The following is a 223074-nucleotide window of genomic DNA, read 5'->3' as shown; positions in this document are numbered from 1 at the left end:
TCTGCCCGTTGGTGAGGGGGCGATCAAGCCGGTACTGGTCCAGGGCGCACCGTTTGCACTCAAGCGGGCGTTGCGCAATCTGGTGGTGAATGCCGCGACCCACGGTCTCGGTGCTCGCGTTTCGCTCTCCAGCTATGGCGAGGAGGCCGTCCTGACGGTTATGGACAGCGGCCCCGGTATTCCGCAAGAGTTGCTCGGTCGCGTGTTCGAGCCGTTCTTCCGCGTCGATCAGGCCCGGCGGCAGATTGTGCCCGGCGCCGGCCTCGGCCTCGCCATTTCGCAGGAAATCATCGAAAACCTTGGCGGCACGATCACCATCGTCAACCGCCGGGAGGGCGGCCTGCTGCAGACCGTGCGTCTGCCGCTGTGCAAGGCGGAGCAGGATTGATCCCGCCGGGTGCTTCCCCGGTCGATGCGGAAAGCTAATCGAGTCTGATGGACTGCTGGCATCTCGGGTTTCGGCATTGAGGCAGCCGACATAGCAATCGATCAATGGGTGCAAGGTATGTGCGCTTTTACCCGTTGGCCGCCTCAGCGAGTTCCGCGACTATGCTGACCACCAGCTGACATCTTCACCGCGCACGACCCGTCGCGGAAATGAAAAAGCGCGACCGATGGAACCGGCCGCGCTTGATTGGTCTCGACGTCTTGCCCGCCTGGTAGCGGCGGGCTGATCGCTTTGTCTTATTGTCCGATAGCCTGGATGCCTGCACCGCCGCCGATGGCGATGTTGAGAGAAACGTAGTTGTTGGCCAGGTTGCGGATGCCGGAGGCAAGCGCGATGCGCGATGTTGCCAGCGAGCGTTCAGCGTCCAGCACGTCGAGCAGCGATGTTGCGCCGCCCTTATAGCTTTCGCGTGCCAAGCCCAAGGCCTGCTCGTAGGAATTCACGACCTTACGAAGGGCAGCCACGGTCTGGTAGTTGTTGCGCAATGCAACGAGCGCGTTTTCAACTTCCTCGATGCCGTTCAGGACAGTCTGCTTCCAGGCAAGATACTGCTGCTGCGCACCAGACTTGGCGATATCAACATTTGCCTTCAAACGCCCGCCATTGAAGATCGGGATATTCAGGCTTGGGCCGAAGGACCACGTGCTAAGGCCACCGGCGACCGAAGAGACGATCCGCGAGCCGTCGATCGAACCACTCAGGCTGAGGCTCGGATAAAGCTGGGCTTCGGCAACGCCGATCTGGGCGGTGGCCGCAGCCAGCAGACGCTCCGCCTTGCGGATGTCTGGACGATTGCGCACGAGGTCAGCCGGGATGCCGATCTTGGTGTTGTAGCGCGGCGAGGGCTGTGACGCGCCGTTTCTCAGGCCAGCTGTGACAGTGGTTGCGGGCAACCCAAGCAGCGTGGCGATGTGGTTTGCCGACTGGTTGAAGCCAGTCTGATAACCGGGTAATTCGGCAAGCGTGCTGTTGACCAGGCCTTCGGCCTGAACGACGTCGAGACTGGAGGCTGCGCCCGCTGCCTTGATGTCATTGGTCAGCTTCAGCGTTTCGCGCCGCGAAGCCAGGCTCTTCTGCTGCAGAGCATAGGCTTCCTGATTGTAACGCGCTTCGATGTAGGACGTGGTCAGGTCGGACAGGTAGGCAAGGCGGGCAACGTTGACGTCGGCATAGGCGGCATCAAGCGAAGCGTTGGCCGATTCCTTGGCGCGGGCATACTGGCCGAACAGATCGATCAGCCAGGAAGCATCGCCACCGCCGCCGATTGTCTTGGTTTGGCTATGGTCGCTTTGACCACTCTTGACCCGGGAGGAGCCATCCTGGCCAGCGGCACTTGCGGAGCCGCTTGCATTTATCTGCGGCAAGCCGCCGGATGCGGCAACGATGACATTGGCGCGCGCTTCGATAATACGTTCGATCGATTGCTGGACGTCAAGGTTTTCGCCGAGGCCCTGGGCAACGAGGCCATTCAGCTTCTTGTCGCGGAAAGCTTCCCACCATGGCTTCAGCGTTACATCCGCTGCTTCTGCCTGGCCCCCTTCCGAGAATTTCGCCGGCACTGCCGCACTCGGAGATTGATAGTTAGGACCGACAACGCAGCCCGAAAGAAGAACGAGGCTCAAGGGAAAGAGCACTTTAGCAATTTTCATCTGGGTCCCCATCCGGCCCGCATGGGTCGGTAACAAACGATTCACTTTTTTCGTCTTTAACATTTTCCGCGCCGCTTGCGAGGGAACAATCGCAAAGTTGTGTCCGAAATGGACTATCCCCAGCTTTGGTGTTTCCCAAGTGCCACGGCTTGGATGTTTTTAGGCCGATTTCAAGGGTGAGTTGGAAAATATCTGCACAGCGTTCTTTTCGTTCACCCGCTGCGCTAGCCCGAGATTAGCAGCCATCTCAATCCATTAACGACTGCACATGTCCGGCGTTTGTCGGCGAGATGTCGAATTGTTTCCGGAGTGCCGAAAAATCGCAGCGCCGAGGCAACGATTGCGCTTGAGGCGTTGATGCGGAGTAGCCCGCACTAAAAACCCCCGAATCAGGGGTCAGGCAGCGAGCCACCGGCGTTCGCGGGCGAAGTTTGCCAGGTCGTTGGCGCTCATTGGTCTGGCGAGAGCATAGCCCTGCAGCCCGTGACACCCCAGATCCTTCAGAATTCGGGCATGCTCCATGGTTTCGACGCCCTCGGCAATGACTTCGATGCCGAGTGATATGCCGATGTCGATGATCGAGGCGACCAATTGGCGCTGTTTGCTGGAGGTCAGGATCGGGATCACCAGCTGCCTGTCGATCTTGAGGCGGCGCGGGGTGAGCTTCAGCAGGCTGGTAATGGAGGCATAACCGGTGCCGAAGTCGTCGATTTCGATGTCGATGCCGAGGCTTTTGATCTGCTCGATATTGGAAAGCACGGTCATGTCGCTTTCGTCGAACGAGATCGACTCCAAGAGCTCGAACGAGATTTTGCCGCGCGGAATGGCCATCTGGTTGAGACGATCGATCAGTTTTTCATCGTGCAGGCGGTGATAGGAGAGATTAACCGATACTTTCGGAATATCGATGCCGCTTGCTTCCCATCGCATCGACTGGAACAGCGCCTGTTCCAGAATCCGCTGGTCGATTTCCGAAAGCACGTTGATGTCTTCGGCCGTCTTCAGAAATGCGTAGGGCGCCAACAGCCCCTTGGTCGGGTGGTCCCAGCGTGCCAAAGCTTCGACGCCGATGATATCGAGGGTGTTGGGACAGAACTGCGGCTGGAAATGGGCGATGAACTCGTTCTGCTCGAGCCCGCGCAGGATTTCGTCTGCAGTCTGTTTCGTCTTGAAAACAGCAGTTTTCAGGGAGTGCGTGAAGAATTCGTAGCGGTTGCGGCCGCGGCGCTTGGCCTCATAAAGCGCAATATCGGAATTAACCAGAACCTGGCTGAGCTCTTCCTCGTGCCGTAACTGATGGGCAATGCCGATGCTGACACCGATACGGCATTCCTGCTCCTTGTAGCGGACCGGTATGCTCATGGCGTCGATGATACGCTGAGCGAGTTCCGTTTCTTGGTCCTCGCCCTCACCCTTGCGCGAAATGATGACGAACTCATCGCCGCCAATGCGGCCAACGAAATCGTCGTCGCTGGTATTGGCGCGCAGAATCTGGGCGGCATGCTTGAGGATTTCGTCGCCTGCTGCATGGCCGAGCGTATCGTTGATTTCCTTGAACCGGTCGAGATCGATGTGGAAAATGCTGGCAAGGCCCGGTTTAGTGCCGGCCGGGTGTTTTTTCGCAAGAATTTCGTCGAGGTACCGGCGGTTCGGCAGCGCGGTTAGGGGATCATGCAGGGCATTGAATTCCATCCGGTGCCGGGCCGCTTCCAGTTCGGCACTGTGGGCTTCTGCCTGCCCTTTGGCGGCTTCAAGCCGCTCGTTCTTTTCAACGTCGGTGGTCACATCCCAGTTGACGCCGACGATCTTCTCAGTGCCGCCCGCACCGGTATAGGTCGAGCCGACCGTGCGAATGTGCCGGATGCGGCTGCCCGGAAGGCGGATGCGAAACTGCGAGACGTAGCTCGCGCCGTGCCGCAGCGCATTGCTGAATTCCAGTTCGGCTTGCTGCAGGTCGTCCGGGTGCAGTGCGTCGCGCCAATCCTCGTAGACTTCGCGGGCGTCCCGCCGCAAGCCGTACAATTCCTTCATGCGCTCGTCCCACAGGAGTTTGCCGGAGGCGATGTCGAGCTCCCAGATGCCGATCTGTGAAGCATCGAGCGCGATCTTCAGCCGGTGGGACAGCTCCTGAAGCTGGTCCTTGTTGCTTTCGAGGACCTGGATATTGCGTTTGCGTTCCCCGATCAGGCGCCCGCTGATGAACATCGGCACGACGATGAAAAGACCGCCGATGAGGATGAGGGTGCGGATCAGGCCGGCGTTTGGCGGGGTGGCGACCCAGCCACCCTTCGGCACCGCGCTGATCACCCAGGACCCACCCGGCAGAAACAAGCTCACCGCGACAGGATCGGCTGCCTTGACGCCACTATCCCCATAAAACAAAGCGCCCTCTTCGCCCAAACCGTCGCGGCCGGAAATCGCCACGTCGATAGCAAGCGCGGGCGAGAGAAGTCCGCTATCCTGATACAGCCGGTCGACATCAATGACTGCGGAGACGAGACCCCAGTACCGGTTTGATTCACCGCCGTCGGGAAGCGATACGGGAAAGCGGCCGACAAGGCCCTGACCACCCTGAATAAGGTCCAGGGGGCCTGCGAGGACCATCTTGCCGAGTTCGCGCACCTTGAGTGCTGCGGCGCGCTGGTTGCTGTTCTTGCGGTAGTCGAGGCCAAGAACCTTCTCGTTGCCTTCCAGGGGGTAGACGAGGGAGACGATGAGGTTGGGGGCTGCAGCGATATTGCGCAGCCTTGAGCGCTCATTGAAAATGTTGCGCGCGAGATCGGAAAACCGTTTCTGGTTCATGCCCGGTTCCGTGGAGATTGTGGCGATCAATCCGCGTACAAGTTGGATGTCGCCATTGATGTTGGCCTCAAGTTTCGAGCGGATTGGATTAAGTTCGGCGATAACCGCCGCGCGCATCCTTGCCGCATGAACCGCGCGGTTCTGCTGCTCGGCAAATAAGCCGGCGGCGATCACCACCATCAATGCAACATAGGTCGGCAGGTAGTTCGGCTTGAGAAACCGAACTATTGTTGATTTTCTGAGCGCATTCGACAGTCCGGAAAACACGTGATCTCCAAAGCTGTTCCCTATTCGACAGCTATTGGACCGGATTGTCGCAAGGGCGTCTTAACAAGATGTGCCTGAGAGCCCCGTCAATTCTAGCGCTTTATTCGGCTTTCTTCTTTTCCGGCAGCGTCTTGCGGTCTGTTTCAGCAAGCTCCTTCAGCTCTTTCTCCGTCATGGATTTTTCCATGCTCTTCGAGGCGCCCTTGAGTTCGGACTTTTTCGTCTCGCCGCGTTTGGCAGATAGTGCCGCACCGGCGGCTTTTTGCTGGGCTTGGGATTTTGCAGGCATCGACGTTCTCCTTCGGTCGGATGCCTCTTTAACAACCGTTTCCTAGATTGGTTCCGCAGGCTCCGGTAAATTGCTTTCGGGCGTACCGATCATCGCCAGCAACGTCTCCAGCCGGTCGGCATCGCGCGGCAGTTTGTCGGTTCGCAGCCGTGATATCCGCGGAAAGCGCATGGCAACGCCGGATTTATGCCGGCTGGAAAAGTTGATACCCTCAAACGCGACCTCGACGACGAAGCCGTGATCGGCTTCCGCCCGGATCGAGCGCACCGGCCCGAAACGCTCGACGGTGTTGTTGCGCACGTAGCGATCCAGAACCTCAAGCTCCGCGTCGGTAAAGCCGAAATAGGCCTTGCCGACAGGCACGAGAACATCCTTGCCATCGCTCTGCGTCCAGACACCGAACGTGAAGTCGGAATAGTAGCTTGATCGTTTGCCGTGGCCGCGCTGGGCATACATCAGCACTGCATCGACATTATAGGGCTCGCGCTTCCACTTGAACCACGGTCCCTTCGAGCGGCCGGATGTATAAGCCGAATCCAGGCGTTTCAGCATGATCCCTTCGATCACCGAATCCGGTGGGTCTTTGCGCAGGCGGTCGAGTTCTTCCCAAGTTGAAAAGGGGACGAGCGGCGAGAGATCGAAATGCGAGGGGGCGGCCTGTTCGATCAGGGCGGACAGTGCAGCGCGCCGGGTGAGGAAGTTTTCCGGGCGCATATCGCGGTCACCGGAAAACAACAGGTCGTAGCCGCGGATGAAGGCTGGATAGTCGTCCAGCATCTTTCGCGTCACCGTCTTGCGGTTCAGCCGCTGCTGCAGATCGGAAAATGTCCGTGTCGCGCGATTGGTGCGCATGGTGCCGCCGACGAGAAGCTCGCCGTCGATGATGCCTTCGAAATCCGCCGCTTCGAGGACGTCCGGAAAGGCACCGGAAATATCGTCGCCGCTGCGTGAATAAAGCCGCCGCGTGCCGGCCAGATTGGCCAGCTGGACGCGAATGCCGTCCCATTTCCATTCGGCGGCAAAGTCTTTTGGGTCAAGCGAGGTAAGATCATTGTCGCCCACCGGCGTTGCCAGCATCACCGCATGAAAAACCGCCGGCATGTCCAGTTCCGGCTTGGGGGACTTTCCATCGAGCCACTCGAACAGAGACAAGTAAGGGGGTGTCAGGCCATGCCAGAGCGTTTCGATCTCGGTGACGTCGACAGTGCCCATATCGGCAAGGGCCTGTTTTACCAGCCGGGCCGAGACGCCGATACGCAGGCCGCCGGTAATGAGCTTCAGGAATGCAAACCGGCTTGATCCTTCCAGCTGATCGAGCAGATCACGCACCAGGCCATGGACATTGGCCCGCCCCGCCGTTTCCAGCTGGTGCATGACGGCACCGATCGACAGGTCTCTAGCTATTGTCTCGCTGTCTGCCGGTGGTTCCCAGACAAGCGAGATGGTTTCGGCGAGATCGCCGACATAGTCGTAGGAATAGCGGAACAGCACCTCATCCATGCGCTCCAGCACCAGTTGCCGCAGCACATTCGGCTTCACGGTCTTGAGCGTCAGCGTGCCGGCGATGGCGGCCAGCGCATAGCCACGGTCCGGATCGGGCGCGCCGCGAAAATAATCCGCCATCAGCTTGATCTTGGCGTTGCGCTGCGGCGTGAGGACCAGACGGTCGAGGAGTTCGGCGAAGGCGCGCATTTGCTATTCTCCCTCGTCGTCGTAGCCGACCAGATGCAACGGCCGGGCAGCGATCCCCTGCAGCTCGCACCAGCGCACCAAAGCTTCTTCACGACCGTGCGTAACCCAGACCTCGCCCGGCTTGATCTCGTTGATCGTGGCGATCAGTTCCGGCCAGTCGCAGTGATCCGAAATGATGATCGGCAATTCGACGCCGCGTTGCTTGGCGCGTTGGCGCACCATCATCCAGCCGGAGGCGAAGATCGGAATGGGATCGGGAAAACGTCTCGCCCATTTGTCGGCAAAGGCTGAAGGTGGACCGACGACCACGGCACCGGCGAAGGACTGTTTGTCTTTGGTATCAACCGTGGCGGGCCGGAGATCGCCCAGCGCGATACCTTCGCTTTCATAATAGTCGCAGAGCCTTGCGAGAGCTCCGTGGATGAAAATCGGCGCGTCGTAACCCGCTTCCCGCATCAGCGCGATGATGCGCTGGGCTTTGCCAAGTGCGTAGGCGCCGACCAGATGCGCGCGCTCGGGAAACTGGTTGAGCGATGTTAACAGCTTGGCAATCTCACCCCGGTCGTCCGGATGGTGAAACACCGGCAAGCCGAAGGTTGCCTCGGTGATGAAGACATCGCAGGGCACAGGCTCGAAGGCGAGGCAGGTTGGATCGCGGCGGCGTTTGTAGTCGCCAGAGACGACGATGCGGATGCTACCCGCTTCAACGGCGATCTGCGCGGAGCCGAGCACATGGCCGGCGGGATGAAAGCTGACGGTGACGTCGCCGATCGTTGTACGGGTGCCGAGTACGGCCTCCTGCGTGCTGACGCAAAAGGCGTCGCCATAGCGGATACGCATGATGTCGAGCGTCTCCCGCGTCGCCATCACATAGTGATGGCCCGAGCGTGCATGATCGGCATGACCATGGGTGATCAAGGCGCGTTCGACGGGCTGGACGGGATCGATATAGAAGCCGCCCTTCTCGCAAAAGAGACCCTTGGGCGTCGGGTAAAGCAGCGTTTCCGGTTTCATGGAAACAAAGATAGCTGGCAATCGCATAACTGCCAGCTATCACGGTGAATTTTTAACGGCTCAGGCTGCCGGGCTCTGTCCCAGTGTCTTCGAGATCAGCTCAAGCACACCCTTAGCATCGACGTCGATGCAGATGTTCTGGCTCGGCAGGTTGTCCCAGTCGCTCGGCGGGAAGATGTGATCGTCGGCCTTCTGGATGGTCTGGCCATCGGCAATGCCGCCGCAGACAACGCGGATCGCACCGCTGCGCAACGTGAAGAGTTCGGGAGCTACGACATAGACGCAGGCGCAGCTGTCATGCACGACCATGCCGTCATCGACATGCTGCTCGTAAAAGTCGATATAGAACTGCGAAATGTCCGACAAAAGCTTTGCCGGCTTGCCGCCGGTGGCGACGATCGCTTCCAGCCTGCTGCGTGTCATAACTGTCTTCTCGGTGACGTCGAGACCGACGACGACGACGGGCCAAGGGGCCGTCATCACAGCATCGGCAGCTTCCGGATCGCCATGGATATTGGCTTCGGCTGCCGGTGTAATGTTGCCGCGCATATCGAACGCGCCGCCCATGATGACGACGTCCTTGACCAGCACCGCGATGTCCGGATCGTCCCGAAGCGCAAGCGCTAAATTGGTCATGCGGCCAACGGCGACAATGGTCACTTCGCCGGGATTTTCTCGGACAGTGTCGATGATGAAACGATGGGCCGGACGCGGATCGCAGGCGAGATCGACCGTTTCGGGAACGCCGATATTGCCGAGACCATCATCGCCATGGATGAAGGTCGGCCAGCCGACATGGGCGCGCGACGGGTCGAGCGTCTCGCCAAGTCCCTTGGCAACCGGGGCCGCGATATCCCATTGCTGCTTCAAATAGAGCGCGTTGCGTGTCGTCGTCTCGATCGAGGCATTGCCGAAAACGGAGGTGATGCCGATCAGGTCGATATCGGGGTGATTGTGCAGAAACAACAGGGCCATTGCGTCATCGACGCCGGGGTCCGTATCGAAAATTACCTTATGCATGATGTGTTCTTTTCGTTGATTGGAAGGCTGTCGCGGTTTCCCGAGTTGACATCGGCCCGGTTGTGAAAGTCAACCGCGCCGATGTCGCTTGCGCTTATTGAAACCGCTGAATGCTGAAGGGTTGGAGATCCGGCTGGCCGCCATTCTCCAGAAGTGCTGCGATCTTTTTGCCGGTGATTGCCGACAGCGTCAGGCCGAGATGGCCGTGGCCAAAGGCGAGCGCAATGCGCGGATCGTGCGGGCAGAGGCCGATGACCGGTACGGAATCCGGCGTGGACGGCCGCCGCCCCATCCATTCGCTGCCGCCGGTCTCCGGCAAGCTGGGTACATACCGGCGCATCTTCTGGCGCATTGCGGCGGACCGGGCGAAGTTCGCCGGTGCGTCCGGCTTGGCAAGCTCCACCGCGCCGCCGACCCGAAGGGCGTTTTTCAGCGGGGTGGCAACAAAGCCGTGTTCGGCGAAGAAGACCGGCAGTTCCAGCGTTACCTGCGGGTCGGTAAAAGTGGTGTTGTAGCCGCGTTCGTTTTCCAGAAGGACCTTGAGGCCGAGGCCACGCACCAGCGTCCGTGACCAGACGCCAGCCGATATCACCGCCTTGTCGAAGGTCTGGGGGGGGTGCCCACGGCTGAGGAGCGTGATGCCGTTGGTCTCCTGGCGAATGCTCTCTACCTGTGCATCGACCACCGTGCCACGTTCGCGAATATAGGCCTGCAGATGCCGCAGCAGGGCGAGTGGATCGAGAAAGGTCTGGTAACCGGCGGAAAAGACCCCACCGGCAAAATTTCCCTCAAGAGCCGGTACTCGCGACCGTGCTTGCGCAGCATCGAGCTTCTCGACCGCATAGCCAAGCAGAGCTGCATTGCCGCTGTCATGACGGAACGCGGCGTCGACCGCCTTTTCGGTATCGAAGATGGTCAGCGCGCCGCTGGGTTTCATGTGTCCGGATAGTCCGGCCATGCGGGCAAGGTCTTCGTGGGCGCCAAGAGCCTGGCGCATGAGACCGAGCAGGGCTGTCCGCGAACGCTCCACCCGCGCCGGCGTGGCGGCCATCAGCAGGTTGATGAGCCAAGGTGTGAGAGCCGGTAGGTCCTGCCATCGCAGGGTCAAGGGTCCAAGTGGATCGAGCAGCCATTTCGGCGCGGACAGAAGCATGTCGGGCCGTGCCAGCGGATCGATCTCGGGGACGGCGAGGATGCCGGCATTGCCGACGGATGCGGGCAGTCCGCCGATGTCCTTTTCGAATATCGTGACGTCATGCCCCCGTTCGATCAGGTGAACGGCGGTGGCGCATCCGATGATGCCTGCCCCTGCGATACCAATGCGCGCCATGATGTCGGATATGTCCCTGTTTCGAACCGGAAGATGTGAGCACCGGTTTTAGCGGTGCGCGAGCCAAGAGCAACTGATTTGCGGGCTGAAATCGAGCAAAGTTTCAAATCGGGGCAAATCGGCCGTTTGGCGGCAACAAACCGCCCGGACGCTTAAACTTTCCGAAACGTCGCCGCGATAGGATGAAGGCTCAATCAAAAGGCGGGGCCATTCCTGCATCCGTGCATGGCGCGGCGGGGGCCAGGAGTTGAAGTTGATGACGGAACAGCGCACGTGAAGTCGATCTTTAAAAAGATACGTCTCCCCCGCAAGGTGATGTTCCTCATTACCGGCATTCTTGTGCTGTCCGGCGCGTCCGGCGCCTTTGCCGTCTATTCCGGCAAGGAAACCTTTCTGGGCATGGCCGGGCCGCAAAAACCATCGCTCTCCGGTCTTGCCTGCACCACGCTCGAGACGCTGAAGATGCGCCGTAACGGCCAGCGCTGGATCCGCAAATATGTGAGCACGGAAGCTGCTAGTGGCGTCGACCGTGTTCGCACTGCTTTGCGCATTACCGGCCTGCTTGCCAAGCAAGAACAAGCCGATCTCTATCAGGTCGTCGTGCTCGATGCCGCCGGACCGTCGGATCGTGCCGATCGTCGCGGCGCTGCCATCGGTGCCCAGGTCCTGTTTGCGCCCGATCCGTCCAAGCTGCCGGGAATGAGTACGCCCTTCGTCGCCCGCTACACGGACGCCAAGGCAAATACCGTCGGTCTCTTCTATGGCTCCGAAGTGGCTCTCTCGACCGATGACGTCAAGACCACGCTGACGGCGATGGACGACAAATCGGATTGTTTCGATCCGGTTGCCGCCGCTGCAGCGGCAGAACCAGGCGCTGCCGGATCAAAGAGCAGCGCGCATGGCGAAGCAGCAACTGCGCCCGCGCATGGAGAAGAAGCGGAAAGTGGCGAGGCGCCTGCCGAACACGCCGACGACGCTGCAGCGCCGGATCATGGTACTGAGGCTGCGGCAGAGCAGAGCGCGCCAAGAGCGGAAGAAAAGGGTTTCTTCGGCTCCATGCTGGCCATGGTTATGGGCGGTGGTAGCGAAAAGCCGTCAAGCCCATCTAGTGAGCCAGCAACGGAAAATGCCGCCGAGAGCCCGCTGGAAAAACCAGCGGGACACTGACGGGACTGGGATACTATCGTTCGTCCCCGATCAGACGATGGCGTTGCCGGCGATGACGGCGAGAACCACGAAAATCAGGAAAATAACAACAGCGATAGCGAACAGCACGCGCGCAATCGTCGCGGATGCGGCTGAAACGCCGGAAAAACCGAGAAAACCGGTAATCAGCGAGATAACCAGGAAAATAAGCGCCCATTTCAGCATGGAGGGGGTCCTTTCAAATTCTGCTCACATAGACGCGCAGAATAGGGAAAAGTTCCACAGGCTGATGGGAACGCGCTCTCCGTTGGCCGGAGTAGCGCGTTCGTCGTGGGATGCCCCTTAGTCGGCCTTGTTGCGTCGGGCCGGGAAGAGAATGATGTCGCGGATCGACGGCGCGTTGGTGAGCAGCATGATCAGGCGGTCGACGCCGATGCCGAGACCACCGGCGGGCGGCATGCCCTGGTCGATCGCATCGAGGAATTCGTCGTCCAGCTGCTTGTCCTTTTCGCCGCGGGCGTGGGCCTGTTCCAGCTGCTCGACCATGCGCCTGCGCTGCTCTTCCGGATCGTTGAGCTCCGAAAACGCGTTACCCAGTTCCCAGGCGTTGCAATAGGTCTCGAAACGCTCGACCAGGCGCGGTTCGCCCGGCACTTCCTTGGCAAACGGCGAGATGTCCTTCGGGAAATGCGTGACGTGCGAAGGCTGGATCAGCGTGCCCTCGACCTTTTCTTCAAAGATGAAAGCCAGGCATTCGCCCCAGGTCCAGTCTTTTTCGATTGCAAAGCCGGCAGCCTTGGCTGCGGTGCGGGCTTCTTCGTCGGTCTTCATGGCGATGAAGTCGAGGCCGGTCGCCTCCTTGACGGCGTCCGGCATCGGCACGCGCTTGAACGGGCCCTTGAAGGAGATTTCCTTGTCGCCGAAGATGAATTCGGTGGTGCCGTGGATCGACAGCGCAAGCTTCTCGAAAAGCCGCTCGACGAGGTCCATGATGTCCTCGTAGTCGGCATAGGCCCAGTAGCACTCCATCATAGTGAATTCAGGATTGTGCCGGGTGGAGACGCCTTCATTGCGGAAGTTGCGGTTGATCTCGAACACCTTGTCGGTGAGGCCCGAAACCAGCGTGCGCTTCAAGAACAGTTCCGGCGCAATACGCAGGTACATGTCGAGCTTCAGCGTGTTGTGATGCGTCTTGAACGGCTCGGCTGTTGCGCCGCCATAGACCGAGTGCAGCATCGGCGTTTCGACTTCCATGAAGCCGTCGTCTTCCATGAAGCGGCGGATGCCGGAAACGATCTTCGAGCGCTGCTGGAAGCGCAGTTTGGATTCCTCGTTGGTCATGATGTCGAGATGGCGCTTGCGGTAGCGCTGCTCGATGTCGGACAGCCCGTGCCACTTCTCCGGCATCGGCAGCAGCGACTTGGTCAGCATGATGATCTCTTGCGCGTTGATCGACAGCTCGCCGCGCTTGGTGCGGCGGACAACACCGGTGACGCCAATGATGTCGCCGATATCGATCAGCGGCAGCAGCGCGCGGGCGTCTTCCGGCGTCGTATCCTTGTGGGAAAAGATCTGGATCTTGCCGCCGGCATCGTGGATGTCCATGAACATGCCGGAATTGCGCGAGGAGTAGACCCGGCCCGCCACCGTGACGACATCGTCCGTCACCACATCCGCTTCCAGGTTTTCGTATTTGCTGGCCAGTTCGGCATTGGTGATGGTGCGGTGGAAATGCGCCGGATAGACGTCGCCGATCTTTTCGCGCAGCAACGCCAGCTTCTGGGCGCGCACTTCGGTGACGTCGGAGGAGAGGGCGGTTTCGGTCTTTTCGGTCATGGGGCTCGCCTTATCAATGCGGCATATCTTGAAATTGTGTCATTCGCAGCCGGTGCGGCTTGCTGGGTCTAACCCTCCCCCTTGTGGGGAGGGGCGGAGCGTAGCGGAGGGGAGGGGTTCTTTCTTTTTTGAAAGGAAAATCCTCTCCCCAACCCTCCCCACAAGCGGGAGGGAGTTTACCGCGCAAGCGTTACTTCCCGCTGCCAGCCATCGACGCAGCGACCTGGCCGGCAACCTTCAGGCGCTGGCGTACGACCGAGCGGCCGAGGATGGCCATCGAGTCAAACAGCGGCAGCGAGCGGGTCGAGCCGGAAACGGCCACGAACAGCGGTGCGACGATGACCTTCAGCTTCTTGCCCATGCGGTCGGCAATGGCACGCAGTTCGGCTTCGATCGATTCAACGTTCCATTCGAGGATCTTTTCCAGGTCCGGCTGGACCGTGTTGAAGATTTCGACCAGTTCTTCCGGTGTCGATTTGACCTTGGCGAAGGATGCAGCGTCGAGGGCAAGATCGGACTTGAACAGGAAGCCTGCCAGATCCGGCAGTTCGCCGAGCTTGGAAATGCGCGACTGCGAGAGCTTGAGACCCTGCTTGATACGGTCGTTTTCCATTGCCCAGGACAGAACGCGGGCGGCGAATTCGTCTTCGCTCAAGCCTTCGCGCAGCCAGCGGCCATTCAGCCAGTCAAGCTTCTGCACATCGAAGATCGCACCGGCCTTGGACAGATTGCCCGGATCGAACTTTTCGGCCAGTTGCTCCATGGTCAGCAATTCCTCGCCTTCGGCAATCTGCACGAAGAATAGGCCGAGGAAGTTCATCAGCGCTTCCGGCAGATAGCCGAGGGCCGAGTAATAGGAGATCGAGGTCGGGTTTTTGCGCTTTGACAGCTTCGACTTGTCGTGATTGCGCATCAGCGACAGGTGCATGAATACCGGCGGCTCGAGGCCGAGATATTGGTAGATCAGGATATGCTTCGGTACCGAGGACAGCCATTCTTCGCCACGGGCCACATGGGTGATCTTCATCAAATGGTCGTCGACGACATTGGCCATATGATAGGTCGGCATGCCGTCAGCCTTGAGCAGGACCTGCATATCGACCGCATCCCACGGGATATCGACTTCGCCATAGACGCCATCGACGAACTTGCAGGAGCCTTCGGTCGGGATCTTCATGCGCACGACGGTTGGTTCGCCGGCGGCCACGCGTGTCGTGACTTCCTCTGCCGACAGCGTCAGGCAGCGGCCGTCATATTTCGGCGGCTTGCCGGCGGCACGCTGCGCTTCGCGCATTTCGGCCAGCCGTTCTGGCGTACAGAAGCAGCGGAAGCCGTGACCGTTGGAAACGATCTTTTCGACGAAGGGGAGGTAGGTGTCCTTGCGGTCGCTCTGGCGGTAAGGGCCGTAGGGGCCGCCGATATCCGGGCCTTCCGACCATTTCAACCCGCACCATTTCAGCGCGTCCAGAACCTTGGTCTCGAACTCGGGGGTCGAACGGGTCGCGTCGGTGTCTTCTATACGCAGGATGAACTCGCCACCCATCTTCTGCGCGAAGAGATAGTTGAACAACGCGATATAGGCGGTGCCGACATGGGGTTCGCCGGTAGGGGAAGGTGCAATGCGCACCCGGACTGGTCTGTCTGTCATGATCCTGGCCCGTGCTTTACGTGCTTTCGGCCTTCCGCCGGAAAGGAGACGTCCGGATGTGAAGGCGCATGCTTTTAAGGGAAGGAAATGCCCGATCGATGCCTGAAACGGCGGAAAATATCGGAAATTCCGTATGGCTGGCGTGAGACCATATTCAAAAGGGCGCGTCAAGGAAAACTGCGTTTGCGGCGGCAGCGATGGTCTTCAAAAGGGCCGTTGACAAATGATCCGGTTCGATTTATTTAACCTTAAAGTTAATTAACTTTATGGTTTAATACGAATGACCCAGGATCAACTCAGCACAACTCTTTCGGCGCTCGCCGATCCGACACGGCGGGCGATCCTGGCGCGGCTGGCCTTGGGGGAGGCATCGGTCAATGAACTGGCAGAACCTTTCGACATGAGCCTGCCTGCCGTTTCCAAGCATCTGAAAGTTCTGGAAAAGGCTGGCCTGATCAGCCGCGGGCGGGAGGCGCAGTGGCGTCCCTGCAAACTGGAAGCGGGGCCGTTGAAGGATCTTAACGCCTGGCTCGATAACTACCGGCAATTTTGGGAGGAGAGTTTCGACAAGCTCGATCTCTACCTGCAAAGACTTCAAGAGGGAGATGGAAATGAACGCAAGAGCTGACGTTGTCCCGGCCGACAAGGCCAATCTTGTCCTGACCCGGACATTCAATGCGCCGGCAGCACTGGTCTACAAGGTCTGGACCGACCCGTATCATCTGGCTCAATGGTGGGGGCCGCATCATTTTACCAATCCGGTCTGCGAGGTAGATCTCAGGCCCGGCGGCGTTATCCGCATCCATATGAAGGGGCCGGATGGCCAGATGTACCCGTCGAACGGTACCTTCAAGGAAATCGTCGAGAACGAGCGTCTGGTCTTCACCAGCACCTATGACAGCGAAGACGGCGTCACGATGCTCGAAGCGTTGAACACCGTGACCTTCACCGAGACGGACGGCAAGACCGTTCTGACCCTCCATGCACAGGTGTTGAGAGCAACCGAAGCCGTACTGCCCGCGCTCGATGGCATGGAAGAAGGCTGGAGCCAGAGCCTCGAAAAGCTTGCAGACCTCATCGCCAGCGCCTCGGCCGACTGAACCTTATCAATCCGGCATTCCCCTGAAGTGCGCATCAGCCTCTTCAGGGGCCTTATTCCCATACTCAATAGGAACCCGACTATGCTGAAAATACTGCTGATTATCCTTGCCGTCATCGTCGTGCTTTTGCTCGGCGCCGTCGTGTTTGCGTCAACCAAGCCCGATACGTTCCACGTCGAGCGCAGTGCGATCATCAATGCACCGCCGGAAAAAATCTTCCCGCTGATCAACGATTTCAACCAGTGGCAGGCCTGGTCGCCCTACGAAAAGAAGGACCCGGCGATGAAGCGCACGTTCGATGGTGCGACCAGCGGCCAGGGCGCCGTCTACAATTGGAACGGCAACAAGGATGTCGGCGCTGGCCGGATGGAAATCACTGAAGCGACGCCATCCTCCAAGGTTGAGATCAAGCTCGATTTCGTCCGTCCGTTCGAGGGACACAACGTCGCCACGTTCACGCTCTCGCCTGCGGCACAAGGCACGACGGTGACCTGGGCGATGGATGGGCCGAGTCCGCTGATCGCCAAGGTGATGGGTCTGTTCTTCAACATGGACACGATGATCGGCGGCGATTTTGCCCAAGGGCTCGAAAACCTGAAGGTTCTTGCGGAAAAGTAGGGGCGGGAAAAACTGGAACCAAACTTGGCTTGATCTGTTTTCCTCATGAGGAGTGCGGGGCTGTGTCAACCGGACCCGAGGGAGATGGAGAACGCAGAGATTTTTCTGGTTTCTCTTTGCGGCCAACGAAGCGGCAGTCGAGCTTCTTACCCCTTCGGCCTCGTATCCTCATTATTATATGTGCTTTAGATTGCCCCGGGACATCAGTTCCGGGGTCTTTTTTGTGTTGTTCAGCCCCAAACAAGAAGGGAGCGCATCCGGCTGGATGCGCTCCCTTTTCAATCCATGACAGGTCGAGAGCCCGACTAGAGCTTCGCGGCCTTGTCTTTCTGCCGCTTGCGGCGCGACAGCATGTTGAGTACCTCGACCAGCGCCGAGAAGGCCATTGCCGCGTAGACGTAGCCCTTTGGAACATGGAAGCCCATGCCTTCGGCGATCAGCGTCGTGCCGATCATCAAAAGGAAGCCAAGCGCCAGCATGACGATGGTCGGGTTCTTTTCGATGAAGCGGGCAAGCGGCCCGGCTGCCACCAGCATGACGGTCACTGCGAAGACGACCGAAATGATCATGATCGGAAGGTGCGGGGTCATGCCGACGGCCGTGATGATGCTGTCGATTGAGAAGACGAGGTCGAGGACCAGGATCTGGCCGATCGCAGCAGCAAAGGTGGTCGTGCCGGCCTTGGCAAGCGCATCCTCTTCGTGGTCGATGGGATCGACGGTGTGATGGATTTCCTTGGTTGCCTTCCAGACGAGGAACAGGCCGCCGGCGATCAGGATCATGTCCTTCCAGGAATAGCCGTGTCCAAAGAGGTCAAATACCGGTTCGGTCAGCTGGACAATCCAGGCGACGGTGCCGAGCAGCGCAAGACGCATGACCAATGCCAGGCCGATACCGATGCGGCGCGCCCTTTCGCGGTGTTCCGGCGGCAATTTGTTGGTCAGGATCGAAATGAAGATGAGGTTGTCGATGCCGAGCACGACTTCCATCACGATCAGGGTAATCAGGGCAATCCAGGCAGTCGGATCTTGCATCAGGAGCAAAATATCCTGCATCGGCGGTGGTTCCTTCCTCGATGGGTCAAGGTACATATACGGGAACCCGCGCAGCCGGTCGGCAGCGCGGGTGTAATTGATAATCCTTATGTATGTGGAAAACGCGACAAGGCAAGCGCTAGTGGGCGCTCAAATGGGCCGCGATACCGTTAACTCTTCACCGGAAGCCAGATTTCTGTCAGCCCCATGCCGGTTCTCGGGTCGAACCGCTCGTCGTAACGCTCCATCAGGTCCGGGAGCCCGGCATGGCTATAGCCGGACGAGGGCAGCCATTCGGTAAAGATCGCAGCGCAGGTTGCCTGGATGCCGGAAATATGGCCGCGATGGGCAAAGATCGCATAGCTCTGGGCGGGAAGCTTCAAGCTGACAAAGCCCTTGGGAAGGTTATCGGTGTCGCGAACCTCTACGGCGGTCATATATTGAAAGCTGCGGTCCTGTCCGTCTTCCTGCGTGCAGATGCCATAGGCAGCATATCCGATCTGGCCAGAAATACTGCCGTCATGCGCGTTGAACTGCTGCCATTGTGAGGGAATGCCGGCATTGGCGCCATAATTGTAGGTCTGCTGCAGGCCCGCCATCAGCATGGCGGGAGTGCTTTCAAATCGCGGTTCGTCCAGTCGTGGGAGGGGTGCGGTGTTCATGCGGATCGGCTCCATAAGATCGAGATCGCCAATATGCCCTCTGTTGCGAACCTCCTCCGGCGTCACGCCGAAATGATCGCGAAAGGCACGGGTGAAGGCTTCATGCGAGCTGTAGCCCGCATCAAGGGCGACTGCGAGAATGCTGGATGCGCCACCGGCGAGGGAAAGTGCGGCGGTGCTTAGGCGCCGTGCCCTGATATAACCACTGATCGAAAAGCCCGTCGTCAGGCCAAAGACACGCGACAGGTGATAGCGGGAAAGCCCCGCTGTCTCCGCAATATCCTCCAATGAAATATCCCGGGCGTAATGGCTTTCGATAAACCAGAGCGCCTTGCCAATTGCATTCATCCAACCTCCCGCAGCAAGCCGAATATGATCTTAGTGCCGATCCGGCCGCTTCACTTGATCGTGGTTGCGCGCTTGCCTGTCGCCGGGCCAACAGCCGTCAGGCCGCTGTGGTCTGCCGTGCTCCGTAGGCGGCCATGAAGACGCGAACGGCGCCGCTGATGACCCGGTCGATTTCCTCCGGCGGCGGCGCGGCTTCCATAGTCCCGAAAAGGCGATACTTGAAGAATCCGCCGCTTGACAGATCGAGAAACTGGCCTGCTGCCAGATCGAGATCGTCGATCTTCAGGCTGCCAATATCGACCTGGTGCTCCAGGAATTCCTGGAGCAGCGTGCGCAGGTTCTCCGGTCCCTTGAAGAAGCGCTGACACAGGTGGGGCATGCGATCGCGCACGCCGAGAACGGTGCGCATCGCGTTGATCACCTTTTCATCGGTCATATGCGTGACGAAGCTGACGCCGAATTTATAAAGGCCGGTTTTGACATCCTCGTGGGTGGCCAGCACTGTGCGAATTGTCGCCAGGAAAAGTGCCCGCTCCCTTTCGATCATCGCCGAAAACAGGTCATCCTTGTTCTGGAAGTAGACGTAGATCGTGCCCTTGGAAACGCCCGCTTCACGGGTGATGTCGTTCATACTGGCGGCGTCGAAACCGACACTCATGAAAACGCGCTTTGCGCCCTCGATAATCTGTTCACGCTTCGCCGGATCCTCACCGGCAGCACGGCGGCCGGAAAGGGCTTCGTTGGGACAATCTAAGGCCCCCGTTGTTTCTGCCAATTTTTCGTTACCTTCGGACATTTTTGTCTCATTGTTAACTTTTCGAACCGAACGGTTCGATTCCACTTGATATGTGAGTGATTTCGCATTAAGTCAATCGAACTGAACGGTTCGGTTCGAATTTCTCACATCACGGCTGGTAGTGCAATATGTCAGTTTCAAACAAGTCCGGTGCTGCCCATGTCCGCCCCGTTGGCGATGATTTCAAGGCGCCCGATGAACAGATCGAGGCTCCCGAAGCCAGGAACGTGACGGAGCCGGCCGCCGAAGAGCAGGTAGCGCCGCAGGTTGCTGCCGTCGCTGAAACGCCCGCCCCGAAGCGTCGCAAGCTCGTGTTTCCAATCATCGTGATCGCCGCGTTGGCAGCCGGTTGCTGGTACGGTTACGAGTGGTGGACCAATGGCCGCTTCATGATCTCGACCGATGACGCCTATATCGAAGGTGATATCGCATCGATCTCGCCAAAAGTTTCCGGCTATATCGAGAAGGTCAATGTCATCGCCAACCAGCACGTCAAGGCTGGCGATCCGCTGATCACGCTCGACAAGGAAGATTACCGCATTGCTGCCGATCAGGCGCAGGCGCAGATCGATACGGAAAAACTGTCGCTGCAGCGTTTCGATGCGCAGATCGCTGGCGCCAAGGCCAGCGTGCAGCAGGCAGAAGCGCAGAAAACCGCCCTTGAGGCGACCGTCCGGGGTGCCGAAACCACGTTCAAGCGTGCAAGCGACCTCCAGTCAAAGGCAGTCGGTACGGTCGCCTCGCTCGATGATGCCACCGTGGCACTCGATCAGGCCAAGGCAAACCTCATTGGCGGTGATGCACAGATCGCCACTGCAAACGCCAACATCGCCGTGCTGGTTGCCCAGCGCGCCGAGGCCGAAAGCACGATCCGGTCGCTGGAACTCGCCCGTGACAAGGCGCAGCGCGACCTGGGCTTCACCGTCCTGAAGGCGCCTTATGATGGTGTGATCGGCAATCTGGCCGTTCAGGATGGCGACCTCGTGTCCGCTGGCCAGCGTCTGGCTGCTCTGGTGCCGACCGATCAGCTTTATATCGACGCCAATTTCAAGGAAACGCAGATCGCCCACATGGTTCCGGGTTCGAAGGTCAACATCCACGTGGATGCTTTCGACGAGGCGCCGATCGTCGGTACCGTGCAGTCGATTTCGCCAGCCTCCGGTTCGGTGTTCTCGCTGCTGCCGGCCGAAAACGCCACGGGCAACTTCACCAAGGTGATCCAGCGCGTTCCGGTCCGCATCGTTTTCCCGAAAGAGGTTCTGGACAGTGGCCGCCTTCGCGCCGGCTTGAGCGTGGTTGTCGATGTCGATACCCGCACCGCGCCGAAGCAGGATACCGCTGCGGCCAAGTGATCCGTATGCCGCGCCAATCGGCGCGGCTTTAACGGTTGAGAAGATGTCCCGGGCCGAGGCGCCGGGACCCTGTGATGCACCAGTTTTCATGACCATGATGGCTCCCGCGTTCGTCTGAACGCGGTCACGCCAGGAGCAATGCCGATGGCTGCCACTGCAACAGCGGGTACGATGCCGCTTCCCGCCCAAGCGGAAGAGAAGATGGATCCGAAACGGCTGATCGCGTTTTTCGCGATGGTCTTCGGCATGTTCATGTCGATCCTCGATATTCAGATCGTCTCGGCCTCGCTGGCCGAAATCCAGGCCGGCCTGTCGGCCGGTTCCGATGAAGTTGCCTGGGTGCAGACCGCTTATCTGATTGCCGAAGTCATCATGATCCCGCTGTCCGGCACTTTGGCCCGCATTGTCTCGACACGTGTGCTGTTTTCAGTGTCGGCTGCAGGCTTCACGATCGCCAGCGCCCTTGCGGCGACAGCCACCAATATTGACCAGATGATCGTCTACCGCGTGCTGCAGGGTTTTATCGGCGGCGGCATGATCCCGTCGGTGTTTGCAGCCGCCTTCACGATCTTTCCGCCGTCCAAGCGTAGCATCGTCTCGCCGATCATCGGCCTTGTTGCGACGCTGGCGCCAACCATCGGCCCGACCGTTGGCGGCTATCTCAGCCACGCCTTTTCCTGGCACTGGCTGTTCCTCGTCAACATCATTCCGGGCATCATCGTCACCATCGTGACCTGGAATTTCATCGATTTCGACAAGCCCGAATGGGGTCTTTTCAAGAAGTTTGACTGGTGGGGCCTGTTGTCGATGGCGGTCTTCCTCGGCGCGCTGGAATATGTGCTGGAAGAAGGCAACAAGAATGACTGGTTCAGCGACGAATACATCTTCATCGGTGCGGTCGCGTCGGCGATCGGTGCTGCAGTCTTCTTTTACCGGGCGTTCAAGGTCGAATTTCCGATCGTGGATTTAAGGGCCTTCTCCAATAGAAACTTTGCCTTCGGCTCGCTGTTCTCCTTCGTCATGGGTATCGGGCTCTACGGTCTCACCTATATCTATCCGCTCTATCTTGGACGGATTCGCGGCTACGATTCGCTGATGATCGGCGAGACGATGTTCGTCTCGGGTCTGGCGATGTTCTGTACCGCGCCGATTGCGGGCAGGCTTTCCACCAAGGTCGATCCACGCGTGATGATGGCGATCGGCTTTGGCAGCTTTGCGGCCGGTACCTGGCTGATGAGTTCGCTCACGGCCGACTGGGATTTCTATGAGCTTCTGCTGCCGCAGATTCTGCGCGGCTTCGGATTGATGATGTGTATGGTGCCGATCAACAATGTCGCGCTCGGGACGTTGTCCCCCGCCCGTATTCGTGGCGCGTCCGGCCTGTTCAACCTGACGCGTAACCTTGGTGGTGCCGTTGGTCTGGCCGCGATCAACACCATTCTGACGCAGCGCCAGGAAGAGCACTACGCCCGCCTGCAGGAACATGTGCAATGGGGTAACCCTGAAGCCATGGACCAGCTGAACAACATGATCGCCAAGTACAATTCACACGGTCTCGACGGCGCAACCATTGCCATTCAGAAGCTGTCGGGGATGGTGACCCAGCAGGCGATGGTCATGTCGTTCATCGATGTGTTCCTGATCCTCACCGGGCTGTTTGGCGCCCTGGTCTTCTGCGCGTTCCTGATCCAGAAACCGCAACCTGTGCCAACGGGCGCCGGCGGTGGTGGACACTAGCCGTTAAGGCCGCTGCATATCCGATCTGTACGCCGCGGCTTTCATCCGCCACAATGCCCTGAAGGCAAACTTCAGGGCATTGTGCATGACTGGTCATCCGTTTCCTCTGCTTCCCCGGCGGTCTTTCCTCGCCAATCTTCTCAGTCTCGGCGTCGTCTCATCGGTTGGTCCGGCGCTTGCCGCGACGGCCACAAAGGCGGCGTGGCCTCCGATCGACGCGACATTTCTGTTCACGGCGGATGTTCACACCTGCCTCATTTCCGGCGGCGTGCTCAGCCCCAATTGCGCCCAGGAGGGCAAGACCGATGCCAATCTTCTGCGGCATGTGGCGGCTCTGAACCGCATCGCGGAGTTTGACTGGCCAACGCAGATCGGCGGTGTAGCGACTGGGCTTGCTGGAGCCGGTCAGAAAATTGCCAAGCCGCTCGGCCTCGTTATCGGTGGAGACATGACCGATGATGGCGGCGGGCAGGTGAAGGTTCCGGGCGAGGGCCACCAGTTGCTGCAATTCTCCAGCCGCTATCAGGAAGGTACCGGTCCGGACCGGGTGCATTTCCCGGTCTATAACGGGCTTGGCAATCACGATCTCGATCAGGACGGAGTGCTGCCGCATATCGACTGGTACCGCCGCGAACTGCGGGATTATGTCGAGCTCAATCATCGCCCGACGGTGTTCTACAAGCCGCCGGTGGCGGTCGCCAATTACGATATCGATTCCGACAATTATTCCTGGGACTGGGGCGGGCTGCACCTGGTGCAGTTGCAGCGCTTTGGCGGCGATACCAACAAGGGTGCGATCAGCGGTCTGGACTGGCTGAAGCAGGATCTTGCCAATTCGGCAGCCGACGGCCGGCCGGTCATCCTGTTCCAGCACTATGGCTGGGATCCTTTCTCGCTGGAAAAATGGGATCCGGCCAAGATGACCTTCGATGACGAGGGCTCCGGCCACGCCCACTGGTGGGGCGACGACGAGCGCGCTGCCTTGCTGGCAGCCTTGAAAGGTTACAACGTCGTGGGCCTGTTCCACGGCCACGAACACGATACGCCGATGATCTACAACCAGGATGGCCTCGATCTGTTCAAGCCAATCGCCACCTTCAAGGGTGGTTTTGCCGTCGTCCATATCACCAATCACTATATGGACGTGGTCCTTGCGCAGGCGCAGGGAACAGATGGCAATGTGAATTTTCTCAAGGCTTTCACCAAGCGATTTTCCTGATTCCTAACGGTGGCGAGCGCACGAAAACCCGCTCCATTGAACTCGGTGCCAATTTTCTGATTTACGTACATCAAATTTTCCTCTAAGTCTTTTTTCCGGAGGAAACATGCGCCCGACAGTTCACGATATTGCCGCTGCGGCAGAGGTCAGCCTTGCGACCGTCGACCGCGTTTTGAACCAGCGCGCCGGGGTCCGCACCGTCACGCGTGAAAAGGTCGAGCAGGCGATCGAGCGTATCGGTTATGTCCGCGACGTCGCGGCCGCCAACCTTGCCAAGAGCCGCGTCTATCCCTTCGTTTTCATTTTGCCCTCCGGCGATAACTCCTTCATGCGCGGTCTTGAGGCTCAGGTACGTGCCGCGATTGGCCGTTCCGCTGTCGAGCGTACCGACATTGCCATCGTCACTGTCCCTGCGTTCAACGCCGAAGCCTTGGTTGCGGCGCTGGATGCGGCGCGTGCTGCATCTCCGGCCGGTGTCGCGGTCGTTGCAATCGATTCCCCCGATGTCGTGGCCGCCGTCGATCGCCTTGCGGTCGAGCGTATCCCTGTCGTGACGCTGGTTTCAGATCTCACCGGTTCCGCCCGCGATCATTTCGCCGGCGTCGACAACATTGCTGCGGGCCGCACGGCAGCGAGCCTGATGGGGCGTTTTCTCGGCGGACGTTCCGGGCCGGTGGCGGTACTGGCCGGTTCGATGCTGGTGCGCGACCATCGCGAACGTCTCGACGGCTTTCGCGCCGTGATGACGGAGAATTTCGGCGCGCATGTTCTGTTGCCTGTCATCGAAGGACAGGACGATCCTGCCTTGGTTGAGACGCTTGTCGGTCAAGCGCTTGCGGCATCGCCGGAAATCGCCGGTATCTACAGTTTGGGGGCTGGTAATCGCGGCCTGATCGCTGCCTTGAAGCGGCGAAAGAATACAGTCCCGGTCTGTGTCATTGCGCATGAGTTGACGCAGCACACGCGGGCAGCATTGAACGGCGGATTGATCGATGTGGTTCTTAATCAGGACGCCGGGCATGAGGTGCGCAGTGCCATTCGCGTGCTGAAAGCCAAGGCCGATGGCGTTGCCGTCATCGGCGCGCAGGAGCGTATCCGCCTCGACATTTTCCTCAAGGATAACCTGCCCTTCGAGCAGGACAGCAACCAACTGCCCGAACAGGGCAGGCAAGACTAGGGAGATCATCATGTATCTTGGTATCGACCTCGGCACGTCCGGGGTGAAGGCATTGCTGATCGACGGCGGCCAGCGGGTCATCGGCTCCGCATCCGGTGCCATGGATGTGTCGCGGCCGCATCCGGGCTGGTCGGAACAGGACCCGGCCCACTGGATCCGCGCGACGGAAGAAGCAATTGCCGGACTGAAAGCGGCCCATCCCAAGGAGTTGGCGGCCGTCAAGGGCATCGGGCTCTCCGGTCATATGCACGGCGCGACGCTTCTGGATGACAATGACAAGGTGCTGCGTCCCTGCATTCTCTGGAACGATACGCGCAGCCACAAACAGGCCTTGGCGCTCGACGCCGATCCGCAGTTCCGGGCGCTGACCGGCAATATCGTCTTTCCGGGGTTCACCGCGCCGAAACTTGCCTGGGTGGCGGAAAACGAACCCGATATTTTCGAGAAGGTCGATTGGGTCCTGCTACCCAAGGATTATCTGCGCCTGTGGCTGACCGGCGAGCATATTTCCGAAATGTCGGATTCGGCTGGCACGTCCTGGCTCGATACCGGCAAGCGCGCCTGGTCGGAAAGCCTGCTCGATGCGACGGGGCTGACAGAAAGCCATATGCCGTCGTTGATCGAAGGTACGGAGCAAGGCGGCACGCTGAAAGCCGATCTCGCCGCCAAGTGGGGCATGGGCACGGGCGTCATCGTTGCCGGTGGGGCAGGGGACAATGCGGCATCGGCCTGCGGCATGGGTACCGTCGGCGAAGGTCATGCCTTCGTCTCGCTCGGAACGTCCGGCGTACTGTTTGCCGCCAATGCCAGCTACCTGCCCAATCCGGCCAGTGCCGTGCATGCGTTCTGCCACGCGCTGCCCAACACCTGGCACCAGATGGGCGTCATCCTGTCAGCCACCGATGCGCTCAACTGGCATTCGGAGATCACCGGCAAAAGCGCTGCAGACCTCACCGCTGAGCTTGGCGACAGCCTCAACGCACCGTCCGGCGTCACTTTCCTGCCGTATCTCTCGGGCGAACGCACGCCCTATAATGACGCTGCCATCCGCGGTGTCTTTGCCGGGCTTGCCCATGAAAGCAGCCGCGTGGTTCTGACTCAAGCCGTGCTTGAAGGCGTGTCCTTCGCGCTTCGTGATAGCCTTGAGGCCCTGCGCGTTGCCGGCACCACGCTTTCCCGCGTGACGGCCATCGGCGGCGGCTCACGCTCGCGCTACTGGCTGAAGTCGATCGCGACGGCGCTCAACCTGCCGGTTGATGTGCCTGCCGATGGCGACTTTGGCGCTGCATTCGGCGCCGCCCGCCTGGGTCTCGTTGCCGCAACAAAGGCCGATCCGCTCACCGTCTTCACCGCCCCGGCAACAGCTGAAACCATCGAGCCTGATGCAGCTTTGCACGGCGCTTATGCCGATGCCTATCAACGGTATCGCCGCCTCTATCCGGCGATCCGGGCCGCCTACTGATTTCAATCAGCATTTCGAACACCAAGAGGAAACACCCATGAGCACAGGTTTTTTCGGCGATATCGCCAAGATCAAATATGAAGGCCCCGACAGCACCAATCCGCTGGCCTTCCGTCATTACAACCCCGATGAAATCGTCATGGGCAAGCGGATGGAAGATCACCTGCGTTTTGCGGTTGCCTATTGGCACACCTTCGTCTGGCCGGGCGGCGACCCCTTCGGTGGTCAGACGTTCGAGCGCCCGTGGTTCGAAGACAGCATGCAGGCTGCCAAGTTGAAGGCCGATGTCGCCTTCGAGTTCTTCACGCTGCTCGGCACACCCTTCTATTGCTTCCACGACGCGGACGTGCGCCCGGAAGGCAAGAATTTTGCCGAGAACACCAGGAACCTCAACGAAATCGTCGATTACTTTGCCAAAAAGCAGTCCGATACCGGCGTCAAGCTGCTCTGGGGTACGGCCAACCTGTTTTCCCACCGTCGCTACATGTCGGGTGCCGCGACTAATCCGGACCCGGACGTCTTTGCCTTTGCTGCGGCAACCGTAAAGACTTGCCTCGATGCGACGCTGAAGCTCGGCGGCGAGAACTACGTCCTGTGGGGCGGCCGCGAGGGCTATGAGACCTTGCTCAATACCAATGTGAAGCAGGAACTCGACCAGCTCGGCCGGTTCGTCAACATGGTCGTCGAGTACAAGCACAAGATTGGCTTCAAGGGCGCCATCCTGATCGAGCCGAAGCCACAGGAGCCGACCAAGCATCAGTACGATTACGACGTCGCGACGGTCTACGGCTTCCTCAAGACCTATGGCCTTGAAAACGAGGTCAAGGTCAACATCGAGCAGGGCCATGCTATCTTGGCCGGCCATTCGTTCGAGCACGAACTGGCGCTGGCCAATGCGTTCGGTATCTTCGGCTCGATCGACATGAACCGCAACGATTACCAGTCCGGCTGGGATACCGACCAGTTCCCCAACAACGTTCCGGAAATGGCGCTGGCCTATTATCAGGTTCTGTCGGGCGGCGGTTTCAAGACCGGCGGCACCAACTTCGATTCGAAGCTGCGCCGCCAGTCGATCGATCCGGCAGACCTCTTGATCGGCCATATCGGCGGCATGGATTGCTGCGCCCGGGGCCTGCGCGCCGCGGCCAAGATGGTCGAGGACAAGGCACTGTCCGGCCCGCTCGACGCGCGCTACGCCGGTTGGCAGTCGGCCGAGGGCCAGAAGCGCTTGACCAGCATGTCGCTGGAAGAGATCGCAGCCTTTGTCGAAAAGACCGACCTCAACCCGCAGCCGAGATCGGGTAAGCAGGAACTGCTGGAAAACGTCGTCAACCGCTACGTCTAAGCGGCTTTGCTCAGCAGGGCGATTGTCAATCAAGGGGCACCGGTGGTGCCCCTTTTTGTGAAATATGGCGACGTTGAAGCTTCAGGAAAGTTCGGTCAGTTTGTCGCAAGTTTGAGAAAAGCGACGGAAAAACAGTATTTTATCGATAGATTTCGCTACGCCATCTGCCTTATCCGCAAGACATTCTTAACTATGCGGACCTAGTTCTGAACGCACGCTTTGAACCATCTGCCGGCATGATGCCGATCGCGCAGCGCGCATGCCTTTCCCCGTTTCGATTTAGGATGCCTCAGCATGTCTGCGCCCATTTCCACGACCAAACACTTGAATGAACGCCTCGATTTCGTCGGGCTTGTTGGCGAAGAGCGTGCTGCCCTCGTGCGGGCAAGGCCGACCATTTCAGCTTCTCTTGATGGCGCGCTCGACAAGTTCTACGCCAAGGCGACGGCGGTTCCGGAAACAGCAAAATTCTTTGCCAGCGATGCGCATGTCAAAAGCGCCAAGACACGGCAGGTTCGGCATTGGGACCAGATCGCCTCCGGCGAGTTCGATGATAAATATGTCGAGGCGGTAACGGCGATCGGCAAGACGCATGCACGCCTTGGGCTGGAGCCGCGCTGGTATATCGGCGGCTACGCGCTGATCATGGAATCGATCATCAAGGCAGTTGTCGAAAAGCACCTTGAAGGCTTCCTCTACAAGAAGAAGGCCAAGGATATCACCCTCGAGGTGACCGCCATCATGAAGGCGGCGTTCGTCGATATGGACTATGCCATCTCGGTCTATCTGGATGCGCTGCAGGAACAGCGGGCCATCGGGGATGCCGAGCGGAAAACACTCTCGGTACAGCAGGACGAAGCCCTGTCGGCGCTCGACCGTTCGCTGACCGGGCTTGCCAATGGCGACCTGACCGCCAAGCTTGGCGCAGCCTTGGCGCCGCAGTTCGATGGCCTGAAAACAAACTTCAACTCGGCTCTCGGCACGCTCGACACCGCGTTGAGCTCCATCGTTCTGGCTGCCGACGAAACGTCCGGCAATGCCGGTGAACTTGTGACGGCGGTCGATGACATGGCTCGCCGTACCGAACAGCAGGCCGCCTCGCTTGAACAGACTGCAGCAGCACTCGAGGAAATCACCACAATTTCCAAGGAAGCGGCCCTGCGAACCGAGGAAGCCCGCCGCGTTGTCGGGCATGCCACCGAGGAAGCGCATAAATCCGGCGAAGTGGTCGAGCAGGCCGTCAGTGCCATGAGCGCGATCGAGGAATCCTCCCGCCGTATCACCCAGATTATCAGCGTCATCGATCAGATTTCGTTCCAGACCAATCTTCTTGCCCTGAATGCCGGGGTGGAAGCCGCGCGTGCCGGTGATGCCGGCAAGGGCTTTGCCGTGGTCGCCCAGGAAGTGCGTGAACTGGCGCAGAAATCCGCCGATGCCGCCAAGGAAATCAAGGGGTTGATCGACAAATCGTTCGAGGACGTGCTGAGGGGCGTTTCGCTGGTCAATCAGACTGGCGATGCGCTGCGGACCATCGGTGAGCAGGTCACCCATATCAACGGCCATATCGATGCCATTGCCGGCTCGGCGCGTGAACAGGCAATCGGCATTACCGAGATCAATACAGCCGTCACCGGCATGGATCACATGACCCAGCAGAATGCCGCGATGGTCGAACAGACCCACGCTGCGACCCATAATCTGATGCGTGTCAGCACGACTTTGAAGGCTCTTGCCGATCAGTTCACAGTGTCAGGTGGACGGCGTGCGCCAGCGCTTGTTCGTCAGCGCAACGAACGCCGCTACGCCTAAGCGGAAACAGATAGCGAAGCGTCAGGCCGAAAGGCTCAGCGCTTCGTCCATTTGAGCGATGGGGCCGCGACAGAGTTGCGGACCACCAGATCGGGGCGGAGCAGGATTTCCGTTTCCGGCGGCTGGCCGTCGGACAAAAGATCCAGTAGCAGCGCCATCGCATGTTTGCCGATCGCGGTTCGTGGCTGGCGGATGGTGGTCAGCGCCGGCGACATGAAGCTTGCCTGCGGCACATCGTCGAAACCCGTCACGGAAAAATCACGCGGAATATCGTAGCCGCGCGCACCAAGGCCGATCATCACGCCAATTGCCGTCTGGTCGTTGACGCACATGAAGGCCGTCGGCAGCGTATCGCGCATGAACAGCTGCTCGACCGCCAGCCGTCCGCTTTCGATTGTGCCATCACCTTCAAAGACAATACGCTGATCGGCGCCGACATGGGCCGCGTCCAGCCCGGCCTCATAGCCCATCCGGCGCCGGCTATAGGCAAGCCGGGTGCGGGAATCGCCGATGAAGGCGATCTTGCGATGGCCCTCGGCGATCAGCAGGTCGATCACCTTGCGGGCGCCTTCGGTATCGTCGACGCCGACATAGGGAATGCCGCCATTGAAGACCGGTTCGAAGACGCCGACGCAGGGGGGCAGTCTTGCGGTCATCGATTGATGGCCGAACGGCAGGATGCCGGTGAACAGGATCAATCCGGCGGCTTGATTGGAATTGAGGAATTTCAGATATTCCAGCCCGCGCTGGGCATCGTTCTGCGTATGGCCGATCAGCACGCCGTAGCCATGCGAGCGCGCCTCGTTCTCCAGGCCGACGAGAATGTTGGAAAAATTCGGGTCGCCAATATCGGGTGCGACCACCAGAATCATGTTGGAGCGGCCGAGCCTGAGGCTGCGCGCCATGGCATTGGTGGTGTAGCCGGTGATGGCAATCGCCTGGCTGACCTTGAGCCGCGTCGAATTGGCGACTTTCTCTGGCATATGGATGGCGCGCGACACGGTCGCGATCGACACTTCCGCGATCCGGGCGACGTCTTCAATGGTTGCCGGCGTGGAATTCGACACTGCGCTCTGCCTTGGTTTTAGTCTCGGCGGGACACTACACAGACTTACCCGGAGGTCAAAGCCTGCGCGAAGAATTTCTCAGTTATGCCCTGATGTAAACCTTTACATAGCCTATGTAAAGGTTTACATAGCTTGAAAGCGGATGGGAGCCGCAGGGAGGATTACATGAGTTCGCAGACCAGCGGCGCCGATGACGGCGCGGTCGTGCTGTCCGCACGGCGCATCAGCAAGTCGTTCAACGGCGTGCAGGTCCTGTTCGGCGTCGACTTCGATCTCCGTGCTGGCGAAATCCATGCTCTGATGGGTGAAAACGGCGCGGGAAAATCCACACTCGTCAAGATCCTGTCCGGTTTTGAGCAGCCGACATCCGGCGAAATCATCCTCGATGGGCACGCAGTCAAGCTGCCGCCGAACGGTGCTGCCGAAGCGCTCGGCATTGTCATCATTCACCAGGAATTCAATCTCGCCGAACATCTGACCGTCACCGAGAGTCTGTTTCTCGGTCGCGAAATAACCCGCTTCGGTGTGCTTGATCGCAAGTTCATGCGGGGTGAAACGCGGCGTGTTCTCGACCTGCTCGGTTCGCATGTCGATGAAAATGCAATGATCAGTTCGCTGTCGATTGCCGACAAGCAGATGGTCGAGATCGCCAAGGCGATCAGCCGCGATGCCCGCGTCGTCTTCATGGATGAGCCAACCGCTGTTCTCTCCCGTGAAGAAACCAACTTTCTGTTCAAGCAGGTGCGCAAGCTGCGCGACCAGGGCACAAGCTTTGTCTTCGTCTCGCACAAACTCGATGAAGTCATGGAGCTGACCGACCGGGTAACGGTGCTTCGCGACGGCCAGTGGATCAAGACTTCGCCGACATCGATCCTCGACGGGGAATCGATTGCCCAGCTGATGGTCGGTCGCGAGCTGTCGAAGCTCTATCCGGCTAAGCGCGAACCGAATGTCGATGAAGAGATCGTGCTCAGCGTCGATGCGCTGTCGACCGGCTACGTCAAGGACGCGACTTTCGAAGTGCGCAAGGGCGAAATCCTCGGGTTTTCCGGGATGATCGGGTCGGGGCGCACTGAGTTGATGGAGGCGATTGCGGGCTTGAGGTCGCGCGCTTCTGGCGAAGTGATCATTCGTGGCGAGACGGTTCCGTCAGGCGATGTGCATGCCGCCAATCGGCAGGGCCTTGCCTATATGACCAAGGATCGCAAGTCGAAGGGGCTTCTGCTCAATTCACGCATGACCGCCAACCTGACGCTGCAGTCCCTCGAAAATCATGGCAAGCTCGGTTATCTCAGCCCCGCCAGCGAGGCACAGGCGCTGGAGCGCGCCCGCCGCCGCTTCGATATCCGGGTACGCGATGGCAATGTCGTGGCCGGCCGCATGTCGGGCGGCAACCAGCAGAAGCTGTTGCTTGCCAAGGTGATGGAAACCGAGCCGGAGATCATCATCATCGACGAGCCCACCCGCGGCATCGATGTCGGCACCAAGCAGCAAATCTATCATTTCATCTCGGCACTGGCGCGTGACGGACGCTCCATCATCGTCGTCTCCTCCGAAATGCCGGAGGTGATCGGCCTTTGCACCCGCGTCGCGGTGATGCGGGAAGGGCGGATTGTCGGCATGCTGGAGGGCGATGAAATCTCCGAACAGGAGATCATGCGCTATGCGGCCGGATTGAAGAAAAAGGCCGCAGCCTGAACTATGCAGGCACAAGCGGCGCACTGAAAAACAAACCCCAGGGATAATGGGACGGGAGGTTGGAGTGGACACGAGCGTGAATGAGGAAACCCGGGACGTGCGGCGCCGGAACTGGCGGGATATCGACCTTCGGGCCGTCGCACCGTTTGCGGCTTTGATACTGCTTCTCATCCTCGGGGCACTCGTCAATCCGAATTTCATCGGATTGAACAACCTCGCCAATGTCGCAACCCGCAGCGCTTTCATCGCCATCATTGCGATTGGCGCGACCTTCGTTATTTCCTCCGGCGATCTTGATCTGTCCGTCGGCGCCATGGTCGCTTTCGTCGCCAGCCTGATGATCCTGTTCATGAACTCCGGCGTCATTGCCGATCCGGCCCTGATGCTGACAGCCGCCGTACTGTTTGCCGTCGTCGCGGGCTCGCTGTGCGGCCTGGCAAACGGCCTGATCACGACGGTTGGCCGGATCGAGCCGTTCATTGCAACGCTCGGCACCATGGGCATCTACCGTGGCCTGACGACATGGCTGTCGCAGGGCGGGGCGATCACGTTGAAGGACCCGGCGTTGCAGGAAATCTACCGCCCTGCCTATTTCGGCTCGATCCTTGGCGTTCCGGTACCGATTGCGGTGATCCTGGCGGTGACCTGCGTGGCGGCCTTCATTCTCTATCGTACTCGGTACGGAAGGCACGTTGTTGCCGTTGGCTCGAACGCCGATGTTGCCCGCTATTCCGGCATTCCGGTCAACCGGGTTCGCACGATCGCCTTCGTCATCCAGGGCCTGTGCGTGGCGATCGCGGTTCTGCTTTATGTGCCGCGCCTTGGCTCAACCTCGGCAACCACCGGCATCCTGTGGGAACTCCAGGCGATCACTGCCGTCGTTGTCGGCGGAACGGCGCTCAAAGGTGGCGCCGGCCGCGTCTGGGGCACGATCTGCGGCGCCTTCATCCTGGAACTTGTCGGCAATATCATGCTGCTTTCCAATTTCATCAGCGAATATCTGATCGGCGCCATCCAGGGCACGATCATCATTGTTGCGATGCTCGTCCAGCGCTCGCTGGTACGGAAATCGTGAAGTACCGGGTTCAGGGGGTCGCCCGGTCTCAAAGACTGCAAGACCCGCATCACTAGGGAGAGAGAAACATGCGTAAAGGATTATTGGGCGCTGCAGCCGTCGCCATGATGGCGCTGACCGGTGTGGCCCACGCGGAAGAAAAGAAGGTTACGATCGGCGTTTCGATCCCGGCCGCCGACCATGGCTGGACCTCGGGCGTGGTGTTCCATGCCGAGCGTGTCGCCAAGCTCTTGATGGCACGGCATCCGGGCCTCAACGTCATCGTTAAGACGTCGCCGGATCCGGCAAGCCAGGCCAATGCCGTGCAGGACCTTGAGACCCAGGGCATCGACGCACTGGTCATCCTGCCGTCCGACCCGGATCCACTGGTCAACGCCATCAAGGAAGTCAAGAGCAAGGGCACGTTCGTTGCCATCGTCGACCGCGCACCGTCGGTTAACGACAACACCGTTCGCGACCTCTACGTTGCCGGCAACAACCCGGCGCTTGGCCAGACCGCCGGTGAATACATCAAGGCAACCACGCCGGACGCTGAAGTCGTCATCATCCGCGGCCTGCCGATCCCGATCGACCAGCAGCGCCAGGACGGCTTCGACAAGGGTATCGAAGGTTCCAACGTCAAAATTCTCGACCGCCAGTTCGGCAACTGGAACCGCGACGACGCCTTCAAGGTCATGCAGGACTACCTGACCAAGTACCCGAAGATCGACGTCGTATGGTGCCAGGACGACGACATGGCTGTTGGCGTACTGCAGGCCATCGAACAGGCCAAGCGCACCGACATCCAGTATGTCGTAGCCGGTGCCGGTTCGAAGGACATGATCAAGAAGGTCATGGACGGCGACAAGATGATCCCGGTCGACGTGCTCTATCCGCCGGCAATGGTGGGTACCGCGCTCGAAATGACCGTTGCCAACTTCTACGGGCAGGTTCCGGTTCGCGGCGTCTACACGATCGACGCAACGCTCGTCACCAAGGACAATGCCAAGGACTTCTACTTCCCCGATTCACCGTTCTGATCGGTTCCACTCGCTACCGGGCGCCTGCGAAAACGGGCGCCCATTTTTATGGCCTGAAATCATCCCTGTCTTCGTTTTCGGTTTTTGCGGCACGTACCTCTTGCCGCCGTGCGAAGTCCGTGATTAGGTTCCGGCGCACTGGAATTCTGGCTGTCTCCACCAGCTGGCCGTTGTCGGTAAGAGGCGCCTTGCCCGCGACGAACGGCGTGTTAAAACACTTCGGAAACGTTTACGGTCGATAATCAGGGAGGAATCTGACATGAAGACCATCAAGGGCCCCGCGCTCTTCCTCGGACAATTTGCGGGTGATGCCGCCCCCTTCAATTCATGGGATTCGATCACCAAATGGGCCGCCGATTGCGGCTATATCGGCGTTCAGGTTCCAACCTGGGCCAGCCAGCTGATCGACCTGAAAAAGGCAGCCTCGTCGAAGGATTATTGCGACGAGTTTGCCGGCAAGGCGCGTGAAAACGGCATCGAGGTGACTGAGCTTTCGACCCATCTTCAGGGTCAGCTGGTCGCGGTCAATCCGGTCTATGATGAAGCCTTTGATGGTTTTGCAGCGCCGGAAGTGCGCGGCAATCCGAAGGCTCGCCAGGAATGGGCCGTCGAACAGGTCAAGATGGCGCTGACGGCGTCGAAGCATCTCGGCATCAAGGCGCATGCGACCTTCTCCGGCGCGCTGGCCTGGCCGTTCATGTATCCGTGGCCGCAGCGTCCGGCCGGTCTGGTGGAAACCGCTTTTGACGAACTGGCCCGCCGCTGGACGCCGATCCTCAACCACGCCGAAGACTGCGGCGTCGATATCGCCTATGAAATCCATCCGGGCGAGGATCTGCATGACGGGATCACCTTCGAGATGTTCCTCGAGCGTGTCGGCAACCATCCCCGCGCCAACATGCTCTACGATCCCTCGCACTATATTCTTCAGTGCCTGGATTATCTCGACAATATCGATATCTACCACGAGCGCATCAAGATGTTCCACGTCAAGGATGCCGAGTTCAATCCGACCGGTCGTCAGGGCGTCTATGGCGGCTATCAGGGCTGGGTAAACCGGGCCGGGCGCTTCCGCTCGCCGGGTGACGGCCAGGTCGATTTCGGTGCGGTGTTCTCGAAGCTGACAGCCCATGATTTCGACGGCTGGGCCGTGGTCGAATGGGAATGCGCGCTGAAGCATCCGGAAGACGGTGCCCGCGAAGGCGCTGAATTCGTCAAGCACCACATCATCCGCGTCACCGAAAAAGCTTTCGACGACTTCGCCGGCGGTGGAACGGACGACGCGGCCAACCGTCGCATGCTAGGGCTTTGAATTTATACCCTCCCCTTGAGGGGGAGGGTCGGCGCATAGCGCCGGGGTGGGGTGATTTCCGCGACCTACAAGCGTCACCCCCACCCGCAGCTTCGCTGCGACCTCCCCCCTCGAGGGGGAGGTGGAACTCTCCGCACACTCAAAATCCAAGGGAGAACACAATGGCAATCGAAGGAACCACAGAGGTTCGCGAAAAACGCATCCGTCTCGGTATGGTCGGCGGCGGTTCGGGGGCTTTTATTGGCGCGGTCCACCGCATGGCCGCGCGGCTTGACGATCATTTCGAACTGGTCGCCGGCGCGCTGTCATCGACCCCGGAAAAGGCGAAAGCCTCTGGCGCAGAATTGGGTCTTGATCCCTTGCGCAGCTATTCCGATTTCAAGGAAATGGCGATCCGCGAGGCCAAGCTGAAGAACGGTATCGAGGCCGTTGCCATCGTCACGCCGAACCATGTGCATTACGAGGCGGCCCGCGAATTCCTCAAGCGTGGCATCCATGTGATCTGCGACAAGCCGCTGACGTCGACACTGGCGGATGCAAGAAAACTGAAGAAGCTGGCCGACGAAAGCGATGCGCTGTTCGTGCTGACGCACAATTACACCGGTTATCCGATGGTCCGTCAGGCCCGCGAGATGATTGAGAATGGCGATATCGGCGCCGTCCGTCTGGTGCAGATGGAATATCCCCAGGATTGGCTGACCGAGAATATCGAACAATCCGGCCAGAAGCAGGCCGCATGGCGCACTGATCCGTCGAAGTCGGGTGCCGGCGGCTCCACCGGCGATATCGGCACCCATGCCTATAATCTCGGTGCCTTCGTTTCCAGTCTCGAACTGGAAGAGCTTGCCGCCGATCTCGATAGCTTCGTCGAAGGCCGGGCGCTGGATGACAATGCCCATGTGATGATGCGCTTCAAGGAAAAGAACGGCCAGCGCGCCAAGGGGATGCTCTGGTGCAGCCAGGTTGCCCCTGGCCACGAGAACGGCCTGATGGTCCGCGTCTATGGCACCAAGGGCGGCCTCGAATGGACCCAGAAGGACCCGAACTATCTCTGGTACACGCCATTTGGCGAACCGAAACGCCTGATCACCCGCAACGGTGCTGGCTCCGGCCCGGCCGCCGCCCGTGTTTCCCGCATCCCGTCGGGGCATCCGGAAGGCTACCTCGAGGGCTTTGCCAATATCTACACCGAAGCCGCCCGTGCCATCTTTGCCAAGCGCAAGGGCGTGGCGGTCGATCCGGCCGTCATCTATCCGACAATCGACGATGGCATGAAGGGCATGGTGTTCGTCGATGCCTGCGTGCAGTCGTCGAAGCGCAACGGGGCTTGGATCAAGGTCTAAGCTTTCGCGATCTTTATCCGGTTTGCGCATGCTGTTATGCTAACTGTTATTGTCTCCTGTCAGTGGACACAAAGGAAGCAGCATGGCGAGCAGCGCGAACCTCGGGCAACATCTAGAAGACTATGTGACCGATCTGGTGAAAAACGGGCGCTATAATTCTCGCAGCGAGGTGCTGCGAGAAGGTGTCCGTATGATCGAGGATCGCGAGAAAAGGCTGGCTGCCCTCGACCAGTCGATCGCCCAAGGACTGGACGATGTGAAGGCAGGCCGTGTGAAACCTGCAAAAGATGTGCTTGCTCGCCTGGTTGCCAAATATGAGGGCGAGGCGAAAGACGGCAACTCGTGATCGTCGTTTTCACCGAAGCGGCCGAGGCGGATATCGAGCATATCGCCGATTACATCTCTCGCGATAATCCCGGTCGTGCCGTGACCTTTGTTCGTGAACTGATCGATCGCTGCGAACAGCTGCCTCAAGCGCCCCATGCGTTTCCGATCGTGCCGCGTTATGCGCAGGCTGGTGTTCGAAGACGTCCCTATCGAGGCTACCTGATCTTTTACACCGTCAATGAAGACAGGGTGGAAATGCTGCATGTTCTGAATGGTGTTCAGGACTATGAAGCCATTCTTTTCCCTGAAACATAAATATCTCATCTTCTCTGCGACCGTGAACTTAGCAACTCTTGCCAGCGCGAGGTTGACTTTTTTGCAAACCGTTTTACTGCAACGTTGCAGTAAATGCCGCTTATCCGGAGTGTTTCATGATCGATCCCAAAACCCTTGCCCAGCGCTTCCCCGGCGACTTCGTATTCGGCGTTGCCACCGCCTCGTTCCAGATCGAGGGCGCGACGAAGGCGGATGGCCGCAAGCCGTCGATCTGGGATGCGTTTTCCAACGTGCCGGGCCGGGTCTATCAGGGCCACAATGGCGATATCGCCTGCGATCACTACAACCGATTGGATGAAGACCTCGACTTGATCCAGAGCCTCGGCGTCGAGGCCTATCGTTTCTCGATCGCCTGGCCGCGCATCATCCCGGAAGGCACCGGGCCGATCAATGAGAAGGGGCTGGATTTCTACGACCGCCTCGTCGACGGACTGAAGCAGCGCAATATCAAGGCCTTCGCGACGCTTTACCATTGGGACTTGCCGCTGGCACTGATGGGCGATGGCGGCTGGACGGCGCGGACGACCGCCTATGCCTACCAGCGTTATGCCAAGACGGTGATTGCCCGCCTCGGCGACCGGCTGGATGCGGTGGCGACCTTCAACGAGCCCTGGTGCTCGGTCTGGCTCAGCCATCTCTACGGCATCCATGCGCCGGGCGAGCGCAACATGGATGCGGCGTTGCATGCGCTGCATTTCACCAATCTCGCTCATGGCCTTGGCGTTGCCACCGTTCTCGAGCTGCAGCCGAACCTGCCGGTCGGCATCGTCATCAACCCGATGCATGTCTATGCCGGCAGCGATAGCGCCGAGGACAAGGCTGCGGCTGAGCGGGCCTTCGATTTCCACAATGGCGTCTTCTTCGGCCCGATCTTCAAGGGCGAATATCCTGAGAGCTTCCTCTCGGCCCTTGGCCACCGCATGCCGGCCATTGAGGACGGCGATATGGCGACGATCAACCAGAAGACCGACTGGTGGGGCGTCAACTATTACACGCCGATGCGCGTTTCACATGATCCGGCGGAAGGCGCCGAGTTCCCGGCGACGGTCAATGCCAAGGCGGTCAGCGACGTCAAGACCGATATCGGCTGGGAAGTTTTTCCGCAGGCGCTGGGCGATCTCATCCGCACGGTCAACGACCGTTACGCACTGCCGGATTGCTACATCACCGAGAACGGGGCCGCCTACAATATGGGCCTCGAAAACGGCGTGGTCGATGACCAGCCGCGTCTCGATTACATCGCCGATCATCTGGCTGTAACGGCTGACCTGATCAGGGAAGGCTATCCGATGAAGGGCTATTTCGCCTGGAGCCTGATGGACAATTTCGAATGGGCGGAAGGCTACAAGATGCGCTTCGGCATCGTCCATGTCGATTACGAAACCCAGGTCCGCACCATCAAGAAGAGCGGTCACTGGTACAAGGAACTGGCCGAACAGTTTCCGAAGGGCAATCACAAGGCCGGTTGACGGTCCTGTTCGGCGGAGAACAAAAGCCCCGATTGACAGCAAATGATCCGGCATTCTAAGCCGGATCATGGCTCTTCACCTTTCCGCCTTTGACTATGAATTGCTGGATGGCGCCCATGGCGAGGCGGCTGCTTTCTGCATGCGGCTTTTGACGCGCTTTGCCGAGGCGGTCGATGCTGGCCGTTTCATCGATATCGAAGCAGCCCATATCGATGGTTGTCTGTATCTCGGCGAGGTCAGCCTTGATTTCGTCGAGCATCTCGTTCGCCTGAAAGGTTGCGTTCGCGTGCCGACAACGTTGAATGTCGGCTCGGTTGATCTGATCCACCCTGAGCTGTTCCATGGCGACGACAAGATCGGAAGCAACGGTGCGCGGTTGATGCAGGCACATGAGGCGCTGGGCTGCTTTCCGACTTTCACCTGCGCGCCCTATCAGACGATCTTCCGGCCGCGTTTCGGCGCGCAGATCGCCTGGGCGGAATCCAACGCCATCGTGTTTGCCAACTCGGTGATCGGCGCCCGCACCAATCGCTACGGCGACTTCATCGATCTCTGTTGCGCGCTGACGGGCAGGGCGCCCTATTACGGGCTGCATATGCCGGAAAACCGGCGCGCCCAGGTTTTGGTAGAGATTGAAAGCCTGCCGCAGGAGTGGCCGGACGCCGGTCCAACTTGCGTTGCAGTTGGCCACACCATCGGCAAACGTTGCGGCAGCCTTATCCCGGCGATCACAGGTCTGCCTGCCCATACGCAGGAGGATGACCTGAAGGCGCTCGGCGCTGTCGCTGCGTCGTCCGGCGCCGTCGCGCTATTCCATGCCATCGGCTTGACGCCGGAAGCGCCGACGGTCGAAGCGGCGTTTCAAGGCCGCCAGCCGATCGAGACGATCCGGCTGATAGCCGATGATCTGCGCCACACAGTGCGCAATCTCTCGACCGTACCGGATGGCACGCCACTGGTCGGTGTTAGCCTTGGTACGCCGCATTTTTCGCTGGAGGAATTTGCCCGGCTGATGCCGCTGATGGATGGCCCGCGCCCGATCATCGATATCTACATCAACACCAGTCGCAGCGTGCTGAGCGAACTCACGGATAGAGGTTGGGACACGGTGCTGAAGGCGCAAGGCGTCACGCTGGTGATCGATACCTGCACCTATGTCACGGCGATCATACGCGACATGTCCGGTGCGATCATGACCAATTCCGGCAAGATGGCCTATTACGCTCCAAGCAATATCGGCGTCGATATTGCGTTTGGATCGCTTGCCGAATGCATGGCTTCGGCCCGGGCCGGAAAGGTGGTGCGGCTGTGACCATCCATGCGATTACGCTGGTGCCGGGACAGGCGGAAGGGCAGACCTTCGTGCTGAGCGAGCCCTTGAGCTTCTGGGGCGGCCTCGATTCTACCACCGGCCGGATTATCGATCAGTGGCATCCGCAGAAGGATGAGGTGATGACGGGCCGCATTCTTGTCATGAAGGCGGGGCGCGGTTCCAGTTCCGGCAGTTCGGTGCTGGCCGAGGCGATCCGCCGGAAAACGGGACCGGCCGGTATCGTCCTCATGACGCGCGATGCCATCATCACCGTCGGTGCCATGGTTGCAGCGGAACTATATGGGGTTCATTGTCCCGTCGTTCTGGTGGAGGAGACGGATTGGGATAAGATTGTCTCGGCCGGAATTGTTGGCATCAGCGCAGCCGGTACCGAGCCGGCCATTCTGACACTCCCGATCTGAGATCTGTCTGAGCGCTTCAGCTTCCCAGATGCCGTTCGCCACGCTTCTTTGCCAGGTCCATCTGCTGCTGCCGCTGGCGGTAGCGTTGGCGGTCTTCGTCGGTGCGACTGTCGTGACAGTGGATGCACGTGACACCATGTTCGTGATGGGGTGACAGAAGGTCCTGCGGCGTCAGCGGCTGGCGGCAGGCGTGGCAGAGCGTGTGCTCGCCTTCCTTCAGGCCATGCGTTACCGAAACGCGGTCGTCGAAGACGAAACAGGCGCCGTCCCAGAGGCTTTGCTCTTCCGGCATGTCTTCCAGATATTTCAGGATGCCACCCTTGAGGTGGTAGACCTCGTCAAAGCCCTGCTCCTTCATGAAGGCTGTCGCCTTCTCGCAACGGATGCCGCCGGTGCAATACATGGCGATCTTCGGCTTGGCGGCGAGGTCCGGGTTGTTCTTCACCCAGTCGGGGAATTCGCGAAAACTCTTGGTGTTCGGATCAACCGCGCCACGGAACATGCCGATCGCTGTCTCGTAATCGTTGCGGGTATCGATCACCAGCGTATCGGGATCGGAAATCAGCGCGTTCCAGTCCTTTGGCGCCACATAGGTGCCAACAGTTTTATTGGGGTCGATGTCCTCGACGCCCATGGTGACGATTTCTTTCTTCAGCCGTGCCTTCATGCGCAGGAACGGCATCGACGATGCCCAGCTTTCCTTATGCTCGAGATTGGCGAACTCGGGTTGGGCACGTAGGAAGGCGAGCACGGTGCGGATACCATCTTCCGGCCCGGCAATCGTGCCGTTGATGCCCTCATGCGCCAGCAGCAGCGTACCCTTGACGCCATTGTCGTCGCACGTCGACTGCAGCGGATCGCGAAAATCGGCGAAACGCTCGAACGCGGCGAAATGATAAAGCGCTGCCACCAGAAACTGGCCACTGGCTTCCGGGCGAGGAGTATGGATCGTGTCTGTCATGCGGCGTGAAATACAGCTTTCCGGCCGTGCACGCAATCGGGGTGTGCGGCCGGAAAGTATTGGTCAGGCGGCCTGCGGTGTAAAGACCCGCAAGCGATGGCCGTCCGGATCGGTGCAGGTGAAGGTATAATCGGATGCTGACGAGATGGGCTCCTGCAGGATCGTTACGCCTTTTCTGCGCCATTCATCGTGCAGCGCATCGACACCCTCCCGGCCGGCGACGAAGATCGGAAGCTCGGCATCGTTGGTGTTCACGGCTGCCGGCAGTTTCTTCCTCTTCGCCAGGCCAAGTTTCAAGGCGTCGTTCATCAGGACGACTGCATAGGTCGGCGACAGTTCCAGCGGCAGTGCACCGAACATCGCCATGTAGAAAACGGCGCTCTCGGCCGGGCTTTCGACAGGCAGAACAAAATCGGTTTTCATGGCAGTCTCCTCTCGGTGGGTTCGGAGACTTTTTTATACCGCCCTACTGTCAATTTCTGGCAGTAGGGTCACATGTCCTGCGTGACATTGTGAGCACGCCGCCATTCCGCCAGAAGCAGGTCGCGGCGGCGTGGAATTCGGATGCCAGTGACCGTCATCGTGGTGAACCGGTCGGTGCGAAAGTGGCGAAAGTCACCGCGCAATTCACACCAGGCCGCCAGCACGCGGGTTTCTTCGAAATAGGCCAGCGCAAAAGGCCAGATGCGCCGCGTCGTCGGCTGCCCGCTGACGTCGGCATAGTCGATGTCGATCTTCATGCCTTGGCGGATTGCCTCGCGAATGGCAGGAAAGTTGACGGTGCCGAGACGCAAATCGCGCGTGTTGTAGACGAGTAGAGAATTCGTCTCCATTTCGTGCCGCAGGTCGGCGGGCAGCACGGCGGCAATTTTTGCCAGAGCGTTGCGGGCCGCATCTTTCAATTCATCGTCCGCCCGTGCCGACACCCAGCGTGCGCCGAGCACTAAGGCCTCGATCTCCTCTTCGCTCAGCATCATCGGCGGCATCAGGAAGCCGGGCTTGAGCACGTAGCCGAAGCCGGGCGCGCCCTGGATGTCGGCCCCTTGCGCCTGCAGGGTGGCGATGTCGCGGTAAAGCGTGCGGATGCTGATGCCCATGCGTTGGGCAAGCGCGCTGCCGCTCACCGGCCGACGGTAAGTGCGCAGAAGCTGGATCAGATCGAGAAGCCGGGTGGAGCGGGACATGGCCGATCATACTGACAGGGATTGGCAGTATCAATGCCGGGAGCAGGGCCGCGTCAGACTGCGTCCTGCCATAGGAGCTTGATCTTGCGGCTTTCCGCCTTTGGATCATCGCGGAAAACTGAAGCAGCAACGGTCAGGGCCTGTTCCCGCAGTGCTTTCTGCCGGGTGATGACGGCCGAGAGCAGATAGGCGACGTCCTCGCTCTTGCCGAAAATCTGCGGCTGTTCGTCGACAAGGGAGGCAAGCAGCGCCAGATCGTTGTGATGACCCAATAGATCGACAACCTTTGTCACCTCGATCCGCTTTGCATGCAGCGCGGAGGGCCAGAGGCGTTGCAAGATATCCAGATAGAAACGGTAGTCCTGGCTGCGTTTGCGCAGTTCGTGAAACAGATGTGCATCAGTGGTGTCCGTGCAGGCCTGCCGCGCCGCCGCTGCTCTCTCCAGCGCCTTGCGCCAGCCCTTGGCGATGCGTTTGGCGCCCTTTTTGCCGCCATCCTGAAAGGTGATGCGGGAGAGCGAATCCAGCGCCCAGCCGCAGGTTGAGAGCGCCGCCGCCACGCTTTCTTCGAGTAGGTTTCCCTCAGTTACCTGTTCGTCGCGCCGGGCGGTCAGGACCTTGCCGATCCGTTTCAGCGCGGCGCGTTCGTCGGCGTTTTCAGCGTGATCAAGCAGATACCGGCTGACTTCGACAAGGGCGGTTTCGTCACGTGCTGTCGAAAGCGTCCGTGCCATGTTGCGGATGCGCGCATTTTCCGAGCGCCGGAAGGCCGGGATGTCGGCGGCGGCGAGGCGGTAGAGGGAGCGCAGTCTCTTGAAGTTCTTGCGGGCGTTGTGGATCGCTTCCGGCAGCCCTTGCGGACGGTCGGTCAGCGCCGACACCGCAAGTGTTAGCTGCTCGGTTCCAACTGCCTTGAATTCTTCAGTAAAATGTTCAGAAGGGCGAATATGATAGCTCATGATCTGCCTTGGATATGATCGGGCTGGTTGAGAGATACTGGTTCGAGTAGTGCGGATCCCCGGTCACCTCGGTGCCCAGCCAGTCCGGCAAAACCGGTTTGTCGTCTTCGGTGCCGAGTTCCACTTCTGCAACGACAAGGCCGTCATGCGCGCCGCCATAGACATCGACTTCCCAAAGGAAGCCGCGATGCTTGACCTCGTAGCGGGTCTTTTCAATGATGAGGCCGATGGCCTTCGTCATCATGTCCCTGGCGTCCTCCACCGGGATCTCATATTCGAATTCATCACGGGTCATCGATCCCGTGCCGATCTTGATCGTCAACTTTGCCCGCTTGTCGTCCATCAGCCGCACCCGTGCGGAACGGTCGTCCATGGTGACGATATAGGCCTGCAGAAAGCGCGTGCCGCCGTCTGCTGTATTGCGCCAGCCATCGGCCGCCACCAGAAACTTGCGTTCAATTTCCTTGGCCATTGATAAGCCTGCCATTTTTGCTTTCAATTAAACCCAGACTACAGGATTGTGGCGTCGGGACAAGCAAGCAGTTCGGGCTGCCGCAGCCTTTGCGGCACGTGCGCTGGTCGCGTCGTCAACCATGCGTCACCATGTCCGAATAGGCTCGGCCGGTCCCGTTTGGTATCGACAAAAGCGGATGGGAAGAGTATTCGAACCTTCACTTCAATCGTTTTAAAAGGGCTGTCCGGCATGAGCGAGAAAACCGATAGACTTCTTTCCGTCCTGAAATTGCAGCCGGTCGTTCCGGTGCTGATCATCGATGACCTTGCGACCGCCGTGCCTTTGGCGCGTGCGCTTGTTGCCGGTGGATTGAAGGCGATCGAGATCACCCTGCGCACCACCGCCGCTCTTGAAGCGATCCGGGCTGTTGCCAACGAAGTCGAAGGTGCCGTCGCCGGTGCCGGAACCATCCTCAATGCTGCGCAATATGAGGCAGCTGTCGAGGCGGGCTCGAAGTTCATCGTCAGCCCCGGCACGACGCAGGAGCTGATCGACGCTGCCAACGATTCCGAAATTCCGCTTCTGCCAGGTGCTGCCACGGCCAGCGAAGTCATGGGCCTGCGCGAAGAAGGCTACAAGGTGATGAAGTTCTTCCCGGCCGAACAGGCGGGCGGCGCGGCCTACCTGAAATCGCTGTCTTCGCCGCTTGCCGGCACGCTGTTTTGCCCGACCGGCGGCATTTCGCTGTCGAACGCCAGGGATTACCTGTCGCTGCCCAACGTCGTCTGCGTCGGCGGCTCCTGGGTTGCGCCGAAGGAACTGGTTGCCAAGTGCGACTGGGCCGGCATCACCAAGCTCGCTGCCGAAGCATTCGCGCTGCGCGGCTGATTGCCTTTTTCGCATCCGGGCCGGGCGGCGTTGTTCTCCATGCACGGTCCTGAAACGGTACGCGACTTTCTTTCCACCCTGCGTCAAGGCGGGGTGGAATACCACCTTTTGGCTGGATGAACTGGAGCAGGTACTCGGCCTCCGCTAATCCGGCCGATGTTTTCCCACATCAAGAGCCCATGAGCTTGATCAGGCGACCGGAAAACGGTTTGTCCCGAGGGGGCAATCGAGTTTTTCTCGACCATGAAGACAATCTTCGAAAATATTGCGCTGCGTTCAAATCTATAGAAAGCCATCGCCAGCGCGATCTAGCGTCCTGCATTCGCTGATTGCGGCATATTGGCGTGGCTCTATCATTTGTATTCCTCTCGTTGCATTCCTATGTTTCTTTCCGACTGAAACCGGCCTCAAGGGAGTGGACCGAATGTTTGATGCGAAGAAATTACTGGATCAGTTGTTGGGTTCGCAGATCCCCGGTGCCGGTGGCACGGTGCGCGATCGTGCCGGACAGGCGACGCAGATGGCCAAGGACAACCCGCTTGCTGCAGGCGCTATCGCTGCCGTCCTGCTTGGCACTGGTACTGGCCGTCAGGTGGCGGGTTCAGCCCTGAAGCTCGGCGGTCTCGCCGCCATCGCCGGTCTTGGTTACCAGGCCTACAAGAATTACCAGGCTGGCAAGGAGCCGGTTGCCCAGCCGGACGCACAGGCGCAGCCTGAACTATTGCCGCCGCCGGCCAATTCCGGTTTCAGCACCGAGCCTGCCGTTATCCGCAATGACTTCGTGCTGGTGCTGGTCCGCGCCATGATCGCTGCTGCCCGTGCGGATGGTCATATCGACGATGTCGAGCGCGCCCGCATCATGGACAAGGTCAAGGTCTCCGGCCTTGATTCGGAAGCCGAACAGTTCCTGCACGAGGAACTGAGCAAGCCTGTCGATCTCGATGCCATGGTCGCTGCAGCCGTGACCGAGGAAGAACGCGTCGAGCTCTATACCGCCTCGCGTCTCGCCATCGATGCCGATAGCCGCGCAGAGCGCGGTTACCTCGATCAGCTTGCCGGACGCCTTGGCCTTGCCGACGCGCTGATCGATCACATCGAGGCGACGGTCTCTTCGGCCAAGACCCCGGTGATCGAGGCGCAGGCAAACCCGGTGCAGACCTCGGTGCCGCAGACCGGCCAGCCGCCGATCAAGTCGCCGTGGTGATCAATCCATCATCACTTTGCATTTGTGCGGATGCCTGAGCTGTCCTATGCCAGCGTCAAGGCCTTTGTCATGACCGGCGCGGTTCCCGTGCCGGTCTCAAGGCTGATGGTATGGTCCCTGCTGGAGAGTGCAGATGCGTGATTTGACCAATTGGACTGGCCGCCCGGCCCCGAAACCGGTGACTTTGGAAGGCCGCTATGTCCGGATCGTGCCCTATGATCGCGCCATGCATCTGGAAGCGCTTTGGCAGGCTTTTGGCGGGTTGGAGATCAATGCCCGCCTGCAATATTTCGCACAGGATAATTTTCGGGGCATCGAGGATTTCGATGCCTGGCTGACGGCTGTCCAGAAGGGCGGTTGGGTCACGGAAGTGTTCTACGACAAGGCCAGCGGCGATGTCGTCGGTATGGCCAATTACATGCGGCCCGATCCCGCAAATGGCGTGGTCGAGGTTGGTGGTGTCGCACATTCCTTCTCGATGGCCCGCTCGCCTTTGTCCACCGAAGTGCATTACCTGATGGCCAAGCACGCTTTCGAGGATCTAGGCTACCGGCGCTACGAGTGGAAATGCGACAATCGCAACGAAGCCAGCAAGAAGACGGCCAATCGCCTCGGCTTCGGCTTCGAAGGCGTCTTCCGCCAGCACATGCTGTCGAAGCGTGCCAATCGTGATACGGCTTGGTTCTCGATCATCGACGGCGAATGGCCGTTGCTCAATGCCGCTTTCGAAGCCTGGCTGTCGCCGGAGAATTTTGCCGGTGACGGCACACAGAAGCGCAAGCTTGAAGATATTCGCGCCGCGCTGGCGCAAAAGGAGACCGCATGAACACCCCGGAAAAGAAGGAACGCTCGCCGGCGATTGCCGCAGCAGTCATTCTGGTTGTCGTCGGGCTGGGGTTCTTCGTCCTGCCGAAAATCATGCTCTGGCTCGGCACCTATTCGCCTTGGCTGGCCGCCGCCTTTGGCGCGGTTTTCGTGCTCGGCTTCTTCCTGATCTTCTGGCTTCGGGCCCGCTACCAGCGTGGTCGCGGGCTCTGAAGCCTTAGCCTTGAAGCGACGCTGCAAGCAGCACGACGCCCAGTACCAGCACCAGCAATGCGCCGGATATTTCGATACCATTGCTGATGCGCATGGCCGATGATCCGCTGGATGCGTAGCGCACCGCCAGGTCCTTGGCGGTGACGGCCAGTGTCGCCAGTACCGAGACCGTGATTGCCGTGCCGACTGACATCGCAAAAACCGAGAGCACGCCGCCGAGGTAAAGCCCGTTCAAAAGCGCAAAACTCAGCACGATCAGTGCGCCGGAGCAGGGGCGCAGGCCCACAGCAATGATTGCCGACCAGGCTTCCCGCAGCGCGAAGCGGTCGCCTTTCAGCATCGAGGGATCAGGTACATGCGCATGGCCGCAGGTGTCGCAGACCTCGCCCGGCCCATGGCTATGGCCATGGTCGTGAGAATGGTCGTGATGTGCGTGGCTATGGTCGTGTCCGTGATCCTGCATCACCGCCGGAGCCTGCCACCGCGCCCGCATGCCCCGCAGCTTGCGAAACAATAGCCAGCCGCCAAAGGCGGCAATTAAGGCGTAGCTCACAACTTCCAGAAAATGCGTTGCCTGCGTCATCGAGATCGACGATCCGCGCAGCACGAGATAGGCGGCGCCGACGAGAAGAATGGCAACGCCGCCCTGCATCATCGCTGACAGGAAAGACAGGAGCACACCGCGCTTCAGTTCGGTCTCGTTGGCAATCATGTAGGAGGAGATGACCGCCTTGCCATGGCCCGGGCCTGCGGCGTGGAAGACGCCATAAGCGAACGACAGCCCGATCAGCGACCAGAGATGCCATGGGTCATCCCGCATGGCTTTGATGGCTTCGGTCAGCGTATGGTAAAAGCGCTGCTGCTCCATGTTGATCCAGGCGAAAAAGCCGCCGAAGATGCCGGTCGTATTGAAGGAGGGCTCGGCGGTGCCGATGCCAAGCGGCGATTGCGCGTGGGCAAGGCTGATACCGGTGACCGTCAGGATCAGCGCCAGGCCGATCAATCGGGCAGGACGGTCCACCCTCAGCATTTGAACTCGATTCGTGTGGCAAACATCTTCGACATGTCGGTTCCCGTCGGGTCGTTGAAGAAGGCATCGGTAAGGCTCGCCTGGTTCTGGGCAAGCACTTCATCCGGATCCGGGCGAACCACCTTGTGCTCGCAGGCATTCAGCTGGTCGCCAACCGCGACGAGATCGCCGTCCGTCGGAAAATCCATCGCCGTGTACATTGTCGGGTCATAGACGCCGAACGACATATTGCCCTTGAGCGGGATCGCCTCTGCCGGCTTGACGGCGAACATCAAAAGCAGCTGGCCGTCCTTGTAGTCGGCTGTGATCTCGTTCGGCTTGTTGACCTTGATGGTTTTGCCGTTGTCGGTGATCGTCGTGTAATAATTGTACTCAGCGAGCGAATCGAGAACTGTCTGGCCGACCTCCTGCAATTCGTCGGGATCGAGCTGCGCATTGGAATTCTTGTCGAAATCCATCACCACGCTGGCGGAAAACAGCTCGTCGAAGCGCCAGACATTGCGCAATTCGGTGATCTGGTTGGTGCTGTCGGCGACGATCTCAAGCCGCGCCTCGGCGAAGATATGCGGATGGGCAAGCGCTGCGCCGGGCGCAAGCACGGCCACTGCCGTCAGGAACAGGGGCGATCGTTTCATGCTGTCAGGATTCCTTTGGCTGTTTCGGGCGCAACGCCAACACGCTTGCAATGGATCTCAAATGGGACGGAATTGGGACTTGCCGCCGATTGTGGTCGCGTCAATTTTCGGCATTCTTGCGAAACCACTGATGCAGGAAGTCGACGAACGTGCGCACTTTGGTCGGTAGATAGCGCCGGTGCGGATAGATCGCGTAGATGCCGCGATCCTTCGGGATGTAATCTTCGAAAATGGAAACCAGCGTACCGGCGGTGACCTTGGGCCGGGCGATGAAATCGGGAACGCCGGCGATGCCCATGCCGGATTCCGCCGCGCGCACGGCCGCAAGCGGGCTGTTGACCTCGATCGGGCCGCCGACAGGAACGCTGAAGCCTGTGCCGTCCGCCTCGACGAAGCGCCAGTTGCTGTAGGACCGGCCGTTGGTGTCGATGATGCAGGGGTGGCGCGACAGTTCGGATGGATGATTAATCGGTCCGAACTCTTCAAGAAACGCGGGTGTCGCGCAGTACAGAACCTGGAAATCATCGAGCTTGCGGGCGATCAGCGTCGAATCCTCCAGCTTGGTGATGCGGATCGCCACGTCAAAACCTTCCTCGACCAGATCGACGAAACGGTCGTCGGAGATGATCTCCAGCGACAGTTCCGGATGCGCCTTGCCGAAATCGATCAGCGACTGGCCGATTTCCGCATCGACGAAGGTGCGCGGCGCGGAAATCCGAAGGCGGCCCTTGAGATCGGAATTGCTGGCGCGAACCAGATCGGCGAGGTTGTCGATCTCTTTGAGGATTTCCGAAGCTGTCCGGTAATAGGTGTGGCCGGCTTCGGTGAGCGAGAACTGCCGGGTCGTGCGGTTGAGCAGAAGCGCTCCGAGCTCGTCCTCCAGTTCCCGCACATATTTCGACAGCAGCGCCTTGGAGCGTCCGACGCGCCGTGCGGCTGCCGAAAATCCCTCGGCATCGACGACATCGATGAAGGCGCGAATGCGGGTCAGTGTATCCATCCGGCTGCTGTTCCTGCCTGCTTGGGCTGCCGCCCTGTTCGTGATTCGCTGTTTTAGGTTGTTGCAACGATAGACCGGCCTTGCTCAAAGGCGAAGAACTGTTGCTGCCGTTAACGTTTGGCAATTTGCCGGGCGCCGGCGCTGCGTTCCAAAAATGACCTTAAAACAAGACGTTGGTTTCTGCGAGGAGGCCGCTGAGATCGTTCGGAAAATCTGATCAAATTAACGGGTTCTGTTCCCCGTAAAAAATCAACAGCCATTTTGAAAAAAGTCTTGATTACGACAAGGTTTTTTCTTATCTCCGCTTCAGCCCAAAGTCGCACGTGCCCATGGCTGTCCGCCGACCCTCGAATTGGTGAGGAAATCGGTAAGGTACCTGGATTTAACCCCTCCAGTCGCTATTCCGGCCAACCGGAAAATGCGAGGACATCCGAAGCAACGACGGTGCGGGCCTTTTTGTTCTCTCCCTGCTTTCCATCAGCGGGGGTTACTGAAGAGGCACACCTTCATTGCCGGAAGTGCGGTAGGGTCATCCTTCCAATCAATGGCAGACAAAGCGGATCAAAGCTCTTGGCAGGGCGTTGTTCCATCATTCGCGCATCGTGCGCATGTCTGGATCCGGGGTCTCCACCGGCTGGTTCCGGGGCGTGTTCACGTATGTCCTTTGTCCTCCACGTTTTCGTGGAGCGTATCTGATTGAGGATAAAACCATGACGACTGCACGTATCATCGACTTCCTGAACACCCGACGTCCCGAAGGTCCTTGCCTTGTGGTTGACCTCGATGTCGTGCGCGACAATTTCAAGGCTTTCCGCCACGCGCTGCCGGATAGCTCGATCTATTATGCCGTCAAGGCAAACCCGTCGCCGGAAATCCTGCGCCTGCTCGCCTCCATGGGCTCCAACTTCGATTGCGCGTCTGTCGCCGAAATCGAAATGGCGCTTGATGCCGGTGCGACCGCTTCGCGCGTTTCGTTCGGCAACACTATCAAGAAGGAACGCGATGTCGCCAAGGCGTATGCGCTGGGCGTTTCGCTGTTTGCCGTCGATAGCCATGAGGAAGTCGAAAAGATCTCCCGTGCCGCTCCTGGCGCCCGCGTATTCTGCCGCGTCCTGACCGACGGCGAAGGTGCCGAATGGCCGCTGTCGCGCAAGTTCGGCTGCGTCCCGCAGATGGCTGTTGACGTTCTCGTCTACGCGCATCAGCTGGGCCTCGTCTCGCACGGCGTCTCGTTCCATGTCGGTTCGCAGATGACCAAGGTCGATGCCTGGGATTCGGCTCTTGCCGATGCCAAGCGCGTCTTTGTGCAGCTGGCAAAGCAGGGCATCGAGCTGAAGATGGTCAACATGGGTGGTGGTTTCCCGACCAAGTACCTGCGCGATGTGCCGTCGGCCGAAGCCTACGGCCAGGCGATCTTTTCGTCGCTGCGCAAGCACTTCGGCAATAACCTGCCGGAAACCATCATCGAGCCGGGCCGCGGCATGGTTGGCAATGCCGGCGTGATCAAGGCGGAAGTCGTGCTGATCTCGAAGAAGTCGGACAATGACAACCACCGCTGGGTGTTCCTCGACATCGGCAAGTTCGGCGGTCTCGCCGAAACCATGGACGAAGCGATCCGTTACCCGATCCGCACCATCCATGATGCCGACGAAATGGAACCTTGCGTGCTGGCCGGCCCGACCTGCGATTCGGCTGACGTGATGTACGAGAAGAACATGTATCCGCTGCCGATCACGCTTTCGATTGGTGACGAAGTTCTGATCGAGGGCACGGGTGCCTATACGACGACCTACTCGGCCGTGGCCTTCAACGGTTTCGATCCGCTGAAGTCCTACGTCATCTGATTGGCGTTATCCAAAAAGTCTGCTCCGAGTCAAGCCGGAGCAGCACCTTCACAATTTGTCGTCGATACCGTTTGAATCGGTTTTGAGTACGGGAGGCCAGGATGGCCGCTGTTCTTAATTCTGTCCGCGCTTTCTTTGCGCAGAATGCCTTCACCATCGATACTGAAAATCCGGGCGACGTCGTCGCACGCGAAAATCTGCTCGATCAGGTCATGGGCCCGAACCGCCGCCGCAAGTCGTCCGAGACGCTGCGCCGTGGCCGCATCCCGGCTGAAGGCCTGGCGCTGGTTGCCCGCGATCCGGATGGCCATGTCATCGGCACCGTGCGCCTGTGGAACGTTGAAGCCGGCGTTAGCCGCGAAGGCGTGCCCGTCGATGCGCTGATGCTCGGCCCGCTGGCGGTCGATGCCGCCTGCGAGGGTAGGGGCATCGGCGGTGCCTTGATGCGTGCGGCTATCGGCGAAGCAAAGACCCGTGGTCACGGTGCCATCCTGCTGGTCGGCGACGCGCCATATTACGAGCGCTTCGGCTTCTTTGCTGCCAAGGCGCAGCATCTCGTCATGCCCGGTCCGTTCGAGCGCAACCGTTTTCTGGCGCTGGAACTGAAGGACGGCTGGCTTGAGGGCGCTGCCGGCATCATGGTCGCAAGCGGCTGCGCCTTCGCCCGGACGGCACGGTAAAATCGGCTACATTTGAAAAGCCCTGTCTCAAGAAGGCAGGGCTTTTTCTGTGACATGGGTGCAACGGTCTTGGCCGGTTGTTTCCAGTTTGAGAAATTGCGCCGTCGCGTTTCTCGTACTTTGATTTGAATCAAAGCACCGGCGCCCGGTGGGCGTAGTCCTCCCTTGTCAAAGTCATTCGACATTTCAAGGAGAGGCAATATGAGATACGGGCGCGCAGTAATCGCTCCGCTGGCGGCGGGATGTGCAGTGTTTCTGGCGGGACAAGCCGTGGCGGCGGATTTGGCGCAGGTTCCGCTGGAGCCGGCCTCCATAGAGACCCTGACGGCCCGCAATCCCTGGCAGATACGCGTGCGCGCACTGGGCGTGGTCACGCGGGACAACGGCTCCATCGACGGTGTGGCCGGCTCCGATCTCCGTTATTCCGATACGCTGATCCCGGAACTCGATATCAGCTATTTTTTCACCGACAATATCGCGGCCGAACTGATCCTCGGTACCACCTATGCCAATATCAATGAGGATGGCGCGGTCGGTGTGCCGGTCGGCAAGGCTTGGCTGCTGCCGCCTACTCTCACGCTACAATACCATTTCACGGATTTCGGCGCGTTCAAACCCTATGTCGGGGCGGGCATCAACTATTCACTGTTCTACAATCAGAGTGAAAAGGCCGGTTTCAGCAATCTCGACGTCAATAGCCATTTGGGTGCGGCTCTGCAGGTTGGTTTCGACTACATGCTGGACGACAATTGGGGCGTCAACTTCGACGTCAAAAAGATCTTTCTCAAAACCGACTGGTCGGCCGATCACGATACGCTCGGTCCCTTGCGCGGCAGGGCCAAGATCGATCCCTGGCTGATCGGCACCGGCATTACCTATCGTTTCTAACCGGATCGCCTCGCGGCTCGGCTTCGCTATAGGGGTGCCCCGTTACTCGACGTGGCATCCCAAGCGTATCTTAGAATGAGCCGCTGACGCGGGCTGTGACCTCGCTGCCCTTGTAATTGTTGGCCGGGTCCGCCTCCGTCTGTTTGACATGGGCATAGCCGAATTCGAATTTCGGCTTCTTTTCCTCGCCAAGCGTTAGCTTGACCGAGATGTTCCGCGTCGTCCGGTCATAGACATAATAGACATATTCGCTTTCGCTGCGATCGTAGGCCAGCGTCACCTTTGCCCATGGGTTGAGCTGGCGGGATACCGAAATCTTGTAGCCATCGACGACCTCCGCCAGTGCATCGTCGATATCGCCGACGGTGATGTCATGTTTGTAGGCGGCGGCGAACTCCAGTTCGGCCGGAGCTTTCCATTTGGCTTCACCGCGCAGATAGGGGCGGCTCTGCCGCCCGCCGTGGCTGAGGTTGTCGCTGGACAGTACGATGATGCCCGCTTCGGCGATCAGCGACAGGCTGCCCGCGAATTCCTTGCCGTAGGCGAGGGAGCCGCGCAAGGTCGAGGCCGGAAAGCGGGCGTAGACGGCCTGCTCATCCTTATCGACCATCGATTGATTATACTCGAGACAGAGGCAGAGTTCGCCGCCCTTGGCTGCGATGAAACGGCTGGCACCGAGTGTCAGAAGTCCGACATCGGGATCCAGCTTGGCAGGCCGCAGCAGCTCGGTCGTGAAGTGCGCATCGCCTTTGAGCAATTGGCTTATCTTTGTCGTGAAGACGGTTTTGTCTCTAAACTCAGAGGTTGTAATTTTCCCGCCAACCTGAACGGCGCGGTCCACCGCCCGGTATCCAATGATGTTTCCCGGAAGTTGCAGGAGGACATCTCCGGAACTGTTGCGGATGTAGGAGCCCTCAAGCTCGACAATCGTGTCCTTCCCCAGTTTCTGAGCGTATCCAAGGTTGAATCCTGTTTCATGTGTGTCACCAAACCGGTAGGCGCCTGTCCGCAGCTCTTCCTGATAGATTGCATAGCTGAGTTTCGCGTCGCCCTCGCCGACCGTTCCCCGCAACTTGAGGGAACCTTGCCAGAATGGGCCAGAAAGTGGATCCGGACTTTCCAAAAGATTGCTCGAATAGCCCTGTCTGGTCCAATATTCGACAGTTGTCTCACTCTGCGCCACCGTTGCCAACGGCAGAAATGCCATGGTCAGAACGGTGATCAGTAAGGCGCGCATTCATGATTTCCTCAACGCAAGGTTTCTTAAGCACACTCTGGAGTTAGATGGTTAAATAACTCCTATGGTTGCCCGCAGGTATGAGGTTGAGCATCATTTCCAGCAAGTAGATCCATGAAATTTACCGATTGATAATAAATGTTAAAGTTGTATTTATTATGGTTAACAATTTATTATGAATTCTATATCCGCTTGAGTGTTTGGATTTACGGCATATCCTCTGGGTTGTGCATAAGGGATGTACGAACAACGGAGGTAAGATCATGAACTTCAAATCCGCATTCATCGCATTCGCTTCTCTCGCAGCTGTCGCAACAACGGTTTCCCCAGCTTCTGCCGGCGGCCTCTCGCTCAATCTGTTCAATGGCAAGGGCAACGGCATCGCCAATGGCGGCATCGTCATCGCACCGGCTGTGGGCGTTGGTGATGTCCTTTCCGGCAACAACGTTCTGAACGGCGTCTTGAACGGCAGCGGAAACGGCATTCTCAACGGCATCCTGTCCGGCAACAACACCGGTATTCTTGGTCTTGGCATCCTCTCTGGTGATGGTGGCAAAAAGCGCCGCTAAACACTTGAGACGCAGGGAGAGGATTCAGCCCCAACCTCTCCCTGCGGCCAATCGGGGCTGAATGACAACGGTGGGCGATACCTGATGGTACCGCCGGCCGTTTTGCGTTGGGCCGATATTTGACAGGATCTGCGCAATGGATTACATGCCCGGCCACGGGTGAGAGCCCCGGCCGTCCGCAAGCTCCAAGCTTTTGGTGAAGTCTCTCGTTTCTCTTCGGTCGTCCATTCTTGTGGCGTGCGAACGGTGGCAAGGCGGACTCCCTCCGAATGACTGCACGCTCCATGTTGGAGACTGAACGATGCGTGGATCGATCCCGCTTCCCTCACTGGATACCCTGAAGGATCAGGCCAAACGGCTGCGCGCCGGTCTTGCCGCCGACGGTCAGGATATTACCCATTCGAAATCGCTCGAGCTTCTGGCCACGCAATACGGCTTTCGCGACTGGAACACGCTGCATGCCGTGGTCGGCAACCGGCCGCCGCTCAATCCATGGATGCTTGGCTCACGGGTCAAGGGCCATTACCTCGGCCAACCGTTCGAGGCGACAATCCTTGGTGTGCAAGCGGTTACTTCCCAGCCTGGCCGCTACCGGCTGACGCTGGATTTCGACGAGGCCGTGGATGTGGTCACCTTCGACAGCTTCTCGGCTTTCCGCAAGCGCGTTCACTGCACAATCGACGAAACTGGACGAACGGTGGAGAAAACGTCGAACGGCCGGCCACAGGTGGAACTGGCGTGGTGAAAACGGATCTTCAGATTTCCGCGAGGAATGCACGTCCTCGCGGCGAAATCCGGTAGCCGCTCTGAAGGCTTTCCGTCAGGCCGAGTTCTTTCAGCTTGCGGATTTTTTGCTTGAGGACAGCTTTTTCAAAACCGATGCTCGCGGCAATTTCTCCGGCCGTGATGCCGTCACGCGCGGCGATCAGCCGAAGCGTTTGCAGTGTCCAGGGAATATCGCCATCGAAGGCAGTCAGGCGACGCTGTAGTTCGCTGCACTCGCCGGGGCCAAAGTCGGTGATATCACGCAAGACTACCCTCGGATCGGCGCCTTCTAGATGAAATGCGATGCGATAGAGGGTGCCCGTGCGTTGCCCGTTGATATCGGCAAGCAGCGCGTCGAGCGACGAATGGCCTGATCGGGGCGCATCCTCATTGGTGAGGTCATTCATGTCGACGACTGCGATCGCATCGATGGCAAGTACGCCGACGGCGGTGCGCAATGTACCGCCGGCCCGCACGGTTGGCTTCTGCCAACGCCGGAACGCCAGCGTTACGTCAGCTTTCGCGATCCCTGCGAGCACATCGTTTTTGAACAGCATCCAGCGGTTTTCGCGCGGCAGGTTCTGATCGTCAAGCCTGCCGCTGGTGGTCGGGCCCAGCGTTAGCCGGCGATATCGACCACGCCGCAATCGCCTGCTTCCGAACCGAAAGCGAGCTGCCTACCGTTCTTGTGCCAGGCCATGGCTGTAATGGCGCCCTTGCCGGGGCGGCGCAGCAGCACTTCCTTGCTGTCGGTGAAGCGCACCACCATGATCATGCCGTCGGCATAGCCGATTGCCGCGATCTCTTCGACAGGATGGCAGCAGACCTGCGTCACCATGATATTGGCGCGGGTGCCGAGTTCCAGCGGCGCCTTGCCCATCGGGCCGTCCTTGGCCTGGAAAGGCCAGACGATGGCGGCCGGCGCGCCGGAGGAGGCGAGCCATTTGCCCTTGGCAGACCACGAAATGGATTTGATCTTGGCCGGATAGCCGGTCATCCGCATGTGGCGAGTCTCGGCGCCGGGCTTGGTGTCGAGCTTCCAGCCATGCAGCGCATTTTCCTGCATGGAGGTGACGACGAAACGGCCGTCGGGCGAGAAGGTGACGCCGGTATGGGCGCCCTTCCATTCCAGATCGACCGGCTGACCAGCAATCGCCACCCAATGCAGTGAGACACCGTTATAACGGGCAAGTGCAATGCGCAGGCCCTTGGGCGCAAAGGCGATGCCTTCGACGGTGCGCTCTTCGGTGAAATCCTTGACGGTTCCATCGGCCAGCCGCACATGCGCGGTCTTGCCATAGGCATAGGCAACCGCACCTTGGGGCCCGGCAGCGACCTGCGAAATCCACTTGCGCGGAACATTGGCGAGTTCACTGGTGGTGCCATCTGCCTTGATGCGCAGAACCTTGCCGTCTTCGCCGCCGGTCAGCAGCGTGTCGGTCGCTTCGTCGCGAATGCAGGAGAGCAGACCCTCATGCGCCTCGACTGTCTTATGGCCGTGATCGAGGCGGTGGATGAGGCCGGAGGACTCGGCAAAGAACGGGATGTCGCCGAGAAAGGCCACGCCGGCGACGTGACCTTGAAGGTCGAGAGGAGCAACTGTCGGCATCAGTGGGCTGCGGCCTCGGCGGCGGGAACGGCTTCGCAGGCCTTGAACGTGCGTTCGAGCTTTTCACGATCGAGTTCGCGGCCGATGAAGACCAAACGGCTTTCGTGCTTTTCGCCATCCTTCCAGGCGCGCTGGTGGTCGCCTTCGATAATCATGTGCACGCCCTGAACAACGTAACGTTCAGCGTCGTCCTTGAAGGCGATGATGCCCTTGAGGCGCAGAATGTTTGGACCTTCCGTCTGGGTGATCTTCTGAATCCAGGGGAAGAAGCGGTCCGGGTTCATCTCGCCGCCGCGCAGCGAAACCGACTGTACCGTCACGTCATGGATCGGCGAAGGGGCGTGATCGTGGTGGTCATGGCCGTGATGATCATGATCGTGGTGGCCGTGATCATGATGGTGATGATCGTGGCCGCAATCCGGGCCGCAGGCATGGTCGTGGTGGTGATCATCGTGCTCGAGGAAATGCGGTTCGTTTTCCAGCGCCCGTTCCAGGCTAAAAGCGCCCTGATCGAGGACCTTTGTCAGGTCGATATTCGAGCGCTCGGTGCGATGAATACGGGCGGACGGATTGATCGCCCGCACCGTAGCTTCGATCTTCGCCAGTTCTTCCGGCGTGACCAGGTCCGTCTTGTTCAGCAAAATGACATCGGCAAAGGCGATCTGGTCTTCGGCTTCGCGGCTGTCCTTCAAGCGCAGGGGCAGGTGCTTGGCATCGACCAGCGCCACGACGGCGTCGAGTTCGGTCTTGGCGCGCACGTCGTCATCCATAAAGAAAGTCTGAGCGACCGGTACCGGGTCGGCCAGGCCGGTGGTTTCGACGATGATCGCATCGAAGCGGCCGGGACGGCGCATCAGGCCTTCAACAACACGGATGAGGTCACCGCGCACGGTGCAACACACGCAGCCATTGTTCATTTCGTAGATTTCTTCGTCGGATTCGACAATCAGGTCATTGTCGATGCCGATCTCGCCGAATTCGTTGACGATGACGGCGTATTTCTTGCCGTGGGCTTCCGTCAAGATGCGGTTCAAGAGCGTCGTCTTACCGGCGCCGAGATAACCGGTGAGCACGGTGACGGGAATGGGCTTGGCGGCAGCTGTGGTTGCTTCGGTCATGGGAACCTCGGAAAAATCGGGATGCCTTCGGGCATGGGGTTATCGCTGATATAGGAGATGGAGAGCGCCAGCGCAAATGCGAGCGCTATGTTCCAGCCGTTTTTCTGCGCATGCGATCAGGTCGCTGCTGACGTCTGCCGCTGCTCAGCGCAAGGTGGAGAGATCGAACGCGGCCACGTCCTCCAGCAATTCGATGATACCGTTCGCCGCATGGCCAATCAACTGCTCGCCACGCTTGGCCGTCGCAGCCGACGCGTCACCGGCAACACCCTGCGCGTTCAGGTCCGCCATCTTCCAGCCGAAGGCATGTGGGCCATAGGCGCTCAGATGTTTGAAATGATCGGCAAAGTCCGATTGGCGTGAGGTAAAGCGCTGTGCCTTCGCCATATCCACTCTGTCCGGATACATCGCCAGCATGACCGACGTCTCGATATCACCGCCGTGAATGTCGATCGCCTTGTCCGCCGGCCTGATCCAGCCATCCGGCTGACCAAACCGCGTCCAGCTGGTCGCCACCGCCAGCATGTTGAACCGGACGCGCGCCTCCGTCGCAACGATGGTCATCAGCGGTGAATTGCCGCCATGAGCGTTCAGCATGACAAATTTGCGGATGCCTTGTCCGTTGAGGTTCTGTGCAATGCCGAGCCAGCGCCGCACTGCCTCGTCGTATCCCAGCGAACGGGTGCCTTCGACGTCGATATGCTCAATCGAATAGCCGACAGGCTCTGTTGGCAGGAACGTAACGGGCAGGGCAGGCGGAAGGCGGGCGATGATCCGTTCCGCAAAACCTTCGGCAATCAGCGTATCGGTTTCGAACGGCAGGTGCGGTCCATGCTGTTCATGGGCGCCGAGCGGCAGCACCGCGATCCAGTCCGCTCTCTCGGCTGGCGGAAGATCGGAAACATTGTCTTTCCAACGCGGTGCGGGGACTGTCATGCTCCTGAGAGCCTTTCGGTTGTACTTGCGGTATGGCTGTCATTCGAGTCATACAGGTGACGGATGGCCGTGCAAGAAATTTGGTGGAGGACCGATGGGAAAGAAGAGCAAGGCCGAGAAGAAAGCCAAGGGCGGCAAGAAAAAGCGCCAGGACGTCGAAGTCCACGCACAGGACCTTGCATCGGTGCTGGTGCAGGCAGCGCGCTCGATGCGCACGGTTCTGTCGCGCAATCTGCTCGAAAGCGGCCTCTATGCCGGCCAGGACGGCGTCATGCTGGCGCTGGCCGAAACCGACGGGCTGACCGCCGGTGTTCTGGCGATGAAGCTCGGTGTCAAGGCCCCGACCATGACCCGGACAGTCGGCCGCATGGAAGCTCAGGGGTTTCTGGAGCGCCGGGCTGACGACGAGGATGCCCGGCTGACCAAGGTCTATCTCACCACGCTTGGCCGGGACCGCCTGCAGACGATTGCCGAAGCCGGCAAGATTTCTGAGGAAATGGCGACCAAGGGCCTGAGCGAAAAGCAGATCAAGACCCTGATGAAGTTGCTGCGCGCCGTCGATGGCAATCTTCAGGGCACAGCTGATACAGAATAGCTCTTCCTCCGATCCTGCCTTAATTGGCGATTGCGGCGGCAATTTAAACAGTTTAAAGAGGATTTAAAAATAGCGGTATTTAGCCGGGATATCTGAGGGGGAAACGTGGCGCAGAAGATCAAGCTCTCTACCATTGCGGAAACGCTCGGTGTGTCCACGGCAACTGTTTCCCTTGCATTGCGCGACAGTCCGCTTGTCGCCGCCATGACCCGCGACAAGATCAAGGAACAGGCCCGCGCACTCGGCTATATCTACAATCGCCGCGCCGCCAGCCTTCGAACATCCCGCTCCGGCATTATCGGCGTCGTCGTGCACGACATCATGAACCCGTTCTACGGCGAAATCCTGAAAGCCATCGAGGCCGAACTCGACCGCGACCGGCAGACCTTCATTCTATCCAACCATTACGATTCCGTCGAAAAGCAGCGCGCCTTCATCGAGACGCTGCTGCAGCTCGGTGGCGACGGTGTCATCATGTCGCCAGCCATCGGCACGCCGCCGGAAGATATCATGCTTGCCGAAGACAATGGCATGCCGGCCATTCTGATTGCCCGCTCGATCGAAGGCCTCGACGTGCCGATCTTCCGGGGTGACGATGCCTATGGCATTTCGCTTGCCACCAACCACCTGATCAGTCTTGGCCACCGCGTCATCGCCATGGTCGGCGGTACGGACCAGACGTCCACCGGCCGTGACCGCTATCAGGGTTACGTCAACGCGCTGCGCAAGGCCAATATCGATGTCGATCCAGACCTGCGCATTCCCGGCCCCCGCTCGATGCAGGGCGGCTTCGAGGCCGCCGTGCATCTGCTGTCGTTGCCACAGAAGCCGACGGCCGTTGTCTGCTGGAACGACCTTGTCGCCATCGGCATGATGAACGGCATTGCCCGCGCCGGTCTTGTGCCCGGCCGCGATGTGTCGGTTACCGGTTACGATGACCTTGAGGAAGCCTCGATCTCGACGCCGGCTCTGACCACTGTCTGGAACGGCCAGTCCGATGTCGGCCGCAGTGCCGCTCGTGCTTTGCTCGACAAGCTGAACGGCAGTCATGAGCCGGATGGCATTCACCTGATCAAGCCCGAAATGCGGATCCGCCAGTCGACCGGCCCGCTCCGGCCCAATCCCACCGAATAATCAGACCCAATTCCGCAAGGAGCACACCATGCCCAACGGCCGCCCGCGTATCCTCGTGCCCGGAAAAATGAGCCAGCGTGTGCTCGACCGTTTGCCGGTTCATTTCGAGCCTGTTTTCGTCGCGGCCGCTGATCCCGCGCTGGCGACGGCCGACCTTGCAGCCGGTGTTTCCGGGATCGCCGTCCAGGGTAAGATCGCGGCCGGGTTCATCGACGCTTTTCCCAATCTCGAAATCATCGCCAATTTCGGCGTCGGTTATGACGGCGTCGATGTTGGCCATGCGGCAAAGCGTGGCGTTACCGTCACGAACACGCCGGATGTGCTGACGGAGGAGGTCGCGGATACGGCCATCGGCCTGCTGCTCAACACGCTACGGCGTTTTCCGGCCGCCGAACAATGGCTGCGCCAGGGCCGCTGGGTGAAGGACGGCGCCTTCGCGCTATCGCCGCTGACGTTGCGCGGCCGCACGGTTGGGCTTTACGGCCTCGGCCGTATCGGACTGGCGATTGCGAAGAGACTGGAAGCCTTCGGTGTTTCCATTGCCTATCACACCCGCACGCCGCGCGAGGGGCTGGCCTATAGCCATTATCCAACGCTGAAGGGCATGGCTGAGGCGGTCGATACGATCATCGTGATCGTGCCCGGTACTGAAAGCACCCGGAAGACAATCAATGCTGAGGTTCTGGAGGCCTTGGGGCCACAGGGCGTGCTGATCAATGTCGGACGCGGCACGACAGTGGACGAAGCTGCCCTTGCCGATGCCTTGCAGAGCGGCGTCATCGCCGCTGCCGGCCTGGATGTCTTCGAAAATGAGCCGCATGTGCCCGAGGCCCTGCTGGCCCTGCCGAATGTTTCGCTGCTGCCGCATGTCGGCTCAGCCTCGCAGGCGACGCGCAATGCCATGGCCGATCTGGTCGTGGATAATCTCGTTGCGTGGTTCGAAACCGGCGCCGCATTGACGCCGGTCGCTGAAACACCGTTCAAGCGGAAGAATGCGTAAGAGCCGTCAGGCTTTCACTTTCGCCGCCGCATAGGCGCGCACCGCATCGCCGAATGCCTGAAACAAGGTCGAGGACGGAGCGTCCTTGCCGACCCAGTATTCCGGATGCCATTGCACGCCGACGGCAAATGCTTTTGCGTCGATAACGGAGACGGCTTCGATCGTGCCGTCTTCTGCGACGGCTTCGACAGCCAGACGCGGGGCGGCCTTCGAGATCGCCTGCCGGTGCAGCGAATTGACCTGCACTTCGCCGGCGCCGAGCACCGAGGCGAGACAGCTGCCTTCCTTGACGATAACGTTCTGGCGGATGCCATAGGCAATATCGAGTTCCGTCACATCCGGCTTGCGATGATCCGAAATGCCGGGCAGCTCCTGTATTTCGTTTGCCAGTGTGCCGCCCAGGACAACGTTCAGCTCCTGGATGCCGCGGCAAATGGCGAGCAGAGGCACGCCCCGTTCCAGCGCGCGGCGGATCAGCGGAAGGCTTGTCGCGTCGCGGCCGGGATCGAAGGGACCATAGCCCTCCGTCTCTTCCTGTCCATAAAGGGAGGGATGCACATTGGTGCGCGATCCGCTGACAAGGACACCATCCACCCGGTCGAGGATTTCGTCGGCGTCGTTGCCGCTCTCAAGGGCTGGAACGAGAAACACCATGACGCCGGAGCCTTCAACGGCCGCACGGACATATTGATGAGGTGTGGCGTGCCAGACATTACCGTCAAATTCTCTGAAATCAGCGGGTATGGCAACAACGGGTTTTGGCACTGCTGGGTCTCCACCTGCGGCACGCTGCTTCGCTCGAAGCGCGGTCTCATTTCACGTTATCAAGCCATTGCCGCCGAAGGCAAGGGTAGTCAATTCTGGTGGCGGCAGCACCGTGCGTAAACCGGTTGCCTGCAACTGGCAAGATCTGGCCCTTTGCCTTAGAATTGGAGTAACCATTGCAACAGATAAATCGCCGGGCAGAGATCGGAGGAAGCTTCCGCACCGCCTCGCTGCGAATAACCTGTTTGCGGTTGAATCCATGCACGGTTGTAGAAAAGCAATAGTCTTTGGGGTTGTCTGCAATACTGGGTTGAAATATTTCAATACCGCAGCATCTGGACCGCACACCCCAATATATGGGAAGATTTTTTCCGGTAAGCGCGCGAAATCTTTCGTTAAACCCTCGGGATTAACACTTCGCCAAACCGGAGCAGGGGGTTCATGAAGTCAAATGAACAGAGCGCTCTTCCGACCGATGTGTATCTTTCGTTCGTAAGCTCGCTCTACGATTACCGTCAGACATTGTTGATCGGCATGCTGTCGCATGTCGTGACATTCCTGCTCGTCTTTGCAAAAACCAGTGATCCGTTTTTCATCGGCTGCGCGATTGCGATTGTGCTGATTTGGTTCGTCCGTGGTATCGACATGCGCCGGTTTGATCGCGAAGATCTGGCGTCGCTTGATTTTGAAGGCATCCGCCGCTGGGAAAACCGCTACAATGCCGGTGGTGTCTGCGCCACCATGACGCTCGGTACGGCCTGCGGATACGCCATTCTCGTCACTCAAGACCCCTTTGCCGAACTTGCCTGCATTTCCGTGACGCTCGCCACGATGGTGTCGCTCGTCGGCCGTAATTACGGTTCGGCCCGGGCGGTCGTCGTCATGTCCCTGTCGGCCTGCGTGCCGATTATCCTCGGCCTGCTTGGCCTGATGGACGGGTTCATGGCCATTCTGGCCGTGTTGATCGTACCGTTCATTCTCACCACCTGGTCGATGGCGCGCGGGGTGCGCGAAACCTTGCATAAGAATGTGCTGGCTGCGCGTGAAATATCGACGATTGCCGGCCGGTTTGACCTCGCCCTCAACAACATGCCGCATGGCCTGTTCATGCTCGATGCCGACAATCGCATTCTGGTCGCCAACCGGCGGGCCTGCGAGCTCCTCAATCTGGGTGATCGGGAACGCCTCAAGGATTGCCATCTCGATGCGGTGTTGCGCTACGGCGTCCGCCACACCTTCCTGGAACAGGATCAGGCCAAGCAGGTCCTGAAGCAGCTGGACCAGTTGATGCAGGGCATGCAGTCGCGTGCTCTCATCCCTTTTTCTGACGATCTGTTCCTTGAGTTTTCCGCCAGCCGCCGCGCCAGTGGCGGTATCGTGCTGATCTTTGAAGATGTGACGGCGCGTGTGCGGGCGGAAAAGAAAATCCTGCAGATGGTGCGGTTCGACACGCTGACCGGCTTGCCCAATCGTGACTATTTCGCCGAACTGGTCAGCAATGCGCTGGTCGATCAAAACCGCACCGGGCTGACTGGTTTCATGGTTCTTGATGTTGCCGAGTTCAAGCACGTGAACGATACGCGCGGCCATGTGGTCGGCGACAGGTTGCTGTGTGCAATCTCGGAGCGATTGAAGAAGGTGACGGGCGACAAGGCGGTTGCGGCACGCCTGATGGGCGACGAATTCGTTCTGTTCTTTTCAGGCGAAAACAACCGGCGTGTTCTGGAAGAGCGCGTGCGGTCCGTGCATGCGCAGATGCGCGGCGCTTATCTCGCCAGCGGCTTTACCTTCAATATATCGATGAGCGCCGGCTATGTGATTGCCGACAGTTCCGACTTCCGGCTGGAAGACATGCAGATCAAGGCCGATCTCGCGCTGTTTGAAAGCAAGAGCCGTGAAAAGGGAAGCTGCACCGCATTCGAAGCCGAAATGGATGCGAACTATCTCGACCGGCAGAAGTTGAAGACCGATTTGCGCGAGGCGATTGAAACCGGCGGGCTGTCGATTGCCTATCAGCCGATGTTCCTCGCCGATGGTTCGCGCATCGAATGCTGCGAAGCGCTGGCGCGCTGGACCCACCCCGAGCGTGGTCCGGTTCCGCCGGATGTGTTCATTCAACTGGCCGAGGAAATCGGCGTGGTTTCCAGCATTACCAAATTCATGCTGCGCCAGGCGTGTCTCGATTGCCTGAAATGGCCCGGCCACATTGCCGTTTCCGTCAATCTCTCAGTCCTTGATCTGCGCAATGGCGAAATCATCCCGATCGTCATGGATATCCTGTCCGAAACCGGGCTGGATCCGTCCCGGCTTCACCTGGAAGTGACGGAAAGCTGCCTGATGGAAGAAGCGGCGAAGGTGCAGACCATCCTTCAGGAACTGCGCGCCCGGGGCATCACCATTGCCATCGACGATTTCGGGACGGGATATTCCAGCCTCAGTTATCTTGATGCGCTGCCGCTCGATATCATCAAGATCGACCGTTCCTTCGTGCGTAATATCCGCGAGGACGCGCGCCGCTTCAAGCTTTTGCGTGGCATGGTCAATCTGTCGCGTGAGCTTGGCTTGAAAATCGTCATCGAAGGCGTCGAGACCAATGATCAACTGGCGCTGATCAAGCAGTACAAATGTGCCGACCTGATCCAGGGTTATGTCTTTGCTGCCCCGATGCCGTCGCTGGCTATCGAAAGCCTGTCGGACACGTTGCTGAAGAAGCTTTCCGTGCCGAAACGGCGCAACCGGCGCATTGCGTAGCTTTCCAGTCTTTACTCTGCTGTTGACTGTGGCCCGGCCCTGTAATCGTCTGGGACGCCTGAACACCACCTGTTTCAAGGTGTTACGCGGACAAAAAACCCAATGGTAATTTAGCATTAACTGTCTGTTAACCTTAACAAATGGTTTATGCTTAATAATCTATTAAAACATTGTGAGGTGCCCCCGTTTGGAAGATGAATGCCCCCTTCAACGGGGGCGTTTGATGAAATGAAAGCGGAGCAGCAGAACAGGTTTTCAGAGCGACTGCTGGAACTGTTGGATCATGTCGAATATCGACGGGTCGAAACGGGGGAGGACATGGAAGATGTCGCCCGTATCCGTTTCAAGGCCTACAAGATGGCCGATATACTGCCCTTGTCCGGCACGATGCTCATCGACGACATCGATTTCGACAGCCATGCCTATGTTTTCGGAATCTATTTCGAAGAGAGGCTGATCAGCACCGTGCGGGTACATCATGTGACGCCGGAGCATCGGATCAGTTCGTCCGGGTCCGTCTTTGGGGCGGAGATAGACAGTTTTCTCGATGCGGGCCTGTCATTGATCGATCCGGTCCGGCTCGCCGCCGATCCGGAAATCCTGCGGGAAATGCCGGCCATCCCCTATCTCACTTTGCGTGTAGCGACCATGGCGTCCGAGCATTTCGACGTCGACCGCTGCCTGTCGCTGGTGAAGCCGCAGCATGCGGCGTTCTACAAGCGGGTCTTCGACGCCGACACAATTGTCTCGCCGCAAAAGAACTGTGGTGACTACAAGATCGATCTGACGCTGCTCGCAGCCCGTGTCCGCGAAATCCGGCCCTGGCTCTATACCCGGTTTCCGTTCTTCGATTCGGAACCGTTCGAGCGGCGCATGATGTTCGGTGATGACCGGGAGGCTCAGTATGCACCGCTGACGGTGCTGCCAACAGCGCGTCTGGCGTTGACGATGCAAAGCCGCGCGCGCAGCCAGGCCTGATCCGGCTTTTTTGCTGCCGCAGCGGTCGTCTGATCAACCGTTATGCCGCATGGCGCGCCTGCAGTTTTCGTTGCGTTTGGCTGTGGCTTTGTGTAAGGCCACCTATGCGCAATCGATGCTTTCGGGCACTCTGGATGCGTATAGAATGGAAGAGAGACGAGATGCCGCGCTCGCCGCCAAGGGCAGAGTAGGGTGCGGCTGAATTTCAGGGAGATATGACGATGGCTGAACATCACTCCGGACCGGCCGAACTGGGTGCACCGATGGATTATGCCGAACACGAGAAGACCTACAATTTCTTCCTTGAAGGTACGAAATTTGTGACGATTTTCTGCGTCGCGCTGCTGATCGCCATGGCTGCCGGTTTCTTCACCAGCGCCGGCTTCTTCACCGCTTTCGCTCTCTTCGTTCTCCTCAACATCGCCGGTTTCGTGCTTCTGCGCTGAACGGTTTTCCATAGTTTTGACAAGAGCGGCACTTGGGAGTGAGGTGCCTGCTCGACCATGGCCCGGTGATTGCCGGGCCTGGTGTGATATGCGCGCGGGCTGCCGGAGGGTGGCTCAATGCGTGATTTTTGAGTGTGCGGGAGAGTGGAAATCGCGGTCCGCCGTGTTCCGAATGCCCGTGTCAGGGAGGAACCTGTGGCAGAGACTGTATTCATACCGTTGGAAACATTTCCGGGCGAAGGCCGTATTGCGGCGTCACCCGAAAGTGTGAAGAAGCTCAAGACCCTCGGCTTCGAGGTTGTCGTTCAGGCCGGCGCCGGCACGTTGTCGCGCATGCCCGACAGCGAGTTCGAGAAAGCCGGCGCGCGGATCGGTTCCGCTGCCGACGCTGCAAGCGCTGATGTGGTGCTGAAGGTACGGCGCCCAGCATCCTCCGAAGTTGCGGCTTACAAGTCCGGCGCCATCGTGCTGGCCATCATGGACCCCTATGGCAACGATCAGGCACTGGCAGACATGGCCAAGGCCGGTGTTTCGGCGTTTGCGATGGAACTGATGCCGCGCATCACCCGTGCCCAGTCGATGGACGTGCTGTCGTCGCAGGCCAACCTTGCCGGCTATCAGGCTGTGATCGAAGCCGCCTCCGAATATGACCGGGCTATGCCAATGATGATGACGGCAGCGGGCACTGTTCCTGCGGCGAAAGTCTTCGTCATGGGCGCTGGCGTTGCCGGCCTGCAGGCGATTGCCACGGCACGGCGCCTCGGTGCGGTCGTGTCTGCGACGGACGTTCGCCCAGCCTCCAAGGAACAGGTCGCCTCGCTCGGCGCCAAGTTCATCGCGGTCGAGGACGAGGAATTCAAGGCGGCCGAGACGTCCGGCGGCTATGCCAAGGAAATGTCGGCGGAATACAAGGCCAAGCAGGCAGCGCTGACCGCCGAGCATCTGGCCAAGCAGGATATCGTCATTACCACGGCGCTGATCCCCGGCCGTCCTGCACCGCGCCTGATTACCCGCGAGATGCTGAAAGCCATGAAGCCCGGCTCGATCGCTATCGATCTTGCTGTCGAACGCGGCGGCAATGTCGAAGGTGCGGTGGCCGATCAGGTGGTCGAAGTCGAGGGCGTCAAGGTCGTCGGCTACACCAATATGCCCGGCCGCATCGCCGCGTCCGCCTCGGCGCTCTATGCCAAGAACCTCGTGACGTTTCTTGAGACAATGGTCGGCAAGGAAACCAAGGTGCTTGCCCTCAATATCGAGGACGAACTCGTCAAGGCGACGATGCTGACGCATGGCGGTGCCGTGGTGCATCCGAATTTCGCCGCAGCGCCTATCGCGGTCGCAGCCACAGCTTAAAAAATGGAGAGGGCAGCGCGTGCTTCGGGGAGAAGTGCGGCTGCCTAAGGGAGAAATTGTATGGCCAATGAGATGCTCGACAAGGCGATCGGCGACCTCGACCGCGCGGTCGAAGCGGTGCGCACCGCCGCCGAATATGTGCCGGATGCCGCTGGCAATGTTGTCCACGGATTATCCGGCGGCGCGATCGATCCGTTCGTGTTCCAGCTGGCGATCTTCGTCCTGTCGATTTTCGTCGGCTATTACGTCGTCTGGTCGGTAACGCCTGCCCTGCACACGCCGCTGATGGCGGTCACCAACGCGATTTCTTCCGTCATCGTCGTCGGCGCGCTGCTTGCGGTCGGCATCTCGGCCTCCGGGCTTGCCACCGGCTTCGGTTTCGTGGCGCTGGTTCTTGCCTCAGTCAATATCTTCGGCGGCTTCCTGGTCACCCAGCGCATGCTTGCCATGTACAAGAAAAAAGAGAAGTGAGGCTGCCGTCATGAGTGCCAATATCGCAGCCTTCCTCTATCTGGTTTCCGGCGTCCTGTTCATTATGGCGCTGCGCGGCCTGTCACATCCAACCACCTCGCGCCGCGGCAATATCCTCGGCATGGTCGGCATGGGCATCGCCATCGTCACGACGCTTCTGCTCGCCACCCCGTCCTTTGGCGGTCTGGTGCTGATCGTGCTTGGTCTTGCCATCGGCGGTGGTGCCGGCGCCTATATCGCCCGGTCGATCCCGATGACCTCGATGCCGCAACTGGTCGCGGGCTTCCATTCGCTGGTCGGCCTTGCTGCCGTCCTGGTCGCTGCTTCGGCGCTCTATACGCCGTCGTCCTTTGGTATCGGCGAGATTGGCGAGATCCATGCCCAGGCGCTGGTCGAAATGGCGCTCGGTGTCGCCATCGGCGCCATCACCTTTACCGGCTCGATCATCGCCTTCCTGAAGCTTGACGGACGCATGTCCGGCAAGCCGATCATGCTGCCGTTCCGCCATGTCATCAACAGCGTGCTTCTGCTGCTGATCATCTTCTTCATCGTCGGGCTTGCAGCGTCCGAAAGCCATTTCGATTTCTGGGCGATCGTCGTCCTGTCGCTGGCGCTGGGCGTTCTCCTGATCGTTCCGATCGGTGGCGCCGACATGCCGGTGGTCGTCTCGATGCTGAATTCCTATTCCGGCTGGGCTGCCGCCGGTATCGGCTTCACACTTGGCAATCTGGCGCTGATCATCACCGGCGCGCTGGTAGGCTCGTCCGGTGCAATCCTGTCCTACATCATGTGCAAGGGCATGAACCGCTCCTTTATCTCGGTCATCCTCGGTGGCTTTGGCGGTGATACTGCAGCAGCGACGAGCGATGACGGCGTCGTGCGCACGGTCAAGCAGGGCTCGGCCGATGATGCCGCCTTCCTGATGGCCAATGCGTCAAAGGTGATCATCGTGCCGGGCTACGGCATGGCGGTTGCCCAGGCGCAGCACGCTGTTCGCGAACTGGCGGATGCGCTGAAGAAAAATGGTGTTGAAGTGAAGTATGCCATTCATCCGGTCGCTGGCCGCATGCCTGGCCATATGAACGTGCTGCTTGCCGAAGCCAATGTGCCTTATGACGAAGTCTTCGAACTGGAGGACATTAATTCGGAGTTCGCCCAGGCCGACGTTGCCTATGTCATCGGTGCCAACGACGTCACCAATCCGGCGGCGCGCGACGACAAGACCTCGCCGATCTATGGCATGCCGATCCTCGATGTCGACAAGGCCAAGACCTGCCTGTTCGTCAAGCGCTCGCTCGGCTCCGGCTATGCCGGTATCGACAACACGCTGTTCTACAAGGATGGCACCATGATGCTGCTCGGCGACGCCAAGAAGATGACTGACGATATCGTCAAGGCCATGAACCACTAAGACGATAAAACACTGCCGTGCAGCTCATTCGAGCTGCACGGCAGTGTTCCGTATTCAGACTTTCCTGCGCCCGGCATTTTAATCGAAATTCAATGGTCCTCGCATATCGTTGGTCGCCAACCGCAATGGTTGGCGCCGGTGATACGAAAGAGGATCATGAGTTCATCTTCGCAATTCGGTCACTCCCGGATCGGGCGCTACGCCCGGCAGCTTGACGCGGGCATCGGGTGGTTGCGGTTTCAAGGCGACATGGAGCGCGAATACGCGCTGCAGATCGACAGGGATGAGCGCCGGCCGGCAATGGTCAGCGCGGTTTTCTCGCTGGTCTTTATTGTCCTGTTCGGGATCTCCGATTTTATACGCCTCCCGCTGGTGACGCGTTTTCCCGATCTTTCCGCCGATATGTGGGGCATCCTGACAAGCCGGTGGGTGGCGGTCCTGTTCCTGCTTGGCTGCCTGTATATCTGCCATCGGCAGCGTGGCGTGTCGCGAGCAGCGCCTTTGTCGATAGCCGCAGTGCTGACGCTTGCCGTCAGTGGCGCGGTGTCGGTCTGCCTATACAAGCGCAACGGCCTGGGCCATGCAGAATTCGCCCAGCTTCTGTTCGTTATGGGCGCATTTTCTCCGCTGGGGCTGCGCTTCCGTCACAGCATCATGCTGGCGGCCGGCGTTGTCGCCCTGACGTTCTTGTTACGATACTGGCTGCTGCCGGCGGAGTTGCGTGAGCAGCAATTCGACGCGATGCTGCTTTTGACCTTGGTCTTCGCGGCGGTCGGCGGTTATCTCCGGGAGCGTGCGCATCGGGAGCAATTCCTTTTGCGCGGCATCCTCAAGGAGCAGGCGTCGCGCGACCCGCTGACTGGGCTTGCCAATCGGCGTGGTCTTGATGAGCAGCTGGAGACGATACGCCGGCAGGCTCGGCAGGAAAGCCAACCGGTCGGATTGCTGTTGCTTGATGTCGATTTTTTCAAGCGTTACAACGACCGTTACGGGCATCAGGCTGGTGATCTCGCCTTGCAGCGCGTCGCCGCATGTCTGGACGCCTTTGCGCACCATCCGCTCGACATGGCCTGCCGGATGGGCGGAGAGGAGTTCGCGCTTGTCCTGTACGGTTGCGGGGAGGCCGCGCTCAAGGATCGCGCAGACACGCTTTGCGCCGACGTGCGGAACCTCCGCATCGATCATGCCACGTCGGACATTTGTGCTTTCGTGACGGTCAGTATCGGTGGTGTGCTGTTGCAGCCGCAGGAAACAGCCTGGTCCGCGCTCGATCGGGCCGACCAGTTGCTTTACGAGGCCAAGCGGGAGGGGCGCAATCGCACGTCTGTCGAGCGCCTTTTACCCATGGCTGCGGTCGCGTGACCGGCGCGCGGCGTCATCCGCCGCGCTTTTTCTGATCAGACCCCAGCTTTGACGCGGGCAAGACCGGCGCGGGCCGGTTCGTATTTGGGATCCAGCGACAGCGCATGGCCATAGGACTTTGCGGCTTTCGCCTTGTCGCCGCGGCGCTCATAGACCAGCGCCTGGTTTGCCCAGGATTCGGCAATCTTGCCGTTCAGGTTGATCGCGGTGTTGAAATCTGCGAACGCATTGTCGTCGTCGTTGGTCGCCACGTAGGAAATGCCACGGCCGTTATAGGGCTCGGGTGCATTCGGCGACAGCGAGATTGCGGTCGAGAAATCCTCGATTGCCTGCGCATGCTGCTTTCGGGCCTGATAGATCAGGCCGCGATTGTGATAGGCGCGCGGGTCCGTGGTGTCGAGCGCGATCGCCTTGTTGAAGTCAGCAAACGCCTGATCGAGTTGACCGGCCTGGCGGTAGAGATTGCCGCGGCCGATGAACGCCACGTCATAACGCGGGTTGAGCTGCAGGGCCATGTTGTAGTCGGACTGTGCCGCCGACTGATCGCCCATGTTGCGCTCGACAAGGGCGCGGTTGGCGTAGGCCTGGTAGAATCGCGGGTTGAGTTCGACCGCCTTGTTGAAATCGGCGAGCGCCCGGCGGAATTCGCCAGCGCGGCCATAGGCGGATCCACGCACGTTATAGCCTTCCGGATCGCTCGGATTGGCCGCGATCACGGCAGATAGCGAGGCAATGTTCTCGTTGCTTCCCTGTGCCCGCTCGACACGCATCATGTTGCTCGGCGTGTCAGGTGTGGTGCAGCCCGAGAGCATCAGTGCGCTGGTCACGGCAAGCATGGAGGCGAGGGCGAAACCGCGCCGATTGGAACGCCCGGCATGGCCGGTATGGTCGGAAAAGTCCGCAGTCCTGGCAGTCGATGTCAAGATTCATTCCCTCGATTAAGCGAAGCGTCTCGGCATGTCCCGGGCCTTGAACGGCGGATCGGGCCAGCAGTGTCAAAGTCCGTGATTACAACAGATAAACCATCATGGATGCCGTTGTGTTCCAAAGACAGTGTAGCACGCTCTGCGCGCTGGTCGCCTGTATCCGGAATTAAATCCCGCACCCTGCGATTTAAACAGAAAGAGCGGTGGCGATCATATCGCCCCCGCCCGATTTACGCGTCAAATACGCTGCAAACGCTGATCAGCGTGCTGCAGCCGCCGTAGGGCGCGGGGTAACGATGCCCATCTCGCGCTGCAAACGCTTGCGGGCCAGCTTGCGAATGCGGCGAACGCCTTCAGCCTTTTCGCGGGCGCGCTTCTGGGATGGCTTTTCGTAGGCCTCACGCATCTTCATTTCGCGGAAAATGCCTTCGCGCTGCATCTTCTTCTTGAGTGCGCGAAGCGCTTGATCGACATTGTTGTCGCGGACTAGTACCTGCACGTTAATCCCGTTCCTTCAGTTTCGAGTGTTCGCCTCATGAAGTCAGGTCAACGAGGCAAAAAAATATGGTTCGCTGAGCCCGAAAGCTTTACGATTGGGAGAGCGGATACCAGATCGGTTGCTCAAAGTCCAGCCGCGAGTTGGTTTGCAGGGCCAAAACTGCCGGAAAACCCTGGTTTCAAGGCCTTGACTGCTGGAATTGCGACAAGACGTTGACGCATCTGTTCGGTTGGATGTTCCTCTCTCATATATGCGGCGCCTTATATTGCGCCGGAGATGAAGGATGTCGCAACTCGTGCGACAAGCGCCGTCTCGCGTCGCAAAAGAAACGTTGCGGAAGTCCGGGATTTGCGATTTCTAGGATCGACCACAAGAAATTCACCGGCCTTTTGGCAGGACTACGGAGTGTGAAAGCGGATGCGCAAATATTCGGTTTTTGCTGTCGCTCGCGAAGCGATGCGCGGCCACAGGGGATGGGAGGCGCAATGGACCTCGCCCGAGCCGCGCAAGGAATATGATGTCATCATCATCGGCGCCGGCGGTCATGGCCTGGGTACTGCCTATTACCTCGCCAAGGAACACGGCATCACCAATATCGCCGTGCTCGAAAAGGGCTGGCTCGGCGGCGGCAATACCGGCCGCAACACCACCATCATCCGCTCCAACTATCTCTATGACGAGAGCGCCGGGATCTACGATCACGCGCTGAAGCTGTGGGATGGCCTCAGTCAGGATCTCAACTACAACGTCATGTATTCGGCACGCGGCGTGATGATGCTGTCGCACAATGTCCATGACCAGCAGGTGTTCAAGCGGCATATCCATGCCAACCGCCTGAACGGCATCGACAATGAATGGCTGACGCCGGAGCAGGCGCAGGAATTCTGCCCGCCGCTCGATATTTCCCGCACCGCCCGCTATCCGATCAACGGTGCCGCCCTGCAGCGCCGCGGCGGTACCGCCCGCCACGATGCCGTTGCCTGGGGTTATGCCCGTGCGGCTGCCGATCGCGGCGTGCACATCATTCAAAATTGTGAGGTCACCGGCATCCGCCGCAATCCGGATGGGTCCGTCGCCGGTGTCGATACCAATCGCGGCCAGATCAATGCCAAAAAGGTCGGTGTCGTTGCTGCCGGCCATACCTCGGTGCTGATGGAAATGGCCGGCGTGCGCATGCCGCTGGTCAGCTATCCGCTGCAGGCGCTGGTGTCCGAGCCGATCAAGCCGATCTTCCCTTGCGTCGTCATGTCGAACACGGTGCACGCCTATATTTCCCAATCGGACAAGGGCGAACTCGTCATCGGCGCCGGTACGGACCAGTATTCGTCCTACTCGCAGACCGGCGGCCTGCAGATCATCACCCACACGCTCGATGCCATCTGCGAGCTGTTCCCGATCTTCCGCCGCATGAAGATGATGCGGTCCTGGGGCGGCATCGTCGATGTAACGCCGGATCGCTCGCCGATCCTGGCGAAAACCCCGGTTTCCGGTCTTTACGTCAACTGCGGTTGGGGTACCGGCGGCTTCAAGGCAACGCCGGGCTCGGCCAATGTCTTTGCCCACACCATCGCCAACGACGCGCCGCACAAGATCAACGCGCCGTTCACGCTGGAGCGTTTCCGCTCGGGCCGCCTGATCGACGAAGCGGCGGCTGCTGCCGTTGCGCATTAAGGGGAACACATCATGCTTCTGATCTATTGCCCCTATTGCGAGGAAGAGCGTTCCGAGCTCGAGTTCCGGCAGGCTGGCGACGCCCATATTGCGCGTCCGGCCAACATGACCGAGATGACCGACGAGGACTTCGAGGCGTTCTTCTTCCTGCGCGACAACGTCAAGGGCCTGACCTTCGAGCGCTGGCGGCACCTGAACGGCTGCGGCCGGTTCTTCAATGCAGCCCGCGATACCGTCAGCGACAAGTTCCTGACCACCTACAAGGCCGGCTTGCCCCGTCCGGATGTCAGCACTTTGCGCCCGGCGACGGAAGCGACTGTCGAAACCTATGAAGCCACGGAGTCGAATGCTAAATGAGCGGCGCCAATCGTATCCCCGGTGCAGGCCGTCTTACCCCTGCAAAGACCGCCCGCTTCTTCTTCGACGGCAAGAGCTACGCCGCCCTTGAGGGCGATACCGTCGCCTCGGCGCTGCTGGCCAACGGCGTTCATCTCGTCGGCCGCTCGTTCAAGTACCATCGTCCGCGCGGCATCGTGTCGGCCGGTGCCGAAGAGCCGAACGCATTGATCGGCGTCGAGCGCGACGCTGCCCGCAAGCAGCCGAACGTGCGCGCCACCGTGCAAGACGTGTTCGACGGCATGAAGGTGATCTCGCAGAACCGCTGGCCGTCGCTTGCCTTCGACGTCGGCGCGGTCAACAACCTCTTGGCACCGTTCTTTGCCGCCGGTTTCTACTACAAGACCTTCATGTGGCCGAAGCAGGCCTGGAAACATGTTTATGAGCCGCAGATCCGCGCGGCTGCCGGTCTCGGCGTTTCGCCGACCGAAGACGATACCGACCATTATTCCAGCCGCTACGCCCATTGCGACGTTCTGGTGATCGGCGCCGGTGTCGCCGGTCTTTCGGCAGCGCTTGCCGCCGCCAAGACCGGTGCGCGTGTCATCATCTGCGACGAGCAGCCGGAAGTTGGCGGTGCGCTGCACTACGACAAGAGCGTCACGATTGACGGTCAGGACGGCTTCACCTGGGCTCAGGCGACAGCTGCCACTCTGGCAAAGATGAACAACGTCACCGTTCTGCCGCGCACGACAGCATTCGGTTACTACGCCCAGAATTTCGTCGGTCTCAACGAGCGCGTCACCGAGCATCTGGCAAAGCCCGATAAGAAACTGCCGCGCGAGCGCCTCTGGCAGGTCCGTGCCAAGCGCGTCATCATCGCCACCGGTGCCATCGAACGCCACATGGTGTTCGCCAACAACGACCGCCCCGGCATCATGCTGGCGTCGGCAGCCCGCACCTTCCTCAACCATTTCGGCGTTGCCGTCGGCAAGAAGGTCGGCGTCTACACAGCCAACGATTCTGCCTACGAGGCAGCTTTCGATCTGAAGCGGGCCGGCATTACCGTTGCTGCCATCGTCGATAGCCGCGAGCAACCGGGCGAGGGCGTGCTTACGGAGGCCCGTTCCCTCGGCATCGAGGTTCTGGTTGGTCATGGCGTCGTCGATACCGGCGGCAAGCTCCGGGTGTCTTCCATGTCGGTTGCTCGCAATGGCGGCGGCAGTAGCCGCAAGATCGCCATCGACGCGCTGTTGGTATCTGCCGGTTGGACGCCATCCGTGCACATGTTCTCGCAGTCGCGCGGCAAGGTGGCCTACGACTTCGAAAGCCAGCGCTTCCTGCCCGGCACCTATGCGCAGGATTGCCTGTCCGTCGGCGCCTGCAACGGCACAAACGACCTGCAGGCGACTATCGAGGAATCACTGGCCGCCGGCGAGTTGATGTCGAATGCCTCCGGCTTTACCGCTCCGGAAAAGCCGGCGCTGAATGGCGTGAATGCTTTTGCCTGGACCGGCGGCATGGCGGGCGCGGCCGAAGGGGCCGGACCGGACACGACGGTCAAGGCGTTCATCGACTTCCAGAACGACGTCTGCGCCAAGGATATCCGCCTTGCCGTGCGCGAAGGCATGCACTCGATCGAGCATATCAAGCGCTTTACCACCAACGGTATGGCGACCGACCAGGGTAAGCTTTCCAATATCCACGGTCTGGCGATTGCCGCTGAAACGCTTGGCCGCGAGATCCCCAAGGTCGGCCTGACGACGTTCCGCGCGCCCTATACGCCGGTGACGTTTGGCACGTTGATCAACCATTCGCGCGGCGAATTGTTCGACCCGACCCGCAAGACGCCGATGCACGCCTTGGAAGAAGCCGAGGGCGCGGTGTTCGAGGATGTCGGCCAGTGGAAGCGCGCCTGGTACTATCCGCGCGCCGGTGAGGACATGCATCAGGCCGTCAACCGCGAGTGCAAGACGGTGCGCGATGTCGCCGGCATTTTCGATGCCTCGACGCTTGGCAAGATCGAGGTGGTTGGCCCGGATGCGGCGCAGTTCCTCAACCTGATCTATACCAACAGCTGGGACACGCTGAAGCCTGGCCGCTGCCGCTACGGCATCATGCTGCGCGAAGACGGTTTCGTCTATGACGACGGCGTCGTCGGCCGCATGGCGGAGGACCGTTTCCACGTGACGACGACGACGGGCGGTGCTGCCCGCGTCATGAACCATATGGAAGACTATCTGCAGACCGAGTTTCCGCATCTGAATGTCTGGCTGACCTCTGCCACCGAGCAATGGGCTGTCATTGCGGTGCAGGGACCGAAAGCCCGCGAGATCATCGCGCCACTGGTCGAAGACATCGATCTGTCGAACGAAGCCTTCCCGCACATGAGTGTTCGCGAAGGCAAGATCTGCGGCGTGCCGACAAGGTTGTTCCGCATGTCGTTCACCGGCGAAACCGGCTTCGAAGTCAACGTTCCCGCCGATTTCGGCCCGGCCGTCTGGGCTGCGATTTACGAACGGGCGGAAGCGCTCGGCGCCTGCGCCTATGGCACCGAGGCGATGCATATCTTGCGCGCCGAAAAGGGTTACATCATCGTTGGTCAGGACACCGACGGTACCGTGACCCCCGACGATGCGTCGCTTGGGTGGGCGGTCGGCAAGAAGAAGGCTGATTTCGTCGGCATTCGCGGCTTGCGCCGTCCGGATCTTGTCGCCGATGGCCGCAAGCAGCTGGTCGGCTTGTTGACCAAGGATCCGAAGGTGGTGCTGGAGGAGGGCGCGCAGATCGTTGCCGATCCGAACCAGCCACTGCCGATGACGATGATCGGGCATGTGACCTCGGCGTACTGGTCGGAAAACTGCGGCCGTTCGATTGCTCTGGCGCTGGTTGCTGGCGGCAAGGCGAAGATCGGCCAGACGCTCTATGTGCCGATGCCCGACAAGACGATCGCCGTCGAGGTGAGCGACATGGTGTTCTTTGACAAGGAAGGAGGCCGCATCAATGGCTGATTTGATTGGGGCTGATCTGGCGACCCGCACCCTGCCGCTGTCCGGCTTCCACGGCGGCTCCGGCGCTGCTTCGCTTTCCGTTGCAGCACCCGCAACCCGGATGTCGCTGCGGGCCAAGCCGGATGCTGTCTCAGCGTTGTCCGGTGCGCTTGGTCTTTCGCTACCGGTGAAGGCCAAGACCTCGGCGTCTTCGAATGGCCGTCATGCGCTCTGGCTCGGGCCGGACGAGTGGCTTGTGATCGACGAGAACGAAGCCGACCTGATGGCGGCGGTGGCGTCGAGCAACGTGCTGCATTCGGCAACGGATATTTCCCATCGCAATACGGCACTGATCGTCAAGGGCCGCGGTGCGGCCGTGGCGATCAATGGCGGTTGCCCGCAGGATCTGTCGCTGCCAGCCTTCCCGGTCGGCGCCTGCTCGCGCACGGTTCTGGCCAAGGCGGAGATCGTGCTGTTGCGCACCGCCGAGGAAGCGTTCCGGGTTGAATGCTGGCGGTCGTTTTCGCCTTATGTCTCGACGCTTCTGGCCGAAGCCGCCGAGGATGCGGGGAACTGATTGTTACCGGGCTCCGGCTCAATTGCTGTAACAGGCAACTGCCTTGCATGCCCCTCATCCGCCCTGTCGGGCACCTTCTCCCCGTCGTGACGGGGAGAAGGAAAACGCCGGAAAACTCGATCGTCCCCTCTCCCTGCTTGCGGGGAGAGGGCTAGGGTGAGGGGCATTGGCCACGATGCCGAAGCGCGCGAGCCTCAATCCAGGCCGGGCCAACCGATCCATTCAACCCAGCGGCCGTGAAAATCGGCGCGGCCGATCAGGTGCTTTTCGCCGGATGGCCAGATTTGTAGCGTCAAAGCTGCGCTGTGTTTCTGATCGTCTGCTTCCATCTGCAGGCGGGCCAGTGGCGCCTTCTCCGTCGCGCGTTCTCCGGCGGCTGTGATCAGGGCGTCGCCCTTTGCCTTGGACGATGCGGGCAGATATTGCCAGGCGATGGTGTGATAGATCACGTGAACATGATCCTCGTGGACCTCTTGCAGACGTTTTTCCAGCCAGTCCACCGCATCGGCGCGCTCGACCGTCTGACGGTTGGCGGCGGCAATGGCGAGTGCAAAGCGGGTGCGCTCGATCCTGTCCGTCTGGTCGGCCCAGAGATAGGACAAAAGCCGCAGGGCGTCGTCCTCGTTAGCCGGGTTCAGCGGGTTGAGATCGCAGCCGGCGCGGCTGCTGATGTGAAGGGGAACGTCCGGGGGGCGCACCCCGCGCCATTCCGGTGCGATCAGCACCGGTGACGGCTGCAGAGCAAAGGTGCTATCGCCGAGCCGGTACTCGTAGCGATCCCACTGCAGATTGAGCCCGGCGCTGGCGCCCACTTCCGAGAGGACCAGTGGTTTTTCGAACAGGCTGGAGACCGTCAGGAAGCCGGGGAGCAGGGCGCCGGACCGGCGTACCTCGTTGGTCTGCGGCGCTGATGTTAGCCGGTCGAGGATGAAGGCCGCATGCGTGCCACAGGCATGTTCGACGGCGTTCCAAAGGTCATCTGCTTCTGCCGTCTGAGGCGGATAAACGGAGGCAAGGTGTTGGTCCAAGCCGGACAGCACCAGCGCATGCAGCGCGCCGGCAAGGCGCAGCGGAATGGAATCGCCACCGGGCGAAGGATCGCCGGACCAGGACAGAATTTTCGCACCAACCGGGTGGTCACCGGTCAACCGCTCGGCGGCAAGCGTGCAGAGACCTGCAGTGAAGGGTGAGCCAAGACCACGGCAGGAACTTGCCTGCTGGATGAAGGCCTGACGGACGGTCTCCTCCAGTGCCGCTTTCTCAGGCATCATCAGGCCGATCCTTGGGATCAAACTGGATGATGGTCAGCCACGTGGCCGTCAGCGCCGGTTTTCGTTCGCCCTCGACGTCGACGGTGACCTCGTAGGTGACCATCAGCATGCCGGCGCCGCGGAAGCGGGCTTCGGCCATGGTGAAGCGGCCGCGTACCTTGGCGCCGCTTTTCACCGGCGTCACGAAGCGCACCTTGTCGAAGCCGTAGTTGATGCCCATCGTCTGTTCGCGAATGCGCGGCAGGCAATTGTAGTTCATTGCCGAGAGCAGCGACAGCGACAGGAATCCATGAGCGATCGTGCCGCCGAACGGGGTTTCAGCGGCGGCGCGCACCGGATCCGTATGGATGAACTGGTGGTCGTCAGTTGCACCGGCAAAACTGTCGATGGTTTCCTGTGTGACTGTGATCCAGTCGGAGATGCCGACCTCGGTGCCCACCAGGTTCTTGACGTCAGATAGCGTAATTTCCTGCGGCATTCTCTTTTCCGATCAAAAACATCCCCCCGTTTCTCTATATGCCGCTCTTTCAAAAAACGGCAATCGGGGGAGCAGTATAGGCTCATAAAATTTCGGCGTGGAAACTGACACTGCGCGCTGCGACGATGCCAACCCCCGCCGTGGCTGATGGCAGGAGGCTCTGCCAGCCGGACCCTTGGCGGACCGGCAGCTGGACCGGATGCGGTGCATGGCTGCGGTTGATCACGACGGCAAGCCGGATTCGCCTGTTCAGCACGCTGTCGCCGGTTGAGAGCAGCATGACCAGATGATCGGCCGTGGCACTTTCCCAGTCGCCCGTCGTCATCGGCTGGCCGTCGAACCGCAGCCATTCGACATCGCCGTTTCCGATGAAGAACGTGGTGTCGTGAAAAACATCGAAGCGGGCGCGGATGTGCGACAGTGCGGCGGTATGGGCAATCAGGGCGTCGTCGAGTTTTGTCCAATCGACCCAGGTGATGGCATTATCCTGGCAATAGGCGTTGTTGTTACCGCGCTGGCTGCGGCCGCCCTCGTCGCCGGCGGTCAGCATGATGGCGCCGCGCGTGGCAAACAGGGTCGATAGCAGGGCCATGACGTCGCGGCGGCGGAAGGCGAGGACCTCGGGATCGACCGTCGCACCTTCGACGCCATTGTTCCAGGAATGATTTTCGTTGTGGCCGTCGCGGTTGTTCTCGCCATTGGCTTCATTGTGCTTGCCGGCATAGGAGACGAGATCCATCAGCGTGAAACCGTCATGGGCGGCGATGAAATTGACGCTGCGGGTCTTTTCGCCGCCCTTGCGGGCAAAGATATTGGATGAGCCAGCAAGTGCCGTCGCCAGATCGCCGATCGTGTGGCTGTCGCCGCGCCAGGTGCGGCGCAGGTCGTCGCGCGCCCGGTCGTTCCATTCGAGGAAGGGCGCCGGGAAATTGCCGAGCTGATAGCCGCCGGGTCCGATATCCCAGGGTTCGGCGATCAGCACGCGGTCTTGCAGGACCGGGTCGGTGCATATCTCCGAGAGCAGGGCAGCATCGCTGTTGAAGCCGTTGATGTCACGGCCGAGGATCGAGCCAAGATCGAAGCGAAAACCGTCGATGCCGGCCGAGAGAACGAAGTGGTGCAGGCTGTCGAGGATAAGCTGGCGCACCACCGGGTGATTACAGGCAATGGTATTGCCTGTGCCTGTATCGTTGATCAGTTCGCCGGGCCGATCCGTGGCGTGGCGGTAATAGATATGATTATCGAGACCGCGCATGGAGAGTGTGGCACCCCAGCGGTCGCTTTCGCCGGAATGGTTGAAGACCAGATCGAGAATGGTGCCGATGCCTTCTGCATGAAGGGCTGCAACAGTTTCGCGCAGTTCGGTCATGCCGCCGGGCACCAGGCGCGGATCGAGTGCCATGAAGGCGATGGGATTGTAGCCCCAGCCGTTGGTGAGCCCGAGCGGTGGCAGATGTCGCTCGTCGATCCAGGCGGTAATCGGCATCAGCTCGATGGCGGAGACGCCGATGCGCTTCAGATGGGCGATGACGGCGGGATGGGCGAGTGCGGCAACGGTGCCACGCTGCTGTTCCGGCACATCCGGATGCAGCATGGTGAAGGGGCGGACGGCAACCTCGTAGATCAGGCCGCCGGTCTGGAACAGCGGCGCCTGCCGTTGTGCGCTCTGCGGTTCCGTTACGATTGCCTTTGGCACGAGGTCGGCAGTGTCGTCGCCGAAGACCGACAGGCGGGGGTCGTAATGGAAGGGGCGGTCGAGCTCGCGGGCATAGGGATCGACCAGCAGCTTGGCGGGGTCGAACCAGAGGCCGTTGTCCGGATCGTAGGTTCCTGAAGCACGAAAACCGTAGCGGGTGCCGGCGGGGGCATCCGGGACGGTCAGGCTGTGAACATCGTCTGCGCCGCGCTGCATCGGCAGGCGGCGCAGTTCGTGGTTGCCGGTCGCGTCGTAAAGGCAAAGCTCGATGCCGGAGGCTGAGGAGGAGTGGACCGCAAAGGTTGTGCCGCTGGCGGTTAGCGTGGCGCCGAGGGGAGAAGCAAGCGGGTTCGGCATCGGGGGTCACCTTGGGATGATGTGGGGGCGGAGCCGTTTCGTATCAGCTTGGTTTGACAGTGATTTGTCTCTGCTTTTGCGGATGTTGCAAGCGGTATGTTTACCCTCTCTTTGAGGGGGAGGGTCGGCACGTGGTGCCGGGGTGGGGTGAGCTGCGGCATGCTCCAATCACCTGTAGCGTTTGCGGTGGTCACCCCCACCCGCCGCGTTGCGGCGACCTCCCCCCTCAAGGGGGAGGTAACGCTTCCTCTTCTCCCCAGCAGGGAGAAGGTGCCCGAAGGGCGGATGAGGGGGCGGTTCGGCATATACGGACAGGTTTTCATTGTTGGGTTCTCATCTTTCGTGAGCTCAGGTTGCTCGGATTTCCAGTCTAAGGTGGCTTCGCCCCCCTCATCCGGCCCTGTGGGCCACCTTCTCCCCGCTGGGGAGAAGAGGGAGTGCGCGGCAGTTTCCACGGCCTCAAGCCACGCCCGGAAAATCCGCCGTGGTTTTTCTGATGCTGACTTGGCCGGGGCGCTGGAAAGTGCCTCGTAAAGTAATAATAGGTGACACCTCTCAGCGTCCCGTTCAGTGTCTTTTGCCGCGCTTCTCAGGTTCTTCTGCGCTTTCCCGTGTCAGGAGAAAGCCTCCAATGCCCCAGCCCGGCCGCTTATCCGCCAGGCCTTTCAATGCGGCGGGGTTCAGCCCTGGACCGTCAAAAGACCGTGTGGCTACCCGGCACGCCCGGTTCATTCACGAACCGGAGGAGAACCGCCTTTCACGCAGCCCCGGGGATTTTGCGCGCGTTTCGCCAAACCGCCCGGGCACCGGCCCCACCTCGCCGGCAACGCTTTCCGGTGTATCCGTGGTGGGACGGGAAGAAGTATGGCACGGGTTTTGAGGGCGGGGATTTGCGGGGATGAATTTTTTGATCCGGCAACGTCGCGCGCATCCGTTGTGCCGGGCCTGCCGAGACTCTATACGTTGGCGGTCGCAGCCGTGCCTCAATAATTTCCCCGTTTCACCAACCGTCGAGTGAGTGCCCATGGTATCCCGTATCAAGATTCACCGTGACGGCCCGGAATTTTCGCGCATGGTCTGGGGCGCTTTTCGTATTGCCGACAACCGGGAAACGAGCGGGATCGCCTCGATCGCCCGCACCGTCGATACCTGCCTGGATGCCGGGATTACCACGATCGACCATGCGGATATCTATGGTGGTTACCGGGTCGAATCCCTGTTCGGCGAAATGCTGGCAACCCGTCCGGACCTGCGCAACCGCATCGAACTGGTGACGAAATGCGGCATCGCCCTGACGGGTCCGGCGCGGCCGGAGCATCGCGTCAAGCATTATAACAGCACGGTTGCTCATATCCGCTGGTCGCTGGAAAATTCGCTGCGCAATCTGAAGACCGATCGTGTCGACATGCTGCTTTTGCACCGGCCCGATCCGCTGATGGATGCAGCCGAGGTGGCCGAGGTTCTGGAAGCGCTGGTTTCGGAAGGCAAGACGCGGGCCGTGGGGGTTTCCAATTATACGCCGTCGCAATTTGCAATGCTGCAATCGAAGCTGCCTATTCCGCTGATGGTCAACCAGATCGAGCTTTCGGTGACGCATACCGCGCCGCTTTACGATGGGACGCTGGACGACTGCGTCAATTACGGGATTTCGCCGATGGCGTGGTCGCCGCTGGGAGGCGGGCGTCTGTTCGATAGAGAGAAAGGCAATCCGCAGCTCGTCGATCTTTTGAGCGCCCTTGCAGACAAATACGGCGTACAGGGTGCTGGCACGGTGGCGCTTGCCTGGCTGCTGCGCCTGCCGTCCAAGCCTTTGCCGATTATCGGCTCGACCGATCCTGAACGGGTGACGTCGCTGGCGCGGGCTACGGAGATCGAGTTTGATCTGCAGGACTGGTTTCAGGTTCTGGAAGTGGCGACCGGGCGGCCGGTGGCGTAACGCCAGCCTTCAGAGCTTTCCGCTTTTCGTCAAAACGCGAAAACGCTCTCACTCTTTGTTTTGAAACAATTGCGGGCGCAAAATCGTTGCGCACTTTTGCTGGAGCTGCTCAGGGAAGCAGCTTCACCAGCTGCCATTCGCCGTTGGCGTCCTTCTCGACGCGCTTGTTGCCGCGGTAGCAGCGCAGCTTGCCGGCCTGCTTGTCCATGACGAGGCGGGTCGGGGTTGATTTGGATTTGCCGTTTTCGCCGATGGCAGCAGTCAGCGCTTCCTTGAATTTACCGGCCTTGTAGAGGGCGACGAGATCGTTGTCGGTCATTGTCGCGTTTTCCTTGTGCGGCTGGGGTCTGGAATACCGTCTGGCGGTCACCCCACCCCGGCACTGTGTGCCGACCCTCCCCTTCAAGGGGAGGGTGAAGAGAGGCCTTCGCCTCTCCTTAGAGCATCCGGTCAGGTAATGACAGTCGGTTCGGTGCGGCCCGTGCGTGTCTTGATGCCGGCGATCTCGTCGGCGACGGCGATCAGGTCGGCAAGGGCTTCCTGGGTTTCTGTGTCGTGCTTGGAAGCATCCGGCTCGTAGCGTTCGATATAGACGCGCAGGGTGGCGCCCGACGTGCCGGTGCCCGACAGGCGGAAGACGACGCGGGAGCCGCCCTGGAACAGAATGCGGATGCCCTGGTTGTTTGAGACCGACTTGTCGATCGGGTCGTTATAGGAAAAGTCGTCGGCGGCTGTGACCTTGAGCTTGCCGAAGCTCTTGCCCGGCAGGGTGGCGAGCTGGTCGCGCAGCGCCGTCATCAGGCCGTTGGCCGCATCCGAATCGACCTCTTCATAGTCGTGGCGGGAATAGTAGTTGCGGCCATAGGTGGTCCAATGCTGGCGGGCGATATCCTGGACGCTTTCCATGCGCACAGCCAGAATGTTGAGCCAGAGCAGAACCGCCCAGAGACCGTCCTTTTCACGCACGTGGTTGGAGCCGGTGCCGGCACTTTCCTCGCCGCAGATGGTAACGAGGCCGGCATCCATCAAATTGCCGAAGAATTTCCAGCCGGTCGGGGTCTCGTAGATGCCGATGCCGAGCTTTTCGGCAACCTTGTCGGCAGCGGCACTGGTCGGCATCGAGCGGGCGATACCGGCAAGCCCCTTGGAATAACCGGGCGCCATGCTGGCATTGGCGGCGAGCATGGCAAGGCTGTCGGACGGGGTGATGTAGATGCCTTTGCCGACGATCAGGTTACGGTCGCCGTCGCCGTCGGAGGCTGCGCCGAAATCCGGCGCGTCGTCGCTCATCATTTCCTCATACAGCGCGTGGGCGTGGACGAGGTTCGGATCCGGGTGGTGGCCGCCGAAATCCGGCAGCGGAATGAAGTTCAGCACCGAGCCCTTGGCGGCACCTAAGCGGTTTTCGAGGATTTCCTTGGCATAGGGTCCGGTGACCGCGCTCATCGCGTCGAAGACGAGGCGGAAGCCGCCGCCGATCATGTTGCGGATCGCCGGGAAATCGAACAGCTTTTCCATCAGCTCGGCATAGTCGGAGACCGGGTCGATGACCACGACTTCCATGCCGGCGACGTCCTGGCTGCCTTCGACATCGAGGTTGATGTCGGCGACCTCGGCGATCTTGTAGCTTTCGATCGTGCGGGTGCTGGCATAGATGGCATCGGTGACCTTTTCAGGGGCCGGGCCGCCATTGCCGATATTGTACTTGATACCGAAATCCTCGGTCGGGCCGCCGGGATTGTGGCTGGCCGAGAGCACGATGCCGCCGAAGGCCTTGTATTTGCGGATGACGTTGGAGGCGGCCGGCGTCGACAGGATGCCGCCACGCCCGACAAGGATGCGGCCGAAACCGTTGGCAGCCGCCATCTTGATGGCGATCTGGATGGCTTCGCGGTTGTAATAGCGGCCGTCGCCGCCGATCACCAGCGTTTCGCCCCTGAACCCGTCGAGGCTGTTGAAGATCGACTGGATGAAGTTCTCGGCATAGTTCTTCTGCTGGAAGACCGGCACCTTCTTGCGCAGGCCGGAGGTTCCGGGTTTCTGGTCCAAATAGGGCGTGGTCTGAACGGTTCTGATCATGGTCTTAGCCTTTCGCAAGAAGACTGGAATAGAGGTCGGCATAACGATGTGCACTCATATCCCAGGATACGTCTGATTTCATACCCTGGGCCTGGAGACGAGCCCAGACTTTCGGTTGCCGGTAGGCGGTAAACGCACGCCGCAGCGCCTGACGCAGACTGGCAGCAGAAACGGGCGAGAATTGGAAGCCGGTCGCAACTTTTGCGGCAAGGGCTGCTTCGTTGGCATCGATGATCGTATCGGCCAGACCGCCGGTATGGGCAACGATCGGCACGCAGCCGTAGCGCAGGCCGTAAAGCTGGGTAAGGCCGCAGGGCTCGAAGCGCGAGGGGATGAGGATGGCATCGCTGCCTGCCTGCATCAGGTGCGACAGCGGTTCGTTATAGCCGATCACCATGCCGACGCGGCCGGGATGGCGGGCCGCGGCTGAGGTGAACGCGCCTTCGAGCGCCGGATCGCCGGAGCCGAGCACGGCAAGCTTGCCGCCATTGTCAACGATATCGTCGATCACCTCGGCGAGCACGTCCATGCCCTTCTGCCAGGTCAGGCGGCTAACGACGCAGAAGATAGGGCCGGGGGCATTGTCGAAACCGAACTGCGCCGACAGCGCCTTGCGGTTGCCCTCGCGTTTTTTCAGCGAGCCTGGGCCATAGGTCTCGGCGATATTCTTGTCGGTCTGCGGATCCCAGACATCGGTGTCGATGCCGTTGACGATGCCGGAGAGACTGGACAGGCGCGCGGTCAGCAGGCCTTCAAAGCCCATGCCGAATTCGGGGGTGAGGATTTCCTGGGCATAGGACGGGCTGACGGTGGTGATGGCATCGGCCGTTTGCAGGCCGCCTTTGAGGAAGCCGACATCGCCGAAATATTCGACATAGCTCATCGAAAAGGCTTCCGGCGGCAGTGCCAGTTCGGCAAAGACATCCGGGCCGAACTGTCCCTGGAAGGCGATGTTGTGGATGGTCAGCACCACCGGCGTCGCATGTGCCGGGCCAAACCGCATGTAGACCGGCGTCAGCGCCGCCTGCCAGTCATGGACATGGACGAGGTCCGGCTTCCAGCTCGGCAGCAGGCCGCCGGCGATCTCGGCTGCAGTCAGTGAGAGGGCTGCGAAGCGGCGGAAATTATCGGTGTAGTCGCGTCCCGTCTGATCGACATAGGGGCCACCGTCGCGATCAAACAATTCCGGCGCGTCGAGTACCAGCAGATCGAGGCCATCGTGATTGACCGCCAGGATCGAGGCGGGGTTGCCGAACAGGTTATCGAAGCCGCCGATCTTCTGCGGCTTCTTGATCTTTTGCATCACCACCGGATAACCGGGCATCAGCGTGCGCATGCGCACGCCGTGGGGTTTCATCGCCGCCGGCAGGGCGCCCGCCACGTCGGCGAGACCCCCTGTCTTGATCAGCGGAAAAACCTCCGATGCGACGGACAGAACTTCCATGCTCACAGATCCAGCTTGTCGATCATCGCCTGGGTGATCAGGCAGATGCCGTTTTCCGAGCGGCGGAAGCGCTTGGCGTCGAATTCCGGATCCTCGCCGACGACGAGGCCTTCCGGGATGACGACGCGGCTGTCGATGACGACGTTGCTGAGTTGCGTATGCCGGCCGATCTTGACGTTGGGCAGGATGACCGCGCCATCGAGACGGGAGAATGAATTCACCCGGACGCCGGTAAACAGCATCGACCGGTTGAGCGAGGCGCCGGAAATGATGCAGTCGCCGGAGACGAGTGACGAGGTGGCAGAGCCACGGCGGTTTTCATCGTCATGGACGAATTTTGCCGGTGGCTTGATCTCGGCGAATGTCCAGATCGGCCAGGTGCCGTCGTAGATGTCGAGTTCCGGCGTGACATGGGTGAGGTCGATATTGGCCTGCCAGTAGGCATCGATCGTGCCGACATCACGCCAATAGGCTTCGCGCTCGAAATCGGAGCGGACGCAGGACTGGTTGAAGCGATGGGCAACGGCTTTGCCGTGCTGGACAATGTAGGGGATGATGTCCTTGCCGAAGTCGCGTGAGGAAGACGGATCGGCGGCGTCGCGGCGCAGCACGTCCATCAGGAACTTGGTGTGGAAGACATAGATACCCATCGAGGCCAGCGCCATCTCCGGATTGCCGGGAATGCCCGGCGGATCGGCCGGCTTTTCGACGAAAGCGATGATCTGGTCTTTTTCATCGACATGCATGACGCCGAAGCCGGTCGCTTCCATGCGCGGCACTTCCAGGCAGCCGATGGTGACGTCGGCGCCCGAGTCCACATGCTGCTGCAGCATGAGCTCATAGTCCATCTTGTAGATATGGTCGCCAGCCAGGATGACCATGTATTCGACGCCATGATCCTCTATGATGTCGATGTTCTGATAGACGGCGTCGGCGGTGCCTTCATACCACTGCGTCTCCGAGACGCGCTGGGAGGCAGGCAGGATGTCAAAACTTTCGTTTCGCTCGGGGCGGAAGAAGTTCCAGCCGTTCTGCAGGTGGCGGATCAGCGAATGCGCCTTGTACTGCGTCGCGACGCCGATGCGGCGGATACCGGAATTCATCGCGTTCGACAGCGCGAAGTCGATGATGCGGGCCTTGCCGCCAAAATAGACGGCCGGCTTGGCGCGACGGTCGGTCAGTTCCTTGAGGCGGCTTCCGCGGCCGCCGGCAAGGACATAGGCCATTGCGTCACGGGCGAGGGGTTGTATCCGTTTTTCCATTGAATTTCCTCCCGATAGTATGGTTCCCGGGCGGTTTGACCGCTCCTGGAACTGTGTCCTCTCCAAATATTATTCTGACCCACGGCATTGACGGGTCTTGGGAGCCCGCCTTGCCGTGTTTTATTCCTGCTCCAGCATCAGTGTCGCCAAAGGCGGCAGGGTGATGGTGGCGGTAATGACGCCTGCACTGTTTTTCGTTGCCTGGACGGCTCCTCCGTTGCCTTTGCCGCTGCCGCCGTAAATCTCGGCGTCGCTGTTGAGAATTTCCTTCCACCGCCCCTCCACGGGCAGCGGTATCGTATAGTTTTCCCGATAGACCGGGGTGAAATTGCTGATGACGGCGATGGTCTTTTCACCCGGCGCCTTGCGCAGCCATGCGAACACCGAATTCTCCCGGTCGTCAGCAATCAGCCATTCGAAACCTTCGCTCTCGCAGTCGCGCGCATGCAATGCCGCCTTGTTGCGATAGGTGCCGTTCAGGTCCCGCACCAGCCGGCGCATGCCTTCATGCAGGGGATATTCGAGCAGGTTCCAGTCGAGCGAACGATCCTCTGCCCATTCCTGCCACTGGGCGAATTCCTGGCCCATGAACAGCAGTTTCTTGCCGGGATAGCCCCACATGAAGCCGTAATAGGCGCGGAGATTGGCGAATTTCTGCCAGTCGTCACCGGCCATCTTGGCGATCAGCGAGCCCTTGCCGTGCACCACTTCGTCATGGCTGAGCGGCAGCACGAAATTTTCGCTGAAGGCGTAGAGCAGGCCGAAAGTCAGGTCGTTGTGATGGTGCTTGCGATGGACCGGTTCGCGCTGCAGATATTGCAGCGTGTCGTGCATGAAGCCCATGTTCCACTTGAAGCCGAAGCCGAGGCCGCCGGCATGAACCGGAGCCGAGACCTTCGGCCAGGAGGTGGATTCCTCGGCGATGGTAATGATACCGGGATGGCTGCCGTAGACTTCCTTGTTCATCGTCTGCAGGAAGCGGACCGTGTCAAGGTTCTCGTTGCCGCCATACTCGTTCGGCACCCATTCGCCATGCTTGCGCGAATAATCGAGATAGAGCATCGATGCGACCGCATCGACGCGTAAACCGTCCAGGTGGAATTTCTCTGCCCAGTAGAGTGCGTTGTTGACGAGGTAGGAAAACACTTCGGCGCGGCCGAAATTGTAGATCGCGGTGTTCCAGTCGGGGTGATAGCCCTGACGCGGGTCTTCATGCTCGTAAAGTGCCGTGCCGTCGAACCAGCGAAGGCCATGAGCATCAGTCGGGAAATGCGCCGGTACCCAATCCAGAATGACGCCGAGGCCGACCTTGTGGGCGCCGTTGACGAAGCGGGCAAAACCTTCCGGCTCGCCGAAACGGGCGGTCGGCGAATAGAGGCCTGTGGTCTGGTATCCCCAGGACGGATCGTAGGGATATTCGGTGATCGGCAGGAATTCGATATGGGTGAAACCCATGTCGACGCAGTAAGGGATCAGGCGTTCGGCCATCTCGTCCCAGGTCAGCATATCGCCATTGTCGCGACGCTGCCAGGATGCGGCATGGACCTCGTAGATCGAGATCGGCTGGCGGCGCGCATCGACATTGGCCCAATGCGCCCGGTGGGCATCGTCCTGCCAGACCTGTTCGATCTCGCCCGTGGTCATCGACGCATTGTTCGGGCGCAGTTCCGAGCGGCGGGCGAAGGGATCGGCCTTCAGGGGCAGCAGTTCACCGTTCTTGCCGACGATTTCGTATTTGTAGATGGCGCCTGATGGGACATCGGGAATGAAGATTTCCCAGATGCCGGTATCCTGGCGCAACCGCATGACATGGCGGCGGCCGTCCCAATCGTTGAAATCGCCAACGACCGAGACACGTTTGGCGTTCGGCGCCCAGACGGCGAAATGAAAACCATCGGCACCGTCATGCTTGATCGGATGCGCGCCCATCTTGTCGAACAGCCGCAGATGCGAGCCTTCGCGGATATAGTAGTCGTCCATCGGGCCGAGCACCGGGCCGAAGCTGTAAGGGTCGGTGACGGTCCACTCGCCGCCGCTGTTACGGGCGCGGTAGCGGACCGGCTGGGCCTTCTTGACGGCAACGATGCCCTCGAAGAAGCCCGCATCGTCACGCCGTGTCAGCGTGCCGATCTCCTTGCCGGCCAGTGTCTCAGCGGTCACCATTTCGGCGCCGGGAATGAAACAGCGGGCAACAAACTCCTTGCCCGCCGGATGGACACCGAGGGCGGCGAACGGATTGCTATGAGTGCCAGCGAGGATCGCCGCAATCTCTTCCGCCGACAGACTGGCTGACGGGACGGTAGGCGTGGCGTCTTTTGGCACTGATGTCATCCGGCTCTCCAAATTTCCCCGGCATATTGCCGGATTGTGCGGTCAGAGGAAAACCAGCCCATGCGCGCCGTATTGCGGATGGTCTTGGAATACCAGCTGGCCGTATCCGTCCAGATCGCATCCACCTCACGCTGCGCCTTGGTGTAGGCATCGAAATCGGCTGCCACCATGAACCAGTCGTGATTGTAGATGCCATCGATCAGGCCGGTGAAGCGGTTGCGATCGTCGGGCGAGAAAACGCCGGAGGAAATCGCAAACAAGGCCTGCGACAGTTCCCGCGATTGCTCGATGATGGCGCGGGGATTGTGTCCCTCGGCGCGCACCTTGGCGACTTCATCTGCCGTCATCCCGAAGATCTTGATGTTTTCCTCACCGACCCAGTCACGCATTTCCACATTGGCGCCATCCAGCGTTCCAATGGTCAGCGCACCGTTTAACGCGAACTTCATGTTCCCGGTTCCAGAGGCTTCCATGCCGGCAGTGGATATTTGTTCGGAAAGGTCGGCTGATGGCACCATGATTTCGGCCAGCGAGACGTTGTAATTGGGGATGAAGACGATCTTGAGCAGGCCGCGCACCGACGGGTCGTTGTTGATGACCTTGGCCACATCATTGGCCAGCTTGATGATCAGCTTGGCATTGTGGTAGCTCGGCGCCGCCTTGCCGGCGAACAGCTTGACCCGCGGCACCCAGTCCAGCTCCGGATGCGAGCGGATCTGGTCGTAGAGCGAGATCGCCTCGATGATATTGAGGAGCTGGCGCTTGTATTCGTGGATACGCTTAATCTGGATGTCGAACATCGCCGACGGATCGATGCGAATGCCCATGCGGCTCTGTACCAGCTGGGCAAGCTTGACCTTGTTGGCGCGTTTGATCCTGGCGAATTTCTCCTGGAAATCCGGCTTGTCGGCGAAGGGATCGAGCGCCTGCAGGGCTTCGGTATTGTCCATGAACTCGTCGCCGATCGCATCGCGGATCAGCGTGACGAGCTCGGGATTGCACTGCATCAGCCAGCGGCGTGGGGTGATGCCGTTGGTCTTGTTGTTGATGCGCTCCGGATAGAGCCGGTGCAGATCGGCAAACACCGTTTCCTTCATCAGCTCGGTATGGAGCGCGGACACGCCATTGATCGAATGCGAGCCGACAAAGGCGAGATTGCCCATGCGCACGCGGCGATCGCCGCTCTCGTCGATCAACGAAATGTTGCGGACCTCCTGGTCCGTATGGGTCTTTTGCTTGCGGGCCTCGAGCAGGATCTTGGCGTTGATTGCATAGACGATCTGCATATGACGCGGCAAAAGCCGCTCGAACAGCGGCACCGGCCAGGTTTCCAGCGCTTCCGGCAGCAGCGTGTGGTTGGTGTAGGAAAAGGTGTGGCGCGCGATATCCCAGGCGGTTTCGAAATCCATGCCGTGAACATCGGTCAACAGACGGACGAGTTCGGCGACGGAGACGGCCGGATGGGTGTCGTTGAGCTGGATTGCCACCTTGTCCGGCAGGGAGGTGAAGTCTGGATATTGCTGCAGGTGGCGGCGCAGGATGTCCTGCAGCGAGGCAGACGAGAAGAAGAATTCCTGGCGCAGGCGCAGCTCCTGGCCGGCCGGCGTCGCGTCGGCGGGATAGAGCACGCGGGCGAGGCTTTCGGCCTTGTTGCTTTCTCGGAGAGCACCAATGTGATCGCCGGCATTGAAGGCATCAAGAAGGATCGGGTCGATCGGATGGGCGGTCCACAGGCGCAGCGTGTTGACGCGCTTGGCGCGCCAGCCGACAACCGGCGTGTCGCAGGCTGTGGCGATAACGCGCTCGGCCGGTTTCCAGACGTAGCGGGTGACTTCCTCGTCGACATTGACGGTTTCGACCGAGCCGCCGAAGCCGATTTCGTAGGAGCTTTCGCGGCGCTCGAATTCCCAGGGGTTGCCGTGGGCAAGCCAGGTTTCCGGCAGTTCGACCTGCCAGCCATCGGCCATCTGCTGGCGGAACAGGCCGTGGACATAACGGATGCCGTAGCCATAGGCCGGGATATCGACAGTGGCCATGCTCTCCATGAAGCAGGCGGCCAGACGGCCAAGACCACCATTGCCGAGCGCTGCATCCGGCTCAAGCGCGGCGATAACGTCGATATCGACCCCGAACGAGGCCAGCGCCTCGCGCAGCTCATCCATCAGGCCGATATTGGTGACGGCATCGCGCATCAGGCGGCCGATCAGGAATTCGAGCGACATGTAGTAAACGCGCTTGGCATCGGTGGCGTAGGTCTTGCGCGTCGATTCCATCCAGTTGTCGGTGATGCGGTCGCGCACCACCAGGATGGCGGCTGTCAGCCAGTCATGCGGCTTGGCGACCTTCGGGTCCTTGCCGATGCGGTAGGTGAGGCGCTCGATGATTTCCTGGGCAAGGACTTCGGCGCTGGAACCACGCGGCGCGGCGCTCGGAATTTTCTCGTTGGACAAACGATCGATCATGGAAAAGGCTTACCCTCTGCGTGCGGTTTGGGAGACCGGAGGCGAACACCAACGGGGCATATGAGCGATTTATGCACCGATACGAAGCGCTTGCAATAGCGTTTTCAATAAGATGATAATTGTCGAAGACGGTGCGTTCGAAACGGCTTGCGATTTGGCGGATAACGCGAAAAAGCCCGCCCCGAATGTCTCGGAGCGGGCTTTTGATTGCTGTGGTAACAAGCGGTTACTGCGTCAGGCGAACGGTCATCGCCGAGGCTTTTTCGCCGATATATTTGAAAGCCTCGTTCAGCTGTTCCGCATTCTCGGCCTTGAAATAGTGGGCGCTGGTGGTTGCGCAGGAATTGAGCAATGTTTGGCCGCGCGCAGGTGCCATGAAAGCAACCGTGAAGACCTGAATCTTGTCTGTCCTGGCCTTCTCGCACCATTTTTTCGTCTCAGTGTCGGCCGAGGCGTAGTTGTTGTCGCCATCGGTCATGAAGACGATGTATTTTGTCGGAGCCTGCTTGTTTTTGTCCATGTGAGCAGCGTCTTCAACCAGCACGCCGCTTTTCTTCAGCATGAGCTTTTCATAGGCGGTCTCGAAGGCGTCACCGGAATCCGTTCCGCCCGTTGCCGACAGTGCCTTGACGTAGTTGACAGCGCCATCTGTGCCCCAAGCAAGGTCGTTCGGATTCTGCATCGAGGCGTTGTAGGATACGGCTCCGGTCCTGACCAGCGAGCCAGTCGGGTCAGCGGTTTTCAGATATTTTGTCAGGTTTTCCGTCGCTGTTTTCAGCGCATCGATCTTGGTAACAAAGTTGTCGACAGTCCGCTGGCAGGTTTTCGGGCGATTTTTTGTGCCGCACGAATAGTTCTCAACCTTGGTCGGATTGTCCTTATCAATTGTCGCCGTGTCTTCGGCCATAGAGCCGGAACGGTCAAGAACCAGGAACATCGACAGCGCATTCTTCGTTTCAGACGAACTCAAGGACGAGCTTGCCGCGCCGATCTGGGCGGTCTTCTGGCCCAAAAGCCGGGTGAAGGGGCTGAGCGGCAGGTTATAATTCGTCGATATATCGACGGTATAGGTCTTGCTGTTGCCGACCGTGTTGGTCGCCGTTTTTTCAACAATGTTGATCTTTGTGTTGTTCGAAAATGCCTGTTCGAAAGCGGCAAGCTCCTCGGTGGTCATGTCGGCCGTCAGGGAGTTCTTGGATTGGGATTTTAGAAAATCCCTGGCAAGTTTCTTTGCGTCTTCGATGCTTATGCCTTCATTGATGAGCGCGGACGATGCGGCAAGAGCTGCGGTGTCCGTTGCGTCCTGCAACTGGTTCTTGGCCTTCATCATATTTGCCAGATCAACCGCGATGCCACCGCCGGCGAACAGGACGGGAATGACCAATGCTGCCATCAGGGCGAAATTGCCGCCGCGGTCGTTGGCGAGAGCTGAAAAGGACTGCAGGAATTTCGATCGCTTTACCATTTTCCCCACTCGGAATAAACGTTGCCTCTTTTGATGAAACGACCTCTATCTCGTAAATATTACGATCCGGTTCAACTCATGGGTTGCAATTGAGTAAACTTTGAATTGTCCCGCAAATGCAGGCGGTTCAACCGGCTCCGGGTGTATGAAAAGGGGACTATCGGCTTTCCCGTTCCGGGTCATTGCAACGGAATAACGTCGACCGCCTGTTCGGTTTTGTGCGATCCGTAGCTTTTCAGGACACCGATGACCGGTGCCACGTCGCTATAGTCGCGGCCATGGCCGACGACGATGTGATCGAGGCCTGCAAAAATATTGTTGGTCGGGTCGAGTTCGAGCCAGCCGGTGGTGGCCCCGCACCAGACACGCACCCAGGCATGCATGGCGTCGGCGCCCTCGAGGCGTTCCTTGCCCGGCGGCGGGATCGTTCTGAGGAAGCCGCTGACATAACCGGCGGGGATGCCGAGGCTGCGCAGCGCGGTGATCATTACATGGGTGAAATCCTGGCAGACGCCGCGCTTCAGCTTGAAAGCCTCAAGCGGGGTCGTATCGACGGTTGTTGCCTTCGGATCATAGATAAAATCCGTGTGGATCTTGGCGCAGATGGAAGTGGCGATCTGGCGGATGGTCATGCCGGGCTCGGCGATGGCCCGGGCATAGGCCCCGATCGCCGCATCTTCGGGAAGGCGGGGGCTAGCGCCGAGGAAATGATGCGGCGAATTGGCGTCGAGCGACCAGACATTGGCGATCTCAGCGGGAAAACGCGCAAGGTCCGGGGAGAAATCCGCAGCAAGCGGCTGCTGTTCCAGCTGGACCCGGGCCTGCATGCGGATCACCAGCTTTTCATGCCGCTTGCGAAACAGGATCGAGGTCGAGGGATTGGCGAAGAAATCGATGCTGTCGCGGCGCTCTTCCGGCGGCGGCGTGCAGGTGACGGTGCCGGCAACGAGGCGCTGGCGATTGGGAAGCGAGAGGGGCAGGACGCGCACGACATGGCGGCCGCCGGAGACCGGGGCTTCGTAAGTGTAGGTGATCCGCAGATTGATGTCGTAGAGCATGGGTTCTCAAATTCGGCGCAGAAGGTTTGTCATATCCTAAGCGGGTGGTCGTTGGCAGACCAACGACCACCCGCTTAGTTTTTTGTTTTGTCGCAGGTTTTGATCGGAAAACCGTAGGACACTTCTCCGTAACCTGCTTATCCGAGATAGGTTTGCGCGAGGATGTCGGAGAAGCGGCCGAGTTCCTGTTCGAGATTGTTATAGACCTCGGCGTTCATCGCCTCTGGTGTCATGACGGCAAGGCCGGCGTGGAGTTTCATGGCTTCGCGGTAGAACGGCGACATCTGGCCGTTTGAGAAGGCGTTCGGCAATTGTTCGACCTCCGTCTTGATCTCGTTCAGCTGGTAGAGGATCGAGCGCGGGTTGAGCGGGTCGAGCGCCAGAAGATCGGTGACAGTCAGGGCTGCCGTGTTGACGTTGTAGCGGCGGCGGTGGGTCATGACGCTGTCGCCGATTTCGAGCAGCATATCGTAGGCGCCATCCGGTGCGTCCTCGCCGGACATATGGCCAAGCAGCCGGGTCATGTGCAGGCCGCGCTCAAGATAGCGGCCGATCGACAGGAACCGCCAGCCGGTAAAGCGGTACATGTTTTCATGCACCAGACCGGCAAAGCCCGCGAGCTTGCGCAGAAGAATGGTCATTGCATGGGTAGCATCATCGCCGGCCTGCACCGTCGACTGGAACTTGCGGGCGGTCTTGGCGAGATCGTTCAGCGCCAGCCAGCCATCGGCGGAGAAACGGTCGCGGATATTGCTGGCGGAAAACAGGGCGCTGTTGAGGTTGGCCATCAGGCTGTCGGGGACGGGCTGCTTGGTATCGATATCGAGCCCGGCCAGATAGTCGGTGATATCCTTCAACAACGGCATTTCGGTGTTGGCGGTTTCGGCATAACGTCCGTGCCAGGCGCGCAGGATGCGCAGCGCCCCTTCGGCCCGCTCGATATAGCGGCCAAGCCAGAAAAGATTGTCGGCGGCCCGGCTTGGCAGGCTGCCGGGCATGATGCGGATGAAGCTCTCCTCGGCCGGCAGAAGCGTCATCTGCTCGACGGGTTTCTGGCTGACGATCCAGACGTCGGCGGCAGAACCGCCAGCCTGCATGGCGATGGCGGCGGCATCGGCACCGGAGCCGATGCGAGCAAAGCCGCCCGGCATGACCTGCCATCCATCGCGTGTGCGGGCGACATAGACCCGCAGGCTCATTGGCCGTGGCGTCAGCTTGCCATTGATCCAGGCGGGCGTGGTGGAGAGGGTGACGACTTCCTGTCCGACGAGTTTGGGGCCGTCCGTCTGCAGCCAGTCGGTGACCGACACCTTCGCCGTATCGCGCAATGACGAGCCGAGAACGGACTGGCTATTGTCGTCGAAGAACGGCCGGGTGGAATAGGCCGGGCCGATGACCATCTTCTCGATATTGCCGGCCACCTGATCGCGTTCCGGCTGCTGGCCGCACCACCAGGTGGCGATGCTCGGCAGGATCGGGTCCTCGCCGAGCAGATGGCGGCAGATGGTCGGCATGAAAGCGAGGAAGGCGCGGGTTTCCAGAATGCCGGAGCCGAGCGAATTGACGATCGACACCGAGCCGGAGCGCAGTGCCTCGACAATGCCGGGTGTGCCGATGTGTGAACTCTGGTTCAGCTCCAGCGGATCGGCAAAGGCGGCATCAAGGCGGCGCCAGAGCACGCCGACGGGCTTGAGGCCAGCCACGGTGCGGACCATCACCCGGCCGTCGATGACGGTCAGGTCTTCGCCCTCAAGCAGCATGAAGCCGAGATAGCGGGCAATATAGGCGTGCTCGAAATAGGTTTCGTTGGCGACGCCAGGCGTCAGAACCGCGATGCGGTCGTCCGGATGTTTCTTGCGCGATTGCAGTTCATCGCGGAAGGCACCGAAGAAACCGGCGAGGCGATGGACATGGGTTTCGGCATAGAGATCGGAAAAGGCGCGAGTGGTGGCGACGCGGTTTTCCAGCGCGAAGCCTGCACCCGACGGCGCTTCGGTGCGGTCCGACAGCACCCACCAGTTGCCATCCGGGCCGCGACCGATTTCGAAGGAACAGAAATGCAGGAAATGGCCATCGGCCGGAAGCACGCCAACCATCGGCCGCAGGAATTCCGGATTGCCGGCGACCAGTGATGGCGGCAAGAAGCCTTCGGCGACGAGCCGGTTCGGGCCATAGATATCGGCGGCGATCCGTTCCAGCAGCTCGGCGCGCTGGACGAGGCCTTTGGAAACAGCCTGCCATTCGGTGTCGTCGATCAGGACCGGCACATGCGAGAGCGGCCAGTTGCGCTCCGAATTTTCCTTGGTGCCATAGGCGCGGTAGAACACGCCGGCATCGCGCAGATAGCGGTCGGCGCGGGCGAAGCGGTTGGAGAGTTCGGTTTCGTCCATGCGGCCGATGGAGGCGAGAAAATGCTGCCAGACCGGCCGGACATTGCCCTGCGTATCGAGCATTTCATCGGCAATGCCGGGCAGTGCGCGATAGCCGAAGACCGGATCGTTGCCGATCCGGTCTTCGCTGCGCGTCGCATGAGCCGTCTGCTTCTTTGACATCAAAGTCCTATATGCCTGCCGGACGCCGCAAATCGAGCGTCAGGGGAAATTCTGCCGATGGGGCTTCCGGCGCCAGCGTATAAGCGCCAGCGGTATGCCCCCACGGTTCGAAACGGGCCAGTCTTCGGGCTTCCGCCTCGTTGCCGTTTACCGGAAAAGTGTCGTAACTGCGCCCGCCCGGATGGGCAACATGATAGATGCAGCCGCCGATCGAACGCTTCGACCATGTATCATAAATGTCGAATGTAAGCGGCGTGTTAACCGGCAGATTGGGGTGCAGACCCGACACCGGCTGCCATGCCTTGTAGCGCACACCGGCTACGGAGACACCGTTGAAGCCGGTCTTGGTCAGCGGCAGCGCACGGCCGTTGCAGGCAACGGTGTAGCGCTCCGGATTGGCCGTCTCCAGCTTCACCTGCAGGCGCTCGACGGAGCTGTCGACATAACGCACGGTGCCGCCGGGGGCACCTTCCTCGCCCATGACATGCCAAGGTTCCAGCGCCTGGCGCAGTTCGAGCTTGGCGCCTTCATATTCGACCTCGCCGCAGAACGGGAAACGGAACTCGAGCTGAGCCTCGAACCATTCCGGACGGATGTTGAACCCATTCGCCCGCAGGTCGTTGAGCACGTCGAGGAAGTCCTGCCAGACATAGTGCGGCAGCATGAAGCGGTCGTGCAGGGTGGTACCCCAGCGCACCAGCTTGCCCTCGGCCGGGTTTTGCCAGTAGCGGGCGATCAGTGCCCGCACCAGCAGTTGCTGGGCAAGGCTCATGCGTGCATTCGGCGGCATTTCGAAACCGCGGAACTCGACGAGGCCGAGGCGCCCGGTCGGGCCATCCGGCGAAAACATCTTGTCGATGCAGATTTCAGCGCGATGGGTGTTGCCGGTAACGTCGGTCAGCAGATTGCGGAACAGGCGATCGACCACCCACGGCAGGGGTGTCTGCGCCATGCCGGGCACGGGCACCTGTGCCATGGCGATTTCCAGCTCGTACAGCGTGTCGTGCCGGGCCTCATCGACGCGCGGTGCCTGGCTGGTCGGGCCGATGAACATGCCGGAAAACAGGTAGGACATCGCCGGATGACGCTGCCAGTGCAGGATCAGGCTTTTCAGCAGGTCCGGGCGGCGCAGGAAGGGGCTATTGTTGGGATTGTTGCCGCCGACCACAACATGGTTGCCGCCGCCGGTGCCGGTGTGGCGGCCATCGATCATGAACTTGTCGGCGCCCAGGCGGGTAAGCCGGGCTTCCTCATAGATCGCCGTGGTGATGGCGACGCAATCGGCCCAGTTGGAAGCCGGGTGAATATTGACCTCGATGACGCCGGGATCGGGCGCCACGCGCATGACGTTGATGCGCTCATCCTGCGGCGGTGAATAACCCTCGATATGGATCGGCAGGCCGAGATCGGATGCCGCTTTTTCAGCGGCCGCGATCAGTTCCAGATAATCCTCGATGCGCTCGACCGGCGGCATAAACACGCAGAGACGCCCATCGCGCGGCTCGACGCTCATGGCGGTGCGAACGGCACCCCGGATATCGGCATTCGCCGCTTCCAGCACCTGCTCGACGCGTTTCTGGCGGGCGTCAGTGGCCGCCTTGCGGGAGGCCTCGGCCAAGGCTCTGGCCGGCGTTCCGTAATCCGGAAGAGGCTGGCGGTCGATCGACGGATCTTCCGGGTGGATATAGGGATATTCCGACGGGGACACGTAAGGCAGCGTGCCTAGCGGCATGCGGAAACCGATCGGACTGTCGCCCGGCATCAGGAAGATCTTGCCGCGGCGGGTGCGCCATTTCTCGGAAACCCATTTCTGGCCATCGGCTTTGGAATTCCAGGCTTGGACGGGAAGGATATAGCCGGTCGGGGTCGTCAAGCCGCGCTCGAACACCTTGGCGATGCGGGCGCGTTCCTCCGGGCTTTCCAGCTTGGAATTTTCCGGATCGACATTTTCCGGCAGACTGCCTTCCTTGATGATCCATTCGGCGGGATCCTCGAAGGCGGGAATCACCATGTCCTGTTCGATCTCAAGTGCTGCGGCGATGCCGGTGATCAGCGCTTCAGCTTCCCTGGCGGTGACCTTGGTGTCCTTGCCCTCGGCAGCGATGAGATCGGGATTGTGCCAGATCGGCAATCCGTCCTTGCGCCAGTAGAGCGAGAAGGTCCAGCGTGGCAGGCTTTCGCCGGGATACCATTTGCCCTGGCCGTAATGCAGGAAGCCGCCGGGGGCGAAGCGTTCGCGCAAGCGGCGGATCAGTTCGTCGGCCTTGTCGCGCTTGGTCGGGCCGACGGCGCCGGTGTTCCATTCCTCCGATTCGAAATCGTCGATGGAGACAAAAGTTGGTTCGCCGCCCATGGTCAGGCGGACATCGGCGCCGTTCAGCACCTTGTCAACGTGATCACCGAGCGCATTCAGCGCCTGCCAGCTTTCCTCCGAAAACGGCTTGGTGATGCGCGGATGCTCGGCCACGCGGCTGACCGTCATGGCGAAATCGAAGGTGGTGTTGGCGTCGCCATAGAGGCCGCCGGAAATCGGCGCGGCATTGCGGTAATGCGGCGTGGCAGCCAGCGGGATATGGCTTTCGCCGGTCAGAAGGCCGGAGGTGGGGTCGAGCCCGACCCAGCCAGCGCCGGGGATATAGACTTCGCACCAGGCGTGCAGATCGGTAAAATCGACTTCGGTGCCGGATGGGCCGTCGAGCGCCTTCAGGTCTGGCGCGAGTTGGATGAGATAGCCGGAGACGAAGCGGGCGGCGAGGCCGAGATTGCGCAGGATCTGGACGAGCAGCCAGCTGGAATCACGGCAGGAACCGAGCGCCAGCAGCAGGGTCTCTTCCGGCGTCTGGACGCCCGGCTCCATGCGGATGATATAGTTGACCTTCTGCTGCAGGCGGGCATTGAGGCCGACAATGAAGTCGATGGTGCGCATCGGGGTGAGGTCGATGCCGTTGATATAGCTTTCCAGCGCCGGGCTCATCGGCTCCGGCTGCATGTAGATCTTCAGGTCGTCGCGGATATCTTCCGGATAGGTGAAGGGGAAAGTCTCGGCCTCTTCCTCGATGAAGAAGTCGAAGGGATTGTAGACCGTCATGTCGGCGACCAGATCGACCTCGATCTTGAACTCGGTGACGGGGTCGGGGAAGACGTAGCGGGAAAGGTAGTTGCCGTAGGGATCCTGCTGCAGCGTGACGAAGTGGTTTTCCGGGGTGACCTTGAGCGAGTGGCTGATGACCTTGGTCTTGGAATGGGCCGCCGGCTTCAGCCGGATGATCTGGGGGCCGAGCCGTACCGGCTTGTCATACTTGTAATGCGTCAGGTGATAGATGCTTGCTTTGATCGCCATGCGGATCTTTATCCCCTTGATGACGGGTCTATGCCGCCATTGCAGGGATTTTGTGCAATGCGAAGAGAGATTGCAAGGCGCAATTCCCGGCGGGAAGATTCATTTCCTGCGGAGAAGATCAGTATGTGCTTGATAAGTGCTATTCGTGCGGTTCGATATTCTGATTGAGGCGGAACAGGTTGTTAGGGTCAAGGCGTGCCTTCAGCCGTGCAAGGCGCTGGTATTTTTCCGGACCATAGGCATCGCGGGCGATGTTTGAACCGGTGTCGCCCTGTTCGTTGACATAATTTCCGATGATTGACGCGTCGGATAGCAACCGGCCGGTCGTACGGCCCCATTCTATGCACCTATCGTCATCGGTGCGGTCGTCCCAGATGGGTTCTGACAGCCAGTAATAACCTGCGTCGCGTCCGGTATAGGCGGTCGCTTCGTCCGCTACATCACCGATGGCGCCGCCAAGCTGGATGGCATAAATTTCGCAGTCCGGCGCCGGTGCGTGGGCGATCGCATCGATGATATGTTCGATCGCCTGATCGGTGATATCGGACCAGAAGCCGCCCTTGGCATAGTAGCGGCGCGACCAGGCGAAAGCGACGTCGTTGCGGCTTTGCAGCGTGAGATAGGACAGGCTTTCCAGTCCGCCGCTGGCGCCGTCCGCCAGGGTGCCGAAGGGGGACAGGGTGGCATCGGCGAGCCCGGCATCGCCGGACCAGACGGCCGTGACGTTGACGCCAGACCGGGATGCGGTGAAGGACATGGCGAAATCGCGAGGCTGCTGACGCGCCCGATCGCGCAGTGCCGACAGAACCTTGCGGGCCTGTTCCATCGGGTAGATCCATTGGCCTGCGACGATACCGTTGAAGGGATGCAGTTGGAACCTGAAGCGGGTGACGACACCGAAGTTTCCGCCGCCGCCACGGATGGCCCAGAAGAGTTCCGGGTTCCAGGTCGGGCTCGTCCAGGTGACATCGCCGCTGGCAAGCACGATCTCGGCGCCCAGCAGGCTATCGATCGTCAGGCCATATTTGCGGCTGGCCCAGCCCATGCCACCGCCCAGCGTCAGGCCGGCGACCCCGGTGTGGGAAATCACGCCGGCCGGCACAATATAGCCCTTTGGAACCGTTGCGCGATCGAGATCGCCAAGCAGGGCGCCGCCGCCGATGTCGACGGTCTGGGCGGCGTTGTCGATGACGACGGAATGGATCAGAGACAGGTCGAGCACCAGCCCGTCATTGCAGGTCGACAGACCGGGCAGGCTGTGGCCGCCGCCACGGACCGCGAGCAGGGCACGGGACGAGGCCGCCGCACGCACGGCTTTTTGAACATCCTCGACATCCTGCGGACGCACGATCGCGAGCGGCTGCCGGTCAGCGATACCGTTCCAGACGCGGCGATAGTGATCGTATTCCGGATGACCGGCCGTGATCACCGGACAGTGCAGTTCTGCAGCGGTCAGTGCGTCTAGCAGCGAATTGGACATGATACTTGCCCCCGACTGGTGGGCGATATCTAGCATATTTTAGTAATTGCAGAAATGCCCTGTTTGGAGGTGGCGCGGGTCATTGGATCTCCTGGGCGATCTCCCAGATATGGCCGGAAGGATCGGCGAAGGCTGCGGTACGGCGTCCCCAAGGTCGATCGACCGGGCCGTTGAGCAGCGTGACGCCGCGGCGGCGCAATTCGGCGCAGGCGGCATCGGTGTCATCGACCTTGATCGTCAGGAGAATGCGCGCGCCGGACGACGGCTTGGCGACAGCCGACGGTGCGACCAGTCCGGGTGCTTCGGTTGATTTGAGCAGGTTGACCATCGTGCCGGAGAACTTCAGCACTGCCGATACATCATCCTCGTAGACGATCTCGGGCGTGAAGACCGCCTGATAGAACGCCCTAGCCTCGTTGATATCATCGACGAACAGGGTGATGACCTCGATTGCATCCAGCTTCATAGTGGCTCCGGCGTAGCTGGCGACAAGGCACGGGACTATGCCAGTGCCTTGTTGCGAGAGGAGTGGATTTAGCGTTTTGGTGCCACAAGATTGAAATATGCGCCTTGCGGGTCAACGCAATTGACCACCCAGGCGCCGCCGGGGACTTCCATCGGGCCGTTGACGACCTTGCCACCCTTTGCTGTTGACCGCGCGATGGCGGCGTCGAGCGCCTCGACGTTGAAATAGAACCCCCAATAGGGTGGTGTGGGAATGGTGGCGGGTTTCGTCATCATGCCGCCGATCTGCGCGCCGTTATGAGCAAAGAGCTGGTAGGTGCCCATATCGCCCATATCGATCCCCTCATCCTTCCTCCAACCGAACATCTCCTGATAGAACGGGAGATCTGTGGCGAGATCGCCGGCCATCAGTTCGTGCCAGCCAATATTGCCGCTGGCCATCTGCGAGATTTCAGGCATGTCACCAATGCCGCGGAAAAGCGCGAAGACTGCGCCATGCGGATCAGCGACGACGGCGAAGCGGCCAACGCCCGGAATATCATCCGGCTGTCGATGCACCGTGCCGCCGAGCTTGGCGAGCTTTGTGGCTGCGGCATCGACATCATCGACGCCGACATAGCCGAGCCAGGCGGGGGGAATGTTCATCTTCAACGCATTTTCCGGCATTGTCATCAGGCCGGCCACCCGCACGTCATTGGTCTTGAACAGGGTGTAGTTTGCATCGGGCATGCCGGAATCGACGGAGCTCCAGCCGACCACGTCGTCGTAGAAAGCTTCGGCTGCCTTGGTATCGGTGGTCATCAGTTCGTACCAGACGAACGCGCCGTGTCCCTTGCTCATTGTAGTCCTCCTCTTTGATGTTGATGGCCATCCGGCCGGAAATGGGCTCGCTGGAATGTTCAAATGCGGGTGTAGTCGCAGGACATGACCGGTTTCCACGTGCCGTTGGAAAGTCGGATGCGGGACGAGAAGTTGCGGGTGTCTGCGTCCTTGATGGTGATGATGTCCTGATAACGGGCGGTGCGGCCGATGGTGCCGAAATCGGGGCCTTCGCAGTCGAGCGTCAGCACCGTGCCGGTTTCGTCGAGCGTGCCTTCGTAGATCCAGAGATGCGTCATGACGGAGCAGACGAAGGATCCGACATAGCGCTCCCTTGCCGGATCGTAGCCGAGCGACAGGATATTGGTCGCCGAACGGCCATCCGGCATGGTGCCGGTCGCCTCCGCAACGATCCAGGCGCCGTCAAGCAAGCGGGCATTCTCTTCCCACGCGCCACCACCGTCCTGATGCTCGCTACCCTCCGGCGGAGCGAAAGTGAGCCGCCATCTGCCTGTCAGTTGTTGCAGCCAGCGGTGTTCGTCAACAAGGTCTGCCTTCATCGCATCTTCTCCGAATCGCGAAAACGCTCGATCTGCTTGTTCTTCACAATTCCGGATGCAAAACCGCAGCGCGCTTTTGCTGGAATTGTTTCAAGCGCGATTGACGGTCAGTCATGTCAGGCGCAGCAGGAGTGCGCCTTGGGCTCCGTGTCATATTCGTCATGACGCTTCACGAAGCTCAATGTTGACGTTTCATTGCGGCCTTTTGGTGCCCGGTCGAGGATCATCAGCGTCGTCAGGATCTCCTCACCGCCACGGGCATAGTCCGAATAGGTGTGGTAGACATTGCCGTTCTCGTCGCGGATGAAGGCGCTCATACCGGGCAGCTCGTCATTGGCGTCGTCGCTAGAGATTTCGCGGAAATTGTAGAAGACCTTGCCACTTTCCAGCTCTTCCTTGGTGAAGGAGACATGGTAGTCGAAATTGAAGTCGCTACTGACGGACGAGACCCAGGGGAATTTCCAGCCCATGCGCGTCTTGTAGGCTTGGATCTTGTCGAGCGGCGCGCGGGAGACCGTCACATATGTGACGTCGTGATTGTTGAGATGGGCAAGCGTACCGTCGATATGATCAGACAGGAACGAACAGCCCGGGCAGCCGGCCTCCCAGTCGGGGCCGAACATGAAATGGTAGATCATCAGTTGGCTGCGGCCATCGAACAGTTCTGCCAAGGTCTTTTTTCCGGCTGGCGTATCGAATGTATAGGTCTTGTCGACCTTGACCCACGGCATGTTCTGCCGGTCAGCGCGGATCTTGTCGCGCAGTTTCGTCTCTTCCTTTTCTGTAGCGAGCAGCACCCTGCGCGCCTCAAGCCATTCCTGGCGGGATACAACCGGATTGCTCAACATCGTTCATTCCTCCTCAGAAAATCGCGTTTCGTTCCGCTTGACTGAATAGGTTGATATCAACATTATTAAGGCATGTCAAAGCCCATCGTGATTCCCTTCGAAACCACCCTTCATGTCCGCGACACATGCCTGTGTCTTCATGTGCAACGCGCGGCGCGGGCTTTGGCGCGCAAATTCGACGAGGCTTTGCGGCCGCTTGATCTGACCAACGGGCAGTTTTCGCTGCTGATGTCGCTCAATCGTCCGGAGCCTCCGGGCATGGGGCCAGTTGCCAACCTGCTGGCCATGGATCGCACGACGCTGACAGCGGCGCTAAAACCGCTGGAGAAGCGCGGCCTGTTGGTCACCATGACCGATGATAAGGATCGCCGCTTGCGGCGGATGAAACTGACGCCTGCAGGCCATACACTGTTGTCGATGGCGGTGCCGATCTGGAAGAGCACGCATGCCGATGTCGATGAAGCACTGGGCGAGGGGCGGCCAGACCGGTTGCGCTCCGACCTCCTGGCGCTTGCCTGAACATCCATTTCCCGTCCGCCCAACGAGCGGGCGACCGCCATCATCAAAGAGGAGACTGTTCATGAGGATGATTTTTGTAAACCTGCCGGTCAAGGACATTTCGCGGTCGAAGGCGTTCTTCGGCGGGTTGGGGTTCAGCTTCAATCCGGATTTTTCCAGCGACGATACGCTGTGCATGATCGTCGAGGAAAACATCTTCGTCATGCTGATGCAGGAGGCACGCTTCAAGGAATTCATCATCGACGAGATCAGCGATACCAGCAAGGTGACGGAAGTGCTGACGGCACTCTCTGCGGGAAGCCGCCAGGAGGTGGACGAGACCTTGGCCAAGGCTTTGTCCCTCGGCGGCAAGGCATGGCGGCCGGTGATGGACTACGGCTTCATGTATGGCTGCAGTTTCCAGGACCTGGACGGGCATGTCTGGGAGCTGGCCTATATGGAGCCGCAAGTGGCGGGTTGATGGTTGTCGGTGGCGTCTTCAACCGCCTTCGCTTTCGCGGTGGTTTTGGTGCTCAAAACTCTCCTCCGTCATTCCTGTGCTTGTCACATGAATCCAGTGCGCCGTGTCCACGGCGCGCGAGATTTCCTTGGTATTACAGTTGAAGCAGTCCTTTCACGGCGCGGACGCGCCGTGGCTGGATCCCCGCCACGAGGGCACTGCTGTCCGGTTTAAAATCCCAACCCGCTCAAGGTCATCTGTCCTGTGTCGTTTGATGGGCTGGGTGGTGGCTTTGTGAGGCTGTCGGTTCGGCGGCGATGCATGAGATTGGCGCGCACGAGGCGGGCGAAGGCGAGCGGACTCTGGACGTTTGTCTGATCGGCCTGGGCCATGCGCAACAGCAGATAGGCGATGAGGGCGGCGGCAATCTGGATACGGACCGCGTTCTCGCTATTGCCGAGAAAATGCCGGATCTTTAGCGTCTGCTTGACCCAGCGGAAGAACAGTTCGATCGCCCAACGGCGCTTGTAGAGATCGGCGATCTCGTCCGCTGGCGCATCGAGATCGTTGGTGAGCAACCGCAAAACCTTGCCTGTTTGTGTCCTGACACTGATCTCGCGCACGGGATCGCCAAACGGGTTCTTGCGGTTTTTCGCCTGGCGGGCTGGCAACAGGCCGATGCGGTCGGACAGGATGGTGCCGTTGCTGTTGAGCGGTTGTTCGCGCGTTACGGCCAGCGGCGTATGCGACTTGAACCGCGTGACGATCCGGCATCCGGCCTTGTCCATTCTGGCCCACCAGCCGAAATCATAATAGCCGAGATCGAAGACATAGGTGGCGCCCGCTTCGATCGGCATGACCTTGGCTGCGGTGATGTCATTGACATTGGCAGGCGTCACCGCCGCGTAGATCGGCCGTTCGGCCAGCGCATCATAGACGATATGGACCTTGGCACCGCAGGCCTGATGGGAAAACCGCGCCCAGTCGCTTCCCGCTCCACTCAGGCGGACCCCAGTCGCGTCGATCAGATAGGTGGCCTCACCGGCCGCCCGGCGCAGGCCGCGTCCTGCCCTTGCCACCAGTTCAGCAAACAGGCCGGCAAACACCGCGCTTGAACGCTTCGCATTGGCGTCGGCAAGCGTCGAGCGCGAGGCCGGACGCGCACCGAGATGGTAAAGACGCGCCGCATGACTTTCCAAACCGCCGGCGATCTCGCGCAAACTCACCGCACCGGCCAATTGGCCGTACAAAAGGGCGATCAACTGTGTCCGCGTCGAGAGCCGCCGAACATGTTTGTCGGCCCCATGTTCCTCCACAAGCCTGTCAAAAGCCGACCATGGAACGCGCTTCAAAAGATCATGAAAGACGCTATTGTGATGCCGCACGGGGTTGCTCCTCCTTCGTGTTCGAGATCGTCGCCAAACGCTCGAATACGAGTAGAATCAACACCGTGCACCATGTCTACAAAATTTAAACCGGACAGCAGTGCCACGAGGGCGAGGATGACGGAGAAGGAGTAGGCGAGTCCAAAGTCGTACCTCTCATTTCCGCTCCTTTGCATTCTGTGCAAATTCAGTTCAAACAGCAATTTCCGCCACAAAGGACTGGCATGTCGGGGCAAAGCAAAGTGTGTCAGTATCCGTCAACTGACGACACAGAATATGGTGAAACATGACCCAGAACGTCTACGACAATCCTGAATTCTTCGAGGGCTATAGCCAGCTTGGCCGGTCGGTTGAGGGGTTGGATGGGGCGGCGGAGTGGGCGTCGATCCGGGCGCTGCTGCCCGATCTGGAGGGCAAGCGGATCGTCGATCTCGGCTGTGGTTTTGGCTGGTTCTGCCGGTTTGCCAAGGACGAAGGCGCTGCCAGGGTCCTTGGCTTCGATGTTTCAGAAAACATGCTGGCGCGTGCCAAGGCAACGTCAGATCCGGCGATAGTCTATTCGAAGGCCGATCTTGAAGTGCTAGAATTGCCCGAGGCCTCCTTCGATCTGGTCTACAGTTCGCTTGCTTTTCACTATCTCAAGGATCTTGAGGCGCTGCTCGCTCGCGTCCATGCGGCGCTGGTGACCGGCGGCCAGCTGGTGTTTTCGATCGAGCATCCGATCTACATGGCACCAGCCCATCCCGGCTGGTCGAAGGATACCGACGGTCGCGCGACGTGGCCGGTCAACGGTTATCTCGATGAAGGTGCGCGCACGACGGATTGGCTGGCCAAAGGCGTCGTCAAACAGCACCGGACGTTGGGAACGCTGATCAATATTCTGATCGGTCTCGGATTTACCTTGCTGCATGTCGAGGAATGGGGGCCGTCGCTTGAGCAGGTTGCCGCCCATCCGGAATGGGCCGAAGAACGCGAACGGCCGATGTTCCTGTTGGTTTCCGCGCGCAAGTAGCGTCTGCTGCGGAAGGGGCTATTCCGCCCATTCCGTGTCGGCCGTAAAGGCGATGGTCAGCCAGCGGTTGGGGCCTTCGCTGCCGATGCGGGCGCCGATGTCATCGCGCAACTGGTCCCATTCCTCGATCGTGCGGGCGCGCATGCCGGCCGGTACGATGAAATAAAGTTCCACCTGCATCAGGCGTCCGATGCGGGCGACATAGGCGCGGTGGGACAGGAAGGCCTGTTCCTGGACCACCTCTTCAGCCACTTCATCGATCCTTGCCCGCAGCGGCGCCGGGGTCATCAGCAGGATATCCGATAGCGCCTGACGCACGGTGCCGATGGGCATCGGGATGATGACCACGGAAACCAGCGCCAGAACCGCCGGATCGATATAGGGCGCGGTCCAGGCAAGCGACGTGCCTTCGACGAAAAAACCACCGATGAAGGCGATCAGCAAGGCAGCAGTGATACCGGCGGACATCATCCACGCAGTCGCGTCAAGGGTCAGGAACTCGGAACGGATCGTGGCGTTCTTCTTCCGCACGACGGTCGCCATGGTCAGGCATGCCACGAGCGTAATGGCGGCGTAGAGGATCGCGTAGTCGAACTCCAGCGCATGGCCGCCGGACAAGATACTGATAATCGCGTTGATCAGGGCGTAGACGGCGACGCTCATCAACAGGATGCCGTTCAGACCGAGAACGATCGGCTCGAGATGCCAGAAGCCGAGGGAAAATCGGGCGCGCAGCTTGCCCTTGCCGCGGCTCGGGTCTGCATCGATGGCTATCAGCCGGGCGACCACCAGGGCGAGCGTACTCATGCTGGCATCGGCCAGTGAATAGACCCCATCAAACGCGATCGAGAAGGAGCCGGTGACGATGCCGAATGCGATGCCGGAACAGGCGATCAGGATGGTCACGCCGATGGAGATTTTCAGGACAGTTTGTTCGGCTTGCATGGGTTTGCTCGGAGTGTGGTGGGCTTTGCGGCGGGCTTATGGGGGATTGTGGGCGTGTTTCGCGGATTTGACTATATCGCAATGACGGCCGAATGGCGGCTTGGCAAGGAATTGCAACCATGTGCCCACTTGCAGCGCATCCCCCACCCCAGAAGCGTCTTTACGGCTGAAAAGAAACACCCCCAAATCCGTTGGGATCCAGGGGTGCGCAGAGAGTTGATGAAAGCCTATCGCCCGTTTTAGCCGAGGTCGCCCAGATCGCGCACCGCGCCGCGGTCGGCTGAGGTGGCGAAGGCGGCGTAGGCTTTCAGCGCCGTGGTGACCTTGCGTTTGCGCAGTTCGACCGGCTTCCAGCCCTTGGCGTCCTGCTCGGCGCTGCGGGCGGCGATTTCCGCTTCACTGACGCGCAGCGAGATCGTCCGGTTGGGGATGTCGATATCGATCATGTCGCCTTCGCGCACGATGCCGATCAGGCCGCCATTGGCAGCTTCCGGCGAGACGTGGCCGATCGAGAGACCGGACGTACCACCGGAGAAACGGCCGTCGGTGATCAGCGCGCAGGCCTTGCCGAGGCCCTTCGATTTCAGGTAGCTGGTCGGATAGAGCATTTCCTGCATGCCCGGTCCGCCCTTCGGGCCTTCGTAACGGATGACGACGACGTCGCCGGCCTTGATCTCGTTGGAAAGGATCGCCTTGACGGAGGAATCCTGGCTTTCGAAGACGCGGGCGGGGCCGGAGAATTTCAGGATCGATTCGTCCACGCCGGCCGTCTTCACGATGCAGCCGTTGGGGGCGATATTGCCCTTCAGGACCGCCAGACCGCCATCCTTGGAGAACGGATGCTGGGCATCGCGGATGACGCCCTTTTCGCGGTCGAGATCGAGTTCCTTCCAGCGGGCGCTCTGGCTGAAGGCAACCTGCGTCGGGACGCCGCCGGGAGCCGCGCTGAACAGTTCGAGTGCAGCCGGATTGTCGGTGACGGAAATATCCCACTGCGACAGCGCGTCGCCGAGCGTCTTGGCATGGACTGTCGGCAGGTCGGCATTCAATAGGCCGGCGCGATTGAGCTCGCCGAGGATCGCCATGATGCCGCCGGCGCGGTGTACGTCTTCCATATGCACGTCTGCCTTGGCCGGCGCGACCTTGGAGAGGCATGGAACCTTGCGCGACAGGCGGTCGATGTCGTCCAGATTGAAATCGATTTCGCCTTCATGGGCGGCAGCCAGGATGTGCAGCACGGTGTTGGTCGAGCCGCCCATGGCGATATCCAGCGCCATGGCATTCTCGAAGGCACCCTTCGAAGCGATGGTGCGCGGCAAAGCGGTTTCGTCGTCCTGTTCATAGTAGCGCTTGGCGAGACCGACGATGCGGCGGCCAGCTTCCAGGAACAGCTTTTCGCGATCCGAATGGGTCGCCAGTGTCGAGCCGTTGCCGGGCAGGGACAGGCCAAGCGCCTCGGTCAGACAGTTCATCGAATTGGCGGTGAACATGCCGGAGCACGAGCCGCAGGTCGGGCAGGCCGAGCGCTCGATGGTCTGGACGTCCTCGTCCGACATGTTTTCGTCGGCAGCTGCGACCATGGCGTCGACCAGGTCGAGCGAATGAATCTTGCCGTCGGAGAGCAGCACCTTGCCGGCTTCCATCGGGCCGCCGGAGACGAAGATCGTCGGGATGTTCAGGCGCAGCGATGCCATCAGCATGCCGGGGGTGATCTTGTCGCAGTTGGAAATACAGACCATCGCATCGGCGCAATGGGCGTTGACCATGTATTCAACGCTGTCGGCGATGATTTCGCGTGACGGCAGCGAATAGAGCATGCCGTCATGGCCCATGGCGATGCCGTCATCGACGGCGATGGTGTTGAATTCCTTGGCGACGCCGCCGTGGGCTTCGATCTCGCGGGCAACCAGCTGGCCAAGGTCCTTAAGATGGACATGGCCCGGCACGAACTGCGTAAACGAGTTCACCACCGCAATAATCGGCTTGCCGAAGTCGCTGTCCTTCATGCCCGTCGCGCGCCAGAGGCCGCGAGCGCCGGCCATGTTGCGGCCGTGGGTGGTGGTGCGGGAGCGATAGGCAGGCATGGACGTCTTCCTTGATCTTGTCTGGGTGAACGGCAGATATAGGGTTCAGGGACCACAATTGCAGCGGTTCCTATCGCAAAACTGCGCCCGCGTCACGAATTTCGTAACAATATTTCGTGTTTTTTGGATCACGATCGTATCGCGGATCTCTCGATCTTGCACGCTTGGATGGATTGTCCCGCAGTAGCATAGCTCAAAATTGCGTGTTTGGCCGGACCTGCCGCATTTCCCAGCCGTAGCGGGCGGAATTTCTGCCCAACCGATTGATTTCGAAGAATAACGCTGCCTGCCTACCTTGTTTGGGGGATGCGTGGCGCGGCTTTTTATTCTTTATTGCCGCCGCTGGACACTTTGCAACCCGGCAATTTCATCACGTAAACCATTGTACAAATCTCCTCTCCGGTCACGGGGAGGGGATTTTGCGCTCTATACCAGCGGGCTCTTGCGGCCGGCGAGGTGATCTCTGTTGAGCGCCTCCATGATGTCCCTGGCGTCGTCGCGGTCAAGGCCCGTCAGATCGCGCCCGTCTGAGGCTGCGGGCACGCGCGTGACAACGTCGACGACGGTCCAGGTGCGATTCCTCTCTTGGCGGAGTTCGTAACGTGGTTCCCTCACAGCCGAAATTGTCCTTGCTGGTCGCGTGTTTCAAGTGGCGCGCTTCGGCACTGCGTTAGAGCCGGGCGGCGGCTGCGCAGTCAAACAGTCTGCCGGTAAAGATAGGATCCAGGTGGATAGACGCCAAACGAAAAAGGCCTCCCGGTTTCCCGAAAGGCCTTTAGAAACTGGATGGTGGGCGTAACAGGGATTGAACCTGTGACCCCTACGATGTCAACGTAGTGCTCTCCCGCTGAGCTATACGCCCATCCAATGTCGGCGCATAGACCATAAACCTCCGGAGGCGTCAATAGGCTTTTTTCGGCTTTTTGACAGGAAGTTTTGCGGCCCTTGCGGCGCAGGCCTATGCGGCCAGCATCTTGTTCACTTCGTCCACAAGATCACGCAGATGGAAGGGCTTGGACAGGACCTTTGCGTCCTTCGGAGCTTTCGAATCAGGGTTCAGCGCCACCGCAGCAAAGCCGGTGATGAACATGACCTTGAGGTCGGGATCGAGTTCGGTTGCCCGGCGGGCAAGCTCGATGCCGTCCATTTCGGGCATGACGATGTCGGTGAGAAGAAGCGAAAACGGCTCTTCGCGCAGCCGGTCGTAGGCGCTGGCGCCATTGTCGAACGACAACACCTTATAGCCGGCCTTTTCCAGGGCTTTCACCAGGAACCGGCGCATGTCGTTATCGTCTTCGGCGAGGAGAATTTTGAGACTCATGGATTAAAGCCGTTGCACCTTACGTGTCGATGTCGGGAATTGCGATAACGTCATGAAACCGCATGTGGGTAAATATCCGGTGAAGACTTAAGATCAAGCCCGTTCACTGGCAGGAAACGACTATGGACATGATTGCTGCCTGCTGGCAACATACACGAAGCATCAAGATTGTGACATGGTAAAAAAGGGCTGCGATGACGCAGAACGTCAGCGAAACCGAACAGTTCGAAGTTCGCGAGCCGGAAATGCAACGCATTCCCTTTGTCTTCAATTCCCCCCACAGCGGCAGGGTGTACAGCCGTTCCTTCCTGGAAAAATCCCGATTGGACGACGTGTCGATCCGCCGCTCGGAGGATCATTTCGTTGACGAACTGTTCCATTCCGTAACAGATCTGGGCGCGCCTTTGTTAATGGCGCATTTCCCCCGCGCCTTCCTCGACGTCAACCGCGAACCCTATGAACTCGACCCGCGGATGTTCGACGGGCCATTGCCGCCGCATGCCAATATCAGCTCGATGCGGGTGGCCGGTGGCCTCGGCACCGTGCCGCGGCTGGTGGCCGAAAACATGGAAATCTATCGTGGCCGCTTTCCGGTCGCCGAAGCGCTCGAGCGCATCGAGACGATCTACAAGCCCTACCATGCCTGCCTGCGGCGGCTGATCGCCCGCACGCATGTGCAGTTCGGGCTGGCGGTGTTGATCGATTGCCATTCGATGCCGGGCAATATCCGGCTGGCCGGAACGGGCCAGCGGCCGGATTTCATCATCGGAGATCGCTACGGCACCAGCGCCTCGGCCGACCTGTCGCGTACGGCGGTGTCACTGCTGGAGGATCTCGGGTTTTCCGTCGCCCGCAACAAGCCCTATGCCGGCGGTTTCATCACCGAACATTACGGCCGGCCGGCGCGCGGGCTGCATGCACTGCAGATCGAGATCAATCGTGGCCTTTATATCGATGAGGCGACTCTGCAGAAGAAGAAGGATTTTCCGATGCTGGCGCAGGCGATCGGGATATTTCTCGCAGCGCTTGCGGCGCATGTGGAGACATACGCGCCAGGCACGTCATTGGCTGCCGAGTAGGCTGGCCTTTCTCCCTGGCAAGAAGACAAAAAAAACCGCGCTTGTGGCGCGGCTAAGTCTAGGGAGGAAACACCCAAGGAGGGTATTTACAGCCACAAGTGACTGTAGGGAAAAGCTAATATTGCAGCGCACAATTGTCAAGGAGGATTCAGCCGTAATTGGTGCAGTGCGCCAAAGCCAACGGATACTGAACTGCAGCAAAATACCCGGTTTCGCAGTTCTTTTGGATTTTTGAGGCACGTTCTTCGAAAATCCGGGCAGGACGGCTTTCGTATCCGCCAATCGGCGCGATTTTTACTGATTTTCTCGCCAAACTCTTCTCTTTCAAAAAAATGTGCCATAAGCACAATCAGCCTTCCATTTCCCGATTTTCGTGAGGTTTCATGCTGCCGGACCGTGAGTTTTTCGATCGCCTTGCCGATGCTGCCAAGGCGCAGACCCTGCCGCGTTTCCGCACCGGCATCAGTGTCGCCAACAAGGAAGCCGCCGGTTTCGATCCGGTGACCGAGGGCGACCGTGCTGCCGAGACGGCGATCCGCGCTTTGATCGAGGCACATTTTCACGAGCACGGCATTCTGGGTGAGGAGTTCGGCAATGTCCGGCTCGACCACGATTATGTCTGGGTGATCGATCCGATCGACGGAACCCGCGCCTTCATCTCCGGCCTGCCGGTCTGGGGTACGCTGATTGGCCTCTATTACAAGGGCGAGGCGGTGATGGGGCTGATGGACCAGCCGTTTACTGGCGAGCGCTATTTCGCGGATGGCAAAAACACGCATTACCGGGGCCCAGGCGAAGACAAGATTGTCTCGACGCGGCCGTGCGCCGATCTTTCCCAGGCGATCATGTTCACCACGTCGCCGCATCTCTATACCGGCGATATCAAGACCCGCTTCGAGGCGGTGCAGAGCAAGGTGCAACTCGCCCGCTACGGCTGCGACTGCTACGCCTTTGCGCTGCTTGCCGCCGGTCATATCGACCTCGTAATCGAATGCGGCCTGAAGCCCTACGATGTCGGTGGCATCATTCCGCTGATCGAGCAGGCAGGTGGCATCATCACCGACTGGAATGGCGGTCCGGCGGAAATGGGCGGCGAAGTCATCGCGGCCGGTAGTGCTGAAATTCACGCGCAGGCGCTGGCCATCCTGAAGGGCTGACTGCCGGACTAGGTCACGCACTCGTAAACTGCTGGCGGTACTGCAAGGTTCTGATTCAGGCGTCTTGAAGGGGGCTGCTGATGGGCCAGCCTCGCTATGAGTTGACGGATTTCGAGTGGTCGGTGATCGAGCCGCTGCTACCGAGCAAGCCGCGCGGGGGGCTCGGGTTGACGACCGGCGTGTTCTGAACGGGGTTTACTGGCGTCTTCGGACCCGGCTCGCCGTGGGCGGACATTCCCGAGCGCTACAACCCGTATACGACCTGGTACAACCGCTTCGTCAGATGGCGCAAGACGGACGCATGGGCCAACATCAAGCCGATGCCCGGCAGCAAACGCCGCCCGCCGTTCAGCGCCTTCCTCTCTCGCTACCGCAACCTCGTCGAACGCTTCTTCAGCCAAAATCTGGATGCGCTTTACGAGTCGATGAGCTAGAAAGGCTCCTCGGACGCTCGGAGAGGCGTTCAGGCAGGAGGCCGACCATGATCAAGATGAGCGTCTACTATCCGGCCGATGGCGGCTCGAAGTTCGATCACGACTACTACCGCACCCGCCACATGCCACTGATCCAGGAACGGCTCGGCGATGCCTGCCTGCGCTACGAGATCGATAAGGGCCTTGCGGGTCGCGAACCTGGAAGCGCGCCGGAGTTCGTCGCGGCGTGCCACGTTTACTCGCCGACCCTGGCGATATTCCAGGAGGCGTTAGGTCCCCACCGCGCGGAGATCGCTGCGGACGTCGCCAACTATACGGACATTGCCCCCATCGTGCAGACCAGCGAAGTCGTTGAAGGGTAGGGGCTTCGGCGTAGCGTTGAACTTTCCGGGATCGTCGTAGTGCTGGCGCACCATGATCCATGGTGACGTAGCGGGTGCAGAACCGGTCGACGATCGGGAACATGTGGTTGCCGTTGAAGCGAAAACTACCTTGCTCTCGTCAAACTCGCTTCAGCCAAATCTGAATACGCTTTATGGGCCGGTGACCTAGGCCGTGAGGTCTTCCTTTTCCATCAATGCCACATCCCCGGTGCTGCCGGGGATAAAGGCCTCGATAGCGGCGATCGCCTGGGCGCGATAGTGGTCGGCTTCCTGCAGAAGCTCATGACGGGCACCGTCGATCGGAATCATGTGGCCGGCGCGGAAATTGCGGGCAAGGGTCTCCACCGCCAGATGCGGCACCAGTTTGTCCTGCGTCGGGGCGAGCACGATGGTCGGCACGCGGATCTGCGTCAGATGCTCGCGGCTGGCGATGCGCTTGATCGCCTTGAAGGTTTCGTGCAGCCACCGGGCGGTGGGTGGTCCGAGTGCGAGTTCCGGATGGGCGTCTGTCAGTGCCTTGTTGCGGGCAAAGCGCCGCGCATCCGATGTCAGAAGGTTTTCCGAAAAGGGCCGCGAACCCTTGTCGCGCAACAGCGGCAGTGAGCCGAGGCCACAGACGCTGAAAACGGCCGCCATGACACTGATCAAGCCATGCCCGACCTTCTGGCCGCCGAGCGCCACGAAGGGGGCAGCGATAGCCAGCCGGTCGATGCGGCTGGCGAGCATCGGCGCTTGCGCCAACGCCACCAGCGCACCCATCGAATGGGCCAGCATGAAGAACGGCAGTCGCGTATCGGGCAGGACGATCTTTTCGAGGAACGTGCTGAGATCGCTTTCGTAGTCGGAAAACCGCCGGACATGGCCGCGGCGGGGTTGTTTCAGGAGACGTTCCGAACCGGCCTGACCGCGCCAGTCGAAGGTGGCCACCCACAGGCCGCGCGCGGTAAGTTCGCCGATCGTTTCGGCATATTTCTCGATCGATTCATTGCGCCCCTGCAACAGCACCACGGTGCCTTTGGCGGTGGGGGTGTCCGACTTGAAGATCGCATAGCGTATCTTGCAGTTACCCACGCCTTCGAAGAAACCGACGGTGTGATTGCCGGGGATCGGATTGTCCGGGGTGGCGTAAAGCGTCGGCGTCATAAGCAGGTCCGTGTCCGGCAGGTCTTTGAAGGTGCGATGGCGCAACAACAGTGCACCGGTAATGCACCGGATTTGTGATGCTCATCCTTGATCGATACCGATTAAGGAACGGTGCAGGCCTAGGCGCAGAAATACGGGAGCGATTGCCCGGTCAAGGATAAGGACGGGAAAAGGGGCCGGAAACGGTGGGGGGGACGATATACCGTTCCCGGCCAGAGACAGTCGGCCGGATGAGAACAGGCAGCATGTGGGAGAAGGGACGTTCACCGCCGCTGCCGGCCTCGTCTTCCGATGCTGCGGTTTTAGCGTGTCGAAGCTGAATGCAGTTCGAACCGGCCGTTCATCCTGCGTTTATCAGCGGCGGGGGTGAGCAAACGGCTGCCGCAACTTGTCTACCCGGGGGCTTGAAGGCCGCAAAATGAATTCCCATCTCCTTCTCACGGGCGCCGAAACCGGGCTCGTTCACCGGTTCTGCCATCGCCGCTTCAAGGGATGACAGAGCCAAGATCGCACACCAGTTGCTCACAAGAGGACATCATGCGTCACGTTGATTTTTCCCCCCTTTACCGTTCCACCGTCGGTTTCGACCGTCTCTTCACCATGCTCGACAGTCTCGGCCAGCCTGACCAGTCGCAGACCTATCCGCCCTACAATATCGAGCGGACCGGCGAGAGCACCTACCGGATCACCATGGCCGTTGCCGGGTTTGACGAAAGCGAACTTTCGATCGAAGCCCGCGAACACACGCTGACCGTCAAGGGCGAGAAGAGTGAAGAAAAGGCGAGCGACAATCAGTTCCTCTATCGCGGCATTGCCAAGCGCGCCTTCGAGCGCCGCTTCCAGCTCGCCGACCACGTGGAAATCCAGTCCGCTTCGCTGAAGAACGGCCTGCTTCACATCGATCTCCTGCGCGAGATCCCGGAGGCTGCCAAGCCCCGCCGCATCGACATCGTTGCCGCCCAGTCGGCGCCGAAGCAGATCGAAGCCACCCAGGTCAACGGTACCGCCAACTAAGCCGTTGATCGGGATCTGAAGACGCAGTGCCCGAATGGGCGCTGCCGATAATCGAGAGCCGTTTGCAGCCGCATGTTGCAGACGGCTTTTTGTATGGAGGAGCCTTCGCTTTTATGGCTGGGAGGCGTGATTTTAGGCCAGAAGACAAAGAGGGTTTCGATGAGCGAACTGTCCCCCGTGCTGCAGGTTGATGACTTGCCGCCAGATTGGCGCATCCGGATGTCACGGTATCGTTTCGAGCATGACGAGGTCGGTCAGTCGTCGGCGGGGGTCTTCAAGCTGGTTGGGGATGGAGAGCCGAGCCTGTTCCTGAAATGTGAACCCGCCGGCCCGTTTGCTGAATTGCCCGATGAGGCCATACGGCTGCGATGGCTTGCAGGTGCCGGGATTGCCTGCCCGACCATTATTGCGCAAGATGTTCACGACGGCCAGAACTGGTTGCTGATCAGCGCAATGCCGGGCCGGGATCTCTCCGTTGCCTCGATCACGCCCGAGCAGTGCATAGAGATAATGGCCACCGCGCTGCGGCTACTACACGCCGTCGATATCAGGACCTGCCCGGTCGATCACAGCCTTTCCAGCCGTATGGCGCTTGCCAGGGCGCGGATGGAGGCGGACGAGGTCGATGAGGATGATTTTGATGATGCGCGGCTGGGTCAATCGGCCGAAAACCTCTTCCGGCTTCTTGAAATACAAAAGCCGGATGCTGCCGATCTGGTAGTGACACACGGCGATGCGTGCCTGCCGAACCTGTTGGCGGATGACGGCCGGTTCAGCGGGTTTATCGATTGCGCCCGCCTGGGTGTCGCCGATCGTTACCAGGATCTGGCGCTCGCCTATCGCAGCGTTTGCGAAAATCTCGGTGAGGTATGGGGGCAGCCCTTCCTTGATCTCTACGGTGTCCCCATGCCGGATCGCGCCAAGCTCGATTATTACCAGTTGCTGGACGAGTTCTTCTAGCCGCCGCTTATTCCGCTGCTGCGACTGCCAGGCGCCGGTTGCGCTCGGCATATTTCTGGGCGATCACCGCACAGGCCATCAGCTGGATCTGGTGGAACAGCATCAACGGCAGGACGATGCTGCCGATGCCCTGGCCGGCGAAGATGACGTTGGCCATCGGCACGCCGCTGGCAAGGCTCTTTTTCGAGCCGCAGAAGGTGATGGCGATCTCGTCTTCCCTGGAAAAACCCATCAGGCGGCTGCCGAACATGGTGACGACCAGCACGACGGCGAGAAGCAGGATGTCGAGGACGATGACGACGGCGATGTCGCGGACGGAGAATGTGCTCCAGATGTTTTCCGTCACCGCCTCGCTGAACGCGAGATAGACGACCATCAGGATCGAGCCGCGATCGACCGGCATCAGCAGCTTTTTGCGGGCGCGGATGAAATTGCCGATCCATGGCTGCAGGATCTGGCCGAGAATGAACGGCGCCAGCAGTTGCAGCAGGATCTGCTCCAGCGCATCGAACGAAAAGCCTCCCTGGCCGCCGGATGCGAACAGCAGGCCGACCAGCAGCGGCGTCAGGAACATTCCGAAAATATTGGAGGCTGACGCGGCGCAGATGGCGGCTGGAACATTGCCGCCGGCCATTGAGGTGAAGGCGATCGACGATTGCACGGTCGAGGGCAGCACGCAAAGGAAGAGGATGCCGGTGTAGAGCGCCGGTGGCAGAAGGGTTGATGGCAGGAAGCCGACGGCAAGGCCGAGCAGCGGGAAGAGCACAAAGGTCGAGGCCAGGATGACGATGTGCAGCCGCCAGTGCAAGAGGCCCGCCACCACGACATCTCGTGACAGCCGTGCGCCGTGCAGGAAGAACAGCAGGCCGATGGCGATTTTCGTCGCCAACCCAAACCACTCCGCCGGTTCGCCGGAAATCGGCAGCAGCGATGCAAGGATCACCGTGCAGACAAGCAGGATGGTGAAGGTATCGGGCAGGAAGCGGCGCATGTCGATCGTCCGGAGAATGAGAAAGCAGATGGCTGCATCATTGTCATTATGATATCGAATGCAAGAAATAACGATTATCATATTTCAGGATGACCGATGCTCGATCTGGTGCAACTTCGCAGTTTTCTCGCGGTCGAGCAGATGGCGAGCTTTACCCTTGCGGCGGAGCGGCTGGGGCTTGGGCAATCGACAGTCAGTCAGCATATTCAACGGCTGGAAGCCGATCTTGGCCGCAAGCTGGTCGAGCGTGATACGCATCATGTGTCGCTGACGGCAGATGGCGAGGCGCTGCTGGGGCCGGCGAGAGCCATGCTGTCGCTGGACGGGCAGGTGAAATCGCTGTTTGCCGAGCGCAGTCTGCACGGTCGGCTGCATCTCGGCGTCTCGGAAGATTTCGTCATGAGCCGTCTTCCGGCGGTGCTTGAGGATTTTACCCGGGCGCATGCCTCGGTCGATCTCGAACTGACGGTGGCCTTGAGCGGGACGCTCTATCAGATGCAGGATGAGGGCGCGCTCGATCTGGTGCTGGCCAAGCGCCGGATCGGCGATGCGCGCGGCCAGCTGGTCTATCGCGAGCCGCTGGTCTGGCTGGCGCGCGATCCGGAGCGGGTGATGCGCGGCGATGTGCTGCCGCTGATCGCCTTTCCGCCGCCCAGCATTACCCGCAGCGTTGCGCTGGAAGCGCTGGAGCGGGCAGGGGTGCCCTGGCGGATCGTCTGCACCTGCGGCAGCCTCAGCGGCCTGACGGCTGCGGCCCGCGCGGGAATGGGCGTTCTGGTGCAGCCGCGCAGCATGGCGCCGGCGGGTTTGCGCGAGATCACTTCCGACAAGCTGCCCCGGCTTGAGGATGTCGAGTTTGTGCTGGTGGCGCGGCGCGGCGCGGACAGGGCGCTGGTGGAAGCCCTGTCCGGCGAGATCCTGACCACGGTCGGCGGCCCGCAGGCTGCGGCCGGGGCAGGCAAATCCACGCTCTGATCAGAGGGCTTTCAGGAACTGGTCGATATTGTCCGGTGTCGTCGCAAAGCTGGTGACCAGGCGGTAGAGGCCTTCGTCTTCAGAAATGGAGTCCGACAGCGTGTGCGGCACCGGCCAGTCGTAGAAGACAGCGCCGTCCGCCTGCAGTTTTGCTGCCGTCTCCTTTTTCAAGACGACGAAAAGCTCGTTGGCGCCGGTCGGCCAGGCAAGATGGGCGCTGTTTGACCGTTCGATCCCCGCTGCAAGCCTGTCCGCCATACTGTTGGCGTGGCGGGCGAGATCAAGCCAGAGGCCGCCTTCGAGATAGGCATCGAACTGGGCGGCGATGAAGCGGGACTTTGAAAATAGCTGGGCGGAGCGCTTGCGCAGGTAGCCCATCTCTTCGGCCTTGGACGTATCGAACAGGATCAGCGCCTCGGCGCACCAGCAGCCATTCTTTGTGCCGCCGAAGGAGAGCAGGTCGATGCCGCGTTTCCAGGTCATCTCGGCCGGTGTCGTATCCAGTGTCACCAGCGCGTTGGCAAAACGGGCGCCGTCCATGTGCAAAGGCAGCTTGGAAGACCTGGCGATGGCGGCGATCGCATCGATTTCGTCAAGGCTGTAGACGGTGCCGGCCTCGGTCGCCTGCGTCATGGTGATCGCCATCGGCTGGCCGCCATGGACGCCGCCGCCGCGGGTGCGCTGGATTTCCTTCTCCAGCCGGCTCGGGTCCATCTTGCCATTTGGTCCATCGACCGGGGCAAGCTTGGCGCCATGCGAGAAGAATTCCGGCGCGCCGCATTCATCCGCATTCACATGCGCTTCGCGGTGACAGAGCACGTGACCGCCCGGGCGGTTGGTGCTAGCCAGCGCCAGCGAATTGGCAGCGGTTCCGGTGGCGACGAAAAATACGGCGACCTCACGTTCGAACACCTCTGAAAGCCTCTTCTCGACCTTCTTGTCGAGGTCGCTGGTGCCATAGGCAGGCGCAAAGCCGCTGGCGGCCTTGACGAGGCTTTCGGCAATCACGGGATGGGCGCCCGCCCAGTTGTCGGATGAGAAAATCATGATGCAATCCTGCTGTTTCGGGGAAATACCCCCGAATTGAATGGTCAGGAGAGACCATACGGATGCCGTCGCGGCAATCAATCCAGGCAAGGCGAGATAGGGACAATATCAGACCAGTTTGAAACCAAATTGAAGAAAACGAGGGGTTGGCGAAAGAAAATTACAAAAAGACGAAATTAACCGCAATGTTCGGTAAAATAGGGTCGAATATTTTGCATTAGTGGTCTTGCAGAGGAGGGTGCTTTCTGGCATAGAGCCTATGAAATAGGACAGTATGACTGTCCTATTTCGGTCTCAAGACCGGAAGGATGCCGGAAAGCCCGCCTGATGCGGCTTCTGGCTGACGATTGTAGACCGCGCCGGACGCTTTCTTGTCCGGGCCGGCGAGACAATCGCGATGGTCGCGAGCACTCTGTGCCTGATGCAGTCAATGCTTCATTTGCGACCGGATCAGGATCATGCAACGATAATGCCGGTGCCGGCCTCAACGGGACTCTTGCCCGCAAAAGCCTGCCTGGACTGCGGAAATATCCGGCCGTGCCGGGTTAACAGGAGGGAAGACGATGACGGACCTTACGCCATCCACCGTAACTGGTTTCAACACTGCGCGCCCAACGGCGACGGTTGAAAAAAATACCGCATTTCCGGGCCTGCCGAAAAAACAGGGCCTCTATGATCCGCGCAACGAGCATGATGCCTGCGGCGTCGGCTTCGTCGCGCATATGAAGGGCCAGAAGTCACACCAGATCGTCAAGGATGGCCTTTTCATCCTGGAAAACCTGACGCATCGCGGCGCCGTCGGCGCCGATCCCCTGATGGGCGATGGTGCTGGCATTCTGGTGCAGATCCCCGACCGCTTCTTCCGTGAGGAAATGGCGCTGCAGGGCGTCATCCTGCCGAAGGCTGGAGAATATGCCGTCGGTTACCTGTTCATGCCGCAGGACGAGGCGCAGATCGCCCATTTCAAGCAGGTGATCACTGAGGTCTTGGCCGAGGAAGGCCAGACGCTGCTCGGCTTCCGCGAAGTGCCGGTTGATAACGCCTCGCTGTCCAAGGCGGAACACATTGCTGCGACCGAGCCTTATCACGTGCAGGTCTTCATCGGTGCCGGTCGCGATGCTGCGACCAATGCCGAATTCGAACGCCGCCTGTTCACGCTGCGCAAGGTGATTTCCAACCGCATCTATGACGCATTCGAGGGCGCCGAGACCGGTTTTTATCCGGTATCGCTGTCGACCAAGACCATCGTCTACAAGGGCATGTTCCTGGCCTATCAGGTTGCCGCCTATTTCAAGGATCTGGCCGATCCGCGCTTCGAATCGGCTGTCGCCCTGGTGCACCAGCGCTTCTCGACCAACACTTTCCCATCGTGGAAGCTGGCGCATCCCTACCGCATGGTCGCCCATAACGGCGAAATCAACACGCTGCGCGCCAACGTCAACTGGATGGCAGCGCGCCAGGCTTCGGTGTCTTCGCCGCTGTTCGGTGGCGATATTTCCAAGCTCTGGCCGATTTCCTATGAGGGACAGTCGGATACCGCCTGTTTCGACAACGCGCTCGAATTCCTCGTGCAGGGCGGTTATCCGTTGTCGCACGCCGTCATGATGCTGATCCCGGAAGCTTGGGCCGGCAACCAGCTGATGGCGCCCGAGCGCAAGGCATTCTACGAATATCACGCCGCTTTGATGGAGCCGTGGGACGGTCCTGCCGCCGTGTGCTTTACCGACGGCAAGCAGATCGGTGCGACGCTCGACCGCAACGGCCTGCGCCCGGCGCGTTACCTCGTCACCGACGACGACCGCGTCATTCTGGCATCCGAAGCCGGTACGCTGCCGGTGAAGGAAGAAAGCATCATCAAGAAGTGGCGCCTGCAGCCGGGCAAGATGCTGCTGATCGACATGGAAGAGGGCCGGATCATCTCCGACGAGGAGCTGAAGTCGACCCTTGCCAACCAGCATCCCTACCGCCAGTGGCTGGACAATACCCAGCTCATTCTGGAAGACCTGAAGCCGGTCGAACCCCGGGCGCTGCGCCGCGACGTGTCGCTGCTCGATCGTCAGCAGGCGTTCGGCTATACCCTGGAAGACACCAAGATCCTGATGTCGCCGATGGCAACGACCGGCCAGGAAGCCATCGGCTCGATGGGCACCGATACGCCGATCTCGGCGATGTCGGACAAGACCAAGCTGCTCTATACCTATTTCAAGCAGAACTTCGCGCAGGTCACCAACCCGCCGATCGACCCGATCCGCGAAGAGCTGGTGATGAGCCTGGTCTCATTCATCGGTCCGCGCCCAAACCTGCTCGACCATGCCGGCATGGCCCATGCCAAGCGGATGGAGGTGCGCCAGCCGATCCTGACCAATGGCGATCTCGAAAAGATCCGCTCGATCGGTCACACGGAAGACCGTTTCGATACCAAGACGCTCGACTTTACCTATGACGTGACGCGCGGTGCCGAAGGCATGCCGGAAATTCTCGACCGGCTGTGCGAGCGGGCCGAAGCGGCCGTAAAGGGTGGCTATAATATCATCGTGCTCTCCGACCGTCAGATCGGCCCGGACCGCATGGCAATCCCGGCATTGCTGGCAACGGCTGCCGTCCACCATCACCTGATCCGCAAGGGGCTTCGCACCTCCGTCGGTCTCGTTGTTGAAACCGGCGAGCCGCGCGAAGTGCATCATTTCTGCCTGTTGGCAGGCTACGGTGCCGAGGCGATCAACCCGTATCTTGCCTTCGATACGCTGACCGACATGCACAAGCGTGGCGAGTTTCCGAAGGAAGTTGATGGCAGCGAAGTCGTCTATCGCTACATCAAGGCAGTCGGCAAGGGCATCCTCAAGGTCATGTCCAAGATGGGCATCTCAACCTACCAGTCCTATTGCGGCGGCCAGATTTTTGACGCGATCGGCTTGAATTCGGAACTGATCGACCGGTATTTCTTCGGCACGGCAACGCAGATCGAAGGCATCGGCCTCGAAGAGATCGCCAAGGAAACCTTCAACCGCCATCAGGCGGCTTTCGGTGCCGATCCGCTTCTGAAGAACACGCTCGATATCGGCGGCGAATATGCCTACCGCATGCGCGGCGAAGGCCATGCCTGGTCGCCGGACGCCGTTGCCTCGCTGCAGCATGCCGTGCGCGGCAATGCCGAGGATCGCTACCGTGAATTCGCCGAGATGGTGAATGGCGCAGCTTTGCGGATGAACACCATTCGCGGCCTGTTTTCGATCAAGGGCGCCGAAGCCATCGGCCGCAAGCCGATCCCGATCGATGAGGTCGAGCCGGCCGTCGATATCGTCAAGCGGTTTTCGACCGGCGCCATGTCGTTCGGATCGATCTCGCGCGAAGCCCATACGACGCTGGCGATTGCGATGAACAGCATCGGCGGCAAGTCGAACACCGGCGAGGGCGGCGAGGAAGCCGACCGTTATCTGCCGCTCCATGACGGCTCGCGCAATCCGGAGCGTTCGGCGATCAAGCAGATCGCATCCGGCCGTTTCGGCGTCACGACCGAGTATCTGGTCAATGCCGACATGCTGCAGATCAAGGTAGCGCAGGGTGCCAAGCCCGGCGAAGGCGGCCAGCTGCCCGGCCACAAGGTCGATGCCACGGTTGCCAAGACCCGCCATTCGACACCGGGCGTTGGCCTGATTTCACCGCCGCCGCACCATGACATCTATTCGATCGAAGATCTGGCACAGCTGATCTACGACCTGAAGAACGTCAACCCGGAAGCCGATATCTCCGTCAAACTGGTCTCCGAAGTCGGCGTCGGCACGGTTGCGGCCGGTGTCGCCAAGGCGCGCGCCGATCATATCACCGTCTCCGGTTATGACGGTGGCACGGGTGCTTCGCCGCTGACATCGCTCAAGCATGCAGGTTCCCCCTGGGAAATCGGCCTTGCCGAAACCCATCAGACGCTGGTGCTGAACGGCCTTCGTTCGCGCATCGCGCTGCAGGTCGATGGCGGCCTGAAGACCGGCCGTGACGTCATCATCGGTGCACTGCTCGGAGCCGACGAGTTCGGTTTTTCGACGGCGCCGCTGATTGCCGCCGGCTGCATCATGATGCGCAAGTGCCACCTCAACACCTGTCCGGTGGGCGTGGCAACGCAGGACCCGGTCCTGCGCAAGCGCTTCAAGGGTGCGCCCGAGCATGTGGTCAACTATTTCTTCTTCGTCGCCCAGGAAGTGCGCGAAATCCTGGCGTCGCTGGGCTTTGCCAGGTTTGACGAAGTCATCGGGCTTTCCGAACTGCTCGAAAAGGATACGATGATCTCGCACTGGAAGGCCAATGGTCTCGACTTCTCCCGCATCTTCCACAAGGTCGATGCGCCGAAGGAAAAGACCTATTGGACCGAGAGGCAGAACCATCCGATCCACGACATTCTCGATCGCAAGCTAATTGCGGCAGCGATGCCGGCGCTGGAATCAAAGACGCCGGTGACGATCGAGGTCGATATCAAGAATGTCGACCGCTCGGCCGGCGCGATGCTGTCCGGTGAGGTCGCCAAGCGCTACCGTCACAAGGGGCTGAAGGACGATACGATCACGGTGAAGCTCACCGGTACGGCCGGACAGTCGTTCGGCGCGTTCCTGGCGAACGGCATCACATTCGAGCTGATCGGTGACGGCAATGACTATGTCGGCAAAGGTCTTTCGGGTGGCCGCATCGTCGTGCGTCCGCCGGAGAATTCCAAGATCGTTGCGGCCAAGTCGATCATCGTTGGGAACACGGTGCTTTACGGTGCGATCTCGGGCGAGTGCTATTTCAACGGTGTGGCCGGCGAACGTTTTGCCGTGCGCAACTCCGGCGCCATCGCGGTTGTCGAGGGCGTGGGTGACCATGGCTGCGAATACATGACCGGCGGTGTGGTCGTGGTGCTCGGCGAAACCGGCCGCAACTTCGCAGCCGGTATGTCGGGCGGTGTCGCCTATGTGCTGGATGAGAGCGACGATTTCCCGAAACGTTGCAACATGGCGATGGTCGAACTCGAGCCGGTTCCGGAAGAGGACGACATGCTGGAGAAGCTGCATCATCACGGCGGCGACCTCATGCACAAGGGCATGGTCGATGTCGCCGGCGACATGACGCGCCATGACGACGAGCGGCTCTACCAGCTGATCTCCAATCATCTGCACTACACAGGCTCGCCGCGTGCCAAGGAAATTCTCGACCATTGGGTCGAATTCCGGCCAAAATTCCGCAAGGTCATGCCGATCGAATACCGGCGTGCGCTTGAGGAAATGGAGCGCATGCGGATGGGCATCGCGGCAGAATAATGCCGCGCGGCGCTGTCATTCATCGGGTGATTTCGGCGGGTATCGCGATTGCTGTTCCAGCGGCCGCGTTCATGGTGAACGGCGAGATTAAATTAGAAATCATCGTGCTGGGGGCGCTGATCGGCTGCGCCTACTGGTACTGGGGTCCCACGTGGCCCCACTGTGAAATAAGGGACGAGTAAATGGGCAAGGTCACAGGCTTCATGGAAATCGACCGGCAGCTGGCAAAGTATCAGCCGGCCTCGGACCGCATTCGGCATTTCCGCGAGTTCACAATCCCGATGTCGGAACCGGAAGTGCAGAAACAGGCCGCGCGCTGCATGGACTGTGGCATCCCCTATTGCCATGGCCCGACTGGTTGCCCGGTGCACAACCAGATCCCCGACTGGAACGATCTGGTCTATAACGGCAACTGGGACGAGGCGATCCGCAACCTGCACTCGACCAATAACTTTCCGGAATTCACCGGCCGCATCTGCCCGGCACCGTGCGAAGAAGCCTGCACGCTGAATCTCGAAGACGCGCCGGTCACGATCAAGACTGTCGAGCAGGCGATTGCCGACAAGGCCTATGAAATGGGCTATATCGTGCCGCAGCCGGCCGTCACCAAGACCGGCAAGAAAATAGCGATCATTGGTTCAGGCCCGGCCGGCATGGCAGCGGCGCAGCAGCTGGCCCGCGCCGGTCACGAAGTTCATGTGTTTGAGCGTGAATCCAAGCCCGGCGGGCTGCTGCGCTACGGTATCCCGGACTTCAAGATGGAAAAGAACTTCATCGACCGCCGTGTCGACCAGATGCGCGGTGAGGGTGTCACGTTCCATTGTGGCGTCAATGTCGGGGTCGACAAGAGCGTTGATAGCCTGATCGAAGAGCATGATGCCGTGCTCTATTGCGGCGGTGCCGAAACGCCGCGCGATGCCGGTATTCCGGGCGTCGAATTCCACGGCGTTCACGATGCCATGCCTTATCTCGTCCAGCAGAACCGCCGCGTCGGCCGCGAAAACATCGACAGCGTCGGCTGGTCGTCGGACCCGATCCTCGCCGGTGGCAAGCATATCGTCGTCGTCGGCGGCGGCGATACCGCGTCTGACTGCGTCGGAACTGCGTTCCGCCAAGGTGCGGTGAAAGTCACCCAGCTCGACATCCGCCCGCAGCCGCCGGAAAAGGAAGACAAGCTCGCCGTCTGGCCGTTCTGGGCCACCAAGATGCGCACCTCGTCATCGCAGGCCGAAGGTGCCGTGCGCGAATTCCAGGTGGCGACGCTTGAGTTTGTCGGCGAAGACGGTGTGCTGACCGGCGTCAAATGCTGTCAGGTCGATGAACGCCGCAAGCCGATCGCCGGCACGGAATTCGTCATCAAGGCCGATCTCGCCTTCATCGCCATCGGCTTCAGCGGCCCGGGAACGGACAGCGTGCTGAAGGACATGGGCGACAAGCTGGCCATCAGCAAGGACAAGCGCGGCGGTTCTTCCGTCACCGCCAATGATAAGGACTACCGGACCTCGGTGGACAAGGTCTGGGCGGCCGGCGACGTCCGCCGTGGCCAGTCTCTGGTCGTCTGGGCGATCCGAGAAGGCCGTCAGGCGGCCCGGGCGATCGATGAGGCGCTGATGGGCTCGACGGTCCTGCCGCGCTAGTCAAACCCGTCTTCTGTCTTGGGGTCAAACCCAATTGGAAACGCCGCGTGCCGGGCTGGTGCGCGGCGTTTGCCGTTCTGTTGCAACTGTGCGTCGCCTGCACTTGGGTTGAAATATGGCGCCGCGATACGATGCAACATTAACTTGCTGCAATGAAACGGTAATAAACCTTTAATTTGTAAATATTCGCAGCACCTATAATATTCATCTCAAGCGTAGTTCTTGGGAGTTCAGTATTCTCCGCCAATACTGACGGTACTCTGAAGCTTCTTCTTGAAAAGAACGCTGCCGATCACCCGACGCCGCGTTCCCGTCGCAGGGAACCATGACGCCGCACCCCAACGAGTTCGTAAGGGACCCTTTGTCATGTCTAACATTCTCCTGACTCACCGTGCCGCAGCGCTGGTCGGAGCCGCCATCTTGGTCGGCGCGGCGGCGTTCCCCTTCACCATCCATTCAACACCTGCGATGGCTGCGTCCGTGCCAGCCACCGTGCCACTGGTTTCCAACGGCTCTTTTGCTGATGTCGTCTCTGCCGACAAGCCAGCGGTCGTGACCATTACCACGACCATGAAGGCAACCGATGTTAGCGACAGCGGCAGCAACTCGCCGATGGACGAGCAGTTTCGCCAGTTCTTCGAGCAGCAGGGCATTCCGATGCCCAAGCAGGCCCCGCAGCCCCAGCAAGGTGAACACGCAATGGCTCTCGGTTCTGGTTTCATTGTCAGCAGCGATGGCATCATCGTCACCAACAACCATGTGATCGACAACGCCATCGACATCAAGGTAACGCTTGATGATGGAACCGAGCTGCCGGCCAAACTGCTGGGCGCCGATCCGAAGTCCGATCTCGCCGTCCTCAAGATCACGGCCGGCAAGCCGCTGGCCACCATCGCCTGGGGCGATTCCGACGCATTGAAGCTGGGCGACCAGATATTGGCGATCGGCAATCCCTTCGGCATCGGTACGACGGTCACCGCCGGTATCGTTTCGGCCCGCGGCCGCGATCTGCACAGTGGCCCATATGACGACTTCATCCAGATCGACGCGCCGATCAACCACGGTAATTCCGGTGGCCCGCTTGTCGATCACTCCGGCAATGTCGTCGGTATCAATACCGCGATCTATTCGCCGAACGGCGGTAGCGTCGGTGTCGGTTTCGCCATCCCCTCCGATCAGGCGCAGAAGATCGTCGCCAAGCTGGAAAAGAGCGGATCGATCGATCACGGCTATCTTGGTGTGCAGATCCAGCCGGTCACCGCAGATGTCGCCGATGCCGTTGGCCTGGCCAAGGCCGAAGGCGCACTGGTCGCTGCCGTCAACACGGGTACGCCTGCAGCACAGGCAGGCCTCAAGACTGGCGATATCATCATGACTGTCGGCAGCGAAGCGGTGAAGTCGCCGCATGATCTGTCGCGGCTGGTTGCCGATCTGTCACCGGGCGCAAAGGAAGCCGTGACCGTCTGGCGCGATGGCAAGACGGTTGATCTCAGCGTCACCGTCGGTGGCAATGATGGCGACCAGAACCAGGCGTCCGCTGCCAAGGACGACAGCAGGATGCAGACAGGGCCGAGCATCGGCGTCGCCCTTGCCGACCTGACGCCGGATGTGCGCCAGGAACTGAAGCTGCCTGACAATGTGACCGGTGCTGTCGTTGCCAAGGTCAACCCGGACAAGCCGGCCGCCGCCGCCGGTATCCAGGCAGGCGATGTCATCGTCTCGGTCAACGATAAGGCCGTCCTTGGCGCCAGCGATGTGAAGACGGCGATTGCCAATGCGGTGAAGTCCGGCCGCAAGTCGGTGCTGCTGCTCATCGAACGCGGCGATCAGAAGACCTTCATCGCGGTGCCGTTCGCGGCGGCCTAACACCCCGTTGGCAGCTTTATTCGCGAGATGCGAGCTGCTGAAGGCCCCGTTCTCCTGGCGGAAGGAGGACGGGGTTTCGCTGTATGCTGAAAGGTCAGTTGCGGAACACCGGATTGCTGATCACCGTTTCCGGTTTTGACAACCGGAAATCATCCACCCGTCCGGCCGGAGCTTCGGCCACTTCGCCTTTTTCCACCAGGCGGTCGCGCGGGCTCTTGCCATTGCTCGTCAACACCGCCCCGCCACCGAGAAGCGTGGTGGAGCCATCCAGTTCCGGATCGTTGAGGCCGATCGGCTGGGTCTGGAGGATATCCTCATTGGCGGTCGGGGCGGCGACGACCAGGTCCTTCATGCCGTCGGCGCCGGGAATATCCTGGGCTGAGGCGGCGGCGTCACCCAACAGTTTGCGGATATCTTTCTCGACATAGAAGGCAAGCTTGCGCTTGCCGGCCTTGGTCAGGTTGATACCGTCCGATCCGCGCAGGCGCACCTGCTGACCATTGATATCGGAGCCCGTCATGACGAATTTTCCGTCTTCATCGACAAAACCATCCCAGATATCGACAAAAGTGCCGCCGACCTTTTCGGCTTCCGCGCGGAAGATACCGTTCAACGTGACCATATCGGCGGTCATCGACGTGGATTGGAAAGGCGGCATACCGACCCAGAGCAGTGGTGTCTTGTCCTTGCGGGCAAGGGCAGCGAAGGCGCCGGCCCGGCGGGTATATTCGGCCAGCCAGCGGTCGGTGCGGAATTTTTCCTTCTCACCATTGATCGACATCTGCTGACGCTCGTTGGCGCCAAGGCTGATGATGATCAACGCCGGTTTTGTCTCTGCGATATAGGTGGACAGGTTTTCCGGCCAGTTGAAATAGTCCTCGCGGACAAGCCCGGATGAGCCATTGGCACGGGTTTCGATGATGATGCCCGGGGTCGCCTCGAAGGCGGTCTTCAATCCGTCGCCAAGACTGCCGGCAACGAAGTCGCCGACGACGAGGACCTTCTTGGCCGTTTCCAGCTTTTCGACGAGGACAGGAGCGGGCTCGGCAGGTACCGGTTTCGCCTTCTGCTGCGTTTTCCTGACCTTCGGACGTTGCTGTTGTTGCTGGGGTTGTCTTTGCCGGGGCTCGTAGATCGGAGCGTCATCATAGACCGGGGGCGGTTGCCTGCGCCCAAATCCGAACAGCATGTCGAGAATGGTGCGGCGCTCTTGCGCCTGCGCCTGGCGGGGTGGCTCCATGACGAACGCAGTCAGGCTGATCGCAATGACGATCAGGCCGTTGAACAACCGGTGAAGGCCGTTGCTGCTGTCTCTGCCGCTCATGCACCTGTTCCGCACTGGTTCTGGACTGACGTTCAAAGTGGCTCTACGCAAATGCGCAACGCCTCTCTTTCGAAAGGCGTTGCATCAAGGATGCATCCGGATTGCGCCGCAAATGCGAGCGTCCAACGCTCCCGGTCGCGTCTACTTCCGCAATGCCTTCAGAAGGTGCTGGGTCGGTTCACCGTCGGGTGAAAGGCCATTGCGGTTCTGGAAGGCCTGGATGGCGGCTTTGGAGCCGGAGCCGAAATTGCCGTCGACCTCGCCGTCATAGTAGCCCAGTTCCTTCAGGCGGGACTGCAGCTCGAACTTCTGCTTGATGTCGAGCGAACCGTCCGGACGGCTCCAGGCCTGCTGCATGCCACCGTAGCCGGCAATCTCGTCAGCCAGAAGACCAACGCCGAGCGCGTAGGAATCCGAGGCGTTGTAACGCTTGATGACGAAGAAGTTCTTGGTCATCAGGAAGCCGGGGCTGCCAGCGCCGCCGGGCATCTTCAACTGGGCACGCGTATCGCCGTTGCGGAAAGCCTTGCCGTTCGGCCGGGTAAATCCGAGGGCTGCCCACTGGGAAACCGTCTTCGTCTGGTCCGCATACTGGCTGCCGTTCTGCGGCGGGGAGACTTCGTAGCCCCAGGTCTGTCCGGATTGCCAGCCGTTCTTCTTCAGCAGGTTGGCCGCAGTCGCGAGCGCGTCCGGCACCGAGTTCCAGATGTCCTTGTGGCCATTGCCGTCAGCATCGACTGCGTAGAGCAGATAGCTGGTCGGAATGAACTGCGTATGGCCCATGGCGCCGGCCCAGGAACCGTTCAGCTCGCGCGGGGTGACGTCACCGTTCTGCAGGATTTTCAGAGCTGCGATCAATTGCGTCTTGGCATATTTGGACCGTTTTGGGTCGGCATAAGCAAGCGTGGCGAGCGCGCGCGGCACATAATGCAGGCGATCGTCCTTTTCCAGCACGGCGCCGTAATTGGATTCCATCGACCAGATGGCCAGGAGCACGTTCCTGTCGATACCGAAATGCTTCTCGAGCGCCGTGAGGGTGCGGGCGTGCTTGACCGCCATCTCCTGCCCGACCTTGCGGGTATAGGGATTAACCCGGCTGTCGATATATTCCCAGATCTTGCTCTTGAACTCGGGCTGATAGGCGGCCTTCTGCAGCACATCCGGATCGGGCGTTTTTACGCCGGCGAATGCTTGGCGGTAGGTCGCCTTGGTAATGCCGCTCTTGGCCGCTGTGGCATAGAAGCTGTTGATCCAGGTCTCGAAGCCCGCGTCAGCCGAGGCTGTTGACGGGGAAAACAGGGCTGCGGCTGTCATGAACGCGGCGGCAGCACAGCGAAGGAGAGTGTGTCGGGTCTTTGTCATCAGCTGTCGTTTCCGTTGGTCGGCGCTCTGCTGCGATCAGGGAGGTGACCGGCGGTGCGCAAATTTACAGTCTTAGAGCCAGCTTCATGCATGGGGTTCACGCATGTGGTTCCATTCTTCAGCCGTTTAGCCAGAGAGGCAACCGCCAGAACCAAAACCTTACGAAAATGAAGTCAACAAATTCTTTACCATGAATGGCTGGTGTCGTCTTCCTTTGCAAAAAAATAGCAATTTTGCGTTTATTCCCTATTGATACAAACCCTAACCGTTTTAAATCACAGTGACGTGATCCTGGAGATGTCAATGACTGACAAGCGTAAAGTTCGTAAAGCCGTTTTCCCCGTCGCTGGCCTTGGAACCCGATTCCTGCCCGCGACCAAAGCCGTTCCCAAGGAAATGCTGACCGTCGTCGATAAGCCGGTGATCCAGTATGTCGTGGATGAGGCGCTGGATGCGGGTATCGAACACCTGATCTTCGTCACCGGCCGCAGCAAGCATGTGATCGAGGATTATTTCGACATCCAGGTCGAACTGGAACAGACGCTGCGCGAGCGCAACAAGACGGCAGAACTGACGCTGCTCGAAAGCATCCTGCCGGTTGCCGGCAGCACCAGCTTTACCCGCCAGCAATCGCCGCTCGGGCTTGGCCACGCCGTCTGGTGCGCGCGCGAACTCGTCGGCGACGAACCCTTTGCGCTGCTTCTGCCCGACATGATCATGCAGGCCGAAAAGGGCTGCCTCAAGGGCATGGTTGAACTCTATGAGCAGAGCGGCGGCAACGTCATCGCCGTTGAGGAATGTGCCCCCGATCAGACCCATAAATACGGTATCGTCGGCGCGGGCGAAAAGGTCGGCGACGGGTTCAAGATCACCAAGATGGTCGAAAAGCCACCGCAGGGCACCGCCCCGTCGAACTTCTTCATCAACGGCCGCTACATCCTGCAGCCGGAAATCTTTTCGATCCTGGCAACGCAGGAGCGCGGCGCCGGTAACGAGATCCAGCTGACCGACGGCATGCTGAAGCTTGCGCAGACACAGGATTTCGCCGGTTACCATTTCCGCGGCAGCACCTATGACTGTGGCATGAAGGAAGGCTTCATCCTGGCCAATGTTGCGTTCGCTCTGGCGCGCGGCGATATCCGGCCGGGTGTGGAGGGTCCTCTGAAGGCCTTGCTGCAAGGCCTGAAATAAGCCAGCCGATAGACATCAAAGAGCCGGCTGACGGAATCGTCAGCGGGCTCTTCTTGGTTTTGGATCAGCGGCGCAGGGTCAGGCCGACGCCGACGCGCGCGATGTTGGTCGCCGGACCGCTATCCCGAGTGGTGCGTTCGTAGCTGACATCACCGGTCAGGGCGAGGTAGCGGTTGAGGTCCCAGGTCAGGCCTGCACCCGTCGACCAGACTCTTTCGTCATCCAGATTGCCGCCGGAGAAATTGCGCAGCGTCAGGCTGTTCGACAGCCGTGCGACGAGCGCGTTGCGCAGCTCATGGGTGGCCCGGCTGCTCAGCGTATAGACCATGGCGCCGCTTTCGCCAGCGGTCGTCGATGGTTCGATGCCGGTTGAAACGCCATAGGCTATGTTGGTGCCGCGTTGCGGTGACCAGTTGATTGTGCCGTCGACGGTAAAGCCCTTCAGATCGTCCAGCCGGCTGTCTTTGAACCGGTAGGTTTGATAACCGAGCGCGATTTCGCCATTGAGCTTTTCGCCGAGATCCGCCTCGACACCGGCGCGGGCGCCGTAGCTGTTATAGGACCGCTCGAACCCGAGCGTATCCCGGCGCAGGTCGTAGATTGATTTTCCGGCCGATGCCTCGATGAACGGAATGAGGGCCGGCGAAAGCTCGTAACCGACACGTACGGTGAGTGCGCCTGCGTTACGGTTTCTGTCTTTCAGCGACAGCGTACCGCCATTTTCGAGTTCGGCGTTGCCATAGACATAACGATCGAAATCGACCTTGGCGGAACCGCGCAGAATGCCGAAATCGCGCTCGATGCCGGCGCCGAGCGTGTATTGATCGATACCGGACTGGACGCTGGCATTGCTGATCGCATTCGGATCGGTCGAATCCTCGCGCTCGAAGTGATAGCCGGCCTTCAGTGTCGCGGTCGTCTGTTCGGAAAGGTCGAGCCTGAGGGCCGCTTCGAGATCGGCGGTCGGTTCCGTCTCGCCGGAGCCGGAAACGTTACGCTGCCATGTGCCTTCGCCGGTGACCGTCAGCTGGTGGCGCGACCAGTCGGAGGTCAAGGTGCCCTTCAGGCCGGTCTCGAGATAGCTGCGGTTTTCCTTGGAGCTGCCGGTCTTGTTGCTTTCGAAATTGTAGGTTTGGCCGAGCGTCGGTTTCAGGACGAAGCTGCCAAACCGGAGGCCCTGCGCGTCGTTGCGATCGATGTCGAGCTGCGATCGGAGCCCATCGACGGTATTTTCACGCATGTTGGTGCGGGCCATATCCTCATCGACCGTAGGGTCGTTGAGCAAAGGTTCGCCGGCATCCGTACTGATCGATCCGGTGGTGATCGCTGCATCCGGTGCAGGCTCCGCGCCGGGCAATGTTGTCCCGGGGATAGTGGCTGTGGCTGCTGTCGAAGCTGGGGTGCCGTCTGATGCAGGGAGAAGTGCCTGGGCGGCGGCGGTCTGCGGCAAAAACAGCGCACAGCTGGCCAGCAACCAAGCGGCAGTGGCTGCCGGGCGCGCGAGGGTCGTCCTCTTCGTGCGTGGATAGAATGGCGTCATTTGCCGAATGCCCGGAAATCCGTTTACCAGTGTTGAGCAACCGTAAACGGATGTGGTTAACCATTCCTTTCCGAAATGGCATTCGGCTTTATTTTCAGGCGCTTTCGACCGTCAGACGGCCGCCATTGCTGCCGATCACCTTGACGCGGGCGCCTGTTGGCAGGTCCGGTCCGTCGACGGTCCAGGTGGTGGCGCCGAGCCGGATTCGGCCGCGGCCCTCGACAATCGGTTGTTCCAGAACCGCAGTGCGGCCGATCAGGCTCGCACCACGCTGGTTGAGCAGCGGTTCGTCGGTGGTATCGCCAGAGCGGGCAAGCAACCGGCGGCCGATGACGGCTGCTGCGACGGAGAGCACGGCAAAGAACACCAGCTGCGCCTGCCAGACCCAGAAACCGGCCTCCCAGAGCAGCAGCGACAGTGCGCCGGTGAGGATGGCAGCGATGCCGATCCAGACGAGAAAGACGCCGGGCGCGACAACTTCGGCTGCCAGGAGCACGAGGCCCAGCACCCACCAGCTCCAGGGGCCAAGTTCAAGGATGACGCGCTCGATCATCAATCAGCTTCCTACTTGGCCGTATCGAACGGATTGCGGACGGGTACCGTACGCGGTGCCGGTTGGCGTGCCGGCGTATCGCCGCCGCCATTGCCGAAGACTTCGCGTGCAATCGCACCGATGCCGCCGAGCGAGCCGATCAGCGAGGAGGCTTCCATCGGCATCAGCACGATCTTGGAATTCGGCGCCGTGCCGATTGCGGCCATTGCCTCGGTATATTTCTGGGCAACGAAGTAGTTGATCGCCTGCACATCGCCGGCGGCAATGGCTTCCGAGACCATCTTGGTGGCCTTGGCTTCAGCCTCGGCCAGACGCTCGCGGGCTTCGGCGTCGCGGAAAGCGGCTTCGCGCTGGCCTTCGGCCTGCAGGATAGCAGACTGCTTGGCACCTTCGGCGCGCAGGATCTGGGCGTTGCGCGAGCCTTCGGCTTCCAGAACCTGGGCGCGCTTTTCGCGCTCGGCCTTCATCTGGCGTGCCATGGCATCGACCAGATCCTTCGGCGGCTGGATATCCTTGATCTCGACGCGGGTGACCTTGATGCCCCACGGACCGACGGCTTCGTCAACCACATGCAGCAGCTTGTCGTTGATGATTTCGCGGTTGGACAAAAGTTCATCGAGATCCATCGAGCCCATCACCGAACGGATATTGGTCATCGTCAGGTTGAGGATGGCGCTCTGCAGGTCGGAGACCTGATAGGCGGCCTCGGCGGCGTTCAGCACCTGGTAGAAGGCGACGGCATCGGCAGCGCAGCTGGCATTATCGCGGGTGATGACTTCCTGCGTCGGGACGTCGAGCACCTGCTCCATGACATTCATCCGGGCGCCGATCTTGTCGATAAACGGGATGATGATGTTGAGGCCGGGCTCAAGGGTTCTGGTGTAGCGGCCGAAACGTTCCACCGTGTAGCGATACCCTTGCGGCACAGTCTTGATGCCGGCAAACAGCACAAGGATGACGAGGACCACGAAGGCGATGACGACGATGTCCAGTCCGGCTAACGGCATGGGGGTGATTCTCCTTTTGGGTGCGTCTTGTTGTTGGATACACTCTAGGACAAGACGTGGCAGTTGGTCAGCTTATTTGCAAGAAGGCGGCCGAATTTCTCAAGCCCGCCGGCCGTTTGCCCCGCCGGGAGGGACGGCTAGATCCAGCCCTGCAATTCCCGGCGCACCACGTGCTCCAGCACCGTCATGCCACCCTCGCTATCGTTCAGGCACGGGATGTGGGCGAATTTCTCGCCGCCAGCATGGTGGAATGTCTCGGCGGCTTCCACCGCGATTTCCTCCAGCGTTTCCAGACAATCTGAAACGAAGCCCGGATTGATCACGGCGATGCGCTTGATGCCTTCCTTGCCGAGTTTCTCGACGGTCTTGTCGGTATAGGGCTGCAGCCATTCTTCCGGTCCGAAGCGGGACTGGAAGGTGACCTGCAGCTTTTCCTTGGACCATCCGAGCTTTTCGCGCACCAGCCGCGCCGTTTTCTGACACTGACAGTAGTAGGGATCGCCCTTGTCGAAATAGGATTGCGGGATGCCGTGGAAGGATGTCAGCACCACTTCCGGCTCCCAGTCGAGCGTGGCGAGGTGGCTGGTGATCGAATTGGCCAGCGCCTCGATGTAGACTGGGTCGTCATGATAGGGCGCGACCGTGCGCAAAGCCGGCTGCCAGCGCATCTTGAGCAGGGCCTTGAACGCCTCGTCGTTGACGGTCGCGGTCGTCGCGGCCGCATATTGGGGATAGAGCGGGAAGACGAGGATCTTTTCGCAGCCGTCTTTCTGCAGTTCGTCGATCTTCGACTTGATCGACGGCTGACCGTAGCGCATGGCCCAATCGACGCGGACATTCGGCAGATCGGCGAATGATTTCGCCATGATCTCCGCCTGGTTGCGCGTATAGGTGCGCAGATAGCTCTCATTGAGCTCCTTGTTCCAGATCGTCTCATAGGCCTTGCCGACCTTGGCGGGGCGTGTGTTGAGCACGATGCCGAACAGGATCGGGTACCAGAAGAACGGTGACCACTCGATCACTCGCCGGTCCATCAGAAATTCCTTGAGATAGCGCCGCATCGATACCTTGTCGGTGCCATCGGGCGTGCCGAGATTGACGAGCAGCACGCCGACCTTGCCAAATTTGACGGGCGGATGGTTCGGGGCGGTCATCTCGGTGGCGGCGGTCATGGCATATCCTGCAAGTACGGGGTTGGAGCCTCTTATACGGTAACGGGCGCCTGCGGTTCACGCTGTTCTTAAAAAGAAAAGCCGGCCCGGGGAACCCCGGACCGGCTGTTTGGCAAGAGACATATTGTCTTACTTGGCGGGAATCGTCAGTTCCTTGCCGATTTCCAGGTGCTTCGGGGCGGGGTCGCCATTGGCCTTGGCAATGGTCTTCCACAGCTCGCCATTGCCATAGACGGCCTTGGCCAGATCCCAGAGCGTGTCGCCCTTGACGATGACATGCTTGTTTACGGCGGTTGCCGCAGGCTTGGCTTCCGGTGTCGCTGTTTCCGTCGCAGCCGGCTTGGCGTCGGTGGTTACGGCCGTGTCGGTGCTGGTCTGTGTCGATGGCTCGGCCGGGGTCGCAGCGGCGATCTCGGTGATGCGGCCGTCAGTCTTCGGCTTGTACGGATTGTTGGCCGTCAGGTAGTCGGCAAGAACCGTCTCCAGCCCCGGGCCGTAATCATAGGCATTTTCGGCCTTGGTCTTGAAGACGCTGTAGCCATCGCCGCCATTGCGCATGAAGTTGTTGGTGACGACATTGTAGGTCTTGGCCGCATCGAGCGGCACGTAGGCCTCGCCCTCCTTGACCTCGACGACCGAAAGACGGCTGCCGATCGGGCGGGATTTATCGAAGGAGAACTTCATACCGGCCACCTGTGGGAAGCGGCCACCGGCTTCCTCGAGCTGGCTCAGGCCGTTTTCCAGCGCAGCACTGATGTCGGCGCCCTTGATCTGGAAGGTTGCGACGGTGTTCTGGAACGGCAGGACAGTTACTGCTTCGCCCATAGAGACATCGCCGGCGTCGATCGAGGCGCGCAGGCCACCGCCATTGGTGATGGCGATGGTCACGCCCTGACCCTTGACGCGGTCGAGCATGGCGTCGGCCACCAGGTCGCCCATTTCGCATTCCTTGGAGCGGCAGGAGTCACGGGTGCCGTCGATCGCAGCCTCCGTCTTGCCGATGATCTTGGCCTTCAGCTCCTCGATCGGCTTGCCCATCTCCGTGACGCGGGCCAGCACCGTTTCATCCGGCTTGAATTTGGAATCGATCAGGATCGGATCGCCCTTGGCGGATTTGACAACGCCGCTATCGTCGAAATTGACGACGAGATCACCGAGATACTTGCTGTAGGAACCAGCCTGAACGACCGGAACCTTGTAGCCGCCGGGATTGTCGACCATCGTCGGATAGGGGCCTTCGGCCTTCGCGTCGGTGTTGGACAACAGGCTATGGGAATGGCCGCCGACAACGATATCGACATCGGGGATCTTGGCGATGACGGTGAGGTCGCGCAGATAGCCGACATGGGTGAGCGCGATGATCTTGTCGACGCCTTGCTTTTTCAGGTCCTGGACGGCGGTCGTGATCGTATCGACATCCACGCCGATCAGCACATCGTCGCCGGGTGAGGAGATTTCGGGCGTGTCATTGGCGACCGCGCCGACGATGCCGATCTTCTGGCCGCCGACATCGAGCACCAGCGATGGCTTGATGCGGTCGATAAGCTTGGATTTGTAGCCGGCGAGAACGTTGGACGAAACGATCGGGAAAGTGGCCTTGTCGAGGAAGGTGACCAGGCCGTCCTCGCCCTCGTCGAATTCGTGATTGCCGACGGTCATGGCGTCGAACTTCATCAGGTTGAGGAATTCGGCTTCAGCAGCACCTTTGTAGGTGGTGAAGAAAAGCGAGCCCTGGAAGTTGTCGCCAGCGTTGAGCAGCAACACGTTCTTGCCGGTCAGTTCCTGACGCTTCCCGTCGATCGCCGTTTTCAAACGGGCGACGCCGCCAAAGCACTCGTTCTTGCCCTCTTCCTCGGCCGAGCAGGTGGAATCGAACTTGTTGATCGATTCAATGCGCGAGTGAAGATCGTTGATATGCAGGATATTCAATTCATAATCGGCGAAGGCGGCACCGGACGAAAGCGCAAGGATCGAGGCTGTCATCAGCCCGGTTCGCAAATGTCTGATCATGATTGTCTCCCAGTTGTGGTGTTTGATCCGTCTGCGGCGATTTTAGACGCTGGCTGTGCTCAGCCTGTGACACCGCGCTCGAACTGATGCTTTCATCTGGCGACGCTGACATCAAGCGGTAAATCGACGGAATTAACGGTAGCTTCGGGGCAGGGTTAAGATCACCGGCGGCCAACCGGCCCGTTTGAGCACGAACCGGTCTTGCGCGCGCATCGGTTACAGCTTGAGGATATCGATGGCCTGATGATTATCGTCCACACAATCGACAAGAATGATGTCGGCTTCGGAATTTCGGGTCCGCAGCGGCAGGATTGCCTGATAGGCGGGTGAGGTATACCAGGCGCGGGCGGTTTGCCGGTCGGGGAAAGCGATGATGACGAGATCGCCGGGCCAGCTGCCTTCCAGAATGTCCTTGCTGCTGCCATGGACGACGAACCGGCCTTGAAAGGGAGCCAGCGTCGCGTCGATGGCGGTGAGATAGGCGACGATGTCCGGGTTTATGGTAACATTGCGCAGATGCGCGACGGCGAAGGATGTCATGAATTGTCTCCGAAGTTTCTCTGGAAAGATCAGGCGCGGGATGCTGCCAGCCGATTGCCGGATGCGCCGCGCTCCAGTTTTGCCAGCAAGGCGACGATTGCGGCCTGACCAATCAGTGCGAACCAGCCGAGTGCATTCGGGGCGATGAAGCCACCGGCCGGCAGAAGCACGCTGGCGACAGCCCAGAGCAGATTGCCGAGGATCACCAGGTTAACTGCCCATCGCGGTGTTGACGCCATCACGGTCAACGCCATGAAGGCCGCAATCGGAAAAAGACTGAGGCCGGCATAATGCAGCAACGGTTGGGGAATGTGGGTGATCGGGCTGATGGCCGCCGACCCGGCGAGAAGCATAGTCCCCATCGCCGTGCAGGTCAGTGCATCCGCCACAAGCAGGCTCTTCAAGGTCAATCCGTTGATTTTCGACATGATATCGTCCTTTCTCTGACCGATAGGCCTGCATGGATTGCAATGCCTTGACCTGATCCTGAGACAGTTCGATGCGGCCGTCGATTACGCTGGAGGTAATTGCCAAAGATACCTCGCATCGTCATTGTCTGCCCATGTTGAAGGAACCAAACTCTGCCGGAGACCTGCTGCGGGACTGGCGTCAAAGACGCCGGTTGAGCCAGCTGGCACTTGCCGTGGACGCCGACATTTCGCAGCGGCATCTGAGCTTCTTGGAATCCGGCCGCTCGCTGCCGAGCCGGGACATGGTGTTGCGATTAACGGAGCATCTGGATGTGCCGCTGCGGGAGCGCAACGCCATCTTGGTGGCGGCAGGTTTTGCGCCGATCTATCGCGCCCGGCCGCTGGATTCACCGGAACTGGCCGGTGCCCGCGCCGTCATCCAGCGTATTCTCGACGGCCATGATCCGCATCCGGCCTTGGCCGTCGACCGGCACTGGACGATGCTGGCGGCCAACAGGGCGGTCGGTCTGCTGCTGGCAGGTGTCGCCGATCATCTCGTTGCCGGGCCGGTCAATGTCCTGCGGGTCAGCCTGCACCCGGAGGGGCTGGCCAGCCGCGTGGTGAATTTCAGTGAATGGCGCAGCCACATCTTCAAGCGGCTGTCGCACGAGATCGACGTTTCGGCCGATCCGCAGCTTGCCGCCTTGCTCGATGAACTCAAATCCTATCCGGTGCCGTACGAGGCGCGAGGGTTGCGAAAAGCTGCAAGCGTCGGCCATGCGGATATCGCGGTTCCACTCATCCTGACGAGTGAAGCAGGTCCACTTTCTTTTCTGAGCACGACGACGGTTTTTGGAACGGCAACCGAGGTGACGCTCTCGGAAGTCACGATCGAAGCATTTTTTCCTGCCGATGCAGACACATCCAGGGCGATGGCGGACATGGCCGCAACGCCTGCGTCTGAACGGCTGTAACCCTCAAAAAAGGAAACCCTCCGAACGCAGGGCCCGGAGGGTTTTGATCATCGTGGAGCCGAAGGGCTAAGGTTGATGCAGGGTCAGATCTTGCGGGACAGCGAGAACTGCGCGCCGGAATCTGTCGTGCAGTTGAGCTGTGACGTCGTCACCATGGCGCAATTGACCTTTGACTGGGTGTTGCGGACCATCGACGTCATGTTGATCTCGACCAGTTTCGGCGACAGGTTGATGTAGTTTCCGGAGGCCAGAACCTGATTGGTATCGGTTGTGCGGGTGGTGAACGTGCCAGCCGAGAACGTCGAGACGATGCCGTTCGGGTCGACCCATGCGCCCTGGACGCCAACAGGCGCCATCTGGCGGTTTTGCGGCAGTTCCCGCACTTGTCCTCCGCCCTGGCAGGAGGCCAGAGCTGCGGCGGACAGAACTGTCAGGATGGCGATCGGCTTCATATGGGTCTCCCGGAGGCTGCGCGGAAAGCTGTCTTTCGATTGAAAAAACCATGCCGTGATCAGGAGTTGAAAGCAAGAGTGAGGCGTGAGCACGGCAGGTATAATTCGATCTACAACGAAAAACGCCCGGAGATCGTTCCCCGGGCGTTCAATATTGAAGCGTAATCAGTCGGTTCAGCGAACGAGGATGTTCTTGAACTGCCACGGATCCTTGGTGTCGAGATCTTCCGGGAACAGGCCCGGACGGCCGTCGAGCGGGGTCCAGTCGGTGTAATGGCCTTCAACCGGGCCGAGATACGGCGTCTGTACTTCCAGGCAACGCTTGTAGTCGATCTCGTCGGCTTCGACGATGCCGGCGGTCGGGTTTTCAAGAGCCCAGACCATGCCGGAGAGAACCGCCGACGTCACCTGCAGACCGGTGGCGTTCTGGTACGGCGCGATGCGGCGGGTTTCTTCCAGCGACAGGCGCGAGCCGAACCAGTAGGCGTTCTTGTCGTGACCATAGAGCAGGACACCGAGTTCATCGATGCCCTCGACCAGTTCGTGCTCGTCGAGAACGTGATGAACCGGCTGCGCATTTCCGCCATTGCCGAACATTTCGTGCAGCGACAGCACGGCGTCATTGGCCGGATGGTAAGCGTAATGGCAGGTCGGGCGGAACGTGACGTCGCCGTCCTTGTCCTTCACCGTGAAATAGTCGGCGATGGAGATCGATTCATTGTGGGTGACGAGGAAGCCATACTGCGGGCCCGGCGTCGGGCACCAGGTGCGCACGCGGGTGTTGGCGCCCGGCTGTTCCAGGTAGATGGCGGCCTTATTGCCCTTCTTGTGCTTCTTGGCGTTCTTCGGCATCCAGTTTTCGTGGGTGCCCCAGCCAAGTTCGGCAGGCTGCAGGCCTTCGGAAATGAAGCCTTCGACCGACCAGGTGTTCCAGAAGACGTTGAGCGGCTTCGGGTTTTTGGTCAGCTGTGTATCGCGTTCGGCGATGTGGATACCCTTGACGCCGGTCTTCTTCATCAGCTTGGCCCAGCCTTCGCGGTCATGCTGGTCCGGCTCTTCGAACTTGATGTCGAGATCGTTGGCAAGGTTCACCAGCGCCTGCTTGACGAACCAGGAGACCATGCCCGGGTTTGCACCGCAGGTGGATACGGCGGTTGCGCCGCCCGGGTTCTTGGCCTTTTCCTTGCGCAGCGTTTCGCGCAGCGCATAGTTGGTGCGGTCGGCATTCTTCATGTTCTTGTCGAAGTAGAAGCCGAGCCAAGGCTCGATAACCGTGTCGATGTAGAGCACGTCGAGCTTGCGGCAGAGCTTCATCAGGTCAACCGAACCGGTATCGACCGACAGGTTGACGCAGAAGCCCTGGCCGCCGCCTTCGGTGAGAAGCGGCTTCAGGAGGTCCTTGTAGTTGTCCTTGGTGACATATTCCTTGATATGGCGAACGCCATGCTTGGCAAGGATCTCCATGTCGCCTGCGTCTTCGCGCGGGTCGATGACAACCATCCGGCTCTTGTCGAATTTGAAGTGGCGCTCGATCAGGGGCAGGGTGCCGCGGCCGATGGAGCCAAAGCCGATCATCACGATCGGACCGGTGATTTCGCCGTGAATCGGGTAGGTTGTTTCTGCCATTTCGCTTAATCTCCTGCGGACGGGTTCGTCTGGATATGGAGGGCATACCGTGCCTGCCCTCTGGTTGAAAGGCCCTAGAGCATAGATTTCTGTCACAATAAAGGGCGGCACGGCAACTCGGCTGGTTTGTAGCATGCGGCCGATGACAGGTTTGTGGGTGGCGGGGGAGGCCGTTCTCAGGCCGTCGGCGTTATTTCCTGCGACCAGGTCTTCACTGTCCCGGCCATCGTCTTCAGGTGGTCGGCAGCCGAGAAGCCAGAGATCGTCTTGCGCGGCTTCAGGTCGTGATCACCGTCTTCCAGCCAGAGAATGCGGATGTTGCCGGATAGCACATAGCCTGCAACCTCCTCGCGCGTTCCGAATTCGTCGCGGGTTCCCTGGCAGATCAGCGTCGGCGTTTTCAGTTCTGCGAGATGGTGCGTGCGCAGGTTTTCGGGCTTGCCCGGTGGATGGAACGGATAGCCGAGGCAGAGCAGGCCGGCGACCGCCCCCTGCGACAAAAGATCATCGGCCACTATGCTAGCAACGCGGCCGCCCATCGACTTGCCGCCGATGATCAGTGGCCCGTTGACGCCGAGCAGTGCGACGGCTGCCATGTACTCCGGGATTAGTTTCTCAGCCTTCGGCGGTGGTTTGCGGCTTTCCGATGTGCGGCGGGCGGCCATGTAGCCGAATTCGAAGCGAGCGACGCGAAACCCCTCAGTGACAAGCGCTGCTGTGGCGGCATTCATCGAGGCTGAATCCATCGGCGCGCCGGCGCCATGGGCGAGTAGGATGGTGATGGCCGCATCAGCCGGGCCGTCGATGATAAAGTCCTGATCCATGATGAAACCCGCACCCTGTTGCCGAAGCGGCCGGTATCGGCCGAGGCGATCCTTATGGCAAAAACAGTCTCCGTCGAAAAGCAACCGGACGGGCGTTAAGCTATTTTGGTGCGGCCTGATCCGGATGGGCTGCGACAAAGGCTGGGAGCGCGGTACATCTGTCGGCAATCGCCACCGTTTTCGGGCAGGCGGAGAGATCGACGGCCCAGCGCCGGGCATTGTATATTTGCGGTACGAGGCAGAGATCGGCCATGCTCGGCGTGTCCCCATGACAAAAGTCGCCGGTTGCCGGATTGTCGAGCAGGCGCTCGAAGGCTTGAAGACCTTCGCCGATGAATTTGCGCATCCAGGCCGCGCGCGCCGCCTCCGGGTCGCTGGACTGCTGCATGACATAGGCGACGACGCCGAGATTGCAGCACGGGTGGATGTCCATGGCGATTGCATAGGACAGCATCCTAACACGTTGACGCCCGAGCGGATTGGCGGGCAGGAGCGTGGTGCCCGGCCGCGTTTCCGCCAGATATTCTATGATGGCGAGAGATTGCGTCAGCATGTGACCATCGATCTGCAGCGCTGGAACCAGACCCTGCGGATTTCGGGCGAGGTGAGCCGCTTGCTTATGCTCTCCGCGCAAAAGATCGACAGGCACCGAACTATAGGGGATCGCCAGCATGTTGAGCGCGATCCGCACCCGGTAGCTGGCCGAGGAGCGCCAGTAGTCGAACAGAACCGTGTCACTCATCGAACCCGCCTCAAACTCTTTCATATTTCGTGACAGTCTGCTCGATCGCGCCGAAGATCGAATGTCCTGTTCTGTCCCTCATCTCGATGCGGACAGTATCGCCAAAATGCATGAACGGCGTGGTGGGTGCGCCCTTCTCGATGGTTTCGATGGTGCGGATTTCGGCGATGCAGGAATAACCGACGCCGCCTTGCGAGACCGGCTTGCCGGGGCCGCCGTCGAGCTTGTTGGAGACGGTGCCCGAGCCGATGATCGTGCCGGCCGAGAGCGGCCGGGTTTTCGCCGCATGGGCAATGAGCTGGCCGAAATCGAAGGTCATGTCGATGCCGGCATTGGCGCGGCCGAACGGTTTTCCGTTGAGCTCGACGAGCAGCGGCAGGTGCAGCTTGCCGCCATCCCAGGCGTCGCCGAGTTCCTCCGGTGTCACCGTGACAGGTGAGAAGGCGGAAGACGGCTTGGACTGGAAGAACCCAAAACCCTTGGCGAGTTCTGCCGGGATCAGTCCGCGCAGGGAGACGTCGTTGACCAGCATGATCAGGCGGATTGCCGCCCGTGCGTCCTCTGGTGTTGCTCCCATCGGCACATCATCGACGATAACGGCGATCTCGGCTTCCATATCGATGCCATAGGCCTCGTCCGCCATGACGATCGGGTCGCGGGGATTAAGGAAAGCATCCGAGCCACCCTGGTACATCAAGGGCTCGGTCCAGAACGTGGCCGGCATTTCGGCGTTGCGGGCTTTGCGGACCAGTTCGACGTGATTGATATAGGCCGAACCATCCGCCCACTGATAGGCGCGTGGCAGGGGGGAGGCGGCCTCGCTTTCGTGAAAGCGTATGGAGGGTTGCGCGCCGGTTTCCAACCCTTCCGCCACCTCGTCGAGGCGCGGGCCGACATAGGCCCAATCATCCAGCGCCGCCTGCAGCGTGCGGGCGATATGGCCGACCTCGGAACAGCGGGTCAAATCACGCGAGACGACAACCAGACGGCCGTCGCGGGTGGAATCCTTGAGGGTGGCGAGCTTCATGATTTTGGCTTTCGTTGTTTATTCTCAGTCGATAACAGGCATGTTTCTTTGCTGCGTTTGCCCCTCACCCTAGCCCTCTCCCCGCAGGCGGGGAGAGGGGATGACAGAGGCTGCCGCAGGTTCCTTCTCCCCGTAACGACGGGGAGAAGGTGCCCGACAGGGCGGATGAGGGGCCATTACCTCTCGAAAAATCACCTCACTTGATCCCGGGCGTGCCGTCGAACTTGCGCTCGAGCCCGTCCCAGCATTCGAGATAATTGTCCTGCAGCGTTTCGAGTTCGGCGGCGTAGCGGGTCAGTTGCTGCGGGTAGCGGGTCTCGAACATGAAGGCCATCGTATGGTCGAGCTTCACCGGCTTGAGTTCGGTGTTGGAGGCTTTCTCGAAGCCCGGCGCGTCCGGTCCGTGCGGCAGCATCATGTTGTGCAGGCTCATGCCGCCAGGCACGAAGCCCTCTTCCTTGGCGTCATATTGGCCGTGGATCAGGCCCATGAATTCGCTCATGATATTGCGGTGATACCATGGCGGGCGGAAGGTGTGCTCGGCCACCAGCCAGCGCGGCGGGAAGATGACGAAATCGACGTTTGCGGTGCCTGCCTCTTCCGTCGGTGCCGTGAGCACCGTGAAGATCGACGGATCGGGATGATCGAACAGGATAGCGCCGACCGGCGAGAAGGTGCGCAAGTCGTATTTGAACGGCGCATAGTTGCCGTGCCAGGCGACGACATCGAGCGGCGAATGGCCGATTTCGGTGACGTAGAACTTGCCGCACCATTTCACGTGCACACGGCAGGGCGATTCCTTGTCCTCATAGGCTGCGACGGGCGTCTTGAAGTCGCGCGGATTGGCAAGGCAATTGGCACCGATCGGGCCGCGATCCGGCAGGGTGAACTTGGCGCCATAATTCTCGCAGATATACCCCCGCCATGCGGAGCCTTCGCCAAGCCGCGAGACCTTGAACATCATGCCGCGCGGGATAAGGCAGATCTCGGACGGTTCGACATCCATGATGCCCATTTCGGTGAACACGCGGATGGTGCCGAGCTGTGGCACCACCAGCAGTTCGCCATCGGCATTGAAGAAATAGTCGTCGATCATGTCGTCGTTGAAGATATAGGCATGGGCGGCCATGCCGACCTGGGTCATGATATCGCCAGCGGCCGTCATGGTGCGGATGCCAGAGAGAAAATCGAGCTTTTCGGCCGGTTCCGGGATCGGGTTCCAGCGTAATTGACCGAGCGGCAGCGAATGATCGTCGAGGCACGGTGCCGATTTCCAGAAGGGGTAGCTGGCATTGGAAAAACGCCGCGTGTGGCGCACGCTCGGGCGGATGCGGTAGAGCCAGGAGCGTTCGTTGGTGCCGCGTGGCGCGGTGAAGGGCGAACCGGACAGCTGCTCGGCATAAAGGCCGTAATTGCATTTCTGCGGGCTGTTCTGGCCCTGCGGCAGCGCGCCGGGAAGGGATTCCGTTTCGAAGTCATTGCCGAAGCCCGGCATATATTGCGGGCTGTTGGCCAGCGCATCGACGGTGGCCGTCCGGGTTTTTTCCAGCATGGCTTGATCCTCCTTCACATATATGGTTACAAATGTAACTGTCTATTTTGTAACTATCAAGGAAGCCATGAGCACTGGCGATGTCATTGGTGATTTCGATCTCGAACAGTTCCTGCCGTTCCGCCTCAATCGCGCGGCGGAATTCATCGCCCTGCGCTTTGCCGCCGCCTACAAGGCGGAATACGGGCTGACGCGGCCGGAATGGCGCACGCTGGCGGCTCTCGGCAGTTCGGGCCGGATGACGGCGACGGAGGTCGGCACCCATTCCACCATGCACAAGACCAAGGTCAGCCGCGCCGTGTTTGCGCTGGAGGAGCGCCGCTGGCTGAAGCGGACGCAGGATGAGGATGACCGCCGTGCCGAGCATCTTGAGCTGACGTCAGCCGGAGCAAAGGCATACCGGGACCTGACGCGACTGGCGCGCGACTATTCGGCTGAACTGTCCGAACTGTTGGGAAAGGAGGGTTTGCAGGCCCTTTCATCGGGGCTGACCGCCGTCGAAACGGCCATGGCGAAGAAGCTGCGTTAGAGCCTGCCGCGCTGGCGCACCGGCAGTCCTTCAAAGTCTTTGAGGGTTGCGAGCACGATCGATGTTTTCACATGCTGCACGCTGTCATGCGGCAGAAGGACTTCGTTGACGAAATGGGCAAGCCCGGCCAGATCCGGTGTCACGACTTTAAGATGATAATCCATCTCGCCGGTCAGGGCGTAACATTCCAAGACCTCCGGCAGATCGGCGATCAGTGCGGCAAAGCGCTTGGAATTGTCGCGGTTATGGGTGGCAAGCGTGACGGCAATGACCACCATCAGATCAAGCCCCAGCCGGCCGCGATCCAGCATCGCCCGGTAGGTCTGGATGAAGCCTTCAGTCTCCAGCCGTGCTCGCCGCCGGGAACATTGCGAGGGCGAAAGCGCGATCCGTTCCGACAGTTCGTTGTTGGTCAGCCGCCCATCACATTGCAGTTCGGAAAGGATTTTCAGGTCATATCCGTCGAGCTGTTCCATTTGTGCGTCAATCCTCCAAATTTCGCATGATCCGTGCGTAGATTTTGCCAAACCGCGCAAGAATGCAAGCACAATGCACGGAGTTTCCGTCATCATGGCCTGAAATTATGACGTTCAGAGGAGAGAACGATGGGCCCCTTCCCGCATGATACGGCACCGACCGGCATCACCACCGAAAACCCCGCCGGTACCGATGGGTTCGAATTCGTCGAATTCGCCCATCCCGAGCCGGAAAAGCTGCGTGAGCTCTTCACCCGCATGGGCTATTCCTGCGTTGCCAAGCATCGGTCCAAGGATATCAGCGTCTGGCGTCAGGGCGATATCAATTACATTCTGAATGCCGAGCCCGGCAGCCACGCCATGCGCTTCGTCGAGGATCACGGTCCTTGTGCGCCGTCGATGGCCTGGCGTGTCTCCGACGCAAAACACGCATTCGATCATGCCGTTTCCAAGGGTGCGACGCCCTATGAAGGCAACGACAAGGCGCTTGATGTTCCCGCCATTGTCGGCATCGGCGGTTCGCTGCTCTATTTCATCGATATCTACGGCCAGAAAGGCTCGCCCTACGAAGCCGAGTTCGAATGGCTCGGCGCGCGCGATCCGAAGCCCGAGGGCGTCGGCTTCTATTATCTCGATCACCTCACCCACAATGTCTATCGCGGCAATATGGACACGTGGTGGGATTTCTACCGCGAGCTGTTCGGCTTCAAGCAGATCCATTTCTTCAACATCGATGGGCGCATCACCGGTCTCACCAGCCGGGCGATCACCTCGGCCTGCGGCAAGATCCGCATTCCGCTCAACGAGTCCAAGGACGATACCAGCCAGATCGAGGAATATCTGCGCAAGTACAAGGGCGAGGGCATCCAGCACATTGCCGTTGGCACGGACGGTATCTATGAAGCCACCGACAAGCTGGCGGCCAACGACCTGAAATTCATGCCGGGACCGCCGGAAACCTATTACGATCTGTCGCATGCCCGCGTGAACGGCCATGATGAACCGATCGAACGGATGAAGCAGCACGGCATCCTGATCGACGGCGAAGGCGTGGTCGATGGCGGCATGACCCGCATTCTGCTGCAGATCTTCTCGAAGACCGTGATCGGGCCGATCTTCTTCGAGTTCATCCAGCGCAAGGGCGACGAAGGGTTCGGCGAAGGCAATTTCCGCGCCCTGTTCGAATCGATCGAGGCAGACCAGATCCGCCGTGGCGTGCTGAAACCGGCTGCCGCCGCCGAGTAAACAGACACTTTCCCCTCAAAGGCCCTGCTGGTTGCGAACTGGCAGGGCCTTTTGCGTTTCAGGTCTGGAACATTCGGGTCCCTTGCAAAAGGGCCATCTTGTCATTGGAGGCCGGCGATACCGGTTGCAGCTCAAGCATTGTTTCGCTTTGCGACATGTGGAAAGGTTTCAGTAAGCATAAGGATTGCTCACAGGGGGAAGCCTTACATTCCGCATTAATTTGACATGGTGAACGATATGGTTGGCCCCATGACTGGGGTGAAACGGAATCAGTGCGATGGATGACCTACAGGCGAGACTGGCGTCACTGCGGGATGATACCGAAGCCTTTATAGCGCTTTACGATCAACAGGATCGCCTGCGCTATGCCAACCGGGCTTTTCGCGCCGCCTTCGCGCTCAATGATACGGAAACGCCGCTCTGGCCGGACCTGATGCGGCGTAATCATACGCTTGGCCATGGCACCGTCATCAGCGTGCCGGATTTCGAGGCCTGGGTCGTCTCCGCACAGTCGCGGCGCGGCAAGGTGCCATTCCGGGCGTTCGAGACCGATCTTGTTGATGGCCGCTGGCTCTGGATGACCGAGACCGTCAATCGCAGCGGCTGGATGCTGTGCATCGCCAATGACATCACCCATTTGCGTGCCGACGAACGCACCCTGCGGCAGGATCGCGACTTTGCGCTGAAGGCATCGCAAACGGACGAGCTGACCGGCATCTCCAACCGACGCTACATGATGGCGCAGCTGGAGGCGATGATCCGCAGCCAGCCTGCGGGAGGCCCCGTCAACGGCTGCATTTCCATTCTGGATATCGATTTCTTCAAGGGCATCAATGATCTCTATGGCCACCAGACCGGTGACGAAATCCTCTTGGACTTCGCCCGGCGCGTTCATCCCATCGTCCGGCGGCACGATTGTTTCGGGCGCATCGGTGGCGAGGAGTTCATGCTGATCTTTCCGGAGACGTCGCTTGCCGAAGGCGAATGGATCGTCGACCGGGTGCTGGAAACGGTGCGCACCGCCCGTCCGCTGCTCTCGGTGCCGCTGTTTTCCTATACCTGCTCGGCGGGCATTGCCGCCTTGCAGCCGGGCGAGACGGCAAAGGAAATCTATTCGCGTGCTGATGCTGCTCTCTACGATGCCAAGCATTCCGGACGCGACCGGATGGCAGTTGGCGCGCGCTGACCTATTGCGTCAGTGCTTCAAGGCCGGGCGCTGTCCGGGTGACCGCGACTTCGGTGATGTCGTAATCGGCAACGCCATGGATGGTGAACGGGTCTGCTGCCACGAGTGTTTCGATTTCAGCCCGTGTGCCGCGTGCGAAAATCACCCCGCCGGTGCGCGGGTTCTTCCGTCCCGATGCGAGAAAAAGACCCTTGTCATAACCATCCTTCACCCAGTTCATATGTGGGCCGATATGGCGGTTTACCTCGGACATGTCAGCCGTGTAATTCAGCGAAAGAATGAACATGGTCAGATCCTCGATAAGAGTTTGGCGCGGATGAGGCCGCGCAGCGAGTTGCCCATATAGAGTGTGCCGGTCTGTAGATCGGCCAGTGTCAGGCGCTGGATTCGGGCGCGGCGCGCGCAAATGAGTTCGGTCCGCAACACGCCGGCAAGCAGGCCGCAGACGATTGGCGGCGTTTTCAAAATGCCGGTGCCGTCGTCGAGAAAGATCGAGGTGATCGTGCCTTCGCAGGGCTCGTTCTTCTCGTTGAGGAGCAGGACTTCATCCGCCTCCGCCGCCGGATATTCGGCGCGAGCTGCCTCGTAGATGTCGCGGCGGGTGGTCTTGTGGCGTAGCAGTTTGTTGCCGGAATCAAGCCGGACCGCAGCGATCGCAACGCGCCAGACGGTATCCTCCGGCAGCGGGGAGAACGGCGCGGTGGTGATGACGATTTCGCCAGTGGGGCTGAGTGTTAGGCGGACGCGGAGGGGTGAACCTTCCCCGCGCACTTCGGCCAGCTTTTCCGCTGCCGTGTCCGCACCCGCAAAACCCAGCCGTCCAGCCGATCGTTTCAGCCGGGCCAGATGCAGCCGCAGGCGGACGATGCCGGTGCCGGGCTCCCATCGCATCGTTTCGATCAGCGAGAAATCACTCATCGGTCGATCCAGGTGTCGCCGACAGCGAAGCGAGCCTTGAGCAGGCATTCGTCATATTCGGCTTCGGCGGTGGAATCAAAGACGATGCCGCCGCCGACATTGAAGATGGCTTCACCGTCCGGAAACAGCGACAGCGTGCGGATGGCGACGTTGAAGCGCATCGTCCCATCCGGTGCGATGAAGCCAATGGAACCGCAATAGGCGTCGCGCGGACCGTCTTCGAGATCGTGGAGAATTTCCATCGCCCGCATTTTTGGCGCGCCGGTCACTGAACCGCAGGGAAACAGCGCTTCGAAAATCTGGGTGATGCCGATACCGGGCAGCAGTTTTGCACGAACATGGCTGACCATCTGATGCACGGTTGGATAGGTCTCGATATCGAACAGTTTTGGCACATCAAGCGTGCCGACTTCGGTGATGCGGGAAATGTCGTTGCGCAAGAGGTCGACGATCATGCGGTTTTCGGCCTGGGATTTTGGGTCCTCGCGCATTTCGCGGATCAGGTCCTGATCTTCCGCGGGCGTTGCACCGCGCCGGGCCGTGCCCTTCATCGGATGCGTCTCGATCCAGCCATCCTGATCGACGCGGAAGAACAGTTCGGGCGAGCGTGACAAAAGGATAGGGCCGCCAAGCGAAACCAGTGCACCGTATTTCACCGGCTGCCGCTCGATCAGCGACCAGAAAGCGGCCAGCGGATCACCGTTCCAGTGGGCGTTGATCTGCATGGTCAGGTTGGCCTGGTAACAATCGCCCTGCCGCAAGTGCTGGTGCAACCGGTCAAAGCGCTGCTTGTAGGTGTCGAAATTCCAGCTGGCGCGCGGCTCGGTGATGAACGGCTCGTTCTCGATGCGGTGCTGGGGCTTTGCCAGTGCGTGGCGTTCGGACGGGCCATCGAACACGCCGAACGACATCAGCGGCGTGCGGCGGTTGTCCTCGGCGAAGGGGGCGAGTTTATTTTCAAACAGGTGGCCCGCTTCGTAACTCATGAACCCGGCCAGCCATTTCCCGGCCTCGTGGGCGGCTTCCATGTCCTTCAGGCCGGACCAGAACTCCGCTTTTGTATGGGCGGTGATCACACGCGATGAATTGGCGAAAACAGTCGTCCTGTCTTCGCTGTCGTCCCGGAACAGGACATAGGGGCCGGTTTCGGTCATGCTGCTCACGCTTGTGTTCGCGAGAATCCTCGGGTCAAGCCCGAGGATGACGGAGAATGGAGTTGCCGCCGGAAATGGGTATGCCGACCGCAGAGTCGAAGCGTTTTTGCAGCCAGCCGAGCCCGCAGATTGTCATCCTCGGGCTTGACCCGAGGATCCATGCCGGCATCCGCAAAGCTCACTCTCATTGTCAGTTCCCGCCCAGGATTACGCCTGTCTATCAAGCACCTCGAGCTCGTCGATCAGCCCCTCCAGCATCGACAGGCCCTGTGCCCAGAACGACGGATCGGTGGCGTCCAGCCCGAAAGGCGCAAGCAGTTCGGAATGATGCTTGGTACCGCCAGCCTTCAGAAGCTCGAAATACTTCTGCTGGAAGCCGGTTTCGGCTTTCTGGTAGACGGCATAGAGCGAGTTCACCAGGCAATCGCCGAACGCGTAGGCGTAGACGTAGAACGGCGAATGGATGAAGTGGGGGATATAGGCCCAATAGGTCTCGTAGCCCTCGGAGATCCGGATGGCCGGGCCGAGGCTTTCCTCCTGCACCGACAGCCAGAGCTGGCCGATATCGTCGGCGGTCAGCTCGCCGTTCTTGCGGGCGGTGTGGACCTTGCGCTCGAATTCGTAGAAGGCGATCTGTCGCACGACGGTGTTGATCATGTCCTCGACCTTCTGGGCGAGCATGGCCTTGCGTTCGCGCTTGTCCTTGGTCTTGTCGAGCAGGGCGCGGAACGTCAGCATTTCGCCGAAGACGGAGGCGGTTTCGGCCAGCGTCAGCGGCGTCGAAGCCATCAGCGCGCCCTGGCCACCGGCCAGAACCTGATGGACGCCATGGCCAAGTTCGTGGGCGAGCGTCATCACGTCGCGCGGTTTGCCCATATAGTTGACCAGCACGTAAGGGTGTGCCGAGGGTACGGTCGGGTGCGCAAAGGCGCCCGGCGCCTTGCCGGGACGAACCGGTGCGTCGATCCAGCCGCCATCGAAGAAACGGCGGGCAATATCGGCCATTTCAGGCTCGAAGCCAGCATAGGCCGACAGCACAGTTTCCTTGGCTTCGCTCCAGGGGATCAGCGTTGTCGGCGATTCCGGCAGCGGCGCGTTGCGATCCCAGAATTCCATCTGTTCCATGCCGAGCCATTTGGCTTTCATCGCATAATAGCGGTGCGACAGGCGCGGATAGGCATCTTTTACGGCGGCAGCCAGCGCATCGACCACGTCGCGTTCGACACGGTTGGCCAGATGGCGGCTGTCGGCGATATCGGCAAAGCCGCGCCAGCGATCGGAGATTTCCTTGTCCTTGGCGAGCGTATTGGTGATCAGCGTGAAGGTGCGGATATTGTCCTTGAAGGTTTTCGTCAGCGCCTGCGCCGCCTTCTTGCGGACGGCCGGATCGGCTTCCTGCAGCATGCTGAGCGTCACTTCAAGCGGCAGTGTCTCGCCATCGACCTCGAAGGTCAGCGCCGCCATGGTTTCATCGAACAGCCGGTTGAAGGCGCTGGCGCCGGTCATGGATTTTTCGAGGAACAACTGCTCGATCTTGTCGTCAAGCTGGTAGGGCTTGTCCATGCGCAGATCGACGAGCCACGGCTTGTAATGGGCCGCGAGTGCATCGCTTTCCAGCGCTGAATCGATGATGGCGTCGTCAATCCGGTTCAGTTCCAGCGCGAAGAACAGGAGATGGCTTGCCATGTCGGTGAGCTTGGCCTGGGCATCTCCGTAGAGCTTGCCGTTGGCCGGATTGGACGTGTCGGAGAAATAGGTGAGGCCGGCAAAGGAGCCGATCTTGCCCATCAGATCTTCGAGAATTTCATATTCCCGCACCGCCGCGCCAATGCCGCCGTCGCCTGCAAGCGTGGCTGCCTGGGCCAGCTTGCCCTTCCATTTGGCCTCGAAGGCCTTGGAGAGCGTGTCAGCCTTTTCCAGGTCGCCGAGATATTCGGCTGAGGTTGCCGAGGGGTAGAGATCTTCCAGCTTCCAGGACGGCAGGTCGCCAAGTTCCGCCGCATGGGCGCCACCGGACGATGCGGCCAGGGCGATGCGCGACGATGTCTGAAAGGCAGAAAGATGAGGCATGGGCGGTCACTCTTTTTGTCGATGCAAGCCCGGATTCGGGCGGCGAAGCAAGGGTCGGATATGGGTGCATGACCTAACGTCGGCAATGGATAAAATGCAAGCATTTCTCAAAAGAGGATTTTCAGGCCTTTCTGACAGGAATGCTTCTCACGATACGGCACATGATGTGGCGATCGGGTTCTACGCGGAAAGCAGGAGGCCTTCATGACATCCCAAATTCTCGTCATCGATGACGATCCGGTCCAGCGCCGGCTGCTGACGAACATGATCGAGCGTCTCGGTCATATCGCCCATCTCGCCGACAACGGCCGCAGTGGTCTGGAACTGCTGGAGCGTAAGCGCGGACTGATCAGTGTCATCCTTCTCGACCTGATGATGCCGGAAATGAACGGCCACGGTTTTCTCGAAGCAATCGCCGAGCGCGGCATCGATACGCCGGTCATCGTGCAGACGGGGCAGGGCGGCATCGAGACAGTGGTTCTGGCCATGCAGGCCGGCGCCTTCGATTTCGTCGTCAAGCCGGTATCGCCCGAGCGGCTTTCCGTTGCGATTACCAACGCCCTCAAGATGGATCACCGCGAGAGCAAGAGCAGCCGCGCGCCAAAACGGTCGCGCAGTGGCACCGTCAGCTTCGACGATATCGTCTCGGCAAGCCCGGCGATGATCCGTGTTCTGGATCTTGCGCGCCGTGCTGCGCAGTCGAACATTCCGATCGTGCTCGAAGGGGAATCCGGCGTCGGTAAGGAAATGGTCGCGCGTGCCATCCAGCATGCCAGCGAGCGTGCCAGCAAGCCGTTCATTACCGTCAATTGCGGCGCCATCCCGCACAATCTGGTCGAGAGCATTCTCTTCGGCCACGAAAAAGGTTCCTTCACCGGTGCCACGGAAAAACATGCCGGCAAATTTGCCGATGCTGACGGCGGTACCCTGTTCCTCGACGAGATCGGCGACCTGCCGCTCGAGGTTCAGGTCAAGCTGTTGCGCGCGGTGCAGCAGGGCGAGATCGAAACGATCGGTGCCCGCCATCCGCAGAAGGTCAATGTCCGGCTGATTTCGGCGACCAACAAGGACTTGATCAATGAAGTGCGCGAAGGCCGCTTCCGGGAAGATCTCTATTACCGGCTGAACGTGTTTCCCATCGCCATGCCGGCACTGCGCAAGCGCAAGGAAGATATTCCGGTTCTGGTGCGCACGTTTGTCGAACGGTTTGCGCTGGAACAGCGGCTGGCCTCACCACTGTCGGTATCAAGCGGAGCAATGGCTCTGCTGACCGCCTATGACTGGCCGGGCAATATTCGCCAGCTGGAAAACGCGATCTTCCGGGCCGTCGTTCTGGCCGAAGGTGCCGAATTGACCGTGAAGGATTTTCCGCAGATCGCCACGCAGATCCCCGGCTATGTCGTCGCGGAGAAAACGGGTTTTACCTGGGAGGAAACCGGGCCGGCAAAGGGAACGGTCAGCGAGGCCAATTATCTACCACCGGTCTATCCGCATTTCAGCGCTGCCGAGAAGGCCGACTTGCGCAACGCAGCGCCGGATCAGCATTCCGACAACGCAATTGCCAGCGTCGATGACGGCGGAAATGTGCGAAAGCTGGCCGATGTGGAAGAGGAGCTGATTCGGTTTGCGCTGAAATTCTACCGTGGCCAGATGAGCCAGGTGGCGCGCAAGCTCGGTATCGGACGCTCGACATTGTACCGCAAACTCAAGGATTACGGCATCAATCCGGACGATCCGTTCAGCGAGGCCGCGTAAAGGCAGGGATAACGATCCGTCACGATCCGTCGTATTTGTCTGTTGTCGTTTAGACCTTGTTAGTGGACCATTCACTATATTATAAGGATAACCGATGACTGTGGCATATTTGCCATGCTGTCACCGCAATTGACAGTCATCTGAGCAGCCACGGGACGCTTTGTCCGTCGGACGGGGATTGAGTTTGCAAAATTTGTTCGGATTCAAGAAGCCTAACGGCTCCGGGATCACCCGCTTTTGCGCCGCGGTTGCCGGTAAGGTGCCGCGTGTTCTCGCATCGCTTCTGATCGCTGCGTCCATGGTCACGCCTGGCTTTGCGCCGCCCGTCGAGGCCGCAGGCCAGACGCGCACGCTCAAGCTCTATTTCATTCACACCCAGGAAAAGGCGTCGATCACCTTCAAGCGCAATGGCCGTTACGATGCCAAGGGGCTGCAGGAGATCAACCGCTTCCTGCGCGACTGGCGCCGCAACGAGCCGACGAAGATGGATCCGCGTCTTCTCGACCTCGTCTGGGAAGTCTATCAGAAGAGCGGCTCGCGCGATTATATCCACGTGGTTTCGGCCTATCGTTCGCCAGCCACCAACGGCATGCTACGGTCGCGCTCCAAGGGCGTCGCCCAGAAGAGCCAGCACATGCTCGGCAAGGCGATGGATTTCTATCTGCCCGACGTCAAGCTGAAGAACCTGCGTGAAATCGGCATGAAGTTCCAGGTTGGCGGCGTCGGGTTTTATCCGACCTCCGGCTCGCCTTTCGTGCACATGGATGTCGGCGGCGTTCGTGCCTGGCCGCGCATGAGCCGCAACGAACTCGTCCGGCTGTTCCCTGACGGCAAGACCCTGCATGTTCCGGCTGACGGCAAGCCGTTGCCGGGCTATGAACTGGCTGTTGCTGACTACAAGCGTCGCGTCGGTGCCAGCGGCATCGAAGTGGCCGGTGGCGGCACCAAGGGTGCGGGCGACAAGGATACCACCAAGCGCAGGGGCAACCTGTTTGCCATGCTGTTCGGCGGCGGCAGTGGTGACGAGGATGAAGAACCAAACGCGATCGCCAGTGCCGATCTCGAAGGCTCTGACGAGCAGCCGGTCGCCAAGGCGAAAGTGACGCAGACGCAGACGCAGGTGGCTGCGGCAGAACAGGCGCTTCCGGGCGTGGATAATTCCGTCCAGCAGCAGGCCGCGCAACAGAACAATGTCGCTGCTCCGGTTCCCGGCGTAAGACCGGCCTTCAGGGATGCCGACGCCGGTATCCAGACGGCGCTGGTCGCACCGACCAAGGAAACCGCGCAGGAGGCCTGGGCTGCAGCTTTGCCAACACCCGCTGTAACCGAAAATCAATATGCCGATCTGACCACCTACAAGATTCCAGTGCCGCAGATGCTCGGCAAGCGTGGCTCGAACGGCGATGCAAGCACCGATACGCTGATGGCCTCGACCGACCCGAATGCGGCGGTTCTGCCTGAAGACGTTGCGGCGCTTGGCTTTGTCCCGGTTCCCGGCGCACGCCCTGCAGGCGAAGAAGCACTGATGGCCGTGGCTGATGCCAAGGTTGCCGTCCCGTCGTTTGCTGAGCGGGTACAGCCGCAGGCAATCGCCCTTGCGCAGAAGCCGGTGGAAGCCGCAGCCGAGGCGCAGACGCGTGTGGCACTGGCACAGCCGACACAGAAGGAACAGCCGGTGGAAATGGCTGCCTTCGTGCCGCAATCGGGTGCTGCAGCGCGCGCTGCCGTGTTTGACGATGCTTTCGATGGCGCTGTCGAAGCGCCGGCCAAGGGCAAGCGCCCGAAGAAGCAGGAGGCCGATGCGGCGACCCGCTCTTCTGTGCGCACCGAGCCGAAGCTGACGCAGCAGATCATTTCGTCCTGGGCTCTGACCAATGGCCGGATGGCCACCCTGTCCAAACCGGTCAAGGCACCGCGCTTTGTCAGCAAGGCCCTGCGCGCTTCGCCGACGACCGTCTATTCGGCCGGCTTCACGAACGAAGCCGTTGCGGCCGACACGGCCCGGTTCAGCGGTACCGCCGTCAACTTCCTGGAAGTGAAGAAATTCAGCACCAACTGATATGGTTGGTGAAATACGAGACCAAGCCCGCTGGTGACAGCGGGCTTTTTGCATTCTCGGCCATGCTGCATTGACCACCGGCATCACGCAAATGTGCTGATCCCGGGCAGTGCACATGTCATTTACGGGTGTTGCGGGTGTGGCGAAAGCCCATCCGCCTTCCTATATCCCGGTCATCTCTTTCGCTGGCCGCGCGTTTACTCTCTCGCTGTAGTTTTCTGCGCGACGTGATACGCATGCACTGGAAGGCCGGAAAAGATGATGCCGTTGAACGGATAAGGAGTGTGCGAATGCCGAAGTACAGCAAGACCCCGGAAGCGATTGCGAAACTGTCTCCGGAACAGTATCGCGTCACGCAGGAGAGCGGCACGGAGCGGCCGGGTACCGGGCAATATAACGATAACAAGAAGCCAGGCATCTATGTCGACATCGTTTCCGGCGAACCGTTGTTTGCGTCTTCCGACAAGTACGAATCCGGTTGCGGCTGGCCAAGCTTTACCAAGCCGATCGAGCCGGCCCATGTCGCCGAACTGCGCGACGTCTCGCATGGCATGACCAGGATAGAGGTTCGTTCGGCCCATGGTGACAGCCATCTCGGGCATGTGTTTACCGACGGTCCGAGCGACCGTGGTGGACTGCGCTATTGTATCAACTCGGCCTCTCTGCGTTTTGTCCCGCGCGACAAGATGGAGCCGGAAGGTTATGGTGACTATCTCTCTCAGGTGGAGGATATCTGATGACAATCGAACGCGCAGTATTGGCCGGTGGCTGCTTCTGGGGTATGCAGGACCTCATTCGACGTTATGACGGCGTCGTCTCGACACGGGTCGGTTATACCGGCGGCGACGTCGCGAATGCGACCTATCGCAACCATGGCAACCATGCCGAAGCCATCGAGATCACCTTTGATCCCATGCGGATCAGCTATCGCGATCTGCTGGAGTTCTTCTTCCAGATCCACGATCCGTCGACCGCCAACCGACAGGGCAATGACACGGGTCCTAGCTATCGTTCGGCGATCTACTACACCGACGACGCGCAGAAGCGGGTCGCGCTGGACACCATTGCCGATGTCGATGCTTCCGGGCTGTGGCCGGGCAAAGTGGTGACGGAAGTGGAACCTGTCAGCGATTTCTGGGAGGCGGAGCCCGAGCACCAGGATTACCTGGAGCGCATTCCGAATGGCTATACCTGCCATTTCATCCGCCCGGGCTGGAAACTGCCGCTCCGGGACAAGAGCAGCGAAGCGGCTGCCTGAGGCGGCTCTCTTCGCTCAGTTTTGATATCGTCGCAGAATGATAAAAGGCCGGTCGAGACCGGCCTTTTGACTGTTGCCAAATCCTGAAACCACGGCTTCGGGAAGCGAACAGCCCACTCTCCGTCCATCCTCGCCTTCGTGGCGGGGATCCAGTGACCAGAAGTCTGTCGGGTCAAAAAGCTTTTTCAGCCCAAAGACTTGGGCTGGCTGGATTCCTGTGACGGGCACAGGAATGGCGGAAGTTTTGGCAGTCGCTTAATTCCCCCAATGCCGCATCGGAATCAGGCATCGATCGTGAGATGGCTTATTCGGCGTCCGGGGCTTCGATCATGCCGAGGGCTGCGAGATAGGTGTCGAGGATGGCTTCCTGTTCCAAACGCTCGTCCTTGTCCTGCTTGCGGATCGCGATGACCTTTTTCAGGATCTTCGTGTCGAAACCGGTGCCTTTTGCTTCGCCGTACACATCCTTGATGTCATCGGCGATGGTCTTCTTTTCTTCTTCCAGCCGCTCGATGCGCTCGATGAACGAACGAAGCTGGTCGCGTGCGACGCCGTGGGCATCCGACATGGTGTTCTCCTTGTTGGGGATATCAATGGGGGTGGGACTGAATTTGTGAGGGTGTGACCTGCCGTGAAGTGCGGTCGAGGTCAAGTGACATTGCGTAACATCGCGCTAATTTTCGGCTCGGAGGGGCCGACGAGGGCGTTAATCCTTGGGCTTGCTTGCCTCAAAGGCGGCCTTCTGCTCTCCGGTCGCTTCCCGTTGGTTGAGTGTCCGCCACTCTTCATAGGGCATGCCATAGACGATTTCACGGGAGGTTTCCTTGTCCATGTCGACGCCTGCAGCGTTGGCGGCGTCGCGGTACCAGTTCGACAGGCAGTTGCGGCAAAAACCGGCCAGGTTCATCATGTCGATATTCTGAACATCGCTGCGTTCGCGTAGGTGAGAAACCAGGCGGCGAAAGGCGGCGGCTTCGAATTCAAGCTGTTGTTGTGGTGTCAGGTCGCTCATCGTCGGTCTCCTTCAACTGTCAGAACGCATAGGGTCCGGTGCGCGACGGATAACGCCTGATTTCGTGTAATTCGGGGCGGGCATTCAAATTTGCAAGGATGGGTCCAAGTCGCTCATCCCATTCGGCAACGCCGCTATCGTCGCCGATCAGGTCCTGGCGCACTTCGATCAGTGCATGCGCAAGGCCGGTTTCCATGCAGTGGCGAAACATCGTGTCGCCACGCAGGGCGCCATCATAGGGCTCGTTGTCGCCAACAAGGATATCGCCGGAACCCTGGAGTGCTTCGATCAGCGGCGTCACCGCGCGCGGATCGCTGTCCCAGAGAACGGCGGCGTGCCAGGGGCGGGGCACGCCCTTCCATGCTGGCGTATAGGAATGGATGGAAATGACCAGCGGCGCCTTGCCGCTTGCTGCGCCAACAGACGCGATCGTCTGCGAAACGGCGCGGTGATACGGGCGATGGAAGCGATTGAGGCGGGCGTCCCATTCGTCCGGGGTGATCGGATGGTTGCCGGGGATGATGGCGCCGTCGGATATTTTCATGATCAGTGTCGGATCATCTTCGCCCCGGTTCGGATCGATCAGTAACCGTGAAAAACGGCTGAGCACGGCGGGAACGCCAAGCCGCAGGGCCAGCCGACGGACAAGGGCCTCGACGCCAATGTCATAGGCGATATGACGGCTAAAGGCGCTTTCCGGGAGGCCGAGCTTGCCATATTCCGCCGGCAAGTGATTGGTGGCATGATCGGCCAGCAGCACCAGCCCGGCCGCGTTGTTGCCTGCAATGATCTCGAAAGGCGATGTTTCCGGCATACAGTATCAACTCATTTGGCTCTTGACGGAATTTGATGGCACGCTGTGCTTGCAATCGCAAGACAATGGCGGATTTACGATGTTTCCGGTAACAAAAAGCCGGATGTAATCGATTAGACTTGCGTTGACATTCGAGCCTCATCGTCGCAAGAAAGTGCCTCGACTAATCCCAACGGAGACCCATTGGAAACCGTGTCCAGATATCCTTTTTCCAGGCTGACTCTGCGGAACTGGTCCTTAAGCACCATTCTCCTCTTCGTTCTCACCGCGTTTTCGCCGGCCCTGATCGCAAGTGAAGCCCGCGCCGAGTTCCGTGTCTGCAATGGTACGCAGAATTTGGTCGGCGTGGCTATCGGCTACCGTGCCAAGGAAGGGTGGATCACCGAAGGCTGGTGGCAGGTACCCGCGACCACGTGCGCGACCCTGATCGAGGGCGAGCTGCAATCACGATACTATTATCTCTATGCTGAAGATGCGGCTCGCGGCGGACGCTGGACGGGTGACGTCAATATGTGCGTTGCCGAAAACGAGTTCAAAGTGGCCGGCGTGCAGGATTGTTTCGCGCGCGGTTTTCAGCGGATGGGGTTCAAGGAATACGACACGGGGCGTCAGGGAAGCTGGATGGTTCAGTTGTCCGACACCCCAGGGACTCAAGAAAGCCATAACTGATGAAGCGGAATAGAAAAGTCAAAATCCTCGCAACGCTCGGTCCGGCATCGAGCGAAGAAGAGATGATCCAGAAGCTGCATGAGGCGGGGGCTGATCTTTTCCGGATCAACATGAGCCATGCCAGCCATGATATGATGCGCACGCTGATCAAGCGTATCCGTAATGTCGAAGCGCGCTGTGGCCGTCCGATCGGCATTCTCGCCGACCTTCAGGGACCGAAATTGCGCGTCGGCAAGTTCGCCGCTGGCAAGGTCGATCTGGTTCCCGGCCAGACCTTCACCCTCGACAACAAGGACGAGCCGGGCGACGCAACCCGCGTCTACCTTCCACACCCGGAAATCCTGGAATCGGTCAAGGCCGGCCACCGCCTGCTGATCGATGACGGCAAGCTGCATCTGCGCGCCGACAAGTCTGACGGCAAGAGCATTGTCTGTACGGTGATCGCTGGTACCAAGATCTCCGATCGCAAGGGCGTCAGCCTTCCCGATACGCTGCTGAGCGTCGGTGCACTGACCGAAAAAGACCGTTCCGACCTCGACGCCGTTCTCGAAACCGATGATGTCGATTGGGTTGCCCTGTCGTTCATCCAGCGTCCGGAGGACCTGTCCGAAGTTCGCAAGATTTCGCGTGGCCGCGTCGGCCTGATGTCGAAGATCGAAAAGCCGCAGGCGATCGAGCGCATCGACGAAATCATCGAGCTGTCCGATGCCCTGATGGTTGCCCGTGGCGATCTTGGCGTGGAAATGCCGCTTGAGGCTGTTCCCGGCCTGCAGAAGCAGCTGATCCGGGCTGCCCGCCGCGCCGGCAAGCCGGTCGTCGTTGCCACCCAGATGCTGGAATCGATGATCTCCGCTCCGGTTCCGACCCGCGCCGAAGTGTCCGACGTTGCGACCGCCGTGTTCGAGGGCGCTGACGCGATCATGCTGTCGGCCGAGTCTGCCTCCGGTGATTATCCGGTGGAATCGGTTGCAACGATGGCATCGATTGCCAGCAAGATCGAAACCGATCCGCATTATCCGGGCATCATCTACGCCCAGCGCACCCCGCCGGAGGCCACCGGCGCCGACGCGATTTCGCTGGCTGCCCACCAGATCGCCGAGACGCTCAAGCTTTCGGCTATCGTTTGCTACACGTCATCCGGCACCACCGGTCTGCGCACGGCGCGTGAGCGTCCGCAGGTTTCGATCCTGGCCTTGTCTCCTGTCATCCAGACGGCACGCCGCCTTTCCGTTGTCTGGGGCTTGCATTGCGTCGTCACGTCCGATGCCACCGATCTGGACGACATGGTCAATCGTGCCTGCCGCATTGTTGCCAGCGAAGGCTTCGGCAAGCCGGGCGACCGGGTGATCATTTCGGCCGGCGTACCGCTCGGAACACCAGGTGCCACCAACATGCTGCGCATCGCCTATATCGGCTCCGACGGCCTCAGCGGCGTTTAAAAGACCTCGGCCTCATTAAAAAAACCGCCGGAGCGATCCGGCGGTTTTTTGCTTTGTGGATTATCTTGTCAGATGGTGATGCTGACGGGGATGGCGATTGTCACACCCGGTGCTCCAACTGGAGGGACGCCGCCGAACGCCGCGTTCAATCCCTGGATGGCCTGGTTGAGGCTCTCTCCGGACCGCTGCGCTTCGCTTATGGCGTTCTGGTCGGCATTCTTCTGCTCGCGCATGCGGCGCAGGGCTTCTTCGAGCAAAGCCTTGATCTCCTGCGCCACAGCCTTGAATTCCTCAAGCGTCTTGCGGTCTGCGGCGGAGACGGTCTTTTGCTCTGCCGCATCCTTCATGGTGTCCTGGTAGGCCTTTTGGGCAAAGGACATATCGTCTTCACCGTTTTCGGCCGCCCGAGCTGTTTCCGCATCGGACTGCCCGGCCAGCGTCGTTGCGGCTTCTGCCGTTCCGGCCGCAGCAGCTCCTGTGGTTGATCCGGCGGCGACTGCCGATGCAAAGTCCTTGGCGGCAGCGCCGACTTGGCGGGCGAGGTTGCTTGCTTGCCGGGCCAGGACTTCCGGATCGAAATTCCAGCGGCGCAGGTATTCCAGCTGCTTCTTGGCATCATCCAGTTTTTGCTTGGCGCGCGCCTTGATGTCGTCGGCATCGGTTTCGGTCGTGCTCTTCAGTATGCCGAGCGCCCGGTCCCGCAGGCTTTGTGTATCGGGTGCTACCCCAGCTGGGGCCGTCCCTGCTGTGGAGGCCGTGGCGCGGACGGGATAGGTTGTGGCAATACCGCCGATTTGCATGAATGGGACCTCCGGATTGAGGCCGCACGTTGCAATCGCCAGCTTGCATGGGGCTGGCGTGTTAGCGGTTAAGCTGCTGAAAGGAGCTAGTTTACCACCGTAATCCCGGCCTCCGCCTGTGCGGCGAGGGCGTTCAGGTCCCGCTTCTTTCCGGCCAGCGATTCGATTGCGGCGATCGCCAGGTCGGTGACGATGTAGTCCGGCTTGTGGCCGAGATTGTGAATGCGCAGCAGCGTCGATCCTCCGATGTCCTCATGCAGCTGCCGCGAGTGGATTTCCGGCAGGACGACGCGGTCGGCGTCGCCGGTGATGATCACAGTCGGGGCCTTGATCTCCTTGTAGCGCGGCGCAACCCGCTTCACGTAGTCGAGAAGATTGGCGATATCGATGGCGTTGTTGCGAAAGGCGGCGGGTCTGATCGCCAGATAGGCGGCCGTATCCTTGATATAGCTGTCAGGGCGCGGATTGGGCGCAAAGACGTATTTGGTCGCCTTGTCGATCGAGGCGAGGCCGATGGGCGGCGCCACCAACGTCGCAAACAGCCAGCCGAGCACCGGCGTCCTTGTGACACTGTAATACCACTCGATACCGCCGGGCCAGGGGTGGGTGGCTGGGGACAGAAACAGCAGGCCCGCCACCATGTCCTTGTGGTTCAGGGCGAAGGTGGCGGCAATCGCGCCGCCGAACGAATGGCTGACGATGATGGCCTTCTTGATGCCGCGTTTTTTCATCAGGGCGGCGATCGCATCGGCTTGGCCGTCGGGATAGGCATTCTGTGGCCCGCCACGGTCGGAGAAGCCAAGCCCGGGGCGATCGAGAAACAGCATGTCGGTGCGGCCTTCGAGCTTGCTGCGGAAGGCAACCATCGGGTCGCGCAAATTAGCGCTGGCGCCATGGATGAAGACCAGCGTGGGCAGATCGGCGTTTTTCGGCCGCGGCACGTAGACGCTGTTCATCCGGTAGCCGCCGACATCGATTCGCTCGCCTGTATTGGGGTTGTCCCGCTCGAAGGCTGCTGCCTGATAGGCGCTGAAACCGAACCCCGTGACGAGGCTGGCAAGAAAGAGGGATGCGATGAACAGCATGACTTTCCTGAAAACGAAATACATCAATCATTCTTCCGCGCGCTTGCCGATCGTCCGGATGGACCGGTTATCGTCCGATACGAGGAAGAGGGCGCTACGGTTTCGCTGGGCAGGCAGAATTATGTGCGGTTGCCGGCAAGCTTTTCTTCCAGCTCGCCAAGCTGCCCCTGCGCCTTGCGGTCGGCGGGATAGATATCGAGGAATTGTTCCCAGGCGCGCAGTGCCAGTTCATCCTGCCCGGAGGACGTGAGGATAGCGGCCATCCCGGCAAGGGCGCCGAAATGGCGGGGCTCGATTGCCAGCACCTGGTTGATGTCGGACATCGATTTGCGGTAGTTACCCATCTGGTAATGCAGCGTCGCCCGCTGGTTCCAGCCTTCGACATAGCGCGGCGAGAGAGTGATGACCTGGTCGAAAATATCCAGGGCCGTTGCCTGCCTGTTGGTTTCGACGGCTTTGGAAGCCCATTGCATCAGAAGATTTACGGTGGCGCTGCCGGAATCCTGCCACTCCACGCGGATCCGGTTGGAGATCTCGCGCGCCTTGTCTTGATCGCGTTCGCGCTTCAATTCGGCAAAAAGTGTGTCGAGCTTCTGCTGGGGCGTCGTCAGCTCAGACGTCACCGAGGCCTGGGCTGCATCAGCGGCAAAGGCGGGCAGGGGGCTGGCGACGGATGCAGCCAGTATGCTGCCAAGAATCAAAAATGAAGACGTGAGTTTAACCATGGCAGATAAGGTAGTCCGCCATGGCCGAAGATCAAATCAAATTTGAGACATCAAACTGATGAACCACTTGGAACGCAGGCTTCGTTAAAAGCAAACGTACCCGAGCGCACTCAATCCATGCGAGGTCGTTCCGAAAGCATAGACTTCCGGCGCGCACGATGGATCAGCCCTGACGGGCCTTGAAGCGCGGGTTCAGCTTGTTGATGATGTAGACGCGGCCCTTGCGGCGAACCAGACGGTTTTCGCGGTGACGGGACTTCAGCGACTTAAGCGAATTTTTGATCTTCATTTTTCTGATCCGCAGTTTCGGCGACTTTTGAATTCGCCGGTCTTTAACAATCAAAAGCGCGCTTGCAGACCGTTAAGGCCGAGCGCGCTCTTAGGGTGGCAGGCAAATAACCCGGCATCGTAAAAGTGTCAACCGCAGAGAGCCTGTTTTCATGGCGGTTGGCGGCTTTTCTGTGGGTTAAACCCTCAGGCAAGCCAGGTGACATGCCCCATTTTACGCCCCGGCCGCGCTTCTGTCTTGCCGTAGAGGTGGATGAGCGTATCGGGCTTGGCAAGCCAGGCTGGCAGGGTATCGATATCGTCGCCGATCAGGTTCTGCATCACGCAGCCGGAGTGGCGGGCACCATTCGACAGGGGCAGTCCGGTGACGGCACGTATATGCTGCTCGAACTGCGAGACGACGCAGGCAGCTTCCGTCCAGTGACCGGAATTGTGAACGCGCGGGGCGATCTCGTTGGCGATCAGCGTGCCGTCTGCCAGAACGAAAAATTCGACACCGATGACGCCGACATAACCAAGTGCCGTGAGGACTGCCGTGGCTGCCAGGCGGGCTGCCTCGGCCGTTGCCTCGTTGATCGAGGCTGGAACGGTGGATGTGTGGAGAATACCGTTACGGTGGACGTTTTCGGCCGGATCATAGCAGGCAATGGTGCCGTCGGTGCCGCGTGCGGCGATAATGGAGATTTCCCGCTCGAAGGCGACGAAGCTTTCCAGAATGGCGGGAACACCGCCAAGCGCCAGATAGGCATCAGCCGGATCGTCGGCCTCGCTGCGGAATACCCGCTGGCCTTTGCCGTCATACCCGAGGCGCCGGGTTTTCAGCACCCCTTGACCGGAGAAATCGGCAAGCGCCCGCTCAAGATCGTCCTGGCTGTCAATCGCGTGAAAACGCGCCGTCTCGATGCCGCAGCCGTTGAGGAACTGCTTTTCCGTCACCCGGTCCTGCGATGTCTCCAGAGCCTTTGGCGGTGGAAAGACGGGGAGGGAGCGGGCCAGACGTTCTGCTGCGTCAACGGGAACGTTTTCGAATTCGTAGGTGACGACGTCACATTCGGCCGCGAGCCGTTCCAGCGCTTCGGCGTCGTCATAGGCAGCGACGATCTGGCCGTTGGCAACCTGGGCTGCCGGACAGTCGGCCTGGGGTTCCAGGATGATAGTGCGGAAATTCAGCCGGGCTGCGGCCATGGCAAGCATGCGGGCGAGCTGGCCGCCGCCGATGATGCCGATGGTCTTCATGCCTGATCCACCGGATATTCGGCAACGGCAGCGCTTTGCTGTTCGCGCCAGTCATCGAGCCGATCGGCAAGATCGGGGTCGCTGAGTGCCAGGACGGCTGCGGCGAGAAGGGCTGCATTGATGGCACCGGCACGGCCGATGGCCAGGGTGCCGACGGGAATGCCGGCCGGCATCTGGACGATGGACAGCAGGCTGTCCTGGCCGGAGAGTGCTTTGGACTGCACTGGAACGCCGAAAACGGGAAGAGGCGTCATCGCGGCTGTCATGCCGGGCAGGTGGGCTGCACCGCCGGCACCAGCGATGATCACCTTGAAGCCTTCGTCGCGCGCGCCTCTGGCAAAATTGATCAGCCTGTCGACCGTGCGGTGTGCCGAAACGATACGGGCATCATAGGCGATGTCGAGGGCGTCGAGCGTGTCGGCGGCATTCTTCATGGTTTCCCAGTCGGACTGGCTACCCATGATGATGGCGACGGGCGGGGTTGCTGCTTTCGTCACGTTGTTCGTTCCGCTTTGTTACGAGGCCGAAGGTCCGGCCGGAGCGTTCGCAGCGTGTCCTTTCCGGACACGCAAGGCTTCAGGCGATGATATCGGGAATGATCATGTCTTCGATCTTGGTGATCTTGTCCTTGATGACCAGTTTCTTCTTCTTCATCCGCTGGATGCGCAGGGCGTCGCAGCCCGTCTGGATCATGGCGTTGATCGCAACATCATAGTCTTCATGTTCCTGCCTCAGCCGCGCTACGCTCAGTCTGAGTTCGGCCTGATCCTGATCTGGCATGCAATGTTCCCCATAAATCGAGCGTCGCTCTAGCACAGAAATGTTGGTAACGGGAAGTTATCCTTCGCCACGATTTCGCCTTCGACAAATGAAAAATAGCATGGCACACTATCTCGGTTAATACGTGGAACATCCGGCGTCTACCGATCGGGTGCAAGCAAAAGGAAGGGACTGCCACATGACCATTGAGGCTCATCTTGCAACGCTTGAGAAAAAACATGGTGTCTTGGAGCAAGAGCTCCACTCGGCCCTGACACAGCCGTCTGTCCAGGATCAGCATATCGCTGACATCAAGCGTCGGAAGCTGCGCTTGAAGGACGAAATTGAGAAGATTCGTTCTTCAACTCACTGATTACAGAAAGCAATCACATTCATCGGGAGACTTGTGTTCCAGCGCATACATTGACCACCGGAAAGCCAAAACGAAATTTGAATGCCGGTTTCAAGCGCTGTCGATACGTGGACTTGGTTGGTGCGGACATGACGTTCGCCAAAAGCCCGCAAGTATTGAGTTTCCCGATGACTGGCCCTTTACGGCCCAAACCCCTCACGACCAGAACTGATCAAGCCAGAGATTGACCCGGTCGAAGCCCGGCTTGTTGATCGCATAGATCCGTTTCGTGCCGCTCGGCGACACGGAAACCAGATTGGAATCCAGCAATGCTTTCAGATGCTGCGATACGGCCGGGCGGCTGATTGGCAATCCTTCTGCCAGTTCATTCACCGTGCGCGGCGCTCGCCGCAATTCCTCCAGCAGATACCGCCGGTTCGGGTCCGAGATCGCATCGAAGGGATCAGCGTGTGACATGCGCAAAAGCTAAGAGAAATAGCGGCTCGCGGCAAGTAAATTGTGCAGTGCGGTATAGGAAACTTGCCATGTTGAATGCGGGTTGGACGCAGACACGTTCCAAGGCCGCTCTGCAACGCCCTCCGGTCTTCGCGCTGGCTGACTAAGACCCCGCAATCAGCGCAATAATCCCGTCATAGACGAGCTTTGATCCGGCCAGAAATGCCATCGTGTACATGAAGGGATAAAACACCTGCGGCTGCATGCGCCGGACCACCCAGGCGCCCGCCATGGTTGCCAGCATTGCCAGCGGAAACAGCGTCAGCGACGTCGTGAGGTTGCTGAGATCGAGTTGTCCGAGCGCGAAATAGGGGATGAGCTTGACGGCGTTGAGGATGGCGAAGAACTTGACGATCGTGCCGGTATATTCGCGCGGCGGCAATTTCAGCGGCAGGGTGTAGATCTGGAACGGTGGACCTCCGGCATGGGCGACGAAGCTGCCGTAACCGGCAAGACCGCCGAAGAAGGTCGCCTGCACCGGCCTCTGCGGCTTGGCGGGGGTGATGATGCCCTGTCGCGTCCGCCAGAGATTATAGACATAACGCAACACGAACAGAACGGTGATCGCCCCGATGATCAGCCTGAGAGCATCGCGCGGCACATAGGCGGCTGTGGCCCAGCCGATAACAATGCCGATAATGGCGCCCGGCAACAGAATCTTCAGTGTCGTCATGTCGCCATGCTTTCGCCATGTCCAGAGCGCCACCAGATCCATGGCAATCAGGATCGGTAAAAGGAGGGCTGCTGCCTGCACCGGCGAGACGGCCAGCGATAGAAGCGGCACGCCCATCAGTGACAATGCTTCTCCCATGCCGCCCTTGCTGAAGCCGACGAGCAGAACTGCAGGAATGGCGATGGCATAGAATTGAAAATCAGGAAGCATGGGTATCAGTTGATCCTTTTGCCGCTAGGGTCTATCGCTTTTGCAGATTGAAATCGAGTAGGGGTGGTGCGCGGGTGCGCATTTCACCGGGAACAGAGACATTATGAGCAATACAGACAATCGCTGCCGCCTCGTCCTCATCGTGCCGGATATCGCCGATATTGACAGCCGCGCGCAAATTTTGAGCGGCGCGCTGCGTGGCGGCGACGTGGCCTCGGTCATCGTGCCGCAATACGGGCTGGACGATCAGACGTTCCAGAAACATGCCGAAGCGCTGGTGCCGTTGATCCAGGAGGCGGGCGCCGCAGCGTTGGTCGCCGGCGATACGCGCGTGGCTGGCCGGGTCAAGGCCGATGGCCTGCATGTGACCGGCAATGCCGCCGAGCTCGCCGAAGCAATGGAAAAATTCTCGCCCAAGCTGATTGTTGGCGGCGGCAACGCCACTGACCGTCACCACGCGCTGGAAATGGGCGAAGTCCGCCCGGACTATGTGTTTTTCGGCAAGGTCGATGGCGACATCAAGCCGGAAGCCCATCCGAAGAATGTCGCGCTGGCCGAATGGTGGGCCTCGATGATCGAAATTCCCTGCATCGTCATGGGCGGTACGGATCCGGAATCGGTGCTTGCCGTTGCCGAAAGCGGCGCCGAGTTCGTCGCGTTGCGGCTGGCTGTATTTGCGGAACCCGAACAGGCGCCAGCCATTGTTGCAAGCGTCAATGCACTTCTTGACGAAAAAGCGCCACGGTTTGAAGCTTAAGACATTTGCATGTTGATCCGTCCTTTTCCATCGCTACGCCGAATTCCTCTGCTTTTGCTCGGAGCTGCCCTTCTGGCTGCGCCGTCGGGCCTTCGTGCCGACGATGCGCTGCCCGGTGTCAATGACTCGGGCCCACCTGCCGTGCAGGACGAAAACGACGAGGGTGTGGTCGCCAAGCGTGGCCGTATCACGCCGTTCAACGGCGCGGCGTTGCCCGAGGGCGAGCTTCCGGCCTTGCAGTCTCCCGAAGATGCCAGGAAGGCAGATGACGAAGCGAAGAAGGCCGATGCAAAAAAGCTGGAGCCATCAACCGGCGTCAACGTGCTTGAGCGAATGGGCGCCGAGCTGCCGGCTCTGCCGCAGGAAAAGCCGTTTGAAGGCAAGGCTGACGATGCCTATGGCGCATTTCAGCGCGGCTATTATCTGACGGCAATGGAAATGGCTTTGCCGCGTGCGCAGCTTGGCGATGCGGCGGCACAGACGCTGGTGGCGGAAATCTTTTCGCAGGGGCTCGGTGTTGCGCGCAACAAGAAGGATGCAGCATTCTGGTATGGTCAGGCGGCCAATTCCGGTGATCCGGCAGCGATGTTCAAATACGCGCTGCTGTTGATGGAAGGCCGTGATGTTCCCCGTGACAAGAAGAGGTCGGAAGAGCTGATGAAGAAGGCTGCCGATATCGGCAATTCCTCTGCCCAGTTCAATTACGGTCAGCTACTGGTCGCCGATATGCCCGGCGAAAAAGGCCTGAAGGCAGCACTGCCTTATTATGAGAAGTCGGCCGAGCAGGGTATTGCCGATGCGCAATATGCCCTGTCGCAGATCTATCTGAATGTCGATGGCATCGATGATAACAAGCGCGCGACGGCGCGCGACTGGTTGCTCCGGGCAGCCAAAGCCGGGTTCGATACCGCCCAGCTCGACCTTGCCATCTGGCTGGTCGATGGCATTGGCGGCGACCGCAATCTCGAGGAAGGCTTCAAGTGGATGTCGCGGGCAGCCGGGGGCGGCAATGTCGTGGCGCAGAACAAGCTGTCGCATCTCTATATCAATGCGATCGGCACACGGCCCGATCCGATCGAAGCGGCAAAATGGTATGTGTTGTCGCGCCGTGCGGGGCTGAAGGATGCTGCTCTCGAGGATTTCTATCTGGGGCTGACGGATGAACAGCAGAAGGCGGCGCTCAGCGCTGCCAACAAATACCGCTCATCCTGAGCGAGTTTCTGCGGCAAGACTTGAACTTTCGAGGGTTTTGTGGTCTTGAAGCGCCGGATTGGCTGGCCGTAGGGGCGGCTCCGAGTTCTTTAGGGAATGCTCCCCATGAAAATCAACGGCAATGAAATTCGCCCCGGCAGCGTGGTCGAGCACAATGGTGGTCTTTGGGCCGCGGTGAAGTGCAACACCGTCAAGCCTGGCAAGGGTGGCGCTTTCAATCAGGTCGAACTGAAGAACCTGATTGATGGCACCAAGCTGAACGAGCGTTTTCGTTCGTCGGAAACCGTTGAACTGGTCAGCCTTGAACTGAAAGACTTCCAGTTTCTCTATGAACAGGGCGATGCGCTGGTGTTCATGGACAATGAGAGCTATGAACAGCTGGAATTGCAGAAGGATTTCGTCGGCGATCGCGCCACTTTCCTGCAGGACGGCATGATGGTGACGGTGAAGCTTTACGATGAGAAGCCGATCGGCATCTCGCTGCCGGACCAGGTGGTTCTGACGATCGCGGAAGCCGATCCGGTGGTGAAGGGGCAGACGGCAGCGTCCTCCTACAAGCCGGCGATCATGGAAAATGGCGTTCGCGTCATGGTTCCGCCGTTCGTCGCGACTGGAGAGCGTATTCTGGTCGATACCAATGAAATTACCTATCTCCGCCGCGCGGACTGATCCGCAGCGGCACATCTGAATTTCTCCGGCCGTTTCTGCGGCCGGTTTTCTGTTTCGAAGGAAAAGCCAAAATGGCACGCTCAGCTCTTCTCAATGTCATGGTTCAGGCCGCATTCAAGGCCGGCAAGTCCCTGGCCCGCGATTTTGGCGAAGTGCAGAACCTGCAGGTTTCGCTGAAAGGCCCCGGCGATTATGTTTCGCAGGCCGACCGCAAGGCGGAAAAACTGCTCCGCGAAGAGCTGATGAAGGCCCGCCCGACCTATGGCTTCCTCGGTGAGGAAAGCGAAGAGGTCATCGGCACCGATGGTGCGCACCGCTGGATCGTCGACCCGCTGGATGGCACGACAAACTTCCTGCACGGCATTCCGCATTTCGCGATTTCGGTGGCGCTGGAGCGTCAGGGCGAAGTTGTCGCCGCTGTCATGCTCAATCCGGCGACCGACGAACTCTACACGGCCGAGCGTGGCGGTGGAGCCTTCCTCAATGATCGCCGCCTGCGCGTCGCCGCCCGCAAGAATCTTTCCGATGCCGTTATCGGCACCGGCACGCCGCATCTGGGCGTTGCCAATCACGGCACCTATCTGGTCGAACTGCGCCACGTCATGGGCGAAGTTGCCGGCGTTCGCCGCATGGGCTCTGCCTCGCTTGATCTTGCCTATGTTGCGGCCGGACGTTTCGACGGTTTCTGGGAGCGCGGCCTGATGCCGTGGGATCTGGCCGCTGGCATCCTGTTGATTCGCGAAGCCGGTGGCTGGGTTGCCGATATCGACGGCGGCAACAAGCCGATGGACGACGGTTCCATCGTTGCGGGCAACGAATATATCCGCAAGGCGCTGCATGACGTGCTGCACCGCCCCATTCCCGGCAAGTAAGCACAGAATGGTCTGAACGGGCGGCTGTTTCATCCTGTTGATGTTGCCCGTTGTTTCCCCTTCAATTCGGCACAAACTTCCTCTAGTCTCCGCCCAGCGTCGCCCTACCTGTTTGGCAGGCAAGGCCGCAGCACTGGCAAACCGGAGAGTAGAACCCCATGGCGAAATTGGAACTGTCGGGATGGGATGCCGGCGGAGGTTTGAACGAGGGGTATAATCCCAACAAGCTTTCGAGCCCCATGGTCTTCTTCTGGACCATGGTGATCTTCCTGATCATCATCGGTTTTCTCGGGGCAATCCTGTTTCGCCAGGCACAGGCGGCTTTTCTCAGCAATCCCGGCCTGAATGGCCTGATTTTCGGTGTTCTGCTGATCGGGATACTGCTGGTCTTCAATCACGTGTTCAGCCTGCGGCCCGAAGTTCGCTGGTTCAATTCCTTCCGTGCAGCCGGCAGCGCGGAGAAGGTCGGGCGCGACCCGGTGCTTCTGGCGCCGATGCGGGCACTGATTGGCCAGCGCCATTCGATGTCGATCTCGACGACGGCGCTGCGCTCCATTCTCGATTCGATTGCCACCCGGCTCGACGAATCACGCGATACGTCGCGATACCTGATCGGCCTTCTGGTCTTCCTTGGTCTGCTCGGTACGTTCTGGGGCCTGCTCGGCACGATCGGCTCGATCAACACCGTCATCCAGTCTCTCGATGCCGGAAGCGGAAGCACCGAGGACGTGCTTGCGGCGCTTAAAACCGGCCTGTCGGCACCTTTGACCGGCATGGGCACAGCATTCTCGACATCGCTCTTCGGCCTGTCCGGATCGCTGATCCTCGGTTTTCTGGATCTTCAGGCCGGCCGTGCGCAAAACCGCTTCTATACCGAACTTGAAAACTGGCTGTCGTCGGTGACCGATGTCAATTCCGACCGGGCGCCCGGCGAGCCGCTGACGGCTCCGGTCGAGGAACTGCGCCAATTGACTGAGCAACTGGCCCGCCTCAACCAAGACGGCGGCATGAACCAGCGCACCACGGCCGCCATGGCAAGTCTTGCCGAGGGCATTCAAGGGCTTGTGAAAAACATGCGCGGCGAACAGCAGATGTTGCGCGACTGGATCGAGGCGCAGCAAGAGGAAGCAAAGTCGATGCGCAAGACGCTCGACAAGCTTTCGGCCCGTATCGGCCAGGCAGACAAGATCCCGATCCACCCGGACAGGACCCCACCCAAGCTTGCCCGTGTTGAAGAAACCGGAGGGAATGACTGATGGGACTGGCGCGCAAGGGCCGCAGCCAGAGGACCGTCGATTACTGGCCGGGTTTTGTCGATGCCCTGTCGACGCTGCTCTTGTCCATCATGTTCCTGCTCTGCGTCTTCGTGCTCGGGCAGTTTCTGCTCAGCCGCGAAATCAGCGGCAAGGACGATGTGCTCAACCGGCTGAACAGCCAAATCAACGAACTGACCCAGCTTCTGGCTCTGGAAAAGGGCGGCAAGCAGGATCTTGAGGATTCACTGGCCAATCTCCAGGCATCGCTGTCCACGTCGGAAGGCGAGCGCTCGCGGTTGCAGGCGCTGCTGGATCAGGGAAGCGGCAGTTCGGATACCGCAAACCAGCAGATCGGCGATCTGAGCGGCAAGCTCGATGCGGAAAAGCAGGTGAGCACCCGGGCCATGAACCAGATCGATCTGCTCAACCAGCAGATCGCCGCGCTGCGCAGCCAGATTGCTGCCATTGAGGGCGCACTGCAGGCGTCCGAGTCGAAGGACACTGCCTCGCAGACGAAAATCGCCGATCTCGGCCGCCGGCTGAACGTGGCACTGGCGCAGCGCGTACAGGAACTCAACCGTTACCGCTCCGACTTCTTCGGCCGTCTGCGTGAAATCCTTTCCGACCGCGAAAACATCCGCATTGTCGGCGACCGCTTCGTCTTTCAGTCGGAAGTGCTGTTTCCGTCAGGCGGCAACGAGTTGAACCCGGCAGGCCAGGAAGAGATGGGCAAGCTTGCCTCGGCGGTGCTCGATCTCGCCAAGGAAATTCCCTCCGAGATCAATTGGGTGCTGCGTGTCGATGGCCATACCGACAATGTGCCTCTGTCCGGCACCGGGCGCTATGTCGACAACTGGGAGCTTTCGTCTGCCCGTGCGACGTCGGTCGTCAAATTCCTGATTTCCAAGGGCGTTCCCGCCAACCGTCTGGTGGCCGCCGGCTTTGGTGAGTTCCAGCCGATTGCAGAGGGCGACACGCCGGAAGCACGCTCGCAGAACCGCCGGATCGAGTTGAAGCTCACCGAGAAATAGCGGACGCGGCCGCCAGTTGGCACGGCAGCCCACCATATTTCCGCCGCTGATTTTCCGGCCATGCTGCCGTTGCCCTGACGTTTACGTGTGCGTAATGTTCAGGTGGGTGGAATTGCAGGAGGGTGCCGATGGATTGCGATGTTCTGGTGATCGGGGCGGGGCTTGCGGGTCTCGTGACCGCAGTGGAGGCTGCCGATCGCGGTCTGCGGGTCATCGTTCTCGATCAGGAAGGTGAACAGAACCTCGGCGGCCAGGCCTTCTGGTCACTCGGCGGTCTTCTGTTTATCGATAGCCCCGAGCAGCGGCGCCTGCGCATTCGCGATACGCTCGATCTAGCCCGCCAGGACTGGATGGGGTCGGCGCAATTCGATCGCCCAGAGGATTTCTGGCCGCGCCGCTGGGCGGAGGCCTATCTCGATTTCGCGGCGACTGAAAAGCGCGCCTGGCTGCACAGTCAGGGGATGCGCTGGTTTCCGGTGGTCGGTTGGGCGGAGCGTGGCGGCGGTCTGGCCGATGGCCACGGAAATTCGGTGCCGCGTTTCCATGTGACATGGGGGACTGGACCGGGCGTTCTGGCACCGTTCATAACCCGGGCAAGGGCGCTGGAGGCGCGGGGGCGCATCCGTTTCCGCTTTCGCCATCAGGTCAACGAACTGATCATGAGCAGTGGGGCGGTTACCGGTGCACGCGGCTCGGTTCTCAAAAATGACGGTGTGCCGCGCGGTCAGCGCAGTTCGCGCGAGGTGGTCGACGAGTTCTGGTTCGAGGCCGGCGCCGTCGTCGTCTCGTCCGGCGGCATTGGCGGCAATCACGATATGGTCCGCCGCCAATGGCCGGTCGATCGCCTTGGCCCGCCGCCCAAGGTCATGGTTAGCGGTGTGCCCGACTATGTCGATGGCCGCATGGTGGAAATCGCCGAGCATGCGCGCGGATCGGTGATCAACAAGGATCGCATGTGGCACTATACCGAGGGCTTGAGAAACTTCGATCCGGTCTGGACGAACCACGGCATTCGCATCCTGCCCGGGCCATCCTCGTTCTGGTGCGATGCTGACGGCAACCGGTTTGCAGCACCTGCCATGCCGGGCTTCGATACGCTCGGTACCTTGAAAGCGATCCGCAAGACAGGGGCTGACTATAGCTGGTTCATCCTGACCAAGGCGATCATCAAGAAGGAGTTCGCGCTGTCCGGCTCCGAGCAGAACCCGGATCTGACGGGAAAGAATATACCGCTGCTGTTGAAGCGGCTTGGTAAGAACCCGCCGGGGCCGGTGCAGGCCTTCATGGACAAGGGCGAGGACTTCATCGTTCGCGACCGGCTGGAGGATCTGGTTGAGGCGATGAATACGTTGAGCGGCGAGGGGCGGCTTTCGCTGGAGCATTTGCGTGGTCAGATCGAGGCGCGTGACCGGGAGATCGGCAACCCGTTCTCAAAGGACGCCCAGATCACTGCCATCCGCGGTGCTCGCAATTATCTCGGTGACAAGCTGATGCGGACGGCGAAGCCGCACCGGCTGCTTGATCCGAAGGCTGGGCCGCTGATTGCCGTGCGTCTGAATATCCTGACACGGAAGACGTTGGGTGGCCTGCAGACCGATCTGAATGGCCGGGTGCTGGAATTGTCAGGCGCGCCGGTTCCAGGGCTCTATGCGGCCGGCGAGGTCGCCGGGTTCGGTGGCGGCGGAATGCATGGCTACAACGCGTTGGAAGGGACGTTTCTCGGCGGGTGCCTGTTTTCGGGGCGGATCGCCGGGCGCAGCGTCGGCCTCTGATCCGGCGGTGAAAAATGCTCCCCGCATCGACCGGGGAGCATTCTTATCTTTAATCCAGCTGGACGTTGGCGTCCTTGACGACCGGACCCCATTTCGCCAGCTCGGCCGTGACATGGGTGGCCAGATCTTCCGGCGTCGAGGCGACGATCGTGGCGCTGAAATCCTTCATCTTCTCAGCCACCGTCGGGTCTGCGAGCGCTTTCTTGGCCGCAGCATTCAGCCGGTCGATGGCTTCCTTCGGTGTGCCCGCCGGGGCAAACAGCGCATTCCAGGTATAGGTCTCATAGCCCGGGATGGTCTCGGCGATGGTCGGCACATCCGGGAAGGACGATGCCCGTTCCTTCGTCGTCACTGCGAGCGCCCGCAAAGTGCCGGACTTGATATGGCCGGAGGACGACGGCAGATTGTCGAACATGATCGGTACTTGGTTGCCGATGACATCGTTCAGCGCCGGGCCGGATCCCTTGTAGGGTACGTGCTGCATGCTGACGCCTGCCATCTTCTTGAACAGTTCGCCGGAGAGATGCAGCGGCGTGCCATTGCCGGAAGAGGCATAGGAATATTTCTCCGGTTCGGCCTTTAAGAGAGCCACCAGTTCCGCGACGTTCTTGGCCGGCAGCTCCGGGTTGACGACGAGCACGTTGGGCACGAGCACCAGCAGCGAGACCGGAGCGAAATCCTTTTCCGGATCATAGGGTTTGGTCTTCAGGATCAGCGGGTTGAGCGCGTGGGTTGCGACCGTTCCCATCAGGATGGTGTAGCCATCCGGTTCGGCCCGTGCGACCCGGTCCGCGCCGAGATTGCCACCGGCACCGGCAACGTTTTCAACGACGACCTGCTGGCCGAGATCGTCGGACATTTTCTGCCCGATGATGCGAGCGACGACGTCGGTCGAACCGCCTGCGGCAAATGGCACGACGAGGGTTACCGGGCGATCAGGAAACTCCTGCGCCTGTGCTGCGGTGCCAAGCGCAAGCGCCGATGCTGCCACCATTGCAAGAGCAAGTGCAGTGCGTCGCTTCACTAAAGATAAAGCCATTCAGATCTCCTCCCAAGGACGTTGCTGTCTGGAAAACGGCTCAAACCGTTTCTGCCTCCAACAATAGCGCTGGAGGCCCGCAGAGCAACCTTGGATGAGGGATTAACCGTTAAGCGCGTCAGCCGAGCGTAACGACCTTGCCTGTTTCCGGCGCATCATAGTCGAATTGCAGCCGGGCAAGCTTGGCATAAAGGCCACCCTGGCGGACGAGGGACGCATGCGTGCCTTCCTCGACGATCCGGCCCTGATCCAGCACCAGGATGCGGTCGGCCTTCAGAACGGTTGCCAGGCGGTGGGCGATGACCAGCGTCGTGCGTTCGCGCATCAGGCCATCCAAAGCCTTCTGCACCAGCGTTTCGCTTTCCGCATCGAGTGCAGAGGTTGCCTCGTCGAGGAGAAGCACGGGCGCGTCCTTGAGGATCGCACGGGCAATGGCGATGCGCTGCCGCTGGCCGCCCGAAAGGGTGATGCCGCGTTCGCCGACCTGCGTGTCATAGCCCTGATCGAGCCTGGCGATGAATTCATCCGCCTGGGCAGCAACGGCCGCTGATTTCACCATGTCACGCGATGCCGATGGCAAACCGAAGGCGATATTGTCATGGATCGAGGCGGCAAAGATCGTCACGTCCTGCGGTACGATGGCAATACGGCGGCGCAAGGCTTCCGGATCGACGGCGCGGATATCGGCGCCATCGACGGAAATTGCGCCCTTGACCGGATCGTAGAAGCGCAGAAGCAGCGAGAAGACCGTGCTCTTGCCAGCACCCGACGGGCCGACGATGGCAACCGTCTCGCCCGGCTTGACGGCAAAGCTCAGGCCCTTGACGCTCTTGTAGCCAGGCCGCGACGGATAGGCGAAGTGTACGTCGTCAAAGGTCACCGCACCCTGTGCCGGTTCCGGCATCGGCAATGGGTTGGCCGGTCCGGTGATTTCTGGCTGTTCGACCAGCAACTCGCTCAGGCGCTCCGCAGCACCTGCTGCCTGGGAAAGTTCACCCCAGACTTCGGAAAGTGCACCGAGACTGCCGGCGGCAAAGACCGAATAGAGCAGGAACTGGCCGAGCGTACCGGCCGACAGAGCGCCGGACAGCACGTCCTGCGCACCAAACCACAGGACGGCGACGACGCTGCCGAAGATCATGGTGATGGCAAAGGCTGTGAGAATAGAGCGGGCCTTGATGGCGGAGCGTGCCGCCTCATAAGCGCTTTCGACGGAGCTGCCATAGCGGGCCTGCGCTGCCGCTTCGCCATTGAACGCCTGAACGGTACGGGCGGCGGAGATAGCTTCGCCGGCATAGGCCGAGGCGTTGGCCAGCGTATCCTGTGCCTCACGCGACCGGCGCCGCACCGAGCGGCCGAAACCCACCAGCGGGAAAACGATGACAGGGATCGCTGCGATCACCAGGCTCGACAGTTTCGGGCTGGTATAGACCATCATGCCGATGGCCCCGAGACACAGGATGATATTGCGCAGCGCCACGGACGCGGTTGCGCCGACGGCGGATTTGATTTGCGTCGTATCGGCCGTCAGCCGCGAGACGATCTCGCCGGACTGGTTGACATCGAAGAAGGACGGGGAAAGCCGGGTGATGTGATCGAACACATCGCGGCGCAGATCAGCGACGATGCGCTCGCCGAGCGTGATGACGAAATAATAACGGCAAGCGCTCGCCAGGGCCAGAATGATCGCCAGGATCATCAGCATCGAGAAGTAGGTGTTGATGAAGCCGGAATCGGAATTCGAGAAGCCGTGGTCGATCATCCGGCGCACGGCCATCGGCAGCGTCAGGGTGGTCACGGCTGCGGCGACCAGCGAAATGCCGGCTCCTATGACGAGATTGCGATAGCGCTGGATATACGGCAGCAGCTTGACCAGCGGGCGGACTGACTTTCGTCCCGCCGGTTGAACGACCTCATTCGACACATGACCTCCAATACCGGAAGAAGCTGCAAAACTCGTATGAGTCTTCTCCGGCGGTACTTGTTATCCTAATGACCATCATGTATAGGCACGGCATCAAATTGGGAAGCCGTGGTCCCTTCAGTGGTCTGCGGCATCATTTACGTGTTCGGTCCCCATGCCGCAATGGCCCGCTAATGGCTTGCGACAATTGGACCCTGGAACTTGCAGGAAGATTGTTATGAAGGCTGATATCCATCCCGCTTACCACATGATCAAAGTCGTCATGACAGACGGTACCACGTACGAAACCCGCTCGACATGGGGTACAGAGGGCCAGACCATGAACCTCGAGATCGACCCGACGTCGCACCCGGCATGGACCGGCGGCAACCAGCAGATGCTGGACCGCGGCGGCCGCGTTTCCAAGTTCAAGAAGCGCTTCGAAGGCCTCGGCCTCTAAGCTTCCTACTAGACGATATTGTCGAGAAAGCCCGGTTTTACCCGGGCTTTTTTGCGTTGCAGATTGAACAGTCTTTCGGCGTGTCATGACGTCTTGCCGAAAGCCTCCTTGTAGGCGGCGGGTGTTGTGGACAGGTGCTTACGGAAATGATGTCGCAATGTCGCCGTCGTTCCGAAACCGGCAATCTCGGCCACCGTCTCGACGGACACATTCGACGTCTCCAGCAGATCGCGGGCACGGGACAAGCGTTCGGCCAGCAGCCAGCGTGCCGGTGTTACGCCCGTCGCCGCTTCAAAGCGCCGCAGGAACGTGCGCGTGCTCATACCTGCGCGCATCGCCAGTGCCTCGACCGAGTGATCGCCGCCCAGATGCGCGCGCATATCATCCAGCAATGGACCGAGCCGGCTGCTCTCATGGGGCTTGGGAACCGCCTGCGCGATGAACTGCGCCTGGCCGCCGTCACGGTGGGGCGGAACGACGAGCCGGCGCGCAACGGTATTTGCGGCTGCCGTGCCGAAATCGCGGCGGATCAGATGCAGGCAAAGATCGAGGCCGGCAGCGCTGCCCGCTGATGTCAGGACACTGCCCTCGTCGACATAAAGCACATCAGGCGTGACCAGAATTTCCGGGTATCGCTCCTTCAGGATATCCGTATAGCGCCAATGCGTCGTTGCGCGTTTTCCGGACAGAAGCCCGGCGGCGGCGAGAACGAAGACGCCTGAGCAGATCGAGAGTATCCGCGCACCGCGATCATGCGCGCTGTTCAGCGCGTCGCAGAGAGCAGCAGGCACCGGCGTCTCGACGCCGCGCCAGCCGGGAACGATGATCGTATCGGCCTGTGACAGAAGCTCCAGCCCACCGTCGACGACAAATCGCACGCCGCCTGTCGCTCGCATTTCACCATCATCGATCCCGGCAACGGCAAAACGGTACCAGTCCGGCCCCATTTCCGGCCGCGAAAGGCCGAAAACCTCGACCGCAACGCCGAATTCGAACGTGCACAGGCCATCATAGGCGATGGCAACGACGAGGGGATTGCGGTTGGACGGGGCTTGATGCGTGTTTGGCATGATATCGATCATATATGGCAATAGTGCCACCTGCAACTCCGGTCGGATGTGGACTAGGAATGTGACCGTCATCACAACGGAGGCCGAAATGAGCTTTGTCACCGACTATCCCGCCGCATCGTCCGATGCCGTTATCGATCATTTCCTGAAGCGCCTTTCGGTAGAGACCGATTGTGCCGACGTGGCCTCTGCTCTGGCCTCGGGCGGGCAGGATTTTGTCCTTCTGCATGTCGTCGGTTCGCCCGACGCCTATGCGCGCCGCCATGTTCCAGGCGCTCTGCACCTGCCGCACCGCGAAATGACGCATGAGCGCATGGCGGAGTGGCCGGCAGATACGCTGTTCGTTGCCTATTGCGCCGGTCCCCATTGCAATGGGGCGGATCAGGCTGCGCTGAAGCTTGCGCGGCTTGGACGACCGGTGAAGATCATGATCGGCGGCATTACTGGATGGGCGGATGAAGGGCTGCCCTTTGCGTCAGGTTCCGAGCCAGGCGCTTTTGCCAAAGCGGCGGCGTGAGCGTCGATCGGTTCAGACGAGAACCAATAGTATTGACTAATCAATTAGTGTGTGCTATTTGAATTGTCATGATTGAGGCGACCGATATTACCACTGTCCTACGCACCCTTGCCGACCCGACGCGGCGCGCTGTTCTCGAGCGCGTCGCCGGTGCCGACGAGATAACCGTGGTCGAACTGACGCGCGGTAGCGGCGTGACGCAAGGGGCCATCTCGCAGCATCTGAAATCTTTGAAGCAGGCGGGCCTGGTCGTCGAGCGGCCGGAAGGCCGCAATGTCTATTATCGCGCCCGGCCGGAAGGCCTCGAGCCGCTGGCCGACTGGATGGGCCATTACGGCGCCTTCTGGCGTGACCGCTTCGCCAATCTCAGAACCCTGCTCAAGGAGATAGATCCATGACCGATGCTGTATTGAAGGCCGATACGCAGGAGATCGTGCTTGAAGAGGTATTCCCGCATGCGCCCGAGACGATCTGGAAAGCGTTGACATCAGGCGATTTGATTGCCCGGTGGATGATGGCCCCGGCGGGGTTTGCGGCGGTCGAGGGAACGCATTTTACCTTCAAGACGGCACCGGCGGGAGAATGGGACGGCGTCATCCGATGCCAGGTGCTGCAGGTGATCCCCAAGCAGCGCCTAGCCTATGCCTGGACAGGCGGGCACGCGGGCAATTCCGGCTATGGCTCCCCGCTCGATACTGTCGTGACCTGGGTGCTGACCAAGGTCGAGGGAGGGACACGCATCCGGCTTGTCCATTCCGGGTTTGTGCTACCGAGGAATGATACGGCCTACCAGAACATGAGCAATGGCTGGAAAAAGGTTGTTCGAAACCTGGATGCGGTGGTGGCTGAACAGGAGGGGACGAAGTCCCTGCATTAAGGACGCCCGGGGCAGGCCTGCTCGCTGAAGCCGGCTGGTTTCCACGCGCATCGTCGCTGAAATCATAACACGACCGCTAACGCGCCTTTGCGGTTTGCCCGCAAGCGCCGAAGGCTAACCCGTGTGCGGACGGCTTTTGTTTTCAACTGCAACTGGAGGAGAAGAGATGAGCATGGCTTTCAAGGGCGGATGTGCCTGCGGCGCGATCCGTTACGAGATTACTGCAGAACCGATTTTCATGAACGAGTGCCAGTGCCGGGATTGCCAGCACAGGAGCGGCACGGGGCATGGCTCTTATCTTACATTCGCCGACCGTAAGGCTGTGACGCTTGAAGGGGAGGCGAAAGAATGGGCGGTTGCTGGTGACAGCGGCGGGATCAAGAGACACGCCTTTTGCCCCACCTGCGGATCGCCGGTCTATCTCACCTTTGCAGCCATGCCGGATTTCTTCACGGTGCATGCTGCAAGCCTTGACGATCCAAGCCGGTACAAACCGCAAGCAGCAACGTATCATATACGCGGTTATGACTGGGACTACCTAGACCCGGATCTGCCGAAATTCGACAGGATGCCAACGGCATAACGGACACGCCGGTTTAAATGCCCGCTTTGCACAGGAAGCATCAATGGATGCTTCCCTCGCGGCGCAACCGCCGCTAGAGTTCCCGCTGGCGTCACTGAGCTGACGGGGATGGGATAAGCATGAAGATCATGATTGCGGAGTTCGCTGCTGCGGCCTTCGTTCTGTTTGCCCGCGCGATAACCGCGGTTCGCGCCATCTGGCCGGAGCATGGATTGCCGTCGCGGCCTTGTGTCTATTTTGCCAATCATTCGAGCCATGGCGATTTTGTCCTGGTCTGGGCTGTGCTGCCGCCGAGACTGCGTAAGCTGGCGCGGCCGGTGGCCGGTGCCGAATACTGGCTGAAATCGAAGGTCAGCACGTTCATCGGCCGTGATGTCTTCAACGCGGTGCTGATCGAGCGCGAACGGGAAAACCGGACGCAGGACCCGATCGCTTTGATGGCAACGGCGATCGACGAAGGTTCGTCGCTGATCCTGTTTCCCGAGGGGACGCGCAACCAGACGGATGCGCGTCTTCTGCCTTTCAAGAGCGGCCTCTTTCATCTGGTCTCGGCACGGCCGGATGTTGATCTCGTGCCCGTCTGGATCAACAATCTCAACCGGGTGATGCCGAAGGGTGAGATCGTGCCGATACCGCTGATCTGCACCGTCACCTTCGGCGACGCTTTGCGCCTCGCACCCAACGAGGGCAAGGACGCCTTTCTGGAGCGGACGCGGGCGGCACTTCTGGCCTTGGCTCCAAAACCATTGGGAAGCGGCGAATGAATACGGCAAGCTCCGACCTCTTGACTCTGGTTTTCGGTATTTTCGGTGTCCTGATCTTTGCCTCTGCAATCGGCTACGTGCTGCAGCGGCGCTTTGCCGCCACTGGGCCGAATGCAGCGGTCGATAACCTCAATGCCCGCATCAAGGCCTGGTGGGTGATGGTCATCCTGATCGGCATCGCCTTCATTGCCGGCCGCGTCGGCGTCCTCATTCTCTTCGCCTTCTGTTCCTTTGCAGCCCTGCGCGAGTTCGTTACCCTGATCAATACCCGCCGCGCCGATCACTGGGCGCTGGCCTCGGCCTTTTTCGTCGTCCTGCCGATCCAGTATTATCTGCTCTGGGCCGAAGAGTACGGCATCTTCGCGATCTTCATTCCGGTCTATGCCTTCCTGTTGATGCCGATCATTTCCGTGCTGAGGGGAGACACCGAGCGGTTCCTCATCCGCATCGCAGAGGTGCAATGGGCGCTGATGATCTGCGTTTTCTGCGCGTCGCATGTGCCGGCACTGCTGACGCTCAACATTCCCGGCTACGAGGGGCGCAACGTTCTTCTGATCGCCTTTCTGGTGATCGTCGTGCAGTTGAGCGATGTGCTGCAATATGTCTGGGGCAAGCTGCTTGGGCGCACCAAGATCGCGCCGAACCTGTCGCCGTCAAAGACGGTCGAGGGTTTTGTCGGTGGCGTCATCAGCGCCACGCTGATCGGCGCGTCGCTGTGGTGGATCACGCCGTTTACGCCGTTTCAGGCGGGCGTTCTTGCTTTCATCATCACCCTCATGGGCTTTTTTGGTGGGCTGGTGATGTCGGCGGTCAAGCGTGATCGCGGTGTCAAGGACTGGGGTAACCTGATCGAAGGTCATGGTGGGTTGATCGACCGGCTCGATTCCGTTGTCTTCTCGGCTCCGATCTTCTTCCACATCGTGCGCTACTGGTGGTCGCTGTCGTGACGGCAATGCTCAGGCGCTTGGCGGGAAGCGGCACAGTGCATGTCCTGTTCGCCTTTCTGGCGATGGGCGGCTGGGCTGTGTTTGCCAATCGCGGTCATGCCATGCCGCAGCCGCTCTATTCGGGACTTCTGCAGGGCACGCTGTCGGCCTGCCTGACGCTGTTCCTGAAATCCGCGATCGACGCGCTGTCCAGACGCTTCACCGGCATCACACGATTCTGGCTGCCGCCTTCGATCGCCTGCCTAGGCTCGGCAAGCCTGCTGACCGCGTTGCATGCACTGATCGGCACGCCCGAAATCGCCAAAACCATCGCGGTGCCGTTGCTGGTGTCGACCAGCTATGCGGCAATCTACAATTATTCGATATCGAGAAGAAGAGGTGCGGGATCATGACGGAGACAGGCGACCGGCGGCCGCTGGCAAGCCGCAACACCCGATGGGCTGGAACCGTCGCCCGATGGCTGGCGGCACGGGCGATCACGCCCAACCAGATCTCTCAAGCCAGCATGGTGGCGGCAGCTCTGGCCGGTGGCGCATTCGTTCTGGCAGGGCAGAGCACGGGCGGCTTGCGGATACTCTGCCTGCTCCTGGCGATCCTGTTTTGCCAGCTCCGGCTGCTCTGCAACTTGTTCGACGGCATGGTCGCCGTGGAGGGTGGCAAGGGCGCGCCGGATGGGCCGTTCTGGAACGAGTTTCCCGATCGCGTCGCCGATCTCCTGATCTTTGCTGGCGTCGGCTATGGTATCGGTATGCCTGGGCTTGGCTGGGTGGCAGGAGCCTTTGCCGTGCTTACGGCCTATGTCCGCGAACTGGGCCGTGCCAACGGACAGCCAAGCGATTTTTCCGGCCCGATGGCCAAGCAGCACCGCATGGCCGCGATCACGGCCGCGGCTGCCCTCTCTATTCTGGAACCGCTGTGGAACGGCCACAATCAGGTGCTGATGGTGGCGCTGTGGATCGTTGCCATCGGAGCAGCACTCACGGCGGCTCGCCGTGGCCGGACACTGGTGCTTCGCCTGAAAGGCGCTCTCTAACATTAGCCCCCGCAAGCATCGCCTAAGAACAAAAAACCCGGCTCAATGGCCGGGTTTGACGTATCTGGTTGCCTGTTGGCTTGAAGATCAGTTGGTACCGAAGGCGGTCTGCAGCAGGTTGAGCTGGGCCTTGACGCCGTTCTGGTTGTCCGGAAGGAAGTTCTGGGCTTCCTGCGGGCGGTAGATTTCGCGGTCGAGCAGGGCGACGCGGTTCTGCAGGCGCAGCGAGCGGTCGATCAGATCACGAAAGCCTTCCGGCAGGTCGTTCCAGCCCGGTGCGGTGCGATCGACGTTGAAGCTGTCGAGGCGGACCTTGTTCTTTTCAGACAGCACCTGTTCGCGGTTCATCTCGCCATTGTTGACGGCGCGCTGCAGCAAAAGCCAGGATGCCATCTGCATCAGGCGGGTGGTGAGGCGCATCGATTCTGCTGCGTAAAGCACGGATGCCATGCGCGGCAGGACCTTTGATGCGGTGCGGCCAGGACCGTCGAGATAGCTTGCCGTTTCTTCAACCAGGCCCATGCCTTCAGCGTAAAGCACCTTGAATTGCGCCGAAGACGCAGCGTGCCCCGCGAAGCTCACAGTATTCAATCCCCGTTCGGACATGGTTTGATTCCCTGGTTAAACGCATCGACTTGGTCAGGTAACGGATGGGTTAACGAAAAGTTTCCTGCCGTCCGTTTGATAGTTTGAACATGATCCCATAGCGCATTCCGCGCAAGCCTATTCTTAAGAAAGGGTTAATCTCCACAATTCTCTGCAAGTTGTGGAAAAAAAGACAAAAAAAGAGCCGCAAAAGCGGCTCTCAAGGTAAAACAGGGAGAAAAATCAGACCATTCGCCAATGGTGAAATGTCTGAGTCCAGAGCGATCCGGATGCCTCAGTAATACCTTATAATGCTTAATGATGTGTTTCGGCGGCCAGAATCGAGGCGAAATGTTGCCTTGTTTTCAATGGTCCGCCGTCGTGACGTTTCTTCGGCATGCAAAACTATTAGCGAAAGAAACTCTCGGCTGCCGATTTGCTTGCCGACTTTCTTTCCCGCTCTGCTTCCAGCCGCTCGATCTCCTGTTTCAACAAGTCGATGCGCAAGGAAAGTTCGTCGGCCGACAGCAATGCAAGGTCGCAGCCGATCTCATGCGCCAGCTGTTTCTTCGGGCGGTCATCGTCAAACAGGCTCATTGCGGCTTCCTTTCCGGCTCTTCGCTCGCTGGCTCCTCATCGAACGGCGCGGCGCGAGGCGACAGTTGCAGGCTCTCAGGCGTGGTCAGCGTACCCGGGTTGATCGTCGAATAGGCATCGCGTTCAGACGCCGGTACGGCGGCGCGCATGCGGCTGCGGAAGATCGCGTAAGCCGTAATCAGCACATGGGCGCAAGCGGTGATCATGAACAGGCCGTAGGGGCCGGTGACGGTCATGATCGGACCGCCAATGGTCGGGCCGATGATCGTGCCGATGCCGTAGAGCAGGAGCAGGCCGCCGGAAATCTTGACGAAATCCTCGGGCGTGGCAAAGTCGTTGGCGTGCGATACGGCGATTGGATAGAGCGCATTGGCGGTGGCGCCATAAATGCCGACGAGCGTAATCAGCATGATCACGTGGGTCGGTTCGATCAGGAAGATCAGCGTGCCGGCGACGGCCGCGATGGCGGCGAGCGCTGCGAGCACATAGCGGCGGTCGATCATGTCGGAGAGCCGGCCGGCGGGAAACTGCATCACCGCGCCGGCAAAGATCGTCGTACTCATCATCAACGCGACATTGCTGTCCGTCAGCCCGACCTGGCGGCCGAACACGGCGCCGAGAGTACCATAGGCCCCGTTGGCGATACCGACCAGCAGGATGCCGAGGAAGGAGATCGGCGAATTGCGATAGAGGCCGCGCAGGTCGAGGCTCACCTGTTTCAACGGCTGCGGCGAAGCGGCGGTCGAGAGCAGTGTCGGCAGCATGGCCAGGCAATAGACGATGCCGCAGATCATGAAGAATGTCGTCGTTCCGGTGTCTCCGAACGGGATCATCAACTGGCCGCCGACGACGCCCATCAGAGTGATGGCGATATAGAGCGAGAAGATGGCGCCGCGGCTTTCATTGGTGGCGCGCTCGTTCAGCCAGCTTTCGATGATCATCGAGGTGCCAGCTGTCGAGAAACCGGTAAAGGCACGCAGCACCACCCACCAGATCGGATCGACCAGCAGGCCGGTCAAAAGCGCGATGATGGCAAGCAGAGCAGCGAAGCCGCTGAAGGCGCGCACATGGCCAGCACGCTTGACGATCGTCGGGGCAAGCAGGCAGCCGAGCACGAAACCGCTGGCCCAGGAGGTGCCGAGCAAACCAAGCAGCGTCGTCGAATATCCTTCCGTCGTGCCGCGTACTGGCAAAAGCAGACTGTGCAAGCCGTTCCCAAGGAAAAGAAACAGCGTTCCAAGCAGGAGTGCGGCGACAGGAAGAAGGTTTTTTCGCATGTGAAATCCGCTGGTTCCGGGCTCCGACAAAACTAAGGCCATGCCTGCGCAATTGCCAGCCGGAATTTTTCATTGAGTGAGAATGCAAAAGACGCTCTAACCCAGATCGCGCGTAAAAGTGACGCGCGTGTGACGGGCCGGAAGCGTCCTTAAGCTCTTTTCAACAAATGAGAAAACAATGTCGAAAGCGTTAACGGTCATCCTGCTTTTGGCAATGCTGATCCAGGTTTTGAAGCCGCTGAACCTGCCCGGGCTGCGGCGGCGCAGTGATTTCTGGAAGATCGCCGTCTTTGCGATCGCGGTGATGATGATCACGGTGCTGATCCGGCCCTGAAACTTTGCTCAAAACCCGCTGCCGCCGGTCTTGCCGTTTCAAAATTGTGCGTTAAATCCCGTCCGTTGGTGAAAAAATTGATAGATTGACCTGCTTTGCGGTTGGCGTGAAAGGGCTTGGCCATGAGCCTTGGACTGATTGAAACTCGAGACGGTGAAGACGAATTCGAGTTTCTGGGAAATGGGGGCCAACTGGGCGGGCTCATTCGGGACCGTGACTGGGCTTCAACGCCAATCGGTCCGGCGCGTGATTGGCCCGGCTGTCTGAAGACGGCAACGTCGCTCTTGCTGCAATCTCCCGTTCCCATCGTCATGCTTTGGGGAGAGGAGGGCGTGATGATCTACAATGACGCCTATTCCATTTTTGCCGGTGGGCGGCATCCGCAGCTTTTGGGCTCGAATGTGCGGGAAGGATGGGCGGAGGTCGCGGATTTCAACGATAACGTCATGAAGGTGGGGCTTGCAGGCGGCAAGCTGGCCTATCGCGATCAGGAGCTTGTCCTGCACCGCAAGGGTGTGCCTGAGCAGGTCTGGATGGACCTGGACTATTCGCCAGTTCTGGATGAACGTGGAAAGCCTGCCGGCGTTGTTGCCATTGTGGTGGAAACCACCGAGCGCGTGCTCGCCGACCGGCGCAATGCCGCCGAGCATGAGCGGCTCCAGCAATTGTTCGAGCAGGCTCCGGCCTTCATGGCAATGCTGGAAGGTCCCCAGCACCGGTTCGAACTGGTCAACCCGGAATATCGCAAGCTGATTGGCGAACGCGAGGTTCTGGGAAAACCGGTCAGTGAAGCGCTTCCGGAAATTGCAGGCCAGGGGTTCGTCGAACTGCTGGATACTGTGTTTGAAACAGGCCACGCCGTCAGCCGCTTTTCCGAAAGAGTGCTGCTGCAAAGATCAGGCGAAACCGTCGAGGAGCGGTATCTCGATTTCGTCTATCAACCGATCAAGAATGATGATGGCAAGGTGACCAACATTTTCGTGCAGGGATCGGATGTGACCCTGCGGGTGCGCGGGGAAAACCATCAAAGGCTTTTGGTCAACGAACTCAATCACCGCGTGAAGAACACTTTGGCATCCGTGCAATCGATCGTCATGCAGACTTTGCGTGGCTCGCATTCGATGGACGAGGCAAGCGGGGCGATCAGCGCGCGCATCCTGGCCTTGTCGGCAGCGCATAACGTTCTGACGGATGAAAACTGGGATGGGGCAGACCTCTCGGTCATTGTGGCATCGTCAATTGATGCTTTCGATGGTCCTGCCCGGGATCGCTTCCGGATCAAAGGTCCGCATGTGCGGCTTGGGCCAAGGGCGGCGCTATCGATGTCGCTTGCCCTTCACGAGCTGGCGACCAATGCTGTCAAATATGGATCGCTGTCGAACGAGACAGGGTTTGTGATCATCGAATGGTCGGTCAGCAACAGAGGCGATGACGGCGTATTCATGCTCACCTGGAGCGAGATCGGTGGGCCATCGGCTCCCGTATCGGACCGCAAGGGTTTCGGTTCGCGTCTGATCCTGCGGGTTTTGCCGTTGGAACTCGGCGGAACGGCGTGGATCGATTACGGTCCGGAGGGATTTGTCTTCACGCTGGACACGACGCTCAGAGCTGTCGAGGAAAGTGCTTCCGGTGGATAGGCAGGGGAAAAAACGTGTCCTTCTGGTCGAGGACGAAGCCCTCGTCGCCATGCTTGTGGAAGACTATCTGACGGATCTTGGCTTCGATGTGGTCGGCCCCGCCATGCGGCTGGAGCCGGCGCTGCAAATGGCACAGACTGCGGATATCGACTTTGCCGTTCTCGACATCAACCTTGCCGGAAAACAATCCTTTCCGATCGCCGAAATCCTGCGCCAGCGTGGAATAGCCTTCCTCTTTGCCAGCGGATATGGCGCTGCCGGGTTGGCGGAGGGATTTGAACAGGTGCGCGTGCTGCAAAAACCCTTTGATCGCAATGATCTCGAAAAGGCAATGCAGCAAGCTACCTCGTAAGGGCTGCAGGGGCGCGTCGCCTAGAGAAGGATCGCGCCGCTCATCACGGTGGCGCATTGTCCGGCGATGCGGATGCTTTGGATGTCTCCACCGGATTTCTTTGCCGTTACGCCGATCACGCTTCGGCGCCCCATTTCGACGCCCTGCTCGATGGTGATTTCAATAACGGCGTCTGTGTCTGGCAACAGCGTAGTCAATAACGCGCCCAGTGCACCAGAGGCGCTGCCGGTTGCCGGGTCTTCAATAACATTATCGAGCGGCGCAAACATGCGGGCGCGCAGATGCCACGGGTTTTCCGGCTGGCGCGTGTAGAGAAACAGCGCAAACTGATCGTCTTCCGGTGAATATCGCCTGCCGGCCTCGGCAAAGGCTGCGGTGTTCGGGCAGGCCTTGCCCAGCGTTTCGAGATCGGCCAGTTCGGCCACCGCAAAGGGCAGGCCGACGGAGGCGATGACGGGGGCGTGTGTGGTGACGCAAATAGCTGCTACCTCGATCGAAGCGCAGCGGGCGATGGTTTCGCTTTCGACCTGTGGCCCAAGCGACAGCGGTTGAGGCGCGAAAATGCTCGTGCCAATCACGTGTCCTTCAGCGTCGCGCGTCAATGCGGCCTCGACAATTCCTGCTTTCTCCTCGAATCGGAGTGCATCGCCAGCCGGCTTGCCGAAAATATCGCCTTGGCGGCCAAGCACGAAGGCCGTGCCGACATTGGGATGACCGGCAAACGGAATTTCCATGGTCGGCGTGAATATCCGTACATGCGCCGTGTTGGCGGGGTCTTGCGGCGGCAGCACGAAGGTGACTTCGGAATAGCGGAATTCGGCGGCGATATTCTGCATCTGCCCATCCGTGAGGCCACGAGCATCCGGGATCACCGCAAGCTGGTTGCCGGAAAACCGTTCGCTGGTGAAGACATCGACGGTGACATAGGCAACGCTGTTCATGATGATTTTTCCCTTCGTGGATTCATTCGTACGTCAGGGATATCGCGCGCCGGGGATCATGCGAACAGAGTTTTTGTCACCCTGACAATCGAAGGAGCATCGTGGACTTTGCACCATAGAAAAAGCCCGGCCGCTTGCGCGAACCGGGCTTCCTCCCCCTCCGTAACTGTGACGTTACGCGGCTTTTTCGAGTTCTTTCTTCCAGCCGCCCTTGGCAGCAAGGCTGCACATTTCGGCGCGATGGCTGAAGGCACGCTGACCAGCGGCGACATTCTCCGGCTTACCGCTCCATGCGGCCAGTGCCTCGGTCTGCAATGCGCGGCCATAGGAGAAGGTCATGCCCCAGGGCAGGTCGTAGCCGGCCTTCATGGCGGAGAGATGCGCGGTTGCTTCTTCGGTGGACTGGCCACCGGAAAGGAAGGCGATTCCGGGAACAGCCGACGGCACGGTGCGCTTCAGAACCTTGACCGTACGTTCGGCGACTTCGGCGACCGAGGCTTTGCGCGCCTTCTTGCCATCGATGACCATGCTTGGCTTGAGGATCATGCCTTCAAGGCTGACGCGGGCATCGTTCAGCTCATTGAACACGATGCGCAATGTCAGTTCGGTCACTTCCTCCGAGCGTTCGATCGAATGGGTGCCCGGAGCACCGTCCATCAGTACTTCCGGCTCGACGATCGGCACGATACCGGCTTCCTGGCAGAGCGCGGCGTAGCGCGCGAGTGCCTGCGCATTGGCCTTGATGGCGCCGAAGCTCGGCAGTGTGTCGGAGATGGAGATCACGCCGCGCCATTTGGCAAAGCGGGCGCCGGCGTCATAATAGGTCTTGAGGCGGGCAGCGAGGCCATCGAGACCTTCGGTGATCGTCTCGCCCGGGAATTTTGCCATCGGCTTGGCGCCGGTATCGACCTTGATGCCGGGAACAGCGCCTGCAGCGCGGATGACGTCAACGAGCGGGGTGCCGTCGGCTGCCTTCTGGAACAGAGTTTCCTCGTAAAGAATGACGCCGGAAATATAGGCCTTCATCGCCTCGTCTGCACGAAACAGCATCTCGCGATAATCGCGGCGCGATGTTTCCGTCGATGTCAGGCTGATCGTCTCGAAGCGCTTGCCGATCGTTGCGGTGGATTCGTCGGCTGCCAGCAGACCCTTGCCGGTGGCGACCATGGCGGCTGCAATGTCTTCCAGTCTTTCGCTCATATGCGTTCTCCTGATTGTCCTGATGGATCGCGGATAGCAGAAGAATACGGCAACGAAAATGGAAGTTAAATTGTTTAAAACGATTAAAATAAATTTAATCGTTTGAAAGATTGGGATTATTTTGCATCGCATTCAAAAGTAGGTGCAGTGCAACGAAAAACCCCGGCGCGAGGCCGGGGTTGAAACGTCGCTGACTACTGACGCTTACCTCTGCTGATGCAGAATATCGACGCCAGGTAGCGGCTTGCCTTCCATCCATTCCAGGAATGCACCACCGGCGGTGGAGACATAGGTCAGGTCGTCGGCAACGCCGGCATGGTTCATCGCCGAAACCGTATCGCCGCCGCCGGCGACCGAGACGAGAGCGCCGCTCTTGGTACGGGAAGCCGCATGTTTGGCAACTGCGACAGTAGCCTTGTCGAAGGGGGCGATTTCGAATGCGCCGAGTGGGCCGTTCCAGACCAATGTTTCGGCCTTGCTGACCCATTCGTTGACGGCGGCGATCGACTTCGGTCCTACGTCGAGCACCATGGCATCGGCCGGGATCGCTTCGATATCGACCACTTCATTGTCGGCACCAGCCTTGAACTCGCGGGCGATGACGCCGTCGACCGGCAGGACGATGGCGCAACCGGCCGTCGCCGCTTCGATCATGATCTGCTTGGCGGTCTCGGCGAGATCGTGCTCGCACAGCGACTTGCCGACATTGGTGCCGCGTGCGGCGATGAAGGTATTGGCCATGCCGCCGCCGATGACGAGGGCATCGACCTTCTTTACGAGGTTCATCAACAGGTCGATCTTGGTGGAGACCTTGGCGCCGCCGACGATGGCGACGACCGGGCGCTTCGGATTGCCGAGACCCTTTTCCAGCGCCTCAAGCTCGGCCTGCATGGTGCGGCCGGCATAGGCGGGCAGCAGGCGGGCAAGGCCTTCGGTCGAGGAATGGGCGCGGTGGGCGGCGGAGAAGGCGTCGTTGACATAGATGTCGCCATTGGCCGCCAGCGCCTTGGTGAACTCGGTCTCGTTCTTTTCCTCGCCCTTGTGGAAGCGGGTATTTTCGAGCAGCAGGACGTCGCCGTCATTCATGCCGGCAATCGCCGCTGCGGCCTTTTCGCCGATGCAATCGGCGGCGAAATGGACCCGCTGGTCGAGAATGTCTTCGACGGCAGGGGCGATCAGTGACAGCGACATGTCGGCGACCGGTTCGCCCTTCGGACGGCCGAAATGGGCGAGAAGGATAACCTTGGCGCCTTTTTCGGAGAGTTCGCGGATGGTCGGTATGATACGTTCGATGCGGGTCGCGTCCGTCACCTGGCCGTCCTTGACCGGCACATTGAGATCGACGCGCACGAGCACGCGCTTGCCGGCGATATCGGTGAGGTCGTCGAGGGTCTTGAAAGTCATGGAGGATCTCCGGTCATAGTCTCTTGAAAAGGGTGGGATAGTCCATCACCAGCCCGTCCTCGTCCACCGGCAGTTCGGCGGTGAAGGAGCGGTCCTCGGCCTCGTAGCGATACAGCCGGTCGTCTTCGAGGCATGTATAGTTCTGGCCGTCGGGAAAAGGCTCGAACGTATCGAAGGGCACAAAGAGCATGGTGAGTCTGGCGGTGCCGTCCTTCGGCTTCAGGCCAAGGCGGCGGATCGGCAGGGTATTGGTGAAGGGCGTTCCGGCAAGATCGATATCGATACATCCGTCGAAGGCTGGAAGATGGGTGCCACTCGCATCGCGCCAGTGTCCCTTGCCGTCGGACGTCATGGCGAGCCGTCGGCCATCGGTCGTATCGATGCTGAAGGACACCACGGTCCAGGCCGCATCGCAGTCTATGGTGTATCGAACGCCGTAGGGGCGGCGGCCGCGTTCGCCGATCAGGACACTTGTGGCACGGATGGGGATGCCATCGGCTGGTCCGATCGTCAGGTGTTCGAGCCCTTCCCCTTCGAGCGGACGCCAGCGTACCGTCTTGAGGGAAGGGCGCTGAAACATGGCTTTAGATCAGCTTTGCCATCGCAACGGCCGTGTCGGCCATGCGGTTGGAGAAGCCCCATTCATTGTCGTACCAGGAGAGGACACGGACGAACTTGCCTTCCAGAACCTTGGTCTGGTCACTGGCGAAGATCGACGAATGGCTGTCATGGTTGAAGTCGCGCGAAACCAGCGGCTCGTCGGTGTAGCCGAGGATGCCCTTGAGGGCGCCATCGGAGGCTGCCTTGATGGCACCGTTGATTTCAGCAACCGTCGTGTCGCGTTTGGCAACGAACTTGAAGTCGACGACCGAAACGTTCGGGGTCGGAACGCGGATCGAAGTGCCGTCGAGCTTGCCCTTGAGGTGCGGCAGCACGAGACCGACAGCCTTGGCGGCACCGGTCGAGGTCGGGATCATCGACAGGGCAGCAGCGCGGGCGCGGTACAGGTCCTTGTGCATCGTGTCGAGCGTCGGCTGGTCGCCGGTGTAGGCGTGGATCGTGGTCATGAAGCCATGATCGATGCCGACGACGTCGTCCAGCGTCTTGACGACCGGCACCAGGCAGTTGGTCGTGCAGGACGCGTTGGAAATGACCAGGTGTTCCTTGGTCAGTTCGTGGTGGTTGACGCCGAAGACGACGGTCAGGTCAGCGCCATCGGCCGGAGCCGAAACGATGACGCGCTTGGCGCCGGCCTGAAGGTGCAGGGCAGCCTTGTCGCGCGACGTGAAGATGCCGGTGCATTCCAGAGCGATATCGACGCCCATTGCAGCGTGCGGCAGGGTTGCCGGATCCTTGATTGCCGTGACCTTGATCGGCTTGCCGCCGGCGACCGAGATGGTGTCGCCTTCGACCTTGACCTCGGCCGGGAACCTGCCGTGGACGGAATCGTAGCGCAGCAGATGCGCATTGGTCTCGACAGGGCCGAGATCGTTGATGGCGACGACTTCAATGTCGGTGCGGCCGGATTCGACAATGGCGCGAAGGACGTTGCGGCCGATGCGGCCAAAGCCGTTGATGGCAACTTTTACAGTCATTTCAGGTCTCTCCCTGTCTAAGGTCTCGATGTGGAAAACGGAGCGCGTTCTGACGCGCTCCGAAGGGGAAAATCAGGCAAGCTTCTTTTCGGCTGCTGCGACGATGGCGTCGGAGGTGATGCCGAAATGCTTGAACAGGTCCTTGGCCGGGCCGGAAGCGCCGAACGAGTGCATGCCGACAAAATCGCCATCGTTGCCGATGAAGTAGTCCCAGCCCTGGCGGACTGCGGCTTCTGCGGCGATCTTGACCGGTGCAGTGCCGATAACGGCCTTGCGGTAATCGTCCGGCTGTTCCTGGAACAGTTCGACGCAGGGAACCGAAACCACGCGGGTCGCAATGCCCTTGCCGTTCAGTTCGGCTGCAGCCTTGACGGCCAGTTCGACTTCCGAGCCGGATGCGAAGATCGAGACCTTGGCATTGTCGGCTGCGATCAGCTCGTAGGCACCCTTGGCCGAGAGGTTTTCGGCCGAATAGGTCAGGCGCGCCGGTGCCAGATTCTGGCGGGTCAGCGCCAGGCCGGATGGACGGTGCTGTTCCTTCAGCGCCTGCTGCCAGCATTCGGCGGTTTCCACCGCATCGGCCGGACGGAACATCAGGAGGTTCGGAATGGCGCGAAGGGCTGCCATATGCTCAACCGGCTCGTGCGTCGGACCATCTTCGCCAACACCGATCGAATCGTGCGTCAGGACATGGATGACGCGGATGCCCATCAGGGCAGCCAGGCGGATCGACGGACGGCAGTAGTCCGAGAAGATCATGAAGCCGCCGGAATACGGGATCAGGCCGCCGTGCAGGGTGATGCCGTTCATGGCCGCAGCCATGCCGTGTTCGCGGATGCCCCAGTGCATGTAGCGGCCGGAGAAATCGGTCGGGGTGATCGACGTCATCTGGCTGGTCTTGGTGTTGTTGGATGGCGTCAGGTCGGCCGAACCGCCGAGCATTTCCGGCACGATACCGTTGATGACTTCGAGCGCATCTTCGGATGCCTTGCGGGTGGCGATTGCCGGAGGGGCGTCGGCCAGCTTCTTCTTGTAGGTGTCGATGGCGGCATCGAGATTGCCCGGGAGTACACCGGCAAAACGGCGGGTGAACTCGGACTTCTTGCCGGCTTCGGTCGATGCCAAGCGGCCTTCCCAGGCCTTGTGCGCGTCTGCTGAGCGGCCACCGGCCGTGCGCCAGGCGTTCAAAACGTCCGCCGGGATTTCAAAGGCCGGGGCTTCCCAGTTCAGCGCCTTGCGGGCTGCCGCGATTTCCTCGGCGCCGAGCGGCGAGCCGTGGACCTTGTGGGTGCCCTGCTTGTTGGGGGCGCCGAAACCGATCACGGTCTTGCAGGCGATGAAGGTCGGGCGGTCGGATTTCTGGGCTGCCTCGATGGCTGCCGCGATCTGGTCGGGATCATGACCGTCAACGCGGATCGTGTTCCAGTGAACAGCCTGGAAGCGGGCGATCTGGTCGGTCGAATCCGACAAGGAAACAGCACCGTCGATGGTGATGTTGTTATCGTCCCAGAACAGCACCAGCTTGTTGAGCTTGAGGTGGCCGGCGAGCGCAATGGCCTCGTGGCTGATGCCCTCCATCAGGCAGCCGTCGCCGCACAGCACATACGTGTGATGGCTCTGCAGGTCGCTGCCGAACTCTTCTTCGAGCTTGCGCTCCGCAATCGCCATGCCGACAGCATTGGCAATGCCCTGGCCGAGCGGGCCGGTGGTGGTTTCGATGCCGGAGGCATGACCATATTCCGGATGACCGGCGGTCTTGGAGCCGAGCTGGCGGAACTGCTTGATGTCCTCGATGGTCATGTCCTCGTAGCCCGTCAAATAGAGCAGCGAGTAGAGCAGCATCGAGCCATGGCCGGCCGACAGGACGAAACGATCGCGGTCTGCCCAGAGCGGCGCCTTCGGATCGAATTTCAGGTAACGGGAGAATAGCACCGTTGCCACGTCGGCAGCACCCATGGGTAGGCCGGGATGGCCGGAATTGGCCTTTTCAACGGCATCCATGGAGAGGAATCGGATTGCATTTGCCATCCGGTCGTGATTTTCGCGAGAGATCATTGTCTGTTCCGCTTGAGTTCGGTGGACAGGGGACGGTCTCTATCCTCCAAAGACCGTATGAGAAGCGGCTGACACATAGCACCTGCTTCGATGGAGTCAACAAATACGGGCTTTTTGACTGGGCCGGAAGGCGCTTTTTGAAGCGTTTTCCGCGTAATCCGTGCATATCCGCATGAAGTATGCTAATCGATTTAAAAATCGTGATCCACAGGTTCCGCAGTCTGTGCGGGCCGTCGGCGTTGTGAACACTTGCCGAATGGGTTTATTAGTGTGATTGGCTTGAAATACAGGCTCCGGGCGGCGATTCGACGCGGCCTGGTGCGTATCAGGAAAGCGTGATGGCGGCAGGAAAGACAGTCAAGGCGGCGATCGACGAGTTGCGTGGTGCATTGAGCAGCCTCGAAAATGCCATTGATGGACGGTTCGACCGGGAGCGGGATCGCGGCGAGATCGAAGGTGAAGTGCGGCGCGTCAACACCGACCGGTCACGGCTCGCCCAGGAGCTGGACCAGTCGCAATTCCGGGCAAACCGCCTTGAGGAAGTCAATCGCGAAGTCTCGCGCCGTCTGGTGACGGCCATGGAAACGATAAGGGCAGTGCTGGACCGCTAAGGCGTGGTCAGCCTGCGGGTCAGGTGACGTATGGCACAAGTAACGGTGACGATCGACGGCAAGGCCTATCGCATGGCATGCGAGGAGGGCCAGGAAGATCACCTGACCGAACTGGCCACCCGCTTCGACCAGTATGTCAATCATCTGAAGAGCCAGTTCGGCGAGATCGGCGACCTGCGCCTGACCGTGATGGCCGGTATCATGGTGATGGACGAACTCAGCGAAGTGAACCGCAAGCTGAAAAATCTTCATGAAGAGGCCGATGGCCTGAGACAGGGCCGCGCCGCGACCTTGTCCGATCAGCAGAAGAATGAGGATGCTCTGGCTTCGGCTCTCTCCGAAGTCACATCGCAGATCCACGACATTGCCGCCAAGCTCAGCGGCAAGGCTGCGCCTGCTTCGCATTGAATTTTGACAGTTTCGGCGCCTGCCACTGGCGCAAGCCGTCAATGCACTCTATATTCCAGTTGCGGTCTGCGCTTCCCGACAGGACACCACAATCCCTGGGGCCATACTCGATCCAAAGGGAGCTGTCCCTGACCTGGCCCGTGGGCTAGGTCACATGGCGCCCACCTACGTTTGTAGGCACCCAGGATCGTAAAAAGTCCATCGGTTGTGTGGATCGCACTTTTCCCCTTATGAAAACACCTATCCCTGCGCCGCTGGCCGAAAGGCCTCGCGGATGGCGTTGGACATGCTTTCGACGATCCGTTTGTTGCCGCGGGGCCTGGTTTTCATCACGACATTCGAAAAATCGATGACGTCGTAGCCGTCGGCGGCGGTCAGTTCGCGGCAACCGGCAGGGATGCTTGAGCGAGTGAGCGGGGCGATGGCAAGACCTGACGTGACGGCGGCGATCAGTCCGCTGCTGGTGCGGCTGATATAGGCGACCCGGCTATCGATGCCGCGTTTTGTCAGGCTGCGCAGTGCCAGTTCATCGCACCATCCGTTTTTCAGGTAGGTATAGGTGGCGATCGGCAGTGGCTGCCGTATGTGGGCGCCGTGCTGGTCGGATGTAACCCAGACGGTTGGATCGACCATCAATACTTCGTTGCGCGTTGGTCCGCCCGGCTCGAACACCACGGCAATGTCGATTTCGCCGGCATCGAGCGCTGCGAGGTTGGACATCGAGACGCCCTGCTGCACGGTCACTTCGACGCCCGGATGAACCGCGGCGAATGCACCCAGCGCCTTTGGCAGGGTCGAGTTGATATATTCCTCCGAGATGCCGATCCTGACCGAGCCATCCAGAGCCGGAAGCCGGATCGATGCGGCGGTGTCATCCAGCAGCGTGACGATACGGCGGGCGTTGTCCAGCAGCCGTATGCCGTGCCCGGTCATGTTGACGCCACGCGATCCGCGTTCGAACAGGCTCTCGCCCAGGATATCCTCGAGCTTCTTGATCTGCATGCTGACGGCCGATTGCGTGCGGCCCACGGTCTCTCCCGCCTTGGTGAAATTGCCGCTTTCGGCAACGGCGACGAAGGTGCGCAGAAGATCGCTTTCGAGAGGAGGAAACATCATTTCAGCCATCACCTTTTCTGATGACAGGCATGTTCGCAATTCGTTGGATTGATGTCAATGGACGTCCGATACTCCATGCGAACACGTCGGAGTTGTCCGGATATGAAGCACGATCATAGAACACGGCGGTGGCCCGCCATGCTGAGCAGATGGGTTTGGCGCACGCTTGCGCAATGGCAGCAGAAGCGCCGGGCGCGTCTGGCCTTCACGGAGATATCGCGTCGTAAAAGCGCGCATCTGCTGGAGGACATCGGTTTGAACAGAATGGATGCCGGATGCGATCTGCCTGACGGTGCCAGGCGGCACCGTTTCTGGATGTTATGAGATCAAATCCATCCGGGCCGCGCGGAAAATCGCTTCGGCGACATTGCCCGCCTGCAGTTTCTCCATAGCAGAGGCAAAGGCCTGCTCTATTCTCTCGTGGCAGATATCTGTTTCCCGGGTGATGTCTTCCCGGGTTCTTCCACGCGCCGCCAGTGACAGGCAGCGCAATTCCAATGCGTCGAGTTCTTGCAGCATCTTGTCCTTCATGGACATATCCGGCTCCGTATAAAAGCTGAACAGTTCCCCGCATCGCCGGAAGCGGGCACCGAACTGTTTTCCTGATGTTGATTGCAGCCCTCTCTTGCACGGCGGCAAGAGGACGCGAAAGTGGAACCGGTTTGCATGATGAACAGACTTCTAAAATCGTGCCAGTTTGGGAAAAACGCGCAGTTGTGTGGCAAAAAGCGGCAGATGTGCCGCTTGCGCGGTTTCCCTGGACCGGTTTGATGCATTAGAAATGAACACTGACAGAGCGGAGAGCAGGGACATGACACCGAGGGAACTGAAAGCCGCGTTGCGCCTGGACCGTCTGGCGCTGCGCGATTCGATGACGCCGGAGGCGCGCAGCAAAGCCGGTCTGGCGATGCTTGGCCATGCCGGCGATGCCATCGAATTTGACCCCGGCCAGGTGATTTCCGGCTTTTGGCCGATCCGTTCGGAGGTTGATATCCGGCCGCTGATGGCGCGGCTGCGCGAACGTGGCGCCCGGCTCTGCCTGCCGGCCATCATCGACAAGCAGACGATCGTTTTTCGTGAACTGGTGCCGGGTGCGCCGATCATCGAGACGGGCTTCGGCACCACCGGGCCGGCGGAGGATGTACCGGTTCTCGATCCCGACATCTTGCTGGTGCCCTTGTCTGCCTTTGACCGAACCGGGCACCGGATCGGTTATGGCGCCGGATATTATGACCGTGCCATTGAGCGTTTGCGGCTGAAAGGCCGCAAACCAAGGCTGATCGGGATTGCATTTGACTGCCAGGAAGTGGCATCAGTGCCGGCGGAGCCGCATGATGTGGCGCTGGACGCCCTGCTGACCGAAAGCGGGTTCCGGATCTTCGGGCTAGGAATAAGCAAATATGAGACTTTTGTTTCTGGGTGATATGGTCGGCAAGACTGGCCGGACGGCGGTCTGGGAAAAACTACCCGGCTTGATCAGCGACCTGAAACTCGATTTCGTTATCGTCAACGGCGAGAACGCCGCCGGCGGTTTCGGTATCACCGAAGACATCTTCCTCGAAACCATCAATGCCGGCGCCGATGTGGTAACCACCGGCAACCATGTCTGGGATCAGAAAGAGGCAGTTTCATTCTGCCAGCGGCACGACCAGTTCCTGCGGCCCGCCAACTATCCGGCCGGAACCCCCGGGCGTGGCTCGAACCTCTATTTTGCCCGCAACGGCGCCCGCGTGCTTGTCGCCAACGTTATGGGCCGTGTCTTCATGCATCCGGAGCTTGACGATCCCTTCAAGGCGGCCGAAAGCATTCTCGCTGCCTGCCCGCTGAAGGAGCAGGCCGACGCGATCATCTTCGATTTCCATGCGGAGGCGACCAGCGAGAAACAGTGCTTTGGCCATTTCGTCGATGGCCGCGCCAGCTTTGTCGTCGGCACGCACACGCATGTCCCGACCGCCGACGCGCAAATCCTCAACGGCGGTACGGCCTATATGTCGGACGCCGGCATGTGCGGCGACTACGACTCGTCGCTCGGCATGGAAAAGGAAGAGCCGCTCAACCGCTTCATCTCCAAGATGCCGAAAGGCCGGTTCGAGGCCGCCTCCGGCCCGGCCACCCTCTGCGGCGTCGGCGTCGAAATTTCCGATCGCACGGGACTGGCCGAGAATATCGCGCCTTTGAGAATCGGACCACGGCTGGCCGAAACGATCCCGGCGTTCTGGAGCTGAACTTTCCCTTTCATAATTTCACGCGATTAAATGTGATACAAAAATTATGAAAATCGTCTATGATGAGATCAAACGGAAACTCAATTTAGAGAAGCACGGGTTTGATTTTTCCGATTTGACATTGGACTTTTTTGCGAGTGCTACGATCGTTCCGGTCAAGCAGGGACGATTGATGGCGATCGGGAGCATGCGGCCCGGCGTGATCTCTGTCGTTTTTGTCACTCTTGGTACAGAGGGCATTTCGATTGTCTCGCAACGCCTGGCAAGCAGAAAGGAAAGGTTGGCTCATGAACGTTCACCAGCCGCAAATCCCACCGCTGACGGATGAGCAGGAGGCTGACATTCAAAGAAAAATTGCCAGTGATCCGGACAACCCGGAAGCGACCGATGAAGAATTGTCTCAAGCTCGTCCCTTTGCCGAGGTGTTTCCCGAACTGATGGAAAGCATCCGCCGTTCGCGCGGCCGCCCGATCGTTGAAGTGCGCAAGCAGCAGGTGTCCCTGCGGCTCGATCCTGACGTCATCGAGAAGTTCAAGGCGACGGGCAAGGGCTGGCAGGCTCGAGTCAATGAGATCCTGAAACAAGCAAAACCCTGAGCTGATCATTATTCCGATGACGCGATTGTGAGCGGCCTCCGCGCGATCGGGGCTGGACCTTGCGGTTTGCCTGCCTATCCTCTGCGCTCATGCCGACCTTGGTCCCATGAGGTGCATGATGCCGCGATTGATCCTGCTTGCATTTGCCGCCATCGCTCTTCTGCATGCCCTGTGGCCGATGCCTGCGCATGCGCAGAGCGCTCGACCGCAGGTCAGCCAATGCCAGGCGATCGCCCGGTCTCTTCCCGACGTTACCTTCGCCAGTTTCAAGTCGCCGCCCGGTTCGAACGTTCAGGCAGCCGCCAATGAAGAGGTTGTTATCACCTATGTTGGCCACTCGACCTTTTTGATCGAAACGCCGGGTGGTGTGTCGATCGCCACCGATTATAGCGGCTGGTACGCGCCGCCGAAGGTGCCGGATGTGGTGACGATGAACAAGGCGCATTCCAGCCACTACACGCTGACGCCGGACCCGGCGATCAGCCAAGTGCTGCACGGGTGGGGCGATGATGGCAAGCCGGCGGATCACGATGTCGTGGTCGGTGACGCCTATATCCGCAACGTCACGACGGATATCCGCTCGGGCGGCGCAATGATGGAGCCGGACGGCAATTCAATCTTTATCTTTGAGGTCGCGGGTCTCTGCATCGGCCATCTCGGGCATCTGCATCATGAACTCGACGATACCGATTATGCCGAGATCGGCAGGCTCGACGTGTTGATGGTACCGGTCGATGGCGGCCTGACGATGGGGGCGCAAAGCATGAGCCGGGTGGTGACGCGGCTGCGCTCTTCGCTGATCCTGCCGATGCACCGGCGCGGCCCGCCTGTAGCAAGCTTCCTGCAGATGTTCGGCGATGGTTTCGACAAGAGTTTTTCCGTGCAGGCGAGCGTGACGGTGTCGATGCGTTCCTTGCCAAGGAAGCCACTGATTTATATCCTGCGGGGCGTCTGACCCTGGGGACCATGGAATGAAGTTTTTCGCAGCCTGCCTTCTTGCCGCTCTTTCCATGACAACTCAGGTTTTCGCCGACGTTGCCCCGCCGCCGCGTTTGCCCGCTGTGGAAGGCGGCAAGACGCCTGTCGCTGTGCCGGAGACGAAAACGGTCGGACGGCAGGAAGAGTTCGTTCTACCCTCGGGCAATATCGGCTGCATCTATACGCCTGAAGGCGGGACGGAGGTCTACCAGCCTGCGGATGGTGGCCCGGAACTGTCCTGTGATCGCGTCGAGCCCCGTTATGTCCGCGCGACGTTGTCCCGCAAAGGGGCTGCCACACTCGTCAACGACGTCGGTGATCCGAGCTGCTGCTCGGCGGGTCCCGTACTCGACTACGGCCAAGCCTGGACTGCAGGGCCGTTTTCCTGTCTTTCAACCAGAACCGGGCTGTCCTGCGAGCGCAGCGACGGCCATTCGTTCTTTCTCAGCCGCAAGCGGCTTGTCGCCAACTGAAAAAAGGCGGCCCCTTCTGGACGCAAAGCGCCAATGAAACTATAAGGCGGCCAATTCCAAACATGACTAGCATGAGAAGAGGGCGCCATGGCCGGCCATTCACAGTTTAAAAACATCATGCACCGCAAGGGCCGTCAGGACGCCGTGCGGTCGAAAATGTTCTCCAAGCTCGCGCGCGAAATCACCGTCGCGGTCAAGGGCGGCCTGCCCGACCCGACAATGAATGCGCGCCTGCGTCTGGCAATCCAGAACGCCAAGGCACAGTCGATGCCGAAGGACAATATCGAGCGCGCCATCAAGAAGGGCTCCGGTGCCGACGGCGAAAACTACGAAGAAGTCCGCTACGAAGGCTATGGCCCGGGCGGCGTTGCCGTCATCGTCGAGGCACTGACCGACAACCGCAACCGCACCGCCTCCAATGTCCGCTCGACCTTCACAAAGGCCGGCGGCGCGCTCGGCGAAACCGGTTCTGTGTCGTTCTCGTTCGATCGCGTCGGCGAAATTTCCTACAAGCTTTCGGTTGGCGATGCCGACACGGTGATGGAAGCGGCAATCGAAGCCGGTGCCGAGGACGTGACGACCGACGAAGATGGTCACTTCATCATCTGCGGTTTTGAGGATATCGGCGACGTCTCCAAGGCGCTTGAAGCGACGCTCGGCGAAGCCGATACCGTCAAGGCGATCTGGAAGGCCCAGAACACCGTGCCAGTCGATGAGGAACGCGCCCAGTCGTTGATGAAGCTGATCGACACATTGGAAGACGATGACGACGTGCAGAACGTCTACACCAACTTCGAAGTCTCCGATGAAGTGATGGCCAAGCTTTCGGCCTAAATTGCGCCGGTTCACGTCACCGCCTGTCGGAATTGGCAAGCCAGTTCCGGCAGTTGGCCATTAGGCTCCTGTCTTTTCGAGAGGATGTTGACCATGCAGACTGTGACGAAACTCGCGGCACCCGCTCCCGCTGACGGCGACCCGGCAACACTGGATGGCTGGGTTGTCGTATCCGGCACGCCGACGATGAAAACCTGGGCGCTGCACACATCGTCCGATGGCTCGATGGTGTCGGGCTATTGGGAAGCGACACCCGGCACCTATCACGCGAGCTACACGGCCTATGAATTTGTGCACATGATCGCGGGCAAGATCATCATCACGCCGGACGGCGGCACGCCTGTCACGGTCGCCGCCGGCGACGCATTCGTCGTCGAGGCCGATTTCAAAGGCACGTGGGAAATCCTCGAAACCGTGCGCAAGCATTTTGATTTCAAGGTTTCAGCCTGATCTAAAATTGAGGCGATGGATACCCCGGATTTCTCCGGGGTATTTTTTTATGCCGCCTTGGCCAGCTTCTGCTGCGCATCTGCAAACAGCCGCACCGATTTCAGCCGCGCATCCATGTCGTAGATCGGCATGGAGACGATGACTTCGTCGGCGTCCGTCTGGTCGATGAACCGGTCGAGCTTGGTCTTGATCGTCTCCGGCCCGCCGACGACCGCATAGGTCATGGCGTGATCGACGAAGATTTTCTCATTGTCGCTCCACAAGTCGTCCATTGAGTCTACCGGCGGCGGAAACTGACCGCGGGCATTGCGGCGCAGCGCCACGAAGGATTGCTGCATCGAGGTGAAGAGGTGGTTGGCATCGGCATCGGTATCGGCAGCGACACCCATGATGCCGACCATGGCATAGGGCTGGTCGAGATATTGCGACGGCTCGAAACGCTCCCGGTAGATTTCCAGCGCTGATAGAAGCATGTCGGGCGCGAAATGCGAGGCGAAGGCGAAGGGCAGGCCGAGCATGCCGGCTAGATGGGCGCTGAAATGGCTCGAGCCGAGCAGCCAGATCGGCACATTGCTATCGGCACCGGGCACGGCGATCAGGTCCTGGCCATCCTTGATCGGACCAAGCAGCGCCTGTAGCTCAATCACGTCATTGGGGAAGTTGTTGGCGCTTGCCTCCATATTGCGGCGAAGTGCGGAAGCGGTGCGCATATCCGTTCCCGGGGCGCGGCCAAGGCCGAGATCGATGCGGCCGGGATAGAGCGCTGCCAGCGTGCCGAACTGCTCGGCGATCACCAGCGGCGAATGATTGGGCAGCATGATGCCGCCAGAGCCGACGCGAATGGTCTTGGTGCCAGCCGCCACATGGGAAATGACGATCGAGGTCGCGGCACTTGCGATCCCTTTCATGCCGTGGTGCTCGGCCAGCCAGAAGCGCTTGTAGCCGGATGCTTCTGCTTCCTGCGCCAGGCGGCGGGAGTTTTCCAGTGCTTGGGATGTGTTTGACCCTTGCGTAATGGGGGAAAGGTCGAGGATCGAAAAGGGCACCATAAGAAAAGCCTTCGATGAATGGAACTGATAGAAGCCTATGTAAGATAGAATTTCATAAATCCAAGCCTGCCGATAACATGTGATGAGGCCGTACCGCCAAATTGTGACGGATGTTTTTGTTTTGTTCACATTTTGCTGGCAGCGTCCGGGCATGAGTATTAAGCTTCCGACCATGCACAACACGATTCGTATTATCGGCATCGATCCAGGCCTCCGGCGTACCGGCTGGGGTGTTATCGATACGCTCGGAAATTCCCTGCGCTTTGTCGCTTCCGGTACCGTCACGTCGGATGGCGACATGGATCTGGCGTCGCGTCTCTGCCAATTGCATGATGGTCTGGCCGATGTCATTCACACCCATAAACCAGACGAGGCCGCTGTCGAACAGACCTTCGTCAACAAGGATGCGGTAGCAACGCTGAAGCTCGGCCAGGCGCGTGGTATCGCCATGCTGGTGCCGGCGCGGGCGGGTCTTCAGGTGGCTGAGTATGCACCAAACGCGGTGAAAAAGGCCGTGATCGGTGTTGGCCATGGTGAGAAGAAGCAGATCCACATGATGCTGAAAATACTGATGCCGAAGGCCGAATTCAAAGGCGACGATGCCGCCGATGCCTTGGCGATTGCCATCTGCCACGCCCACAATCGCGGCGGCGCGCGGATGCGCATGGCGGCGCTCGCGGGTTGATTTGTTCTTGACTTGTTCTTATTGTAAGGATATTTCTTACTTTGAAGGAGCATGTCATGCGTGTCACATCCAAAGGTCAAGTAACCATACCCAGGGACTTGCGCGAGCTCGCGGGCATAGCCCCGAATAGCGACGTGCTGTTTTCGATGGAAGGCGGCAAGCTGACCATTGTTCCCAAAGATGGCCGTCAGGAGCAGGAAGACCGTCTGCGCCTCGAGCGGTTCCTCGATAGTCTGCAACGGCTGGAGGGGACAGGTGATCAGGATATCGATTCAGACGCGCTCATGAGCATGACGCGGGACCGCTGATCATGGCGACTTTGGTAGATACGAATGTGCTGGTAGATATCGCCGTCCGCGATCCTCTTTGGCTTGGTTGGTCGAAGGCGCAGCTCCTGTCTGCCGCGAAGCGTGGTGCAATCGTCATCAATCCAATCGTATATTCCGAGTTTTCCGTGCGTTATCAGCGCATGGAAGATGTAGATCTGCTGCTGCCCGAACCCGATTACAGCCGGGAAAACCTTCCCTGGGCGGCTGCCTTTGCAGCGGGTGCGGCTTTTCGGAAATACAGGCAAGCAGGCGGCGGACGCGATCGGGTGCTGCCGGATTTTCTCATCGGCGCCCATGCGGCCATTCGGGGACACACCATTTTGACCCGCGATCCAAAGGGTTATCGTGCATACTTCCCCTCCGTCGAACTGATCACCCCGGACACTCACCCATGAAGGATTTTGTGCCATGATCGGCAAGCTCAAGGGAACGATCGACGAGATTGGCGACGACCATGTCGTGGTCGACGTTCATGGCGTCGGCTACGTCGCCCATTGTTCGTCGCGAACATTGTCGAAGATTGGTTCGGCTGGTGAGGCTGTGGTGCTGTTCATCGAAACCTATGTGCGCGAGGACCAGTTGCGGCTGTTCGGCTTCCTGTCGGCACTGGAGCGGGAATGGTTCCGGTTGTTGCAAAGCGTTCAAGGCGTCGGCTCCAAGGTGGCGCTTGCCATTCTTTCCGTGTTGACGCCGGGCGAATTGGCCAATGCCATTGCATTACAGGACAAAACCGCGGTGTCGCGCGCTCCGGGCGTCGGGCCGAAGGTTGCGGTGCGCATTGTGACCGAATTGAAAAACAAGGCACCGGCCTTCGCCGGCGATGCGGGTGCTAATATTGGCCTGAAGCAGGAGCTGGGCGAAGGTGTTGCCTCGGCGCCAGTCTCCGATGCGGTATCGGCGCTGAGCAATCTCGGCTATTCACGAGACCAGGCGGCCAATGCCGTGGCAGCGGCCTTGAAGAATGGTGGCGAGGGGCTGGATAGCGCCAAGCTGATCCGGCTGGGGCTGAAGGAATTGGCGCGGTGATTCCTTGCTTTTTTCAGTTATCCTTACTAAAATTGATATGTAAGGAGTGGTGCGATGATTGTTTTTGACAGTACGTTGACGACCAAAGGGCAGACAACGATTCCGGTTGAAGTGAGAGAAATGCTCAAACTGAAACCCGGAGATAAGATCAGGTATGTCGTGAACGGCGACAGGGTCTATCTGCGTGTCAAAAATAAGAAGGCTGCAGATCTTGCCGGAATCCTACACGACCCCGATCGTAAACCCGCCTCGATTGAGGAATTTGACCGGGCGATAGGGGATCAGCTCGCTGAAGACGATCAGGGGATTGCGGATGATTGGAATAGACACCAACGTTCTTCTTAGGTTCATCTTGGCGGATCACGCTGTCCAGTTTGAAACTGTGAAGAGTTTTTTGCGTACCCGGTCTCTTGATGATCCGGCTTTCATATCCCTTTTCGTTTTTGCCGAAACAAGCTGGGTTCTGCGCCGCCGGTACGGGTATGCCAACGACGTCATCGCAGCAACGTTTCGCCAGTTGTTGGCGGTGGAAGAATTTTTCTTCGAGGATGAGCATTTTCTCGATGATTTGTTGTCTGAAGACGAAAAAATACGCGGGGCCGATATATCCGACCATGTGGTGTCGTATATTGCCACCCGGTCAGGCTGTCTAAAGACCGTGACCTTTGATCGCAACGCTGCTCGTACTGTCCCCGGAATGGAACTTCTCGCATGACTGATGCCGCACGTTTGATCGCCCCGGAAAAGCGCGGCGAGGATCTCGATACGACGTTGCGCCCGCAATCGCTGGACGAGTTTACCGGCCAGGCGGAGGCGCGTGCCAATCTGAAGGTGTTTATCGAAGCGGCGAAGAACCGGGGTGAGGCGCTGGATCATGTGCTGTTCGTCGGCCCGCCCGGCCTCGGCAAGACCACATTGGCGCAGATTATGGCCAAGGAACTCGGCGTCAATTTCCGCTCGACATCCGGACCGGTGATTGCCAAAGCGGGGGATCTTGCCGCCTTACTCACCAATCTCGAAGACCGGGATGTGCTGTTTATCGACGAAATTCATCGGCTCAGCCCGGCGGTGGAGGAAATCCTCTATCCGGCGATGGAGGATTTTCAGCTCGACCTGATCATTGGCGAGGGGCCGGCGGCGCGGTCGGTGAAGATCGATCTGTCGAAATTCACGCTGGTCGCCGCCACCACCCGGCTCGGGCTGTTGACGACGCCGCTGCGCGACCGTTTCGGCATTCCGGTCCGGCTGAATTTCTACACTGTTGAAGAGCTGGAATTGATCGTTCGCCGCGGTGCCCGGCTGATGGGTCTTGGTATAACCGATGACGGCGCCCGCGAAATTGCCCGCCGGGCACGCGGTACGCCACGTATCGCCGGACGGCTGTTGCGCCGGGTGCGGGATTTTGCCGAGGTTGCCAGGGCCGAAGCCGTCACCAAGCAGATCGCCGACGAGGCACTGACCCGGCTTTTGGTCGACAATATGGGGCTCGACCAGCTCGACAAGCGCTACCTGACGATGATTGCGCTCAATTTCGGTGGTGGTCCTGTCGGCATCGAGACCATCGCTGCAGGGTTGTCCGAACCCCGCGATGCGATCGAGGACATCATCGAGCCCTACATGATCCAGCAGGGTTTTATCCAGCGCACGCCGCGCGGGCGTATTTTGACCGCAAACGCGTGGAAACACCTTGGATTGCAGGTGCCGAAGGATCTGGAAGCCACTCAGTTCCGCCTGTTTCAAGAGGATGATTGATTGTTGACGCGGCGGGGTTTTGTCAGAACGCTTGGCGCTCTGATGTTGTCGGGCGTTGCGTCCGGCGCTTATGCCGTGGGGATCGAGCCTGTGGGACGGCCGCGTGTGGTTCGCTATAACCTGGTGCCAAACAAGTGGCCGGTCGGGCTGAAATTGCGGCTGGTGATTCTGGCCGATCTGCACGCCTGCAGACCCTGGATGTCTCCGCGCCGGATCGGGGACATCTGCGCGCAGGCCAATGCGCTGGATGGCGACATGATCCTGCTGTTGGGCGATTTTCTTTCCGGAATGCGGATGGGCGGCAACCGGGTCACATCCGATGAGTGGGCGGGGGAGCTTGCCCGCCTTGCAGCCCCTCTCGGCGTTCATGCGGTCATGGGAAACCATGACTGGATCGACGACCCCGACGCAATGATCTCAGGCATGGGGCCAACGATCGTGCACAAGGCGCTGGCCTCGATCAACGTCCCAATTTACGAAAATCAGGCGAGCCGTTTCGAAAAGGATGGCAAAGGGTTTTGGCTGGCGGGTCTTGCCGACCAGATCGGGCCGCGCGAAGGCCTCGACGATTTGCCGGGAACCCTGGCCCAGGTCACCGATGAAGCGCCGGTTATCCTGATGGCGCATGAGCCGGATGTTTTTCCAACAGTGCCCGAGAGGGTGTCGGTGACATTATCGGGGCATACCCATGGCGGGCAGATCCGCCTGTTTGGCTATTCGCCGATCGTGCCTTCGCGCTATCACAACCGCTACGCTTACGGGCATGTGGTGGAAGACGACCGCAACCTGATCGTTTCGGGCGGGCTTGGTTGTTCGATTGCCCCCATCCGTTTCGGCTCGCCGCCGGAAATCGTCGTTGTCGAACTTGGATAGGCCATGCCCAAACGTAAGATGATCCGGATGGATGGACCGCAGAAACAGCGGTTCAATTTTCGCATTGCAGGCCTTGGCTTTCGCAACGGTCATGTTCTGGTGCATCGGGCCGTGCATGAGGATTTCTGGACGTTTCCGGGTGGGCGGGCCGAGATCGGCGAGACGTCGGTGGAAACGCTGAAGCGCGAGATGATCGAGGAACTGGGCGTCGAGGTCAGCGTCGGGCGCATGCTCTGGACCGTGGAAAATTTCTTCCGCTACGAGGAGCGCGATTATCACGAGATCGGCTTCTACTACGAGATGGATATTCCCGCACATTTTCCGTTTCACCCGAGCGGCATTGTTCATCGCTTGCGGGACGGCAAGAATGATCTCGAATTCAAATGGGTGAAGGCCACCAAGGCGGCGCTGACGGCCCTCGATATTCCGCCCTATTTTATCGCCGAACAGATCGAGACCCTGCCGCCGACACCGGTCCATATCATCTGGGATGACGGCAATCTCGACCGTTAGGGCACGACATCCCGAACCCGGGCGAAGACTGCCGGGTCAAGCCAGCTGTTCTATCGTCTCTTTCAGCAACACCAAGCCGCCCGGCTTCCAGCCCAGCGCCTCGATCTTGCAAGTGCCCATCGGATTGCAGGCTGCCGTATCCTCAGCGGCCGGCAAGGGATGCGGACAGTGCGTGCTCTGCTGGAGGATCGATAAGATATCATTAGTATCGGTCAGGAGATCGGAGACGTTGAAGGTTTCGCCGTTGATCCGCACAGTGTCCGATTCCAGCATCAGCCGTACGGCACGGGCGACATCGTCCCCGTGCACTTCGGTACCAGCCCGTGGCGCAATTGGCTTGCCTGCGAGATAGTCCTCGAATAGCCCGGCCCATTTATGCCGCTGTCCGGGACCGGCTGGGCCATAGATGCCGGTTGTCCGCAGGCTTGCGGTGACGAAGCCATGGCCGCAGAGCGAGCTCAAACTGCGCTCCGCCTGCAGCTTGGTTTCGCCATAGAGCGTATCGGGCTTGCCGTGCATATCCTCTGTCAGAACCGTTCCGGGTGGCTGCGGACCATAGGCGGCGCGGCTGGAGAGGAACACGCAGCGGCGCACGCCGGCGTCGCGGGCGGTCTCAAAAAGCCGCACTGTGCCGTCGAGATTGGCCCGCTGGAATCCCTGCGGATCGTCTCCTTCGCCACCGCGATACTTTCCGGGAATATGGTCGAAGGCGGCGTGGACAAAATAGTAGACGTTGTCGAAGGCCTCGATCTGATCGGCATCCGGATCGAGCCGCAGGGGCACGAAGGCAACATCCTTGGAAAAGAAGCCAGGCTCGGGCGCGGTGCGGCCGCCGACGGTGACTTTGTAACCATTGGCCAGCAGGTGCTCGACGATGAAGCGGCCGGCATAACCGGTGCCGCCGGAAACGAGAACGCGTGTCATAAGCTTCCTGATGTCACTCTGCGCCTGGCCGGCTCGGGTTTGGCAGATCGGCAATATGCGGAATAGCTTTGCCGCTGAAGAAAGCATGCCAGAGATTGATCAGCGGCCGCAGCCTTTCCGCTTTCGGATGGTCCTTTTCCCACGGTTTTTCATACTGATAATGCAGCACGCCGATGGATGGCCAATCCCACAGCGCCGGCATGGTAAACCAGACATATTGCAGCATGTTCATCGTCACAGGCAGCCCGTGCCATTCCGGGAAAAAATCCTGCAGAAAAGTCTGGTCGGTACGCGGCCAGAAGGCATCCGGCTGATCCAGCTGCGCCAGCATCGCATCGAACGTCTGGAGAGACGGCGTGGCGACGAAGACGCCGGAGTTCAGCCGGTGGAAGTCGGCAAGGCTTTCGTAGACGTTGGGTGCCGCTGAAAATTCCGGATAGCCGAAATAACGGTCGATGTTTTTCAAAACCAGCGCATCGGCATCGATGAAGATGCAACGTTCATACTCGGTCAATTGCCAGAGCCGCAGCTTGCAGAAATTATCGAGCGGCGAGTGAAAATCCGGTTTTCGTCCCTTGGTGAAGGGGGCCACGCTGTGAAGTGACGTGCGGGCATGCCGCTCGTTGAAGGCGTCCGATAGCGGCAGGCACTCGGTGGCGGCTAACCGGCAGCCGAATTGGGCAAGCGGCGCAAGAGTGTGCCCGTCAACGCCGCCGGTGTGGAGAACGACGATATCGGCTTGCGTGCCCGTCATCCTGATCGAACGGGCCAGCGCCGTTGCACCCATTGCATAATCGGCATTCGTCACTAGCGTCACGAATGCGTGCCGTGAACCGGTAGGGCCGGAGGGCGCGGCACCGTCTGAGGCAGGAGGGGACTGCGTCATGAAACCGATTTCAGCCTTCTTCCCTCCGGATCGTGATTGATCCTCGCGGCGATGTCCTTGGTCCAGGCAGAAACGGCAGGCACGCAGCCGCGGTCGACACGGTAAGCGTATTTCTTGCCGACATCGACGATTTCCGCAAGCAGGCCGTCCTGCAGTGTGATCGGGTCGAGGCCAAGCTGGCGGAATTTTTCGTTGTGCACCACCAGATCGTTTTCGGCCGCTTCCTTGCGTGGATTGGGCAGCCAGGCGATTTGGGAACCGGTGAGGCCGGCGATCATTTCAGCAAGATCGCGGATCCGGTGGGTTTCGGTCATCTGGTTGAAGATCTCGACGCGGGCGCCGCGCTGCGGCGGGTTTTTCAGCGCCAGTTCGATGCAGCGGACCGAATCCTGGATGTGAATGAAGGCGCGGGTCTGGCCGCCGGTGCCATGCACGGTCAGCGGATAGCCGATGGCCGCCTGGATCAGGAAGCGGTTGAGCACGGTGCCATAGTCGCCATCGTAGTCGAAGCGATTGATCAACTGCTCGTGGCGGCGGGTCTGTTCGGTATGGGTGCCCCAGACGATGCCCTGATGCAGGTCGGTGATCCGCAGGCTGTCATTCTTGGCATAGAACTGGAACAGCAGCTGATCGAGGCATTTGGTCATGTGGTAGATCGAGCCGGGATTGGCCGGATAGAGGATATCCTGCGTCGCCGTCTCGCCGCTTTGTGTCTCGATGCCAACAGGCAGATAACCCTCCGGAATGGCGGCACCGACCGTCGAATAGCCGTAGACGCCCATGGTTCCGAGATGGACGAGATGCGCGTCGAGGCCGATCTCGACCAAAGCGTTCAGCAGATTGTGGGTGGCGTTGACGTTGTTGTTGACCGTGTAGTTCTTGTGGCGGTCGCTCTTCATCGAATAGGGCGCGGCGCGCTGTTCTGCAAAATGGATGACGGCATCCGGGCGGTTTTCTGCGAGCCAGTTTTTCAGGAGTTCGTAGTCACGGGCGAGGTCTATCAGGTGAAAATGGATGCGCCGGCCGGTCTCAGCATGCCAGATGCGGGTGCGTTCCTGAATGCTGTCCATCGGGGTCAGCGACTGGACGCCGAGTTCAGTATCGATCCAGCGGCGCGAAAGATTGTCGAGGATGTGGACGTCGTGTCCGGCATCGGACAGATGCAGCGCCGTCGGCCAACCGACAAAGCCGTCACCGCCAAGGACTGCAATTTTCATGCGCCAATCTCCTGTGGGAAGGGAAGTCCTTGGTCGTTGATAGGAGAACATTGTGACAAACCTGCAATGCTTGCAAAACGCGTTTGGTTCCTGCACAGAAAAAAGAATAATTTTGCGAGGCTGCGGATGACTTTGATTGCGCTTTCCGGCGAGCTGACGGATGCCGGACACCGGCTGGTGCAGCGTGTCTATTACGAGGACACGGATTTCTCTGGCGTCGTTTACCACGCCCGGTACCTGCATTTCATGGAGCGGGCGCGCACCGATTATCTGCGGCTGTTGGGCGTCGAGCAGGCGACGCTGGCAATCGAGGGCGATACAGAAGGACTGGTGTTCGTCGTCCATCGCATGGAGATCGATTTCAAGCAGCCGGCGCGCATGGACGATATCCTGACGATCACCACGGCGACGGAAAAGGCTGGCGGTGCCAAGATGGTGCTGAGCCAGGAAATCCGCCGCGAGGGCACGCTGTTGATCGCCGCCAAGGTGATCATTGCCGTCATCAACGGACAGGGGCGGCCGCGACGGCTGCCGGAGACGCTAGGCAAGAAGTTCCTCGGGCAGGGTTGAGTTTTAGTCCCCGGCCTCGACGGCTTTCAGCATTGCCTTGGTCAAGCTCTGCTTCCAGTCTTTCGCCTCGGCCCATGGATCGGTACCGCTCTCCAGCCGCTCAAGAATATCAGGAATATGAAACCGGTTGGCGGCGTCGAGATCGTTCAGTTCCTCCCAGCCGACGGGCGTGGCGACAGGGCCATTGGCGCGGGCGCGCACCGAATAGGGAGCGACGGCAGTGGAGCCGCGCTCGTTGCGCAGCCAGTCGATGAAGATGCGGCCCTTGCGCTTGGCCTTGGACATGGTGGCGATGTAGTTCTCCGGATCATTGTCGGCGATCTCAGCGGAAAGGCCTTTGGCGAAGGCCTTGGCCTCTTCCCACAGCGCGCGGCGCGATAGCGGCACGATGACATGGATGCCCTTGCCGCCGGAGACCATGGCGACGGATTTCAGGCCAAGCTCTTCGAGCGCGTTGCGAAGTGAGACGGCGGCCTGTTTCACCGTTTCGAATGTCACGCTCGGATCTGGGTCGAGGTCGAAGACAAGCCGGTCGGCGGCGTCGAGCCTGTCGATGGTCGAGCCCCAGATATGCAGCTCGATCGTGCCCATCTGCACGGCGGCAACCAACCCTTTCGCATCGTTGACGTAAAGGTAGTTGGCCATATCACCGTCGGATTCCTCGATCGGGACCTGATGGATTTCATCCGGAAAGCCGTCGCCGGCGTGTTTCTGGTAGAAGCACTGATGATCCGGCCCCTGCGGGCAGCGCAGGATCGAGGCGGGGTGATCGGCGGCGAAGGGCAGCATGCGGTCGGCGATGACGCCGTAATAACGGGCAAGGTCGATCTTGGTGATATCGGGATCGGAGAAGAGCAGCCGGTCTGCATGGGTGATGCGGATGCCGAGCACATCGCCGTCTGCATCCTTTTGCCTGCGCGCCTGGCGTTTCTTGTCCACAGCCGGGGCTTCTGCTTCCTTCGCCGACGCTTTTTCGGGCGCGGGTGTTTTTCTCGTCTCTGGGGTCACGGCAGACGCCTCCTTGTCCTCGCGCAGGCCCTGAAAAGCCCCGTGGCGGATATGACCATCATCGGTAAACTCGGCGAATTCGACTTCCGCGACAAGGCCAGGTATCAGCCAGACCGCATCACGGGCGATTTCGTTTGGCACTGTATCAAAGGGTGACGTCTTGCGCTTGAGCTTGGAAAAGCGGTAGGCGAGGTCAACCATGGTGTCTTCGTCGAACCCGGTGCCGACGCGGCCCTGATAGACGAATTTGCCGCCTTCATAGGCGCCAACCAGTAGGGAGGCGAAAGCGCGACCGCGTTTGTCGGAGGGTGAATAACCGCCGATGACGAATTCCTGCCGCTTCGTGCATTTGATTTTCAGCCAGCTGCCCACACGGCCTTCGCGATAGGGGGCATCGGCCTTCTTGGCGATGATGCCCTCCTGGCCCGCCTTGCACATGGCCTGAAACACCTTTTCACCATTGCCGCGCACGTGCTCGCTGTACTGGATCGCGCGGCTTGGGCCTAGCGTGTCCAAAAGAGCTTTCAGCGCGTCCTTGCGCTCGATCAGCGGGGCTTTCCGCAAATCCCTGCCGTCGATCTGCAGCAGGTCGAAACCATAGAACCGGGTTTCACCGCCGGTCTTGATCGCCTTCTGCAATGCAGAGAATTTCGAGCCTTCGTCTGAAGCAGCGACCGCCTCGCCGTCGATTAAGGCTGTGTCGCAATCCAGATCGGCAAACCCATGGGCGATGTCGGGAAATTTTTCCGTCCAGTCGAGCCCCGTGCGCGTGAAGCAGGTGACACCCTCCTTGCCGATGGAAATCAGCAGACGGTAGCCGTCGAACTTGGCTTCGTTCAGCCAGTCGTCGCCGGCCGGTGCTTCGGCGGTCAGCGTCGCAAGTTGCGGCTTGACGAAGGCGGGCGCCTTGCCCGTCCGTTTCCGCTCACCCTGTGGCTCGGAGTGTTCCTCGGCAATGGCGCCTGCCTTGACGTTGGCGGCAGCACTTTTCGCAGATTCCCAGACATGGGCTTTCTTTTCCCCCTCGCCAGACGCGATCTCCTCCATTGAACGGCCGGTTTTGACACTGGTCATGTTGTCTGTCAGCAGGCTTTCGCCGTCCTCGCCGGTTTCCTCGTCATGCTCCTTGATCAGCAGCCAGTTCTCGCGCTTTTCGCCGTCGCGCGGCTTCATCCGCACCAGTGTCCACCCGCCTTGCATGCGCTGGCCGTGGATATGGAATTTCAGCTTACCTTCCTTGAGCCCTTCATCCGGA

216 protein-coding genes, 1 tRNA gene, 1 other RNA gene and 1 pseudogene (2 of these 219 cut by a window edge) are annotated in these 223074 nt (G+C 60.0%); 111 read left to right on the top strand and 108 right to left on the bottom strand.

Annotated elements, in window-relative coordinates:
* Positions 1 to 388: the 3' portion of an ATP-binding protein gene (locus tag ACQY8Q_RS09240; protein ID WP_428426318.1), read on the top strand. 872 nt of this gene lie to the left of the window's left edge; only the last 388 of its 1260 coding nucleotides appear in the window; the start codon falls outside the window, past its left edge; its stop codon occupies positions 386 to 388.
* Between the two features lie 296 nt (positions 389 to 684).
* On the opposite strand, the gene ACQY8Q_RS09235 is transcribed toward ACQY8Q_RS09240, so the two are convergent.
* From ACQY8Q_RS09235 to ACQY8Q_RS09205, 7 genes are all read right to left on the bottom strand, one after another.
* On the bottom strand, positions 685 to 2097 hold the full coding sequence (locus ACQY8Q_RS09235; protein ID WP_428426317.1) for an efflux transporter outer membrane subunit: 1413 nt from the start codon (positions 2095 to 2097) through the stop codon (positions 685 to 687).
* Between the two features lie 396 nt (positions 2098 to 2493).
* A complete protein-coding gene (locus ACQY8Q_RS09230; protein ID WP_428429724.1) occupies positions 2494 to 5079 on the bottom strand; it encodes a bifunctional diguanylate cyclase/phosphodiesterase in 2586 nt (861 codons plus the stop codon).
* 187 nt (positions 5080 to 5266) lie between these two features.
* The gene (locus tag ACQY8Q_RS09225) at positions 5267 to 5455 is read right to left on the bottom strand and encodes a DUF3008 family protein (protein ID WP_428426316.1); all 189 of its coding nucleotides are present in this window, start codon (positions 5453 to 5455) and stop codon (positions 5267 to 5269) included.
* Positions 5456 to 5497: 42 nt separating this feature from the next.
* The gene (locus ACQY8Q_RS09220) at positions 5498 to 7147 is read right to left on the bottom strand and encodes a cisplatin damage response ATP-dependent DNA ligase (RefSeq protein ID WP_428426315.1); all 1650 of its coding nucleotides are present in this window, start codon (positions 7145 to 7147) and stop codon (positions 5498 to 5500) included.
* Between the two features lie 3 nt (positions 7148 to 7150).
* Positions 7151 to 8161 carry a ligase-associated DNA damage response exonuclease gene (locus ACQY8Q_RS09215; RefSeq protein ID WP_428429723.1) on the bottom strand — a complete coding sequence of 337 codons (1011 nt, stop codon included), beginning with the start codon at positions 8159 to 8161 and terminating at the stop codon, positions 7151 to 7153.
* Positions 8162 to 8221: 60 nt separating this feature from the next.
* Entirely contained in the window at positions 8222 to 9181 is a 960-nt protein-coding gene (locus tag ACQY8Q_RS09210; protein WP_428426314.1) for a nucleoside hydrolase, read from the bottom strand.
* Between the two features lie 94 nt (positions 9182 to 9275).
* A complete protein-coding gene (locus ACQY8Q_RS09205) occupies positions 9276 to 10511 on the bottom strand; it encodes an NAD(P)/FAD-dependent oxidoreductase (RefSeq protein ID WP_428426313.1) in 1236 nt (411 codons plus the stop codon).
* 273 nt (positions 10512 to 10784) lie between these two features.
* On the opposite strand from ACQY8Q_RS09205, the gene ACQY8Q_RS09200 reads away from it, so the two are divergent.
* Positions 10785 to 11678 (top strand): hypothetical protein, encoded by an 894-nt coding sequence (locus ACQY8Q_RS09200; protein WP_428426312.1) that lies wholly within the window; start codon positions 10785 to 10787, stop codon positions 11676 to 11678.
* Between the two features lie 30 nt (positions 11679 to 11708).
* Here ACQY8Q_RS09200 and ACQY8Q_RS09195 read toward each other — a convergent pair whose 3' ends face one another.
* The 3 genes from ACQY8Q_RS09195 to gltX all read right to left on the bottom strand — a co-directional run bounded on the left by ACQY8Q_RS09195 (position 11709) and on the right by gltX (position 15141).
* Positions 11709 to 11882, bottom strand: coding sequence for a DUF1328 domain-containing protein (locus ACQY8Q_RS09195; protein WP_428426311.1), 174 nt, complete (start codon positions 11880 to 11882; stop codon positions 11709 to 11711).
* Between the two features lie 117 nt (positions 11883 to 11999).
* Positions 12000 to 13493, bottom strand: a complete 1494-nt coding sequence (lysS, locus tag ACQY8Q_RS09190) for a lysine--tRNA ligase (RefSeq protein WP_428426310.1) — start codon at positions 13491 to 13493, stop codon at positions 12000 to 12002.
* 190 nt (positions 13494 to 13683) lie between these two features.
* Complete coding sequence (gene gltX, locus ACQY8Q_RS09185) at positions 13684 to 15141, bottom strand: glutamate--tRNA ligase (protein ID WP_428426309.1); 1458 nt, start codon at positions 15139 to 15141, stop codon at positions 13684 to 13686.
* 280 nt (positions 15142 to 15421) lie between these two features.
* Here gltX and ACQY8Q_RS09180 point away from each other — a divergent pair, with 280 nt between their 5' ends.
* From ACQY8Q_RS09180 to ACQY8Q_RS09170, 3 genes are all read left to right on the top strand, one after another.
* Positions 15422 to 15769: an ArsR/SmtB family transcription factor gene (locus ACQY8Q_RS09180; RefSeq protein WP_428426308.1), complete on the top strand. Its 348-nt coding sequence runs from the start codon at positions 15422 to 15424 to the stop codon at positions 15767 to 15769.
* Positions 15753 to 16241, top strand: a complete 489-nt coding sequence (locus ACQY8Q_RS09175) for an SRPBCC family protein (protein ID WP_428426307.1) — start codon at positions 15753 to 15755, stop codon at positions 16239 to 16241. The genes ACQY8Q_RS09180 and ACQY8Q_RS09175 overlap by 17 nt, the downstream gene beginning before the upstream one ends.
* Before the next feature lie 81 nt (positions 16242 to 16322).
* Entirely contained in the window at positions 16323 to 16859 is a 537-nt protein-coding gene (locus ACQY8Q_RS09170; protein WP_428426306.1) for an SRPBCC family protein, read from the top strand.
* A 305-nt stretch (positions 16860 to 17164) separates the two neighbouring features.
* On the opposite strand, the gene ACQY8Q_RS09165 is transcribed toward ACQY8Q_RS09170, so the two are convergent.
* From ACQY8Q_RS09165 to ACQY8Q_RS09155, 3 genes are all read right to left on the bottom strand, one after another.
* Positions 17165 to 17914 carry a TerC family protein gene (locus ACQY8Q_RS09165; RefSeq protein WP_428426305.1) on the bottom strand — a complete coding sequence of 250 codons (750 nt, stop codon included), beginning with the start codon at positions 17912 to 17914 and terminating at the stop codon, positions 17165 to 17167.
* Between the two features lie 149 nt (positions 17915 to 18063).
* The gene (locus tag ACQY8Q_RS09160; protein ID WP_428426304.1) at positions 18064 to 18903 is read right to left on the bottom strand and encodes an AraC family transcriptional regulator; all 840 of its coding nucleotides are present in this window, start codon (positions 18901 to 18903) and stop codon (positions 18064 to 18066) included.
* 97 nt (positions 18904 to 19000) lie between these two features.
* Entirely contained in the window at positions 19001 to 19699 is a 699-nt protein-coding gene (locus ACQY8Q_RS09155) for a TetR/AcrR family transcriptional regulator (RefSeq protein WP_428426303.1), read from the bottom strand.
* Between the two features lie 128 nt (positions 19700 to 19827).
* Between ACQY8Q_RS09155 and ACQY8Q_RS09150 the strand changes: the two genes are divergently transcribed.
* The 7 genes from ACQY8Q_RS09150 (at position 19828) to ACQY8Q_RS09120 (ending at position 29800) form a co-directional block, all read left to right on the top strand.
* Complete coding sequence (locus tag ACQY8Q_RS09150) at positions 19828 to 21051, top strand: HlyD family secretion protein (RefSeq protein ID WP_428426302.1); 1224 nt, start codon at positions 19828 to 19830, stop codon at positions 21049 to 21051.
* Positions 21052 to 21189: 138 nt separating this feature from the next.
* Positions 21190 to 22788, top strand: a complete 1599-nt coding sequence (locus tag ACQY8Q_RS09145; RefSeq protein WP_428426301.1) for a DHA2 family efflux MFS transporter permease subunit — start codon at positions 21190 to 21192, stop codon at positions 22786 to 22788.
* An 85-nt stretch (positions 22789 to 22873) separates the two neighbouring features.
* A complete protein-coding gene (locus ACQY8Q_RS09140; RefSeq protein ID WP_428426300.1) occupies positions 22874 to 24007 on the top strand; it encodes a metallophosphoesterase in 1134 nt (377 codons plus the stop codon).
* 106 nt (positions 24008 to 24113) lie between these two features.
* Positions 24114 to 25184, top strand: coding sequence for a LacI family DNA-binding transcriptional regulator (locus tag ACQY8Q_RS09135; RefSeq protein WP_428426299.1), 1071 nt, complete (start codon positions 24114 to 24116; stop codon positions 25182 to 25184).
* A 10-nt stretch (positions 25185 to 25194) separates the two neighbouring features.
* Complete coding sequence (xylB, locus tag ACQY8Q_RS09130; protein ID WP_428426298.1) at positions 25195 to 26646, top strand: xylulokinase; 1452 nt, start codon at positions 25195 to 25197, stop codon at positions 26644 to 26646.
* Between the two features lie 37 nt (positions 26647 to 26683).
* Positions 26684 to 27991 carry a xylose isomerase gene (gene xylA / locus ACQY8Q_RS09125; protein ID WP_428426297.1) on the top strand — a complete coding sequence of 436 codons (1308 nt, stop codon included), beginning with the start codon at positions 26684 to 26686 and terminating at the stop codon, positions 27989 to 27991.
* A 294-nt stretch (positions 27992 to 28285) separates the two neighbouring features.
* Positions 28286 to 29800 carry a methyl-accepting chemotaxis protein gene (locus ACQY8Q_RS09120; RefSeq protein WP_428426296.1) on the top strand — a complete coding sequence of 505 codons (1515 nt, stop codon included), beginning with the start codon at positions 28286 to 28288 and terminating at the stop codon, positions 29798 to 29800.
* Between the two features lie 35 nt (positions 29801 to 29835).
* Here the strand turns inward: ACQY8Q_RS09120 and ACQY8Q_RS09115 are convergent, their stop codons facing one another.
* Positions 29836 to 30867, bottom strand: a complete 1032-nt coding sequence (locus ACQY8Q_RS09115) for a LacI family DNA-binding transcriptional regulator (protein ID WP_428426295.1) — start codon at positions 30865 to 30867, stop codon at positions 29836 to 29838.
* Between the two features lie 165 nt (positions 30868 to 31032).
* On the opposite strand from ACQY8Q_RS09115, the gene ACQY8Q_RS09110 reads away from it, so the two are divergent.
* The 10 genes from ACQY8Q_RS09110 to ACQY8Q_RS09065 all read left to right on the top strand — a co-directional run bounded on the left by ACQY8Q_RS09110 (position 31033) and on the right by ACQY8Q_RS09065 (position 41180).
* Positions 31033 to 32565 carry a sugar ABC transporter ATP-binding protein gene (locus ACQY8Q_RS09110; protein ID WP_428426294.1) on the top strand — a complete coding sequence of 511 codons (1533 nt, stop codon included), beginning with the start codon at positions 31033 to 31035 and terminating at the stop codon, positions 32563 to 32565.
* Positions 32566 to 32611: 46 nt separating this feature from the next.
* Entirely contained in the window at positions 32612 to 33640 is a 1029-nt protein-coding gene (locus ACQY8Q_RS09105) for an ABC transporter permease (RefSeq protein ID WP_060639262.1), read from the top strand.
* A 68-nt stretch (positions 33641 to 33708) separates the two neighbouring features.
* Positions 33709 to 34659 (top strand): substrate-binding domain-containing protein, encoded by a 951-nt coding sequence (locus ACQY8Q_RS09100; RefSeq protein ID WP_428426293.1) that lies wholly within the window; start codon positions 33709 to 33711, stop codon positions 34657 to 34659.
* 259 nt (positions 34660 to 34918) lie between these two features.
* Positions 34919 to 35971 carry a sugar phosphate isomerase/epimerase family protein gene (locus tag ACQY8Q_RS09095; protein WP_428426292.1) on the top strand — a complete coding sequence of 351 codons (1053 nt, stop codon included), beginning with the start codon at positions 34919 to 34921 and terminating at the stop codon, positions 35969 to 35971.
* 161 nt (positions 35972 to 36132) lie between these two features.
* Positions 36133 to 37314, top strand: coding sequence for a Gfo/Idh/MocA family protein (locus tag ACQY8Q_RS09090; RefSeq protein ID WP_428426291.1), 1182 nt, complete (start codon positions 36133 to 36135; stop codon positions 37312 to 37314).
* An 82-nt stretch (positions 37315 to 37396) separates the two neighbouring features.
* The gene (locus tag ACQY8Q_RS09085; RefSeq protein ID WP_426229802.1) at positions 37397 to 37660 is read left to right on the top strand and encodes a type II toxin-antitoxin system ParD family antitoxin; all 264 of its coding nucleotides are present in this window, start codon (positions 37397 to 37399) and stop codon (positions 37658 to 37660) included.
* Positions 37657 to 37956, top strand: a complete 300-nt coding sequence (locus ACQY8Q_RS09080; protein WP_428426290.1) for a type II toxin-antitoxin system RelE/ParE family toxin — start codon at positions 37657 to 37659, stop codon at positions 37954 to 37956. Before ACQY8Q_RS09085 ends, ACQY8Q_RS09080 begins: the two co-directional genes overlap by 4 nt.
* Before the next feature lie 116 nt (positions 37957 to 38072).
* The gene (locus ACQY8Q_RS09075; RefSeq protein ID WP_428426289.1) at positions 38073 to 39446 is read left to right on the top strand and encodes a GH1 family beta-glucosidase; all 1374 of its coding nucleotides are present in this window, start codon (positions 38073 to 38075) and stop codon (positions 39444 to 39446) included.
* 67 nt (positions 39447 to 39513) lie between these two features.
* The gene (locus ACQY8Q_RS09070; RefSeq protein ID WP_428426288.1) at positions 39514 to 40758 is read left to right on the top strand and encodes an aconitase X; all 1245 of its coding nucleotides are present in this window, start codon (positions 39514 to 39516) and stop codon (positions 40756 to 40758) included.
* A complete protein-coding gene (locus ACQY8Q_RS09065; protein WP_428426287.1) occupies positions 40755 to 41180 on the top strand; it encodes an aconitase X swivel domain-containing protein in 426 nt (141 codons plus the stop codon). The genes ACQY8Q_RS09070 and ACQY8Q_RS09065 overlap by 4 nt, the downstream gene beginning before the upstream one ends.
* A 16-nt stretch (positions 41181 to 41196) precedes the next feature.
* On the opposite strand, the gene ACQY8Q_RS09060 is transcribed toward ACQY8Q_RS09065, so the two are convergent.
* The 5 genes from ACQY8Q_RS09060 to ACQY8Q_RS09040 all read right to left on the bottom strand — a co-directional run bounded on the left by ACQY8Q_RS09060 (position 41197) and on the right by ACQY8Q_RS09040 (position 44756).
* Complete coding sequence (locus ACQY8Q_RS09060) at positions 41197 to 42141, bottom strand: rhodanese-related sulfurtransferase (protein ID WP_428426286.1); 945 nt, start codon at positions 42139 to 42141, stop codon at positions 41197 to 41199.
* 63 nt (positions 42142 to 42204) lie between these two features.
* The gene (locus tag ACQY8Q_RS09055) at positions 42205 to 42564 is read right to left on the bottom strand and encodes a VOC family protein (protein WP_428426285.1); all 360 of its coding nucleotides are present in this window, start codon (positions 42562 to 42564) and stop codon (positions 42205 to 42207) included.
* A gap of 68 nt (positions 42565 to 42632) precedes the next feature.
* Positions 42633 to 43325, bottom strand: a complete 693-nt coding sequence (locus ACQY8Q_RS09050; RefSeq protein ID WP_428426284.1) for a helix-turn-helix transcriptional regulator — start codon at positions 43323 to 43325, stop codon at positions 42633 to 42635.
* A 53-nt stretch (positions 43326 to 43378) separates the two neighbouring features.
* Positions 43379 to 44284: a CHAD domain-containing protein gene (locus ACQY8Q_RS09045; RefSeq protein ID WP_428426283.1), complete on the bottom strand. Its 906-nt coding sequence runs from the start codon at positions 44282 to 44284 to the stop codon at positions 43379 to 43381.
* Complete coding sequence (locus ACQY8Q_RS09040) at positions 44259 to 44756, bottom strand: CYTH domain-containing protein (protein WP_428429721.1); 498 nt, start codon at positions 44754 to 44756, stop codon at positions 44259 to 44261. The genes ACQY8Q_RS09045 and ACQY8Q_RS09040 overlap by 26 nt, the downstream gene beginning before the upstream one ends.
* 231 nt (positions 44757 to 44987) lie before the next feature.
* Between ACQY8Q_RS09040 and ACQY8Q_RS09035 the strand changes: the two genes are divergently transcribed.
* The 4 genes from ACQY8Q_RS09035 (at position 44988) to ACQY8Q_RS09020 (ending at position 47868) form a co-directional block, all read left to right on the top strand.
* Positions 44988 to 45626 (top strand): 2-dehydro-3-deoxy-phosphogluconate aldolase, encoded by a 639-nt coding sequence (locus ACQY8Q_RS09035; RefSeq protein WP_428426282.1) that lies wholly within the window; start codon positions 44988 to 44990, stop codon positions 45624 to 45626.
* 424 nt (positions 45627 to 46050) lie between these two features.
* Positions 46051 to 46830 carry a tellurite resistance TerB family protein gene (locus ACQY8Q_RS09030; RefSeq protein ID WP_428426281.1) on the top strand — a complete coding sequence of 260 codons (780 nt, stop codon included), beginning with the start codon at positions 46051 to 46053 and terminating at the stop codon, positions 46828 to 46830.
* A 133-nt stretch (positions 46831 to 46963) separates the two neighbouring features.
* Entirely contained in the window at positions 46964 to 47656 is a 693-nt protein-coding gene (locus ACQY8Q_RS09025; protein WP_428426280.1) for a GNAT family N-acetyltransferase, read from the top strand.
* Positions 47653 to 47868 carry a hypothetical protein gene (locus ACQY8Q_RS09020; protein WP_113246585.1) on the top strand — a complete coding sequence of 72 codons (216 nt, stop codon included), beginning with the start codon at positions 47653 to 47655 and terminating at the stop codon, positions 47866 to 47868. Before ACQY8Q_RS09025 ends, ACQY8Q_RS09020 begins: the two co-directional genes overlap by 4 nt.
* Before the next feature lie 4 nt (positions 47869 to 47872).
* Here ACQY8Q_RS09020 and ACQY8Q_RS09015 read toward each other — a convergent pair whose 3' ends face one another.
* From ACQY8Q_RS09015 to ACQY8Q_RS09005, 3 genes are all read right to left on the bottom strand, one after another.
* The gene (locus tag ACQY8Q_RS09015) at positions 47873 to 48898 is read right to left on the bottom strand and encodes a nickel/cobalt transporter (RefSeq protein WP_428426279.1); all 1026 of its coding nucleotides are present in this window, start codon (positions 48896 to 48898) and stop codon (positions 47873 to 47875) included.
* Positions 48892 to 49533, bottom strand: coding sequence for a DUF1007 family protein (locus ACQY8Q_RS09010; RefSeq protein WP_428426278.1), 642 nt, complete (start codon positions 49531 to 49533; stop codon positions 48892 to 48894). The genes ACQY8Q_RS09015 and ACQY8Q_RS09010 overlap by 7 nt, the downstream gene beginning before the upstream one ends.
* Positions 49534 to 49633: 100 nt before the next feature.
* The gene (locus tag ACQY8Q_RS09005) at positions 49634 to 50533 is read right to left on the bottom strand and encodes a LysR family transcriptional regulator (protein WP_428426277.1); all 900 of its coding nucleotides are present in this window, start codon (positions 50531 to 50533) and stop codon (positions 49634 to 49636) included.
* A gap of 710 nt (positions 50534 to 51243) precedes the next feature.
* Here ACQY8Q_RS09005 and odc2 point away from each other — a divergent pair.
* The 3 genes from odc2 to ACQY8Q_RS08990 all read left to right on the top strand — a co-directional run bounded on the left by odc2 (position 51244) and on the right by ACQY8Q_RS08990 (position 53945).
* Positions 51244 to 52377: an ornithine/lysine decarboxylase gene (odc2, locus tag ACQY8Q_RS09000; protein ID WP_428426276.1), complete on the top strand. Its 1134-nt coding sequence runs from the start codon at positions 51244 to 51246 to the stop codon at positions 52375 to 52377.
* Positions 52378 to 52478: 101 nt separating this feature from the next.
* Positions 52479 to 53057 carry a GNAT family N-acetyltransferase gene (locus ACQY8Q_RS08995; RefSeq protein ID WP_428426275.1) on the top strand — a complete coding sequence of 193 codons (579 nt, stop codon included), beginning with the start codon at positions 52479 to 52481 and terminating at the stop codon, positions 53055 to 53057.
* Positions 53058 to 53258: 201 nt separating this feature from the next.
* Positions 53259 to 53945, top strand: a complete 687-nt coding sequence (locus ACQY8Q_RS08990) for an OmpW/AlkL family protein (RefSeq protein ID WP_428426274.1) — start codon at positions 53259 to 53261, stop codon at positions 53943 to 53945.
* Positions 53946 to 54015: 70 nt separating this feature from the next.
* Here the strand turns inward: ACQY8Q_RS08990 and ACQY8Q_RS08985 are convergent, their stop codons facing one another.
* A complete protein-coding gene (locus ACQY8Q_RS08985) occupies positions 54016 to 55182 on the bottom strand; it encodes a hypothetical protein (protein ID WP_428426273.1) in 1167 nt (388 codons plus the stop codon).
* Between the two features lie 263 nt (positions 55183 to 55445).
* On the opposite strand from ACQY8Q_RS08985, the gene ACQY8Q_RS08980 reads away from it, so the two are divergent.
* Together ACQY8Q_RS08980 and ACQY8Q_RS08975 are read left to right on the top strand one after the other, a co-directional pair.
* Entirely contained in the window at positions 55446 to 55751 is a 306-nt protein-coding gene (locus ACQY8Q_RS08980) for a hypothetical protein (protein WP_428426272.1), read from the top strand.
* Positions 55752 to 56052: 301 nt separating this feature from the next.
* On the top strand, positions 56053 to 56496 hold the full coding sequence (locus ACQY8Q_RS08975) for a glyoxalase superfamily protein (RefSeq protein ID WP_428426271.1): 444 nt from the start codon (positions 56053 to 56055) through the stop codon (positions 56494 to 56496).
* 10 nt (positions 56497 to 56506) lie between these two features.
* On the opposite strand, the gene ACQY8Q_RS08970 is transcribed toward ACQY8Q_RS08975, so the two are convergent.
* The 4 genes from ACQY8Q_RS08970 to ACQY8Q_RS08955 all read right to left on the bottom strand — a co-directional run bounded on the left by ACQY8Q_RS08970 (position 56507) and on the right by ACQY8Q_RS08955 (position 60179).
* Positions 56507 to 57073 carry a hypothetical protein gene (locus ACQY8Q_RS08970; protein WP_428426270.1) on the bottom strand — a complete coding sequence of 189 codons (567 nt, stop codon included), beginning with the start codon at positions 57071 to 57073 and terminating at the stop codon, positions 56507 to 56509.
* A gap of 62 nt (positions 57074 to 57135) precedes the next feature.
* The gene (locus tag ACQY8Q_RS08965; protein ID WP_428426269.1) at positions 57136 to 58125 is read right to left on the bottom strand and encodes a WD40 repeat domain-containing protein; all 990 of its coding nucleotides are present in this window, start codon (positions 58123 to 58125) and stop codon (positions 57136 to 57138) included.
* The gene (locus tag ACQY8Q_RS08960) at positions 58125 to 59243 is read right to left on the bottom strand and encodes a CobW family GTP-binding protein (protein WP_428426268.1); all 1119 of its coding nucleotides are present in this window, start codon (positions 59241 to 59243) and stop codon (positions 58125 to 58127) included. Before ACQY8Q_RS08960 ends, ACQY8Q_RS08965 begins: the two co-directional genes overlap by 1 nt.
* Before the next feature lie 144 nt (positions 59244 to 59387).
* The gene (locus ACQY8Q_RS08955; protein WP_428426267.1) at positions 59388 to 60179 is read right to left on the bottom strand and encodes a creatininase family protein; all 792 of its coding nucleotides are present in this window, start codon (positions 60177 to 60179) and stop codon (positions 59388 to 59390) included.
* A gap of 94 nt (positions 60180 to 60273) precedes the next feature.
* Here ACQY8Q_RS08955 and ACQY8Q_RS08950 point away from each other — a divergent pair, with 94 nt between their 5' ends.
* The 3 genes from ACQY8Q_RS08950 to ACQY8Q_RS08940 all read left to right on the top strand — a co-directional run bounded on the left by ACQY8Q_RS08950 (position 60274) and on the right by ACQY8Q_RS08940 (position 62908).
* Positions 60274 to 60774 carry a MarR family winged helix-turn-helix transcriptional regulator gene (locus ACQY8Q_RS08950; RefSeq protein ID WP_428426266.1) on the top strand — a complete coding sequence of 167 codons (501 nt, stop codon included), beginning with the start codon at positions 60274 to 60276 and terminating at the stop codon, positions 60772 to 60774.
* A gap of 105 nt (positions 60775 to 60879) precedes the next feature.
* Positions 60880 to 61908 carry a LacI family DNA-binding transcriptional regulator gene (locus tag ACQY8Q_RS08945; protein ID WP_113246599.1) on the top strand — a complete coding sequence of 343 codons (1029 nt, stop codon included), beginning with the start codon at positions 60880 to 60882 and terminating at the stop codon, positions 61906 to 61908.
* Between the two features lie 28 nt (positions 61909 to 61936).
* Positions 61937 to 62908, top strand: a complete 972-nt coding sequence (locus tag ACQY8Q_RS08940; protein WP_428426265.1) for a 2-hydroxyacid dehydrogenase — start codon at positions 61937 to 61939, stop codon at positions 62906 to 62908.
* A gap of 6 nt (positions 62909 to 62914) precedes the next feature.
* Here the strand turns inward: ACQY8Q_RS08940 and ACQY8Q_RS08935 are convergent, their stop codons facing one another.
* On the bottom strand, positions 62915 to 63673 hold the full coding sequence (locus tag ACQY8Q_RS08935; RefSeq protein ID WP_428426264.1) for a gamma-glutamyl-gamma-aminobutyrate hydrolase family protein: 759 nt from the start codon (positions 63671 to 63673) through the stop codon (positions 62915 to 62917).
* A 441-nt stretch (positions 63674 to 64114) separates the two neighbouring features.
* Between ACQY8Q_RS08935 and ACQY8Q_RS08930 the strand changes: the two genes are divergently transcribed.
* The 7 genes from ACQY8Q_RS08930 (at position 64115) to ACQY8Q_RS08900 (ending at position 72445) form a co-directional block, all read left to right on the top strand.
* Positions 64115 to 66424, top strand: a complete 2310-nt coding sequence (locus ACQY8Q_RS08930; RefSeq protein ID WP_428426263.1) for a putative bifunctional diguanylate cyclase/phosphodiesterase — start codon at positions 64115 to 64117, stop codon at positions 66422 to 66424.
* Between the two features lie 198 nt (positions 66425 to 66622).
* The gene (locus tag ACQY8Q_RS08925; RefSeq protein WP_428426262.1) at positions 66623 to 67402 is read left to right on the top strand and encodes an N-acyl amino acid synthase FeeM domain-containing protein; all 780 of its coding nucleotides are present in this window, start codon (positions 66623 to 66625) and stop codon (positions 67400 to 67402) included.
* A 221-nt stretch (positions 67403 to 67623) separates the two neighbouring features.
* Positions 67624 to 67848 (top strand): aa3-type cytochrome c oxidase subunit IV, encoded by a 225-nt coding sequence (locus ACQY8Q_RS08920; RefSeq protein ID WP_428426261.1) that lies wholly within the window; start codon positions 67624 to 67626, stop codon positions 67846 to 67848.
* A 195-nt stretch (positions 67849 to 68043) separates the two neighbouring features.
* Positions 68044 to 69201, top strand: coding sequence for a Re/Si-specific NAD(P)(+) transhydrogenase subunit alpha (locus tag ACQY8Q_RS08915; RefSeq protein WP_428426260.1), 1158 nt, complete (start codon positions 68044 to 68046; stop codon positions 69199 to 69201).
* Positions 69202 to 69261: 60 nt separating this feature from the next.
* Positions 69262 to 69672 (top strand): NAD(P) transhydrogenase subunit alpha, encoded by a 411-nt coding sequence (locus tag ACQY8Q_RS08910; protein ID WP_113246605.1) that lies wholly within the window; start codon positions 69262 to 69264, stop codon positions 69670 to 69672.
* A gap of 10 nt (positions 69673 to 69682) precedes the next feature.
* Positions 69683 to 71083 (top strand): NAD(P)(+) transhydrogenase (Re/Si-specific) subunit beta, encoded by a 1401-nt coding sequence (locus ACQY8Q_RS08905; protein WP_428426259.1) that lies wholly within the window; start codon positions 69683 to 69685, stop codon positions 71081 to 71083.
* Between the two features lie 156 nt (positions 71084 to 71239).
* Positions 71240 to 72445: a diguanylate cyclase domain-containing protein gene (locus ACQY8Q_RS08900; protein WP_428426258.1), complete on the top strand. Its 1206-nt coding sequence runs from the start codon at positions 71240 to 71242 to the stop codon at positions 72443 to 72445.
* A 35-nt stretch (positions 72446 to 72480) separates the two neighbouring features.
* Here the strand turns inward: ACQY8Q_RS08900 and ACQY8Q_RS08895 are convergent, their stop codons facing one another.
* Both ACQY8Q_RS08895 and rpsU read right to left on the bottom strand, forming a co-directional pair.
* Positions 72481 to 73368 (bottom strand): tetratricopeptide repeat protein, encoded by an 888-nt coding sequence (locus tag ACQY8Q_RS08895; protein ID WP_428426257.1) that lies wholly within the window; start codon positions 73366 to 73368, stop codon positions 72481 to 72483.
* A 262-nt stretch (positions 73369 to 73630) separates the two neighbouring features.
* Positions 73631 to 73870 (bottom strand): 30S ribosomal protein S21, encoded by a 240-nt coding sequence (gene rpsU / locus ACQY8Q_RS08890; RefSeq protein ID WP_428426256.1) that lies wholly within the window; start codon positions 73868 to 73870, stop codon positions 73631 to 73633.
* A 417-nt stretch (positions 73871 to 74287) separates the two neighbouring features.
* On the opposite strand from rpsU, the gene ACQY8Q_RS08885 reads away from it, so the two are divergent.
* Genes ACQY8Q_RS08885 through soxG form a run of 4 tightly spaced genes read left to right on the top strand, consistent with a single transcriptional unit; the run spans position 74288 to position 79444 of the window.
* Positions 74288 to 75541 carry a sarcosine oxidase subunit beta family protein gene (locus ACQY8Q_RS08885; protein WP_113317516.1) on the top strand — a complete coding sequence of 418 codons (1254 nt, stop codon included), beginning with the start codon at positions 74288 to 74290 and terminating at the stop codon, positions 75539 to 75541.
* A gap of 12 nt (positions 75542 to 75553) precedes the next feature.
* Positions 75554 to 75898 carry a sarcosine oxidase subunit delta gene (locus tag ACQY8Q_RS08880; RefSeq protein ID WP_428426255.1) on the top strand — a complete coding sequence of 115 codons (345 nt, stop codon included), beginning with the start codon at positions 75554 to 75556 and terminating at the stop codon, positions 75896 to 75898.
* Positions 75895 to 78888: a sarcosine oxidase subunit alpha gene (locus tag ACQY8Q_RS08875; protein ID WP_428426254.1), complete on the top strand. Its 2994-nt coding sequence runs from the start codon at positions 75895 to 75897 to the stop codon at positions 78886 to 78888. Before ACQY8Q_RS08880 ends, ACQY8Q_RS08875 begins: the two co-directional genes overlap by 4 nt.
* The gene (gene soxG / locus ACQY8Q_RS08870; RefSeq protein ID WP_428426253.1) at positions 78881 to 79444 is read left to right on the top strand and encodes a sarcosine oxidase subunit gamma family protein; all 564 of its coding nucleotides are present in this window, start codon (positions 78881 to 78883) and stop codon (positions 79442 to 79444) included. Before ACQY8Q_RS08875 ends, soxG begins: the two co-directional genes overlap by 8 nt.
* Positions 79445 to 79638: 194 nt before the next feature.
* Here soxG and ACQY8Q_RS08865 read toward each other — a convergent pair whose 3' ends face one another.
* The 3 genes from ACQY8Q_RS08865 to glgX all read right to left on the bottom strand — a co-directional run bounded on the left by ACQY8Q_RS08865 (position 79639) and on the right by glgX (position 83246).
* On the bottom strand, positions 79639 to 80712 hold the full coding sequence (locus tag ACQY8Q_RS08865; RefSeq protein ID WP_428429720.1) for a DUF2332 domain-containing protein: 1074 nt from the start codon (positions 80710 to 80712) through the stop codon (positions 79639 to 79641).
* Positions 80705 to 81193, bottom strand: a complete 489-nt coding sequence (locus ACQY8Q_RS08860; protein ID WP_428426252.1) for a MaoC family dehydratase — start codon at positions 81191 to 81193, stop codon at positions 80705 to 80707. The genes ACQY8Q_RS08865 and ACQY8Q_RS08860 overlap by 8 nt, the downstream gene beginning before the upstream one ends.
* An 82-nt stretch (positions 81194 to 81275) precedes the next feature.
* The gene (gene glgX, locus ACQY8Q_RS08855) at positions 81276 to 83246 is read right to left on the bottom strand and encodes a glycogen debranching protein GlgX (protein WP_428426251.1); all 1971 of its coding nucleotides are present in this window, start codon (positions 83244 to 83246) and stop codon (positions 81276 to 81278) included.
* Positions 83247 to 84270: 1024 nt separating this feature from the next.
* On the opposite strand from glgX, the gene ACQY8Q_RS08850 reads away from it, so the two are divergent.
* Positions 84271 to 85182, top strand: a complete 912-nt coding sequence (locus ACQY8Q_RS08850) for an aldo/keto reductase (RefSeq protein ID WP_428426250.1) — start codon at positions 84271 to 84273, stop codon at positions 85180 to 85182.
* 109 nt (positions 85183 to 85291) lie between these two features.
* Here the strand turns inward: ACQY8Q_RS08850 and ACQY8Q_RS08845 are convergent, their stop codons facing one another.
* The 15 genes from ACQY8Q_RS08845 to ACQY8Q_RS08775 form a co-directional block, all read right to left on the bottom strand.
* On the bottom strand, positions 85292 to 85501 hold the full coding sequence (locus ACQY8Q_RS08845) for a hypothetical protein (protein WP_428426249.1): 210 nt from the start codon (positions 85499 to 85501) through the stop codon (positions 85292 to 85294).
* Positions 85502 to 85632: 131 nt separating this feature from the next.
* Positions 85633 to 87261 carry an alpha-D-glucose phosphate-specific phosphoglucomutase gene (locus tag ACQY8Q_RS08840; protein WP_428426248.1) on the bottom strand — a complete coding sequence of 543 codons (1629 nt, stop codon included), beginning with the start codon at positions 87259 to 87261 and terminating at the stop codon, positions 85633 to 85635.
* A gap of 4 nt (positions 87262 to 87265) precedes the next feature.
* On the bottom strand, positions 87266 to 88705 hold the full coding sequence (glgA, locus tag ACQY8Q_RS08835; RefSeq protein WP_428426247.1) for a glycogen synthase GlgA: 1440 nt from the start codon (positions 88703 to 88705) through the stop codon (positions 87266 to 87268).
* Between the two features lie 2 nt (positions 88706 to 88707).
* Positions 88708 to 89967, bottom strand: a complete 1260-nt coding sequence (gene glgC / locus ACQY8Q_RS08830) for a glucose-1-phosphate adenylyltransferase (RefSeq protein WP_428426246.1) — start codon at positions 89965 to 89967, stop codon at positions 88708 to 88710.
* 120 nt (positions 89968 to 90087) lie between these two features.
* Complete coding sequence (gene glgB, locus ACQY8Q_RS08825; protein ID WP_428426245.1) at positions 90088 to 92298, bottom strand: 1,4-alpha-glucan branching protein GlgB; 2211 nt, start codon at positions 92296 to 92298, stop codon at positions 90088 to 90090.
* Positions 92295 to 94760 (bottom strand): glycogen/starch/alpha-glucan phosphorylase, encoded by a 2466-nt coding sequence (locus ACQY8Q_RS08820; RefSeq protein ID WP_428426244.1) that lies wholly within the window; start codon positions 94758 to 94760, stop codon positions 92295 to 92297. Before ACQY8Q_RS08820 ends, glgB begins: the two co-directional genes overlap by 4 nt.
* Before the next feature lie 226 nt (positions 94761 to 94986).
* Positions 94987 to 96225, bottom strand: coding sequence for a vWA domain-containing protein (locus ACQY8Q_RS08815; RefSeq protein ID WP_428426243.1), 1239 nt, complete (start codon positions 96223 to 96225; stop codon positions 94987 to 94989).
* Between the two features lie 179 nt (positions 96226 to 96404).
* Complete coding sequence (locus ACQY8Q_RS08810; RefSeq protein WP_428426242.1) at positions 96405 to 97283, bottom strand: transglutaminase family protein; 879 nt, start codon at positions 97281 to 97283, stop codon at positions 96405 to 96407.
* Between the two features lie 137 nt (positions 97284 to 97420).
* Positions 97421 to 99835 (bottom strand): circularly permuted type 2 ATP-grasp protein, encoded by a 2415-nt coding sequence (locus tag ACQY8Q_RS08805; protein WP_428426241.1) that lies wholly within the window; start codon positions 99833 to 99835, stop codon positions 97421 to 97423.
* 7 nt (positions 99836 to 99842) lie between these two features.
* Positions 99843 to 103175: a DUF2126 domain-containing protein gene (locus ACQY8Q_RS08800; protein WP_428426240.1), complete on the bottom strand. Its 3333-nt coding sequence runs from the start codon at positions 103173 to 103175 to the stop codon at positions 99843 to 99845.
* A 139-nt stretch (positions 103176 to 103314) separates the two neighbouring features.
* Complete coding sequence (locus tag ACQY8Q_RS08795) at positions 103315 to 104655, bottom strand: FAD-binding oxidoreductase (RefSeq protein WP_428426239.1); 1341 nt, start codon at positions 104653 to 104655, stop codon at positions 103315 to 103317.
* A 79-nt stretch (positions 104656 to 104734) separates the two neighbouring features.
* The gene (locus tag ACQY8Q_RS08790; RefSeq protein WP_428426238.1) at positions 104735 to 105121 is read right to left on the bottom strand and encodes a VOC family protein; all 387 of its coding nucleotides are present in this window, start codon (positions 105119 to 105121) and stop codon (positions 104735 to 104737) included.
* 68 nt (positions 105122 to 105189) lie between these two features.
* On the bottom strand, positions 105190 to 105960 hold the full coding sequence (locus ACQY8Q_RS08785; RefSeq protein WP_428426237.1) for a VOC family protein: 771 nt from the start codon (positions 105958 to 105960) through the stop codon (positions 105190 to 105192).
* Between the two features lie 59 nt (positions 105961 to 106019).
* Positions 106020 to 106499 (bottom strand): DUF1579 domain-containing protein, encoded by a 480-nt coding sequence (locus ACQY8Q_RS08780; RefSeq protein WP_428426236.1) that lies wholly within the window; start codon positions 106497 to 106499, stop codon positions 106020 to 106022.
* Positions 106500 to 106615: 116 nt separating this feature from the next.
* Positions 106616 to 107344, bottom strand: a complete 729-nt coding sequence (locus ACQY8Q_RS08775) for a DUF899 domain-containing protein (protein WP_428429719.1) — start codon at positions 107342 to 107344, stop codon at positions 106616 to 106618.
* Between the two features lie 75 nt (positions 107345 to 107419).
* On the opposite strand from ACQY8Q_RS08775, the gene ACQY8Q_RS08770 reads away from it, so the two are divergent.
* Positions 107420 to 107866 carry a MarR family winged helix-turn-helix transcriptional regulator gene (locus ACQY8Q_RS08770; RefSeq protein ID WP_428426235.1) on the top strand — a complete coding sequence of 149 codons (447 nt, stop codon included), beginning with the start codon at positions 107420 to 107422 and terminating at the stop codon, positions 107864 to 107866.
* A 61-nt stretch (positions 107867 to 107927) separates the two neighbouring features.
* The gene (locus tag ACQY8Q_RS08765) at positions 107928 to 108326 is read left to right on the top strand and encodes a VOC family protein (protein WP_428426234.1); all 399 of its coding nucleotides are present in this window, start codon (positions 107928 to 107930) and stop codon (positions 108324 to 108326) included.
* Positions 108327 to 108535: 209 nt separating this feature from the next.
* Here ACQY8Q_RS08765 and ACQY8Q_RS08760 read toward each other — a convergent pair whose 3' ends face one another.
* Complete coding sequence (locus ACQY8Q_RS08760; RefSeq protein ID WP_428423764.1) at positions 108536 to 109690, bottom strand: IS4 family transposase; 1155 nt, start codon at positions 109688 to 109690, stop codon at positions 108536 to 108538.
* A gap of 286 nt (positions 109691 to 109976) precedes the next feature.
* Here ACQY8Q_RS08760 and ACQY8Q_RS08755 point away from each other — a divergent pair, with 286 nt between their 5' ends.
* Positions 109977 to 110702 carry a class I SAM-dependent methyltransferase gene (locus ACQY8Q_RS08755; RefSeq protein WP_428426233.1) on the top strand — a complete coding sequence of 242 codons (726 nt, stop codon included), beginning with the start codon at positions 109977 to 109979 and terminating at the stop codon, positions 110700 to 110702.
* 18 nt (positions 110703 to 110720) lie between these two features.
* Here ACQY8Q_RS08755 and ACQY8Q_RS08750 read toward each other — a convergent pair whose 3' ends face one another.
* The 4 genes from ACQY8Q_RS08750 to cpdR1 form a co-directional block, all read right to left on the bottom strand.
* Complete coding sequence (locus ACQY8Q_RS08750) at positions 110721 to 111647, bottom strand: cation diffusion facilitator family transporter (protein WP_428426232.1); 927 nt, start codon at positions 111645 to 111647, stop codon at positions 110721 to 110723.
* A 239-nt stretch (positions 111648 to 111886) separates the two neighbouring features.
* Complete coding sequence (ilvD, locus tag ACQY8Q_RS08745; RefSeq protein WP_428426231.1) at positions 111887 to 113731, bottom strand: dihydroxy-acid dehydratase; 1845 nt, start codon at positions 113729 to 113731, stop codon at positions 111887 to 111889.
* A gap of 787 nt (positions 113732 to 114518) precedes the next feature.
* A tRNA-Val gene (locus ACQY8Q_RS08740) sits at positions 114519 to 114593 on the bottom strand.
* 96 nt (positions 114594 to 114689) lie between these two features.
* On the bottom strand, positions 114690 to 115052 hold the full coding sequence (cpdR1, locus tag ACQY8Q_RS08735) for a response regulator CpdR1 (RefSeq protein ID WP_428426230.1): 363 nt from the start codon (positions 115050 to 115052) through the stop codon (positions 114690 to 114692).
* A gap of 194 nt (positions 115053 to 115246) precedes the next feature.
* Between cpdR1 and ACQY8Q_RS08730 the strand changes: the two genes are divergently transcribed.
* Positions 115247 to 116131: an N-formylglutamate amidohydrolase gene (locus ACQY8Q_RS08730; RefSeq protein ID WP_428426229.1), complete on the top strand. Its 885-nt coding sequence runs from the start codon at positions 115247 to 115249 to the stop codon at positions 116129 to 116131.
* A gap of 148 nt (positions 116132 to 116279) precedes the next feature.
* Here the strand turns inward: ACQY8Q_RS08730 and ACQY8Q_RS08725 are convergent, their stop codons facing one another.
* Positions 116280 to 116444: a hypothetical protein gene (locus ACQY8Q_RS08725; protein ID WP_428426228.1), complete on the bottom strand. Its 165-nt coding sequence runs from the start codon at positions 116442 to 116444 to the stop codon at positions 116280 to 116282.
* 70 nt (positions 116445 to 116514) lie between these two features.
* On the opposite strand from ACQY8Q_RS08725, the gene hisN reads away from it, so the two are divergent.
* The 3 genes and pseudogenes from hisN (at position 116515) to ACQY8Q_RS08710 (ending at position 118084) form a co-directional block, all read left to right on the top strand.
* Positions 116515 to 117288, top strand: coding sequence for a histidinol-phosphatase (gene hisN, locus ACQY8Q_RS08720; protein ID WP_428426227.1), 774 nt, complete (start codon positions 116515 to 116517; stop codon positions 117286 to 117288).
* Between the two features lie 80 nt (positions 117289 to 117368).
* A pseudogene (locus ACQY8Q_RS08715) lies at positions 117369 to 117593 on the top strand (transposase); the annotation flags it as partial.
* A 176-nt stretch (positions 117594 to 117769) separates the two neighbouring features.
* A complete protein-coding gene (locus tag ACQY8Q_RS08710; RefSeq protein WP_428426226.1) occupies positions 117770 to 118084 on the top strand; it encodes an EthD family reductase in 315 nt (104 codons plus the stop codon).
* Positions 118085 to 118270: 186 nt separating this feature from the next.
* Here the strand turns inward: ACQY8Q_RS08710 and ACQY8Q_RS08705 are convergent, their stop codons facing one another.
* Complete coding sequence (locus ACQY8Q_RS08705; protein WP_428426225.1) at positions 118271 to 119248, bottom strand: alpha/beta fold hydrolase; 978 nt, start codon at positions 119246 to 119248, stop codon at positions 118271 to 118273.
* 537 nt (positions 119249 to 119785) lie between these two features.
* Between ACQY8Q_RS08705 and ACQY8Q_RS08700 the strand changes: the two genes are divergently transcribed.
* Both ACQY8Q_RS08700 and ACQY8Q_RS08695 read left to right on the top strand, forming a co-directional pair.
* Positions 119786 to 120262 (top strand): Hsp20 family protein, encoded by a 477-nt coding sequence (locus tag ACQY8Q_RS08700; protein ID WP_428426224.1) that lies wholly within the window; start codon positions 119786 to 119788, stop codon positions 120260 to 120262.
* A gap of 159 nt (positions 120263 to 120421) precedes the next feature.
* Positions 120422 to 121222: an APH(3') family aminoglycoside O-phosphotransferase gene (locus ACQY8Q_RS08695; protein ID WP_428429718.1), complete on the top strand. Its 801-nt coding sequence runs from the start codon at positions 120422 to 120424 to the stop codon at positions 121220 to 121222.
* A 7-nt stretch (positions 121223 to 121229) separates the two neighbouring features.
* On the opposite strand, the gene ACQY8Q_RS08690 is transcribed toward ACQY8Q_RS08695, so the two are convergent.
* Positions 121230 to 122213, bottom strand: coding sequence for a bile acid:sodium symporter family protein (locus tag ACQY8Q_RS08690; protein ID WP_428426223.1), 984 nt, complete (start codon positions 122211 to 122213; stop codon positions 121230 to 121232).
* A gap of 96 nt (positions 122214 to 122309) precedes the next feature.
* Between ACQY8Q_RS08690 and ACQY8Q_RS08685 the strand changes: the two genes are divergently transcribed.
* Positions 122310 to 123188 carry a LysR substrate-binding domain-containing protein gene (locus tag ACQY8Q_RS08685; protein ID WP_428426222.1) on the top strand — a complete coding sequence of 293 codons (879 nt, stop codon included), beginning with the start codon at positions 122310 to 122312 and terminating at the stop codon, positions 123186 to 123188.
* Here the strand turns inward: ACQY8Q_RS08685 and ACQY8Q_RS08680 are convergent, their stop codons facing one another.
* The gene (locus ACQY8Q_RS08680; protein ID WP_428426221.1) at positions 123189 to 124235 is read right to left on the bottom strand and encodes a threonine aldolase family protein; all 1047 of its coding nucleotides are present in this window, start codon (positions 124233 to 124235) and stop codon (positions 123189 to 123191) included. It abuts the gene before it with no gap.
* A 563-nt stretch (positions 124236 to 124798) separates the two neighbouring features.
* Here ACQY8Q_RS08680 and gltB point away from each other — a divergent pair.
* The 3 genes from gltB to ACQY8Q_RS08665 all read left to right on the top strand — a co-directional run bounded on the left by gltB (position 124799) and on the right by ACQY8Q_RS08665 (position 133023).
* Positions 124799 to 129520 carry a glutamate synthase large subunit gene (gltB, locus tag ACQY8Q_RS08675; RefSeq protein ID WP_428426220.1) on the top strand — a complete coding sequence of 1574 codons (4722 nt, stop codon included), beginning with the start codon at positions 124799 to 124801 and terminating at the stop codon, positions 129518 to 129520.
* Positions 129521 to 129702: 182 nt separating this feature from the next.
* Positions 129703 to 131157 (top strand): glutamate synthase subunit beta, encoded by a 1455-nt coding sequence (locus ACQY8Q_RS08670; protein WP_428426219.1) that lies wholly within the window; start codon positions 129703 to 129705, stop codon positions 131155 to 131157.
* Positions 131158 to 131523: 366 nt separating this feature from the next.
* Positions 131524 to 133023, top strand: coding sequence for a DegQ family serine endoprotease (locus ACQY8Q_RS08665; RefSeq protein WP_428426218.1), 1500 nt, complete (start codon positions 131524 to 131526; stop codon positions 133021 to 133023).
* A 94-nt stretch (positions 133024 to 133117) separates the two neighbouring features.
* On the opposite strand, the gene ACQY8Q_RS08660 is transcribed toward ACQY8Q_RS08665, so the two are convergent.
* The gene (locus tag ACQY8Q_RS08660) at positions 133118 to 134263 is read right to left on the bottom strand and encodes an SGNH/GDSL hydrolase family protein (protein ID WP_428429717.1); all 1146 of its coding nucleotides are present in this window, start codon (positions 134261 to 134263) and stop codon (positions 133118 to 133120) included.
* A 225-nt stretch (positions 134264 to 134488) separates the two neighbouring features.
* Positions 134489 to 135709, bottom strand: a complete 1221-nt coding sequence (locus ACQY8Q_RS08655) for a lytic murein transglycosylase (RefSeq protein WP_428426217.1) — start codon at positions 135707 to 135709, stop codon at positions 134489 to 134491.
* A gap of 303 nt (positions 135710 to 136012) precedes the next feature.
* Between ACQY8Q_RS08655 and galU the strand changes: the two genes are divergently transcribed.
* Entirely contained in the window at positions 136013 to 136900 is an 888-nt protein-coding gene (gene galU / locus ACQY8Q_RS08650) for a UTP--glucose-1-phosphate uridylyltransferase GalU (RefSeq protein WP_428426216.1), read from the top strand.
* A 64-nt stretch (positions 136901 to 136964) separates the two neighbouring features.
* Here galU and ACQY8Q_RS08645 read toward each other — a convergent pair whose 3' ends face one another.
* From ACQY8Q_RS08645 to ACQY8Q_RS08615, 7 genes are all read right to left on the bottom strand, one after another.
* The gene (locus tag ACQY8Q_RS08645; protein ID WP_428426215.1) at positions 136965 to 138440 is read right to left on the bottom strand and encodes an outer membrane beta-barrel protein; all 1476 of its coding nucleotides are present in this window, start codon (positions 138438 to 138440) and stop codon (positions 136965 to 136967) included.
* A 94-nt stretch (positions 138441 to 138534) separates the two neighbouring features.
* Positions 138535 to 138993: an NfeD family protein gene (locus tag ACQY8Q_RS08640; protein ID WP_428426214.1), complete on the bottom strand. Its 459-nt coding sequence runs from the start codon at positions 138991 to 138993 to the stop codon at positions 138535 to 138537.
* A gap of 11 nt (positions 138994 to 139004) precedes the next feature.
* Positions 139005 to 140000, bottom strand: coding sequence for an SPFH domain-containing protein (locus tag ACQY8Q_RS08635; protein WP_428426213.1), 996 nt, complete (start codon positions 139998 to 140000; stop codon positions 139005 to 139007).
* A gap of 137 nt (positions 140001 to 140137) precedes the next feature.
* Positions 140138 to 141172: a ferrochelatase gene (gene hemH, locus ACQY8Q_RS08630; RefSeq protein ID WP_428426212.1), complete on the bottom strand. Its 1035-nt coding sequence runs from the start codon at positions 141170 to 141172 to the stop codon at positions 140138 to 140140.
* A 129-nt stretch (positions 141173 to 141301) separates the two neighbouring features.
* Positions 141302 to 143182, bottom strand: a complete 1881-nt coding sequence (locus ACQY8Q_RS08625) for a 5'-nucleotidase C-terminal domain-containing protein (RefSeq protein WP_428426211.1) — start codon at positions 143180 to 143182, stop codon at positions 141302 to 141304.
* Positions 143183 to 143398: 216 nt separating this feature from the next.
* On the bottom strand, positions 143399 to 143722 hold the full coding sequence (locus tag ACQY8Q_RS08620) for a DUF1330 domain-containing protein (protein WP_428426210.1): 324 nt from the start codon (positions 143720 to 143722) through the stop codon (positions 143399 to 143401).
* Between the two features lie 29 nt (positions 143723 to 143751).
* On the bottom strand, positions 143752 to 144150 hold the full coding sequence (locus ACQY8Q_RS08615) for a hypothetical protein (RefSeq protein WP_428426209.1): 399 nt from the start codon (positions 144148 to 144150) through the stop codon (positions 143752 to 143754).
* Positions 144151 to 144284: 134 nt separating this feature from the next.
* Between ACQY8Q_RS08615 and ACQY8Q_RS08610 the strand changes: the two genes are divergently transcribed.
* Complete coding sequence (locus ACQY8Q_RS08610; protein ID WP_428429716.1) at positions 144285 to 145106, top strand: helix-turn-helix domain-containing protein; 822 nt, start codon at positions 144285 to 144287, stop codon at positions 145104 to 145106.
* 83 nt (positions 145107 to 145189) lie between these two features.
* Here ACQY8Q_RS08610 and omp10 read toward each other — a convergent pair whose 3' ends face one another.
* The 6 genes from omp10 to hmgA form a co-directional block, all read right to left on the bottom strand.
* On the bottom strand, positions 145190 to 145558 hold the full coding sequence (omp10, locus tag ACQY8Q_RS08605; RefSeq protein ID WP_428426208.1) for an outer membrane lipoprotein Omp10: 369 nt from the start codon (positions 145556 to 145558) through the stop codon (positions 145190 to 145192).
* A 174-nt stretch (positions 145559 to 145732) separates the two neighbouring features.
* A complete protein-coding gene (locus ACQY8Q_RS08600) occupies positions 145733 to 147184 on the bottom strand; it encodes a homospermidine synthase (RefSeq protein WP_428426207.1) in 1452 nt (483 codons plus the stop codon).
* Positions 147185 to 147360: 176 nt separating this feature from the next.
* Positions 147361 to 148008 carry an alpha/beta family hydrolase gene (locus ACQY8Q_RS08595; protein ID WP_428426206.1) on the bottom strand — a complete coding sequence of 216 codons (648 nt, stop codon included), beginning with the start codon at positions 148006 to 148008 and terminating at the stop codon, positions 147361 to 147363.
* A gap of 100 nt (positions 148009 to 148108) precedes the next feature.
* Positions 148109 to 148750, bottom strand: a complete 642-nt coding sequence (gene maiA / locus ACQY8Q_RS08590; RefSeq protein WP_428426205.1) for a maleylacetoacetate isomerase — start codon at positions 148748 to 148750, stop codon at positions 148109 to 148111.
* A gap of 10 nt (positions 148751 to 148760) precedes the next feature.
* Positions 148761 to 149777 carry a fumarylacetoacetate hydrolase family protein gene (locus ACQY8Q_RS08585; RefSeq protein WP_428426204.1) on the bottom strand — a complete coding sequence of 339 codons (1017 nt, stop codon included), beginning with the start codon at positions 149775 to 149777 and terminating at the stop codon, positions 148761 to 148763.
* A 196-nt stretch (positions 149778 to 149973) separates the two neighbouring features.
* Positions 149974 to 151329: a homogentisate 1,2-dioxygenase gene (gene hmgA / locus ACQY8Q_RS08580; protein WP_428426203.1), complete on the bottom strand. Its 1356-nt coding sequence runs from the start codon at positions 151327 to 151329 to the stop codon at positions 149974 to 149976.
* Positions 151330 to 151396: 67 nt separating this feature from the next.
* Between hmgA and ACQY8Q_RS08575 the strand changes: the two genes are divergently transcribed.
* Positions 151397 to 151858: a MarR family winged helix-turn-helix transcriptional regulator gene (locus ACQY8Q_RS08575; RefSeq protein ID WP_428426202.1), complete on the top strand. Its 462-nt coding sequence runs from the start codon at positions 151397 to 151399 to the stop codon at positions 151856 to 151858.
* Here ACQY8Q_RS08575 and ACQY8Q_RS08570 read toward each other — a convergent pair.
* Positions 151855 to 152334: an Lrp/AsnC family transcriptional regulator gene (locus ACQY8Q_RS08570; RefSeq protein WP_428426201.1), complete on the bottom strand. Its 480-nt coding sequence runs from the start codon at positions 152332 to 152334 to the stop codon at positions 151855 to 151857. The genes ACQY8Q_RS08575 and ACQY8Q_RS08570 overlap by 4 nt on opposite strands.
* A gap of 129 nt (positions 152335 to 152463) precedes the next feature.
* Between ACQY8Q_RS08570 and hppD the strand changes: the two genes are divergently transcribed.
* Positions 152464 to 153579 (top strand): 4-hydroxyphenylpyruvate dioxygenase, encoded by a 1116-nt coding sequence (gene hppD, locus ACQY8Q_RS08565; protein WP_428426200.1) that lies wholly within the window; start codon positions 152464 to 152466, stop codon positions 153577 to 153579.
* A gap of 277 nt (positions 153580 to 153856) precedes the next feature.
* Complete coding sequence (locus ACQY8Q_RS08560; RefSeq protein WP_428426199.1) at positions 153857 to 154765, top strand: GGDEF domain-containing protein; 909 nt, start codon at positions 153857 to 153859, stop codon at positions 154763 to 154765.
* Between the two features lies 1 nt (position 154766).
* Here ACQY8Q_RS08560 and ACQY8Q_RS08555 read toward each other — a convergent pair whose 3' ends face one another.
* The 4 genes from ACQY8Q_RS08555 to ACQY8Q_RS08540 form a co-directional block, all read right to left on the bottom strand.
* A complete protein-coding gene (locus tag ACQY8Q_RS08555; RefSeq protein ID WP_428426198.1) occupies positions 154767 to 155051 on the bottom strand; it encodes a YciI family protein in 285 nt (94 codons plus the stop codon).
* Between the two features lie 2 nt (positions 155052 to 155053).
* Positions 155054 to 155683 carry an aminotransferase class IV family protein gene (locus ACQY8Q_RS08550; RefSeq protein WP_428426197.1) on the bottom strand — a complete coding sequence of 210 codons (630 nt, stop codon included), beginning with the start codon at positions 155681 to 155683 and terminating at the stop codon, positions 155054 to 155056.
* Positions 155680 to 156837, bottom strand: coding sequence for an aminodeoxychorismate synthase component I (locus ACQY8Q_RS08545; RefSeq protein WP_428429715.1), 1158 nt, complete (start codon positions 156835 to 156837; stop codon positions 155680 to 155682). Before ACQY8Q_RS08545 ends, ACQY8Q_RS08550 begins: the two co-directional genes overlap by 4 nt.
* Positions 156838 to 157044: 207 nt before the next feature.
* Complete coding sequence (locus ACQY8Q_RS08540) at positions 157045 to 158907, bottom strand: M3 family oligoendopeptidase (protein ID WP_428426196.1); 1863 nt, start codon at positions 158905 to 158907, stop codon at positions 157045 to 157047.
* 204 nt (positions 158908 to 159111) lie between these two features.
* On the opposite strand from ACQY8Q_RS08540, the gene ACQY8Q_RS08535 reads away from it, so the two are divergent.
* The 4 genes from ACQY8Q_RS08535 (at position 159112) to msrA (ending at position 163979) form a co-directional block, all read left to right on the top strand.
* On the top strand, positions 159112 to 160662 hold the full coding sequence (locus tag ACQY8Q_RS08535) for a sigma-54-dependent transcriptional regulator (protein WP_428426195.1): 1551 nt from the start codon (positions 159112 to 159114) through the stop codon (positions 160660 to 160662).
* A 184-nt stretch (positions 160663 to 160846) separates the two neighbouring features.
* A complete protein-coding gene (locus tag ACQY8Q_RS08530) occupies positions 160847 to 162721 on the top strand; it encodes a DUF882 domain-containing protein (protein WP_428426194.1) in 1875 nt (624 codons plus the stop codon).
* A gap of 290 nt (positions 162722 to 163011) precedes the next feature.
* Positions 163012 to 163458: a peptide-methionine (R)-S-oxide reductase MsrB gene (gene msrB, locus ACQY8Q_RS08525; protein ID WP_428426193.1), complete on the top strand. Its 447-nt coding sequence runs from the start codon at positions 163012 to 163014 to the stop codon at positions 163456 to 163458.
* On the top strand, positions 163458 to 163979 hold the full coding sequence (gene msrA, locus ACQY8Q_RS08520; protein ID WP_428426192.1) for a peptide-methionine (S)-S-oxide reductase MsrA: 522 nt from the start codon (positions 163458 to 163460) through the stop codon (positions 163977 to 163979). Before msrB ends, msrA begins: the two co-directional genes overlap by 1 nt.
* Positions 163980 to 164283: 304 nt before the next feature.
* Here msrA and ACQY8Q_RS08515 read toward each other — a convergent pair whose 3' ends face one another.
* The 3 genes from ACQY8Q_RS08515 to ACQY8Q_RS08505 all read right to left on the bottom strand — a co-directional run bounded on the left by ACQY8Q_RS08515 (position 164284) and on the right by ACQY8Q_RS08505 (position 165805).
* On the bottom strand, positions 164284 to 164547 hold the full coding sequence (locus ACQY8Q_RS08515; RefSeq protein ID WP_428426191.1) for a DUF2312 domain-containing protein: 264 nt from the start codon (positions 164545 to 164547) through the stop codon (positions 164284 to 164286).
* A gap of 138 nt (positions 164548 to 164685) precedes the next feature.
* Positions 164686 to 164991: a DUF1244 domain-containing protein gene (locus tag ACQY8Q_RS08510; protein WP_428426190.1), complete on the bottom strand. Its 306-nt coding sequence runs from the start codon at positions 164989 to 164991 to the stop codon at positions 164686 to 164688.
* Between the two features lie 19 nt (positions 164992 to 165010).
* On the bottom strand, positions 165011 to 165805 hold the full coding sequence (locus ACQY8Q_RS08505; RefSeq protein WP_428426189.1) for an N-formylglutamate amidohydrolase: 795 nt from the start codon (positions 165803 to 165805) through the stop codon (positions 165011 to 165013).
* 216 nt (positions 165806 to 166021) lie between these two features.
* On the opposite strand from ACQY8Q_RS08505, the gene ACQY8Q_RS08500 reads away from it, so the two are divergent.
* On the top strand, positions 166022 to 166474 hold the full coding sequence (locus ACQY8Q_RS08500) for a DUF1036 domain-containing protein (RefSeq protein WP_428429714.1): 453 nt from the start codon (positions 166022 to 166024) through the stop codon (positions 166472 to 166474).
* Positions 166474 to 167913, top strand: coding sequence for a pyruvate kinase (pyk, locus tag ACQY8Q_RS08495; RefSeq protein WP_428426188.1), 1440 nt, complete (start codon positions 166474 to 166476; stop codon positions 167911 to 167913). Before ACQY8Q_RS08500 ends, pyk begins: the two co-directional genes overlap by 1 nt.
* A gap of 68 nt (positions 167914 to 167981) precedes the next feature.
* Here the strand turns inward: pyk and ACQY8Q_RS08490 are convergent, their stop codons facing one another.
* From ACQY8Q_RS08490 to ACQY8Q_RS08460, 7 genes are all read right to left on the bottom strand, one after another.
* Complete coding sequence (locus ACQY8Q_RS08490; protein WP_428426187.1) at positions 167982 to 168713, bottom strand: hypothetical protein; 732 nt, start codon at positions 168711 to 168713, stop codon at positions 167982 to 167984.
* 86 nt (positions 168714 to 168799) lie between these two features.
* Positions 168800 to 169822 (bottom strand): alpha/beta fold hydrolase, encoded by a 1023-nt coding sequence (locus ACQY8Q_RS08485; protein WP_428426186.1) that lies wholly within the window; start codon positions 169820 to 169822, stop codon positions 168800 to 168802.
* A gap of 95 nt (positions 169823 to 169917) precedes the next feature.
* The gene (locus ACQY8Q_RS08480) at positions 169918 to 170523 is read right to left on the bottom strand and encodes a hypothetical protein (protein WP_428426185.1); all 606 of its coding nucleotides are present in this window, start codon (positions 170521 to 170523) and stop codon (positions 169918 to 169920) included.
* A gap of 163 nt (positions 170524 to 170686) precedes the next feature.
* A complete protein-coding gene (ykgO, locus tag ACQY8Q_RS08475; protein WP_113242037.1) occupies positions 170687 to 170812 on the bottom strand; it encodes a type B 50S ribosomal protein L36 in 126 nt (41 codons plus the stop codon).
* Between the two features lie 185 nt (positions 170813 to 170997).
* Positions 170998 to 172047: a 5-(carboxyamino)imidazole ribonucleotide synthase gene (locus ACQY8Q_RS08470; RefSeq protein WP_428426184.1), complete on the bottom strand. Its 1050-nt coding sequence runs from the start codon at positions 172045 to 172047 to the stop codon at positions 170998 to 171000.
* Positions 172044 to 172508: a 5-(carboxyamino)imidazole ribonucleotide mutase gene (gene purE, locus ACQY8Q_RS08465; RefSeq protein WP_113242139.1), complete on the bottom strand. Its 465-nt coding sequence runs from the start codon at positions 172506 to 172508 to the stop codon at positions 172044 to 172046. Before purE ends, ACQY8Q_RS08470 begins: the two co-directional genes overlap by 4 nt.
* Before the next feature lie 115 nt (positions 172509 to 172623).
* Entirely contained in the window at positions 172624 to 172827 is a 204-nt protein-coding gene (locus ACQY8Q_RS08460; protein ID WP_060639372.1) for a YdcH family protein, read from the bottom strand.
* 178 nt (positions 172828 to 173005) lie between these two features.
* On the opposite strand from ACQY8Q_RS08460, the gene ACQY8Q_RS08455 reads away from it, so the two are divergent.
* The gene (locus tag ACQY8Q_RS08455) at positions 173006 to 173179 is read left to right on the top strand and encodes a YdcH family protein (protein ID WP_037099985.1); all 174 of its coding nucleotides are present in this window, start codon (positions 173006 to 173008) and stop codon (positions 173177 to 173179) included.
* 195 nt (positions 173180 to 173374) lie between these two features.
* On the opposite strand, the gene ACQY8Q_RS08450 is transcribed toward ACQY8Q_RS08455, so the two are convergent.
* Both ACQY8Q_RS08450 and ACQY8Q_RS08445 read right to left on the bottom strand, forming a co-directional pair.
* Positions 173375 to 173635, bottom strand: a complete 261-nt coding sequence (locus ACQY8Q_RS08450) for an ArsR/SmtB family transcription factor (RefSeq protein WP_209852786.1) — start codon at positions 173633 to 173635, stop codon at positions 173375 to 173377.
* A 142-nt stretch (positions 173636 to 173777) separates the two neighbouring features.
* Positions 173778 to 174557 (bottom strand): sulfite exporter TauE/SafE family protein, encoded by a 780-nt coding sequence (locus tag ACQY8Q_RS08445; RefSeq protein ID WP_428426183.1) that lies wholly within the window; start codon positions 174555 to 174557, stop codon positions 173778 to 173780.
* Between the two features lie 103 nt (positions 174558 to 174660).
* Between ACQY8Q_RS08445 and ACQY8Q_RS08440 the strand changes: the two genes are divergently transcribed.
* From ACQY8Q_RS08440 to ACQY8Q_RS08410, 7 genes are all read left to right on the top strand, one after another.
* Positions 174661 to 175314 (top strand): thiamine phosphate synthase, encoded by a 654-nt coding sequence (locus tag ACQY8Q_RS08440; RefSeq protein WP_318413787.1) that lies wholly within the window; start codon positions 174661 to 174663, stop codon positions 175312 to 175314.
* Positions 175315 to 175323: 9 nt separating this feature from the next.
* Positions 175324 to 176526 carry a tetratricopeptide repeat protein gene (locus ACQY8Q_RS08435; protein WP_428426182.1) on the top strand — a complete coding sequence of 401 codons (1203 nt, stop codon included), beginning with the start codon at positions 175324 to 175326 and terminating at the stop codon, positions 176524 to 176526.
* A 105-nt stretch (positions 176527 to 176631) separates the two neighbouring features.
* Positions 176632 to 177195, top strand: coding sequence for an elongation factor P (gene efp, locus ACQY8Q_RS08430; RefSeq protein WP_318413790.1), 564 nt, complete (start codon positions 176632 to 176634; stop codon positions 177193 to 177195).
* 71 nt (positions 177196 to 177266) lie between these two features.
* Positions 177267 to 178067, top strand: a complete 801-nt coding sequence (locus tag ACQY8Q_RS08425) for an inositol monophosphatase family protein (RefSeq protein ID WP_113242029.1) — start codon at positions 177267 to 177269, stop codon at positions 178065 to 178067.
* 158 nt (positions 178068 to 178225) lie between these two features.
* A complete protein-coding gene (locus ACQY8Q_RS08420) occupies positions 178226 to 179323 on the top strand; it encodes a MotA/TolQ/ExbB proton channel family protein (protein ID WP_428426181.1) in 1098 nt (365 codons plus the stop codon).
* Positions 179323 to 180354: a peptidoglycan -binding protein gene (locus tag ACQY8Q_RS08415; RefSeq protein WP_428426180.1), complete on the top strand. Its 1032-nt coding sequence runs from the start codon at positions 179323 to 179325 to the stop codon at positions 180352 to 180354. The genes ACQY8Q_RS08420 and ACQY8Q_RS08415 overlap by 1 nt, the downstream gene beginning before the upstream one ends.
* A 128-nt stretch (positions 180355 to 180482) precedes the next feature.
* Positions 180483 to 182126, top strand: coding sequence for an FAD-binding dehydrogenase (locus ACQY8Q_RS08410; RefSeq protein WP_428426179.1), 1644 nt, complete (start codon positions 180483 to 180485; stop codon positions 182124 to 182126).
* A 49-nt stretch (positions 182127 to 182175) separates the two neighbouring features.
* Here the strand turns inward: ACQY8Q_RS08410 and ACQY8Q_RS08405 are convergent, their stop codons facing one another.
* Both ACQY8Q_RS08405 and ACQY8Q_RS08400 read right to left on the bottom strand, forming a co-directional pair.
* Positions 182176 to 183165 carry a Bug family tripartite tricarboxylate transporter substrate binding protein gene (locus ACQY8Q_RS08405; RefSeq protein ID WP_428426178.1) on the bottom strand — a complete coding sequence of 330 codons (990 nt, stop codon included), beginning with the start codon at positions 183163 to 183165 and terminating at the stop codon, positions 182176 to 182178.
* A 118-nt stretch (positions 183166 to 183283) separates the two neighbouring features.
* Positions 183284 to 185089: an ABC transporter ATP-binding protein/permease gene (locus tag ACQY8Q_RS08400; protein ID WP_428426177.1), complete on the bottom strand. Its 1806-nt coding sequence runs from the start codon at positions 185087 to 185089 to the stop codon at positions 183284 to 183286.
* A 217-nt stretch (positions 185090 to 185306) separates the two neighbouring features.
* Between ACQY8Q_RS08400 and rpmE the strand changes: the two genes are divergently transcribed.
* Positions 185307 to 185528: a 50S ribosomal protein L31 gene (rpmE, locus tag ACQY8Q_RS08395; RefSeq protein WP_113242022.1), complete on the top strand. Its 222-nt coding sequence runs from the start codon at positions 185307 to 185309 to the stop codon at positions 185526 to 185528.
* Positions 185529 to 185611: 83 nt separating this feature from the next.
* Here rpmE and ftrA read toward each other — a convergent pair whose 3' ends face one another.
* Complete coding sequence (gene ftrA / locus ACQY8Q_RS08390; protein WP_428429713.1) at positions 185612 to 186598, bottom strand: transcriptional regulator FtrA; 987 nt, start codon at positions 186596 to 186598, stop codon at positions 185612 to 185614.
* A gap of 88 nt (positions 186599 to 186686) precedes the next feature.
* Here ftrA and ACQY8Q_RS08385 point away from each other — a divergent pair, with 88 nt between their 5' ends.
* The 8 genes from ACQY8Q_RS08385 to ACQY8Q_RS08350 all read left to right on the top strand — a co-directional run bounded on the left by ACQY8Q_RS08385 (position 186687) and on the right by ACQY8Q_RS08350 (position 191319).
* On the top strand, positions 186687 to 187115 hold the full coding sequence (locus ACQY8Q_RS08385; RefSeq protein ID WP_428426176.1) for a rhodanese-like domain-containing protein: 429 nt from the start codon (positions 186687 to 186689) through the stop codon (positions 187113 to 187115).
* Positions 187116 to 187183: 68 nt separating this feature from the next.
* Positions 187184 to 187513, top strand: a complete 330-nt coding sequence (locus ACQY8Q_RS08380; protein WP_428426175.1) for an ArsR/SmtB family transcription factor — start codon at positions 187184 to 187186, stop codon at positions 187511 to 187513.
* Positions 187510 to 187992: an SRPBCC family protein gene (locus ACQY8Q_RS08375; RefSeq protein WP_428426174.1), complete on the top strand. Its 483-nt coding sequence runs from the start codon at positions 187510 to 187512 to the stop codon at positions 187990 to 187992. The genes ACQY8Q_RS08380 and ACQY8Q_RS08375 overlap by 4 nt, the downstream gene beginning before the upstream one ends.
* A 166-nt stretch (positions 187993 to 188158) precedes the next feature.
* On the top strand, positions 188159 to 188575 hold the full coding sequence (locus ACQY8Q_RS08370; protein WP_428426173.1) for a GFA family protein: 417 nt from the start codon (positions 188159 to 188161) through the stop codon (positions 188573 to 188575).
* Positions 188576 to 188694: 119 nt separating this feature from the next.
* Positions 188695 to 189339, top strand: a complete 645-nt coding sequence (locus tag ACQY8Q_RS08365) for a lysophospholipid acyltransferase family protein (protein ID WP_428426172.1) — start codon at positions 188695 to 188697, stop codon at positions 189337 to 189339.
* Positions 189336 to 190286 (top strand): phosphatidate cytidylyltransferase, encoded by a 951-nt coding sequence (locus tag ACQY8Q_RS08360; RefSeq protein ID WP_428426171.1) that lies wholly within the window; start codon positions 189336 to 189338, stop codon positions 190284 to 190286. The genes ACQY8Q_RS08365 and ACQY8Q_RS08360 overlap by 4 nt, the downstream gene beginning before the upstream one ends.
* A 5-nt stretch (positions 190287 to 190291) precedes the next feature.
* The gene (locus tag ACQY8Q_RS08355; RefSeq protein ID WP_428426170.1) at positions 190292 to 190678 is read left to right on the top strand and encodes a hypothetical protein; all 387 of its coding nucleotides are present in this window, start codon (positions 190292 to 190294) and stop codon (positions 190676 to 190678) included.
* A complete protein-coding gene (locus tag ACQY8Q_RS08350; protein ID WP_428426169.1) occupies positions 190675 to 191319 on the top strand; it encodes a CDP-alcohol phosphatidyltransferase family protein in 645 nt (214 codons plus the stop codon). The genes ACQY8Q_RS08355 and ACQY8Q_RS08350 overlap by 4 nt, the downstream gene beginning before the upstream one ends.
* A gap of 87 nt (positions 191320 to 191406) precedes the next feature.
* Here ACQY8Q_RS08350 and ACQY8Q_RS08345 read toward each other — a convergent pair whose 3' ends face one another.
* From ACQY8Q_RS08345 to ACQY8Q_RS08335, 3 genes are all read right to left on the bottom strand, one after another.
* Positions 191407 to 191925, bottom strand: a complete 519-nt coding sequence (locus tag ACQY8Q_RS08345) for a DUF1465 family protein (protein ID WP_037099944.1) — start codon at positions 191923 to 191925, stop codon at positions 191407 to 191409.
* Positions 191926 to 192312: 387 nt separating this feature from the next.
* The gene (locus ACQY8Q_RS08340; protein ID WP_428426168.1) at positions 192313 to 192501 is read right to left on the bottom strand and encodes a DUF1192 domain-containing protein; all 189 of its coding nucleotides are present in this window, start codon (positions 192499 to 192501) and stop codon (positions 192313 to 192315) included.
* Positions 192498 to 193778: an MFS transporter gene (locus ACQY8Q_RS08335; RefSeq protein ID WP_428426167.1), complete on the bottom strand. Its 1281-nt coding sequence runs from the start codon at positions 193776 to 193778 to the stop codon at positions 192498 to 192500. The genes ACQY8Q_RS08340 and ACQY8Q_RS08335 overlap by 4 nt, the downstream gene beginning before the upstream one ends.
* 178 nt (positions 193779 to 193956) lie before the next feature.
* Here ACQY8Q_RS08335 and ACQY8Q_RS08330 point away from each other — a divergent pair, with 178 nt between their 5' ends.
* The 3 genes from ACQY8Q_RS08330 to ACQY8Q_RS08320 all read left to right on the top strand — a co-directional run bounded on the left by ACQY8Q_RS08330 (position 193957) and on the right by ACQY8Q_RS08320 (position 196101).
* Complete coding sequence (locus tag ACQY8Q_RS08330; protein ID WP_113242012.1) at positions 193957 to 194112, top strand: hypothetical protein; 156 nt, start codon at positions 193957 to 193959, stop codon at positions 194110 to 194112.
* 335 nt (positions 194113 to 194447) lie between these two features.
* The gene (locus ACQY8Q_RS08325) at positions 194448 to 195749 is read left to right on the top strand and encodes a sensor histidine kinase (RefSeq protein WP_428426166.1); all 1302 of its coding nucleotides are present in this window, start codon (positions 194448 to 194450) and stop codon (positions 195747 to 195749) included.
* Positions 195742 to 196101, top strand: a complete 360-nt coding sequence (locus ACQY8Q_RS08320; RefSeq protein ID WP_428426165.1) for a response regulator — start codon at positions 195742 to 195744, stop codon at positions 196099 to 196101. Before ACQY8Q_RS08325 ends, ACQY8Q_RS08320 begins: the two co-directional genes overlap by 8 nt.
* A gap of 20 nt (positions 196102 to 196121) precedes the next feature.
* Here ACQY8Q_RS08320 and ACQY8Q_RS08315 read toward each other — a convergent pair whose 3' ends face one another.
* The 6 genes from ACQY8Q_RS08315 to tkt form a co-directional block, all read right to left on the bottom strand.
* Complete coding sequence (locus ACQY8Q_RS08315; RefSeq protein WP_428426164.1) at positions 196122 to 197042, bottom strand: PhzF family phenazine biosynthesis protein; 921 nt, start codon at positions 197040 to 197042, stop codon at positions 196122 to 196124.
* A gap of 174 nt (positions 197043 to 197216) precedes the next feature.
* Entirely contained in the window at positions 197217 to 198242 is a 1026-nt protein-coding gene (locus ACQY8Q_RS08310; protein ID WP_428426163.1) for a class I fructose-bisphosphate aldolase, read from the bottom strand.
* A 204-nt stretch (positions 198243 to 198446) separates the two neighbouring features.
* Positions 198447 to 199646, bottom strand: coding sequence for a phosphoglycerate kinase (locus ACQY8Q_RS08305; RefSeq protein WP_428426162.1), 1200 nt, complete (start codon positions 199644 to 199646; stop codon positions 198447 to 198449).
* A 13-nt stretch (positions 199647 to 199659) separates the two neighbouring features.
* Positions 199660 to 200226, bottom strand: coding sequence for a putative glycolipid-binding domain-containing protein (locus tag ACQY8Q_RS08300; RefSeq protein WP_428426161.1), 567 nt, complete (start codon positions 200224 to 200226; stop codon positions 199660 to 199662).
* A 4-nt stretch (positions 200227 to 200230) separates the two neighbouring features.
* Complete coding sequence (gap, locus tag ACQY8Q_RS08295; protein WP_428426160.1) at positions 200231 to 201241, bottom strand: type I glyceraldehyde-3-phosphate dehydrogenase; 1011 nt, start codon at positions 201239 to 201241, stop codon at positions 200231 to 200233.
* Positions 201242 to 201313: 72 nt separating this feature from the next.
* Positions 201314 to 203296, bottom strand: a complete 1983-nt coding sequence (tkt, locus tag ACQY8Q_RS08290) for a transketolase (protein ID WP_428423502.1) — start codon at positions 203294 to 203296, stop codon at positions 201314 to 201316.
* Positions 203297 to 203634: 338 nt separating this feature from the next.
* On the opposite strand from tkt, the gene ACQY8Q_RS08285 reads away from it, so the two are divergent.
* The 3 genes from ACQY8Q_RS08285 (at position 203635) to ssrS (ending at position 204535) form a co-directional block, all read left to right on the top strand.
* The gene (locus tag ACQY8Q_RS08285) at positions 203635 to 203907 is read left to right on the top strand and encodes a DUF4164 domain-containing protein (protein ID WP_318413834.1); all 273 of its coding nucleotides are present in this window, start codon (positions 203635 to 203637) and stop codon (positions 203905 to 203907) included.
* Between the two features lie 30 nt (positions 203908 to 203937).
* The gene (locus ACQY8Q_RS08280; RefSeq protein ID WP_428426159.1) at positions 203938 to 204315 is read left to right on the top strand and encodes a cell division protein ZapA; all 378 of its coding nucleotides are present in this window, start codon (positions 203938 to 203940) and stop codon (positions 204313 to 204315) included.
* 60 nt (positions 204316 to 204375) lie between these two features.
* Positions 204376 to 204535: non-coding RNA, 6S RNA (gene ssrS / locus ACQY8Q_RS08275), on the top strand.
* A gap of 20 nt (positions 204536 to 204555) precedes the next feature.
* Here ssrS and ACQY8Q_RS08270 read toward each other — a convergent pair.
* Positions 204556 to 205431: a LysR family transcriptional regulator gene (locus tag ACQY8Q_RS08270; protein WP_428426158.1), complete on the bottom strand. Its 876-nt coding sequence runs from the start codon at positions 205429 to 205431 to the stop codon at positions 204556 to 204558.
* 318 nt (positions 205432 to 205749) lie between these two features.
* Complete coding sequence (locus ACQY8Q_RS08265) at positions 205750 to 205962, bottom strand: transcriptional regulator (protein WP_428426157.1); 213 nt, start codon at positions 205960 to 205962, stop codon at positions 205750 to 205752.
* Positions 205963 to 206242: 280 nt separating this feature from the next.
* Between ACQY8Q_RS08265 and ACQY8Q_RS08260 the strand changes: the two genes are divergently transcribed.
* From ACQY8Q_RS08260 to ACQY8Q_RS08225, 8 genes are all read left to right on the top strand, one after another.
* Positions 206243 to 206854 carry a 5-formyltetrahydrofolate cyclo-ligase gene (locus tag ACQY8Q_RS08260; RefSeq protein WP_428426156.1) on the top strand — a complete coding sequence of 204 codons (612 nt, stop codon included), beginning with the start codon at positions 206243 to 206245 and terminating at the stop codon, positions 206852 to 206854.
* Complete coding sequence (locus tag ACQY8Q_RS08255) at positions 206832 to 207656, top strand: TIGR00282 family metallophosphoesterase (protein WP_428426155.1); 825 nt, start codon at positions 206832 to 206834, stop codon at positions 207654 to 207656. The genes ACQY8Q_RS08260 and ACQY8Q_RS08255 overlap by 23 nt, the downstream gene beginning before the upstream one ends.
* A gap of 46 nt (positions 207657 to 207702) precedes the next feature.
* Positions 207703 to 207984: a BrnT family toxin gene (locus tag ACQY8Q_RS08250; protein ID WP_428426154.1), complete on the top strand. Its 282-nt coding sequence runs from the start codon at positions 207703 to 207705 to the stop codon at positions 207982 to 207984.
* Positions 207944 to 208252 (top strand): BrnA antitoxin family protein, encoded by a 309-nt coding sequence (locus ACQY8Q_RS08245; RefSeq protein ID WP_428426153.1) that lies wholly within the window; start codon positions 207944 to 207946, stop codon positions 208250 to 208252. The genes ACQY8Q_RS08250 and ACQY8Q_RS08245 overlap by 41 nt, the downstream gene beginning before the upstream one ends.
* Before the next feature lie 115 nt (positions 208253 to 208367).
* On the top strand, positions 208368 to 209207 hold the full coding sequence (locus ACQY8Q_RS08240) for an MBL fold metallo-hydrolase (protein ID WP_428426152.1): 840 nt from the start codon (positions 208368 to 208370) through the stop codon (positions 209205 to 209207).
* Between the two features lie 16 nt (positions 209208 to 209223).
* The gene (locus ACQY8Q_RS08235; RefSeq protein ID WP_428426151.1) at positions 209224 to 209703 is read left to right on the top strand and encodes a hypothetical protein; all 480 of its coding nucleotides are present in this window, start codon (positions 209224 to 209226) and stop codon (positions 209701 to 209703) included.
* Between the two features lie 87 nt (positions 209704 to 209790).
* Positions 209791 to 210537, top strand: a complete 747-nt coding sequence (locus tag ACQY8Q_RS08230; RefSeq protein ID WP_426229659.1) for a YebC/PmpR family DNA-binding transcriptional regulator — start codon at positions 209791 to 209793, stop codon at positions 210535 to 210537.
* An 87-nt stretch (positions 210538 to 210624) separates the two neighbouring features.
* Positions 210625 to 210987, top strand: coding sequence for a cupin domain-containing protein (locus tag ACQY8Q_RS08225; RefSeq protein ID WP_428426150.1), 363 nt, complete (start codon positions 210625 to 210627; stop codon positions 210985 to 210987).
* A 47-nt stretch (positions 210988 to 211034) separates the two neighbouring features.
* On the opposite strand, the gene ACQY8Q_RS08220 is transcribed toward ACQY8Q_RS08225, so the two are convergent.
* Positions 211035 to 212036 carry an LLM class flavin-dependent oxidoreductase gene (locus ACQY8Q_RS08220; protein ID WP_428426149.1) on the bottom strand — a complete coding sequence of 334 codons (1002 nt, stop codon included), beginning with the start codon at positions 212034 to 212036 and terminating at the stop codon, positions 211035 to 211037.
* 172 nt (positions 212037 to 212208) lie between these two features.
* On the opposite strand from ACQY8Q_RS08220, the gene ruvC reads away from it, so the two are divergent.
* Genes ruvC through ACQY8Q_RS08175 form a run of 9 tightly spaced genes read left to right on the top strand, consistent with a single transcriptional unit; the run spans position 212209 to position 217214 of the window.
* Positions 212209 to 212721, top strand: coding sequence for a crossover junction endodeoxyribonuclease RuvC (gene ruvC, locus ACQY8Q_RS08215; protein ID WP_428429712.1), 513 nt, complete (start codon positions 212209 to 212211; stop codon positions 212719 to 212721).
* A 56-nt stretch (positions 212722 to 212777) separates the two neighbouring features.
* A complete protein-coding gene (locus tag ACQY8Q_RS08210) occupies positions 212778 to 213029 on the top strand; it encodes an AbrB/MazE/SpoVT family DNA-binding domain-containing protein (RefSeq protein WP_113241991.1) in 252 nt (83 codons plus the stop codon).
* A 2-nt stretch (positions 213030 to 213031) separates the two neighbouring features.
* The gene (locus ACQY8Q_RS08205) at positions 213032 to 213445 is read left to right on the top strand and encodes a type II toxin-antitoxin system VapC family toxin (RefSeq protein WP_428426148.1); all 414 of its coding nucleotides are present in this window, start codon (positions 213032 to 213034) and stop codon (positions 213443 to 213445) included.
* 13 nt (positions 213446 to 213458) lie between these two features.
* On the top strand, positions 213459 to 214076 hold the full coding sequence (ruvA, locus tag ACQY8Q_RS08200) for a Holliday junction branch migration protein RuvA (RefSeq protein ID WP_428426147.1): 618 nt from the start codon (positions 213459 to 213461) through the stop codon (positions 214074 to 214076).
* 54 nt (positions 214077 to 214130) lie between these two features.
* The gene (locus ACQY8Q_RS08195) at positions 214131 to 214421 is read left to right on the top strand and encodes an AbrB/MazE/SpoVT family DNA-binding domain-containing protein (protein WP_428426146.1); all 291 of its coding nucleotides are present in this window, start codon (positions 214131 to 214133) and stop codon (positions 214419 to 214421) included.
* A complete protein-coding gene (locus ACQY8Q_RS08190; protein ID WP_428426145.1) occupies positions 214390 to 214791 on the top strand; it encodes a PIN domain-containing protein in 402 nt (133 codons plus the stop codon). The genes ACQY8Q_RS08195 and ACQY8Q_RS08190 overlap by 32 nt, the downstream gene beginning before the upstream one ends.
* Complete coding sequence (gene ruvB, locus ACQY8Q_RS08185; protein WP_428426144.1) at positions 214788 to 215828, top strand: Holliday junction branch migration DNA helicase RuvB; 1041 nt, start codon at positions 214788 to 214790, stop codon at positions 215826 to 215828. The genes ACQY8Q_RS08190 and ruvB overlap by 4 nt, the downstream gene beginning before the upstream one ends.
* A complete protein-coding gene (locus ACQY8Q_RS08180) occupies positions 215829 to 216701 on the top strand; it encodes a metallophosphoesterase (RefSeq protein ID WP_428426143.1) in 873 nt (290 codons plus the stop codon).
* A gap of 3 nt (positions 216702 to 216704) precedes the next feature.
* Complete coding sequence (locus ACQY8Q_RS08175; RefSeq protein ID WP_428426142.1) at positions 216705 to 217214, top strand: NUDIX hydrolase; 510 nt, start codon at positions 216705 to 216707, stop codon at positions 217212 to 217214.
* Positions 217215 to 217250: 36 nt separating this feature from the next.
* On the opposite strand, the gene ACQY8Q_RS08170 is transcribed toward ACQY8Q_RS08175, so the two are convergent.
* From ACQY8Q_RS08170 to ACQY8Q_RS08160, 3 genes are read right to left on the bottom strand one after another with little or no spacing between them, the layout of a single operon-like run.
* Positions 217251 to 218138: an NAD-dependent epimerase/dehydratase family protein gene (locus tag ACQY8Q_RS08170; protein ID WP_428426141.1), complete on the bottom strand. Its 888-nt coding sequence runs from the start codon at positions 218136 to 218138 to the stop codon at positions 217251 to 217253.
* Between the two features lie 13 nt (positions 218139 to 218151).
* Positions 218152 to 219024 (bottom strand): glycosyltransferase, encoded by an 873-nt coding sequence (locus ACQY8Q_RS08165; RefSeq protein ID WP_428426140.1) that lies wholly within the window; start codon positions 219022 to 219024, stop codon positions 218152 to 218154.
* On the bottom strand, positions 219021 to 220241 hold the full coding sequence (locus ACQY8Q_RS08160) for an NAD-dependent epimerase/dehydratase family protein (protein ID WP_428426139.1): 1221 nt from the start codon (positions 220239 to 220241) through the stop codon (positions 219021 to 219023). The genes ACQY8Q_RS08165 and ACQY8Q_RS08160 overlap by 4 nt, the downstream gene beginning before the upstream one ends.
* Before the next feature lie 126 nt (positions 220242 to 220367).
* Between ACQY8Q_RS08160 and ybgC the strand changes: the two genes are divergently transcribed.
* On the top strand, positions 220368 to 220811 hold the full coding sequence (gene ybgC, locus ACQY8Q_RS08155) for a tol-pal system-associated acyl-CoA thioesterase (RefSeq protein ID WP_428426138.1): 444 nt from the start codon (positions 220368 to 220370) through the stop codon (positions 220809 to 220811).
* 3 nt (positions 220812 to 220814) lie between these two features.
* Here ybgC and ligD read toward each other — a convergent pair whose 3' ends face one another.
* On the bottom strand, positions 220815 to 223074 hold the 3' portion of the coding sequence (ligD, locus tag ACQY8Q_RS08150; RefSeq protein WP_428426137.1) for a DNA ligase D. It continues 350 nt past the right edge of the window; only the last 2260 of its 2610 coding nucleotides appear in the window; the start codon falls outside the window, past its right edge — the gene reads right to left on this strand; its stop codon occupies positions 220815 to 220817.

Source organism: Pararhizobium sp. (assembly GCF_965279435.1).
Taxonomy (GTDB): domain Bacteria; phylum Pseudomonadota; class Alphaproteobacteria; order Rhizobiales; family Rhizobiaceae; genus Pararhizobium.
Note: the sequence above shows the minus strand (reverse complement) of the source record. Positions and strands in the feature narration are given on the sequence as shown.

Excerpts from the sequence above, each read along its gene's own strand:
- ACQY8Q_RS08315 (WP_428426164.1), bottom strand. The coding sequence starts at position 197,042 with ATGAACAGCGTTGCCTATGTCACCGTCGATGTCTTCACCAGCGAACGG.
- gap (WP_428426160.1), bottom strand. The coding sequence starts at position 201,241 with ATGACTGTAAAAGTTGCCATCAACGGCTTTGGCCGCATCGGCCGCAAC.
- ACQY8Q_RS08255 (WP_428426155.1), top strand. The coding sequence starts at position 206,832 with ATGAGACTTTTGTTTCTGGGTGATATGGTCGGCAAGACTGGCCGGACG.
- ACQY8Q_RS08420 (WP_428426181.1), top strand. The coding sequence starts at position 178,226 with ATGGCGAAATTGGAACTGTCGGGATGGGATGCCGGCGGAGGTTTGAAC.
- ACQY8Q_RS08160 (WP_428426139.1), bottom strand. The coding sequence starts at position 220,241 with ATGAAAATTGCAGTCCTTGGCGGTGACGGCTTTGTCGGTTGGCCGACG.
- ACQY8Q_RS08280 (WP_428426159.1), top strand. The coding sequence starts at position 203,938 with ATGGCACAAGTAACGGTGACGATCGACGGCAAGGCCTATCGCATGGCA.
- ACQY8Q_RS08175 (WP_428426142.1), top strand. The coding sequence starts at position 216,705 with ATGCCCAAACGTAAGATGATCCGGATGGATGGACCGCAGAAACAGCGG.
- ACQY8Q_RS08785 (WP_428426237.1), bottom strand. The coding sequence starts at position 105,960 with ATGAGCAAGGGACACGGCGCGTTCGTCTGGTACGAACTGATGACCACC.
- ACQY8Q_RS08325 (WP_428426166.1), top strand. The coding sequence starts at position 194,448 with ATGATCTACAATGACGCCTATTCCATTTTTGCCGGTGGGCGGCATCCG.
- xylA (WP_428426297.1), top strand. The coding sequence starts at position 26,684 with ATGAGCACAGGTTTTTTCGGCGATATCGCCAAGATCAAATATGAAGGC.
- ruvC (WP_428429712.1), top strand. The coding sequence starts at position 212,209 with ATGCACAACACGATTCGTATTATCGGCATCGATCCAGGCCTCCGGCGT.
- ACQY8Q_RS08260 (WP_428426156.1), top strand. The coding sequence starts at position 206,243 with ATGACACCGAGGGAACTGAAAGCCGCGTTGCGCCTGGACCGTCTGGCG.
- ACQY8Q_RS08930 (WP_428426263.1), top strand. The coding sequence starts at position 64,115 with ATGAAGTCAAATGAACAGAGCGCTCTTCCGACCGATGTGTATCTTTCG.
- ykgO (WP_113242037.1), bottom strand. The coding sequence starts at position 170,812 with ATGAAGATCAAAAATTCGCTTAAGTCGCTGAAGTCCCGTCACCGCGAA.
- ACQY8Q_RS08485 (WP_428426186.1), bottom strand. The coding sequence starts at position 169,822 with ATGTATTTCGTTTTCAGGAAAGTCATGCTGTTCATCGCATCCCTCTTT.
- ACQY8Q_RS08875 (WP_428426254.1), top strand. The coding sequence starts at position 75,895 with ATGAGCGGCGCCAATCGTATCCCCGGTGCAGGCCGTCTTACCCCTGCA.
- ACQY8Q_RS08595 (WP_428426206.1), bottom strand. The coding sequence starts at position 148,008 with ATGGATCAGGACTTTATCATCGACGGCCCGGCTGATGCGGCCATCACC.
- ACQY8Q_RS09215 (WP_428429723.1), bottom strand. The coding sequence starts at position 8,161 with ATGAAACCGGAAACGCTGCTTTACCCGACGCCCAAGGGTCTCTTTTGC.
- ACQY8Q_RS08625 (WP_428426211.1), bottom strand. The coding sequence starts at position 143,182 with ATGATCAGACATTTGCGAACCGGGCTGATGACAGCCTCGATCCTTGCG.
- ACQY8Q_RS08460 (WP_060639372.1), bottom strand. The coding sequence starts at position 172,827 with ATGCCAGATCAGGATCAGGCCGAACTCAGACTGAGCGTAGCGCGGCTG.
- ACQY8Q_RS09180 (WP_428426308.1), top strand. The coding sequence starts at position 15,422 with ATGACCCAGGATCAACTCAGCACAACTCTTTCGGCGCTCGCCGATCCG.
- ACQY8Q_RS08765 (WP_428426234.1), top strand. The coding sequence starts at position 107,928 with ATGAGGATGATTTTTGTAAACCTGCCGGTCAAGGACATTTCGCGGTCG.
- ACQY8Q_RS08470 (WP_428426184.1), bottom strand. The coding sequence starts at position 172,047 with ATGAAGACCATCGGCATCATCGGCGGCGGCCAGCTCGCCCGCATGCTT.
- ACQY8Q_RS09090 (WP_428426291.1), top strand. The coding sequence starts at position 36,133 with ATGGCAATCGAAGGAACCACAGAGGTTCGCGAAAAACGCATCCGTCTC.
- ACQY8Q_RS09225 (WP_428426316.1), bottom strand. The coding sequence starts at position 5,455 with ATGCCTGCAAAATCCCAAGCCCAGCAAAAAGCCGCCGGTGCGGCACTA.
- ACQY8Q_RS08955 (WP_428426267.1), bottom strand. The coding sequence starts at position 60,179 with ATGACAGTCCCCGCACCGCGTTGGAAAGACAATGTTTCCGATCTTCCG.
- ACQY8Q_RS09055 (WP_428426285.1), bottom strand. The coding sequence starts at position 42,564 with ATGAAAACCGATTTTGTTCTGCCTGTCGAAAGCCCGGCCGAGAGCGCC.
- ACQY8Q_RS08220 (WP_428426149.1), bottom strand. The coding sequence starts at position 212,036 with ATGGTGCCCTTTTCGATCCTCGACCTTTCCCCCATTACGCAAGGGTCA.
- ACQY8Q_RS09040 (WP_428429721.1), bottom strand. The coding sequence starts at position 44,756 with ATGGCCAAGGAAATTGAACGCAAGTTTCTGGTGGCGGCCGATGGCTGG.
- ACQY8Q_RS08615 (WP_428426209.1), bottom strand. The coding sequence starts at position 144,150 with ATGTCGAAAATCAACGGATTGACCTTGAAGAGCCTGCTTGTGGCGGAT.
- ACQY8Q_RS08770 (WP_428426235.1), top strand. The coding sequence starts at position 107,420 with ATGTCAAAGCCCATCGTGATTCCCTTCGAAACCACCCTTCATGTCCGC.
- ACQY8Q_RS08555 (WP_428426198.1), bottom strand. The coding sequence starts at position 155,051 with ATGTTCATTCTTTCGCTGAATTACACGGCTGACATGTCCGAGGTAAAC.
- ACQY8Q_RS08340 (WP_428426168.1), bottom strand. The coding sequence starts at position 192,501 with ATGAGCCTGTTTGACGATGACCGCCCGAAGAAACAGCTGGCGCATGAG.
- ACQY8Q_RS08610 (WP_428429716.1), top strand. The coding sequence starts at position 144,285 with ATGTTGAAGGAACCAAACTCTGCCGGAGACCTGCTGCGGGACTGGCGT.
- ACQY8Q_RS08695 (WP_428429718.1), top strand. The coding sequence starts at position 120,422 with ATGAGCGAACTGTCCCCCGTGCTGCAGGTTGATGACTTGCCGCCAGAT.
- ACQY8Q_RS08300 (WP_428426161.1), bottom strand. The coding sequence starts at position 200,226 with ATGTTTCAGCGCCCTTCCCTCAAGACGGTACGCTGGCGTCCGCTCGAA.
- ACQY8Q_RS08950 (WP_428426266.1), top strand. The coding sequence starts at position 60,274 with ATGGGAAAGAAGAGCAAGGCCGAGAAGAAAGCCAAGGGCGGCAAGAAA.
- maiA (WP_428426205.1), bottom strand. The coding sequence starts at position 148,750 with ATGAGTGACACGGTTCTGTTCGACTACTGGCGCTCCTCGGCCAGCTAC.
- ACQY8Q_RS08570 (WP_428426201.1), bottom strand. The coding sequence starts at position 152,334 with ATGGAACAGCTCGACGGATATGACCTGAAAATCCTTTCCGAACTGCAA.
- ACQY8Q_RS09085 (WP_426229802.1), top strand. The coding sequence starts at position 37,397 with ATGGCGAGCAGCGCGAACCTCGGGCAACATCTAGAAGACTATGTGACC.
- ACQY8Q_RS08655 (WP_428426217.1), bottom strand. The coding sequence starts at position 135,709 with ATGACAAAGACCCGACACACTCTCCTTCGCTGTGCTGCCGCCGCGTTC.
- omp10 (WP_428426208.1), bottom strand. The coding sequence starts at position 145,558 with ATGAAGCCGATCGCCATCCTGACAGTTCTGTCCGCCGCAGCTCTGGCC.
- lysS (WP_428426310.1), bottom strand. The coding sequence starts at position 13,493 with ATGACCGAAAAGACCGAAACCGCCCTCTCCTCCGACGTCACCGAAGTG.
- ACQY8Q_RS09110 (WP_428426294.1), top strand. The coding sequence starts at position 31,033 with ATGAGTTCGCAGACCAGCGGCGCCGATGACGGCGCGGTCGTGCTGTCC.
- ACQY8Q_RS08535 (WP_428426195.1), top strand. The coding sequence starts at position 159,112 with ATGACATCCCAAATTCTCGTCATCGATGACGATCCGGTCCAGCGCCGG.
- ACQY8Q_RS08270 (WP_428426158.1), bottom strand. The coding sequence starts at position 205,431 with ATGATGTTTCCTCCTCTCGAAAGCGATCTTCTGCGCACCTTCGTCGCC.
- ACQY8Q_RS08385 (WP_428426176.1), top strand. The coding sequence starts at position 186,687 with ATGAGCTTTGTCACCGACTATCCCGCCGCATCGTCCGATGCCGTTATC.
- ACQY8Q_RS08205 (WP_428426148.1), top strand. The coding sequence starts at position 213,032 with ATGGCGACTTTGGTAGATACGAATGTGCTGGTAGATATCGCCGTCCGC.
- ACQY8Q_RS09005 (WP_428426277.1), bottom strand. The coding sequence starts at position 50,533 with ATGGATACACTGACCCGCATTCGCGCCTTCATCGATGTCGTCGATGCC.
- ACQY8Q_RS09150 (WP_428426302.1), top strand. The coding sequence starts at position 19,828 with ATGTCAGTTTCAAACAAGTCCGGTGCTGCCCATGTCCGCCCCGTTGGC.
- ACQY8Q_RS08450 (WP_209852786.1), bottom strand. The coding sequence starts at position 173,635 with ATGTCACACGCTGATCCCTTCGATGCGATCTCGGACCCGAACCGGCGG.
- ACQY8Q_RS08710 (WP_428426226.1), top strand. The coding sequence starts at position 117,770 with ATGATCAAGATGAGCGTCTACTATCCGGCCGATGGCGGCTCGAAGTTC.
- ACQY8Q_RS09105 (WP_060639262.1), top strand. The coding sequence starts at position 32,612 with ATGGGACGGGAGGTTGGAGTGGACACGAGCGTGAATGAGGAAACCCGG.
- ACQY8Q_RS09165 (WP_428426305.1), bottom strand. The coding sequence starts at position 17,914 with ATGCAGGATATTTTGCTCCTGATGCAAGATCCGACTGCCTGGATTGCC.
- ACQY8Q_RS08640 (WP_428426214.1), bottom strand. The coding sequence starts at position 138,993 with ATGATCGAGCGCGTCATCCTTGAACTTGGCCCCTGGAGCTGGTGGGTG.
- ACQY8Q_RS09220 (WP_428426315.1), bottom strand. The coding sequence starts at position 7,147 with ATGCGCGCCTTCGCCGAACTCCTCGACCGTCTGGTCCTCACGCCGCAG.
- ACQY8Q_RS08515 (WP_428426191.1), bottom strand. The coding sequence starts at position 164,547 with ATGTCGGATGCCCACGGCGTCGCACGCGACCAGCTTCGTTCGTTCATC.
- ACQY8Q_RS08865 (WP_428429720.1), bottom strand. The coding sequence starts at position 80,712 with ATGCCTGAGAAAGCGGCACTGGAGGAGACCGTCCGTCAGGCCTTCATC.
- ACQY8Q_RS09175 (WP_428426307.1), top strand. The coding sequence starts at position 15,753 with ATGAACGCAAGAGCTGACGTTGTCCCGGCCGACAAGGCCAATCTTGTC.
- hppD (WP_428426200.1), top strand. The coding sequence starts at position 152,464 with ATGGGCCCCTTCCCGCATGATACGGCACCGACCGGCATCACCACCGAA.
- ACQY8Q_RS08445 (WP_428426183.1), bottom strand. The coding sequence starts at position 174,557 with ATGCTTCCTGATTTTCAATTCTATGCCATCGCCATTCCTGCAGTTCTG.
- ruvA (WP_428426147.1), top strand. The coding sequence starts at position 213,459 with ATGATCGGCAAGCTCAAGGGAACGATCGACGAGATTGGCGACGACCAT.
- ACQY8Q_RS08980 (WP_428426272.1), top strand. The coding sequence starts at position 55,446 with ATGAACTTCAAATCCGCATTCATCGCATTCGCTTCTCTCGCAGCTGTC.
- ACQY8Q_RS08880 (WP_428426255.1), top strand. The coding sequence starts at position 75,554 with ATGCTTCTGATCTATTGCCCCTATTGCGAGGAAGAGCGTTCCGAGCTC.
- ACQY8Q_RS09030 (WP_428426281.1), top strand. The coding sequence starts at position 46,051 with ATGTTTGATGCGAAGAAATTACTGGATCAGTTGTTGGGTTCGCAGATC.
- ACQY8Q_RS08645 (WP_428426215.1), bottom strand. The coding sequence starts at position 138,440 with ATGACGCCATTCTATCCACGCACGAAGAGGACGACCCTCGCGCGCCCG.
- ACQY8Q_RS08310 (WP_428426163.1), bottom strand. The coding sequence starts at position 198,242 with ATGAGCGAAAGACTGGAAGACATTGCAGCCGCCATGGTCGCCACCGGC.
- xylB (WP_428426298.1), top strand. The coding sequence starts at position 25,195 with ATGTATCTTGGTATCGACCTCGGCACGTCCGGGGTGAAGGCATTGCTG.
- ACQY8Q_RS08370 (WP_428426173.1), top strand. The coding sequence starts at position 188,159 with ATGAGCATGGCTTTCAAGGGCGGATGTGCCTGCGGCGCGATCCGTTAC.
- ACQY8Q_RS09230 (WP_428429724.1), bottom strand. The coding sequence starts at position 5,079 with ATGGTGGTGATCGCCGCCGGCTTATTTGCCGAGCAGCAGAACCGCGCG.
- ACQY8Q_RS08690 (WP_428426223.1), bottom strand. The coding sequence starts at position 122,213 with ATGCGCCGCTTCCTGCCCGATACCTTCACCATCCTGCTTGTCTGCACG.
- ACQY8Q_RS08885 (WP_113317516.1), top strand. The coding sequence starts at position 74,288 with ATGCGCAAATATTCGGTTTTTGCTGTCGCTCGCGAAGCGATGCGCGGC.
- ACQY8Q_RS09060 (WP_428426286.1), bottom strand. The coding sequence starts at position 42,141 with ATGACAGACACGATCCATACTCCTCGCCCGGAAGCCAGTGGCCAGTTT.
- gltB (WP_428426220.1), top strand. The coding sequence starts at position 124,799 with ATGACGGACCTTACGCCATCCACCGTAACTGGTTTCAACACTGCGCGC.
- ACQY8Q_RS08840 (WP_428426248.1), bottom strand. The coding sequence starts at position 87,261 with ATGATCAGAACCGTTCAGACCACGCCCTATTTGGACCAGAAACCCGGA.
- ACQY8Q_RS09050 (WP_428426284.1), bottom strand. The coding sequence starts at position 43,325 with ATGTCCCGCTCCACCCGGCTTCTCGATCTGATCCAGCTTCTGCGCACT.
- ACQY8Q_RS08800 (WP_428426240.1), bottom strand. The coding sequence starts at position 103,175 with ATGGCGATCAAAGCAAGCATCTATCACCTGACGCATTACAAGTATGAC.
- ACQY8Q_RS08910 (WP_113246605.1), top strand. The coding sequence starts at position 69,262 with ATGGCCAATGAGATGCTCGACAAGGCGATCGGCGACCTCGACCGCGCG.
- ACQY8Q_RS08330 (WP_113242012.1), top strand. The coding sequence starts at position 193,957 with ATGTCGAAAGCGTTAACGGTCATCCTGCTTTTGGCAATGCTGATCCAG.
- ACQY8Q_RS08350 (WP_428426169.1), top strand. The coding sequence starts at position 190,675 with ATGACGGAGACAGGCGACCGGCGGCCGCTGGCAAGCCGCAACACCCGA.
- ACQY8Q_RS08210 (WP_113241991.1), top strand. The coding sequence starts at position 212,778 with ATGCGTGTCACATCCAAAGGTCAAGTAACCATACCCAGGGACTTGCGC.
- ACQY8Q_RS08410 (WP_428426179.1), top strand. The coding sequence starts at position 180,483 with ATGGATTGCGATGTTCTGGTGATCGGGGCGGGGCTTGCGGGTCTCGTG.
- ACQY8Q_RS08920 (WP_428426261.1), top strand. The coding sequence starts at position 67,624 with ATGGCTGAACATCACTCCGGACCGGCCGAACTGGGTGCACCGATGGAT.
- ACQY8Q_RS08780 (WP_428426236.1), bottom strand. The coding sequence starts at position 106,499 with ATGAAGGCAGACCTTGTTGACGAACACCGCTGGCTGCAACAACTGACA.
- ACQY8Q_RS08380 (WP_428426175.1), top strand. The coding sequence starts at position 187,184 with ATGATTGAGGCGACCGATATTACCACTGTCCTACGCACCCTTGCCGAC.
- ACQY8Q_RS08795 (WP_428426239.1), bottom strand. The coding sequence starts at position 104,655 with ATGTCCAATTCGCTGCTAGACGCACTGACCGCTGCAGAACTGCACTGT.
- soxG (WP_428426253.1), top strand. The coding sequence starts at position 78,881 with ATGGCTGATTTGATTGGGGCTGATCTGGCGACCCGCACCCTGCCGCTG.
- ftrA (WP_428429713.1), bottom strand. The coding sequence starts at position 186,598 with ATGCCAAACACGCATCAAGCCCCGTCCAACCGCAATCCCCTCGTCGTT.
- ruvB (WP_428426144.1), top strand. The coding sequence starts at position 214,788 with ATGACTGATGCCGCACGTTTGATCGCCCCGGAAAAGCGCGGCGAGGAT.
- ACQY8Q_RS08585 (WP_428426204.1), bottom strand. The coding sequence starts at position 149,777 with ATGAAGCTCGCCACCCTCAAGGATTCCACCCGCGACGGCCGTCTGGTT.
- ACQY8Q_RS08635 (WP_428426213.1), bottom strand. The coding sequence starts at position 140,000 with ATGCCGTTAGCCGGACTGGACATCGTCGTCATCGCCTTCGTGGTCCTC.
- ACQY8Q_RS08560 (WP_428426199.1), top strand. The coding sequence starts at position 153,857 with ATGGATGACCTACAGGCGAGACTGGCGTCACTGCGGGATGATACCGAA.
- ACQY8Q_RS08305 (WP_428426162.1), bottom strand. The coding sequence starts at position 199,646 with ATGACTTTCAAGACCCTCGACGACCTCACCGATATCGCCGGCAAGCGC.
- ACQY8Q_RS08490 (WP_428426187.1), bottom strand. The coding sequence starts at position 168,713 with ATGCAAATCGGCGGTATTGCCACAACCTATCCCGTCCGCGCCACGGCC.
- ACQY8Q_RS09095 (WP_428426292.1), top strand. The coding sequence starts at position 34,919 with ATGAAGACCATCAAGGGCCCCGCGCTCTTCCTCGGACAATTTGCGGGT.
- ACQY8Q_RS08965 (WP_428426269.1), bottom strand. The coding sequence starts at position 58,125 with ATGCCGACAGTTGCTCCTCTCGACCTTCAAGGTCACGTCGCCGGCGTG.
- msrB (WP_428426193.1), top strand. The coding sequence starts at position 163,012 with ATGCCGAAGTACAGCAAGACCCCGGAAGCGATTGCGAAACTGTCTCCG.
- ACQY8Q_RS08240 (WP_428426152.1), top strand. The coding sequence starts at position 208,368 with ATGATGCCGCGATTGATCCTGCTTGCATTTGCCGCCATCGCTCTTCTG.
- ACQY8Q_RS08940 (WP_428426265.1), top strand. The coding sequence starts at position 61,937 with ATGCCCAACGGCCGCCCGCGTATCCTCGTGCCCGGAAAAATGAGCCAG.
- ACQY8Q_RS08990 (WP_428426274.1), top strand. The coding sequence starts at position 53,259 with ATGAGATACGGGCGCGCAGTAATCGCTCCGCTGGCGGCGGGATGTGCA.
- ACQY8Q_RS08285 (WP_318413834.1), top strand. The coding sequence starts at position 203,635 with ATGGCGGCAGGAAAGACAGTCAAGGCGGCGATCGACGAGTTGCGTGGT.
- ACQY8Q_RS08970 (WP_428426270.1), bottom strand. The coding sequence starts at position 57,073 with ATGCTGTTCAAAAACGATGTGCTCGCAGGGATCGCGAAAGCTGACGTA.
- ACQY8Q_RS09020 (WP_113246585.1), top strand. The coding sequence starts at position 47,653 with ATGAACACCCCGGAAAAGAAGGAACGCTCGCCGGCGATTGCCGCAGCA.
- ACQY8Q_RS08230 (WP_426229659.1), top strand. The coding sequence starts at position 209,791 with ATGGCCGGCCATTCACAGTTTAAAAACATCATGCACCGCAAGGGCCGT.
- ACQY8Q_RS08265 (WP_428426157.1), bottom strand. The coding sequence starts at position 205,962 with ATGAAGGACAAGATGCTGCAAGAACTCGACGCATTGGAATTGCGCTGC.
- ACQY8Q_RS09120 (WP_428426296.1), top strand. The coding sequence starts at position 28,286 with ATGTCTGCGCCCATTTCCACGACCAAACACTTGAATGAACGCCTCGAT.
- ACQY8Q_RS08335 (WP_428426167.1), bottom strand. The coding sequence starts at position 193,778 with ATGCGAAAAAACCTTCTTCCTGTCGCCGCACTCCTGCTTGGAACGCTG.
- ACQY8Q_RS09210 (WP_428426314.1), bottom strand. The coding sequence starts at position 9,181 with ATGCATAAGGTAATTTTCGATACGGACCCCGGCGTCGATGACGCAATG.
- purE (WP_113242139.1), bottom strand. The coding sequence starts at position 172,508 with ATGGGTAGCCAGTCCGACTGGGAAACCATGAAGAATGCCGCCGACACG.
- ACQY8Q_RS08750 (WP_428426232.1), bottom strand. The coding sequence starts at position 111,647 with ATGCAAGCCGAACAAACTGTCCTGAAAATCTCCATCGGCGTGACCATC.
- tkt (WP_428423502.1), bottom strand. The coding sequence starts at position 203,296 with ATGATCTCTCGCGAAAATCACGACCGGATGGCAAATGCAATCCGATTC.
- ACQY8Q_RS08600 (WP_428426207.1), bottom strand. The coding sequence starts at position 147,184 with ATGGCAGAAACAACCTACCCGATTCACGGCGAAATCACCGGTCCGATC.
- hemH (WP_428426212.1), bottom strand. The coding sequence starts at position 141,172 with ATGACCGCCGCCACCGAGATGACCGCCCCGAACCATCCGCCCGTCAAA.
- ACQY8Q_RS08975 (WP_428426271.1), top strand. The coding sequence starts at position 56,053 with ATGCGTGGATCGATCCCGCTTCCCTCACTGGATACCCTGAAGGATCAG.
- ACQY8Q_RS08480 (WP_428426185.1), bottom strand. The coding sequence starts at position 170,523 with ATGGTTAAACTCACGTCTTCATTTTTGATTCTTGGCAGCATACTGGCT.
- ACQY8Q_RS08995 (WP_428426275.1), top strand. The coding sequence starts at position 52,479 with ATGGCCGCTGTTCTTAATTCTGTCCGCGCTTTCTTTGCGCAGAATGCC.
- ACQY8Q_RS08845 (WP_428426249.1), bottom strand. The coding sequence starts at position 85,501 with ATGACCGACAACGATCTCGTCGCCCTCTACAAGGCCGGTAAATTCAAG.
- glgX (WP_428426251.1), bottom strand. The coding sequence starts at position 83,246 with ATGCCGAACCCGCTTGCTTCTCCCCTCGGCGCCACGCTAACCGCCAGC.
- ACQY8Q_RS08540 (WP_428426196.1), bottom strand. The coding sequence starts at position 158,907 with ATGCCTCATCTTTCTGCCTTTCAGACATCGTCGCGCATCGCCCTGGCC.
- ACQY8Q_RS09235 (WP_428426317.1), bottom strand. The coding sequence starts at position 2,097 with ATGAAAATTGCTAAAGTGCTCTTTCCCTTGAGCCTCGTTCTTCTTTCG.
- ACQY8Q_RS08190 (WP_428426145.1), top strand. The coding sequence starts at position 214,390 with ATGATTGGAATAGACACCAACGTTCTTCTTAGGTTCATCTTGGCGGAT.
- ACQY8Q_RS08805 (WP_428426241.1), bottom strand. The coding sequence starts at position 99,835 with ATGTCAAAGAAGCAGACGGCTCATGCGACGCGCAGCGAAGACCGGATC.
- glgB (WP_428426245.1), bottom strand. The coding sequence starts at position 92,298 with ATGACATCAGTGCCAAAAGACGCCACGCCTACCGTCCCGTCAGCCAGT.
- cpdR1 (WP_428426230.1), bottom strand. The coding sequence starts at position 115,052 with ATGAGTCTCAAAATTCTCCTCGCCGAAGACGATAACGACATGCGCCGG.
- ACQY8Q_RS08440 (WP_318413787.1), top strand. The coding sequence starts at position 174,661 with ATGAGCAATACAGACAATCGCTGCCGCCTCGTCCTCATCGTGCCGGAT.
- ACQY8Q_RS09035 (WP_428426282.1), top strand. The coding sequence starts at position 44,988 with ATGAGCGAGAAAACCGATAGACTTCTTTCCGTCCTGAAATTGCAGCCG.
- ACQY8Q_RS08345 (WP_037099944.1), bottom strand. The coding sequence starts at position 191,925 with ATGTCCGAACGGGGATTGAATACTGTGAGCTTCGCGGGGCACGCTGCG.
- ACQY8Q_RS09140 (WP_428426300.1), top strand. The coding sequence starts at position 22,874 with ATGACTGGTCATCCGTTTCCTCTGCTTCCCCGGCGGTCTTTCCTCGCC.
- hmgA (WP_428426203.1), bottom strand. The coding sequence starts at position 151,329 with ATGCTGGAAAAAACCCGGACGGCCACCGTCGATGCGCTGGCCAACAGC.
- ACQY8Q_RS08415 (WP_428426180.1), top strand. The coding sequence starts at position 179,323 with ATGGGACTGGCGCGCAAGGGCCGCAGCCAGAGGACCGTCGATTACTGG.
- ACQY8Q_RS09045 (WP_428426283.1), bottom strand. The coding sequence starts at position 44,284 with ATGAGCTATCATATTCGCCCTTCTGAACATTTTACTGAAGAATTCAAG.
- hisN (WP_428426227.1), top strand. The coding sequence starts at position 116,515 with ATGCTGCCGGACCGTGAGTTTTTCGATCGCCTTGCCGATGCTGCCAAG.
- ACQY8Q_RS08665 (WP_428426218.1), top strand. The coding sequence starts at position 131,524 with ATGTCTAACATTCTCCTGACTCACCGTGCCGCAGCGCTGGTCGGAGCC.
- ACQY8Q_RS08670 (WP_428426219.1), top strand. The coding sequence starts at position 129,703 with ATGGGCAAGGTCACAGGCTTCATGGAAATCGACCGGCAGCTGGCAAAG.
- efp (WP_318413790.1), top strand. The coding sequence starts at position 176,632 with ATGAAAATCAACGGCAATGAAATTCGCCCCGGCAGCGTGGTCGAGCAC.
- ACQY8Q_RS08170 (WP_428426141.1), bottom strand. The coding sequence starts at position 218,138 with ATGACACGCGTTCTCGTTTCCGGCGGCACCGGTTATGCCGGCCGCTTC.
- ACQY8Q_RS09025 (WP_428426280.1), top strand. The coding sequence starts at position 46,964 with ATGCGTGATTTGACCAATTGGACTGGCCGCCCGGCCCCGAAACCGGTG.
- rpmE (WP_113242022.1), top strand. The coding sequence starts at position 185,307 with ATGAAGGCTGATATCCATCCCGCTTACCACATGATCAAAGTCGTCATG.
- ACQY8Q_RS08545 (WP_428429715.1), bottom strand. The coding sequence starts at position 156,837 with ATGACCGAAACCGGCCCCTATGTCCTGTTCCGGGACGACAGCGAAGAC.
- ACQY8Q_RS08810 (WP_428426242.1), bottom strand. The coding sequence starts at position 97,283 with ATGCTCTACGACATCAATCTGCGGATCACCTACACTTACGAAGCCCCG.
- ACQY8Q_RS08250 (WP_428426154.1), top strand. The coding sequence starts at position 207,703 with ATGAAAATCGTCTATGATGAGATCAAACGGAAACTCAATTTAGAGAAG.
- ACQY8Q_RS09205 (WP_428426313.1), bottom strand. The coding sequence starts at position 10,511 with ATGGCGCGCATTGGTATCGCAGGGGCAGGCATCATCGGATGCGCCACC.
- ACQY8Q_RS08985 (WP_428426273.1), bottom strand. The coding sequence starts at position 55,182 with ATGCGCGCCTTACTGATCACCGTTCTGACCATGGCATTTCTGCCGTTG.
- ACQY8Q_RS09015 (WP_428426279.1), bottom strand. The coding sequence starts at position 48,898 with ATGCTGAGGGTGGACCGTCCTGCCCGATTGATCGGCCTGGCGCTGATC.
- ACQY8Q_RS09170 (WP_428426306.1), top strand. The coding sequence starts at position 16,323 with ATGCTGAAAATACTGCTGATTATCCTTGCCGTCATCGTCGTGCTTTTG.
- pyk (WP_428426188.1), top strand. The coding sequence starts at position 166,474 with ATGAAGCGGAATAGAAAAGTCAAAATCCTCGCAACGCTCGGTCCGGCA.
- ACQY8Q_RS08860 (WP_428426252.1), bottom strand. The coding sequence starts at position 81,193 with ATGCCGCAGGAAATTACGCTATCTGACGTCAAGAACCTGGTGGGCACC.
- ilvD (WP_428426231.1), bottom strand. The coding sequence starts at position 113,731 with ATGCCTGCCTATCGCTCCCGCACCACCACCCACGGCCGCAACATGGCC.
- ACQY8Q_RS08790 (WP_428426238.1), bottom strand. The coding sequence starts at position 105,121 with ATGAAGCTGGATGCAATCGAGGTCATCACCCTGTTCGTCGATGATATC.
- ACQY8Q_RS08195 (WP_428426146.1), top strand. The coding sequence starts at position 214,131 with ATGATTGTTTTTGACAGTACGTTGACGACCAAAGGGCAGACAACGATT.
- ACQY8Q_RS08360 (WP_428426171.1), top strand. The coding sequence starts at position 189,336 with ATGAATACGGCAAGCTCCGACCTCTTGACTCTGGTTTTCGGTATTTTC.
- ACQY8Q_RS08685 (WP_428426222.1), top strand. The coding sequence starts at position 122,310 with ATGCTCGATCTGGTGCAACTTCGCAGTTTTCTCGCGGTCGAGCAGATG.
- glgC (WP_428426246.1), bottom strand. The coding sequence starts at position 89,967 with ATGGAAAAACGGATACAACCCCTCGCCCGTGACGCAATGGCCTATGTC.
- glgA (WP_428426247.1), bottom strand. The coding sequence starts at position 88,705 with ATGGAAGTTCTGTCCGTCGCATCGGAGGTTTTTCCGCTGATCAAGACA.
- ACQY8Q_RS08405 (WP_428426178.1), bottom strand. The coding sequence starts at position 183,165 with ATGGCTTTATCTTTAGTGAAGCGACGCACTGCACTTGCTCTTGCAATG.
- ACQY8Q_RS09010 (WP_428426278.1), bottom strand. The coding sequence starts at position 49,533 with ATGAAACGATCGCCCCTGTTCCTGACGGCAGTGGCCGTGCTTGCGCCC.
- ACQY8Q_RS08165 (WP_428426140.1), bottom strand. The coding sequence starts at position 219,024 with ATGACGCAGTCCCCTCCTGCCTCAGACGGTGCCGCGCCCTCCGGCCCT.
- ACQY8Q_RS08925 (WP_428426262.1), top strand. The coding sequence starts at position 66,623 with ATGCCCCCTTCAACGGGGGCGTTTGATGAAATGAAAGCGGAGCAGCAG.
- ACQY8Q_RS09075 (WP_428426289.1), top strand. The coding sequence starts at position 38,073 with ATGATCGATCCCAAAACCCTTGCCCAGCGCTTCCCCGGCGACTTCGTA.
- ACQY8Q_RS08680 (WP_428426221.1), bottom strand. The coding sequence starts at position 124,235 with ATGATTTTCTCATCCGACAACTGGGCGGGCGCCCATCCCGTGATTGCC.
- odc2 (WP_428426276.1), top strand. The coding sequence starts at position 51,244 with ATGACGACTGCACGTATCATCGACTTCCTGAACACCCGACGTCCCGAA.
- galU (WP_428426216.1), top strand. The coding sequence starts at position 136,013 with ATGACTGACAAGCGTAAAGTTCGTAAAGCCGTTTTCCCCGTCGCTGGC.
- ACQY8Q_RS08705 (WP_428426225.1), bottom strand. The coding sequence starts at position 119,248 with ATGACGCCGACGCTTTACGCCACCCCGGACAATCCGATCCCCGGCAAT.
- ACQY8Q_RS08245 (WP_428426153.1), top strand. The coding sequence starts at position 207,944 with ATGAACGTTCACCAGCCGCAAATCCCACCGCTGACGGATGAGCAGGAG.
- ACQY8Q_RS08755 (WP_428426233.1), top strand. The coding sequence starts at position 109,977 with ATGACCCAGAACGTCTACGACAATCCTGAATTCTTCGAGGGCTATAGC.
- ACQY8Q_RS09160 (WP_428426304.1), bottom strand. The coding sequence starts at position 18,903 with ATGAATGCAATTGGCAAGGCGCTCTGGTTTATCGAAAGCCATTACGCC.
- ACQY8Q_RS09155 (WP_428426303.1), bottom strand. The coding sequence starts at position 19,699 with ATGTCCGAAGGTAACGAAAAATTGGCAGAAACAACGGGGGCCTTAGAT.
- ACQY8Q_RS08700 (WP_428426224.1), top strand. The coding sequence starts at position 119,786 with ATGCGTCACGTTGATTTTTCCCCCCTTTACCGTTCCACCGTCGGTTTC.
- ACQY8Q_RS08510 (WP_428426190.1), bottom strand. The coding sequence starts at position 164,991 with ATGAGCGACCTGACACCACAACAACAGCTTGAATTCGAAGCCGCCGCC.
- ACQY8Q_RS08850 (WP_428426250.1), top strand. The coding sequence starts at position 84,271 with ATGGTATCCCGTATCAAGATTCACCGTGACGGCCCGGAATTTTCGCGC.
- ACQY8Q_RS08235 (WP_428426151.1), top strand. The coding sequence starts at position 209,224 with ATGAAGTTTTTCGCAGCCTGCCTTCTTGCCGCTCTTTCCATGACAACT.
- ACQY8Q_RS09100 (WP_428426293.1), top strand. The coding sequence starts at position 33,709 with ATGCGTAAAGGATTATTGGGCGCTGCAGCCGTCGCCATGATGGCGCTG.
- ACQY8Q_RS08620 (WP_428426210.1), bottom strand. The coding sequence starts at position 143,722 with ATGACATCCTTCGCCGTCGCGCATCTGCGCAATGTTACCATAAACCCG.
- ACQY8Q_RS08575 (WP_428426202.1), top strand. The coding sequence starts at position 151,397 with ATGAGCACTGGCGATGTCATTGGTGATTTCGATCTCGAACAGTTCCTG.
- ACQY8Q_RS08355 (WP_428426170.1), top strand. The coding sequence starts at position 190,292 with ATGCTCAGGCGCTTGGCGGGAAGCGGCACAGTGCATGTCCTGTTCGCC.
- ACQY8Q_RS08660 (WP_428429717.1), bottom strand. The coding sequence starts at position 134,263 with ATGGAGCCACCCCGCCAGGCGCAGGCGCAAGAGCGCCGCACCATTCTC.
- msrA (WP_428426192.1), top strand. The coding sequence starts at position 163,458 with ATGACAATCGAACGCGCAGTATTGGCCGGTGGCTGCTTCTGGGGTATG.
- ACQY8Q_RS08455 (WP_037099985.1), top strand. The coding sequence starts at position 173,006 with ATGACCATTGAGGCTCATCTTGCAACGCTTGAGAAAAAACATGGTGTC.
- ACQY8Q_RS09135 (WP_428426299.1), top strand. The coding sequence starts at position 24,114 with ATGCGCCCGACAGTTCACGATATTGCCGCTGCGGCAGAGGTCAGCCTT.
- ACQY8Q_RS09145 (WP_428426301.1), top strand. The coding sequence starts at position 21,190 with ATGCCGATGGCTGCCACTGCAACAGCGGGTACGATGCCGCTTCCCGCC.
- ACQY8Q_RS08505 (WP_428426189.1), bottom strand. The coding sequence starts at position 165,805 with ATGCCGGAAACATCGCCTTTCGAGATCATTGCAGGCAACAACGCGGCC.
- ybgC (WP_428426138.1), top strand. The coding sequence starts at position 220,368 with ATGACTTTGATTGCGCTTTCCGGCGAGCTGACGGATGCCGGACACCGG.
- ACQY8Q_RS09195 (WP_428426311.1), bottom strand. The coding sequence starts at position 11,882 with ATGCTGAAATGGGCGCTTATTTTCCTGGTTATCTCGCTGATTACCGGT.
- ACQY8Q_RS09070 (WP_428426288.1), top strand. The coding sequence starts at position 39,514 with ATGGCTCTTCACCTTTCCGCCTTTGACTATGAATTGCTGGATGGCGCC.
- ACQY8Q_RS08435 (WP_428426182.1), top strand. The coding sequence starts at position 175,324 with ATGTTGATCCGTCCTTTTCCATCGCTACGCCGAATTCCTCTGCTTTTG.
- ACQY8Q_RS08730 (WP_428426229.1), top strand. The coding sequence starts at position 115,247 with ATGACGCAGAACGTCAGCGAAACCGAACAGTTCGAAGTTCGCGAGCCG.
- ACQY8Q_RS08900 (WP_428426258.1), top strand. The coding sequence starts at position 71,240 with ATGAGTTCATCTTCGCAATTCGGTCACTCCCGGATCGGGCGCTACGCC.
- ACQY8Q_RS08375 (WP_428426174.1), top strand. The coding sequence starts at position 187,510 with ATGACCGATGCTGTATTGAAGGCCGATACGCAGGAGATCGTGCTTGAA.
- ACQY8Q_RS08905 (WP_428426259.1), top strand. The coding sequence starts at position 69,683 with ATGAGTGCCAATATCGCAGCCTTCCTCTATCTGGTTTCCGGCGTCCTG.
- ACQY8Q_RS08550 (WP_428426197.1), bottom strand. The coding sequence starts at position 155,683 with ATGAGTGATTTCTCGCTGATCGAAACGATGCGATGGGAGCCCGGCACC.
- ACQY8Q_RS08425 (WP_113242029.1), top strand. The coding sequence starts at position 177,267 with ATGGCACGCTCAGCTCTTCTCAATGTCATGGTTCAGGCCGCATTCAAG.
- ACQY8Q_RS08820 (WP_428426244.1), bottom strand. The coding sequence starts at position 94,760 with ATGATCGATCGTTTGTCCAACGAGAAAATTCCGAGCGCCGCGCCGCGT.
- ACQY8Q_RS08815 (WP_428426243.1), bottom strand. The coding sequence starts at position 96,225 with ATGGTAAAGCGATCGAAATTCCTGCAGTCCTTTTCAGCTCTCGCCAAC.
- ACQY8Q_RS08960 (WP_428426268.1), bottom strand. The coding sequence starts at position 59,243 with ATGACCGAAGCAACCACAGCTGCCGCCAAGCCCATTCCCGTCACCGTG.
- ACQY8Q_RS08365 (WP_428426172.1), top strand. The coding sequence starts at position 188,695 with ATGAAGATCATGATTGCGGAGTTCGCTGCTGCGGCCTTCGTTCTGTTT.
- gltX (WP_428426309.1), bottom strand. The coding sequence starts at position 15,141 with ATGACAGACAGACCAGTCCGGGTGCGCATTGCACCTTCCCCTACCGGC.